Below are 220,008 nucleotides of genomic sequence, written 5' to 3' on the forward strand. Positions count from 1 at the left end.
CCGGCCTGCACATCGCCACGAGCGTGTCCCGCCTCACCAGTCTGCTCGTGACGAACGACCCGGACTCCGGCACCTCCAAGACCGTCAAGGCGCGCTCGTTCGGCACGCCCGTCATCGACGAGGCGGCCTTCGGGCAGCTCCTCCAGGACGTGACGCCCGCCACGGAGCCGTAACCGCACAGGCGTTCCTCGACCGGGGACGCCCCCGGCGTCAGACGGGTGATTGCCGCGCGACTCGCCCGCCGACCGCTCGCCCCGCACCGCCGCCGCGCCGCACCCTGTGGCGCATGGCACGTTGCGAGGTCTGCGGAAACGACTACGGCATGTCCTTTGAAGTCCATGCCCAGGGGGCAGTGCACGTCTTCGACTGCTTCTCCTGCGCCATCCACCGCATGGCGCCCATCTGCGAGCACTGCCGGTGCCGCATCATCGGCCAGGGCGTCGAGGTGGAGGGCCACTGGTACTGCGGCGCCCACTGCTCGCGCGCGGAGGGGCGGGTGGGCATCGTCGACAGCGTCTGACCCGGCCCTCCCACCCCGGCCCCGCTCATCCCGACCCCACCCCCCGCCACCCCACGGCCCTAGAGGTACGGTCGTGGGGTGTACCGCTTCCTCCTGACCCGGCAGTGGGTGATCCTCACCCTCATCGCCCTCGTCCTCATCCCCGTGATGGTCGAGCTGGGTTTCTGGCAGCTGCACCGCCACGAGCACCGCGTCGCGCAGAACCACCGGATCTCCGCCGCGCTGGCCGCCGACCCGGTCCCGGCCGAGAAGCTCACCTCGCCCGGCCACGAGGTCCCCGACAAGGACCTCTACCGCCGGGTGAGCGCCAAGGGCACGTACGACACGGAGCACGAGGTCGTCGTGCGGCGCCGCACCAACGCCGACGACGAGGTCGGCTTCCACGTGCTGACGCCGTTCGTCCTCGACGACGGCAAGGTCCTGCTCGTCAACCGCGGCTGGATCCCCGCCGACGGCCCGCAGACCGCCTTCCCGAAGATCCCCGCCGCCCCCCGGGGCGAGGTCACCGTCACCGGCCGGCTGAAGGCCGACGAGACCTCCGCGGCCAGCGGCATCAAGAACGTCCGCGGCCTTCCGGACCGTCAGATCATGCTGATCAGCAGCGGTCAGCAGGCCGACAGCCTCGGCAAGCAGGTCCTCGGCGGTTACATCGAGCAGACCTCGCCCGAGCCGCGGAACAACTCCCCCCAGCTGATCGGCGAGCCCGACCACAGCGGCATCGGCCCGCACATGGCGTACGCCGTGCAGTGGTGGCTGTTCGCCGCGGGCGTCCCGATCGGCTGGGTGATCCTCGTCCGCAGGGAGCGCCGCGACCGCGCGGCGGCCGCGCAGAGCTCCGCCGAGGAGACCGTGCCGGCCAACGCCTGAGCGTCCCGCGACCGGCCGGTCCGGCCGCCCGGATGCCGGAGATGTCCGGTTCGCCCGATCCCCTTGGGGCGCGCCAAGCCCTGGTCACTGTCCCCCGATTGGCCGGGCCCCTTCGCGGGAAACCGTTCCCCGTGCATCACCCCATCGAGGATTACGCGCTCATCGGCGACCACCAGACCGCCGCCCTGATCGGCAGGGACGGCTCCCTGGACTGGCTCTGCCTGCCCCGATTCGACTCCGCCGCCTGCTTCGCCGCGCTGCTCGGCGACGAGGAGAACGGCCACTGGCGCATCGCCCCGAAGGGTGCGGGCCCCTGCACCCGGCGCGCCTACCGCCCCGACTCCCTCGTCCTCGACTCCGAGTGGGAGACGGCCGACGGCTCCGTGCGCGTCACGGACTTCATGCCACAGCGCGACCGCGCCCCCGACGTCGTACGCATCGTCGAGGGGCTCAAGGGCAGCGTCACCATGCGCAGCACCCTGCGGCTCCGCTTCGACTACGGCTCGGTCGTGCCGTGGATGCGCAAGAGGGACGGCCACCGCATCGCGGTCGCGGGCCCCGACTCCGTCTGGCTGCGCAGCGAACCGGCCGTGCACACCTGGGGCCATGACTTCGGCACCCACTCCGAGTTCACCGTCGAGGAGGGCGAGCGGGTGGCCTTCGTCCTCACCTGGCACCCCTCGCACGAACCGCGCCCCGCGCTCGTCGACCCCTACGACGCCCTGCGCGACAGCCTGGAGGACTGGCGGGCCTGGGCGGCGCAGTGCCGGTACGACGGCCCGCACCGCGACGCCGTCGTCCGCTCCCTCATCACCCTCAAGACCCTCACCTACGCCCCCACGGGCGGCATCGTGGCCGCCCCCACCACCTCGCTCCCCGAGGAGCCCGGCGGCGTGCGCAACTGGGACTACCGGTTCTGCTGGCTGCGCGACTCCACGCTCACCCTCGGCGCGCTGCTCGCCGCCGGCTACTCCGAGGAGGCCGGGGCGTGGCGCGACTGGCTGCTGCGCGCGGTCGCCGGTGACCCCGCGGACCTGCAGATCGTGTACGGCCTCGCCGGCGAGCGGCGCCTTTCGGAGTACGAGATCTCCTGGCTGCCCGGCTACGCGGGCTCCGCCCCGGTGCGCGTCGGCAACGAGGCCGTCAAACAGCTCCAGCTCGACGTGTACGGCGAGGTCGTCGACTCCCTCGCCCTCGCCGACCGTTCGGGCCTCGACACGCCTCCCCACGCCTGGCACCTCCAGCTGTCCCTGCTCGAATTCCTGCATGAGAAGTGGCGCGAACCTGACCAGGGTCTGTGGGAGGTGCGCGGCCCCCGCCGCCACTTCGTGTACTCGAAGGTGATGGTGTGGGTCGCCGCCGACCGCACGGTGCGCTCCCTGGAGCAGAACCCCAGGCTGCGCGGCGACGTCGAGCGCTGGCGGCGGCTGCGGGACGAGGTGCACCGCGAGGTCTGCGAACGCGGTTACGACGCGGAACGCAACACCTTCACGCAGTCCTACGGCTCCGCCGAACTCGACGCCTCACTGCTGCTCATCCCCCGCGTCGGCTTCCTGCCGCCCGACGACCCCCGCGTCATCGGCACCATCGACGCCGTCCGCGCCGAGCTCGGCAACAACGGGTTCCTGCGCCGCTACACCGCGGACCAGACGGCCATCGACGGACTGCCCGGCGAGGAGGGCGTCTTCCTGGTCTGCTCGTTCTGGCTGGCGGACGCCCTGCACATGACGGGCCGCACGAAGGAGGCGCGCGAACTGTTCGACCGGCTCCTCGCGCTCCGCAACGACGTGGGGCTGCTCTCCGAGGAGTACGACCCGGCCTCCGGCCGCCAGCTCGGCAACTTCCCGCAGGCGTTCAGCCACATCGGTCTGGTGAACACCGCCCTCGCGCTCTTCGGGGAGGACGCGGGAGGATAGGAGCCATGGATCTTGGACTGAAAGACCGTGTGTACGTGGTCACCGGCGCCACCCGCGGGCTCGGCAACGCCACCGCCCGTGAGCTGGTCGCCGACGGCGCGAAGGTCGTGATCACCGGCCGCGACGAGAAGACCGTCACCGAAGCGGCCGCCGAGCTCGGCGAGGGCGCCGTCGGCGTCGCCGCCGACAACGCCGACCCGGCGGCCGCCCGGACGCTGATCGCCGCGGCGCGCGAGCACTTCGGGCGCTTCGACGGCGTGCTGATCAGCGTCGGCGGACCCGCGCCGGGCTTCGTCGCGGACAACACCGACGAGCAGTGGCAGGCGGCCTTCGAGTCGGTCTTCCTCGGGGCCGTGCGGCTCGCCCGCGCCGCGGCCGCCGAGCTCGGCGAGGGCGGCGTCATCGCCTTCGTGCTCTCGGGCTCGGTGTACGAGCCGATCGCGGGCCTGACGATCTCCAACGGGCTGCGCCCGGGGCTCGCCGGTTTCGCCAAGTCCCTCGCGGACGAGCTCGGCCCGCGCGGCATCCGTGTCCTCGGCGTACTACCCGGCCGGATCGCCACCGATCGCATGCGTCAGCTCGACGGCCTCTCCCCGGACCCCGAGGCCACCCGCGCGGCCAACGAGGCGGGCATTCCGCTGCGCCGCTACGGCACACCGGAGGAGTTCGGCCGCACGGCGGCGTTCCTGCTCTCGCCCGCGGCCTCGTACCTGACGGGCATCATGGTCCCGGTGGACGGCGGATCGCGCAGCGGCTTCTGACCGCACCGGGCCGCACACCGGGCACGCGGCCGACGGCTCCGCCGGCCCGGCGGGTCAACTCACGCGCTCGGCGCGGTGCTTGAGGCCGCGCAGCCGCACCGTGGCCGGCAGGCTCGCCAGGCCCGCCGAGTCACGGGCGTGCTCCAGGGTCTCGGCGGAGAAGCGGTGCAGCGCCTCGGCGGGCGTGGCGTGGGGTTCGAGCACGAGCTCCGCGCGCGCCCGTGGCGTGCCGCGCCGCCCGGTCAGGGCGACCTGGGCGCGCCGCACGCCGTCCAGCGCCTCGGCCTCACCGGCCAGTACGTTCTCCATCGCCCGGCCGCGCAGCAGGGCGCCCTCGCCGTCGCCGGTCTCCACCAGGACCTCGGCGAGGCGGTGGCGGCGCAGCTGTGCGGAGAGCCACCACAGGGCGAGCAGCACGAGCACCGCGAGGGCGGCGATGACCGTGGGCCAGAACCAGCCCTCGTCCCGCCAGCGCGCCCGGTCGGCGCCGCTGACCAGTACGTCGTGCCGGCCGTCGTGGATCCACCACGAGGGCGGTGCGGCGCCGAGCCCGACGGCGAGCACGGAGCCGCCCAGGACGAGGAGCACCAGACCGGCGAGGGCGAGCAGGACGCGGTTGACCGTGCGCAGCATCGCGCTCACCCCTTCCTGCCGGGCCGGGCCACCCGGACCGAGAGGCCGGGAGCGCGCGCGAGGCCCAGGTCGCGGATGCCGTCGGCCAGGGTGGCGTCCAGATCACCGCGTACGTCGTCGAGTTCACGGAAGTGCGATACGGCGCGCACGTCCACCTTGGAGCGCGACATGCGGACCCGTACGGACTGCACGCCCGGCACGTCCATGGCCCGGTCGCGCAGCACCATCGCCGCCGCGCCGCGGTGCAGGCCCGCCCGCACGTCGGAGTGGGTGCGCCGCATCGGAAGGAGGGCGCGCTGCCCGGGCGTCGCCGCGAGCACGATGAGCCAGAGCCCGGCGAGGGCGGCCACCGCGGCGCCGGCGAGCACGGCGGTGTCGTCCAGGGGCCGCTCGGCGAGCTGGTGGGCCAGTTCGCGCCGCCAGCGCATCGCCGGGTGGTCGGCCCTGACGGCGACCACGTCGTACAGGAACAGCCCGGCCGCGCCGAGGAGCAGCAGGGAGAGGACGGCCGCGGGCACCCGGCGGGCCGACCAGAACCGGCGGGCCCTGCCGTCCTCGCCGGCGAGGGTGGGCAGCGGCTGGTAGGCGGAGGCGGAGGCCGACTGGTCGAGCTCGCTCCCGGCCTCGATGACCGGCAGCGGCCGGGTGCCGCCACCCCCCTGGGGTTCGCTCATCGTGTCCTCCCCTGTGCCGCGGCGCGGACGCGCGCCGAGTGCAGCCGCTCCACCTGGACGGCCACCTCGGGCACGTCCATCCCCGCCAACGCCTTTACCCGCTGGGCGACATGGCGACGCACCGCGCCGCACTGGCCGCCGATGTCGCACGGATAGTCCAGTTCGAGGCTGACGCGGATGCGGGCCTCGTCATGGCGGACGGAGACCGTGGCGCGCGGCGGCGGGCCGTCGGGCGGGACCGCGTCCACCGCCTCGCGGGCCGCCTGCGCGGCGATCTTGGCGACGACCCGGTCGGCGATGCGGGTCGCGCCGCGCTCCTTCGGCGTGACCTGTGCCGCCACCGCTCACCGCCGCCGGTCGCCGCGGCCGCGGAAGAAGTCGCCGGGTTCCAGGTCCCCCTCGAGGAACCTGCCGGCCACGAAACCGATGGCGCCCAAGGCGGCCACCAGCAGGAACGCCCCGAATCCGCCGAAGTATCCGGCGAAGCCGAGAGCCATTCCGGCCACCATGCCGATCACGGCCATACTCATCGTGCGCTCCTTAGCGGTACGTCCTACTGGAGGCGTCCCTGGGGCTCGTCGTCGTCCTCGTCGGGCAGTTTCACGTCGCTCACGGCGATGTTGACCTCGACGACCTCGAGCCCGGTCATGCGCTCGACGGCCGTGATCACGTTCTCCCGTACGTCCTGTGCGACGTCCGCGATGGAGACGCCGTACTCGACGACGATCTCCAGGTCGAGCGCGGTCTGTACCTCGCCGACCTCGGCCTTCACCCCGCGCGACACCGACTTCGAGCCGCCGGGGACCCGGTCGCGCACGGCCCCGAAGGTCCGCGCGAGGCCGCCGCCCATGGCGTGCACGCCCTCGACGTCGCGGGCGGCGAGTCCGGCGATCTTCTCGACGACGCCGTCCGCGATGGTGGTGCGGCCCCGGCTGCCGGGGTCACCGCCGCCCCGTCCCGGCGCGGTCCGTGCCACGCTCTCGTCCCGGGAGTCCTTCTCCAGCGTCTGAGACGCCTTCCGCTGTCCGGTCTCGGTCATCGCCGTCCCGTTCCTTTCGACAGGGGATCTGCTCCGTCGAATGAAGCTGCTTCTGAGGCTGCTTCGATGAGGCTGCTTCTGTGCCCACATTAAGCGCGGCCCCGCGCCCGCGCGCCCGGGATGCGGCAGGGTGGAGCCATGACGGGCGAGGGTTGGACCCAGGCGGTACGCCGACAGCTAGGGCTCGGCCGGGTGCTGCCGCTGGGCGGCGCCGGAGACGGCACATGGGTGACGGAATCCGCGGTGGACGGCGCGTTGCGCCAGATGGCTGAGAAGGTCGACGGCGTGCGCCTCGGCACGCTGCGCGTCGCGTCGGCCGATCCGGGCCGTACGTACGAGGCGGCGGTACCGGCGCCCCCGAGCGCCCTGCCGCCGGGGCCGCTGCGGATCTCCGCGGAGTTCGCGGCCGTGGCCACCGAACCGCTGCCCGAGGCGGCGGACCGGCTGCGCGCGGCGCTTACCGCCGGGGCGCACCGGCTCGGTCTCGCGGCCGAGGGGGTGGACCTGAAGGTGACGGGTCTGCTCGACGAGGGCGTGGGCGAGGGCGTGGGTGAGGGCCGGGGCGGCGCCGGTCCGGCGGGTGACGGGGAGCCGGCCGCGCCCGCGGAGCGGCCGGCGGGCGTCGCGGACGGCGACGACGACGCGGCGCGCGTGGAGCGGGCCGCCCTTTCGGTGCCGGGCGTGGCCCGGCTGACCGGGGTGCTCGGCCGGGCCGTACATCTGGAGGAGCGCCCTGCCCAGGACCGGCTTTCGCGCCGCCACGCGCGCGTGGAGCTCGCGACGGACCGCGGGCACCGTCCGCTGGACGTGGCGCTCGCGGTCCGCGCGGCGGTCGGCGCCGCCCTGCCCGACCGCCCTTCGGTGGCCGTGCTCATCACGGAACTGGGCTAGGGCGTCTCCGCGAAGTCCCGTCCGGCCCGCGACGCCTGGCACGCGCGCTCGCCGCGTTGTCGGGCCCGCCCGAGTACGCCCACGCGCGCACGACGCGACTTCGCGGACACGCCCCAGGGCCTGCCGTCCGGAACGCCCGCCGCCGGGGCGGGCTGGCACGGGCGTCCGGTCGTGGGCGTCTAGTCGCCGAGGCCCGCGAGGTCGCGCAGTCGGCGGCCCTGTGCCGCGCGCTCGGCGACCCGCTGCTCCTCGTAGGAACGGCCCGCGGCACCCTGCAGCAGCGCCTTGGTCTCGATGACGGCGTCCCGGGGCGCGGCGATGAGCGCGGCGGCCAGGTCCTTGGCGGCGGCGTCGAGCTGGTCCGCGGGTACGACGAGGTTGGCGAGGCCAACCCGCTCGGCCTCGTCCGCGTGGACGAAGCGGCCGGTGGCGCAGATCTCCAGCGCGCGGGCATAGCCGACGAGGCCCACCAGCGGGTGGGTGCCGGTGAGGTCGGGGACGAGGCCCAGGCTGGTCTCGCGCATGGCGAACTGCACGTCGTCCGCCGCGATCCGCAGGTCGCAGGCGAGCGCGAGCTGGAAGCCGGCGCCGATGGCATGGCCCTGGACGGCGGCGATGGACACGATGTCGCTCCGGCGCCACCAGGTGAACGCCGCCTGGTACTCGGCGATGGTGGCGTCCAGGACACCGTCCTCACCGCGCGCGAGATCGATGAAGGACGGCTCGCCGTCGAAGCCCTCGGGCGTGAACGCCTGCCGGTCAAGGCCGGCGGAGAAGGACTTGCCCTCGCCGCGCAGCACCACGACACGGACGCTGCCGGGCAACAGCTGACCTGCCTCCGTCAACGCCCTCCACAGCGCGGGAGATTGGGCGTTGCGCTTGGCCGGATTGGTCAGTGTCACCGTGGCGACGGCCTCGTCGATGGTGAGGCGTACGCCGTCCTTGTCGAGAACCGGTGCGAGCTCGCTGTCGGACGAAGCCATGAGGTGCCTCCGATGGGTGCGGTCGGGCCGGACGCAGGGGAGCGCCCGTAAGTGACTGCACAGTAACCACCCGGTCGATAGGGGGTACCCCCAGGTCCCGTTAAGGGCTCCGGGGAAGAACCGACCGGGCGGTCACCATCGGACCACCGAACAGCGTGCCGCAGCCGTCAGCCGGCGGCGGCCTTCTTGCCTCGCGTCGCCCCGCCGCGTCCCCGCAGCGTGACGCCGGATTCGCTGAGCATCCGGTGCACGAATCCGTAGCTGCGGCCGGTCTCCTCGGCCAGTGCCCGGATGCTCGCTCCACCGTCGTACTTTTTCTTCAGGTCTGCCGCGAGCTTGTCGCGCGCGGCGCCGGTCACCCGGCTGCCCTTCTTCAGAGTCTCGGCCACCCGTGCCTCCTCATGGGAAGTGCGCTCTGGACTTCTCATGATCACCCCTCCCGGGCTTCCTGGCCACCCATTCGACAAGGTCCATCCGGCCGGGTTCGGCTCCTGACGGGCATCGGACACGACCGGAATTAACGATTCCGCTCGCTGGATTTCGCCTCGCCGGCCAGAGGCCGCGACGAACGGGCAGGTCAGGGACGTGCGACGAGGAGAGCCGCGCCTCTTCGCAGGTCGGCGCCGGAATCCGTGTATGACACACCTCGGTACGAGGACAGCTCACACAGATGAGGGATCACGGATCGGCCGAATGATCCATACGCAGTGGATCAGTCATTCGATCAAGCGCGGTGGACGCCCGGCCGAGGGCCGGCGGGTCAGGCGAGCGCGACCAGGTCCGCGTAGTCCTGGCCCCACAGGTCCTCGACACCGTCCGGCAGCAGGATGATCCGCTCCGGCTGGAGGGCCTCCACCGCGCCCTCGTCGTGCGTGACGAGGACGACCGCGCCCTTGTAGGTGCGCAGCGCGCCGAGGATCTCCTCGCGGCTGGCCGGGTCGAGGTTGTTGGTGGGCTCGTCGAGCAGGAGGACGTTGGCGGAGGAGACGACGAGGGTCGCGAGGGCGAGCCGGGTCTTCTCGCCGCCGGAGAGCACGCCCGCGGGCTTGTCGACGTCGTCCCCGGAGAAGAGGAACGAGCCGAGCGTCTTGCGCACCTCGACGAGGTCGAGGTCGGGGGCGGCCGAGCGCATGTTCTCCAGGACCGTCCGCTCGGGGTCCAGGGTCTCGTGCTCCTGCGCGTAGTACCCGAGCTTGAGGCCGTGGCCCTCGATGACCTGCCCGGTGTCGGGCTTCTCGGCGCCGCCGAGAAGACGCAGCAGGGTGGTCTTGCCCGCGCCGTTGAGGCCGAGGATGACCACGCGCGAGCCCTTGTCGATGGCCAGGTCGACGTCGGTGAAGATCTCCAGCGAGCCGTACGACTTCGACAGGCCCTCGGCCATGAGCGGCGTCCTGCCGCACGGCGCGGGCTCGGGGAAGCGCAGCTTGGCGACCTTGTCGCTCTGGCGCACCTCCTCGAGGCCCGACAGGAGCTTGTCGGCGCGGCGCGCCATGTTCTGCGCGGCGACGGTCTTGGTGGCCTTGGCGCGCATCTTGTCGGCCTGCGAGTGCAGGGCCGCGGCCTTCTTCTCGGCGTTCTGCCGCTCGCGCTTGCGGCGCTTCTCGTCGGACTCGCGCTGCTGCTGGTAGAGCTTCCAGCCCATGTTGTAGACGTCGATCGCGGAGCGGTTGGCGTCCAGGTAGAAGACCTTGTTGACGACCGTCTCGACGAGGTCGACGTCGTGGGAGATCACGATGAAGCCGCCGCGGTAGGTCTTCAGGTAGTCGCGCAGCCAGACGATGGAGTCCGCGTCGAGGTGGTTCGTCGGCTCGTCGAGCAGGAGCGTGTCGGCGTCCGAGAAGAGGATGCGGGCCAGCTCGATGCGGCGGCGCTGACCGCCGGAGAGCGTGTGCAGGGGCTGGCCGAGCACGCGGTCGGGGAGGTTGAGCGCGGCGGCGATGGTGGCGGCCTCGGCCTCGGCGGCGTACCCGCCCTTGGTGAGGAACTCCGTCTCCTGGCGCTCGTACTGCTTCAGGGCCTTCTCGCGGGTGGCGCCCGAGCCGTTCGCGATGCGCTGTTCGTTCTCGCGCATCTTGCGGATCAGGGTGTCGAGCCCGCGCGCGGAGAGGATGCGGTCGCGGGCGAGCACGTCGAGGTCGCCGGTGCGGGGGTCCTGCGGGAGGTAACCGACCTCTCCGGAGCGGGAGATCGTGCCGCCGGCGGGGATGCCCTCACCGGCCAGGCACTTGGTGAGCGTGGTCTTGCCCGCTCCATTGCGGCCGACCAGGCCGATGCGGTCGCCCTTCGCGATGCGGAAGGAGGCGTTCTCGATGAGGATGCGGGCGCCGGCGCGCAGCTCGATGCCGGAAGCGGTGATCACGGGGGGTACTCCTGAACAGGGTGGACGGCGAGAAGGACGACTGGTTGCTCGGGGCCGGTGTCTACGCCGTCCAACTGAGAAGAGGAGCTGCCATGGCAGCCAGTCTAACGGGCCGTCGCAACTAATTTTCTGGTCGGCCGCCGCCGTCGGCGCCCGGCCCCGCGTCCCCGTTGCCCAGCGGGGTGCGCCCCGGAACGATTCTTCCGTAGTCGTCGACCGCGATGACCTGCGCGGTCCATGACGCTCCTGCGCCGGTGCACGGCTGGGCGACGAGGAGGGCCCCGGCGCGGCGCACGGACCGGGCCGGCTCGAAGGCGCAGCCCCGGTGGGCGGGCAGCACCCAGCGCAGGTCGCCGTCGGCAGTGCGGTAGGCGGTGATGCGGTGCGGGGTGACGACGGCCAGCATCCGGGCGTCCGGGGTGAGCGGCTGCAGGACGCCGGCGCCGCCGCGCGCGGCCGGGGTGCGCAGCCAGGCGGCGCTCTCGGGGACGGCCCGGTGCCAGCGCACGGAGCTGCCGTCGGCCCGGGCGGTGTCGGTGACCATGCCGTCGCTCCAGAGCGCGAGGGCGTGCCCGGGGGCGGAGAGGAGCGTGACAGGGCGGCGGCCCTCACGCGTGTACGACCACCGCAGCCCGCCGCTCGTGGTGTCGTACGCCGCGACGGCCCGGCCCGCCGCGCGCACCCGCGGCTCGGCGGTGGCCGCGGATCCCGCCACACGCGTGTGGACGACGAGGTGGTCTCCGTAGGGGGCGGGCCGTGAGTGGTGGGCCGCGGTGATGAGGGGCAGGGCGAGCAGGGCGAGGGCCACCGGCAGCGCGAGGCGGGTGCCGCGGCGGGTGAGCGCGGGCGCCCAGGGGCGCGGACCGGGCGCCCCGCACTGCGGGCCGGCCGGGTCGAGCGGCAGAACGGACATGACGCCCCCCTCTGGTACCCACTGCCCACGGATCAGGCGCAGAGCGTAGCGGCGGGGGTCGGGGACGGTCGCCGTGCGGCGGGGCGACACGGCGGCGGGCGTGCCGCGTCCCCCGTTCGGACCTCCGTCCGGCGCCCGGCGGCGCGGGTCGTACCAGGATGAGGGTGGCCGGTAGCCCGGCGCGGGACGGTGTGCGCCGTCCCGGACCCGCGGCAGAGGGGTGCGCCCAATGCAGTTCGACGACGACGCCGATCTGGACACCTCACAGGTGCAGGACGTGCGCGGCAGCCGGATCCCCGGCGGCCGGGCCACCGTGGGCGGCGGCATCGCCGGTCTGATCGCGCTGGTCCTCGGGCTCCTCTTCGGGGTCGGCCCCGACCAGCTGGGGCTCTCCTCCGGCAACGACGAGCCCGCGGTCACCTCCTCGTCCCTCGCCCAGGTGCAGCAGAGCTGCCGTACCGGACAGGACGCGAACACCAAGGAGGACTGCCGCGTCGTGGCGGTGGTCAACAGCGTCCAGGACTTCTGGCGCCCGGAGTTCCAGCGCCGCCGTGGCACCTACTCCCCCGCGCGGACCGTGCTGTTCACCGGCCGGGTGGGCACCGCGTGCGGCACCGCCACGTCGGCGGTCGGCCCCTTCTACTGCCCCGGCGACAAGAAGGTCTATCTGGACCTGGGCTTCTTCGACGAGCTGCGGAGCAAGTTCGGCTCCACGGGCGGCCCCTTCGCGCAGGCGTACGTCGTGGCCCACGAGTACGGGCACCACGTGCAGGACCTGGTGGGGACCCTGCAACGCTCCCAGGACGGGCGCACGGGCCGCGACAGCAACTCCGTGAAGGTCGAGCTGCAGGCCGACTGCTACGCCGGGGTCTGGGCGCGGCACGCGACCCGCAGCCCGGACGCGCGCACGGGCAGGCCGCTGATCAGCAGCCTCGACGAGAACGACATCCGGGACGGTCTGGACGCGGCGGCTGCGGTGGGCGACGACCGGATCCAGGAGAAGTTCCAGGGCCGGGTCACCCCCGAGTCCTGGACGCACGGTTCGGCCGAGCAGCGCCGGCACTGGTTCTACCAGGGCTATCGCACCGGTGACATGGGGCAGTGCGACACCTTCCGCTGACCGCGCGCCGGGCCGCGCGCACCGGGGCGGACGGGGCGTTGTCGGTGCCCGGTGCGAAACTGGGGGCAGTGTGGTCCGCATCACACTCCACGGCACGGATCTGAACGGAGTGATCGGCATGGCAGGCGACGGCGGCGGACGGCCGAGCATCTTCCCCACCCTGCTGTACGCGGACGCCAAGGCGGCGATCCGGCAGCTGACGGAGGCGTTCGGCTTCACCGAGGTGAGTGTGTACGAGGCCGAGGACGGCACCGTCGTACACGCCGAACTGGCCCAGGGCAACGGCGCGGTGATGCTCGGCTCCAAGAGCGCGGGCGGCGCCTACGCCCGTGCGATGAAGGACGCGGGCCCGTGCGGGGTGTACATCGTGGTGGACGACGTCGACGCCCACCACCAGCGGGCCGAGGAGCACGGCGCGGAGATCCTGATGCCCCCGACCGACCAGGAGTACGGCTCGCGGGACTACATGGCGCGGGACGCCGAGGGCAACGTGTGGAGTTTCGGCACGTACGCCCCCGGCATCCGCACCTGAGGGGCCCGGGGCTCACTCCCCGCCGGTGTGCACCTGGAAGGCGGCGCGGCGCACGGCCTTGGCGAGCGCCGGGTCGGGGTGGGCGGCGGCGAGCGCGACCAGGACCTGGACGGTGCGGGGGTGCCCGGCGCGGCGCACCTCGTCGAGGAGGGCGGGCACGGTGGGCTGGACCGCCGACTCCAGGTGGCGGACGAGGAGTTGGGCCTCGCCGTGGTCCGCGACGGCCGCCGCGGTGTCGATCCACAGCCAGGTGGACTCCTCGCGGGTCAGCACGAGGTGGACGTCCTCGGGGTCGGCGCCCTCCTGCTCGGCGAGCCAGAGCAGCGCGTAGGGCCGCAGTGAGGCCTCGTCGACGACGGCCCTGACCTCGGCCTCGGCCGGCGCGCCGACCACGCGCAGGGCCTCGAAGGCCAGGCCGCGCAGGAGGGCGTCCTCGCCGCGGGCGACGGTGAGGAGTTCGGTGACGGCTCCGGAGACGGTGCGGGCGGCGAGCCAGGCGCGGTATTCGGCGCGGGCCGCGTTGGGGCGCAGGCGGGCGCAGCCGCGCAGCATCTCCTCCGCGGACTGCTCGATGTGTCCCGCGGGGCTCTGCGCGGCGACGCAGATCTGCTCCAGCTTGACCCAGACCGCCCAGCTGCCGAGCGGGGTGAGCGTGGCCTGGCCGTCGGCGCAGGTCAGGGCGCCGACCGCGGCGAGGCCGTGCAGGGCCCAGTCGAGGAGGGCGGGGAGCGGGGCGTCCTGCGGGGCGGGGGCGGCCGGCTCCGGCTGAGGGCCGTAGGGGATCTCGCAGCGCTCGGTGCGCAGTTCGGTGACGCGCTGGTCCAGGAGGTCGAGCAGTTGCGGCACGGGCACGGGGCCCGCCGAGAGCTGCAGGAGGGAGAGGACCTGCGGCATGGCCTCGACGACCTCGGCGACGGCCGCGGGGGCGAGCTCGTCCGGCGCCGGGTGAGCCAGCGACCAGGCGTCGAATAGGGCGACCCAGCCGCGCAGTACGGCGGTGTCGTCACGGTCCCAGGCGCGCAGCCGCCAGCCGGGGCGCGCGACGTCGCCGTGCACCTCGATGAGGCCCGCGAGGCGCGCGGTGTCCCAGTCGGCGCGGACCTGAGCGGGGGTCAGGCCCAGCTCGGCGGCGGCCCGTTCGGCGGTGGCGTCGGAGAGCGTGCCCTTGCCGTCGGGGGTCCCTGCGGTGCGGCCGGGGCCCGGGCGCAGGGCGTCGTCGGCCCAGCGGGCGACCCGGGCGGCGGCGGCCAGACCGGCGCGGGCGGCCGCGGCCAGTTCCGCGGGGGCGGGGGTGCCCTCGGGCGGCCGGGGCGCGGGACGGCGCGTACGGCGGTCGCTCATCGCGCCGGGGGCGGCGGAGAGCGGTCGTGCTGGGTCGCGCCGGGCCTCTCCTCGCTCTTGGGCCCTCTGATGGGGCGCGCGGACAAGTCGGAGCCTGGAGTCGCGCGGGGTACGGGACGTCACGGGAGCAGTCTTCCTGTTGACGGTCCGAAAACCCAAACGGAATGGGGACGGAAGCCCTCCGTCCGCCGCGCGCCGGGGATGCGCGGGGCGTACGGGCCGGGGTGCGGACGGTCAGAGCAGGGGGGTGAGGAAGCGGCGCAGCACCTCTTCGTAGCCCTTCGGGTCGGCGTTCCACATGGCGCCGTGCGGCGCGTCAGGGACGGGGTGCAGGGTGACCAGGTCGGGGCGGCGGGCGACCAGTTGGCGGGAGAGGCGCCAGGGGGCGACGGCGTCGTCGGGGCCGTGCACGATCAGGGTGGGGACCCGCAGTGCGTCGGGGCCCGCGGCCGCCATGGTCCTGTCGCCGCGCAGCCCGGTGCGCCCCTGGGCGGCACGGACCGCAAGCGGAAGGAGCGGCCCGGGGGTGCGGCGGGCGCCGGCGAGGGCGCGCAGGGTGGTCTCCCAGTCGAGGACCGGGGAGTCGAGGACGAGGCCGCTGATGCGCTCGCGCAGCGCGGAGTGCGCGGCGGCGTGCAGGCACATGGCCGCGCCGGTGGACCAGCCGTGCAGGACGACGCGTTCGGCGCCGTTGCGCACGGCGTGGCGCAGGGCGGCGTCCAGGTCGCGCCACTCCGTCTCGCCGAGGTGGCCGAGGCCGTCCGGGGAGCGGGGGGCGTCCGGGTCGCCGCGGTAGGCGAGGTCGAGGACCGGGACGCGCAGGCGGCGCAGGAAGTCCATGACGACCATGGGGTGTTCGCGGGTCGTGCCCAGGCCGTGCACCGTGATGACCCAGGTGTCACGGGCGCCGGGCACGAACCAGCCGGGCAGGGTGCCGAGTTCGCCGGGGATGTCGACGTCCGCGTACTCGATGCCGAGCGCGGTGCGCGGGTCGCCGACGTGGACCTGGGGGGTGAGCCAGACGCGGGCGCCGGGGTCCAGGGAGCCGCGGGTGACGGCTTCGAGGCGGCGTACGACCGTGTCGGCCTCGTGCGGGGCGGAGTCGAGGACGGGGCCCACGATCGCGTGGCTGCCGTTGCCGCTCAGGCCGTAGGTGCCCGGCCGGCGGCTGGCGAGGGAACGGGTCAGGCTCACCTGCCCCGCCGCCGTGGCGTGCACGGTCAGGCGGGGTTCGGTGGGCAGGGGTCTGCCCGCGGGCGCCCTGAGGGCGGCGTCGCTGGCGAACCGGCCGGCCGCGATGGCGGCCGCGGCGGTCCCTAGGGCGGCTGTGACTGCGGTGACGGCCGCTGCCGTCGCTTTGGCTGGGCGCACCGTCCCAGTGTCCGGGGATGAGGCTCCCGAGGCCAGTGGGCCATACCCGTGAAGTGCGCGGCGAACTCGGGTGGCGGAGCGGCCGGGCCTCAGCCGGCCGGCTGGCCGTACCCCCCGAGCTTGTCCTCCGCTTCGCGCAGCTGTGCCGGGGAGAGCAGGTTCGGGGCGTGGCCGGGCACCGCGGCGGCGGTGAGCCAGAGGCGGGACATCCATTCCAGTTGGGCGGTGCGGTCGTAGGCCTGGGCGAGGTTATGGCCGTAGGTGACCGTTCCGTGGTTCTGCAGGAGGCAGCCCGTGCGGTCGCGCAGGGCGCCGAGCATGTTCCGCGCGAGTTCCTCGGTGCCGTACAGCGCGTACGGGGCGACCCGGACGGGGCCGCCGAGTATGCCGGTCATGTAGTGCACCGCGGGGAGCTCGCGGACCAGCAGGGAGACGGCGGTGGCGTGCACGGCGTGGGTGTGGACCACGGCGGTCGCGCCGGTCTCGCGGTAGATCGCGAGGTGCATCGGGAGTTCGCTGGTGGGTGAGAGCTCGCCGATGGTCCGGCGGCCTTCGAGGTCGACGCCGACCACGTCCTCGGGGCGCAGCCGGTCGTACGGGACGCCGCTCGGGGTGACCAGGACGGTGTCGCCGACCCGGACCGAGACGTTGCCCGAGGTGCCGACGACCAGGCCGTCCGCGACGGTCCTGCGCGCCGTATCGACCAGTTCGTCCCAGGCGCGCGCGATCGCGTCCCGCGCCGTGCCGCCGTCCGTGTGCTGCCGCTGCTGAGTCATGCGGGGATCCTGCCGGGTGATCAGTATCTCTTCAACGGGCCGGCGGGGCGGTTCCGAGGGGCGGGCGCGGGCGGGGGCCGCCGGATGGCGGAACCCGACACTCCGCCCAGTTTGCGGGCCTCCGGGCCCCGCTCCTTACGATCGTCTTCGGCTGCCCGGGCCATACGGAGTGATCGCGCTCCACTTCGGGTCACCGCACCGCCCGGCCCAGTTCACTTTCCGTTCACCCGGATTGCCTACGTTCCACATGCCACTGACGTCCAACAGAAGCCTGGGTAAATGGAACACATCACGCTTCTCCTCGGGATCGTGATCGTCACCGCTCTCGTGTTCGATTTCACGAACGGTTTCCACGACACTGCCAACGCGATGGCGACGACCATCTCGACCGGCGCTCTCAAGCCCAAGACGGCGGTGGCCATGTCCGCCGTGCTCAACCTCGTCGGAGCCTTCCTCTCCGTCGAAGTCGCCAAGACGATCTCCGGCGGCATTGTCAACGAGGACGGCCTCAAGACCGAGGTCATCTTCGCCGCGCTCGTCGGCGCGATCCTCTGGAACCTCCTCACCTGGCTGGTGGGCCTCCCCTCCAGCTCCTCCCACGCCCTCTTCGGCGGGCTCATCGGCGCCGCGGTCATGTCACAGGGCTGGTCGTCGATCAACGGCGGCACCGTCGTCACCAAGGTGCTGCTCCCGGCCGTCGCCGCCCCGCTCGTCGCGGGTGTCGCCGCCACGCTGGCGACGCGCCTGACGTACCGCATCGGCCGCAAGACCGACCAGAAGGCCACCGCGAAGGGGTACCGGGCGGGCCAGATCGCCTCCGCGGGACTCGTCTCGCTGGCCCACGGCACGAACGACGCGCAGAAGACCATGGGCATCATCACGCTCGCCCTGATCACGGGCGGCGTCCTGAACCCCGGCGCCAACCCCCCGATGTGGGTCATCGTCTCCGCCGGTGTCGCCATCGCGCTCGGCACCTACCTCGGCGGCTGGCGCATCATCCGCACCATGGGCAAGGGCCTGACCGACCTCGCGCCGCAGCAGGGCTTCGCCGCCCAGACCAGCGCCGCGACGGCGATCCTCGCCTCCTCGCACATCGGCTTCTCGCTCTCCACCACCCAGGTCTGCTCGGGCGCCGTGATGGGCGCGGGCCTCGGCCGCAAGGGCGGCGTGGTCCGCTGGTCGACCGCGACCCGGATGTTCGTCGCGTGGGGCCTGACCCTGCCGGCGGCCGGTCTGGTCGGCGCGGGCGCCGAGTTCCTCACCAAGCAGGGCCCCTGGGGCATCACGGCCACCGCGGCGCTCCTCATCGCCGGCTCGGGCGTGATCTGGTTCCTCTCCCGCCGCAACGCCGTCGACCACACCAACGTCACGGACGACGAGACCCGCCACGACGGCATCCCGGCCGCCGAGCCCGCGGGCGTCGTGACCACCGCGATCGCCGCCGTCACCCCGCCTCCCGCGGGCGCGCCGGCCGCCTCCTCTCTCCGGGAGGAGCCCGTCAAGGCCACCCTGTCGGCCCCGACCACCACCACGACCGGCGCCATGGCGGACCCCGCCCGGCCCGCGACCGTGTAAGGACAGACCAGCATGAGCATCGACTGGGCAGCCCTCGGCTCCGTCTTCGGAGTCAGCCTCGCGGTGACCGTGGCCCTGGTGGGCCTGTTCACCCTCGGCATCGTCGGCCTCTCCAAGCAGGAGTCGGCGGCCGCCTCCACCGGTGGCTCCGCGGCCCTGGCCCGCACCGGCGCCTACGCCTGCTTCGCGCTGTGCGCCGCGGCGGTGGCGTACGGCATCTATCTGATCGTCGCCTGACGGCACGGCCGTCATCCGACGGCGGCGTTCCCGGGTGGGGCGCGGAGCGGTCACACGCTCCGCGCCCCACTCGTGCGTGTGGGCCCCAACACACTCTCCCGCCGCAGGTCAACGGCGAGTTGACGGGCCTTCGCGAGGCGTGGTGGACTGCCGGGGCCAACCACGGCGGCAGAAGAGGAAGCCGGTGCGAATCCGGCGCGGTCCCGCCACTGTCACCGGGGAGCCACTCCCCGCGAGCCAGGAACTCTCGCCGCCGATCACGTCGAACCAGGGCGCGGACACCCTGAGTGAGGACATATCGCCATGCCCGGCCGCCCGGTGCCGCCCTCCCCCCTGAGTACGAGTCCTCTCCTCAGCGCAGCGGCGGGCTGAGCCCATGAGTGCCGATCGCGACTTCGCGTACGGCGCCGCCGCCGGCCTCCTCGGTGACCTGCTGCTCGGCGATCCCCGCCGGGGCCATCCGGTCGCCGCGTTCGGCCGTGCCGCGGGCGCCGTCGAGCGGCTGCTGTGGCGCGACCACCGCGGGTGGGGTGCGCTGCACGCCGTGGTCTGCGCCGGTGGCGCGGCCGGCGCCGCCGCCCTAGCCGCCACCGCCGTACGCCGCTCACGCACCGGATCCGTCGCGCTGACCGCCGCCGCCACCTGGGCCGTCGTCGGCGGCACCTCGCTCACCCGGGAGGCCCGGGCCATCGGCGGGGCGCTCGCGGCCGGGGACATCGAGGTGGCGCGGGAGCGGCTGCCGCACCTGTGCGGGCGGGACCCGCAGGCGCTGGACGCCGACGGGATCGCGCGGGCGGTCGTGGAGTCCGTCGCCGAGAACACCTCCGACGCCGTGGTCGGGGCGCTCGTCTGGGGTGCGCTGGGCGGGGTCCCCGGGCTCGTCGCCTTCCGTGCCGTCAACACGCTGGACGCGATGGTGGGGCACAAGTCGCCCAGGTATCTGCGGTACGGGTGGGCCTCCGCCCGGCTCGACGACGTCTTCGGGTGGCCCGGCGCACGGCTGACCGCGGGACTCGCCGCGCTCGCCGGGGATTCGCCGCGCGGCGCCCTGCGGGCCTGGCGCGCGGACGCCGGCCACCACCCGAGCCCGAACGCGGGCCCCGTCGAGGCCGCCTTCGCCGGCGCGTTGGGCGTACGGCTCGGGGGGACGCTCTCGTATGCGGGCCGGGTCGAGCACCGTCCCGTGCTGAACACCCGGGGGCGCCAGGTCCGGGTGGCGGACATCGAACGGGCCGCCACGCTGTCCCGTCGCGTCGGCGTGCTCGCCCTCGGTGCCGTGGTGACCACCCGCTGGGCGCTGCGGTCGGCAAGGCCACCGCGGTCGGCAACGTCAGGGAGAAACTCATGAGCGGTGGACTGCTCGTCGCGGGAACCACCTCGGACGCGGGCAAGAGCGTCGTCACCGCCGGCATCTGCCGGTGGCTGAGCCGCAAGGGGGTGTCCGTCGCGCCGTTCAAGGCGCAGAACATGTCCCTCAACTCCTTCGTCACCCGCGAGGGCGCGGAGATCGGGCGGGCCCAGGCCATGCAGGCGCAGGCCGCCCGCGTCGAGCCGAGCGCCCTGATGAACCCGGTGCTGCTCAAGCCCGGCGGCGACCGCTCGAGCCAGGTCGTCCTGATGGGCAAGCCGGTGGGCGAGATGAGCGCCCGCGGCTACCACGGGGGCCGCCAGGCGCAGTTGCTCGACACCGTCGTGGGATGCCTGGAGGAACTCCGGGGCACGTATGACGCCGTGATCTGTGAGGGGGCGGGCAGTCCCGCCGAGATCAACCTGCGGCGCACCGACATCGTGAACATGGGCATCGCGCGCGCCGCCCGCTTCCCCGTCCTGGTGGTCGGGGACATCGACCGGGGCGGGGTGTTCGCGTCGTTCTTCGGCACGACGGCGCTGCTGAGCGCGGCCGACCAGGAGCTGGTCGCCGGCTATCTGGTGAACAAGTTCCGGGGTGACGTCTCGCTCCTCGAACCCGGCCTCGACATGCTGCTCGGCCTCACCGGACGGCGCACGTACGGCGTACTGCCGTTCCAGCACGGGCTCGGCATCGACGAAGAGGACGGCCTGCGGGTCTCCCTGCGGGGCGCCGTGCGGGAGTCCGTGGTGGCCCCGCCGGTCGGCGAGGACGTGCTGCGGGTCGCCGTGTGCGCGGTGCCGCTGATGTCCAACTTCACGGACGTGGACGCGCTGGCCGCCGAGCCGGGCGTCGTCGTGCGGTTCGTGGACCGGGCCGAGGAACTCGTCGACGCCGACCTCGTGGTCGTACCGGGTACGCGGGGAACGGTGAAGGCACTGCGGTGGCTGCGCGAGCGCGGCCTCGCGGACGCCCTCGCGCGCCGCGCCGCCGAGGGCCGGCCGGTGCTCGGGATCTGCGGCGGCTTCCAGGTTCTCGGCGAGCACATCGAGGACGACGTCGAGTCGCGCGCCGGGTCCGTGGACGGGCTCGGGCTGCTGCCGGTGCGGGTGCGGTTCGCCCGCGAGAAGACCCTCGCCCGGCCGGTCGGCGAGGCTCTCGGCGCGTACGTCGAGGGGTACGAGATCCACCACGGCGTCGCCGACGTCCGGGGCGGGGAGCCCTTCCTGGACGGTTGCCGGGTCGGCGAGGTGTGGGGCACGCACTGGCACGGGTCGCTGGAGAGCGACGCGTTCCGCCGCCGGTTCCTCACCGAGGTCGCCCGCGCGGCCGGGCGCCGCTTCGTGCCCGCGCCCGACACCAGCTTCGCGGCGCTGCGCGAGGAACAGCTCGACCTGCTCGGCGACCTGATCGAAGAACACGCGGACACCGACGGCCTGTTGAGCCTGATCGAGAACGGCGCGCCGGGGGGCCTGCCGTTCATCGCGCCGGGAGCGCCGTCGTGAGCGCCGCCACGCACCACCGCATCAAGGAGGCTCTGTGAGTACCCCGTACCCGTTCACCGCCCTCGTCGGCCAGGACGACCTGCGGCTCGCGCTCTTGCTGAACGCCGTCTCGCCCGCCGTGGGCGGTGTGCTCGTGCGGGGAGAGAAGGGCACGGCCAAGTCGACCGCCGTGCGCGCCCTCTCGACGCTGCTGCCGGAGGTGCCGGTCGTCGCGGGCTGCCGCTTCTCGTGCGACCCGGCGGCCGCCGACCCGAACTGCCCGGACGGCCCGCACGAGGCGGGTGGGGCCACCGCGCGGCCCGCTCGGATGGTCGAGCTGCCGGTCGGCGCATCCGAGGACCGCCTCGTGGGTGCGCTGGACATCGAGCGGGCCCTCGCGGAGGGCGTCAAGGCCTTCGAGCCCGGCCTGCTCGCCGACGCGCACCGCGGCATCCTCTACGTCGACGAGGTCAACCTTCTCCACGACCACCTGGTCGACCTCCTCCTGGACGCCGCCGCCATGGGCGCCTCGTACGTGGAGCGCGAAGGCGTGTCCGTGCGGCACGCCGCGCGCTTCCTGCTCGTCGGCACGATGAACCCCGAAGAGGGCGAGCTGCGGCCGCAGTTGCTGGACCGGTTCGGGCTCACCGTCGAGGTGGCCGCCTCGCGCGAGACCGACCAGCGCGTGGAGGTCGTACGGCGGCGGCTCGCCTACGACGACGACCCCGAGGCCTTCGCGAAGCGCTTCGCCGAGGACGAGGCCGCCCTGCGCGACCGCGTCGTGGCGGCCCGCGCGCTGCTGCCCCAGGTGACCCTGGGCGACGCGGCGCTGCGGCAGATCGCGGCGACCTGCGCCGCGTTCGAGGTCGACGGCATGCGCGCGGACATCGTGATGGCGCGCACGGCGACGGCTCTCGCCGCCTGGGCGGGCCGCACCGACGTGCAGAGCGAGGACGTGCGCCAGGCGGCGCTGCTCGCGCTGCCGCACCGCAGGCGCCGCAACCCCTTCGACGCGCCGGGCCTGGACGAGGACAAGCTCGACGAGACGCTGGAGGAGGCACGCCAGGACGAGGCCGCGGAGGAGCCGGAGCCCCCGGAGGGCGGCGACGACCCCGACGGTGACGGCCCTGACGGTGGCCCCGACGGTGGAGGCGGCGGACAGCCCCCGGCCGACGGCCCCGACTCACCCGCTCCCGACTCCCCCGCGCCCGACCTGCCCGCGCAGAACCAGGGCCCGGACCCCGACGAGACGGCCGCCCCGCAGGAGCCCGCCCCCGCGCCGGGCGGCGCCGCCGGCGAGCAGCAGGCGGTACGGGCCGCCGAGCCGTTCCGCACGAAGATGCTGAGCGTGCCCGGGATCGGCGAGGGCGCGGCGGGGCGGCGCTCGCGGGCGCGGACCGAGCACGGCCGTACGACGGGGTCGCGGCGCCCCCGCGGGGCCCTCACCAAGCTGCACCTCGCGGCGACGGTGCAGGCGGCGGCCCCGCACCAGAAGGCGCGCGGACGTTCCGGCGCGGGACTCGTCGTACGCCGTGACGATCTGCGGCAGGCCACCCGGGAGGGGCGCGAGGGCAATCTCGTGCTGTTCGTCGTGGACGCCTCCGGGTCGATGGCGGCGCGGCAGCGGATGAGCGCCGTCAAGGGCGCCGTGCTCTCGCTCCTGCTCGACGCCTACCAGCGGCGCGACAAGGTGGGGCTCGTGACGTTCCGCGGCACCACGGCCGAGGTGGCGCTGCCGCCGACGTCGTCGGTGGACGCGGCGGCGGCCCGGCTCGAGTCGCTGCCGACCGGTGGCCGCACGCCGCTGGCCGCGGGGCTGCTGAAGGCCCATGACGTCCTGCGGGTCGAGCGGCTGCGGGATGCCGCGCGCCGGCCGCTGGTGGTCGTGGTGACGGATGGGCGTGCCACCGGCGGGGTGGAGCCGGTGGCCCAGGCGGGCCGCGCCGCGCGGCTGTTCGCGGCGGAGGGGACCGCGTCGGTCGTCGTCGACTGCGAGTCGGGGTTCGTGCGCCTCGGTCTCGCGGGCCGGCTCGCGGGCGAGCTCGGCGGGACGGCCGTGACCCTCGACGAGCTGCGGGCGGATTCCATCGCCGGCCTCGTCAAGGACGTACAGACAATGAACTCGCCTTCGAGGAGGGCCGCTTAATGCCGCAGGGACAGCCGAGCGTCGTGCCGGACGACGGGCTCACGACGCGTCAGCGCCGCAACCGTCCGCTCGTCTTCGTGCACACGGGCATCGGCAAGGGCAAGTCGACGGCCGCGTTCGGGCTCGCGCTGCGGGCCTGGAACCAGGGCTGGCCGATCGGGGTGTTCCAGTTCGTGAAGTCGGCGAAGTGGAAGGTCGGCGAGGAGAACGCGCTGAAGGTCCTCGGCGCCTCCGGGGAGGGCGGCACGGTCGCCTGGCACAAGATGGGCGAGGGCTGGTCGTGGATCCAGCGCGCCCCCGCCGAGGGCGAGTTGACCAACGAGGACAAGGCGCGTGAGGGCTGGGAGCAGGTCAAGCGCGACCTCGCCGAGGAGACGTACAAGCTGTACGTCCTCGACGAGTTCGCCTACCCGATGCACTGGGGGTGGATCGACACGGACGAGGTCGTGGAGGTCCTCCGGAACCGTCCCGGCACCCAGCACGTGGTCATCACCGGCCGCAACGCGCCGCAGAAGCTGATCGACTTCGCGGACCTCGTCACGGACATGTCGAAGGTCAAGCACCCGATGGACGCGGGCCAGAAGGGCCAGAGGGGCATCGAGTGGTAGCTCGCCTCGTCATCGCGGCGCCGTCCTCGGGCAGCGGCAAGACGACCGTCGCGACGGGCCTGATGGCGGCGTTCGCGGCGGCCGGGCTCGCCGTCTCCCCGCACAAGGTGGGGCCGGACTACATCGACCCCGGCTATCACGCGCTGGCGACCGGCCGTCCCGGCCGCAACCTCGACGCGTACCTGTGCGGGCCCGATCTGATCGCGCCGCTCTTCGCGCACGGCTCCGCCGGGTGTGATCTCGCCGTGGTCGAGGGCGTGATGGGGATGTACGACGGCGCCGCGGGACAGGGCGAACTCGCCTCCACGGCACACGTGGCGAAGCTGCTGCGGGCACCGGTCGTGCTGGTCGTCGACGCGTCGTCGCAGTCGCGTTCGGTGGCGGCGCTGGTGCACGGCTTCGCGTCGTGGGACCCCGAGGTGCGGATCGCCGGGGTGATCCTCAACAAGGTCGGCTCGGACCGGCACGAGGCGCTGCTGCGGGAGGCGCTCGACGAGTCGGGGGTGCCGGTGCTCGGCGTACTGCGCCGCGCGCCCCAGGTGAGCGCCCCCTCACGGCACTTGGGCCTGGTGCCGGTCGCCGAGCGGCAGCCGGACGCGGTGGCGTCGGTCGCGGCGCTGGCCGCGCAGGTGCGGGAGGGGTGCGACCTGGACGCCCTGCTCGCCCTGGCACGCTCGGCGCCCGCCCTGCCGGGAGAGGCGTGGACGCTCGAGGCGGGACTCGGCACCGCACCGGCTTCGCCGAGTCCGTCGTCGGAGGCCGGACGGGCCGTCATCGCCGTCGCCGGCGGGGCCGCGTTCACCTTCTCCTACGCCGAGCACGCGGAGCTGCTGACCGCCGCCGGGGCGGAGGTCGTGCCGTTCGACCCGCTGCGCGACGAGCAACTCCCGGACGGGACGGCCGGGTTGGTCATCGGCGGCGGCTTCCCCGAGGTGTACGCGCCCGAACTCTCCGCCAACGAACGGCTCAGGAAGGCCGTGGTCGAACTCGCCCTCTCCGGCGCGCCGGTGGCCGCCGAGTGCGCGGGCCTGCTGTACCTCGCGCGCGAGCTGGACGGGCAGCCGATGTGCGGGGTGCTCGACGCGAAGGCGCGGATGGCGGAGCGGCTCACCCTCGGCTACCGGGAGGCGGTGGCCGTCTCCGACAGCGTCCTCGCGGCCGCGGGCACGCGGATGCGGGGGCACGAGTTCCACCGCACCGTCATCGAGCCCGGCGCGGGGCCCGCCCCCGCCTGGGGCCTGCACGCGCCCGAGCGGCGCGTCGAGGGCTTCGTCCAGGGGAAGGTCCACGCCAGTTACCTGCACACGCACTGGGCGGCACAGCCGGGGATCGCGCGCCGCTTCGTCGAGGGCTGCGCGCGGTGACCGCGTGCGGCGGCTCAGCCCGCGATGCCCACCACGAGCCAGATGAACGCCGCGCCCGCCACCGTGCACAGCAGGGTCGAGCGGGCCGGGTGGTCGTGGTGCGCCTCGGGCAGGATCTCGGCCGCCGCGAGGTACAGCAGCGCGCCGCCGAAGAAGCCCAGATAGCTGCCGAGCAGTTGCTCCGGAATGGTGAAGAGCAGCGTCGACGCGGCGCCCACCACCGGCGCGGCCGCGTCCGCGAACAGCATCGCGAGGGCCTTGCGGCGGGCGTTCCCGTACAGGCTGGTGATCGTGTATGTGTTGAAGCCGTCCGCGAAGTCGTGGGCGACGACGGCCAGCGCCACGGCCACGCCCATGCCGCCGCCGACCTGGAAGGCGGCGCCGATCGCGACGCCGTCCATGACGCTGTGCCCCACCATCGCGGCGGCCGCCGTGAGCCCGACCTCGGGGACCCGTCCGGTCCCGTGCTCGTCGGCGCCGTGCGCGGCCTGGCGGCCCGCGAGGAGGCGTTCGACCAGATGGGCGACGAGGAAGCCGGCGACGAACAGGAGGAGGGCCGCCGGTACGCCGAAGACCGGGTCGCCCGCCGCGTCCAGCGCCTCCGGCAGCAGGTCGAGGCCGACGACACCGAGCATCAGGCCGCCCGCGAGCCCGAGGACGAGATGGCGCCGGTCGGTGACCCGCTGGGCCGTCCACCCGCCCACCAGGGTCATGAGGAAGGCGCCGAGCGCCACGAACACCGCCATGGGCCCTTGCTATCCGATTGACCCCCCGCCCCGCACATCCACCAGCCCCCGCCTCATACGGAAGGACCCCCCATGACCGGTGCCGGACGGACCGTCCCGGCCGAGGAGCTCGTCGTCGGCGTCGGCGCCTGTGAGGACGCCCCGGTGGAGGAGGTGCTCGGGCTCGTCCGCGCGACGGTGCGCGACGCCGGATTCCCCGAGGAGGCCGTGGCGGAGCTGGCGACCGTCGACGTGAAGGGCGAGGAGCCGGGGATCGTCGGGGCGGCGGCGCGGCTCGGGGTGCCGCTGGTGACGTACTCGGCGCGGGAACTCGCCCGGGTCACGGTGCCGAACCCGTCCGCGAGGTCCCGGGCGGCAGTGGGCACGCCCTCGGTGGCGGAGGCGGCGGCGCTGCGCGGCGCGGACCGGCTCCTGGTCCCCAAGCGGAAGTCGGCGCCCGTGGGCCGGCCGCCCATGGCGACGTGCGCGGTGGCGGCCCGCCCGCGCACGGCCGCCCCCACTCCACCCCCCGACCTGCGCCACCACGGGGACGCGGAGGTACGGGACGACGGCGCGGACCTCACCGACCTGGCCGTGAACGTGCGCGCCGACACTCCCCCGGCCTGGCTGAAGGAGATCATCGCCGCCTCCCTCGACGGCCTCGCGGCCTACCCCGACGGGCGCGCGGCACGCGCCGCGGTCGCCGGGCACCACGGCCTGACACCCGACCGGGTGCTGCTCACCTCCGGCGCGGCGGAGGCCTTCGTCCTGCTCGCCCGCGCCCTGAAGATCCGTCACCCCTACGTCGTGCACCCGCAGTTCACGGAGCCGGAGGCGGCGCTGCGGGACGCCGGGCACGAGGTCGGGCGCGTCCTGCTGCGCGAGGAGGACGGCTTCCGGCTGGATCCGGCCGCGGTGCCGGAGGAGGCCGACCTGGTGGTCGTCGGCAACCCCACGAACCCCACCTCCGTCCTGCACCCCGCCGCGTCCCTCGCCGAACTGGCGCGCCCCGGGCGGATCCTGGTGGTGGACGAGGCGTTCATGGACGCGGTACCGGGCGAGCGCGAGGCCCTGGCGGGCCGCACGGACGTCCCCGGCCTCGTGGTGCTGCGCAGCCTCACCAAGACGTGGGGCCTGGCGGGGCTGCGGATCGGTTACGTCCTCGCCGCGCCCGACACGATCGCCGCCCTCGCGCAGGCCCAGCCGCTCTGGCCGGTCTCCTCACCGGCGCTGGAGGCGGCGCGGGCGTGCGTGGGCCCGCGCGCGCTCGCGGAGGCCGGCCACGCGGCACACCGCGTCGCCGCGGACCGGGCCCACCTGCTCGCGGGCCTCGCGGAACTCTCCCCCTTCGGGGTGCGCGCGGTGGAGCCGGCGGAGGGCCCTTTCGTACTCGTACGGGTGGCCGGGGCGGCCGGGGTGCGGGAGCGGTTGCGGGGGCGGGGGTTCGCGGTGCGGCGCGGCGACACATTTCCTGGCCTGGGGCCTGACTGGATCCGCCTCGCCGTCAGAGACCGCGCCACGTCGGACCGCTTCCTCACGGCCTTCGCGGAGTCCCTGCGGGGCTAGAGCGGGGGGCCGGGGGGGGGTGGCTTCCCCCTCTCCCCGTGCGGCCACGAACAGACCCGCCGCTCCGCGGCGGATGCCTCCCACCCACCCACCCGTTTACCCCGCGCCGCAGGGTTGGGGTAGGGGCGGGCGGCGGTGCGCTTGCCCTGCGGCGTGGGGCTGGAGGCGGGGCGGGTGGGGTGCGTCTACCCCGGGGTGTAGGGCCGGGCTCGGGGGGGCTGGGGCGCACCCGTCTCGTCGGGCCGAAGTAGCGGCCCGGAGGCCACCCCCACCGGGCCGCAGGCGCGTGCGAGACGGGAGGGGACGTGGGGGTATGTGCGCACGGAGCACCGAGCACACTGTGCCGCCTTTGTCCGCACGGCGTGACGCAGGGATAGCGAGTACGCACATACCCCCGCGGCCCCGCACCCACCACCGAACCCAAGGCGCAGACCCCAGCCCAAGCGAAGCCGCACACGCCCCGCGGCCCCGCACCCACAGACCCGCCTAGGCGACACCAGCCACCACGCAACCGCACACGCCCCACGTCCCGACCCACAGACCAACCCCGACGCGGCCTGACCTGTCAGGTCCGGTTTCGGCGGCGGCGGGTCAAAGCCAAGGTCGCCGTTCCTGCTGTCAGCAGGGCCAGCGCTCCGCCCGCCACGTACGGCGTCGCGGAGCTGCCTCCCGTTTCCGCGAGGTCCGCCTCCCCCGGCTTCGGCTGCGGCTTCGTGTCCGCCGGGCGTTCCGGCTCGCCCTGCGGCTGCTTGCCGCCGTCCTTCGGCGGCGCCACCGGCGCCTCACACCCGGCCCCGGCCAGCTTCACCGTGCCCGTGACCTCGGCGACGTTCAGCTTCAGCGGGTTCACGGACACCGTGAGCTCCAGCGCGGACGCCGCCGCCGTACGGGACGTCGTGCGGGTCTTCGACAGGTCGAGCCGCACCTCGCCGACGCCCGGCACCTTCACCTCGGTCGTTCCCTTGGCGGTCAGCGTGACCTTCTTGCCGAGGACCGTCACCCCGCCCAGCAGATTCGATTCGGCAACGGGCCGTTTCCCGGCCTCGCACACGGCCTCGGACGTCACCTGACCGACCTCGATGAGGGAGAGCAGCGGCAGGCCCGGCACATGCACCCTGGCCCGCACGAGGTTGCTGTAGCCCTTCGCCGTGCCGCCGCGCACGGTCGCCTTCGCCGAGGCCACGTCGGCGCGCAGGACGCTGAAGGGGCGGCCCCCGTCGACCCCGTTGAGGTGGGCGGTGAGCGCGGTCCTGCTCGCGCTGGCAGGGGCCTGCACCTCGTTGAGGGCGACGTTGAGCGGGACGTTCACGGTCTTGTTGAGCAGGGAGACGTTCAGGCCGGTGCGCAGGACGACGGCGTCGGCCCGACCGCCCCGGTGGCCGTCGCCGCCCGTGGCGTGCGCGGAGCCCGCGCCGGCGAACACCGCGGGCCCTAAGGCGAGCGCGGTGGCGACGGCGACCACGGAGACGCGGCGTGCGGGCAGGCGGAAGGTGTTGCTGTTCAAGGTGGTGGAACCCCCACGAGAGAAACGGGCCACCGGCGGCGCACGCGGACAAGGGGCCGGAAAGGACAACCCGGCAACCGGGCAACCGGGCACAACCGGACGACCGGACGAACACGAGGACCGCCGCGAGGGACAGTCGTCGGGAACGGCTCCGGCGGCCCCGAGGGGACAACGCGTGCGCGCCGCTGGCGTCGTCCGACATCGACGAAGGACGACGCGGGAATCTTTACGCACTCAGGGTGAACGGTCAGCAACCTGGCGTGAGTTCACTCCAAAGGGAGTTTTCCGCCCCTGCTTTCGAATCCTGAGGCACACGCGTCTCCCGCACCACCCGCGCATCTCCCTCCCCGCGCACGGCGGTTGACGCGAGCTCCCCCGGCCGGCCGACGGGCCCGTTCCAACGACCCGCCGCACCCCAGCGTCACGCCCGCGTCAAACACCGGCCTCAAACACCCGCCTCACACCACGGCGACCGCGGCGACCGCGACCTCACCCCACCACGTGCCCGTTCAGGATCACCCGCCGCGGCGCCCCGAGCACCCGTACGTCCTGCCGGGGATCCGCCTCGTACACCACGAGGTCCGCCGGCGCGCCTTCGGACAGACCGGGGCGCCCGAGCCACTCGCGCGCGCCCCACGTGGTCGCCGAGAGCGCGTCCACCGCGGGGATCCCGGCGAGGGTCAGCTCGGCGACCTCCGCGGCCACCAGACCGTGGGCGAGGGAGCCGCCCGCGTCGGTGCCGGTGTAGATCGGGACGCCCGCGTCGTACGCGGCGCGCACGGTGTCGTAGCGGCGCGCGTGGAGTCTGCGCATGTGGTCCGACCAGCGGGGGAACTTCTGCTCGCCGCCCGCGGCCAGCTGCGGGAACGTGGCGATGTTGACCAGCGTCGGGACGATCGCGACGCCGCGCTCCGCGAAGAGCGGGATGGTCTCCTCGGTGAGGCCCGTGGCGTGCTCGATGCAGTCGATGCCCGCCTCGACGAGGTCCCGCAGGGAGTCCTCGGCGAAGCAGTGGGCCGTGACGCGGGCGCCGAGCCGGTGCGCCTCGGCGATCGCCGCCTCCACGGCGTCGCGGGGCCAGCAGGCCGTCAGGTCGCCGGCCTCGCGGTCGATCCAGTCGCCGACGAGCTTGACCCAGCCGTCGCCGCGCCGCGCCTCCCGAGCGACGTACGCCACGAGGTCCTCGGGCTCGATCTCGTGGGCGTAGTTGCGGATGTAGCGGCGGGTGCGGGCGATGTGGCGGCCCGCCCTGATGATCTTGGGGAGGTCCTCGCGGTCGTCGATCCAGCGGGTGTCGGAGGGTGAGCCCGCGTCGCGGAGGAGGAGGGCGCCGATCTCGCGGTCGGTGAGGGCCTGCTTCTCGGTGGTGGCCGCGTCGACGGGCCCGTGCGCGTCCAGGCCGACGTGGCAGTGCGCGTCGACCAGGCCGGGCAGCGCCCAGCCCTGGACCGTACGGACGTCGTCCGCCGCCGGGCCGACGGGGCGGTCGTACGTCACTTTCCCGCCCACCACCCACAGCTCGTCCCGTACGTCGTCGGGCCCGACGAGCACCCGCCCCTTCACGTGCAGCACCGCGCGATCACTCATGGACAGCAGCTTATGAGGCACTCCGAACGCCCGGCACGGGGCCGGTCGGTACGCTCTTCGCGGCAGCCCGAACGACCTCGTGAGCGAAGTGAGCAGCGACGTGACCAGCGACGTGAGCAGTACTGTGACGCACCCCTTTCTGGACCTGGCGCCGCTGAGCGCCCGGCATTTCGCCGCCATCGAGGCGCGGGTCGCCCGGCTGCTCGGCACCGAGCAGGACGTCGTGATCATGCAGGGCGAGGCGCTGCTGCCCCTGGAGGGGTGCATCCGGGGTGCCGCGCGGCCGGGCACGACCGCGCTGAACGTCATCACCGGGCCGTACGGACAGACCTTCGGCAACTGGCTGCGGGACTGCGGCGCGACCGTGATCGACCTCGCCGTGCCCTTCCACACCGCGGTCACCGCCGATCAGGTGCGTGAGGCGTTCGCCGGGCACCCGGAGATCGACTTCGTCTCGCTGGTGCACGCCGAGGCCGCGACGGGCAACACCAACCCGGTCGCGGAGATCGGCGAGGTCGTCCGCGAGCACGGCGCGCTCTTCATGCTGGACGCGGTCGCCTCGGTGGCCGCCGAACCGCTGCTGCCGGACGCGTGGGGCGTGGACCTGTGCGTGATCGGCGCGCAGAAGGCGATGGGCGGCCCTGCGGGCGTCTCCGCGGTGTCGGTGAGCGAGCGGGCCTGGCAGCGCATCGCCGCCAACCCGCAGGCGCCGCGCCGCTCCTACCTCTCGCTCCTCGACTGGAAGGAGCGCTGGATCGACGGCGGCCGCAAGGCCCTGCTGCACGCGCCCGCCCAGCTGGAGATGCTGGCGCTCGAGGCGTGCGTGGAGCGCATCGAGTCGGAGGGCCTGGACGCCGTGATGGCGCGGCACGCCACCGCCGCGGCCGCCACCCGGGCGGGCGCGCTCGCGCTGGGCGGGGGCCTTGCGCCGTACGTGCACGAGGCGGCGGACGCGGCGCCGGTCGCCACCACCCTGCGGGCGCCGTCGGGCACGGACGCCTCGGAGCTGGTGGCCCGGGCGCTCGCCGCGGACCCGGTGCTCCCGCTGGTCGCCGGGGGCGGCGCGCTGGCCAAGGAGATGATCCGGGTCAACCACTACGGCCCCGACGCGACCCGTGGCGTGGTCCACGCGTGCGTCGCCGCGCTGGGCGCCGCGATGAGCGAGGCCGGCCTCACCGTGGACCTGGAGGCGGCCCGCCGCGCGGTCACGGAGGCGTGGCGCTGACCGGACGGCGCACCTGACGCCACGACAACCCCTTCCACCGCCGAACACCCCGTCCGGGGTGGAACCCGTGCGGCGGCCCGTCCCGTCATGGCACCGCACCTGCCATGACCACGCTTGTGGACGGCCGCCGCATCGCGCCCCTGGACCGGACTCCGATCGAGGGGGACGCGCGGCACGACGGCCCCGCGGATCTCTTGCGGGAACGCATCGACGGCATGACGGGAACGTGAATAGGGCGCGCCTTTAATGCGCCCGCCGGGCGTCGTCAGCCAATTCATCCGCGCATTCTCACGAATTCTTTATCAGCACAGCTTCCCGTATTCTTCTGCCCGCTTTCCCGGAAGCTAAACACTAAGATTTCGACAGCGCGAATCACCCCAATTCGGACGTCGTCCGGAATGGTCTCTACCATGTGACGTACTCCACACCGCGACCTTTTTGCGCTGAATTTCCAGGTCAAACTCGGACATAACGCAAGAGCTTCATGCGGGCGCGCACCTACGCGCGATAACACATGAGAGGCCTCGGCGTAACCCCTCCCCCCGATGCAATTCAAGAAATTGCTCGGTAAATTCAATCCGCATGACCGCTGCACAAGCCGATCTACCGACCGACCTGCAAGCGAAATTCCTGGAAATGCCGGAGGGGCTGCGACTCGACAGCCCCGCTGTCGCTGACGGCGCCGCCATCTGGCGTATCGCCCGCGACTCCAAGGTGCTGGACCTGAACTCTTCGTACAGCTACCTGCTGTGGTGCCGCGACTTCGCGGCGACCTCCGTGGTGGCCCGTGGCGCCGACGGCGAGCCGGCCGGTTTCATCACCGGCTACATCCGTCCCGAGCGCCCGGACACCCTGCTGGTCTGGCAGGTGGCCGTCGATCACGCACAGCGCGGCCGCGGCCTGGCCGGCGCACTGCTCGACGGGCTGACCGCGAAGGTCGCCGCCGGGCGCGCGCTGACCACGGTCGAGACGACCATCACGCCGGGAAACACCGCTTCCGAGCGCCTGTTCCTCTCCTACGCGCGGCGCCACGGCGCGTCGGTCGAGCGGAAGGTCCTCTTCGACGCGGGTCTTTTCCCTGATGACGGGCATGAGCCAGAGGTGCTCTACCGCATCGGTCCGATCGGGCCCTGAGCCGATCGCCCCCTGAACTTCGCTCCCCCCGCACGTCCGCAACCCCCCACTCCCACGCCTTTCCATCTCCCAGGAGATTCGCTGTGACCATCACCCAGCCCGACCTGAGCGTCTTCGAGACCCTGGAGTCGGAGGTGCGCAGCTACTGCCGCGGTTGGCCTACGGTCTTCGACCGCGCGCAGGGCAGCCGCATGTACGACGAGGACGGCCACGAGTACCTCGACTTCTTCGCCGGTGCCGGTTCACTCAACTACGGCCACAACAACCCGGTCCTGAAACGCGCGCTCATCGACTACCTGGAGCGCGACGGCGTCGTGCACGGCCTGGACATGTCGACGTCCGCCAAGCGCGCCTTCCTGGAGTCGTTCCAGAACATCATCCTGCGCCCGCGTGACCTCCCGTACAAGGTCATGTTCCCGGGCCCGACGGGCACCAACGCCGTCGAGGCCGCGCTGAAGCTGGCGCGCAAGGTCAAGGGCCGCGAGTCGATCGTGTCCTTCACCAACGCCTTCCACGGCATGTCGCTCGGCTCGCTCGCGGTGACCGGCAACGCGTTCAAGCGCGCCGGCGCCGGCATCCCGCTGGTGCACGGCACCCCGATGCCGTTCGACAACTACCTGGACGGGCAGACCCCCGACTTCATCTGGTTCGAGCGCCTCCTCGAGGACCAGGGCTCCGGCCTCAACCAGCCCGCCGCCGTGATCGTCGAGACGGTGCAGGGCGAGGGCGGCATCAACGTCGCCCGCGCCGAGTGGCTGCGCAAGCTCGCCGACGTCTGCGAGCGCTGGGACATGCTCCTGATCGTCGACGACATCCAGATGGGCTGCGGCCGCACCGGCGCCTTCTTCTCCTTCGAGGAGGCGGGCATCACGCCGGACATCGTCACGGTGTCGAAGTCCATCAGCGGCTACGGCATGCCGATGTCCCTGTGCATGTTCAAGCCGGAGCTCGACGTCTGGGAGCCGGGCGAGCACAACGGCACCTTCCGCGGCAACAACCCCGCCTTCGTGACGGCCGCCGCCGCCCTGGAGACCTACTGGACCGACGGCTCCGCGATGGAGAAGCAGACCCGCGCCCGCGGCGAGCAGGTCGAGCAGGCGCTGGCCGCGATCGTCGAGGAGAACCGCTCCGAGATCAAGGAGTTCCGCGGCCGCGGCCTGGTCTGGGGCATCGAGTTCCTCGACAAGGACCGGGCGGGCGCCGTCGCCAAGCGGGCCTTCGAACTGGGCCTGCTCATCGAGACCTCCGGCCCCGAGGGTGAGGTCGTCAAGCTCCTTCCGGCGCTGACCATCACCCCCGAGGAGCTGGACGAGGGGCTGCGCACGCTGGCCCGCGCGGTACGCGAGACCGCCTGAGAGCGTCGACCGAGCCCCCCGGCACCGTAAGAGAAAAGGAACCAACTCACCGTGATCGTCCGTTCGTTCAAGGACATTGAAGGCACCGACCGGCATGTGAAGGCCGCTTCGGGTACCTGGGAGAGCAAGCGCATCGTCCTCGCCAAGGAGCGCGTCGGCTTCTCGCTGCACGAGACCATCCTGTACGCGGGTACGGAGACGTCGATGTGGTACGCGAACCACATCGAGGCCGTCGTCTGCACCAAGGGTGAGGCCGAGCTGACCGACGACACGACCGGCGAGAAGTACACGATCACGCCGGGCACGATGTACCTGCTCGACGGGCACGAGAAGCACACCATGCGGATCAAGGAGGACTTCCACTGCCTGTGTGTCTTCAACCCGCCCGTCACGGGACGTGAGGACCACGACGAGAACGGCGTGTACCCGCTGCTCACGGAGCCGGACGCGGACTGACGCCCACCTACATCCCGAACAGGGCCGTACGAGAGGAGAGGCAGGCAACACCATGACCACCGCACCCGAACGCACCAGTGACCTGTACCCGACGCGAGGCGCCGAAGAGGTGCTGATCGAGCGCAAGGACCCCGTCGTGTGGTCCGAGCCGGGGGCAGAGGGGCCGATCACGGCCGGGGATCTGGCCGGGTTCGAGCGGGACGGTTTCCTGGCGATCGACCAGTTGATCACCCCGGACGAAGTGAGCGTCTACCACGGCGAGTTGGAGCGGCTCATCAACGATCCGACGATGCGTGCGGACGACCGCTCCATCGTCGAGCCGCGCTCCCAGGAGATCCGGTCGATCTTCGAGGTGCACAAGATCAGTGAGCTCTTCGCCAAGCTGGCCGCGGACCCGCGCGTCGTCGGCAGGGCGCGGCAGATCCTGGGCTCGGACGTGTACGTCCACCAGTCCCGGATCAACGTGAAGCCGGGCTTCGGCGCCTCCGGTTTCTACTGGCACTCGGACTTCGAGACGTGGCACGCGGAGGACGGCCTGCCCAACATGCGGACCGTCTCCGTCTCCATCGCGCTGACGAAGAACTACGAGACCAACGGCGGCCTCATGATCATGCCGGGGTCGCACAAGACGTTCCTCGGCTGCGCGGGCGCCACGCCGAAGGACAACTACAAGCGTTCGCTGCAGATGCAGGACGCGGGCATCCCGTCGAACGAGACGCTCACGCACCTCGCGTCGGACTACGGCATCCGCCTGTTCACGGGCGAGGCCGGGTCGGCCACGTGGTTCGACTGCAACGCCATGCACGGCTCGGGGGACAACATCACCCCGTACCCGCGCAGCAACGTCTTCATCGTGTTCAACAGCGTGGAGAACACGGCGGTGGAGCCGTTCGCCGCGCCGGTGCGCCGGCCCGAGTACATCGGGGCGCGGGACTTCACCCCCATCCGGTGAGGTAGCGCGCCGAGCGAGCCGGCCCGGCACCCCCCGTGGGTGCCGGGCCGGCTCGTCGTGCGTGCGGGCGCGTTCCGGTTACAGCGGCAGGTAGTCCGTGTAGCCCTTCTCGGTGCCGCCGTAGAACGTCGCCCGGTCCGGCTCGTTGTACGGGCCTTCGGTGCGCAGCCGGGTGGGCAGGTCGGGGTTGGCGAGGAACAGCGCGCCGAAGGTGATGATGTCGGCGGTGCCGTCCTCGACCAGGGCGAGCGCCGCGTGATCGGTGGGGCCCTCGGTGTACGGGTTGAGGACGAACGTGCCGCCGAACTCCTTGCGGATCCGTTCGACCAGGTCGCGCACCCCGTCCACCTCCATCACGTGCAGGTACGCGAGGCCGAGGGCGCCGAGTTCCTTGGCGAGCGCGGTGTAGGCGGGCTCCGGGTCGGGCTCGGAGATGCCGTTGGCCGGGTTGCCGGGAGAGAGGCGGATGGCGGTGCGGTGGGCGCCTATCTCCTCGGCGACGGCCGAGGCCACCTCGACGGCGAAGCGGTTGCGGTTCTCCACGGAGCCGCCCCATTCGTCGGTGCGGTGGTTGGAGCCGGGCGCGAGGAACTGGTGGATCAGATAGCCGTTGGCGCCGTGCAGTTCGACGCCGTCGAAGCCCGCGTCGATGGCGTTGCGGGCGGCCGTGACGTGGTCGCCGATGGTGGCGCGGACCTCGGCGCCGGTCAGCTCGCGCGGCGTGATGAAGTCCTTGAGGCCCTCGGCGGTGTAGACCTGCCCCTCGGCCGCGACGGGCGAGGGGGCGACGTTGACCAGGCCGTCGGGGAGCAGGCTCGGGTGACCGACGCGGCCGGCGTGCATGAGCTGGGCGAAGATCGTGCCGCCCGCCGCGTGCACGGCATCGGTGACCTTGCGCCAGGCGGCGACCTGCTCGGTGGTGTGCAGGCCCGGCGTATCCGGATAACCCTGGCCGACCACAGAAGGCTGGATCGCCTCGGTCACGATCAGTCCGGCGGAGGAGCGCTGGGTGTAGTACTCGACGGTCAGATCAGTGGGGACACCGCCTTCACCCGCGCGGCTGCGGGTCATCGGGGACATGGCGATGCGGCTGCGGAGCTGCTTGCCGGACAGGTCGATCGGATCGAACGCGGTGGTCATCGTTGACTCCCGGACGGGTTTATGTGGTCGGCCAATCAATCGGACGAGCGACACTGTAACCCATTTCTTGGCCGACCAAGGTAAAGTTTCACCAGACGTCTTGCGAAGGACGTCTTCCACCACAGGTCCGGTGAGCGACAGGAGCTCGAGATGCAGGCCGACACCGCGCAGGAGGCCACGGCCGACCCCGTCTGTATGCCCGGGGCGTCCGGTGTCGCCGCGGCGGGACCCGTCAGTCTCACCGTCAGCCGGGTGGCCCGGCTGCACCGCATCGCCGCCGGCAAGGCCCTCAAGGGGCTCGGGCTCTACCCCGGCCAGGAGTTCGTGATGATGCACCTGTGGGAGGCGGGCCCGGTGCGGCAGGCGGAGCTGATCAAGGCGGTCGACCTCGACCCCTCGACCGTCACGAAGATGCTGCAGCGCCTCGAACAGTCGGGCCACGTGCGGCGCCGCCCCGACCCGGCCGACCGGCGCGCGGTCCTCGTCGAGGCCAGCGCGGCCAGCTGCGGCCTGCTGGCCGCGGTGGAGCGCGCCTGGGGCGAGCTGGAGGGCCATACGCTGGCCGGCCTGGACGAGACGGAGCGCGCCGACCTGGCCCGGCTGCTCGCCAAGGTCGAGACGAACCTCTGCAAGGAGACCGAGGACTGCCCGGAGCGCAAGGGACGCGACTGACCCGCCGTTCGCCCCCCCTCCTTCCCCCGTCCCTCCGTCGCTCCCCGGCTCCCCCGCGGTCCGGGACGTCTTCGTGGTGTACGCGGCTTCGCGCCCTGTGGTCCTCCCGCCTACGGGCGCGTCAGCGTCGCCGCCCTGACCAGTACCCGGCGGGCCGCGGACTCGTCGCCCGCCGTGCCCTGCGGCACCCGGTCCGGCGCGCGGCGGCCGCCCACCAGCAGGCAGAAGTCGACCGGGGCGAGGACGAGTTCGGCCCGCACCGGATCGTCCGCGCTGCCCAGCACCCACTCGCTCTCGCCGCCCTCCCCGGCGACGGTGAGCGCGACGGGCGGCGCCTGCGGGCCGAGGGCCGTGCCGAGGAGCCGGATCGCCAGCCGCACGAGCTGCCACAGGTGCGGGGCCGGCGGCGGGGGTACGGCGCGGTCGAGGGCGTCGCCGATGGCGTCGGCGTGCATCCACGTGTCGAAGGCCCGGGTCAGGAAGTGGTCGGCGACGGGCAGGCGCAGGCCCGCGAGCACCGTGGCGCGGGCAGCGTGCTCCGTGTCGTGGGCGGCCCGCGAGGAGAGCAGCCCGGCGGCCTGGGCGCGCCACGCGGAGACGGTCCGCGCGGGGGTGCGGGCCCGCTCGCGGCGGATCACCTCGCAGGTGCGCGTCTCCCCCGCCGTACGCGATGACGTGCCGTCCGGGGCGCGGGGGCCGTCCGGGGCGCGGGTGCCGGACGCGTGTGCGGGTGGGCCGAGGCCCAGGTGGCGGGCGAGCGGTTCGTCGGCGGCGATGAGGCGGGCGACGGTGTCGTGCACGTTTCTGCCGTGCCCGACGGGTGTCCGCCAGGCGCTTTCGTCGGTCAACTCCCCCAGCAGTGCCTGGAGTCCGGCGACCGTCGCGGCGTAGGGCGCGGCGTGCGGGGCGGTGCGCAGGGCGGGGGCGCGGCTGCGCAGGGCGAGCAGGAGGCCGTGTGCCGCCGGGTTCCCGCCGTCCGGTGCCGTCCCGGGCAGGGCGGGGCCGTCCAGGTGCCGGACCGTGGCCCGCAGCCGCGCGGCCTCGGCGGCGCAGGCCGCGCACCCTTCGTCGAGGTGCCGCCCGACCTCGGCGCCGTCCCCCGGCGTCAGGGCGTCCAGGGCCCAGGCGCCGAGCAGTTCGCGTACCGCCTCGTGGCGGGCGGCCGTCATCGCCGGTCCCCCCGGAGAGGCGGGTCCGCGAGGGTCTCGGCGAGGGCGCGCAGGGCCGCCCTCAGGCAGCTCTTCGCGACCTCGTCGGGGATGCCCAGCTCGACGGCGGCCTGGCGGTACGTGCGTCCGGCGAAGTAGGCGAGGTGCACCGCCTCCTGCTGGGGGAGCGGCAGCCGGGCAAGGGCGGAGTGCAGCAGCAGGGAGCGCTCCTGCTCCACGCTGGTCTCGTCCGGGCCGGGGGAGCCGGGGGCCTGCCGCGGGGCGCTCTCGTCGGGGTGGGCGCTCTTGGGGTGGCGCTCCTCGCCGCGCACCCACTCCACGGCGCGCCGGTGGGCGAGCATCGAGAGCCGGGCGCGCAGGCTGCCGCGGCGCGTGTCGAAGGCGTAGGGCCTGGTCCACAGGTGGGCGAAGACCTGCTGCGTGACGTCGGCGGCGGCCGCGCGGTCGCGGGTGACCCGCACGGCGACGCGGTGGACGAGGGTGCCGTACGCGGCGTAGGCCTCGGCGAGGGCGGCCTCCTCGCCGTAGATGAGCCGCCGGCGCAGTTCGGCGTCGGCGGGCCCCCCGGCGGGCGGCTCCTCGAAGGACGGCTCCACCGGCACCACCACCTCGCGCGGCCTTCTGGTCCTGCCAAGACTGGCGCCCCGTGGCCCGCCGCGCCAGACCTCAGCCGGAGAGGACGTCCAGGAGCCGGTCCACGTCCGCCTCGGTGTTGTACAGGTGGAACGTGGCCCTCAGGTGTCCCGCCCGTGCCGACGTGAGGATGCCGGCCCGGGCCAGCTCGGGTGCCCGGTCGGCGAGTTCCGGCACCGAGACGATGGGGGACGTGCCCGGCACCGGGGCGTGGCCCAGTTCGGCGAGGCCCGCGCGGTAGCGGGCGGCGAGCGCGGTGTCGTGGACGTGGATGGCGTCGATCCCGGTCTCCTCGACGAGGCCGAGCGCGGCGGCGGCGCCGTGGTAGGCGAGGAAGGCGGTGGGTTCGTCGAACCGGTGAGCGTCCGGGGCGAGTTCGCGGAGCGGGCCGTACGTGGAGTGCCAGGTGTCCGCCGCCGCGAGCCAGCCGCCGTGCAGCGGCACCAGGGACTCCTGTGCCTCTTCCCGTACCGTCAGGAACGAGGTGCCGCGCGGGCAGAGCAGCCACTTGAAGGCGCCGGTCACCGTGTAGTCGTAGGCGCCCGCGTCGACCGGCAGCCAGCCCACGGCCTGGGTGGCGTCCAGCAGCGTGCGCGCGCCGTGGGCGGCGGCCGCGGCACGGATCCCGGCGAGGTCGGTGGTCCTGCCGTCGGCCGACTGGACGGCGGAGAACGGCACGAGCGCCGTCGCCGGCGTGATCGCCTCGGCGAGTCCGTCCAGCGGCGCGTACCGCACCTTGAGGTCGCCGCGGAGCACGAAGGGGTTGACGATCGACGCGAACTCCCCCTCGGGGAGGAGGACTTCGGCGCCGGACGGCAGCGAGGCGGCGATCAGCCCGGCGTGCACCGCGACCGACGTGCCGACGGCGACCCGGCCGGGCGCCACGCCGACGAGCCGGGCGAAGGCGGCCCTGGCCTCGTCCACGACGGCGAAGTCGCCCGCGCCGCCCTGCCGTCCCTCGCCGTTCTCGGTCACGAGTGACCGCACCGCCTCGATGGCGCGGCGGGGCAGCAGGCCGCAGACGGCGGTGTTCAGGTAGGTCGACGTGGGAGCGAATTCGGTGCCGTTGATGATCCCCATGGTCTCCATGGGGATCAACCTATGCGGCCGCTCAGCCCTGCGGAACGGCGCAGCCGTCGGGGCCGCAGGCCTCGCCGCCGTCGGCGTCGGCCGCGAGGGTGGTCAGCGGGGCGCGCTCGCCCCACGCCTGCTCCAGGGCCTGCGCGAAGACCTCGGCGGGCTGGGCACCGGAGATGCCGTACTTGCGGTCGAGGACGAAGAAGGGCACGCCGTTCGCGCCCAGCTCGGCGGCCTCGCGCTCGTCGGCACGGACGTCGTCGGCGTACCGGGCGGGGTCGGCGAGGACGGTGCGCGCCTCGTCCGCGTCCAGGCCCGCCTCGACGGCGAGCTCGACGAGACGGGTGTCGTCCGCGAAGACGGACCGCTCCTCGGCGAAGTTCGCGCGGTAGAGGAGACCGATCAGCTCGTCCTGCCTGCCGCGCTCCTTGGCGAGGTGCAGGAGGCGGTGCATGTCGAAGGTGTTGCCGTGGTCGCGACCCTCGGTGCGGTAGTCGAGGCCTTCGGCGGCGGCGTTCTCGCCGAGCCGCCGCTCGCCCTCGCGGGCCTGCTCCTCGGTCATGCCGTACTTCCGCATGAGCATGGGCAGGACCTGCCCGGTGTCGCCCTTGGCGCGGGAGGGGTCGAGCTCGAAGGAACGGTGCACGACCTCGACGCCGTCGCGGTGCGGGAAGGCGGCGAGGGCCTTCTCGAAGCGGGCCTTGCCCACGTAGCACCAAGGGCAGGCGATGTCGCTCCAGATCTCGACGCGCATGTGTGGCTCTCTTGTCTTCAGGTCGTACGTCAGGTCGGTGCGGAGGCTGCCTCCGCTCCCGGGAGAACACCCGGACGGACCGGTGCATTCCCGTACCCCCGCCGACCTGGGCGGGAAGCGGGCCGCGCCTGGACGGCGCGGCCCGGCACGCCGCGTCAGTCCTGGCGGCTGGTGACCTCGACGAGGTGCATCCCGAACTGGGTCTTCACCGGACCCTGGACCTCGCCGACCGGGGCCGAGAAGACGACCTGGTCGAACTCGGGCACCATCTGCCCCGGGCCGAACGAGCCGAGGTTCCCGCCGTCCTTCGACGAGGGGCACGAGGAGTGCTTCTTCGCCAGCTCGGCGAAGTCCGCTCCGCCCTCGATCTGCTCCTTCAGCTGAAGCGCTTCCGTCTCGGTCTTGACCAAGATGTGTCGCGCAGAGGCCCTAGCCATGTGTCACGCCCTTTCGAGTGCATATGAACGCCGCCAAGGGTAGACGCCTCATTCCCCTGCCCGGGACTCCGCGGCCGCGAAGCTGCCCGTGTTCGCCCTGACCCAGGTGCGCAGGTGAGCGAGGGGTTCCAGGGCGCCGCGGCCCAGCTCGGTCAGTTCGTACTCGACGCGGGGCGGGACCTCGGCGTGGACCGTGCGTGTCACGAGGCCGTTCTCCTCCAGGCGGCGCAGGGTCTGGGTGAGCACCTTGGGGCTGACCCCCTCCAGCTTGCGGCGCAGCTCCCCGAAGCGGCGCGGGCCGTCCGCCAGGGCGGTGATGGCGAGACCCGTCCACTTGTGGACGAGCAGCTCGAAAACCTTGCGGCCGGGGCAGAGCAGGCCGTAGATGTCGTGCCGGGTCCGGGTGTCCTCACGGTGGTGACCACTCATGGTTTCCAGTCTGACCAGTCATGGTTTCCAAAAGATAGTTGGGGCCCTTGCGGGTGATCAGGGCTGCCCGCCTAGCGTCCCGCTCATGAACTCCACCATCGCACCCGTCCGCGTCGGTCTCGTCGGTCTCTCCGCCCGCGGCGGCTGGGCACCCCACTCCCACGTCCCCGCCCTGGCCCGTCTCGACGGCTACGAACTGCGCGCCCTGGCCGCTTCCGGTGAGGCCTCGGCGCGGGCCGCGGGTGAGAAGTACGGGGTGCCGCTGGCGTTCGGCTCGGCCGCCGATCTCGTCGGCAGCGACGAAGTCGATCTCGTCGTGGTGAGCGTGCGGGTGCCGCTGCACCGCGAGGTGATCCTCGACGCGCTCGGCGCGGGCAAGGCGGTGCTGTCGGAGTGGCCGCTCGGCAATGGTCTCGCCGAGGCCGAGGAGCTGGCGGCGGCCGCGGAGCAGGCGGGGGTGCGGACGTTCGCGGGGCTGCAGGCCCGCTCGGCGCCCGCCGTGCGGTTCCTCCGCGATCTCGTCGCCGACGGGTATGTCGGTGAGGTCCTGTCGACCAGCCTGGTCGCGTCGGGGCGGCGCTGGGGTCCCGTCTTCGAGCCGTCCGGGGAGTATCTCCTGGACAGGCGGAACGGGGGGACCATGCTGACCATCCCCTTCGGGCACACCGTCGACGCCGTCTCCATGGTGATCGGTGAGTTCACCGAGGTCTCGGCGACCCTGGCGACCCGGCGCCCCGTCGTCCGCGAGGAGGGCACGGGCCGCCCGGCCGCCATGACCGTCGACGACCAGATCGCGGTGAGCGGGCGGCTCGACTCGGGCGCCGTCGCCTCGGCGCACTTCCGCGGCGGCCTCTCCCGTGGCACGAACTTCCACTGGGAGATCAACGGCACGGACGGCGACCTGGTGATCACCGGGGACTCCGGCCATCTGCAGCAGGCCGCGCTCACCGTGCGGGGCGCCCGCGGCGCGGACCCGGCCGTCCGCGAACTCCCTGTGCCGGGCCGGTACTTCGACGTCCCCGCACTGGACGACCTGCGCGGACTTCCCGCGTACAACGTAGGGGCGCAGTACGCCCGGATGCTCGCCGGCCCGGCCGAAGGCGACTCGCCCGCACCGGACTTCGCGCACGCGCTGCGGCGCCAGCGACTGCTCGACGCCATCGAACGCGCGGCGGCCACCGGCACCCGCGTCGCCCTCCGGCAGAGCTAGGAGCCGTCCCGCAGTCCCTTCGGCCAGTTGGGGCGGAACTCTATGTGGTCGAACGTCACCACGCAGCCCTCGCCGACCGGCGACTGCGCCATGAAGCCGACCAGCGCGGCGGCCGCCGACTCCTCGTCGCCGAGCGAGAAGATCCGCACGAACGTCCACCGCTCGCCGTCCGTCGACGCGTGGAAGGCGAACGCCGGGCCCGTACGGCTGATGCGCAGCCATGCGCAACTGCCGTCCACCACGAAGGCATTGGCGTCGTCGGAGTGGCCGCGGGTGACGACCGTGCAGACCGTGGGCTCGTCCGGGGAGCGCTCCAGGCAGAGCTTGGCCCACTCCCGCTCGCCCACGTGGAGGTAGAGCACGCCCGCGTCGAAGGCGGCGGCGAAGCCGACCGTGACACGGGCGATCAGCTGGAAGTCACCCTCGGGGGCCCCGAGGAGCCGGGGCGCGTCGGAGGCCGGCTCCGTGACCCGGGCCGTCGGCGGCACGAAGCGGTCCTGGCGCGGGCCCGCCCAGCCGGTGAGCACGCCGTCCTCGTGGGACCAGTGCCCGTCGGGGCCGTACGTGCGCAGCGGGAAGGGCAGTTCGGGAAGGGTGACGTCCATGGCCTCAGTGTTCCAGGCGCCCGTCGTACCGGCGCGGCAGGCCCAGTGGGTTGTCGTCGCGCAGCTCCGGCGGGAGCAGGGCCTCGGGGGTGTTCTGGTACGCGACGGGCCGCAGCCAGCGTTCGACGGCCGTGCCGCCCACGGAGGTCGAGGTCGACGTGGTCGCGGGGTAGGGGCCGCCGTGGTGCTGGGCGGGGGCGACGGCGACGCCGGTGGGCCAGCCGTCGACGAGGACGCGCCCGGCGAGCGGGGTGAGTTCGGCGAGCAGCTCGGCGCCCCGGCCGCTCTCCCCCGCCGCCTCCCGCGAGGAGAGCTGGAGGGTGGCGGTGAGGTTGCCGGGCAGCCGGGAGAGTACGGCGGTGATCTCGGCGTCGTCGGCGTACCGCGCGACGACGGTGACCGGGCCGAAGCACTCCTCCAGGAGCAGGTCGTGCTCCCCCGCCGCGGCGAGGCGGGCGGCCGGGACGGTCAGGAAGCCCGCGCTGACGGTGTGCTCGCCGCCCGCGCCGGGGGTCACCGGCGCTTCCACGCCCGGGAGTTGGGCGCGCTCGCGCACCCCGGCGACGAAGTTGTCCCGCATCCGGTGGTCGAGGAGGACCCCCGACCCGGTGTTGCTGACCGCCTCGGTGAGGGACTTCACCAGCCGGTCGCCGCCGGCGCCCTCGGGCGCGAGGACCAGGCCCGGCTTGACGCAGAACTGGCCGACGCCGAGCGTCATCGACCCGGCGAGGCCGGTGCCGATCTCCTCGCCGCGCTCGGCGGCCGCGGCCTCGGTGACGACGACGGGGTTGAGGGAGCCGAGCTCACCGTGGAAGGGGATCGGCACGGGCCGGGCGGCGGCCGCGTCGAAGAGCGCCCGCCCGCCGCGGATGGAGCCGGTGAAGCCGGCGCCGGCGACCAGCGGGTGCTTGACGAGCTCGACGCCCGCCTCGAAGCCGTGCACCAGGCCGACGACGCCCTCGGGGATGCCGTGCCGGACGGCGGCCCTGCGCAGCACGGAGGCGACCAGTTCGGAGGAGCCCGGGTGGTCGGGGTGGGCCTTGACGACGACGGGGCAGCCCGCGGCCAGCGCGCTCGCGGTGTCGCCGCCGGGCACGGAGAAGGCGAAGGGGAAGTTGGAGGCGGAGTAGACCGCGACGACGCCGAGGGGGATCTTGTAGCGGCGCAGGTCGGGGATGGGCGGGGTCGCCGTGGCGTCGGGGTGGTCGATGACGACGCCGAGGAAGGCGCCCTCGTCGACGATGCCGGCGAAGGCACGCAACTGGTAGCAGGTGCGGGCGAGTTCGCCGGTGAGGCGGACGGGGCCGAGCGCGGTCTCCGCGTCGGCCGCCTCCACCAGGTGGTCCCCGGCCTCTTCGAGCAGGTCGGCGGCGGTGCGCAGGAAGGCGGCGCGGACCGCGCGGTCGGCGAGCGCGGGCGCCGCGTCCCTGGCGGCACGGACCGCCAGGTCGACCTCCTCGGCTGTGGCTTCCACCGCAACCTGCTCGCGCTGCTTCCCGGTTCGGGGGTCGACACTCCAGACTGGTGCTGCTGCCACCGCGGATTCCCTTTCCAGAGGTACTGCCAGGGGTCTTATGAGGGGTCTTGCCGGGTTCTAGCCGGGTCTTGCCGGAGGTATCCATCCACCAGGGCTGTTCGATATGCTGAACGCTGTCTCCGTCGGTGAATGGACGGGGACTCGGAGACTATTTCTCGGCGTTCTAAGGGGTCAAGGGCGATGTCGGCTGGCGAGACCGGAGGCGGTGCGCAGGTCAAGTCCGCGGTGCGGACGGTTGAATTGCTCGAGTACTTCGCGGGCCGTCCCGGAATGCACTCGCTGGCCGCGGTCCAGGAGGCCGTCGGATACCCCAAGTCGAGCCTCTACATGCTGCTGCGCACCCTGGTCGAGCTGGGCTGGGTGGAGACGGACGCGACCGGCACGCGGTACGGCATCGGCGTGCGCGCCCTGCTCGTCGGCACGTCGTACATCGACGGCGACGAGGTGGTGGCCGCCGCCCGGCCCACGCTCGACCGGCTCTCGGACGACACCACGGAGACCATCCACCTCGCGCGGCTCGACGGCACGAACGTCGTCTACCTCGCCACCCGCCAGTCGCAGCACTATCTGCGGCCCTTCACCCGGGTCGGCCGCCGGCTGCCGGCGCACTCCACCTCGCTCGGCAAGGCGCTGCTCGCCACCCACACCGACGAGCAGGTCCGCAAGATGCTCCCCGAGACGCTGCCCGCGCTCACCGAGCACACCATCACCGACCGCGAGAAGCTCATCGAGGAGCTGCACGCGGTGCGCGAGCAGGGCTTCGCGGTGGACCGCGAGGAGAACACGCTGGGGCTGCGCTGCTTCGGCGTCGCCATCCCCTACCGCACGCCCGCGCGCGACGCGATCAGCTGCTCGGTGCCGGTGGCGCGGCTGACGCCCGCGCACGAACAGATGGTCAAGGACGCCCTGTTCGACGCCCGGGACCGGCTGACCCTGGCAACTCGTAGGATCTGAGCCATGGATGTCAGCCTGCGCCCGGTGCACGACAGCGATCTCCCGGTGTTCTTCCGGCAGATGAGCGATCCCGAGTCCAGGCACATGGCGGCCTTCACGCCCGAGGACCCCACCGACCACGACCGCTTCACCGCGCACTGGACGACGATGCGCGCCTCCCGGGACGTCGACGTCCGCACGGTCCTCGCCGACGGGGACGTCGTGGGCAACGTCGCGGTGTACGGGGAGCCCGGCGAGCGCGAGGTGACGTACTGGATCGACCGCGCGTACTGGGGGCGGGGCCTGGCCACCGCCGCCCTGCGCGACCTGCTCGCGCTGGTGCGGGAGCGTCCGCTGTACGCCCGCGCGGCGGCGGACAACGCGGGCTCGATCCGGGTCCTGGAGAAGTGCGGGTTCCGCGTCTCGGCCCACGATCGCGGCTATGCCGCGGCGCGCGGGGCGGAGATCGACGAGGTGGTCCTCGTCCTGGACGGCGGCTGAGCCTCCGCCGCGCGGCGGAGCCGGATCGGCCCCGCGCGGGACGTGCGCGGACCCGCCCCGGCGGGAGGATCGAGACATGACGCCGGAGACCTCCTCACCACACCTGCCCTACGCTGTCCGGATGATCATCGGGACGACGGCGTGAGGAGAGGTGCCGCCGTCCTGTTCGGGCGCAGGGCGCGCCGCCGGTGGGTCCACCTCATCCTCGGCGGCGCCCTCGCCATGCCGTACGTCTTCGTCGGCTCGGTGATCGTGGGGCCGCTCTTCGGCGACAGCGGCATCTTCGGCTCGTTCGGCGCGCAACTCACCGCGTTCGCCGTCGGGTTGCCGCTCGCCGCCGTCACCGCGCTCTTCCCGCTGACCCGGCCGATGTCGGTGGCGGCCGTGCGGGCGCTCTGCGCGGTGCCCGACGACTCGCTGGCCGACGGGCCCGCCCGGTCCCGGGCCGCCCGCGGCCGCACCGTCGCGTGGTTCACGCTGCACCTCGGCCTCGGCGGGGTCATCAGCGGCATGTCGCTCGCGCTGCCGCCGTTCGCGGGCGTCCTCATCGCGCTGCCGTTCTTCGTCGCCCTTGGAGGCGGTCGCGCCGGGCTGCCCGAGGCGTTCGGCGATCCCTGGGCGCTGGCGCTCTCGCCGGTCGCCGGGCTCGTCTCGCTGGCGGCGCTCGCGGCGTGCGCGGCGGCCGCCGGTCACCTGCTGGCGCGCTGGGCGCCCGACCTGCTGGGGCCGATGCCCGCCGACCGGCTCGCCGCCGCGGAGCAGCGCGCCGCCGACCTCGCCGTGCGCAACCGCCTCGCCCGCGAGCTGCACGACTCCGTGGGCCACGCGCTGAGCGCCGTCACGCTCCAGGCGGGCGCGGCCCGCCGGGTCCTCGACCACGACGTGGAGTTCGTACGGGAGGCCCTGGCCGCCATCGAGGAGACCACCCGGCGCACGGTGAGCGAACTCGACGCCGTCCTCGGCGTGCTGCGGGAGGCCGACGGCGCCCGTCCGACGACGCCCGCGCCCACCCTCGCCGACGACCTGGCCGGCCTGCTGCGGCGGACCGGGGCCGGTGGCCTCAAGGTGAGCGCCACCCTGGACCTGGACGCCGGGGCCGTGCCCCCGCTGGTCTCCCGCGAGGCCTACCGCATCGTGCAGGAGGCCCTGAGCAACGCGCTGCGGCACGGCGGCGAGGGCACCGCCGTCGACCTGCGCATCGCGCTGGACGGCCCCGACCTGACCGTCACCGCCGAGAACCCGCTGCCGTCCCGCCCCGCCCCCTCCCGCCCCGGCGGCGGCCACGGCCTGCGCGGCATCGCCGACCGGGCCAGGCTGCTCGGCGGCACGGCGCGGGCCGGACCACAGCGGGGCGCGTGGCGACTGGACGTACGACTTCCGCTGAAAGGACAGCCATGACGGCGAACGACGACATAAGGGTGGTCCTCGCGGACGACGAGCGCATGGTGCGCACCGCGCTGCGCGCCATCCTCTCCGCCGAGCCGGGCATCGAGGTGGCCGGGGAGGCGGCGACGGGCGCCGAGGCGGTCTCCGTCGTACGGGAGGTGCGGCCCGACGTGGTCCTGATGGACGTCCGCATGCCGGAGACCGACGGCATCCGCGCCACCGAGCAGATCCTGCGGACCATGTCAGGGCCGCCGCGCATCGTCGTCGTGACGACCTTCGAGAACGACGCCTACGTGTACGAGGCGCTGCGCGCCGGGGCGGCCGGCTTCCTCCTCAAGCGGGCCCGCGCCGACGAACTCGTCCAGGCGGTCCGGCTCGTCGCGCGCAGCGACTCGCTGCTCTTCCCCGCCGCGGTCCGCGCCCTGGCCGCCGAGCACAGCCGCGCGAAGGCCGCGCCGCCCGATTGGGTGGCGCGGCTCACCGGCAAGGAGAGCGAGGTGCTGCGGCTGATGGCGGTGGGCCTGACCAACGCGGAGATCGCCGGCCGGATGGGCGTGGGCGCGGCGACGGTGAAGACGCACGTGGCGTCCGTCCTCGCCAAGACGGGGGCGCGGGACCGGACCCAGGCGGTGATCGCGGCGTACGAGGCCGACTTCCCGCGTTCCGCGTGAGAACTCTCTGAGAAAACGGCCGTAAGCACCTCAGAAGGGAACGAATCGCTGCCCGCCGCTCGTCCTCCCGTGGGATGAACAAGACGATCAGGCGCGTCTCGGTCTTCACGCTGCTGCTCGTGCTCGCTCTGCTGATACGGACGACATGGGTGCAGTTCCACGACTCGAAGGCGCTCGCGGACGACAAGCACAACCGGCGCAACGCGATCGAGCAGTACGCGAACCCGCTGGGCGACATCATCGTGGGCGGTGAGGCGATCACCGGCTCCGAGCGGACGAAAGGCGGAGACCTCGCGTACAAACGCACCTACAAGGACGGCGCCCTGTACGCGCCCGTCACGGGCTACAGCTCCCAGGTCTACGGCGCCACGCAGCTCGAAGGCATCTACAAGGACCTCCTGGACGGCACCGACAACCGCCTGAAGACCCCTCTCGACACGCTCACCAACAAGCGTGCCGACCCCGGCGACGTCGTGACGACCATCGATCCCGCGGTGCAGAAGGCCGGGTTCAAGGCGCTGGGCGACACCAAGGGCGCGGCGGTCGCCATGGACCCCGAGACCGGCGAGATCCTCGGCATGGTCTCCACCCCGTCGTACGACCCGTCGAAGATCAGCGGCTCGACGGACTCCGCGGCGTGGAAGAAGCTGACCACCGACAAGGAGAAGCCGATGGTCAACCGCGCGATGCGCCAGCCGCTCCCGCCCGGTTCGACCTTCAAGCTGGTCGTCGCGGCGGCGGCCCTGGAGGACGGCCTCTACGACTCGGTGGACACGAAGACATCCAGCCCGAACCCGTACACGCTGCCCGGCACGCGGACGGTCCTGAGGAACGAGAACCGCTCGGCCCCCTGCGAGAACGCCGACATCCGCACGGCACTCCAGTACTCCTGCAACAACGTCTTCGCGAAGATGGCCGTCGACCTCGGCAAGGACAAGGTCGCGGCGATGGCGGAGAAGCTGGGCTTCAACGCGGACAAACTGGACGTCCCGGTGCGCGCGGCCAAGAGCGTCTACCCGTCCGACATGGACAAGGCGCAGACCGCCCTGTCGGGCATCGGCCAGTTCGACGTGACGGCGACGCCGCTGCAGATGTCGATGGTCTCGGCGGCGATCGCCAACGGCGGCGAGCTCGTCAAGCCGCACATGGTCTCCCGGATCAGCGACTCCGGCGGTGACGTCCTGGAGAAGTACGACGACCCCGCCTCCCAGCGCGTCATGAGCGAGTCCACCGCCGAGGGGCTCCAGTCGGCGATGCAGACGGTCGTCGACAAGGGCACCGGTTCGAATGCGAAGATCGGCGGCGCGACGGTCGGCGGCAAGACGGGCACGGCCCAGCACGGCGAGAACAACAGCAAGACGCCGTACGCCTGGTTCACGTCGTACGCCAAGGGCGGTGACGGCAAGCAGGTGGCGGTCGCGGTGATGATCGAGTCGTCGAGCGCGGCCCGCGACGAGGTCAGCGGCAACGGCCTGGCGGCACCGATCGCCAAGGCGATGATGGCGGCGGCCCTGAAGGGGTGAGGCCGGGAAGGTAGCGGGCCGGGGCGGGAGCCGAGGGTCACCCCGACCCTCGTCCCGCGCCGCCACCCCCGCCCCGCCCCCGCCGGTCAGAGAGGGCCGCTCCCCCGCCCCTGCTTCCGTCGCCTCCGAAGGGATCCCAGCGCCGCCGTGGCCCCCGCGAGAGCCACGACCGCCCCCGCTCCGGCGAGCAGGCCGGTCACGAAGCCGAGGCCCGAGCTCGCCTCGCCGTCGTCCAGCGCCGTCGCGATACCCGTCGCCGCCACCGCAAGGGCGAGCGCGGCCAGCAGGGCGTAGAACTTGCGGCTGAAGAAGCTGGACCGTGCCGGCACCGGCGGCGGTGACTCCACCCGGGCCGCGGGGCCGACGCTCGCCGCGCGGGGCCGCTTGAACCAGGCGTAGATGATCCAGTTCCCGCACGGCTCCCAGCCGTCGGGGGCGAGCCGCTCGTCCAGGTTCTCGCGGCCGCGCGTGACGAGCTCGCGCCGGTACTCCCAGCGCTGGGGCTGCGCCACGTCCCGGTGGCTGACGAACCGGCCCAGGGCGTCGACGCGCTCCACCTCCCAGCCCTCGTCGCCGAAGCGGTTCAGGAGCTCTTCGTCGACGTAGGTGTCGGCGGTCCAGCGCCAGGTCTCCACCTGATCGCCCGGCGCCAGCGGTGCCCGCTCCCCCGCGGCGGGCACCAGCTGCGCGGCGAACTCCCCGGCGGGCCCGAACTCGGCCTCGGCGTCGTCGGCGCCGGACTCCTCCAGGTGTGCGGCGAGGTCGGTGACGGTCGCCTCCACGCGGTCGGCGGGCAGGCCGTGCGCCCGCAGCCGTTCGGCGAGGTCGAGAAGGTACGCGTCCTGCGCGAACCGCGCGTTCGTGGTGTTCATCGTGGGTCCACTCCTGCCTTCGCGAGGACTTCGCGTACGGATGCATCGAAGGCGAGCCACAGGCCGCCCTGTTCGCCGAGGGTCGCGCGCCCGGCGTCGGTGAGCCGGTAGTAGCGGCGGCCGGGCCCCTTCTCGGTGGCGCGGAACTCCGCGGAGACGAGGCCGGCTTCCTCCAGTCGGTTGAGGACCGGGTAGAGCGTGCCGCCCTTGATCTGGCCGAAGCCGGCGAGTCCGAGCACCTTGGCGATCTCGTAGCCGTAGCTCTCGCCGTCGGTGAGGCTGGCCAGTACGAGGAGGTCGAGTACGCCCTTGAACCAGCTGGCGCGGCGGTCGGCTGTCATTTCGTCACTCTGCCTTTCAGGCGGCGTGCGCGGCGTGCGCGGGGCGCACCCGATCCGGCGCCGGCAGCGTCAGATCGCGTACGGACAGGATGACGTGGACGGCGGCGGGGGCCAGCAGGCTGCCCGTCGTGAGGTAGAGGCCGGCGAAGACCGCGCCGAAGCAGCCGAAGGCGAGGATGCCCTGGCGGCCCTGGTAGAACCCGGCGAGCGCGTAGACGAGGACCGACAGGCCGGCCGCCGCGTAGAGGTCGAGTCCGAGTGCTCCGACGCCGAAGGCGATGAGGAGTCCGCGGTAGACCAGTTCGGCGGCGAGGCCGTCGGTCACGGCGACGGCGATCGCGAGCCGGCGCTCGGCGGGGGTGCGCGGCAGCATCGCCTCGATGGCGGCGAGCCCCGGCACGTTCCGGTCCCGCCGGGCGAGGTCGCGGAAGTTCCGCGCGGAGGCGACGGCGGCCGCCGCGGTGAGGAGGATCGCGGTGACGGCATAGCCGGGCCGCTCCGGCGCGGCGAGCCCGAAGTCGGCGGCGTCGGTGCCGGGCGAGAGCAGCAGCGCCGCCACGGCGAGGGCGGCCATGCTCCACCAGCAGGCGAGGACGAGGCCGAAGTAGCGGACGAGGGCGCGGGGTTCGGCGTCCCTGCGGCGGGCCAGCGAGCCGTACATGCGGCGGCCGGCCCAGGGTTCGCCGAGGAGCAGATAGGCGGCGAGAACGGCCGCGACGGCGGTCGATGCCACCGAGAAGTCCGGCGAGATGGTCATGGGTCCCCCTTCCCGAGGGGGCCGCGCACATGAGCACGCGACCCCCGAGCGTCTGAGCTACCTAGACCGTAAAGCGACCTAGTCAGGAATGCAACCTATCTAGCGCCGTCGACTCCCGACAGCCGAGGCAGGCCGGTCAGCCCACGTAGTACGTCGGGTTGGGGAGCTTGTACGTCTTGTCGGCGTATCCGCCCGCGAGGTCGGAGGCCTGGTCGCCGAAGCTGCCGACGATGTCGTAGCCGGTCGACTCGATGTACTTGCGGGTGCCCTCCTTGAACTGGACGGTGGTGCAGTTCCAGGCCGCGGGCGTCGCGCAGTCCTTCAGGTAGGCGGGCGGGTTCGCCTTGTCCTTGGTGAAGACGTGGCCGCGGTCGAGTGCGGTGTCGTAGCCCGCCCGCGCGAGGTTGGTCACGGCACCCTCTCGCAGCGGCTCGGCGAGCCCGGTGAGGAAGAAGACCTCGACACCCTTGCGCTTGGCGTACGCGACCAGCTCCGGCATGCCGAAGACGGCGGGGCGCTTGGCCTCCTTGACGTAGGCGTTCCAACTGTCGTTGTTGTACGTGTAGTTGGTCGACTTCTCGTAGTCGAAGCTGAGCAGCGCGGTGTCGTCGACGTCGAGGACGATCGCCGGCTTCTTGCCGTGCCGGGTGTGGTGCGCGGCCTTCCTGATGTCCTTCTTCGCCTTGGCCTGGATGCGGGCCAGGTCCTTGGCGTACGGGCTGTCGGGCGAGGACTTCCACACGCCGTCGGCATCCTTGGAGGCGCCGTAGTAGGCGTCGATCTCGCCGACGAGGAGGCCTATGTTGTGGGGCTCCTTGGTGGGGCGCGCCTCGGCCTGGTCCGCGCCGGCGGCACCGGCGGTGTAGAGGGCGGCACCGGCGACGGTGCAGGCGGTGGCCAGGCCGGCCACGCGTAGGGACTTGCGCATGTGTTGCGTCTCCGCATCAGGGTTCGGGCAGGTCAAGGACTGTCTACGCGCATCGACCCACCCCTGGGGAGACCACAGCAGGACCCTTTACCTGATCCATACCTGGTCCAGCCCCAAGAGCCCCAAGATCCCACCGGCCGAGACCCGCCCACGAGACGGGAGGGGACGTGGGGGTATGTGCGAACGGAGCACCGAGGAAACACTGGCGTCTTTGTCCGCACGGCGTGGCGCAGGGATGGCGAGTACGCACATACCCCCGCGGCCCCGCACCCAAGGCGCGACGGCCGAAACAGCCAAGGGCCTCAGGGCCCCGCCCTCACCCCTCGGCCGGCCACCCCGGGTCACGCCCGCTGAGCCCGATGACCAGGTCCAGCAACGGCGCCCCCTCCGGCACCCGCACCACAGGCCCGAACAACCCTTCAGGCCCGTCGGCACCATCCCCTGCCACCGTGTCCCCGCCCGGCGCGAGAAGTGCCCGCGCCGCCGCGAGGTTCGCCTCGTCCGGCGTGTACTCCTGCCCGGTGGCCCGCGCCAAGTCCCAGCCGTGGACCACCAGTTCGTCCGCGGCGACGAGCCCCGCCACCGCGCCGGGCAGGTCGATGCCGCCCGCGCGGGTCATCCCCTGCCAGGCCGCCGGATCGCGCCACGCCGAGGCCATGGCGTCGAGCGCCTCGGGGAGTTCGGTGCGCCAGTCGGGGCCGAGGTCGGGCAGGACGTCGCCGGGGGCCTGGTCGAGGCCGGGCCCGAACTCCTTGCGGGCGGCCTGCCGGAAGGCCCCGGCGAGACCGAGCACATGGCCTAGGAGATGGCGCACGGCGTAGTCGGGACAGGGGGTGGGCGCGGCGAGCTGCTCGTCCGTGATCCGCCCGGCGATCCGCGCCACGACGCGGGCCTGCGGGCCGAGGTCGAGGAGGTCGTCGGCGCTGTCCGTGCGGGCGTCGGCGTCATGGTCGGTCATGGGCGTGGCTCCCGGGTCGTAAGGCGGCTGTCTCGGTATCTCTCCCCTGTAGACCCGCCGGGCGCCGCGAACTCATCGCCGCCCGCCTAGGGAAAGCGACCGATACCGCCGCCGGGGCCTTAGACGCCAGCATCGCCAGGCATGACATCGACGATCGGGCGCGTCCTGCGGGACCGCAACGCGGGGCTGTATCTGGGAGCGGTGGTGGTGTCCGGCTTCGGGAGCTCCGCGCTCTGGCTGGCCTCGGGCGTCTGGGTGAAGGAGCTGACGGGGTCCGACGGACTCGCCGCGCTCTGCCAGTTCGCCCTCTGGCTGCCCAGCCTCGTCGGCCCCCTGCTCGGCACCCTCGCCGACCGCACACGGCGCAGACCGCTCCTCGTGGCCGTCAATCTCGCGCTGGGCGCGCTGCTGCTCTCCCTCTTCGCAGTCGACAGCGAAGGACGGCTGTGGATCCTCTTCGCCGTCCTGGTGGTGTACGGGGCGTGCGGCGTCGTCGCGGACGCGGCGGAGGCAGCCCTGGTCGCGACCGCCGTCGACAAGGAGCTGCTCGGTGACTTCAACGGGCTGCGGATGTCCGCGAACGAGGGCATGAAGCTGGTGGCGCCGCTGGCGGGGGCGGGCCTGTTCGCCGCGTACGGCGGGGCCCGGGTGGCTCTCCTCGACGCGGTGACGTTCGTGCTCGCGGCGGGGATGTTCGCGCTGCTGCGGGTGTCGGAGAGCCGGCCGGTGCCCGACCGTGCGTCGCTGCGGGAGAGGACCGCGCAAGGGGCCCGGTATCTGTGGGGGCACGAGCGGCTGCGGCCCTTGGTGGTGGCGGGCGGCCTGACGATGCTGAGTTCGGGGGTGAGCGGCGCGACGGTCTTCGCGATCGTCGAGGGGCTCGGCCGCGCCCCGTCATACACCGGCGTCCTGTATGTGGCGCAGGGCGCCGGTTCCGTGGTGGTGGGCGTGGCTTCGGGGGCGTTGATGCGGCGGTTGGGGCCGCGCCGGTTCGCCGGGGCGGGGATCGCGCTGACCTGCGTGGCGCTGGTCCTGAACGTGGTGCCGAGCGACGCGGCGGTCCTGACGGCCTCCTTCACCAACGGCGTCGGGCTGCCGTGCGTGCTCATCGCGGGCCTCACGGCCGTGCAGCGCGAGACTCCGGACGCGCTCGTGGGACGGGTGGCGGCGACCGCGAGCACCTTGATGTTCGCGCCGACGGCGGTGGGCATCGCGGCGGGCGCGGTCCTCGTGGAGAGCGTCGATTTCCGGGCCCTGCTGGTGGTGCTGGCGGGGGCGCGGCTCCTGACGGCCGCACCGCTGCTGAGGCCCCGCACGCGGGAGCGGGTCACGGTGCCTCCGCCCGGCGCTTGAGAGCGGTCACAGCCTCGGACGTCGGCCTGCCGACTGTGGGCGCCGACCGGACCGTATCGTTGCTCACTCCGCGCCCGGAAGGGGCGACGGCGCGGACGCGTCAGACAGGTCGGACGGGCCGGAGGGGAGCGCTGAAGAGGCGACGAGATCCGGCAGCGCGGCCAGGCCCTCCTTGACGAGGGCGAGGTCGCGGTCCGACGCCAACCCGGCGTGGTAGAGCCGGAGTTCGGTGGCACCGAGGCGCGCCGCCCGTGCCGCGTCGGCGGCGAGCGTGGCGGGGCTGCCGCCCATGCCGCTCACCACGGTGAGGTTGGCGGCCAGGACCGTCCCTCCACCGCCCCGCCCGGCGAAGGGCGTCAGCAGGTGCGGGCCGCCCGTGCAGGGGACGACAACGCCGTCGGCGACGCCGAGGATGTGCGCGGGGTCGACGCCCGCGTTCGCGCCGCAGTGGTGGCTCACCGGGTCGGCGTGGAGCAGCACTTGGAAGTCGCGGCCGGTGGCACGCGCGGCCGCGCGGACCGCGGCGACGCAGGCCTCCTGGAGGGTACGGGCAGCCCCTTCTCGCCACGCGCGCGTGGCGGCCGCCCTGCCCTCCCCGATGAGCCTCTCGACGACCCTCCAGCCACCGTCCCCCTCGCCCGCGCCCCGCCACACGGACTCCATGGCGCGGCGCACGGTGACCGCGAGCTCCTCGGGATCGAGGCCCTGTCCGGCGTACCCCTCCTGGCAGGAGGAGCAGAAGCACAGCGACATGAGGTACTGCCCGGCCTCGCCGAGGGTGACCCCAGCGATCTTGTCGTGGGCGTGCAGGTGGGCCAGGCCGTACCAGCCGCAGGACTCCAGTTCGGTGCCGTGCGTGCCGGGGCGTACGGCGGCTTCGGCGGCGAGGTCGACCAGGTACGCGCGCGTGGCGGGCCGGGCGATGCAGGGCGCCCAGGGGTAGCGGTCTCCGTGGGCGTTCACCACGGAGGTCGCCGGATGGTCCTCGCCCATCCGGGAGTTGTGGGCGAGGACGACCCAGCTGTGCACCTCGATCCCGGCGTCGCCGAGGGCGCGTGCCGCCTCTCCGTAGGCGTCGCCAGGCGCCCAGTCGCCGGCGGGGTACGGCCGCGGCTCGCGCCCCTCCCAGTGGCCGCCCGGCGGGTAGAGGACGGCGGCGTGGGCGGCGGTGACGATGCGGTGGCGCGGGTGGCGAGGGGTCAGCGCGCGCGTGGAGTGGTAGGCGGCGGCCAGGGTGACCTGGCGGATGCCGAGGGCGGCGAGGCGGTCGGGCGCGCCGGGGTCGCCGACGACGTCCCAGGGGTAGAGGAAGGCGGCGGCCCTCACGCCTCCTCCCCCGAGCCACCGGGGGCCTCGGGGGCGTCGTCCCGCAGCAGTTCCCGCCCCCGTTCGACGAGTTCCGCGAGCCGCTTGACGTGTTCGGCGGCGGGTTCGTGCAGCGGTGGCCGCACCGGGCCGACGTCCAGGCCGCCGAGCCGCACGCCCGCCTTGACGAGGGAGACGGCGTAGCCGCGGCCGAGGGTGCGCAGGTCGACGAAGGGCCGGTAGAAGCCGTCGACGAGGCGGTTCACGGTGGCGTCGCCCTGCGGCGTACCGGCGTTGAACGCGCGGTGGAAGGCGAGCGCGATGTCGGGGGCGAAGCAGAAGACCGCCGAGGAGTAGAGGGTCACGCCGATGCCGCGGTAGGCGAGGCCGGTCAGCTCGGCGGTCGGCAGGCCGTTGAAGTACAGGAAATCGCCCGGGAATTCGCCGCGCACCGCGCTGACGGTGCGCTGCATCAGGTCCATGTCGCCGAGGCCGTCCTTGAAGCCGATGATGCCGTCCGTGCGCGCCAGCTCGACGACCGTCTCGGGGGTGAGGACGGCGTTGTCGCGCTGGTAGACGATGACGTCCAGGGAGGTGGCCGCGGCGAGTTCGGTGTAGTGCCTGATCAGTCCCTCCTGTTCGGCGACGACGAGGTAGGGCGGCATGGCGAGCAGCCCGTCGGCGCCGGCCTCCTCGGCGAGGCGCGCGTACCGCACGGCGAGCGCGGTGCCGTACCCGGCGCCCGCGATCACGGGGACCCGCCCCGCCGTCTCGTCGACGGCGGCGGCGACGCACTCCCGGAACTCCTCGGGGTCCAGGGCGTGGAACTCGCCCGTGCCGCAGCAGGCGAAGACCGCCGCGGCGCCCGCCTCGACGCCTTCCCGCACGTGGGCCCGGAAGACGTCCGGGTCGGGGGTGCCGTCGGGCCCGTACGCGGTGACCGGGAAGAACAGCGGCCCGCTGGGGACGCGGAGTCGGGATGCGAGGGGGGCTGACGTCACGGGCTCTCCCTAAGCGTGCATGTTTCTGATTCATGTCCATATCCCTGAACACGACCACGCTAAGGCGCCCCGTCGGGCCCGGTCAAGCGGGTGAACTCCCCACCCAGCGGCGGATTTACCGTCTCCGCCACCCCCTTGACGCGGCGCACCGAAGATCCCTAGCGTGTCTACGGATGTGAATCCTGTACGTCAGTCTGTACATGCGTGTGTCCGCGACACGACACGGCCGCCCGAGGAGACCCCGCCATGCCCGCTCCCCGCACCGTCCTGCTCACCGGCGCCGCAGGCGGCGTCGGCACCCTGATGCGCGGACTCCTCCCCCCTTACGGCTACGACCTGCGCCTGCTCGACGTGCGGGCCCTCGCCGACGAGCCCGGGGCCGTGCGCGCCGACCTCTCCGACCGGGCGGCGCTGCGCGAGGCCGTGCGCGGCGTCGACGCGGTCCTGCATCTGGCGGGCATCTCCCTGGAGTCCACCTTCGACAAGATCCTCCGGGCCAACATCGAGGGGACGTACAACCTCTACGAGGCGGCCCGCGAGGAGGGCGTGCGGCGGATCGTCTTCGCCTCCTCCAACCACGTGGTGGGCTTCACCCCGCGCCCCCGGGGCGACGACCCGCTGATCCCGGTCGACACCCCGCGCCGCCCCGACACCTTCTACGGCCTGTCGAAGTCCTTCGGCGAGGACCTCGCCCAGTTCTACTGGGACAAGCACGGCATCGAGACCGTCTCGGTCCGCATCGGCTCGTGCTTCCCCGAGCCGACCAGCGTGCGGATGCTGTCGGTCTGGATGAGCCCCGACGACGGCGCCCGCCTCTTCCACGCCGCGCTCACCGCCGAGGACGTCGGGCACACCGTGGTCTACGGCTCGTCCGCCAACACCCGCCTGTGGTGGGACCTCTCGTCCGCCCGGGCACTCGGCTACGACCCGCGCGACGACTCCGAGCCGTACGCGGCGAAGCTCATCGCCGAACAGGGCGAGCTGGACCCGGCCGACCCCGACCACGCGCACCTGGGCGGCCACTTCTGCACCAACCCGCCGGTGTGGCCGTACTGACCGGACCGCGCCGGGGCGGGCGGCGCGGCACCGGCCCGGCGCTCCGCGACCGTTCGGGCCGGACCACTCGGGCAGCGAACGGGCACATCCGGCCCCCCAAACGGGCACGCCGGAGACCCCCCGCACAGGCAGCCGCCCCGCCAAGCGGGCACAAACGGGCAGCATCGTGTCGACTGCGAGCCTGGTCACCCGCGTTGCCCGCGCTGTAGAACTTCCCCACGGGGCCCGAACGGGCACCGCACCCAGGGGAAGGAAGGTGCCACCGATGACCGCGGAGGAGCGTCAGCGGCGGATCGTCAACGCGGCCCGCCACTCCGGCTCCGTCGACGTGACGGCGCTCGCCGGGGAACTCGGCGTGGCCAAGGAGACCGTCCGCCGCGATCTGCGGGCCCTGGAGGACCACGGCCTGGTCCGCCGCACCCACGGCGGCGCCTACCCCGTGGAGAGCGCGGGGTTCGAGACCACCCTCGCCTTCCGCACCACCATGCACGTACCGGAGAAGCGGCGCATCGCGGCCGCCGCCGCGGACCTCCTCGGCGACGCCGAGACGGTCTTCGTCGACGAGGGCTTCACCCCGCAGCTGACCGCCGAGGCCCTGCCCGAGGCCGCGGCGGGCCGCTCGCTGACCGTGGTCACCGCCTCCCTTGCTACCGCCGGCATCCTCGCCGACGCCGACAACGTCTCCGTCCTGCTGCTCGGCGGGCGGGTGCGCCCCGGCACCCTCGCCACCGTCGACCACTGGACCACCCGCATGCTCGCCGGGTTCGTCATCGACCTGGCGTACATCGGCGCCAACGGCATCTCCCGCGAACACGGCCTGACGACGCCCGACCCCGCCGTGAGCGAGGTGAAGGCGCAGGCCATCAGGGCGTCGCGGCGCACGGTCTTCCTGGGCGTGCACACGAAGTTCGGGGCGACGAGCTTCTGCCGGTTCGCGGGGATCGGCGACCTGGACACGATCGTCACCAGCAGCCGGCTGCCCGCGTCCGAGGCGCACCGCTACTCCCTCCTGGGCCCGCAGGTCGTCCGCGCCTGACGCCCCGCCACCCTCCCGCCTCCCCCGTCCCCCTCCCCCCTTTCGCACGTCCAGACGCGCCCCTTTCCTCCCTTATTGCCCCTCAATGTTCAGGAGCGATTCATGCGAACCCCGAGCCGGCGGCGGCCCCGCGCGCTCGCCGCGGCCTCCGCAGGGGCGCTGCTCGCCCCGCTGCTCGCCGGCTGCTGGACCGGTGCCGGCGGGTCCGGTTCCGGCGGCGACTCCCTCAACGTCCTCATGGTGAACAACCCGCAGATGGTCGAGTTGCAGAAGCTCACCGCCGCCCACTTCACCAAGGAGACGGGCATCAAGGTGAACTTCACCGTCCTGCCGGAGAACGACGTCCGCGACAAGATCAGCCAGGACTTCGCCAACCAGGCCAGGCAGTACGACGTCGCGACGCTCAGCAACTACGAGATACCGATCTACGCGAGGAACGGCTGGCTGCACGAGGTCGGTTCATACGCCCGCAAGGACACCACGTACGACGAGAAGGACATCCTGGCGCCCATGCGCCAGTCCCTCACGGGCAACGACGGCAAGCTCTACGGGCAGCCCTTCTACGGGGAGTCGTCCTTCCTGATGTACCGCAAGGACGTCTTCGAAAAGGCCGGCCTGACCATGCCCGACCACCCCACCTGGCAGCAGGTCGCGAAGCTCGCCGCGCGGGTGGACGGCAAGGAGCCCGGGATGAAGGGCATCTGCCTGCGCGGGCTGCCCGGCTGGGGCGAGGTGATGGCGCCGCTGACGACCGTGGTGAACACCTTCGGCGGCACCTGGTTCGACAAGGACTGGAAGGCGCGGCTCGACTCCCCCGAGTTCGAAAAGGCAACCCGCTTCTACGTAGACCTCGTTCGCGACCACGGCGAGTCCGGCGCCGCGCAGTCCGGCTACGCCGAGTGCCTCAACAACCTCACCCAGGGCAAGACGGCCATGTGGTACGACGCGACGGCCGCGGCCGGTTCGCTGGAGTCCGCCGGTTCCCCGGTGAAGGGGAAGATCGGTTACGTCGCCGCCCCGGTGGCGCGGACCGAGAGCTCCGGATGGCTCTACACCTGGGCCTGGGGCATGCAGAAGGCCTCCCCCAACCCGGACAAGGCCTGGAAGTTCATCTCCTGGGCGTCGGGCAAGGAGTACGAGAAGCTCGTCGGGGAGAAGACCGGCTGGTCGAACGTGCCCGCGGGCAAGCGGGCGTCGACCTACGCGAACCCCGCCTACCGCAAGGAAGCCGCCGCCTTCCAGGACGTCACCCGCGCCGCCATCGAAGGGGCCAAGCCCCGCGACCCCGGCCTGCAGCCCCGCCCGGCGCCCGGCATCCAGTTCGTCGGCATCCCCGAATTCACCGACCTCGGCACCAAGGTCTCCCAGGAGATCAGCGCGGCCATCGCCGGACGCAAGTCCGTCGAGTCGGCCCTGGCCACGTCACAGGAGCTCGCCGAGAAGATCTCCGAGGAGTACGAGGGACGATGACCGCCACCGCGAGCACCACCACCGTCGGGCACACGCGCGTGCCCGACGCGAAGACACCGGGACCACCGGGACGGCTCCGCGCCTGGGCCACCAGGGCGCCGCTGCTGCCCGCGCTCATCTTCATGATCGCCGTGACCCAACTGCCGTTCGTGGCCACCCTGGTGATCTCCTTCTTCGACTGGAACGCCCTCTACCCGGACGCCCGCAGCTTCACCGGTCTCGACAACTACACCGAGGTCCTCACCGACCCCGACCTGCGCAAGTCCGTGCTGACCACCATCCTCCTCACGGCCACCGTCGTCCTGGTGAGCCTGCTCGCCGGACTCGGCCTCGCCCTGCTGCTGAACCGGCGCTTCCGCGGCCGCGGCCTGGTGCGCACCCTGCTCATCGCGCCGTTCCTCCTGGTACCCGTGGCCGCCGCGCTGCTGTGGAAACACGTGCTCTACAACCCCGAGTACGGGCTCTTCAACGGCGTCCTGCACTGGATCGGCGGGGACTCCGCGGCCCAGCCCGACTGGATCTCCCGCACCCCGCTCCTCGCCGTCGAGGCCTCCCTGGTGTGGCAGTGGACGCCCTTCATGATGCTGATCCTGCTCGCCGGGCTGCAGAGCCGCGACCCCGAACTGATCGAGGCGGCCCGCATGGACGGCGCCGGCAGCTGGCAGGTCTTCCGCCACCTGACCCTGCCGCACCTGCGCCGCTACCTCGAACTGGGCGCGCTGCTCGGCTCGATCTACATCGTGCAGAACTTCGACGCCGTCTTCACCATCACCTCAGGCGGCCTCGGCACCGCCAACCTGCCCTACACCGTCTACCAGAGCTTCTACCAGGCCCACGAGAACGGCCTGGCCTCCGCGGCCGGCGTCCTCGTCGTCATCGGCTCGCTCGTCATCGCGACCTTCGCGCTGCGGGTCGTCTCGTCCCTCTTCCGCGAGGAGGTCTCCCGCTGATGGCCGCCGCCGTGAAGTCCCGTACCCGCGCCCGCGGTTCCGCGCTCGGTCTGATCGCCTGGTTCGCCGGGATCCTGTTCTTCCTGCCCGTCGCCTGGATGGCGCTGACCTCCTTCCACGCGGAGGAGGACGCCGCGACCAACCCGCCCTTGCTCGCCGCCTCGCTCACCCTCGACGGCTACCGCGAGTTCTTCGGCGCGGGCGGCGGCGCGAGCCCCTGGCCGTCGCTCATCAACTCGGGCGTCGCGTCCGTCGTCTCCACCCTGTGCGTGCTCGTCCTCGCGCTCCCGGCCGCGTACGCACTGTCGATCAGGCCCGTGAAGAAGTGGACGGACGTGCTCTTCTTCTTTCTCTCCACCAAGATGCTGCCGGTCGTGGCGGGACTCCTGCCGATCTACCTCTTCGCCAAGAACACCGGCCTGCTCGACAACATCTGGCTGCTCGTCCTGCTCTACACCTCGATGAACCTGCCGATCGCGGTGTGGATGATGCAGTCGTTCCTCGCCGAGGTCCCGAAGCCGGTCATCGAGGCCGCGCAGATCGACGGGGCCCGGCTGCCGACGATCCTCACGCGCGTGGTGGCCCCCATCGCGCTGCCCGGGATCGCCGCGACCTCCCTGATCTGTTTCATCTTCAGCTGGAACGAACTCCTCTTCGCCCGGGTGCTCACGGGCGTCGTCGCCCAGACCGCGCCCGTCTTCCTGACCGGCTTCATCACCAGCCAGGGACTGTTCCTCGCGAAGGTGTGCGCCGCGTCGCTCGTCATCTCCCTGCCGGTGCTCGCCGCGGGGTTCGCCGCCCAGGACAAGCTGGTCCAGGGCCTGTCGTTGGGAGCCGTCAAGTGAAGGCCGCCATCATCGAGTCCGTCGGCAAGGCCGTCGTCGGGGAGCTGCCCGACCCCACACCGGGCCCCCGCGAGGTCGTCGTCGAGGTCGCCGCGTGCGGCCTGTGCGGGACCGACCTGCACATCCTCCAGGGCGAGTTCGCGCCCACCCTGCCGGTCGTGCCGGGGCACGAGTTCGCCGGCGAGGTCGTCGCGCTCGGCAGCGACGTCCGTACGCTCTCGCTCGGCGACCGGGTGGCCGTGGACCCCTCCCTGCACTGCCACGAGTGCCGCTACTGCCGGGACGGGCGGGGCAACCTCTGCGAGCGGTGGGCCGCGATCGGCGTGACCACGGCGGGCGGCGCCGCCCAGTACGCGGTGGCACCCGCCGCGAACTGCGTGCGCCTCCCCGACCACGTGCGCACCCAGGACGCCGCCCTCATCGAACCGCTCTCCTGTGCCGTGCGCGGCTACGACGTGCTGCGCACCCGGCTCGGCGCCCACGTGCTGATCTACGGCTCGGGGACGATGGGCCTGATGATGCTGGAGCTCGCCAAGCGCACCGGCGCGGCCAGCGTGGACGTCGTCGACCTGAACGCGGACCGGCTCACCACCGCGCGCCAGCTGGGCGTCTCCGGGTCGGCGGCCGACCCGGACGAGCTGGACCGTCCGCAGGGCTGGGACGTCGTCATCGACGCGACCGGCAACGCGGCCGCGATCCAGGACGGCCTCGGGCGGGTCGCGAAAGCGGGCACGTTCCTCCAGTTCGGGGTCGCCGACTACGCCACGCGCGTGAGCATCGACCCGTACCGCATCTACAACCAGGAGATCACCATCACCGGTTCGATGGCGGTGCTGCACAGCTACGAGCGGGCCGCCGAGCTGTTCGCGGGCGGCGTCCTCGACCCGGACGTGTTCATCAGCGACCGGCTGCCGCTGACGGAGTACCCGCGGGCGCTCGACCGGTTCGCCGCCGGGGCCGGCCGCAAGATCGTGGTGGTGCCGTGACCGTGGTGGCGTAATTCGATACCGGCGCGGCATGGCCGGGACGTACGCTCCGGCCATGCCGAGACCTCAGGGATTCACCTACGAACAGCGTGCCGACGGCACCGTCGTCATCACCCACGGCGGACGGGCCGCGGGAACCGTCCGCGGGGCCCGCGCCGAACAGTTCCTCGGCGAGGTCGCCGGCGGCGATCCGCAGCTGGTGATGGCCCGCTGGACGGGCAATTACAAGCACGGCAACGAACGCGCCGCCCGCGCCCATCCCCGCAACCGCGGCTGAGACCCGCCGCAAAAGGACCGGAAAAAACCTCCGCCGGGTAAGGGAACGGTAAAGCGGGGTCGTTCGTTACCCCTGGCATGACAGCTATGACCCCCGGCTCGAACATCCCGCTGACCGCCGCCCGCGTGGCGGTGGACGTCGCCGCTCCGGTGCGGCTCGACGTATCGGGCCTGCTGCTCACCGCCGACGGCAAGGTGCGCTCCGACGACGACTTCATCTTCTTCAACCAGCCCTCCGGGCCCGGTGTGACCTACCAGTCGGGCGGCGGTACGACACCCGACAAGGTCACCGTCGACACGGCCGCCGTGCCGCCCGGCATCGAGAAGATCGTCGTCACCGCGAGCCCGGACGCGGCGGGCCAGACTTTCCAGGGCATCGAGCCCACCGCCACCATCCGCAACGCCGACGACGGATCGGTCCTCGCGACGTTCACCCCGCCGCAGCTCGGCACCGAGACGGCCCTGGTGATCGTCGAGATCTACCTGCGCAACGGCGCGTGGAAGGCCCGCGCGGTCGGGCAGGGGTACGCGAACGGCCTCGCGGGCATCGCGACGGACTTCGGCGTCTCGGTGGAGGAGCCCGCTCCCGCCCCGGCGCCGCCCGCCGCCGCCCCCATGGCGCCGCCGTCCGGGCCGCCCGTCCAGGGCCCGCCCCCGCCGGCCGCCGACCCGCGGCTCGCGGCCCCCGCCCCGGCCGCTCCCGCGGCACCCGCCGCGCCCGCCCCCGGCGCCGGGAAGATCAACCTGGACAAGGGCCGCGTCAGCCTCCAGAAGAACCAGACGGTCTCCCTGGTCAAGGGCGGCCGCCCGCTGCTCTCACAGGTCAAGATGGGCCTCGGCTGGGAGCCCGCGTTCCGCGGCAAGGACATCGACCTGGACGCCTCCGTCATCGCGTACGGCCCGCAGCGCAACCACGTCGACAGCTGCTACTTCGGCAAGCTCTCGATCGTGAACGGCGCGATCAAGCACTCCGGCGACAACCTCACGGGCGAGGGCGGCGGTGACGACGAGGTGATCGTCGTCGACCTCGGCCGGCTCCCTCAGGACGTCACGGGCCTGGTCTTCACGGTGAACTCGTTCTCCGGCCAGAAGTTCACGGAGGTCGCCAAGGCCTACTGCCGCCTCATCGACGCGGCGTCGGGCGAGGAGCTGGTCCGCTTCGACCTGACCAACGCCGAGGCGCAGACGGGCGTCATGATGGCGAAGCTGATCAGGCAGTTCAGCGGCGAGTGGGACATGACCGCGATGGGACAGTTCGTGAAGTCCCGTACGGTGCGCGGCATGGTGAAGCCGGCGGCGCAGGCCCTGTAGGGACGCGGCGGAAACGGGTGAGGGGCGGCGGGCCGCATGCGCGGTCCGCCGCCCCTCGAGCCCGCCGGATCGTCGGGATCAGAGCTTGGCCAGCTTCGGATAGGGGCTCAGGAACCGTCCCTGGCGGCCCGCGAAGTCGATGACCACCGCGTCCTCTCCCTCGACGCCCACGATCCTCCCGAGGCCGTACTGGTCGTGGGAGACCCGGTCGCCCACCTCGAAGTGCTCCACGGGTGGGGCGGGCGGGGCGGGCACGTTGAAGGGACTGTTCGGCAGGTGGCGGCGTGAGCCGGGGGGCCTGGTCATGTTCGCAGTATGCGCCCCCGGGAGCCCGCGGGGCCATGCTCCGTACTCACACTGCCCTCACATCGGTATGGAACAGACACACAAGTCACGGTCCGCGGTCGCCGTGTCACGCCCTGGATGTGAACCCGAACGGGCGACACGGGTGACGGCCCGCGCCCGGCGGTCTCAGGCCGCCGCCCAGGGCCAGTCGGCGTCCCGTCCGGCCTCCAGCAGCGGCACCATGCGGAACGCCGCGTCCGAGAGGCCGCCGAAGACGTGTCGGTTGCCCTTGCCGGAGGCTCCGTGGCCCACGCGGTACCCCGCGAGGTTCCAGGTGTAGACGGGGACGTCCGCAGGCACCTGCTCGGTCGGGTCGCCGTGGTGGTGGTACGCCGCCTGCTCGTCGGTGACGATGAGGACCCGGTCGTGCTTCTTGTAGAAGCGCCGCACCGCCCCGGTGGTGTCGGTGCCGCCGAGGCTGCCGAAGCGGTCGAGGATCTTCAGGACGGACTCGCCCGCGCGGTACTTCACCCGGGCGCTGCCGGTGCCGAACTGGACCAGGTCCGCGTCGGCCGCCCGCAGGGCGAGCGCGGTGCCGAAGACGGCGGCCGCGTCGGCGCGGTTGAGCTGCGAGCGGTCCGACAGCGGCGACCACATCGAGCCGGAGCGGTCGACGAGGATCAGCGTCCGGCCCGGCAGCGACGGCACGTTCGCGAGCGAGTGGCCGAGCGCCCGCTCCAGCGGGTACGACCAGCGGAGCGAGGGCGCGTGCCGGTACGCGGCGAGGTAGCGGAAGGGGAACTGCCGCGACTTCGCGACCGTCTCGGCGTCGGCGAGCTTCGCCGCGACACCCGCGGCGACCTCGTCCGAGACGCCCGCCTCGTCGAAGTTGCGCAGGTTGCGCACGAGCGCCATGACGCCCATCGACGGGATCACGGCCTCCCAGGCCGCCTTGTCCATGGGCCCCTGCAGCCAGCCCGCCAGCGCCTCCCAGGTCATGCCTGCGGCGGCGAGCCGCTCGGCGCCGCCCTCGCCGGTGACCACCGCGCGCCGCCGCTCCACGGGCAGGGCCATCAGCTCGCGGTGCGCGGCCAGGACGCGGGCGCCCTCGGGCGGTACGGCCGTCTCCGGGTGGTGACGGCGGTCGAGCGCGTACCGGAACAGGTCGCCCTGCCAGGGCTTGGCGGGGTCGGGCGCCGCGTGCACGAGGTTGAGGATGTCGCCGAAGCGGTACCCCTTGGTCGCGGTGTCGTACTTCAGGAGCGCCTTCTCGCTGTAGAGGCGCCGTACGGCGTCGGCGATGCCGCGCTTGATGGGCTTGGGGACGGCGCGGCCGTACGTCGACGTCCAGTAGCCGAGGAGCTCACCGGGCTCGTCGGGCCGGCGCAGCACGGAGTCGACGACGCGGCGGCCGGTGGGGCCGTCGGTGGCGTGCGCGTCCAGGCGCGCCCGGACGTACTCGGCGGCGCCGACGATCGAGGCCGTGCGCATGTTGCCCTCGCCGCGCAGCCAGCCGAGGAGGCCCGCGGTCCACTCGGGGTCCTCGACGGCGAGGCGGCGCACGAGCGCGGCGAACCGGTCGTCGCGGGCCGCGCCCGTCTCGTAGAAGGTCTGCTGCGTGACGAAGTTCGCGACGGCGAGCAGGAAGAGCTCGGAGCGGGCGTCGCGCGGATGTCCGCGGCCGCCCTCGTGCGTGCGGGTGGTGCGGCCGGTCGACTTCACCGGCGATGTGACGAGCGCCTTGATGGAGCTGGTGTTGAAACGAGCCATGAGAATTCCCCCGAATTCGAGTCGTGCGGTGTATAGGGGGGGAGACATGCGGCAGGAGTGTGCCCGAGTTCATCGGCGGCGACGGACTTATTTCGGATGCTCTACCGGATTGAGCTACACCGACCCGAAGTCGGTGACGGGATTTGAACCCGCAACCCTCTGATCCCTGAAGTAACCGTTGCCTTCGCACCGGGCACACACCTGCCGCCGCCTCCCGAGATCAAGGGGGCGGCGGCGCTTTTTCGTGAAAGGAAGGAGCCGCTTCCTGCGCACCGGGAGGTGCCGAATGCCTCACTTTAGGAGAGTGAACTGGTGGGGCGCCAAAGGTTTTTGTGGGGCTCGCGCCACCCGCGGGGCGAAGAATCACCGCGGAACACCTTGACCCGCGCTGTCCACGGCAATAGACAGCACGTACGTGCACACGCACCACCGCGCGGGGAGGCGGGCCGAGTGGACGCACATCAGGCACGCAGCCTCCATGAGGGCCGGCTGATGCGGCTGGCCAATGTCACCGGAGTCGGCACCGGCAGGGACGAGCACTCGGGTCAGGACGTGATCGTCGTCTTCGTGACCCATCGGGTGCCCCGCGACCGCCTCCGTGACGAAGACGTGGTTCCGGACACGCTCGACGGCGTCCCCGTACGCGTGCTCGCCATCGGCGAAGTCGACGCGCAGGACGGCGGGTCGTAGCGAGAGCGACGCCCGCGCACGGTCCGGAACGCCCACCCTCCACAGGGGAAGAGGTGGTCTGGCGTGGTGAGCCAGCCCGAACTGATGCGAGGACCCACCGGCGGCCAGCTGACCGACAGCTCCCGCAGGCAGGCGATGTCCGACTTCCTGCGGCCCCAGCAGCCGCTCGCCAACGTCGTCGGCTTCGGCCACGGCGTGAAGTGGAGCGACGGAGAGCCCACCGGCGAACCCGCGGTCATCGTGTTCGTCACCCAGAAGGTCCCGGAGTCCATGCTTCCGGAGCGGGACGTCGTCCCGCGCCAGATGGACGACGGCACCCCGACCGACATCGTGGCGGTGGGCCACATCGCGGCCCAGCGCAGCAGGCAGAGCAGGCCGGGCGGCCGCCGGGCCGAGGACCGCGCCCCCGGCGCGTACGACCCCGACGGCAGCATCAGCGAGCAGCTGTCGGGGCTCGGCCAGCCGCAGCTCGAGGAGCTGGCCGGGCGCGGCGCGTTCGAGCCGCAGCTCCTCAAGCGCCGGATGCGTCCGTGCCCCTCCGGTTTCTCGGTCGGCAACGTCCGGGTGACGGCGGGCACGCTCGGCAGCGTGGTCTACGACTTCCTGCCCGGGGCCTCCGTCGACCCGCCGGGCTCCGGCCTCGGCGTCCCGGCGAAGTTCTACATCCTCTCCAACAACCACGTGCTCGCCGACTCCAACCGGGCACAGCTCGGCAGCGCCATCGTGCAGCCGGGCGTCTTCGACGGCGGGCAGGATCCGGGGGACCGCATCGCGACGCTGGAGCGGTTCATCACCATCCAGTTCGCCCCGCAGATCCCGCTGGAGCGGCACAACAACGTGGTGGACGCGGCGCTCGGCGCGGTCGACTTCCAGGACGCGACGCGTGAGCAGTACTTCGGCCGCGCCCCGCGCGCCTGGCGGCGCAAGGCCAATGTGGCCGTCGGCGACCTGGTCAAGAAGACCGGCAGGACGACGAACATCAGCTTCGGCCGGATCATCGCGGTCGACGCGACCGTCGACGTGAACTACGGCACGGCGGGCACGGCCCGGTTCAAGGACCAGATCGTCACCACGAACATCTCGGCGGGCGGCGACTCCGGTTCGCTGGTCACCTCGCAGGACGACGTCGCGCTGGGGCTGCTCTTCGCCGGTTCCTCGGTCGCGACCATCGTCAACCACATCGAGAACGTCCGCGCGCTGCTGCGCGTGGAGATCGCCGAGCTGCTGGCCTGACGGTCAGGACGGGAGGAGGGTCTTCCATGACCACTCAGGCACGCAAGCAGAGGGGCCAGGCGGGTACGGAGCACCGCTTCCACAATCCGCAGGGCGCCGAGGTCAAGACGCGCGACGAGGCGTTCGCCGCGCCGGCCGCCGACGTGTCGGCCGAGGCCCTGACGACGACGTGCAAGCTCACGCTGCACAGCGGCGCCGTCACGTTCGCCCTTGAGGTGACGTACAACCCGAACACGTATCCGCACGTGGTGACCGGGGGCCGGATCACGTCCGGGATCTGCGGCGCTCCGTGGGACATCACCGGCGGCACGATCGGCGAGACGATACGGCTCGACGCCAAGCGGGCCGGGCAGGGCTCGTGCGCGAACACGATCACGATCGTGGGCGAGTACCAGAACCCGCCGGCCTACCGGGGCACGTACGGCTTCAACGGCGCCTCGTCGTCGTTCAAGCACACCACCCGCTACACCGGCTGAGGCAGGGCGCCGGACGGGCCGGGGCATCGGCCCGTCCGGCGTACTCGCGGGTTCTGCCGCGGATCTCCCTTACAGGCCCTGCTGGGACCGCGCCTTGAAAGCGGCCTTGCGGGCCTCCTTCGCGACCTTCTTGTCGGGGTGCAGACGCCCCATCGCCTCCAGGACGTCGGCGGTGGCCGGGTGCTCGACGCGCCACGCCGTGGCGAAGAAGCCGCTGTGCTGCTGCGCGAGCCCCTCGACCAGGCCCTGCAGCTCGTCGGAGTTCCCCTCGGCGGCCAGCTGCGCGGCGAGCGTGTCGATGGTCAGCCAGAAGATGAGCGCCTCCGACGGCGCGGGCACGTCCGCGGCACCGTGCTCGGCGAGCCACACCCGGGCGAGACCGCCGAGCTCCGGGTCGTCGAGGACGGCGCGCAGCGCGGGCTCCGCCTCGCCGCCGACCAGGGAGAGCGCCTGCTGGCAGCGGAGCCTGCGCAGCGGCGCGCCCTCGTCGCCGCCGCGCGCCGCGGCCAGCAACTCCCTTGCCGCGTCGAGCGGTTCCTGGCGGGCGAGCCACTGCTCGATCTCCGCCTGGGCGGCGGCCTGCGGGAAGCCCGAGGTGCCGGCCAGGAGCGCGTCGGCGCCCTTGTCGGCGAGGTCGCCGACGGCGGGCGCGTCGACGCCGGCCTCCAGCATGCGGGCGCGCACGCCGTACAGGCCGAGCGGGGTGAGGCGGACCATGCCGTAGCGGCTGACGTCCTCGTCGTCGACCGGGGCGGGCTCCTCGGCGCCGTCGTCGTCGATGTCGGCCATGAGCGCCTCGTCGACCGGCTGGTACTCGACGAGCCCGAGCGGTTCGAAGAGCCGGAACTGGTCGTCGAGCTTCATCATCGCGTCCGACACCTGCTCCAGGATGTCGTCCGTGGGCTCGCCCATGTCGTCGGGGACGATCATCGAGGCGGCGAGCGCGGGCAGCGGCACCGGGCCCTCGCCGGCCGCCCCGTCGCCCACGGTGAGCAGGTAGAGGTTGCCGAGCACGCCGTCCAGGAAGTCGGCCTCGGCCTGCGGGTCCCAGCCGAGCTCGTCGAAGTCGACCTGGCCGTTCTCCTCCAGGACGTCAAGGAGGTTCTCCATGTCGGGCACGGTCGCGTCCGCGTACACGGTGTCGAGGGCGCCGAGCCAGATGCCGAGGACGTCCTGCGGGCTGCCGCCGGAGAGCGCCGCGAGGTCCTCGCCCTGGGTGACGGTGCCCTCCGCGCCCTCCTCCTCGGCGTCCGTGACCTCGACGAGGCCGGTGTCCACCGCGATCCGCCAGGCCTCGCTCGCGTACGCGGCGGCGTCCGACTCGTCGATGCCCTCGCCGGTGAGGCCGAGCTCGGCGGCGGCCGCCGGGAGCTGGGCGTCGACGAGCTCGCCGCCCGCGCCGACGCGGGTCTCGGGCCCCGCCCAGCGGGCGAGCCGCACGGCACGGGAGAGCAGCGGCGTGGCGAGCGCGGCCCGCGCGAGCTCCGCTTCGGAGTGCAGCAGCACCGGCGGCAGGGTGGCGGGACTTACGGACATCGGCTGGTTCTCCTCCGAAGGTGCGGGACGCCGAGGGTTCGGATCGGCAAGGCGCAAGCCTAGACGGATTTGGCACCATGCCGCCCGGTTCATGTCCCTGTCAGAAGACGTACAGGTAACGCCCACCCGCGGAACCTTGACAACTCCCCTGGTCACGCAAGAGATTGACGCGCGTAGAGCCCCCGCCACGGGCCTGCGGTCCCACTCCGACCTCTCACCCTCATCCGGAGATCCCGATGCCTCGCATATCGTCGTCCCGCGCCCCGAGATCCGCCGCCGTCGCCGCCGTCGTCACCGCCGCCCTCGCGGCGGGCCTGCTCGCGGCCACCTCGCCCGCCGCCCTCGCCGACGAGGTCGGCATCCACGACCTCCAGGGCACCACCCGCCTCTCGCCGCTGGCGGGACAGCAGGTCACGGACGTCGCGGGCATCGTGACCGGCGTCCGGGGCTACGGCTCCAAGGGGTTCTGGATCCAGTCGGCCGACACCGCCGCCGACCAGGACCCGGCCACCAGCGAGGCCGTCTTCGTCTTCACCGGCTCGGCGGCGCCCACCGTGCGGCCGGGCGACGCGGTCCGGGTCTCCGGGACCGTCGGGGAGTACGTCCCCGGGGGCAGCAACTCCGGCAACCAGTCCGTCACCCAGATCACCAGGCCGACGGTGACCGTGGAGTCGTCCGGCAACCCGCTGCCCGCGCCCGTCACCGTCGACGCGAGGTCGGTGCCCGCCGCGTACGCGCCCGCCGGTGACCCCGCCCAGGGCAACAGCATCAACGCGCTGCCGCTGAAGCCGCGTTCGTACGCCCTCGACTTCTACGAGTCGCTGGAGGGCATGAACGTGCGCGTCGGCACCTCGCGCGTGGTCGGCGCCACCGACCCGTACAACGAGCTGTGGGTGACGGTGAAGAAGCACGAGAACGCCGACCGGCGCGGCGGCACCGTCTACGGCTCGTACGGCGCGCAGAACGGCGGACGGCTGCAGATCCAGCAGCTCGCCCCGGTCGCCCAGCACCCCTTCCCCAAGGCGGACGTCGGTGACGTGCTGCGCGGCGGCGCCGAAGGGCCCCTGGACTTCAACCAGTTCGGCGGCTACACCCTGGTGGCCCGCGAGCTCGGCGCCGTCGACGGCAAGGGTCTCAAGCGCGAGAAGACCCGCCGCCAGGCCAAGGGCGAGCTCGCCGTGGCCACGTACAACGTGGAGAACCTCGACCCGACCGACCCGCAGGCGAAGTTCGACGCGCTCGCCGGCGCCGTCGTCTCCAACCTCGCATCCCCCGACATCGTCGCCCTGGAGGAGATCCAGGACGACAACGGCGCGAAGAACGACGGGACGGTCTCCGCGGAGGCGACCCTGAAGAAGTTCACCGACGCGGTCGTCGCCGCGGGCGGGCCGCGCTACGCGTGGCGGTCCGTCGACCCGGAGAACAACAAGGACGGCGGCGAGCCGGGCGGCAACATCCGCCAGGTCTTCCTCTACAACCCCGAGCGGGTCTCCTTCACCGAGCGCGCGCCCGGCGACGCGACGACACCCACCGAGGTCGTGCGCGAGGGCAAGCGGGCCGCGCTGAGCCACTCCCCCGGGCGCGTGGATCCGCGGAACACGGCGTGGGAGGACAGCCGCAAGCCGCTGGCCGGCGAGTTCGTCTTCCGCGGCCGCACGGTCTTCGTGATCGCCAACCACTTCGGCTCCAAGGGGGGCGACGAGGGCCTGACCTCGCACCACCAGCCGCCGGTGCGCTCCTCCGAGGCCAAGCGGCTGCGGCAGGCGCAGGCGGTGAACGGCTTCGTGAAGGACCTCCGCAAGGTGCAGCGGAACGCCGACGTCGTCGTCCTCGGCGACATCAACGACTACGAGTTCTCGGCGACCACCAAGGCCCTGGAGGACGGCGGCGCGCTGCGTTCGGCGGTCAGGTCGCTGCCAAGGAGCGAGCGTTACTCCTACGTCTACCAGGGCAACTCGCAGGTCCTCGACCAGATCCTGACCAGCCCGGGGGTGGGGGACGCGGACGACTTCAGCTACGACAGCGTGCACATCAACGCGGAGTTCGCGGAGCAGAACAGCGACCACGACCCGCAGGTGCTGCGCTTCAGGCCGTGACGGAGTGACGGCCTGACGGGGCGATGGCGTGACGGGGTCGTGCGGCGGGCGCCGCCCCGTCAGCCGAAGAGGTGCTCCAGCCAGTCCTGCCAGGCCAGTTCGGTGCCCTTGGCGTCCGCCTGCGCGCCGAAGTCGTGGACGCAGAGGCCGACCGGGGCGCCGAAGTGGTTGCGGCCGAAGAAGCGGTGCAGGGTCTCGTCCGTGCGCAGCCCGATGAAGTACCGGCTGCGGAAGTCGATCACCGCGTCCAGTGCCCCGCCGGGGGCCTGGGCGCGGACGCGGGCGCCTTCCGTCGCGTCGTCGGGGAGGCCGAGCGCGCGGGCGAGCCGGACGAAGGCGTCCGGGGAGAGGGAGGCGAGCGGGCCGTTGACGGCGGAGAAGGCGACGGGGCGGCCCGCGAAGTACGTCATGTACTGGCCCAGCGTGTGCAGGTGGAAGTCGGTGTGCTTGACGGCGCCGTCGTACCCGGCGTCGGCGTCGCCGGTGAAGACGCCGCCGCGGACGTAGCGCAGGCAGGAGCGGCGCCCGCCGTCGCGGGGCTCGATGGTGTGGTCGAGCCGGCCGAGCGTCTGGCCCGGCACGCCGTCCGGGTCCTCGAAGCGGGCGGCGAGGCGGTGGGGCGGGTCCCAGCAGGTGACGGTGCCACCGAAGGGGGCGGCACCGCCCTCGCGGGGCTCGTACTCCATGGGCCCGAGCCAGCCGCAGGTGCCGGTGGTGAGGGCGGCCCAGAGCTGGGCCGGGGAGCCCTCGACCTCCAGCTCCCTGACGATCTCGAACGCCTGGCCGCGCGTGCCGGACTCACCGGCCCCGCCGTTCTCTCCGGGGCCGTTCTCTCCGGTGGCCCCCCGGCTCGCCCGGCCGCCGCCCGCGGCCTCCGCGGTCCCGTCCTGCCCGCCGCCGTCCTGCCCGCCGCCGGGCCTGCGCCGGCTCGCCCGCCCCGGCCACGCGGGCCTCCCCGCCCGGCCCCTGCCGCTCCTGCCGTCGCCGCTCATCACGGCCTCCCGGGCGCGGGGAGGCGGGACGGGTCCGCACCGTCGGGCGCGTGGGGGCCGGGCAGCCGGCGGCCGTGGTGGTCCTCGGTCACGGTGGCGTCCAGCATGGGTCCACCGTCCCGCCGACGACGATCGCTGTCCAGGCGGGTGGTGCCCGCGGCGGGAGGGCTCCGGGAAATTACGCCTTGCTCGGTACGAACCCGTACGCGAACCGGTACCGGTCGACCGCGTCGTCGCGCACGACGCCCGGGAACTCCCGGACGTGCCGCCACTGGGGCGTGGGCGAGCCGACCCCGTCGCCGGCCGCGGCGAGCGCGTCGGCGTGGGCCTGTGCGCTCTCCCACTCGGCGTAGTTGATGACCCGCCTGCCGTCCGTGCTGAGGTGGAAGTGCGCGGCGAGCAGCCCGGGGTGCCCGGCCGGGTCGGTGTCCAGGGCCTCGATCACCCCGTCGGCCCAGGCGCGCTGCCGGTCGCCGTCGGGCCCCTCGAAGTCGACCTGCACGATCACGATCGCGCCGGGCTCGCGTCCATCACGCCGACGGTGCCCGTCCGGCCGGCTCCGGTACCGGCGCGTCTTGTTCAGGCCGAGCCGTTCGATGCCCGGCACGGCCGCGTCGATCTCCGCGTTCCGCGCGTCCCTGCCGTTCCCGGAGTGGGCGAAGAAGTCCTGGTAGGCGTCTTCGTCGCGCCACTGCGAGTAGTGCAGGACCGTCGAACCGTCGGCCCCTGCGTACACCGTGTACGAGAGCAGTCCGTCGTGCGGCCAGGGCCGGGTCTCCCAGGCCTTGGCGATGGCGTCCAGGGTGGCCCGCTGCCGCTCGGGCGTGCCCGTGCTCCACGTACTGATGAAGGTGAGGGCGCCGTCGTGGCCGGCCGGGTCGGGGTGGACGCCGGTGCTGAGGGTGGTGCGGGCGCCGGGCTCGCTGCCGGTGGTGTCGGCGCCGCGGGGGGAGGTGGCGGTCATGGCGGTCCGTCCGTCTCGGTCGATGTCGGCGCCGGACCGGGAGGGTCCGTCCGGCGATGCCGAGGACAACCCTCCGACCTCAACCTTGGTTCAGGTCAAGCCCGTTCGGGGGCGGGTGCCGTCACCGCCTCCAGCGCGGGCCGCTTCGCCTCCCGTCCGTCGCCCGTCGAGCGCCCCCGTATCCGCCGCCACGCCCAGGGCCCGAGGAACCCGGCCAGCCAGCACACCTCCGCCGTCGCCGCCCCGAGCACGGAGACCGGCGGCGCCGGCGGCAGCGGGCTGCGCCAGCTCTCGTGTCCGGCGAAACCGAGGGCGTCGGCCATGCCGGCCGCGATCCTGGCGTGGCCGAGCGGGCTCGCGTGCATCCGGTCTTTGCTCCACAGCCGCGGGTCGGCGGTGACGTGGTGCGGGAAGGTGTCGAACACCGTCACGCCGTGGCGGTCGGCGGCCGCGCGGATCCGGGCGTTCAGGTCCAGTACGCGGGGCAGCGCGCGCCGGGCGAGCGGGACGACGCGCCCGATGTCGGGGAAGGTCACGGTCGCCACGTGGGCGCCGGCCGCGGTGAGCTCGGTGAACATCTCCTCCAGGTCGGCGGCGACGCGCGCGGCGTCGAAGCCTGGCCTCACCAGGTCGTTCATGCCGGCCATGACGGTCACCAGATCCGGTTTCAGGGCGATGGCCGGGCCCAGCTGCTCCGCTTTGATCCCCGCCGTCGTACGGCCGCGCACGGCGAGGTTGGCGTAGGTGAAGTCCGGGTGCCCGGCGGCGAGGATCTCGGCGAGCCGGTCGGCCCAGCCCCGGTAGCCGTGCGTCTCGTCGCCGTCCCCGAGCCCCTCCGTCTGGCTGTCGCCCAGGGCGACGTAGCGCGCGTACGAGTGCTGCCGCGTGATGCTCATGGCCCGAGCTTGCTCCGGGGCCCCGGGCGCGTCAACGCGGGGCCGGGCCCCGCGCGGGTGCGCGGGGCCCGGCCTGCGGGAGAGCGGGGCTCACAGCAGGTGGCCGCCGCCGTCCACGAGGAGCACCTCGCCGGTGATGTACGAGGAGTTGGTCAGGTCGACCACCGCCTCCGCGATGTCCTCCGGGCGTCCCACCCGGCCCAGCGGGAGGCGGCCCGCGACCGCTTCCATGGACGCCTCGATGCCCTCGACGCCGTCGAACCACGGGGTGTCGATCATGCCGGGGGCCACCGCGTTGACCCGCACGGCGGGGCCGAGCGTCTTGGCGAGCAGCTTCGTCATGTGGTTCACGGCGGCCTTGCTGACCGCGTACGGGATGGAGCTGCCGCCCGGCCGCACGCCCGCCTGGGAGGAGATGTTGACGATGCTCCCGGCGCCGCTCGCCCGCAGGTGCGGCACGGCCGCGGTGATGGTCTGCCACACGCCGATGACGTTGACGTCATACAGCTCCCGCCACACCTCGGGGGTGGCGGCCGCGAGGTCGTCGTGGTCGATGAACCGGGTGGTTCCGGCACAGTTGACCAGGATGTCCAGGCGGCCGTACGCGTCGACGGCGCTCCGCACGAGGCGGGCGGCGTCGGCCTCGTCGGCGACGCTCGCCCGCACGTACAGGGCGTCCGGCAGTTCGGCGGCCAGCTTCTCGCCCGCCTCCACCGACCGCGCGGAGTTGACCACCACGCGCACGCCGGCGGCGGCGAGGCGGCGGGCGACGGCGGCGCCGATCCCGGAGGAGGAACCGGTCACCAGGGCGACGCGCCGCTCCGTGGTGCCGCCGTCGCCGGTGCTGTCATTGGTGCTGTTGCTGTTGTCGTTCATCGAGCCTCGAGCCTCTGTGTCCGTCCGGCCTGTCGGCGCCCGCGCCGATCATGCCAGACGGCCCCCGGCGTCAGCCGGGCCAGCGGCCCGTCAGGCGCCGCACGCCGACCGCGCCGCCGCGGTCCACGGCGGCCCTGACCACGGCGAAGATCGCGCCCTGCAGGGCGGCGGCGGCGAGGATCTCGCCCCAGCCGCGCTCCTCGTCGTGCGCATCCGGAGCGTCGTCCTCGCCCGCCACCATCTTCCAGGTGCGGTTGAACACCGCGCTCGCCGCCAGGCCGCCCAGCATGCCGAAGGCCATGCCGAGCGGCTTGTAGAGGATCCGCGTCCCGCTCATGACCGGCCCGACCGCTTGCGGCGCAGCATCGCGAGGACGACCAGGACACCAGCTCCCGCCGCGACGAACTTCCCCGGGTGGCGGCTGCCGGTCCGTACGACATTGCTCGCGACGGCCCGCACCGGTTCGGGCGTGCCGTCCTGCACGCGGCGCGCGGCCTCGGCCACCTTCTCCTCGGCCTGGACCACGGCGGGGTGCTGTTCCGCGCGCGCCTTGCCCTCCAGGACGGCGCCCTTGGCCCGTCCGGCGCTCTCGGCCGCCTTGCCCTTCGCCAGGGCCGCGCCCTCGGCCGCCTTGCCCTTCACTCGGGCCGCGCTCTCCACGGCCTTGCCCTTGGCGCGGGCCGCGCCTTCGGCCGTCGCGCTCTTGGCCTGTCCGGCCTCGTCCGCGGCCTTGCCCTTCGCGCGCGCCGCCTGTTCCGTCACCTTGTCCTTCACCTGTGCCGCCGTCCCTTGTACCTGGTTCTTGACCGCCGCCGCCCGGTGCCGGGCGCGGGCCTTCACATCTGCCTTCGCCGCCAGTTCCTCGACGGTTTCGCCGAGGCGGCCGCGGGTGTCCTCGATCTGCCGGCGCAGTTCGTCCGGCCCCTTCACCCCTGTGTTCTCAGCGTCCTTGGGACTCTTGGTCATCGGTGCGCCCTTCCCTTGATCTCCTCGACGTCCGCCTTGATGCTCTCCATCGCCTTTTCGGGCACGGGCGGTACGGCGCGGGCCAGTTGGCTCCGGCCCGTCGCGGCGAGCACCCCCGCCACGACGAAGAGCACGCCGGTGACGATCAGGGCGGCGGCCCATACGGGCATCGCCAGGGAGAGGGCCGCGGCCGCCGTGGCCGACAGCGCCATGAGCCCGACGTACGAGACCGCGCCGGCCGCTCCGAGGAGCCCTCCGCCGCGTCCCGCCCGTTTGCCCTTCTCCGCCATCTCCTGGGCGGCCAGCCGCATTTCCTGACGTACGAGGTCCGAAAGCTGCGCGGTGGCCTGCTCGACGAGTTCTCCCACCGAGTGCCGCGCGGGATCGCGCGTCGGCTGCTCGCCCATGGTCCCGGTCATGATGTCGCCTCCCTCCTTCTGGGAGGGCCGGGTACCCGGACCGGGCCGTGCTATCCCCGCTGATCGCCGGTGAACCGTGCCAACTCGGCCTGGAACCAGTCCAGCCTGGCCTGCAGGAGCGCCGCCTCGGCCCGCAGTTCGGGCACGCCGAGGCCGGTGCGAGCGCCGCCCGGTGCGCGCGGGCCGTCCGCGACGACCCGCAGCCCCTCCCCGGCGAGCCGGGCGAACTCCGCGAAGGTCAGGGCCTGCCGGCCGCCCACGCAGGCCGCGCACACCGCTTCGATCACCCGCCATCCGGGTCTGCCCCACCCGGCGTCGGCGAGCAGTTCGGCGCGGGCGCCGCAGCCGCAGGGCGGCAGGGTGGCGCGGCGCACCCGCTGCCGGGCGTACCGGAAGCCGCGTTCGAAGCGGATGTAGGCGCCGAGGACCGTCACGTCGAGGAGCGCCGCGCCGCGGTGTTCGGCGGTGCAGAGCAGGGCCTCGGCGGTGGCGCGGTCGTGCACGCAGTGGAAGCCGCAGTCGCAGCGGCGGTGCGGGGCGCGGTGCCGTCTGCCGTAGACGCAGGCCGCGTCGTCGAGCACCCCGTACGGCAGGCCCGCGCCGAGGGAGACGCCGGTGAAGCCCGCCCGGGTGCCGTCGTGGGACAGCACCGGGCGGGCGATCTTGTGACCGGTGGGCGGCTCCGTCGGGCGTTCCTCGGGGAGCCGCAGCCTCATCGGGCTGCCGTGGCCTCGGCCGGCTGGTCCCGCACGGCCGGCTCGCGCCGGGACGCCTCGGGTTCGGGTACGGACGTGACGTGCCGCGGCGCGGGCACCTCGTGGTGCGCGGGCCGCTCTTCGGCGATTCCGGTGGAGAGTGCCTTGCCCAGCTTCATGACGCCTCCTGAGGACCGACTCTCCCGCCATAGTGACCCACAGGAGGGCGAGTTGGCACCAGTGCCGCAGTCGCCCGTCCGCCCCGGGGGTGTCTCAGCGCCGGGCGAAGACGGGGGTCCACCGCTCGGCGGAGCCGGGCTTCGGTGCACGGAAGCCACTGAGCGGCACGGTCTTCTCGCTCCCGATGGTGACGAGGACGAGCCGCTGCCGGGACTCGCCCGCGCCGGGGTCACCGTCCCAGGCGATGAGCCGCCTGTCGTCGGCCCAGGCGAGGAGCTGCCGGCCCGGGACCTCGGCGACCCGTTCGCCGGTGGCGGGGTCGACGACCCGGGAGGCGGTGGTCCTGCCGCCGCGCTCGTCGTCGGCCGCGAGTTCGCCGTTCGGGGAGAGACCGGCGTCGACGGACGAGCGCAGGTACTTCTCCTTCACGGGAGCGTCCTTCTCGCGGCCCGCGAGGTCGTAGTACCGCTGGTGCGGTGCGAAGAGGAGCCCCGTGTAGATCATCGAACCGTCCCGGCTGAAGACGAAGTCCTGGCGGCTGTTGATCGTCGCCGTGCCGGACTCGTCGTGCTCCGTCCGCACCCCGCTCCATTCGCCGTGGCCCGACGCCACGTCCAGGACGTAGAAGCCGGTCCTGCTCGGCTCGGCGGGGCCCGGCTCCTTGCCGCTGCCGTTGTGCAGGGGCCGGTCCATGTCGAGCCGGTCCGGGTCACTCTCGTACGTCGTCGCGACGAGCTTCCTGCCGTCGGGCGAGAACTCGACGCCGCCCACCCCGTGCGTGACCGGGATCCAGCGCTCGACCTCGCCCGTGACCAGGTTCAGCAGGCCGATGCGCTGGGCGGGCAGGCCGCGCTCCAGGACGGCCGCGGTCCTCATGCCCGGGGCGACGGCCAGCCACGACCAGCGGGGGGCCTCGCGGTAGGTGCCGGTCCTCTGGTCGAGCAGCCGGTAGGTGCGGGTGATGACGGCGTCACCGTCCGGCTGCTCGACGCGTCTGCTCGTACTGAACGCGGCGACCGCCGTGTCACCGGCGGCGATCAGCTCGCGCGGCGGGCTCTGGTCCGGGTGGGCGATGACGTCGCCGGTCCGCGGCTCGCTCGCCGGACGCGCCTCGCGGCCCCCGGGGTCCGGGCCGAGGAGTGGCACGGCCACCGCCACCGCGACGGCGGCCGCCACCGCGGCGAGCGACGTCCCCGCGACCGTCCGGGTCCTGCGCCGCCGGGCGGCCAGCACGCGGTCGGCGAGGTCCGCCGGTGCGGGTGCCCCCCGGTCGGCCTGCTCGTGCAGCGACGCGTGCACCAGATCTGCCACGTTCACGGTCGTACCTCCATGGGCGAGAAGTCGGGGGTCGCGGCCGCGGCCGCGGTCGTGCCGTCCGCGTCCGGTCCGTCGAGGCGCGCCAGTTCCGGCGCGAGGCTGCGCAGGCGGGCCAGGGAGCGGTGCGTCGTGCTGCGCACGGTGCCGACGGAGCAGCCGAGGACGGCGGCCACCTCCGCCTCCGGCAGGTCCTCGAAGTAGCGCAGTACGAGTACGGTCCGCTGCCGCGCGGTGAGCTTGGCGAGTGCTCCGCGCATCACGATCCGCAGCTCCGCCGCGGCGGTGCCGTCGTCGGCGGCGGTGCGCTCGGGCGGCTCGGCGACGGCCAGTTCGCGGCGCGGCCACTTCAGCCGCCATCGGCTGACCTGCTGGCGGTAGAGGATCCGCCGGACGTACGCCTCCGGCTCGTCGATCCGCTGCCACCGCCCCGCCGCCCTGACGAGCGCGCTCTGCAGCAGGTCCTCGCCCGCGTGCCGGTCGCCCCCGCTGAGCAGCACGGCCGTCTTCAGCAGAGCCGACGATCTGGTCGCCACGAACTCCCGGAAACGGTCCTGCTCCTGGACATCCATCGTCACCTTCGCTCCCTGGTGGGCCTGTTGCCCTCCCGCATGGATGAGGACGGGTCCGGAGGCCTCCCGCTATGCCCGTGTGACGGGAGAAAAGAAAGAGCGGCCACCCCGAGGGGGTGACCGCTTCTCTCCCTGCAAGCAGGCTGTCCCGCGTGCCGGGCTCAGGCCGCTGCCGGGAAGCCCGATGTCTTGGTCCAGCGCAGTGTGTCGGCGCCGCGGCTGAAGGTGACCTTCTTGCCGCCGGGGGCGATGACGATCTTCTCCCAGCCGTCGAAGTTCTTCGTGAGGTGCTTCTGCCACTTCGTCAGCGGTCCCACGGTCACCGCGGCGACCGACTCGGTCGGCGGCTCGCCGTCCGCGCAGTACGTGCCGAAGTCGCCGAAGGCCGCGACGGTGCCGTCCTTGGCCTTGAGGGTGATCCCCTGACAGGCGTCCGTCGCCGTCCGGTACACCGCGGCCGGCTTGGACCAGCCCTTGGCGCGGGGGCTGTAGTCCTGCGCGTAGAGCCCCTTGCCGCGCAGGTAGTACATGGCCACGCGGCGGCCGTCGGCGAGCTTGACCCGCGCGTCGAACGGGCTCGGGCTGCCGCTCCAGGGGATGTCGCTCTTGCCCAGCGGATGGCTGTGGTCCCCGGTCGCCACCCGGCTGACCTGCCGCGCGGCGGCCGGCGCGGCCCCCTGCGACGCCCCCTCGCCCTGACCGCACCCGGCCACCAGGCCGAGCACCGCGACCCCACCAAGGGCCAGAGCCCGTACACCCGTTCTGTTCACGTGGTTCCCCCTGTAGACGCGATGGACCTCGATGGACGTCAGTTGTGGCTGTGCAGGACCTCGTTCAGGCCGCCCCAGACCGCGTTGTTCGGGCGGGCCTCGACGGCGCCGGTGACCGAGTTGCGGCGGAAGAGGATGTTCGAGGCGCCGGAGAGTTCGCGGGCCTTGACGATCTGGCCGTCGGGCATGGTCACGCGGGTGCCGGCGGTGACGTACAGGCCGGCCTCGACGACGCACTCGTCGCCCAGCGCGATGCCCACGCCCGCCTCGGCGCCGATCAGGCAGCGCTCGCCGATGACGATGCGGACGTTGCCGCCGCCGGAGAGCGTGCCCATCGTGGAGGCGCCGCCGCCGATGTCCGAGCCGTCGCCGACGACGACGCCCGCGGAGATGCGGCCCTCGACCATGGATGTGCCGAGGGTGCCCGCGTTGAAGTTCACGAAGCCCTCGTGCATGACCGTGGTGCCCTCGGCGAGGTGGGCGCCGAGGCGGACCCGGTCGGCGTCGGCGATGCGGACGCCCTTGGGCGTGACGTAGTCCGTCATGCGCGGGAACTTGTCGATGGAGGTCACGGCGAGGTGCAGGCCCTGGGCGCGGGCGTTGAGCCGCACCTTCTCGACGTCGTCGACGGCGACCGGGCCGAGCGAGGTCCAGGCGACGTTGGCGAGGAACGCGAACTGGCCGTCGAGGTTGACGCCGTGCGGGCGCACCAGGCGGTGGCTGAGCAGGTGCAGGCGCAGGTAGACGTCGTGGGCGTCCAGCGGCTTGTCGTCGAGGGAGCTGATGACCGTACGTACGGCGATGATCTCCACGCCACGGCGGGCGTCCTGGCCGATGGCCTCGGCGGCGCCGGCCCCGAGCAGTTCGACGGCGCGCTCGGCGGTCAGCCGCTCGCTGCCGGCCGGGCCGGCCTCGGCGACGAGCTCGGGCGCGGGGAACCAGGTGTCGAGAACGGTGCCGTCGGCGGTGACGGTGGCAAGGCCTGCGGCGACGGCGCCGGTGGTGCGAGAAGCATTCGTGTCGGTCATGGGTGAAACCTAACCGGAGGTGCGGCGCGCGGGCGAACCGGTCTCAGGGTCCGGGCTGCCGGCGCCGCCGCCCGCGGCCACGGCGGCGGACGGCGCGCGGTCCCGGCCCCGTCCCGCCGCGACGACGAGGCACCCCGCGGCCCCGGCGAGCAGCGCGCAGAGGGGCCACAGCAGCTGCGGGGCCACGGTGTACAGCGCCCCGCCGAGCGGCGCCGACAGGACGACGCCGCTGACCGAGACGCCCGAGTACAGGCTCTGGAAGCGGCCCTGCGCGTGGGCGGGCGCGTGGTCGGCGACGTAGGCGGTGGCCGGGGTCTTGTAGAGGATCTCGCCCGCGGTGAGCAGCAGCATCATGGTCACGGCGGTGGCGGCCCCGGTGCCGAGGGCGAGCACGGCGTACCCCGCGCCGACGAGCAGCAGTCCGGCGCCGATGATCCGCAGCGGCGCGCGGCCGCGCAGGGCGAGGGTGACGGGGAGTTCGAGGAGCAGGATGACGCCGCCGTTGAGCGCGAGGAGCCAGCCGTAGACGCCGGTGTCGAGGCCGTGCCGGGCGAGGTCGACGGGGAGTGTGGAGTACTGCTGGCGGTAGACGAGGTCGGTGACGAGGATCGCGCCGAGGAGGACGAGGACGGTGGGGCGCCGGCGCAGCTCGGCGAGGACCCCGGGCCCGGGGCCGGCCGTCCTGGCGCGCACTGCGCCCTGCGCGGGCAGCACCCGCCAGGCGTACGCGGCGAAGACGAGCGTGCCGAGCCCGTCGACGGCGAAGAGCCAGCCGTACGAGACGTGGGCGATGAGCAGCGCGCCCAGTGGGGGCCCGACGGTGAAGCCCGCGTTGGCAGCGAACCGGGTCACCGCGAAGCCCTGGCGGCGGGTGCCCTCGGGGACGGTGACGGCGACGAGGGCGCCGTTGGCGGCGCGCACGCACCCCCCGGCGTACTGGCTCAGGGCCGGCACCACGTACAGCAGCGCGTCCGGCAGGACGGGCAGCGCGAGGACGCCCGCGCCGCTGAGCACCGATCCGGTGAGCAGGACGCGCCGGTGGCCGTAGCGGTCGCCGAACCAGCCGCCGGTGAAGTTGCCCGCGACCATGCCGGCGCCGCCGATGCCGCTTATCAGTCCGGCGCGGGCGACGGAGAGGCCCCGCTCGTCCGTCAGGTAGACGAAGAAGTAGACGAAGGTGAAGGCGACGACCATGTTGAAGAACTGGCCGGCGGCGAGCAGCCACACCGTCCTCGGCACGTCCCGCAGCCCCTGCCCCGGCCCCCGCTCGCGTTCACGTTCACGTTCGCGTTCGCCGCCGCGCTTCCCCCGCACCGTGCCCCCCGTCATGCCGGCCGCGGGCGTCTGATGCCCGCGCCGCACCCGCGCGTTCCCGCCGGTCAGTTCCTTTTGGGAACGGACTATGTCAGCATGAGGACCATGGCGCAACGGACCCGGCTGAACGACGACCACTGCGCCATCGCGCAGGCCCTGGACGTCGTCGGCGACTGGTGGACCCTGCTGATCGTGCGCGACATGGCGCGCGGCGTGCACCGCTTCGACGAGCTCCAGCGCGAACTGGGCGTCTCCCGCAAGGTGTTGACCGAGCGATTGCGGCTCCTGGTGGAGGCGGACGTCGTCGCGCGCGTCCCCTACCAGGACCGCCCGGTGCGCCATGAGTACCGCCTGACGCCGCGCGGCCGCGCGCTGCTGCCCGTCCTGGTCGCCCTCCAGGACTGGGGCGACACCTGGATCCTCGGAGAGGGAGAGACGATGGCGACCGCGACACAGACCTCCGTTGAGGCCCGGCGGGTCCACGAACTGCTCGGCACGCGCGTGCCGGAGCTGGCGCTGACCGGCCACGACGGGCAGCCCCGCGATCCGGTGGCCGCGGACACCCCGTACACGGTCCTGTACTGCTTCCCCGGCGCGTACGCCCGCAAGGACGCCTATCCCCCCGGCTGGTCGAGCATTCCCGGCGCGCGCGGCTGCACGCTGGAGTCGTGCTCCTACCGGGACCAGCTCGCCGAGTTCACGGCGGCCGGCGCGACGGTGCACGGCGTGTCGACCCAACGGCCCGACGAGCAGCGGGCGTTCGCCGAGAAGGAGGGGCTGCGGTTCCCGCTCCTCTCGGACGCGGACGCGGCCCTCACGGCGGCGCTGCGCCTGCCGACGTTCCGCACGGCGGGCATGAGCCGGATCAAGCGGCTGACACTGGTGGTGGACCGCGACCGGGTGGTGCGGGACGTGCAGTACCCGATCACGGACGTCACCGCGAGCGTCGAGGCGGCGCTGGCGACGGTCGGGCGGCTGGCACCAGCAGCCGGCTGAGCATCTCCCGGGTGTACGTCTCGTCGTACTCCCCGCCGGTGAGCAGCACCTGCAGGCTGATCCCGTCCATCAGGGCGACGAGGGCGCGTGCGGTGACCGGGCCGGTGCGCGGTTCGAGCACCTCGGTGAGGCCCTGGCACCACTCGGCGGCCACCGGCCGCAGCGCGGGCCTGCGCAGGGCGGCGAGATACAGCTCGTACTCCAGCTCGACCCCGGACCGCTCCCCCGCGAACCACTCCCCGAGGAGCCGGGCGAGCCCCTCCGCGAGGTCGGCCCGCGGGTCCTCGAACGCGCTGCTCGCGGCCATCACCTTCGCGAAGCCCTCGTTGCTCTGCCGCAACGCGGCGACCAGCAGTTCGTCCAGTGTCTTGAAGTGGTACGTCGTGGAGCCGAGCGGCACATCCGCCTCGGCGGCGACGGAGCGGTGGCTGAGCCCGGCGATCCCGCGGGCGCCGACCACCCGGATCGCGGCATCGATGATCCGCTGGCGGCGCTCGGGGTCGTAGCGGCGGGGCATCAGTGGGCCCCGCCGAGATTGAGCACGACGACGCCGACGATGACCAGGGCGATGCCGAGCACCTTGACCGGGCTGGCCGACTCGCCCAGGAACAGCATGCCGATCCCGGCGACCGCGGCGGTGCCGATCCCCGCCCAGATGGCATAGGCGGTGCCCACGGAGAGCGTCTTGAGGGTCTGCGCGAGGAGGGTGAAGGCGAGCAGATAGCCCGTGACGGTGATCAGTGAGGGCCACAGCCTGCTGAACCCCTCGCTGTACTTCATGGCGGTGGTCCCTGCCACCTCCGCCGCGATGGCCGCGGCCAGCAGTGCGTATCCCATGCGTACGAGTGTACATATCGATGCGTACGGGTGTACGTAAAAGCCGGGTGCCCACCGGATAAGGTGACGCGATCGCTGTGGGGGGCCACAGGGACGCACGACGCACACCATGGAGCGCAAGAGCGATGTCGGACACATCGGGGCGGGGACCGCAGGGTCAGCAGCCGGACCCACCGCACCACGACCCGCAGGGGGCACCGCAGCACGGCGCTCCGCAACACGGGGCACCCCACTACGGGGCGGCGCCTCAGTACGGATCCGCCCCCTACGGCTCACCGCAGCCCGGGGCGTACCCCTACCCCTACCCCGCCCCGCCCCACGGCTGGGGGCACGGCCCGTGGGGCCCGCCTCCCCCGCCCCCGCCGAAACCCGGCGTCATCCCGCTCGCCCCGCTCGGCGTGAACCACGTGTTCGGCGGCGCCTTCGCCACCATGCGGCGCCACGCCAAGCCGCTGTTCGGCACGGCCGCGGTGGCGTACGGCATCCTCGCCGCGGTCATGACGGGCGCGCTCCTGCTCGCCTACGCCGCCACCCGCGACGACTTCCGTGCCCTGTACGAGCCCGGCGCCACCTTCTCCTGGGAGCACGCGCGCCCTCTCCTGCTCGCCTTCGGCGCGGTCTGGACGACGGCCCTGATCGCCAGCCTGGTGATCAACTCCTTCATCCAGGCCGCCTGCGCCGCCACCCTGCACGAGGCGGTCATCGGCCGCCCCGTGACGTTCCGCGCCGTCTGGCGCAGGGCGTGGTCGCGCACGCCGGCCGTGACGGCGGTGACCTTCCTGCTCGCCCTGATCCTGCTGCTGCCCGTGGTGGCGTTCTGCCTGCTCGTCGTCGCCTTCTTCGTCTCCGTCCTCACCCGCTCCGACGCCCCGCTCGGCCTGGTCTTCCTGCTCTGCCTCGTCCTGGTCCCGCTGGCGGCCTGGCTCTACGTCCTGTTCGCCTTCGCCCCGGCCGCGGCCGTCCTGGAGGGGGCAGGCCCGCTGACGGCACTGCGCCGTTCCGTGCGGCTCGTACGGAGCGCCTGGTGGCGCACGTTCGGCATCTCGCTGCTCGCCGGGCTCATCGTGGGCGGCGTGTCGCTGGCGTTCCGCATCCCCATGCAGCTCGCCGCGCCCCAGCCGCCGGTGGTGGACCCGGACACCAGCGCCTCGGAGGTCCTCTTCGACCAACTGCGCTCCCAGTTCGGCCTGTACGCCCTGCTCGGCCTGGCCGGCACCCTGCTCACCCAGCTGATCGCCGCGGTCTTCCTGCCCCTGGTGACGGCCCTGCTCTACATCGACCGCCGCATCCGCACAGAGGGCCTGGCAGACACCCTGGCCGAGGCGTCGGAGCCGTCCTCGGCCGCCCCCGCGGCCCGGCACTGACACCGGCTCCGGCCCCGCCGTCCGGACGCACGTCGGCCCCCCGCGCCCTGAGGCACGGGGGGCCGAGATGTCAGACGTGGCTCAGACGTTGAACCCGAGCGCCCGCAGCTGCTCGCGGCCGTCGTCCGTGATCTTGTCCGGGCCCCACGGCGGCATCCAGACCCAGTTGATCCGCAGTTCGTTGACGATGCCGTCCGTCGCGGACTTCGCCTGGTCCTCGATGACGTCGGTCAGCGGGCAGGCCGCCGAGGTGAGCGTCATGTCGATCGTGGCGATGTTGGCGTCGTCGACGTGGATGCCGTAGATCAGGCCGAGGTTGACGACGTCGATGCCCAGCTCGGGGTCGACGACGTCGTACAGCGCCTCGCGGACCTCTTCCTCCGAAGCGGGCTTCGTCAGGGTCTCGTTCTCGCTCATGCCGTCTTCCTTTCAGCGGCCCCGTCGGTCTCGCCCAGTGCCTGGGCGGTCGCGTCCTTCCAGGCCATCCAGCTCAGCAGGGCGCACTTCACCCGGGCCGGGTACTTGGAGACACCGGCGAACGCGACCGCGTCCTCCAGGATCTCCTCCATCGCGTCGTCCGGCTCCAGCTTGCCCTTGGACTGCATCAGCTCCAGGAAGACCTCCTGGACCTTCTGCGCCTCGGCGAGCTCCTTGCCGACCAGCAGGTCGTTCAGGACGGACGCGCTGGCCTGGCTGATGGAGCAGCCCTGGCCCTCGTACGACACATCGGTGATCGTCGACCCGTCGTACTTCACGCGCAGCGTGATCTCGTCGCCGCACGTCGGGTTGACGTGGTGCACCTCGGCGTCGCCATCGCGCAGACCACGCCCGTGCGGGTGCTTGTAGTGGTCCAGGATGACTTCCTGGTACATCGAATCCAGCTTCACGTTGCCCAGCCAGCCCCTCAGCCGAAGAAGTTCCGTACGTGCTCCAGGCCGTCGACGAGGGCGTCGATCTCGCCGGGCGTGGAGTACAGATAGAACGACGCTCGCGTGGTCGCGGGAATTCCGTACCGGAGGCAGACGGGCCGCGCGCAGTGGTGGCCGACGCGGACCGCGATGCCCTGCTCGTCGAGGACCTGGCCCACGTCGTGCGGGTGGATGTCGCCGAGCGTGAAGGAGATCGCGGCGCCGCGCTCCTCGGCCGTCGTCGGACCGATGATGCGCAGGTCCGGTACTTCCAGGAGGCGCTTGACCGCGTACTCGGTGATCGCGTGCTCGTGCGCGGCGATCTTGTCCATGCCGATGGCCGAGAGGTAGTCGACGGCCGCGCCCAGGCCAACGGCCTGGGAGACCGGCGGCGTGCCCGCCTCGAACTTGTGCGGCGCGGGAGCGTACGTCGACGAGTTCATCGACACGGTCTCGATCATCTCGCCGCCGCCGAGGAAGGGCGGCAGGTCCTCCAGGAGCTCCTGGCGGCCCCAGAGCACGCCGATGCCCGTCGGGCCGAGCATCTTGTGGCCGGTGAAGGCCACGAAGTCGGCCTGGAGCGCCTGCACGTCCAGCGGCATGTGCGGGGCGGCCTGCGAGGCGTCGATCAGGACGAGCGCGCCGACCTCCTGGGCGCGGCGCACGATGGCCTCGACCGGGTTGTGCGTGCCCAGGATGTTGGAGACGAGCACGAAGGAGACGATCTTCGTCTTCTCCGTGATGACCTCCTCCATGTTGGAGAGGTCGAGGCGGCCGTCGTCGGTCAGGCCGAACCACTTCAGCTTCGCGCCGGTGCGCTGCGAGAGCAGCTGCCACGGAACGATGTTGGAGTGGTGCTCCATCTCCGTGATGACGATCTCGGTCTCGTGGTCGACGCGGTAGGGCTCATCGGCCCAACCGAGCATATTGGCCACGAGGTTGAGCGACTCGGAGGCGTTCTTGGTGAAGATCACCTCGTCGCGGCTGGGCGCGTTGATGAACTCCGCGACCTTGTCACGGGCGCCTTCATAGAGCGCCGTGGCCTCCTCGGCGAGGACGTGCACGCCGCGGTGAACGTTGGCGTTGTGCTGCTCGTAGTACTCGTTCAGTACGTCGAGGACCTGGCGCGGCGTCTGCGAGGTCGCCGCGTTGTCCAGATACACGAGCTTCTTGCCGTCGTGGATCGTGCGATCCAGGATCGGGAAGTCCTTGCGGATCGCCTCGGTGTCGAGGAGGCCGGAAAGCCCCTGGTGGGCCACTGTCACGCGGATGCGCCACCCTTCGTGTAGGCCTCGTAGCCCTCGGCCTCGAGCTTGTCGGCCAGCTCGGCGCCGCCGGACTCGGCGATGCGGCCGTTGGCGAAGACGTGCACGAAGTCGGGCTTGATGTAGCGCAGGATGCGCGTGTAGTGGGTGATCAGCAGCGTGCCGACCTCACCCGTCTCACGGACGCGGTTGACGCCGTCGGAGACCTGGCGGAGCGCGTCGACGTCCAGGCCCGAGTCGGTCTCGTCGAGGATCGCGATCTTCGGCTTGAGGAGCTCCATCTGGAGGATCTCGTGGCGCTTCTTCTCACCGCCGGAGAAACCCTCGTTGACGTTGCGCTCGGCGAAGGCCGGGTCCATCTGGAGCTGCTCCATCGCGGACTTGACCTCCTTCACCCAGGTGCGCAGCTTGGGGGCCTCGCCGCGGATCGCCGTCGCCGACGTACGCAGGAAGTTGGAGACCGAGACGCCGGGGACCTCGACGGGGTACTGCATGGCGAGGAACATGCCGGCGCGGGCACGCTCGTCGACGGACATCTCCAGGACGTCCTCGCCGTCGAGGGTCACGGTGCCCTGCGTGATCGTGTACTTGGGGTGACCCGCGATGGAGTAGGCGAGCGTCGACTTGCCGGAGCCGTTGGGGCCCATGATGGCGTGGGTCTCGCCCTGCTTCACGGTCAGGTCGACGCCCTTGAGGATCTCCTTGGTGGAGTTGTCGGCCTCGACGGTGACGTGCAGGTCCTTGATTTCAAGCGTTGCCATGGGTGCCTCAGGACTCCTGGGAAGGGGAGGCGAGTACGTCAACGAGTACATCGCCCCCTTCGATCTTTACGGGGTATACGGGGACGGGGCGCGTCGCGGGCAGGCCGGACGGCTTGCCGGTGCGGAGGTCGAAGCTGGAGCCGTGCAGCCAGCACTCGATCTGGCAGTCCTCCACCTCGCCCTCGGAGAGGGAGACGTTCGCGTGCGAGCAGATGTCGTTGATCGCGAACACCTCGCCCTCGGTGCGGACGACCGAGACCGGCGTGCCGTCGAGTTCCACCCGCTTGGGGGTGTCCTCCTCCAGCTCGCTCAGCCCACAGGCGCGTACGAACGTCATGCGACCGTCGCCTCCAGCTCCTCTTCGATCTTCGCGATGAGGCGCTCCTCGACGTCCGGCAGACCGATCTGCTGGACCAGCTCGGCGAAGAAGCCGCGGACGACCAGGCGGCGCGCCTCGTCCTCCGGGATGCCGCGCGACTGGAGGTAGAAGAGCTGCTCGTCGTCGAAGCGGCCGGTCGCCGAGGCGTGGCCGGCGCCGACGATCTCGCCGGTCTCGATCTCGAGGTTCGGCACCGAGTCGACGCGGGCGCCGTCGGTCAGCACGAGGTTGCGGTTCATCTCGTACGTGTCGGTGCCCTCGGCGGCGGCCTCGATGAGGACGTCGCCGATCCACACGGCGTGGGCGTCGTCGCCCTGGAGCGCGCCCTTGTAGACGACGTTCGACTTGCAGTGCGGGGTGTTGTGGTCGACCAGGAGGCGGTGCTCCTGGTGCTGGCCCGCGTCCGTGACGTAGAGGCCGAAGAGCTCGGCCTCGCCGCCGGTGCCCGCGTAGGTGACGCGCGGGTGAAGGCGGACCAGGTCGCCGCCGAAGGTGACGACGACGGACTTGAAGGTGGCGTCGCGGCCGACCAGCGCGTTGTGCTGGGCGACGTGCACCGCCTTGTCGTCCCAGTCCTGGACGGAGACGACGGTGAGCTTGGCGCCGTCGCCGACGACGAAGTCGACGTTGGCGGCGAGCACGGCGTCACCGGTGTGGTCGATGACGACCAGGGCCTCGGCGAAGGCGCCCACCTCGATCACCTGGTGCGCGAAGGCGGTGCCGCCCTCGCCGTGCACGGCGATCCGGATCGGCTCGGTGAGGACCGTCTCCTTGGGGACGGTGACGACCGAGGCCTTCTCGAAGGACGAGTACGCCTGGGCGGCGACGCGGTCGACGGGCTTGCCCGCCCTGCCGACGCGCGCGTCGTCCCGGCCGACGGTCTCCTGGGTGACGCCCTCGGGGGCGCTCACCTCGACACGGATGCCGCCGTCGGCGACCGCGGTGCCGTCGTGCAGGCCCCGTAGGCGCTCGAGCGGCGTGAACCGCCACTCCTCCTCGCGGCCGTGCGGCACCGGGAAGCTGTCCACGTCGTAGGACGGGGGAGCGCTCATGCGGGTGGCGACGGTGGACTCGGCGGCCACCGCGATGGATCCGGCGGTGGTGGAGCCCACCGGGATGTTCTGAGCCTCAGCCATGGCTGTCGTCGTGCTCTCTCTCTGCGTAAGAAGTCAGTCGCTGCGAAGGATGGTCGCCGGGATTAACCGACCGAACCCTCCATCTGCAGCTCGATCAGCCGGTTGAGCTCCAGGGCGTACTCCATGGGCAGCTCCTTGGCGATCGGCTCGACGAAGCCGCGCACGATCATCGCCATGGCCTCGAACTCCGTCATGCCGCGGCTCATCAGGTAGAAGAGCTGGTCGTCGGAGACCTTGGAGACGGTCGCCTCGTGGCCCATCGACACGTCGTCCTCGCGGACGTCGACGTAGGGGTAGGTGTCCGAGCGGGAGATCGTGTCGACGAGCAGCGCGTCGCAGAGCACGTTCGACTTCGATCCCGCGGCGCCCTCACCGATCTCGACGAGGCCGCGGTACGACGTACGACCGCCGCCGCGCGCCACCGACTTGGAGACGATGTTCGAGGAGGTGTTCGGCGCCATGTGGACCATCTTGGAGCCGGCGTCCTGGTGCTGGCCCTCGCCCGCGAAGGCGATGGAGAGGGTCTCGCCCTTGGCGTGCTCGCCCATGAGGTAGACGGCGGGGTACTTCATCGTCACCTTGGAGCCGATGTTGCCGTCGATCCACTCCATGGTCGCGCCCTCGTACGCCACGGCGCGCTTGGTGACCAGGTTGTAGACGTTGTTCGACCAGTTCTGGATCGTCGTGTAGCGGCAGCGGCCGCCCTTCTTCACGATGATCTCGACGACGGCGGAGTGCAGCGAGTCCGACTTGTAGATCGGCGCGGTGCAGCCCTCGACGTAGTGGACGTAGGCGTCCTCGTCGACGATGATCAGCGTCCGCTCGAACTGGCCCATGTTCTCCGTGTTGATGCGGAAGTAGGCCTGGAGCGGGATCTCGACGTGCACGCCCTTGGGGACGTAGATGAACGAGCCACCGGACCAGACGGCGCTGTTCAGCGAGGCGAACTTGTTGTCACCGACGGGGATGACGGTCCCGAAGTACTCCTTGAAGAGCTCCGGGTGCTCCTTCAGCGCCGTGTCGGTGTCGAGGAAGATGACGCCCTGCTCCTCCAGGTCCTCGCGGATCTGGTGGTAGACGACCTCGGACTCGTACTGGGCCGCGACACCGGCGACGAGGCGCTGCTTCTCCGCCTCGGGGATGCCGAGCTTGTCGTACGTGTTCTTGATGTCCTCGGGCAGGTCCTCCCAGGACTCCGCCTGCTTCTCCGTGGAGCGCACGAAGTACTTGATGTTGTCGAAGTCGATGCCGGAGAGGTCCGAGCCCCAGTTCGGCATGGGCTTCTTGTCGAAGAGGCGCAGGCCCTTGAGGCGGAGCTTGGTCATCCACTCCGGCTCGTTCTTCTTCGCGGAGATGTCGCGGACGACGTCCTCGTTGATGCCGCGCTTGGCAGAGGCACCGGCGACGTCGGAGTCGGCCCAGCCGTATTCGTAGTTGCCCAGACCCTCGAGTTCGGGGTGGGCAGTCTCCGTGGGGAGCGTCATGCGGGGTTCCTCCCGGCCGTGCTTGCTGATGCTGATGTGGTGGTCCGTGTGGTGCTCTCGCCGCTGGTGCCACTGCGGGGGATGAACGTCGTGCAGACGCCGTCTCCGTGGGCGATCGTGGCGAGCCGCTGCACATGCGTGCCGAGCAGAGCGGAGAAGAATTCCGTCTCCGCCTCGCACAGCTGCGGGAACTGCTCGGCGACGTGGGCGACCGGGCAGTGGTGCTGGCAGAGCTGCTCGCCGACCGGTGCGCTGCGCGCGGTGGCAGCGTACCCGTCGGCGGTCAGGGCCTTCGCCAGAGCCTCGGTGCGCTGTTCGGGCGGCGCGGCGTCGACCGCGCTCTTGTACGTCTCGGCCTGGGCGGCGATCCGCGCCCGGGCGAAGGCGACGACGGCGTCCTCGCCGTGGTGCTCGGTGATCCACCGGAGCGCGTCCGCGGCCAGCTTGTCGTACGACTGGTCGAAGGCGTCACGCCCGCAGTCGGTCAGGGCGAAGACCTTGGCGGGCCTGCCCCGGGTCCTTGCCCCGTAGACGCGCTGTTCACGGGGTTCGACGACGTTCTCGTGGACCAGGGCGTCGAGGTGGCGGCGGACGGCCGCCTGGGTGAGGCCGAGGCGCTTGGCGAGATCGGCGACGGTGGACGGGCCGTGGTCCAGGATGGAGCGCGCGACGCGGTTGCGCGTGGAGCGCTCCCCGGTCGCGAGTTCCTCCTGCGGAGCCTCGCCGACGTTTTTCACAACGCCATTGTTGCGTAATTCCTCAGAGCCTGACAACCCGCGTCCCGATCAGCGGGCGGTGCCCTGCATCACTTAGGCATACCTAAGCTGACCTGCGGAAACGATCACTGATCGATCAAATCGGTGGCGCGTGCCCGGCCTGTCGACAAGACTCCTGAACCATGTCCACACCCCCTCCGACCGGCCCTTTGTGTACGCGCGAGTCGCTCGCGGACGAACTCGTGAAACTCGGCGTGCGGCCCGGCGAGACACTTCTCGTCCACTCCTCGCTCAGCTCCCTCGGCTGGGTCGCCGGCGGGGCCGTCGCCGTCGTCCAGGCACTGCTCGACGCGCTGGGCCCGGACGGCACGCTGGTGGTCCCCGCCCACACCGGGGAGAACTCCGACCCCGCGCAGTGGGGCAGGCCGCCCGTGCCCGAGGAGTGGTGGCCGGTGATCCGCGCGTCGCTTCCCGCGTACGACCCGCTGACCAGCACCACCCGGGGCGTCGGCGTCGTCCCCGAGGCCGTGCGGACCTGGCCGGGGGCGCTGCGCAGCGCTCACCCGCAGACCTCGTTCGCGGCGCTCGGCCCGGCCGCCGCGACGATCACCGCCGGGCACGCCCGCGACTGCCGGCTCGGCGAGCGCAGCCCCCTGGCGCGCCTGGAGAAGGCGGGCGCCCGCGTCCTGCTGCTCGGCGCGGGGTACGGCTCGTGCACCGCCTTCCACCTGGCCGAGTACCGGATCCCCGGCCCCGACGAGGAGAACTCCTTCGCCGTGATGACGTCCGAGGGGCGCCGCTGGAAGACGGTGCGGGAGCGTTCGATCAGCGACGACCGCTTCCCGGAGCTCGGCGAGGCGTTCGAACGGGACACTCCCGTCGTCCGCGGCTCCGTCGGCGCCGCCGCATCGCGGCTCTTCCCCCTGGCGGACGCCGTCGCCTACGCCGAACGGTGGCTCCCGGAGCACCGGCCGCGCCACCCCTGGCCCCCCGGACCCGCCCGACGGGCACCCCGCCCCCGTCCCTAGACTGGCTCACCATGCGAAACGAGCCCGTCGTCCAGATCCGGAATCTGGTCAAGCGGTACGGAACCAAGACCGCGGTGAACGGTCTCGACCTGACGGCCGGGGCCGGCGTCACCGCCGTCCTCGGCCCCAACGGCGCGGGCAAGACCACCACGATCGAGACCTGCGAGGGCTACCGGAAGCCGGACTCCGGCACCGTCCGCGTCCTCGGCCTCGACCCGGTCCGCGAGGCGGACGCGCTGCGGCCCCGCATCGGCGTGATGCTCCAGTCCGGCGGCGTCTACTCCGGCGCCCGCGCCGACGAGATGCTCCGCCACGTGGCCAGGCTGCACGCGCGCCCGCTCGACGTCGACGCGCTCATCGAGCGGCTCGGCCTGGAGAGCTGCGGCCGCACCACCTACCGCAGGCTCTCCGGCGGCCAGCAGCAGCGCCTCGCGCTCGCCATGGCCGTGGTCGGCAGGCCCGAGCTGGTCTTCCTCGACGAGCCGACCGCGGGCCTCGACCCGCAGGCGCGCCGGGCCACCTGGGACCTCGTACGCGATCTGCGCCGCGACGGCGTCGGCGTCATCCTCACCACCCACCACATGGACGAGGCCGAGGAGCTCTCCGACGACGTCGCGATCATCGACGCCGGCCGGGTCATCGCCCAGGGCAGCCCCGACCAGCTGTGCCGGGGCGGCGCCGAGAACACCCTGCGCTTCACCGGCCGCCCCGGACTCGACGTCGCCTCGCTCCTCAAGGCCCTGCCCCCGGACTCGGCCGCCGCCGAGCTGACCCCGGGCTCCTACCGCGTCAGCGGCACGGTCGACCCGCAGCTGCTCGCCACCGTCACCTCCTGGTGCGCCCAGCACGGAGTGATGCCGGACAAGATCTCGGTCGAACGCCACACCCTGGAAGACGTCTTCCTGGAGCTCACGGGTAAGGAGCTGCGCGGATGAGCGCCGCCGGTACGTACAGGCCGGAGCCGGGCGCGGCCCCGCTCCCCCGCATGATCGCCGCGCAGGCGGCGCTGGAGACGAAGATGCTGCTGCGCAACGGCGAGCAGCTCCTGCTCACGGTGGTGATCCCCACCCTCCTGCTCGTCCTCTTCAGCGCGGTCGACATCGTGGACACCGGTGAGGGGGAAGCGGTCGACTTCCTCGCCCCCGGCATCCTCGCGCTCGCCGTGATGTCCACGGCCTTCACCGGCCAGGCCATCGCGACGGGCTTCGAGCGCCGCTACGGCGTGCTCAAGCGGCTCGGCGCCTCTCCGCTCCCCCGCTGGGGCCTGATGACGGCGAAGACCCTCTCGGTCCTGGTCACCGAGGTCCTGCAGATCGTGCTCCTGACGGTCATCGCCTTCGCCCTCGGCTGGTCGCCGCACGGCAACCCCCTCTCCGTACTCCTCCTCCTGGTCCTCGGCACGGCGGCCTTCTCCGGGCTCGGCCTGCTGATGGCGGGCACCCTCAAGGCCGAGGCGACGCTCGCCGCCGCGAACCTCGTCTTCCTGCTCCTGCTGATGGGCGGCGGCGTGATCGTCCCCCTCGACAAGTTCCCGGACGCGGCCCGCACGGTGCTGGACCTGCTGCCCATCTCGGCGCTCTCGGACGGCCTGCGCGACGTCCTGCGGCACGGCGCGGGCATCCCCTGGGGCGACCTCGGGATCCTCGCGGTGTGGGCGGTGCTCGGGCTCGGCGCGGCGGCGAAGTTCTTCCGCTGGGAGTGAGCCGGGCGGCCGGCCGCGCGCCCCGGAAGGCCGCCGCACGAATGACGTGAGCGCGGAACGGGCACTCCCGTTCCGTGGCCGACTCCCCCGACTTACCCGGACCGCGCCGGACCCGCGCCCTGCAGCCGCTCCTGCACGACGTGGTGATCTGCGTCGCGGCACCCGCCTTCACCGCCTCGCCCCGCGACGGCCAGCTCACGGGCGTCAGGGCCGACGGCTTCTACGACCACGACCGGCGGCTCCTGCACACCCTGCGGCTGCTGCTCGACGGCCGGGTACCCGAGCCCGTCGGCGTCCAGCCGCTCGGCCCCGACCGGGTCCGCTTCACCTCCGTGCACCGCTGTCCCGGCGACGGCACGGACGACCCCACGCTGATCGTCGAGCGGGTACGGACCGCCGGGCAGGGCGAGACGGTGCTGCTGCGCAACGTCGGTACCCTCACCCGCGTCCTGAGCGTCGAACTGACGGCCGCCACCGACCTCGCCGACATCGCCGACGTCAAGCGCGGCACCACCGGCCGGGCCGTGCGCCCGCACGCCGACCGCGCCAGGGCCGCCCTCTCCTGGAGCTCCGCCACGGGCCACGCCCGGCTCCGCGCCGCCGACTCCCCCGCGCCGCCCCGGACCTCGGCGGGCCCGGCGGCCGGCACCTTCGGCTGGCCCCGCGTCGAGCTGCCGCCGGGCGGCTCCTGGCTGGTCCGGCTCACCGTCACCGGCCGCGCCGTGCCCGCCCCGCCGGGCCACCCGGTCGCTGCCTCCCCCCACGTGCCGTGGTCGGAGCCGGTGGTCCGCGGTGACCGGCGGCTGGTGGGCCTGGTCCGCCAGGGGCTCGCGGACCTGCGGGCGCTGCGGCTCGCGGACGGCTCGGGGCGGCGGGGGGCCTCCCGCGACGACCAGTTCATCGCGGCAGGCTGCCCCTGGTACCTGACGCTCTTCGGCCGGGACTCGATCTGGTCGGCCCGCATGCTGCTGCCGCTCGGCACCGAACTGGCCCGCGGCACCCTGTGGACCCTCGCCCGGCGGCAGGGCACGGTCCACGACGACTTCCGCGAGGAGGCGCCCGGCCGGATCCTGCACGAACTGCGGCGCGCGGAGTCCCGGCACGGCCACGGGCTTTGCCTCCCCGCCCACTATTACGGCTCCGTCGACGCCACCCCGCTCTTCGTCTCGCTCCTGGTCGACGCCTGGCGCTGGGGCCTGCCCGCGGCCGACGTCGACGGCCTCCTGCCGTACGCGGAGCGCGCGATGGCGTGGATCGTCGACACCTGCGGCAAGGACGGGGACGGCCTGCTGCGCTACTACCCGCGCCCCGGCGGCCTGCTCCACCAGTCCTGGAAGGACTCCACCGACGCGGTGCGGGACGCGGCGGGCCGCCGCATCGAGCCGCCGCTGGCCCTCTGCGAGGTGCAGGGGTACGCGTACGAGGCGGCGGCCGGGCTCGCCGACCTGCTGGCCGCGCGCGGCGCACCGGAGCGGGCCCGCGAGCTGCGCCACTGGGCCGCCGCGCTCCGCGCCCGCTTCGCCGACGCCTTCTGGATCGACGCCAAGGAGGGGCCCGCGGCCCGCTACGTCGCCATCGCGGTCGGCCGCGACCTCGACCCGGTCAGCGGCCCCGCCTCCAACATGGGCCAGCTGCTCGCCACCGGCATCCTGGACCCGGCCGGCTGCGCGGATGTCGCCGCCTGGCTGGCCGCGCCGGAGCTCGACTCCGGCTGGGGGCTGCGCAGCCGCTCCGCCGCCGTGCCCGGCTTCAACCCGATGAGCTACCACGGCGGTTCGGTGTGGACCCACGACACGGCGATCGCCGTGCGGGGCCTGTGCGCGGCGGGCCGGCACACCGAGGCCGCCGCGCTCGCCGACGGACTGCTCGACGCGGCGGTGCACTTCTCGTACCGGATGCCGGAGCTGTACGGCGGGGACGCCCGCACCGAGACCTCCCCCGCCCCGCTCGCCTATCCGGCCGCCTGCCGCCCGCAGGGCTGGTCCGCGGCGTCCGGTGTCGCCGTGCTCGCGGCCCTGCTCGGCCTGCGCCCGGACGCCCCGCGGCGGCGGCTCGAGCTGCGCCCGCTCCCCCCTGACCTGCTCGGCCCGCTCGCCGTGTCGGGGCTGCGCCTCGCGGACGCGGATCTCTCCGTACGGGTCGACCGGGACGGGCGGGTGACGGTCACGGGACCGCCCGCCGGCTGGCGGATCGGCACCGGCGCGGACGACGGGCCGGACGACGGCTCGGGCGCCGGTTCAGCCACCGGCGCGGGCGCCGGTCCCGATGCCGCCGGCTGACGCCCCGTCCGCTCGGGTCAGGAGCCTGCGGTACTCGCGCTGCATCTGCCGCAGATAGATCTCGCGCAGGTCGAAGTGGTCGAGGACATGGGCCCGGCCGCGCAGTCCCATCAGGCGGCCGGTCTCCCGGTGGTCCAGCAGATGGGCCAGGCGCAGGGCGAGCTGTTCCGCGTCCCGTCCCGGCACCAGGTGGCCGATGACCCCGTCGTCGTCGACGCCCTCGCCGAGGCCGCCCATCCGGGTCACGACGACGGGCCGCGCCGCGCACATCGCCTCCAGCGGGGCGAGGCCCATCGGCTCCTCGAAATCCGAGGGGTAGACGACGACGGTCGACTCGGCGTACAGCGCGGGCATTTGATCCACACCGGCTTCCACGAAATCCACGTACGGGGTGAGCCCGCGCTCCTCGATCTCCTTTTCGAGGCTTTCCCGGAAACCGATCTTCTCGCCGTGGAAATCGACCGTCTGACGGGTGTCCGTGAGGACGAGCCGGGGAACGTCCGCGCACATGCGGCGGTGCACGATCAGGTCGAGAGCGGCCACCGCGAGCATCGCCCCCTTGTCCGGGATGAGCCGCGCGGGCAGCAGGATCATGCCCCGCCGCGGTGTGACGTCGAGCGGGGCGAGCGCGGCGTAGGGAGCGGTGTCGATGCCCAGGTACGTGTGGTCCGCCCGGACGCCGAGCACCTCCTCGCAGGCGGTCCGCATGAACTGCGAGACGGCGTAGTGCCCGTCCCACAGCCCGGCGGTGAGCGTGGAACCCCGGCTGCCCGGCCCGCCCCAGATGCTGTGGTACGTGTGGCAGAGCACGAGCCGCAGCGGCTCACGCAGCACCTCCAGGGCCCTGGCCGGGGCCTCGCTGAAGTGGTGGAGGTTGTGGCCGTGCACGACGCGCACGCCGCGTTCGGCGAGGACCTCGCCGAACCACGCGGTGAGCCGGTGCCGGTCCTCCTCGGGGTCGCGCTCGAACCGGCCGAGGTCGAGCGCCGGGTGGGTGAGGACCTCCACCCCCGGTTGACCCGGCGCCTGCGCGCCGGGCGTGCCGGTGAGCACCGTGACGCGGTTCCCCTCCAGCGCCAGCAGCCGTGAATAGTCCCAGAGATGGGATTCGACCCCGCCGACGCAGGGCGGAAACGACCAATGGACCAACGCGATATGCGCCCCCACTTCCGGGGACTGATCCTTTGCGTCGAGATCCATGCCGCCTCCGTAACGTCGAATCCGCGAAGCGGAGATGCTCCCATATTCCGGCCCGGCGTGGTTTCCCCGAGAATAGGAGGCGCTGCGGGGAGCACGGGTGGGGAAGACAGGGGGAACTCATGTCCGTATCAATTTCGGGCTTATTCGTCGGCGCCCGCAAGCAGTACGCCACGACACGCAGACGCGTCACCCTCACCGTGAGACGGCTCGCCGCGGGCACCACCGCGCTGTCGGGCGTGGCCGTCGCGCTGGTGGCCCTTCTGAAGGACCGGGCGACCGGTCCTGTGATGTGGGTCCTGGTCGGTCTGATCGTGCTGGGCATGGTCTCGCTCGTCGTCTCCGCCACCCCCGCGCACGGACGTACCGCCGGGGAGGACGCGGCGACCACCTTCCCCGCCAACAACCTGCCCTTCCGGTCCCGCTACTTCGTGGGCCGCAAGGCGGAGCTGGCCCGGATCGAGCGGACCCTGCGAGCGGGCAGGGGCCCCAAGGGCCGGCGCGTCAGCGTGCTGTACGGCACCGGCGGCATCGGGAAGTCCCAGCTGGCCACCGCGTACGCCCACGAGAAGCTGGCGGAGCACAGCCTCACCCGCTGGCTCAACGCCACCAGTTCCGACCGGCTCCTGTGCGACCTGCTCGAACTCGCCGCGCTGATCGGCATCGCGTACCACGAGTCGAAGACGGTCGTCCTGTCCCGGCTGTGGAGCTGGCTGCGCGACCACCCGGACTGGCTCCTCGTCTACGACAACGTCCAGCTGGAGGAGGCGGAGGGGCACGGCGACGGGCCGGTCGACCGACACCGGCAGCTCCAGCCCCTGCTGCCGCCCGAGGGGATGGGCGAGGTCCTCATCACCACCCAGCTCCGCGAGGGCTGGACCGGCCTGTGCCCCGACCCCATCGAGCTCACCGTGTACGACGAGGCGGACGGCATGGCCTTCCTGCGGCTCAGGACCGGGTCAGGGGCCGATGAGCGGCTGGCCAGGCTCGGGCGGCTCCTCGGCTGGCAGCCGCTCGCCCTGGAGCAGGCCGGCGCGTACATCGAGCAGGCCGAGATCAACGTGGAGAGCGAGGACTTCGAGGAGTACCTGCACCGGCTCTCGGAGCAGACCGCCGACAGCGACGCCAAGACGTTCGAGATGGCCATCGAGCGGATCGGCGTGCAGCAGCCCGCGGCCGAGGACCTGATGCGGCTCTGCTCCTTCCTCGCCTCCGAGGACGTGCCCCGGACCATGCTGTTCCGCTACCGCTCGGTCCTGCCCGACCGGCTGCGTCTGGTGATGGAGGACCAGCTGGCCTTCACCCGGCTCGTCCTCAAACTCGTCCACCACTCCCTCATGACCCGCCAGGGCGACGGCCGCACGGAACCGGTGACGTACGGCATCCACCCCCGGGTGCAGATCTTCATCCGCTCCCGGCTGACCGGCCACGAACGGCTTGAGTGGTCGCAGGCCGCGGTCCGGCTGATCGAGTCCGCCTTCCCGCTCGTCCCCGAACAGCTCGACTCGCGGGGCGTCTGCGAGCGGCTGATGCCGCACGTCGACGCGGTGACCGCCGAGCCCTCCTGGGCCGACGAGAGCGACGGCGACCTGGGCGCGGCACGGGACCCGGAGTGCCTGGTGCGGCTGCTGCACCGGGCCGGCAGCTATCAGAGCCACCGCTGCGACTGGAAGAGCGCCCTGGCCTTCTTCTCCCGCGAGGTGGAGCTGCGCGGGCTCGGCACCGGCTCCGAGCACAGCCTGGCGACGGCCCACCTCGCCATCGCCCGCCAGCACTACTACCTCGCCCACCTGGACGCCGCCGAGGCCGCCTGCGGCCGGGCGCTCGCGCTCTGCGACGCCCACAAGGACGACGACGCCTTCCAGCAGGTGCGGGCGCAGTGCTGCCGCCAGTTCGGCGGCATCCTGCGGGAGCGCAACCGGTTCCGTGAGGCGAGCCGCTACCTGGAGGCCGCGCTGCGGATCTACGAGCACCAGGGGTCGGGGTGGGAGGTCATCGACTGGGCGGTCACCGAGCAGGAGGCCGGCATGATCCACCGCAACGCGGGCCGCCTCACCGAGGCGCTCGACTGCTACCGGCGGGCGGACGAACTGGTCCGCAGCGGCGGCTCCACCTCCCTGGAGGAGCACGTGGTCTTCCACGCCATGCTCCACCGCGACATCGGCATCGTCGCGCAGGACCGCGGCGACCTGGACACCGCGGAACACGAGCTGCGGGCGGCGCACACCGTCTTCCGGAGCAAGCGCGGCGAGGAGGACTTCGAGACCGCGCAGGTCGCCAAGTTCCTCGCGGACGTGCTGCGCCGCACGGGGCAGCGGTGCAGGGCCGAGTCCCGGCACACCCGCAACCCGCTGCAGAGGCGCCGGCTGCGCGCCCGGGCCCAGGCCCTCCTCGTCGAGGCGCACGACCTGCTCGGCCCCGTGGTGACGCTGCTCGGCGAGCGCCGGGCGACCGAGGCCCACACCTACGCCGCCTGTCTCAACAAGCTCGGCTCGCTGCAGTGGGCGCAGGGCCACCTCACCAGGGCGATCGACACCCTGCGGGAAGCGGAGGAGATCTACGTCACCGCGTACGGCCCCGACCACCACTATCGGGCGAAGACGCTGTGCCGGCTCGGACCGGTGCTGCGGGCCGCCGGCCACCGGGACCGCGCCGAGCGGGAGCTGCGCACGGCCGAGCGCATCTTCGTGGTGAGTCTGGGCGAGGAACACCCCTCGCTCGTGGCGGTGTACACGTTCCTCGCCGACTGCGCCGCGGACCCGGCCGAGGCGGCCCGGCTGCGGGCCCGCGCCGCGCGCATCCACCGGTCGCTCTGGGACAACTCGTCCCCCTCGTGAAGACATGCACAAGCGGCCCCCTACGATGGGGCGCGTGGCAAACATGACCCGAGCCGACATCGCCTCCGCCGTGCGGAACCCGCTCGCCTTCATCGCCGAGCGCTGGACCCCCACTCAGCGGACCGTCCAGCAGGCGGCCATGATCTCCCTCGTCATGACGGTGGTCATCGTGGTGACGGGCGGCGCCGTCCGGCTGACCGGTTCGGGCCTCGGCTGCCCGACCTGGCCCAAGTGCACGGAGCAGTCCCTGACCGCGACGAGCGAGATGGGCTTCCACGGGGCCATCGAGTTCGGCAACCGCATGCTGACGTACGTGCTGTGCGCGGCGGTGGGCTGGGCGATCATCGCGGCCCGTTCGCAGAAGCCGATGCGGCGCAGCCTCACCCGGCTCGGCTGGACCCAGTTCTGGCTGGTGATGGGCAATGCCGTGCTCGGCGGTTTCGTGGTCCTCGTCGGCCTCAACCCATGGACGGTCGCGGCGCACTTCCTGCTCTCCAGCGCCCTGATCGCGGTCGCCATCGTCATGTGGCAGCGGGCCCAGGAGGGCGACGCCGAGCCGCGCCCGCTGGTCGGCAAGGCCGTCGTCCAGCTCGTCTGGTCGCTCGTCGCGGCCGCCGCGCTGCTGATCGCCGCGGGCACCGTCGTGACGGGCTCCGGTCCGCACGCGGGCGACTCCAGCGACGTGCCGCGGATGGGCTTCGACTGGGAGGCCGTCAGCAAGCTGCACGCCGTGCTCGCCTGGATCGTGGTGACGCTGACGTTCGCCCTGTGGTTCGTCCTCAAGGCGGTCGACGCGCCGGCCGGGCCGCTGGCCCGCACCCGCGAGCTGTTCCTCGTCCTCCTCGCGCAGGGCGCGATCGGTTACGTCCAGTACTTCACGGACCTGCCCGAGCTCCTGGTCGGGGCGCACATGTTCGGCTCGTGTCTGGTGTGGATCGCCGTGGTGCGGGTGCTGCTCTCGCTGCGGGAGCGGCCGCTCGCCACCGTCGACGTGCCCGCCCAGGCCGACGACTCACGCCTCTCGGCCGTCTGACACCGGCGCCCGCGCCCCGCCCGCTCACTTTCCGGTGGCGGCCGGGAGCCCGTAGACCCGGCGCGCGTTGCCCGCGGCGATCAGTCCCGCCACGCGCTGCGCGTCGCTGAGCGACCAGGCGCCCTCGGCGACCCAGGTGCCGAGCACCCGCCCGAGCGCCTCCCGGAACAGGTGGGCCCCGACGACGTGCAGTTCGGGCAGCCCGTGGGCACCGCTGGAGAACAGCAGTTTGCCGAACGGGGCGAGTTCCAGGATCTCCGCGAGGACGGCCGCGGCCCGCGCCCCGGTGCGCACCAGCGCGGGGCCGAGATCGGCGTACACGTGCGGGAAGACCGCCGCGAGGTGCGCGGCGCTGCGGTGGTACGGATAGCCGTGCAGCAGCACCAGATCGGTGCCGAGCCCGGCGGTGGCCCGCGCGAACTCCCCCACCTGCGTCTGCGGGTCGCCGGCCCCCGCGTGCAGCTGGAGCGGCCGCCCCGAGGCCACGGCGATCCACAGCAGGTGCCGCAGCAGCACGGGGTCGGTGAGCGCCCCGCCCACCTGCCGACCGGCCAGCCAGCGCCCCACCGCGCCCCGCACCTCGCCGGGGCCCGGCGGCTCCGGGGCGAGGGCGAGCGGATGGCGCTCGCCCGCGACCGAGGTGAAGGCGACGGCGCCGACGGCGGCGGCGTGCACGGACTCGGCGAGATTGGCGAGGAATGTGTCCGCGGTGCCCGAGGTGTCCGCGACCTGTTCGGCGAGTAATTCGAGGCGGACGATCTCGCGGGCGTCCGCGTCACCGGTGCAGGCCATCTCGGCGGGCCCGGTCAGGTCCCCCGGCAGCCCCGTGTCGACGAGGTACGTGGTGATGCCGCTGCCCCGCAGCAGGCGCCGGCCCGACTCCAGTACGCCCAGTTCGCGGCGGCGCGCCAGATAGCGGGCCGGCGGGCAGTGCGGCTCCATGCCGAGCAGCGGCGGGCACCAGCGGCGCACCGCGAAGCCGGTCTGGGTGTCGAAGAACGTGGTGCCGGGGGCGGGCGGGCCCTCGCCGCGGCCGAGGTGGGCCTCGAAGGTGCCGAGGCCCAGCTCCGTACGGAGGACGCCATGGCAGTACTGGTCCACCAGGGACGGTGTTTCGATCATCCGGACTCCCGATGAGTGGACCTTGTTCCTAAGGTCCTAACGGGTGACCCGGGTGTCAGGTGTTGCTTTCGGCCGCTCTCCGCGGAACGTCCGGCGCGTCGGTCGGTCAGCCCTTGGTGGCGCCGCCGAGCTGCATTCCCGCCATGCGCTTCCACTCGTAGGGGCCCGTCTTCACCTTGGCGGCGAGTTCCCCGGCGAATTCCTCGTGGACGGTGATGCCGGCCTTCTCGACGGCGGCCTGCGCGATGGCGTAGGTGGGTGCCACCAGGTCGCCCCAGCCGCCGTCCTCGCCGACGAGGACGATCCTGGTGCCCTCGTGGCCGATGTAGGCGACCTGCCCCTCGGCGCCGCCGTGCGCCCGTGCGAAGGCGCCGATCTCCTTGGCGAGCCGGGCGGCACGGCGCTCGGCCCGCGCGGCCCGCCTGCTGTCGTCCTTGCTCTCGTCCACCTGCTGTGTGTCTGCCATGGGCAGGATGCTACCGACGGGTAGATCAACTGGCGACGGGCGGGGCGCGTGGTGTTCGACACCACGCGCCCCGCCCGTCGGCGGATCCGGTGCGCTCAGCGCAGGAAGGGGTCCACGGCCACCGCGACGAAGAGCAGCGAGACGTAGGTGATGGACCAGTGGAAGAGCCGCATCTCCTTGAGCTTGCCGCCCGTGACCTCGGCCTTGGCGCGGTTCTGGAGCCCGTGCGCCTCCCACAGCCACCAGCCGCCGGTGACCAGCGCGACCGCTGTGTAGAACCAGCCGGTGTAGCCGAGCGGCTGGAGCAGCAGGGAGACGGCGACCATGACCCAGCTGTAGAGGACGATCTGGCGGGCGACCACCTTGTTCGAGGCGATGACCGGCAGCATCGGCACGCCCACGCGCGCGTAGTCCTCCTTGACCTTCATGGAGAGCGGCCAGTAGTGCGGCGGCGTCCAGAAGAACATCACCAGGAAGAGGACGACCGGCGCCCACGACATGGAGTTGGTGACCGAGGACCAGCCGATGAGGACCGGCAGGCAGCCCGCGATGCCGCCCCAGACGATGTTCTGGGAGGTCCGCCGCTTCAGGATCATCGTGTAGACGACCACGTAGAAGAGGAGCGCGCCGAGCGAGAGCCAGGCGGAGAGCCAGTTGACGGCGTACCCGAACAGCAGCGTGGAGACGACCGCGAGGGTGATGCCGAACACGAGACATTCACGCGGGCTGACCATCCCGGTCACCAGCGGACGCTGCGACGTGCGGTCCATGAGGGCGTCGATGTCGCGGTCGATGTACATGTTGAGCGCGTTGGCGCCCCCGGCGGAGAGGTAGCCGCCCAGGCAGGTCACGAAGACCAGCCAGAGGTCGGGCACCCCCTGTTCGGCGAGGAACATCACCGGAACGGTGGTGATGAGCAGCAGCTCGATGATCCGCGGCTTGGTCAGCGCCACGAACGCCTTGACACGAGCCCCGAACGGCCGATGGCTCGGGCTAAGGTCCGTCCCGGAAACCCCCGCTGGACGGGATTCAACGGCCGTCACGCACACCCCTGACAGAGACATCCCAGCGGGCCGACCAGCACCTTCTGGCATGAAGATCCGGTAAAGCCCGCGCGTACCACGCCACTGTAGACGTTGCCCATACCTCGCTCTTCGCGGGGGTGGGGTCGTGTTGGGCGGCCGGTCGTGCGGTGCCGGTGGCGAGTTGGGCCGCCAGATGAGCGGAACCCCGCGTTCATTGAGCGGACAAATGGGCGATACCGGTGGCCTTATGAGCGGACATATGAGCGACCCCTTATTCACTTGCGGAATACCCCCGCTTTCCTTTCGGGAGGCGGAGCCTCGCATGTCACTGCACTCTGGAATGACTCGAAAAAATGAGCGTTCCAGCAGCGGTAGGCTCGACATCGGCCGGTGGGATCTACACCGCCGGCATTCGACATGTGGAGAGGAGCCCTGACTCAGGGTGAGCACCAAGCCGACCACCACAGACCTCGAGTGGACCGAACTGGACCAGCGAGCCGTTGATACCGCTCGCGTCCTGGCCATGGATTCCGTACAGAAGGTCGGCAACGGCCATCCCGGTACGGCCATGAGCCTCGCGCCCGCCGCGTACACCCTCTTCCAGAAGGTGATGCGCCACGACCCCGCGGACGCCGACTGGACCGGCCGCGACCGGTTCGTCCTCTCTGCGGGCCACTCGTCCCTGACCCTCTACACCCAGCTCTACCTGGCCGGCTTCGGCCTGGAGCTGGACGACCTGAAGGCCTTCCGCACCTGGGGCTCGAAGACCCCGGGCCACCCGGAGTACGGCCACACGGTCGGTGTGGAGACGACCACGGGCCCCCTGGGCCAGGGTGTCGCCAACGCCGTGGGCATGGCGATGGCCGCCCGCTACGAGCGCGGCCTGTTCGACCCGGAGGCGGCCGCCGGCTCGTCCCCGTTCGACCACTTCATCTACGCCATCGCCGGTGACGGCTGCCTCCAGGAGGGCATCTCCGGCGAGGCCTCGTCGCTGGCCGGGCACCAGAAGCTCGGCAACCTGATCCTGCTGTGGGACGACAACCACATCTCGATCGAGGGCGACACGGAGACCGCGGTCTCCGAGGACACCATCAAGCGGTACGAGGCGTACGGCTGGCACGTCCAGCGCGTGGCCCCCAAGGAGAACGGCGACCTCGACCCGGCCGCCCTGTACGCCGCGATCAAGGCCGCCCAGGCCGAGACCGAGCGCCCCTCCTTCATCGCGATGCGCTCGATCATCGCCTGGCCCGCCCCGAACGCGCAGAACACCGAGGCCGCGCACGGCTCGGCGCTCGGCGACGAAGAGGTGGCCGCCACCAAGCGCGTCCTCGGCTTCGACCCGGAGCAGACCTTCGAGGTCTCCGACGAGGTCCTGGCCCACACCCGCAAGGCCCTCGACCGCGGCCGCGACGCCAAGGCCGAGTGGGAGAAGGGCTTCGCCGCCTGGCGCTCCGCCAACGGCGAGCGCGCCGCCGAGTTCGACCGCATCCGCGCGGGCGAGCTGCCCAAGGGCTGGGAGGAGAAGCTCCCGGAGTTCGAGACCGGCAAGGGTGTCGCCACCCGTGCCGCGTCCGGCAAGATCCTGCAGGCGCTCGGCCCGGTCATCCCCGAGCTGTGGGGCGGCTCCGCCGACCTGGCGGGCTCGAACAACACGACGATCGACAAGACCTCGTCGTTCCTGCCCGAGGGCAACCCGCTGCCGGGCGCCGACCCGTACGGCCGTACGGTCCACTTCGGCATCCGCGAGCACTCCATGGCCGCGGAGATGAACGGCATCGCGCTGCACGGCAACACGCGCATTTTCGGCGGCACCTTCCTGGTCTTCTCCGACTACATGCGCAACGCCGTCCGTCTGTCCGCGCTGATGCACCTGCCGGTGACGTACGTGTGGACGCACGACTCCATCGGCCTCGGCGAGGACGGCCCGACCCACCAGCCGGTCGAGCACCTGGCCTCGCTGCGCGCCATCCCGGGCCTGAACGTGGTCCGCCCGGCCGACGCGAACGAGACCGTCATCGCCTGGCGCGAGATCCTGCGCCGGTACACCAAGGAGTTCGGCAAGGGCGCCCCGCACGGCCTCGCGCTGACCCGCCAGGGCGTGCCGACGTACGAGCGCAACGAGGACGCCGCCAAGGGCGGCTACGTCCTGTTCGAGGCCGAGGGCGGCTCCCCCGAGGTCGTGCTCATCGGCACCGGCTCCGAGGTCCAGCTCGCCGTCGAGGCGCGCGAGCAGCTGCAGGCGGCGGGCGTTCCGACGCGTGTCGTCTCGATGCCGTCGGTCGAGTGGTTCGAGGAGCAGGACCAGGGGTACCGGGACTCGGTGCTGCCGCCGTCCGTCAAGGCGCGCGTGGCGGTCGAGGCCGGCATCGGTCTGACCTGGCACCGCTTCGTGGGCGACGCCGGACGCATCGTCTCGCTGGAGCACTTCGGTGCCTCGGCGGACGGCAAGGTGCTCTTCCGCGAGTTCGGGTTCACCGCGGACGCGGTGGCCCAGGCGGCGCGGGAATCGATCGCCGCCGCTCAGCGCTGACGCCCATATACGACCAAGTAGGAGATGTAATTCCATGACAGACGCACTCAAGCGCCTTTCCGAAGAAGGCGTCGCGATCTGGCTGGACGACCTGTCGCGCAAGCGGATCACGTCCGGCAACCTCGCCGAACTGATCGACCAGCAGCACGTCGTGGGCGTCACGACCAACCCGTCGATCTTCCAGAAGGCCATCTCGCAGGGCGACGGTTACGACCAGCAGCTCTCCGACCTGGCGGCCCGCGAGGTCACCGTCGAAGAGGCCATCCGCATGATCACGACGGCGGACGTCCGTGACGCCGCCGACATCCTGCGCCCGGTCTTCGACGCGACGGGCGGCCAGGACGGCCGGGTGTCCATCGAGGTCGACCCGCGCCTGGCGCACAACACCAAGGCGACGACCGCCGAGGCCAAGCAGCTCGCGTGGCTGGTCGACCGGCCGAACGCGCTCATCAAGATCCCGGCCACCGAGGCGGGCATCCCGGCGATCACCGAGGTCATCGGCCTCGGCATCAGCGTCAACGTCACGCTGATCTTCTCGCTCGAGCGCTACCGCATGGTCATGGACGCGTACCTCGCGGGCCTGGAGAAGGCCAAGGAGCGCGGCCTGGACCTCTCGAAGATCCACTCCGTGGCGTCCTTCTTCGTCTCCCGGGTGGACACCGAGATCGACAAGCGGCTCGACGGCATCGGCACGGACGAGGCCAAGTCCCTCAAGGGCAAGGCCGCGCTCGCCAACGCCCGCCTCGCGTACGAGGCGTACGAGGAGGTCTTCTCCTCCGACCGCTGGGCCGCCCTCGACAAGGCGCAGGCCAACAAGCAGCGTCCGCTGTGGGCCTCGACCGGCGTCAAGGACCCGGCGTACAAGGACACCCTGTACGTCGACGAGCTCGTCGCGCCCAACACGGTGAACACCATGCCGGAGGCGACCCTGGAGGCCACCGCCGACCACGGTTCGATCACCGGCAACACCATCGCGGGCACGTACGACCAGGCTCGTGCCGAGATCGCCGCCGTGGAGAAGCTCGGCATCTCGTACGACGAGGTCGTGCAGCTCCTGGAGGACGAGGGCGTCGAGAAGTTCGAGGCGTCCTGGAACGACCTGCTCAAGTCGACCGAGGCCGAGCTCAAGCGCCTCGCTCCTGCGAAGGGCTGACCACTTTGTCAAGCAGCAATCCGCTGCGTGACGCCGCAGACCGACGGCTCCCGCGTATCGCGGGGCCGTCGGGTCTGGTCATTTTCGGCGTCACGGGCGATTTGTCCCGTAAAAAGTTGATGCCCGCCGTCTACGACCTCGCCAACCGGGGTCTCCTGCCGCCGGGCTTCTCGCTCATCGGCTTCGCGCGCCGCGACTGGGAGGACGAGGACTTCGCCCAGGTCGTCCACGACGCGGTCAAGCAGCACTCGCGGACCCCGTTCCGCGAGGAGGTCTGGCAGCAGCTCATCCAGGGCATGCGCTTCGTCCAGGGCAACTTCGACGACGACGACGCCTTCGAGCAGCTCAAGGCCACCATCCAGGAGCTGGACAAGGCGCAGGGCACCGGCGGCAATTTCGCGTTCTACCTCTCCGTGCCGCCGAAGTTCTTCCCGCAGGTGGTGCAGCAGCTCAAGAAGCACGAGCTGGCCGACGCCCCGAAGGGCGCCTGGCGCCGCGCGGTCATCGAGAAGCCGTTCGGCCACGACCTCGCCTCGGCCCGCGAGCTGAACGCGATCGTGCACGAGGTGTTCGCCCCGGACCAGGTCTTCCGGATCGACCACTACCTCGGCAAGGAGACCGTCCAGAACATTCTGGCGCTCCGCTTCGCCAACCAGATGTTCGAGCCGATCTGGAACCGGTCCTACGTCGACCACGTCCAGATCACCATGGCCGAGGACATCGGCATCGGCGGCCGCGCCGGCTACTACGACGGCATCGGCGCCGCCCGCGACGTCATCCAGAACCACCTGCTCCAGCTGATGGCGCTGACCGCGATGGAGGAGCCCGCCTCCTTCGACGCCAACGCGCTCGTCGCCGAGAAGGCGAAGGTTCTCGGCGCCGTCCGGCTGCCCAAGGACCTCGGCAGGAACACGGTCCGCGGGCAGTACTCCGCCGGCTGGCAGGGCGGCGAGAAGGCCGTCGGCTACCTCCAGGAAGAGGGCATCGACGCCAAGTCGAAGACCGACACCTACGCGGCCGTCAAGCTGGAGGTGGACAACCGCCGCTGGGCGGGCGTCCCCTTCTACCTGCGCACCGGCAAGCGCCTCGGCCGCCGCGTCACCGAGATCGCGGTGGTCTTCCAGCGCGCGCCCCACTCCCCGTTCGACCACACGGCGACCGAGGAGCTCGGGCAGAACGCGATCGTCATCCGCGTCCAGCCCGACGAGGGCATCACGGTCCGGTTCGGCTCCAAGGTGCCCGGCACCTCCATGGAGATCCGGGACGTGTCGATGGACTTCGCGTACGGCGAGTCCTTCACCGAGTCCAGCCCGGAGGCGTACGAGCGGCTCATCCTGGACGTCCTGCTCGGCGACGCCAACCTCTTCCCGCGCACGGAGGAGGTCGAGCTCTCCTGGAAGATCCTCGACCCGATCGAGGAGTACTGGGACAAGCACGGCAAGCCCGCGCAGTACCCGGCAGGCACCTGGGGCCCGACCGAGGCGGACGAAATGCTCGCACGAGACGGACGGAGCTGGCGTCGGCCATGAAGATCGACCTTACGGACACCACGTCCAGCAAGATCAACAAGGCGCTCGTGCAGGGCCGCAGGGCCATCGGCACCCCGGCCGTCGGCATGGTGCTCACCCTCGTCATCGTCACCGACGAGGAGAACGCCTACGACGCCCTGAAGGCCGCCAACGACGCGTCCCGCGAGCACCCCTCGCGCACCCTCGTGGTCATCAAGCGGGCCGCGCGCTCGCCCCGTGACCGCACCACCTCGCGGCTCGACGCCGAGGTGCGGGTCGGCGTCGAGGCCGGCACCGGTGAGACGGTGGTCCTGCGGCTGTACGGCGAGGTCATCGACCACGCCCAGTCGGTCGTGCTGCCGCTGCTGCTGCCCGACGCCCCCGTGGTCGTCTGGTGGCCGGTGAACGCCCCGCTGGACCCGGCCAACGACCCGCTGGGCACCCTGGCCCAGCGCCGCGTCACGGACACCTACGCGGCCGAGGACCCGATCCACGAGCTGACCGCGCGCGCCGAGGCCTACCACCCCGGTGACACGGACCTCTCCTGGACCCGCATCACCCCGTGGCGCTCCATGCTCGCCGCGGCCCTGGACCAGGTCACGTGCAAGGTCACCTCGGTGCAGGTGGACGGCGAGGAGTTCAACCCGAGCTGCGAGCTGCTGGCCATGTGGCTCGCGGACCGGCTCGACGTCCCCGTCAAGCGCGCCCTGTCGGCCGGCCCGGGTCTGACCGGCGTCCGCATGGAGACCGACTGCGGTCCCATCGTGCTGGACCGCGCCGACGGCTCGCTCGCCACGCTCTCCATCGAGGGCCAGCCCGACCGCGCGGTGGCGCTCAAGCGCCGCGAGACGGCCGAGCTGATCGCCGAGGAGCTGCGCCGCCTTGACCCGGACGACACCTACGCCTCCGCGCTGAAGTACGGCGTGGAGCGGCTGGGCCAGCCGTCCGAGCCGGTGACGGAGACGGCGTCGCAGGGCAGGGAGGCCGCCACGGATCCCGAGCCGAAGAAGGCGCCGGCGAAGAAGGCGCCCGCCAAGAAGGCGGCGGCGAAGTGAGCGCGGCCCCGCAGCTCGTCGTCCACCGCGACAAGGACCTGATGGCGCAGGCCGCGGCGGCCCGCCTCATCACGAAGATCGTCGACGCGCAGGCCGCCCGCGGCTCCGCGTCGGTGGTCCTCACCGGCGGCCGCAACGGCAACGGCGTGCTGAAGGCGCTCGGCGCCTCCCCCGCCCGGGACGCGGTCGACTGGTCGCGCCTGGACCTGTGGTGGGGCGACGAGCGCTTCCTGCCCGACGGCGATCCGGAGCGCAACTACACCCAGGCCAAGGAGGCGCTGCTCGACTCGGTGCCCCTCAACCCGGCCCGGGTGCACCCGATGCCCGCGTCGGACGGCGCCTACGAGGTGGACGCGGCGGCGGAGATCTACGCCGCCGAGCTCACCGCGGCCGCGGGCCCGGAGGACCACGGCCCCGTGCCGACCTTCGACGTCCTGATGCTCGGCGTCGGCCCCGACACGCACATCGCGTCGCTCTTCCCGGAGCTGCCCGCGGTGCGCGAGACGGTGCGCCCGGTGGTCGGCGTGCACGGCGCGCCGAAGCCGCCGCCCACCCGCATCTCGCTCACCCTCCCGGCGATCCGGGCGGCCCGCGAGGTGTGGCTGCTCGCGGCCGGCGAGGACAAGGCGCGGGCCGCGGCCATCGCCCTGTCCGGCGCCGGCGAGGTGCAGGCCCCCGCGGCCGGCGCCTACGGCCGGTCGCGCACGCTGTGGCTGCTGGACGCCGCGGCGGCCTCGCAGCTCCCTCCGGAGCTGTATCCGCCGGCCGTGGCGTAGCCGTCGCACGTCGTCATGGCCGAGGGCCCTCGCACCAGGTCGGTGCGGGGGCCCTCAGGCGTCGACGAGGACGCGCCGGTAGCTGCTGCCGTCCTGCTCGCGGACGAGGAGGCCGTCCGAGACGCAGTACCGCCGCAGCGCGGCCGTGTCGTCGTGGACGGTGCCGAACGCGTCGTTGACCTCGCGCTCGCTGTAGACGCGGCCGGTGTCGAAGAGGGTGTCCGTGAGGTGGACGAGGAGTTCGTGGCGCACGACGGGCCGTACCGGGATGGCGGTGAGGCGGCCGTGCGCGAAGAAGCCGGTGAGCCGGCGCGGCACCGTGGGGTGGGCGTGGGCGTCTACGGGGTCGGGGGCCCGCCGGAAGACGGCCGGGTCGGCCCGCAGCGAGCCGTCGGGCAGCCGCTCCACGAGTCCGGTGGCGAGCAGGCGCCCCAGGTGTTTGCGGGCGGCGGCGCCGTCGGCCTCGTGCGCCGGCAGGTCGGCAAGGACTATGCGTGCGTACAGCCTCAGTCTCTCGGGGTCGGCGAGCGCGGCGAGCAGCTGGTCCATGACGGGGTCCCTCCCGGCGGATGACAGAGCCGAAGCAGTGTCACCCGCCGGGCGGGGCGCCCGCATCCGATTAACGCCCGGCGGGACTCAACGCCCGCGCAGGTCCCGGTACTTGGCGACCAGCGCCGTGGTGGAGCCGTCCAGGTCGGGCACCTCGGCGCCCTCGGTCAGCGCGGGCTCGACGCGCTTGGCGAGGACCTTGCCGAGCTCGACGCCCCACTGGTCGAAGGAGTCGATGTTCCACACGGCGCCCTGGACGAAGACCTTGTGCTCGTAGAGCGCGACGAGCTGACCGAGGACGGAGGGGGTCAGCTCCTTGGCGAGGATCGTCGTCGTCGGGTGGTTGCCCTTGAACGTCTTGTGCGGGACGAGCTCCTCGGGGACGCCCTCGGCGCGGACCTCGTCGGGCGTCTTGCCGAACGCCAGCGCCTGCGTCTGCGCGAAGAAGTTGGCCATCAGCAGGTCGTGCTGGGCGATCAGGCCGGGCAGCAGGTCGGCGACGGGACGGGCGAAGCCGATGAAGTCCGCCGGGATCAACTTCGTGCCCTGGTGGATGAGTTGGTAGTAGGCGTGCTGGCCGTTGGTGCCCGGCGTGCCCCAGACGACCGGGCCCGTCTGCCAGTCGACCTCCTCGCCGTTCCGGTCGACGTACTTGCCGTTGGACTCCATGTCCAGCTGCTGGAGGTACGCGGTGAACTTGGAGAGGTAGTGCGAGTACGGCAGGACGGCGTGCGACTGCGCGTCGTGGAAGTTGCCGTACCAGATGCCGAGGAGCCCCATCAGGAGCGGGACGTTGGACTCGGCGGGCGCGGTGCGGAAGTGCTCGTCGACGAGGTGGAAGCCGTCGAGCATCTCGCGGAAGCGGTCCGGCCCGATGGCGATCATCAGGGAGAGGCCGATCGCCGAGTCGTAGGAGTAGCGGCCGCCGACCCAGTCCCAGAACTCGAACATGTTGGCCGTGTCGATGCCGAACTCCGAGACCTTCTCGGCGTTGGTCGACAGGGCCACGAAGTGCTTGGCGACGGCGTCCTGACCGGCCTTCAGCTCGGTGAGCAGCCAGTCGCGCGCCGACGTGGCGTTCGTGATGGTCTCGATGGTGGTGAAGGTCTTCGAGGCGATGATGAACAGCGTCTCGGCGGCGTCCAGGTCCCGCACGGCCTCGTGCAGGTCCGCGCCGTCCACGTTCGACACGAAGCGGACGGTGAGCTCGCGGTCGGTGAAGGAGCGGAGCACCTCGTACGCCATCGCCGGACCGAGGTCGGAGCCGCCGATGCCGATGTTGACGACGTTCCTGATGCGCTTGCCGGTGTGACCGGTCCACTCGCCGGAGCGCACCTTCTCGGAGAAGGCGCCCATCTTGTCGAGGACGGCGTGCACGGCCGGCACCACGTTCTCGCCGTCGACCTCGATGACGGCGTCGCGCGGGGCGCGCAGCGCCGTGTGCAGGACCGCGCGGTCCTCCGTCGTGTTGATCTTCTCGCCGCGGAACATCGCGTCCCGCAGGCCGAAGACGTCACTGGCGGCGGCGAGCTCGCGCAGCAGCCGCAGCGTCTCCTCGGTGACGAGGTGCTTGGAGTAGTCGATGTGCAGGTCACCGACCTGAAGGGTGTACGCCGTACCGCGCGCCGGATCCGCGGCGAACAGATCGCGCAGCTGCACCTCCCCGAGCTGTTCGCGGTGCTTGGTGAGTGCCGTCCACTCGGGCGTCTGATTGAGCCTGGCGCGGCTTTCTGCATTCATCTCGGACTTCAGCCTTCTCTCGTACCGGCGTACGTGTATTGCCCCGCTGCACTCTCCAACCTAATCGATCAGAGAGCGGTATGAGATGTCTGAAACTGTCTGTCCGCACACGTGCCGGGAGAAAGAAACCGGCCGGACACCTCTCGGTGTCCGGCCGGCTCTCAAGTACTAGATCTCGCCCCGCAGTTTGGCGAGCGCTTCCGCGAGGATGGCCTCGCCGTCGGCGTCGCTGCGCCGCTCGCGCACATACGCAAGGTGCGTCTTGTACGGCTCGGTGCGCGGCGGGTCCGGCGGGTTGTCCCGGTCCTGACCTGCCGGAAAGCCGCAGCGGGGACAGTCCCACGTATCGGGGACCTGCGCGTCGCTGGCGAAGCTCGGCTGCGTCTCGTGCCCGTTGGAGCACCAGAAGGAGATGCGCAGTCGCGGCGCGGACTCACCGCGCTCGGCCTCGCCCATCGGCCCCGCCCCGACCCGACTTCCTCGGATCGCGTTGCCACTTGCCACGGTCGTAACTCCCTGCGTGATGGTGCTGCTGCGGGCGCCTCAGTTTACGTAAGGCCCAACGCGCGTCCAGTGTTGGGAGTTACACCCCACCCCCGGACGCAAGCCCCATGATAAGCCGCGCACGCGGGCGCGCACCGGACAAGCGACCAGTGCCTTGCGCTAGTTGTTCGCCTTCATCAGCAGACCCAGCGCGACAATGCACGCGAACCACAGCAGACCGACCACGACCGTGATGCGGTCGAGATTTCGCTCCGCGACGGAGGAGCCGCCGACGGACGACTGCATGCCGCCGCCGAACATGTCGGAGAGACCGCCGCCCTTGCCCTTGTGCATCAGCACCAGCAGCATCATCAGCAGGCTGAAGACGATCAGGGCGATCGAGAACCCCATAACCACGGCTGGACCAACTTCCTCGGATCTGAAATCGACGGCGGGGGCCGGGGGCTTTTCACGGGCGAGCTTTCAAGCCAGCCTTTTCGACAGCCTCCGACCCCCGCAAGGGTACGACGTATCGCCGCTACCGCATACTCACTGGTCGCGGAACCGGACGATCTTGACGAACTCGTCCGAGTCCAGCGCGGCGCCACCGACCAGGGCGCCGTCGACGTCGGGCTGCGCCATGATGTCGGCGACGTTCTTCGCCTTGACGGAGCCGCCGTACTGGATGCGCACCTTCTCGGCGAGCTCGGGCGAGTACAGCTCGGCGAGGCGGCGGCGGATCGCGCCGCAGACCTCCTGCGCGTCCTCGGGCGTGGCGACCTCGCCGGTGCCGATGGCCCAGACCGGCTCGTAGGCGATGACGATCGTCTCGGCCTGCTCGGCCGGGACGTCCTTCAGGCCGCCGTCGAGCTGGTTCAGGGTGTACTGGACCTGCTGGCCGGCCTTGCGGATGTCCAGGCCCTCGCCGACGCAGAGGATCGGGGTCAGGCCGTGCTTGAACGCGGCCTTCACCTTGGCGTTGCAGATCTGGTCGGTCTCGGCGTGGTACTGGCGGCGCTCGGAGTGGCCGACGGCCACGTACGTGCACTTCAGCTTGGCCAGCATCGGGCCGGAGATCTCGCCGGTGTAGGCGCCGGAGTCGTGCGCCGAGATGTCCTGGGCGCCGTACTTGATCTTGAGCTTGTCGCCGTCGACCAGGGTCTGCACCGAGCGCAGGTCGGTGAAGGGCGGCAGGACGGCGACCTCGCAGGCGTCGTAGTCCTTGTCGGCCAGGGCGAAGGCGAGCTTCTGGACGTGGGCGATGGCCTCGAGGTGGTTGAGGTTCATCTTCCAGTTGCCCGCCATCAGCGGGGTGCGCGTAGTCATCAGGTCTCAGTTCTCCAGTGCCGCGAGGCCGGGGAGCGTCTTGCCCTCGAGGTATTCGAGGGAGGCGCCGCCGCCGGTCGAGATGTGGCCGAATGCGTTCTCGTCGAAGCCCAGCTGGCGCACGGCCGCGGCGGAGTCGCCGCCGCCGACGACCGTGAAGGCCGGGGAGTCGAGGAGGGCCTGGGCGACCGCCTTGGTGCCCTCGGCGTAGTCCGGGTGCTCGAAGACGCCCATCGGGCCGTTCCAGAAGATGGTGGCCGCGTCGGCGAGCTTCGAGGCGTAGAGCTTACGGGTCTCGGGCCCGATGTCGAGACCCTCCTGGTCGGCCGGGATGGCGTCCGCGGCGACCGTGGTGGGGTTGGCAGGGGCCTTGGTCTTCAGGTCCGGGAAGTCCGGGGAGACCAGGACGTCGACGGGCAGGACGAACTCGACGCCCTTGGCCTCGGCGCGCCGCATGTACTCCTGCACCGCCGGGATCTGGTCCTCCTGGAGGAGGGAGATGCCGACCTCGTGGCCCTGGGCCTTGAGGAAGGTGTAGGCCATGCCGCCGCCGATGAGGATGCGGTCGGCCTTCTCCAGGAGGTGGTCGATCACACCGAGCTTGTCGGAGACCTTGGCGCCGCCGAGGACCACGGCGTAGGGCCGCTTGACGTCGTCGGTGAGCTTCTTCAGGACGCCGACCTCGGTGGCGATGAGGTAGCCGGCGTAGTGCGGCAGCTTGGCCGGGAGGTCGAAGACGGAGGCGTGCTTGCGGTGCACCGCGCCGAAGCCGTCGCCCACGTAGACGTCGGCGAGGGCGGCGAGCTGGTCGGCGAACCCGGCGCGCTCGGCGTCGTCCTTGGAGGTCTCGCCCGCGTTGAAGCGGAGGTTCTCGATGACGGCGACCTGACCGGGCTGCAGGCCGTCGACGGCGTCGTGCGCGGCGGCACCCACGGTGTCCTGCGCGAACGCGACGGACGCGCCGAGGAGTTCACCGAGCCGCTCAGCGGCGGGCAGCAGCGAGAAGGCCGGGTCCGGGGTGCCCTTGGGGCGGCCCAGGTGCGAGGCCACGATCACCTTGGCGCCCGCGTCGGCGAGCGCCTTGACGGTGGGCAGGACGGCGCGGATGCGGCCGTCGTCGGTGATGGTGCCCTCGGCGAGCGGCACGTTGAGGTCGGCGCGGACGAAGACCCGCTTGCCGTCGACTCCTTCGGCGAGAAGTTCGTCGATCGTCTTCATGAACTGGACTCCTTGGGTGGGCTGACGCACAACAGGGCCCGGAGCGCGCGACGTTGCGCGGTCCGGACCCTGTGCTCACATCTAGGTGCCTGCTCTGGTGGTTAGAGCTGACCGCCGACGAAGACGGTGAGGTCGACGAGACGGTTGGAGTAGCCCCACTCGTTGTCGTACCAGCCGAGGATCTTCACCGACTTGCCGTCCTGGACCATCGTCATGGACGAGTCGAAGGTGCAGGAGGCCGGGTCGCTGACGATGTCGGACGACACGATCGGGTCCTCGGTGTAGAAGAGGTAGCCCTTCAGGTCGCCGTCGTCGGCAGCCTTCTTGAACGCGGCGTTGACCTCGTCCTTGGTGACCTCGCGGGAGACCTCGACGACCAGGTCGGTGGCCGAACCGGTCGGGACCGGGACGCGCATCGCGATGCCGTCGAGCTTGCCCTTGAGCTGCGGCAGGACCAGCGCGGTGGCCTTGGCGGCGCCCGTGGTGGTCGGGATGATGTTCTCGGCGGCGGCGCGGGCGCGGCGCAGGTCCTTGTGCGGGAAGTCCAGGATGCGCTGGTCGTTGGTGTACGCGTGGACCGTGGTCATCAGGCCCTTGACGATGCCGAAGTTCTCGTCGAGAACCTTGGCCATCGGCGCCACGCAGTTGGTGGTGCAGGAGGCGTTCGAGATGACGTGGTGGTTGGCCGCGTCATACTTGTCCTGGTTGACGCCCATCACGATGGTGATGTCCTCGTCCTTGGCCGGAGCCGAGATGAGGACCTTCTTCGCGCCACCGGTGATGTGCTTCTCGGCGTCGGCCTTCTTGGTGAAGATGCCCGTCGACTCGATCACGATGTCGACACCCAGGTCGCCCCACGGGATGTCGGCGGGGTTGCGCTCGGACAGGACCTTGATGGTCTTGCCGTCGACGGTGATGGTGTCCTCGGTGTGCGACACCTCGGCCTTGAGGCGGCCCAGGATGGTGTCGTACTTCAGCAGGTGGGCCGTGGTCGCGGTGTCACCCAGGTCGTTGACAGCCACGATCTCGATGTCCGCACCCTGCTCGAGCAGCGCGCGGAAGTAGTTGCGACCGATGCGGCCAAAGCCGTTGATGCCTACGCGGATCGTCACGAAACCGATCTCCTCGTTGGTACGCCGGTTTTAGACGCCGGCGAGTTGTATGGGATGTCCCCGACCGCCTCCGACCCTACCTCTCTGAAGCCTCTGAGGTGACATCGAGCGGGGCTGCGGGCGGCACAAAGGCCCGTACCCCGCAGTAGGGGTACGGGCCACCGGGACCTTGGTCCCGATTACGCACTGTCAGCTGCGCAGATGTGCCAGGGAGGCGCCCATAAGAGCGGCCCTCTCGGCCTTTCCGGGGACATGTTCGAACCCGAAGCCGAGCAGCACGCTGTCACGCGCTGTGACCGCCGCGTAGGACCGGAAGAGCTCCCCGGTGCGCGCCCAGTCGCCTGTGATATTGGGGCTGCCGGGCGGGGCCGGCGCGACGCTCCAGGAGCCGAGCGAGCTCTCGAATCCCTCGCTCTCCCTGACGGTGCCGGCGACGACCAGCTGCGCGTTGTCCGCGAAGAGGCCGCGGCCGCCGCTGGAGGGGTCGGTGACCGAGCTGAGGGAGACCTCGATCTTCTTGCCCGCGTAGGCGCTGAGGTCGAACGCGACGGGCTTCCAGCCGCCGGAGGACCCGGTGAAGCTGTTCCACGCCCCGCTGGTGCCGGAGGCCGTGCAGGCGTCCGTGCCGAGGGTGAGGTAGTGGCGCAGGAAGGGGTGGCCGTGCACGAAGAAGCCGGCCGCGCACTCGGCGGGGACGGCGGTGGACGAGTTGCCGTTCTTGTCCGGCAGGGTGGTCCAGTCGTCGGCGCCGGTGGTGTGCGCCTCCAGGAGGCCGTGGTCGTAACCGGTCTCCAGGTTCCAGTTGAGGGCCAGGCGCAGCTCCGGGGCGTCGGCGGCCGTGACGCCGGTCAGGTCGATGGTGTGGGTGAGGCGCTTGTAGTCCTGGTCGGCGTGGGTGGCCGAGGCCATGCCCTGGCCCGCGAAGGGTGCGTACGGGTTGGCGAGGCCCGGGTAGGAGCCCGCCGCCGCGCTCCTGAACTGCGGGAACTGCCGGGGCGGCAGAGTGTCGGAGGTGAGGGTGAAGCGGCCGGCCTTGTCGAGCGGGTTGGGGTCGGCGGCGGCGAGCGGCGTGCTGACGCCGTCGAGCGCGCCGCTGCCCGCGAAGCGGTTGGCGCCGGGCGCGGAGATGCGTTCGTAGGCGCCCAGGTAGTACTGGGCGAAGTCGTCGGTGAGCGCCTCGCCGAGGTCGACGTTGCCGCCGGTGCGCTCGCCGGACTCGATGAGCTTGCCGCCCTCGTTGAGGTAGTCGCGCAGGGCGAGTTGGGTGGGCGCTCCGGGGACCGGGTCGCCGGTGTAGTGGACGACGGCGGAGAAGTGCGACAGGACGCCGAGGGGATGCGGGACGCCCTGTTCGGCCACGTCCCAGACGGCGGCCGGGCGGCCGTTGGCCTTCAGGGCCTCGACGTACTTCTGGGTCTGCGTGGCCTTCGTGCCCTCTTCGGCCACGACGAGCGTGCCGGCCTTGGGGCGCTCGGCGACGGTGTACGTGAAGTGCTTGCTCTGGGTGCGGCCCTTCGCCGTGCGGCCGGTGAACCACACCTCGACCTTGTCACCCACACGGGCGTTGCCGACCTCGGCGCGGTACTCGTCGAAGTAGAGGTTGTCGTCGCCGCCGTAGGTCTCGCCGCCCTTCCATGCCTTCAGGTTCTCGTGGTGCGTGCGGCCGCCGTTGACGCGGTAGTTGAGCTCCTTGTCGCGGACCGACCTGCGGGCGGTGACGGCGACCTTCTGGTCGCCTCCGCGCGCGTAGGAGGTGGTAAAGGCGTCGGGGGTGAAGTCCGGCGCGTCGATGCCGGTGACGGAGACCGGCTTGTCGGGGTGGAGTGCGGTCTCGGCGACGGCGAGCGCGAATGGGACGTTCTTGGCGAACTCCTGCTGGATCAGCTTCTCGTCGTCGGGGAAGGTGAAGATGGAGGCGCAGTCCTCGGGCTTCCAGGCGTCGTCGGGGTCGATGTTCGACGCGGTCTGGCAGGTGGACATCTCCGGGGTGAACATCGCCATGCCGTTGACGTTGGCCGCGTGGCCGTCGGCTTCGCCGTTGGTGGTGTAGAGCTCGGAAGAGACCTGCGGGTGGTAGCCGGGGATCGCGGACTTCTCGGGGGTGCCGGCCAGCGCCTTGTAGAGGACGTCGTCGGGGGTCGGCGTGGCGACCTGCCAGCCCACTCCGTAGAGGAGCAGTTCGGCCGCGGAGTGGTAGTTGATGCCGTAGGTGAACCCGATGCGCTTCTCGAAGCGGTCGAGGGCCACGGTCTCCGGCTCGGACAGGGGGCCGGTGCCGCGGTACGTCTCGTTGGAGGGGTCGGGGGACGAGCCCTCGTTGTCGTAGCCCCACTTGTAGGTGAAGTTGCGGTTGAGGTCGACGCCGTCGCCGGGGGCTATGCGGCCGTCGCCGTCGATGTCGCGGAGGTTCTTGCGCCACTGGCGGTTGCCGTCGGCGGCGTGCGTGTAGTCGTAGCCGTCGGGGTTGGCGGAGAGCACGAACCACAGCTCGGTGGAGTTCACCAGCTTGGTGATGCGCTTGTCCTTGCCGTAGTTGTCCAGGTAGTGGTGCATCAGGCGGCGGGTCATCTCGGGGGTGATCCACTCGCGGGCGTGCTGGTTGGACAGGTAGAGCGTGGCCGGTTTGGCGCCGTCCTTGGTCTTCCGTGCGCCCTTGGACAGCTTCAGGGCGAGGATGTCCTGGCCCTTGAGGGTCTTGCCGATGGAGACGACCTTGGTGAGGTCGGGGTGGGCCTGGCCGGTCCTGACGATCTCCTCCTTGAGACCGCCCTTGCCGCTGTACGGCCGGTAGACGCCGTCCCCCGCGGCCTTCAACCGCTTCTGCGCGGCCGCGGAGACCTTGTGCTCGCTGAGCTCGATGCCCTGGCGTTCGATCGCCTTGGCCTGGCCCGCGGTCAGGTACAGCTCGACGGGGCCCTTGCCGTGCTCGGGCGTCTGCCCGGCGAGTTCGTGGGCGTCCTGACCGGCCTCGACCAGGATCGGTATCTGTTTCTTGGTGACCTCCGCCCGGTACACCTGGATGGTCGCCGGGTCGTCGGCCGTCCGGGTCCCGCCCGGCCCGCCGGCCTGGGCGTGCGGTGCGGCGGCGAGACCGCCGACGAGCAGTGCCCCGGCCGCGAGAACCGATCTCGCGCTCGCTCTTCGTCTCATGAGCCCCCCTTGCAGTGGTCCGGCACGGATGTGCGGGATGCCAGGCTCGTGACGGTGCATGATCATGTCAATACAGCGGGTGAAGACGGGCGGAGCGGGCATGCGAAAGCCGCCGGTGTCCGGTGGGACACCAGCGGCTTGCGGGGCGTACGGGAGCGGCGGGGTCAGACCGCCATGTTGTCCGCGAGCTCCTCGGTCAGATTGGACTCCGTACCCGGAATGCCCAGGTCCTGGGCCCGCTTGTCGGCCATGGCGAGGAGCCGGCGGATACGGCCCGCGACGGCGTCCTTGGTCAGCGGCGGGTCGGCGAGCGCGCCGAGCTCCTCCAGGGAGGCCTGCTTGTGCTCCATGCGCAGCCGTCCGGCGGCCGCGAGGTGCTCGGGCACCTCGTCGCCGAGGATCTCCAGGGCGCGCTGCACGCGGGCGCCCGCGGCGACGGCGGCACGGGCCGAGCGGCGCAGGTTCGCGTCGTCGAAGTTGGCCAGGCGGTTGGCGGTGGCGCGGACCTCGCGGCGCATCCGCCGCTCCTCCCAGGCCAGCACCGACTCATGGGCGCCGAGGCGGGTGAGCAGGGCGCCGATCGCGTCGCCGTCGCGCACGACGACCCGGTCCACGCCGCGCACCTCGCGCGCCTTGCTCGCGATCTGCAGCCTGCGCGCGGCGCCGACCAGCGCGAGCGCGGCCTCCGGGCCCGGGCAGGTCACCTCCAGGGAGGAGGAGCGGCCGGGCTCGGTGAGCGAGCCGTGGGCGAGGAAGGCCCCGCGCCAGGCCGCCTCCGCGTCGCAGGTGGCCCCCGAGACCACCTGCGGCGGCAGGCCCCGGATGGGGCGGCCGCGGCCGTCCACGAGACCCGTCTGGCGGGCCAGCTGGTCGCCGCCCGCGACCACCCGTACGACGTAACGCGAACCGCGCCGCAGGCCGCCGGGGGCCATCACGATCAGCTCCGAGCTGTGCCCGAAGATCTCCAGGATGTCCCGCTTCAGGCGGCGTGCCGCCATCGCGGTGTCCAGCTCCGCCTCGATCACGATGCGGCCGCTCACCAGGTGAAGGCCGCCCGCGAACCGCAGGATCGCCGAGACCTCTGCTTTTCTGCAGCAGGTCCGGGTGACGGGGAGCCGGGAGATCTCGTCCTTCACCGCTGCCGTCATCGCCATGGGCCGATCCTTCCATGCATCCGAAAAATACGGTCGTACGCGGCTGCCAGGAGCTCCGGATCGTGCCTCGGAGTCCCGTCGGGCCGGGCCACCGGCGCCAGCTCGACCGTGGCGCCGAGCCGCTTGGCGGCATCGGTGAGTGACTCACGGTCGGGCACGGCGGCCTCGTCGGCCAGCACCACGTCCAGGGCGAGTTTAGGGGCGTGTCGGGCCAAAACCTCCAAATGACGCTGCGGAGAGAAGCCTTCGGTTTCTCCCGGTTGCGGCGCGAGGTTGAGCGAGAGGACCTTGCGGGCCTTCGTCTCGGTGAGCGCGTCGAGCAGTTCCGGGACGAGGAGGTGCGGGATCACCGAGGAGAACCACGAGCCGGGACCGAGCACCACCCAGTCCGCGTCCAGGACCGCGGCGACCGCCTCGGGGACGGCCGGCGGGTCGTGCGGGACGACGTGCACGGACTGGACCTCGCCCGGAGTGAGGGCCACCGTGGCCTGACCGCGGACCGTGTCCACGTCGTCCGGGCGTTCCGGGTCGTGCCCCTTGACCAGAGCCTGCAGCTCCAGGGGCACCGCCGACATGGGCAGCACCCGGCCCTGCGCGCCGAGCAGCCGGCCGACCAGGTCCAGGGCCTGGACGTGGTCGCCGAGCTGCTCCCAGAGGGCGACGATGAGCAGATTGCCGACGGCGTGCTCGTGCAGGTCGCCCTTGGACTGGAAGCGGTGCTGGATGACCCGGGACCAGGTCTGGCCCCAGTCGTCGTCGCCGCAGAGCGCCGCGAGGGCCTTGCGCAGGTCGCCGGGGGGCAGCACGCCCAGCTCGTCGCGGAGCCGGCCGCTGGAGCCGCCGTCGTCGGCGACCGTGACGACGGCGGTGAGGTCCCCGGCCCCGGTGATGCGGCGCAGCGCGGCGAGCGAGGCGGACAGGCCCATGCCCCCGCCGAGCGCGACCACCTTCGGCTGGGTGCCCCGCTTGCGGCCCAGTCGGCTCAGGCGGACGGTCCGGCGGCTGGATTTCACTCGCGCCCCATGTCCCGGTGGACGATGACGGTCTCCACGCCCTCGGACGCCAGGCGCGCCGCGAGCTTCTCCGACATGGCCACCGAGCGGTGCTTGCCGCCCGTGCAGCCGACCGCGATCGTCACGTACCGCTTGCCCTCGCGGCGGTAGCCCGCGGCGATGAGCTGGAGCAGCTCGGCGTACCGGTCGAGGAACTCCTTGGCGCCGGGCTGGTTGAAGACGTACGCCGCGACCTCCTCGTTCTGGCCGGTGTACTGGCGCAGCTCGGGGACCCAGTGCGGGTTGGGCAGGAAGCGCATGTCCACGACGAGGTCGGCGTCGACCGGCAGGCCGTACTTGAAGCCGAAGGACATGACGGTGGCCCGCAGCTCGGGCTCCTCCTCGCCGGCGAACGAGGCGTCCATCTTGGCGCGCAGCTCGTGCACGTTCAGGCTGGAGGTGTCGATGACCAGGTCGGCGTCGCCGCGCAGCTCGCGCAGGAGGTCGCGCTCGGCCGCGATGCCGTCGACGATGCGGCCGTCGCCCTGCAGCGGGTGCGGACGGCGGACCGACTCGAAGCGGCGGACCAGGGCCTCGTCGGAGGACTCCAGGAAGACGATGCGGCGCGTGACGTTCTTCGACTCCAGCTCGGCGAGGGACTCGCGGAGGTTGTCGAAGAAGCGCCGGCCGCGGACGTCGACGACGACCGCGATGCGGGCGACGTTGCCCTGCGAGCGGGCGCCGAGCTCCACCATGGTGGGGATCAGCGCGGGCGGCAGGTTGTCGACGACGAACCAGCCGAGGTCCTCCAGACACTTGGCCGCGGTGCTGCGTCCCGCGCCGGACATCCCGGAGATGATCACCAGCTCGGGGATCGCGGCGTCCGGGACTCCTGGCGTCTCGATGGGCGTGCCCGCGCTCACTTGCTCTCCACCTTCGTCGTGCTCGCTCATGTCTCTGTCCCCCGTCGTTCCTCCGAGGTGCCCGCGGTCACGGGCTCCTCTTCCTCCATGATCTCTCCGGTCGCCGTGTTCACGGCGGGTGCGGCGGGTGCCGCCCTGGCGAAGGCCACGGCGATGGCCTCGGCCGTCTTGCGGCCGACGCCCGGCACCTCGCAGATCTGGTCGATTGTCGCGGATCGCAGCTTCTTCACCGAACCGAAGTGCTTGATCAGCGTCTGCTTGCGCGCCTCCCCGAGGCCCGGCACGTCGTCCAGCGGGCCCGCCCGGAACCGCTTGGAGCGCTTGTTGCGCTGGTAGGCGATGGCGAAGCGGTGGGCTTCGTCACGTACCCGCTGAAGGAGGTACAGCCCCTCGCTGGTGCGCGGCAGGATCACCGGGTCGTCCTCGTCGGGGACCCAGACCTCCTCCAGCCGCTTGGCCAGGCCGCAGACCGCGATGTCGTCGATGCCGAGCTCGTCGAGGGCCCGCTTGGCCGCCGCGACCTGCGGCCGGCCGCCGTCCACCACGACGAGCTGCGGCGGGTACGCGAACCGCTTGGGGCGGCCGTCCTCCTCGGTCGGGCCGAGGTCGGCGACCTCGCCGGTCTCCTCGTCGACCCACTCCCCCGTCCGCTCCTTCTCGGCGAGGTAGCGCTTGAAGCGCCGGGTGATCACCTCGTGCATGGAGCGGACGTCGTCCTGGCCCTCGAAGCCCTTGATCTGGAAGCGGCGGTACTCGCTCTTGCGGGCGAGGCCGTCCTCGAAGACGACCATCGACGCCACGACGTCGTCGCCCTGGAGGTGGGAGATGTCGTAGCACTCGACGCGCAGGGGGGCGCTGTCCAGTTCCAGGGCGGCGGCGATCTCCTCCAGGGCGCGGGAGCGGGTGGTGAGGTCGGAGGCGCGCTTGGTCTTGTGCAGGACGAGGGACTGCTGGGCGTTGCGCGCGACGGTCTCCATGAGGGCCTTCTTGTCGCCGCGCTGCGGGATGCGCAGCGAGACGTTGGCGCCGCGGCGCTCGGTCAGCCACTCCTGGACCGGTTCTATCGGGTCGGGCAGGGCGGGGACGAGCACCTCCTTGGGCACGGCGTCGCCGCTCTCCTCGCCGTACAGCTGCTGGAGGGCGTGCTCGACGAGGTCGCCGCTGGTGACCGCCTCGACCTTGTCGGTGACCCAGCCGCGCTGTCCGCGCACGCGGCCGCCGCGGACGTGGAAGATCTGCACGGCGGCCTCCAGCTCGTCCTCGGCGAGGGCGATGAGGTCGGCGTCGGTGGCGTCGGCGAGGACGACGGCGCTCTTGGCCATCGCCTTCTTGAGCGCCTCGATGTCGTCCCGCAGGCGGGCCGCGCGCTCGTACTCCATCTCCTCGGCGGCCTCGGCCATCTGCCGCTCCAGGCGGCGGATGTAGGTGCCGGTGCGGCCGGCCATGAAGTCGCAGAAGTCCTCGGCCAGTTCACGGTGGACCTCGGGGGTGACGCGCTCCACGCAGGGCGCCGAGCACTTGCCGATGTACCCGAGGAGGCAGGGGCGGCCGGTGCGGGCGGCGTTCTTGAACACGCCCGCGGAGCAGGTGCGCACGGGGAAGGCGCGCAGCAGGAGGTCGACCGTGTCGCGGATGGCCCAGGCGTGGCCGTACGGGCCGAAGTAGCGCACGCCCTTCTTCTTCTGGCCGCGCATCACCTGCACGCGCGGGAACTGCTCGTTCATCGTCACCGCGAGGTACGGATAGCTCTTGTCGTCGCGGTACTTGACGTTGAACCGGGGGTCGAACTCCTTGATCCAGGAGTACTCCAGCTGCAGCGCCTCGACCTCGTTGTTGACCACGGTCCACTCGACGGAGGCGGCCGTGGTGACCATGGAGCGGGTGCGCGGGTGGAGCCCGGCCAGGTCCTGGAAGTAACTGGCCAGGCGCTGGCGCAGGCTCTTGGCCTTCCCGACGTAGATCACCCGGCGGTGCTCGTCGCGGAATTTGTAGACCCCCGGGGCGTCGGGGATCTGTCCCGGCTTGGGGCGGTAGCTGGAAGGGTCGGCCATGTCGGACAGCCTACTGGCGGGTGCTGACAGCGCGGGTCAGCGTCCGGTTCCCCCGCCGCGGACGGTGATCACGTCGCCCGGTTCCAGCCGGTCGTGGAGCGTGCGGGCGTCGGCGGTGCGCAGCCCGATCCAGCCGTGGGTGACGTCCAGGTGCCCGGGCGCCTTCTGGTTGTAGGTGAGGGCGACGACGTAGTTGGTGCCGCCGTCCGGGGTGCGCAGCTCGATGACCCACGGCAGCGTCATGTCGTAGTTGTCCAGGCCCACGGTCTGGGCGGTCATGCGCAGCTTGCGGTGGGTGGCGACGACGGTCATCCGGCCGGTCGGCGTGGGGTGTTGCGCGGTGCCCGCGGAGACGGGCAGTTCCCTGCCGCCGAGCGTCATCAGGTGCCGGGACAGGTCGACCGTGGCGGCGGGCTCGCGGGTGGCGCGGGTGGCGGCAGGTGCCGGTGTCCGGTGCGGGTGGTCGCCGTCGGAGCCGGTGAGGAGCCCGGCAACGACGGTCACGGCGACCGCAGCGGTGGCGAGGGCCCCGCCCACCACGGCGGTACGGCGCCGGCGGCCGCGCGCGACGGCGCGGCGGCGGATCTCGGCGCCCGGTACGGGAGGGGGCGTGCGGTGGTCGGCCGCGAGGTCGTGCAGCGCGGACGTCAGGTCATCGGACACGGCCACTCCCCTTCGCGCTCGGCTCGTCGCCGCCGGCGTCCCGGCCCGCGCCCTCGCCGGCCCGCTCGGCGGACAGCTGCGCGGCGAGCGCCGCACGGCCGCGCGACAGGCGGGCCTTGACGGTGCCGACGGGCGAGCCGGTCTCGGAGGCTACCTGCTCGACACTCAGGTCGCACAGGTGGTGCAGGACGACGGCGGTGCGCTGCGCCTCCGGGAGGGTGCGCAGCGCCTGTACCAGGGCGGTGTGCTCGGGGCCCGGGCCGGGGACGCGGTCGGCGGGCGGGTTCCGGCGCACCAGGTCGAGCCAGCGCCGGGCGCGCCGCCAGCGGCTCACGGCCAGGCGCATGGCGACGGTGCGGATCCATGCCTCGGGGGCCTCGTCGGCGAGGAAGCTGCGGCGGCGGTCCCAGGCGCGTACGAAGGCCTCCTGGACGACGTCCTGCGCCTCCCCGTGGTCACCGGTCAGCGCGTACAACTGGCCGACCAGACGCGGGAAGGCGGCGGCGTAGAACGCGTCGAACTCGTCCTCCGTCATGCCCCCGCGCCCCCGCCCGGCCCCGCCGGTTCACCCGATCCGAAATTTACGCACCTCGCGTGCAACCCGGCGCCCCGCCCGTGCGTACAGGTCCCGTACATCGAAACACAGCCCAGGGGGGACCCATGACCACAGGAATCACGATGAGGCGTGCCACGCGCGCGTGGGGCGTAGCGGCGCTCTGTTCGCTCGCCCTCGCGGGCTGCTCGGCGCAGGGCGGGGACGACGGGCGGGGGTCGGGGCCGAAGCCGGCGCCGACCTCGGCGGACCGTGCGTCGTCCGCGCGGCAGAAGCCCACAGAGCGGGCCGCCCCGGAGCCCGCGGCCCTCAAGGGGGCGCGGATCAACGTCTCCGATGGCCGGACGGTCGGTGTCGGCATGCCGGTGTCGCTGACCTTTGACCGCCCGGTCCCGGTGACGGAAAGGGCCGCCGTGGAGCGGCGTCTGAAGGTCGAGGCCGACCCCGGTGTGACGGGTTCGTGGAGCTGGGTCAAGGACCGCAATCTGCTCGACGGGCAGCGCGTGGACTACCGGCCCCGCGAGCCGTGGAAGCCCGGCACGAAGGTGACCGTCCGGGCTGGCGCCGGGATCACCCGGACGTTCGAGGTGGGCCGTTCGCTCGTCGCCACGGTGGACGTGCGGACCCACACCATGACGGTGGTGAAGGACGGCAGGACGCGCGAGGTGAAGGTCACCGCGGGCGCCCCGGGCATGGACACCTGGAACGGCACCATGGTCGTCCTGGACAAGCAGTCCCGGGTGCTCATGGACTCGCGGACGGTGGGCTACGGGAAGGCGTACAAGGACTACTACAACTTCGCGGTGCACCTGACGACTTCGGGCACGTACCTGCACGAGAACCCGAACGCGAACGCCACAGCGGGCGAGAGCAACGTCACGCACGGCTGCATAGGCCTGGCCACCGACGGGACCGCGCGGCGCTTCTACGAAGAGGTGATCCCCGGCGACATCGTGCGGGTCGTCGGCTCCAAGGAGACCGTGGCCACGGGCAACGGCTACGGCGACTGGAACGTCGGCTGGAAGGAGTGGCGCGGGGGCAGCGCACTGCACTGACGGGCGCGCTTCGGAGGGGCGGCCTGCGTTCCGGCCGCCCCTCCCTGGGGTCAGCCCGCCTGCCGGCGGCCGCGCCGCCGCAGGAGAGACGTCCCGAAGAGGCCGAGGGCGGCCAGGGCGCCCGCGCCGGCCAGCGACGAGGCGACCGTGACCGGGCCGTCGCCGGAGGACCGCTCCGCCTCCGTCTCGGTGTAGCCACCGGCCTTGCCCGACTTCGCGTACGCGGAGCCAGGCAGCTTGTCCCCGTACGCCTTCTGCACGCGCTTGCGGTAGGCGGCGAGCGAGGTCCCTTCCGCCCCGACCGCTCGCACCGCGTCCTTGTCGAGCGGCAGCACGCGCGCGTGCTCCTCGTCCTGGACGTACCAGGCGTTGATCTGCGGCTCGTGGAAGACGGTGCCCCGGGAGACCTTGCGCGCGCCCACGCGCGCGTAGTGGGTCTCGTCGTCCCCGGTGGCGATGTTCACGACCTGCCAGGACCCGCCCCGCCGAACGGTCCAGAGGGAGGCCTCCTGGCCGTCGGAGGAGACCGCCTTGCTGGCGAGGAACTCCAGGCGGGCGACGGGCGCGCCCTTCTTGCCCGCGACGAAGTCCGGGGACAGGTAGTAGACGGGCACGGTCCCGCCCTCGATGCGCGGGTCGGCCGCGTCCCTGGTGATCGCCTTGTCCCGCGCGAAGAAGCGGGAGAGCGTGTCGAGGCTGCCGGGTGCCTCGGCGGCCCGGTGCGCCGCGGCGCGGGCGGCCGGAGAGGGTGCCGCGGGTCCTGAGTCGGCGGAGGCCGCCGGGGCCACGGCCCCGAGGAACAGGGTGGCCGCCGCACCCGCGAGCACGGCACCGGCCAGGTGACGGTGGCGTGGAAGGTGACGGGTCATCGCTCTCACGCCCCGATCCGGTAGAGCGAGTGGGTCCAGGAGAAGGTGTCGTTGTCGACGTACCAGGCGTGCGAGGCCCAGTTGTAGCGGTCGTTGGAGGGCCACGGGTCGCCCCAGTAGACCCAGCTGTTCGCGTCGTCGTAGCCGTACAGGACGTGCATGTGGCCGCCGCCGTTGGACCACTGGATGCGGGTCTCGACCGGGCGGCCCGCGTCGATCTCGGTCTTCACGGTCGGGTAGCGCAGCCAGCCGGTGACGTACGAGCCGGGGTTGATGCCCGCCCAGCGCAGGCCGCTCTGCACATTGCCGAGCGTGGCCTGGTTGTTGGGGCACTCGGTGTTCTGGCTGCGGCCGAAGGCCGCGTTGCAGAACTGGTTCTGGCTGTAGTTGCGGCCCAGGAAGGTCGCGATGGTGTTGCCGCCCGCGGCCCAGCACCAGTTGGTCTTCTGCTGGGACTGCATGGTGATGTTGAGCCGCTTGGCGGCGAGGACGGACGGGTCGGCGGCGGTGGTGCCGTGTGCCGTGCGGGCCTCGGGCGCGGCCGACACGGCGGGGGCGGGGCTGAGCGGAGCTGCCGTGGCCGTGGCCACGGGTGCGGCGAAGAGGGCCGCGGCGACGACGGCGAGAGCGGAGAGGCATCTCCGTCTGCCGGTGCCGCTGCTCCTGATGTGGGGTTCGCGCATGGCGATCCTCCCGTGCGGGGTGGGGTGTGGAGGAGCGCGTCCGGACGCTGCGATTGAGCATCGAGTGTTGTCGGGTGCAGGTCAACACGCTTCAATGCGGAATTACTTGGGCCGTGAACGGCGGCGTACGGATGTGAACATCGCCCGTGCGCCCACCTGGCAGCCCGCCCCCACCGGCGCGAACGCCGGAACGGCAGAAGTGAACGTTCACAGAAGGAGTCCGCCTTGCGGCACGTCACACGGCTCGCGGACGAGCACAACGACCGGCTCCCCGAGCACGCAGCGATCCGGGAACACCAGGCGCACCCGCCCCCCGAGGCGGCCGGGGAGCACGAGTCGCCGGCGGACCTGGAGGCCGCCCTGCGCACCGGCCCGTTCCACCTCGCGCTGCGCACCGCGATCGCCGCGCGCCGCCTCCCCCTGCACCGCATACGTCACCATCTGGTCCGGCACGGCGTCAACGTCGGCGTGACGAGCCTCAGTTACTGGCAGCAGGGCGCCCGGCGCCCCCAGCGCGCCGAGTCCCTGCGCGCCGTACGCGCCCTGGAGGAGATCCTTCAGCTCCCGGAGGAGTCGCTGATCCGGCTGCTCGTCACGCCGGCCGAGCGCGCCGACCGGGCGCGGCCCGCCGCCCGCTCGTACCGCTCCCTGGTGGAGGCCTCCGACGTGCTGCGCTCGCTCCTCGCCGAACTCGGCTCACCGGTCGACGGCGGGCTGCACACCATCGGCCACCACGAGCGGGTGCGGATCGGCGCGCACCGCGAGATGGCGGGCCGCGAGTCGCAGCACGTCGTGCGCGCCCACCGCGACGGCGTGGACCGCTACGTGGCCATCCACCACGGCGACCCCGGCTGCGCCCCCGACCGCGTCCGCGTCCGCGCGCTGGAGAACTGCCGCACGGGCCGCGTGCGGTGGCACCAGGGGACGGGGGTGCTCGTCGCCGAGCTGCTCTTCGACGCGCGCCTGCGCGCGGGCGACACCCACCTCTTCGGCTACGGCTTCGAGGACGGCACGGCCGGGACGGCCACCGAGTACATGCGCGGTTTCACCTACGCGGGCGGCCAGTACGCGCTGCAGATCCGCTTCGACGAGGCGGCCCTGCCCGTACGCTGCCACCGCTTCGCCCAGCACTCGGCGGCCGCCCCGCGCGGTGGCCGGCAGGAGCTGACGCTGAGCGGCAGCCACCGCTCCGTGCACCTGGTCGAGCCGCAGGTGCGGGCGGGCATCCTGGGGATCGCCTGGGACTGGGAGTGAGCGGGAACCCCGGCTTCCCGGCCTGCTAGGCCTTCTTCTCCGGGCCCGCGACGATCTTGCCGTTCGCCACCTTCACCGGGAGTTCGGCGAGCGGCTCGACGGCCGGCTCGTGCAGCACCTTGCCGTTGGTGGCGTCGAACTGACTGCCGTGGCACTGGCAGACCAGTTTGTGCCCCTCCAGATGGTTGATGGGGCAGCGCGCGTGGGTGCAGATCGTGCTGAACGCCTTGTACTCGTCGTCGGAGATCCGGCTCACGACGACGTTCTGGTCCTTGTACAGCTTCGAGGCGCCCACCTTCACCTCGTCGGACGCGCCGAGCTCCACCGGTGCGGTCGGCGCCGACCGGTTCGACCCGTCGCCGTCCGACGAACACGCGGTGAGCCCGAGCCCGACGGCCGGGGCGAGAGCGGCGGCCCGCAGCACGGTGCGGCGGGCGTGAGGCGTACCGGACATGGCGTCTCCACAGGTGCGGGGCAGGGGCGTCGGTGACGGATCAGACCCTACCGGTGCGCGGCCCTCGGACCGGGTCGGGCACGAGCGCGCCCGAGTACTGCCCGATTCCGTCCGCCGCCCTGCCCACGGCCTAGCCTGGGCGGGGCGCCGCGCCCGCGTGCCGCGGTGCCCCGAGCCGGACCAGGAACCGCCCGAGAGGAACCGCCCGTGATAGTCGTCGCAGGAGAGGCCCTGATCGACCTCGTGCCGCAGGGCCCGGACGGCGCCGCCGGGCTGCCCCCGCTCGCGCCGCGCCTCGGCGGCGGCCCGTACAACACGGCGGTCGCGCTCGGCCGGCTCGGCTCCCCCGTCGCCTTCTGCTCGCGCGTCTCCCGGGACGCGTTCGGTGAGGCGCTGCTGGACGGGTTGCGAGCGGCCGGTGTCGACGTGTCGCCGGTGCAGCGGGGCCCCGAGCCGACGACGCTCGCGGTCGCCTCGATCGGCGCGGACGGCTCGGCCGGGTACTCCTTCTACGTCGAGGGCACGGCCGACCGCCTCTTCGCCGTCCCCGACCGGCTTCCCGAGGGCGTGCGCGCGATGTCGTTCGGCACCTGCTCGCTCGTCCTGGAGCCGGGCGCGAGCGCGTACGAGGAGCTGCTGCGCGGCGCGGCGGCGCGCGGCGTCTTCACCACGCTCGACCCGAACGTACGGGCCGGACTCATCCCGGACGCGGACGCCTACCGGGACCGGTTCACGAGCTGGCTGCCGTCGGTCTCGCTGCTCAAGCTGTCGCGGGAGGACGCCGACTGGCTGGGCGGCACCCCGCGGGAGTGGCTCGCCGCGGGGCCGGAGGCCGTGGTGGTCACCGACGGCGGGGCCGGCCTGAGGCTGTACACGCGCGGCGGCACGGAGCTGAGGGTGGCGGGCGAGCGGGTCGACGTGGTGGACACCATCGGCGCGGGCGACACGGTCAACGCGGCACTCCTGCACGGCCTTGGCGCACGGGACGCGCTGTCACCACGGGCGCTGGCCGCGCTGGACACCGATACCTGGACACAGGTCCTGCGATTCGCAACACGCGCGGCGGCCCTGACCTGCTCGCGCGCGGGCGCGGAGCCGCCGTATGCGGCTGAACTGGCCTAGACGGGCCGGGGCCGGGCGCCCGTGGCAGTGGGGTGGACGGGCGGCCCGCGTGTCGCTTCAGCGGTCCTTGAATGCGCCGTGGCGGCCCGCTCCGGCGACGAAGCGGGACGCGCCCTCGGCTGCTTCGGCCAGGGATCGCATTCCGTGGCGCAACTCGACCACCATCGCCTCCCGTTCGGGCAAGCCGCCCTGTTCGAGCAGGGCGAGGCGGTCGTGGCGCAGGCAGGTCTGCGGGAACGCGGCGATCTCGGCGGCGAGCCGTTCGGCGGCGGCGCGGGAGGTGCCGGTCGGCACTGTGCGGTTGACGAGGCCCATGCCGAGCGCCTCCGCCGCGCCCACCGGGCGGCCGGTCAGGATCAGGTCCAGGGCGCGGCCCTCACCGATCAGCCGGGGCAGCCGCACCGTCCCGCCGTCGATCAGCGGGACGCCCCAGCGGCGGCAGAAGACGCCGAGGACCGCGTCCTCCTCGGCGACGCGCAGGTCGCACCAGAGGGCGAGTTCGAGGCCGCCCGCGACGGCGTGGCCGGAGATCGCCGCGATCACCGGCTTGGAGAGCCGCATCCGGGTGGGGCCCATGGGACCGTCCCCGTCCTCGGTCACCGCGTTGCCGTCGGGGGTGCCGATGGCCTTGAGGTCCGCTCCCGCGCAGAAGGTGCCGCCCGCGCCCCACAGGACGGCGACGGCGGCGTCGGGGTCGGCGTCGAAGGCGCGGAAGGCGTCGGCGAGAGCGCGGGCGGTGGGCCCGTCGACGGCGTTCCGCGCGGCGGGGCGGGACAGCACGATGGTGGTGACGGGGCCTGCGCGTTCGCTGCGTACGGGCATGGGAGAAGCCGACCACGCCGACGGGGCGGCGGGCAAGGGGCGTTCGGGTCGCCGCCGCGGCCCCCGGAGCCGCCCCTCGCGTACGGCGAAGCGCCCCGCCCCCGGTGAGGGACGGGGCGCTTCCGGGCAGCGCGCCGGGCTCCGAGCCGGGCTCCGGACCGGGTGTCGGCGACGGTGGCCGTCAGGCCTTGCGGGTCCGCGCCGTCTTCTTGGCGGCGGCCTTCTTGGTGGTCGTGGCCTTAGTAGCCGCGGTCTTCTTGGTGGCCGCGGCCTTGGTGGCCGCGGTCTTCGCCGACGCCGTCTTCTTCGTGGCCGCGGCCTTCTTGGCCGGGGCGTCCGTCCTGGCCGTCGCCGTCCGCCGCGTGGCGGTGGCGCTCGCCGCCACCGTCTTCTCGGCGGTCTTCCGCGCGGCGGTCTTCCTGGCCGGGGCCTTCTTGGCGGGCCGCCCCCGCGAGGTGCCCGCGTCGCTGATCCGGTCCGCCGAGATGATCTCCCGGAGGAACTTGCCGGTGTGGCTCGCCGGCACCCCGGCGACCTCCTCCGGCGTGCCCTCGGCGATGACCAGACCGCCGCCGTTGCCCCCCTCGGGGCCCATGTCGACGACCCAGTCCGCGGTCTTGATCACGTCGAGGTTGTGCTCGATGACGATGACCGTGTTGCCCTTGTCGACCAGGCCGGAGAGGACCGTGATCAGCTTGCTGATGTCCTCGAAGTGCAGACCGGTGGTCGGCTCGTCCAGGACGTACACGGTCCGGCCCGTGGAGCGCTTCTGCAGCTCGGAGGCGAGCTTCACGCGCTGGGCCTCGCCTCCGGAGAGCGTGGGCGCCGACTGGCCGAGGCGCACGTACCCTAGGCCGACGTCGTTGAGCGTCCGCAGGTGGCGGGCGATGGCGGGCACCGCCTCGAAGAAGTCGAGCGCCTCCTCGATCGGCATGTCCAGGACCTCGGCGATGGACTTGCCCTTGTAGTGGACGTCCAGCGTCTCGCGGTTGTACCGCGCGCCGTGGCAGACCTCGCACGGGACGTACACGTCCGGGAGGAAGTTCATCTCGATCTTGATGGTGCCGTCACCGGAGCAGTTCTCGCAGCGGCCGCCCTTGACGTTGAAGGAGAAGCGGCCGGGGAGGTAACCCCGGACCTTCGCCTCCGTCGTCTCCGCGAAGAGTCGGCGGACGTGGTCGAAGACTCCGGTGTACGTCGCGGGGTTCGAGCGGGGGGTGCGGCCGATGGGCGACTGGTCGACGTGCACGACCTTGTCGACCTGGTCGTCGCCGTCCACGCGCGTGTGCCGGCCGGGGACGGACCTGGCGCCGTTCAGCTCGCGGGCCAGGTGGGTGTAGAGGATGTCGTTGACCAGGGTCGACTTGCCCGATCCCGAGACGCCCGTGACCGCCGTGAGGACGCCGAGCGGGAAGGAGACGTCGATGTCCTGGAGGTTGTTCTCGCGGGCGCCGTGCACGGTGAGCCGGCGGGACGGGTCGGTGGGGCGGCGCACGTCGGGGACGGGGATGGACCGCTTGCCCGAGAGGTACTGGCCGGTGATCGACTTGTCGTTGGCGAGCAGCTCCTTCATGGAGCCGCTGTGCACGACCTTGCCGCCGTGCTCGCCCGCGCCGGGGCCGATGTCGACGACCCAGTCGGCGACCTTGATGGTGTCCTCGTCGTGCTCGACGACGATGAGCGTGTTGCCCATGTCGCGCAGGCGGACGAGGGTCTCGATCAGGCGGTGGTTGTCGCGCTGGTGGAGGCCGATGGAGGGCTCGTCCAGGACGTAGAGCACGCCGACCAGGCCGGAGCCGATCTGAGTGGCGAGGCGGATGCGCTGGGCCTCGCCTCCGGAGAGGGTGCCCGCGGCGCGGTTCAGCGAGAGGTAGTCCAGGCCGACGTCGACCAGGAACCGCAGCCTTTCGTTGACCTCCTTGAGGACGCGCTCGGCGATCTTCTTGTCGCGGGCGCCCAGCTTCAGCTGGGCGAGGAAGTCCGCGCAGTCGCTGATGGACATCGCGGAGACCTCGGCGATGGACTTCCCCATGACGGAGACGGCCAGCACGATCGGCTTCAGGCGGGTGCCCTCACAGGTGGGGCAGGGCACCTCGCGCATGTAGCCCTCGAAGCGCTCGCGGCTGGCGTCGCTCTCGGCCTCGCTGTGGCGCCGCTTGACGAAGGGGACGGCGCCCTCGAAGGCGGTGGTGTAGACCCGCTCGCGGCCGTAGCGGTTGCGGTAGCGGACCTCGATCTGGGTCTTGTGGCCGTTGAGCAGGGCCTTCTTGGCGCGCTGCGGCAGTCCGGCCCAGGGCATGTCGGTGGCGAAGCCGAGGGCGTCGGCGAGGGCTCCCACGAGCCGGCCGAAGTACTCCTTGGTGTGGCCGTGCGACCAGGGGTGGATGGCGCCCTCGTCGAGCGACTTGTCCTCGTCCGGGACGATCAGCTCGGGGTCGACCTCCATGCGCGTGCCGATGCCGGTGCAGTCCGGGCAGGCGCCGAAGGGCGAGTTGAAGGAGAAGGAGCGGGGCTCCAGCTCCTCGAAGGAGAGGTCGTCGTACGGGCAGTAGAGGTGCTCCGAGTACATGCGCTCGCGCTCGGGGTCGTCCTCGGCGAGGTCGACGAAGTCGAGCACGACCATGCCGCCGGAGAGGCCGAGGGCGGTCTCCACCGAGTCGGTCAGGCGGCGCTTGGCGGAGTCCTTCACCGTGAGGCGGTCGACGACCACCTCGATGGTGTGCTTCTCCTGCTTCTTGAGCGTGGGCGGCTCGGAGAGCTGGATGGTCTGGCCGTCGACCCGCGCGCGGGAGTACCCCTTGGTCTGGAGGTCGGCGAAGAGGTCGACGAACTCGCCCTTGCGCTCGCGCACCAGCGGCGACAGGACCTGGAAGCGGCTGCCCTCGGGCAGCTCAAGGACCTTGTCGACGATGGCCTGCGGCGACTGGCGGGAGATGGGGCGGCCGCACTCGGGGCAGTGCGGCTTGCCGATGCGCGCGAAGAGCAGGCGCAGGTAGTCGTAGACCTCGGTGATGGTGCCGACCGTGGAGCGCGGGTTGCGCGAGGTCGACTTCTGGTCGATGGAGACGGCGGGCGAGAGGCCCTCGATGAAGTCGACGTCGGGCTTGTCCATCTGGCCGAGGAACTGCCGGGCGTACGAGGAGAGGGACTCCACGTACCGCCGCTGGCCCTCGGCGAAGATCGTGTCGAACGCGAGCGAGGACTTGCCCGACCCGGAGAGTCCGGTGAAGACGATGAGGGAGTCACGCGGGAGGTCGAGCGAGACGTTCTTGAGATTGTGCTCGCGCGCGCCACGGACGATGAGACGGTCGGCCACGCCGGTCCGCACCTTTCTTGAGAGAAGAGACAGGGGGCGAAACCCCCGTCATTCACAGACTAGGGCGAGCCACTGACAACGCCGGGCCGCTTCCCTGGTTCCACCTGCACAACAAACCCGGACCTTCAAGAATGCCCGATGCCGTCCTCGACCGTATAGGACGTACATTCGATTTGCGGGCTGTTCACGCACCTTCACTCGAACGTGTGACCCAGCTATCGTCGACCTCATGATTGATCATGTGCGCGACCTGGCGTCTGTACGTGACGCGACCGACCGGCTGCTCACCGCAGCCGCGAAACTGAACGACGCTTCGACCGCCGAGCCGTCGCTGCTGCCGGGCTGGACCCGCGGCCATGTCCTCGCCCACCTCGCGCGGAACGCCGACGCGCTGGTGAACGTGCTCGCCGGACGGCCGATGTACCCCAGCGCCGAGGCCCGCGACGCGGACATCGAGCGGGACGCCGCGCGGCCGCTCGCCGTGCACGTGGACGACCTGCGGGAGACCGCGGAGGCATTCCAGGCGGAGGGCGCGAAGCCCGCCGACTGGTCCCGCACCGTCGAGCTGCGCAACGGCGTCACGGACTCGGCGGCGCGGGTGCCCTTCCGGCGCTGGATCGAGGTCGAGCTGCACCACGTGGACCTGGGGATCGGGTACGAGCTGGAGGACCTCCCCGCGGAGTTCGTGCGGCGGGAGATCGAGTTCCTGGCCGACCGTTTCTCGGGCGGCTCCGACGTGCCGCCCACGCGGATCTCGGACGGCACGCACGCGTGGAGCACGGGTCGCGAGGGTGAGCCGGAGGTCACCGTCTCCGGGACCGCGCCGGAGCTGCTCGGCTGGCTCTCCGGCCGTCGCGACGGCTCCGCGCTCACCTCCGAAGGCGGCCCGCTGCCCGCCCTTCCCCCGCTATAGGCTGGCGGCCATGACGTACAGCGGAGCGGTGCGGGTCGGCGGGCCCGCGGACGTGCACGAGCTGCCGGACCTGATGATCTCGAAGGTCGCGGTCGGGCCGATGGACAACAACGCCTACCTGTTGCGCTGCCGGGCCACCGGCGAGCAGCTGCTGATCGACGCGGCCAACGACGCGGAGACGCTGCTGACGCTGATCGGCGGCGACGGCATCGCCTCGGTCGTCACCACGCATCAGCACGGCGACCACTGGCAGGCGCTGGCCGACGTCGTGGCGGCCACCGGCGCGCGGACGTACGCGGGCCGCGAGGACGCCGGCGGCATTCCCGTGCCGACGGACGTCCCGGTCGACGACGGCGACACGGTCACGGTCGGCCGCGTCACGCTGACCGCCCGCCACCTGGTGGGTCACACCCCCGGCTCGATCGCGCTCGTCTACGACGACCCGCACGGCCACCCGCACGTGTTCACCGGCGACTGCCTCTTCCCGGGCGGCGTCGGCAACACCTGGAAGGACCCGAAGGCCTTCGCGAGCCTCATCGACGACGTCGAGACGAAGATCTTCGGGACCCTGCCGGACGAGACGTGGGTCTACCCCGGCCACGGCGGCGACACAACACTCGGCGCCGAGCGGCCGCACCTCGCCGAGTGGCGGGCGCGCGGCTGGTGAGCGCGCGGGTCAGGTGAACGAAGGGGTACGCGTCACGCGCCGGCGGCGACCAGCGCCGCCACCCGCTCCACGGCGAACGCGTACCCCTGCACACCGCATCCCGCGATGACGCCGTCGGCGCGCTGCGACACGTAACTGTGGTGCCGGAACGCCTCGCGCCGGTGGACGTTGGAGATGTGCACCTCCAACACCGGCATGCCGTCACAGGTGTTGAGCGCGTCCAGGATCGCGACCGAGGTGTGGGAGTAGGCCGCGGGGTTGATGACGATGCCCACGTGGTGCTCGCGCGCCTCGTGGATCCAGTCGACCAACTCGCCCTCGTGGTTGCTCTGTCGGAAGTCCACGGTCCCGCCGTGCGCGGCCGCCGCCTCGGCACACAGGGCCTCGACGTCGGCGAGGGTGTCGGTGCCGTAGATCTCCGGCTGGCGCTTGCCGAGGAGATTCAGGTTCGGGCCGTTCAGGACCATGATCGGGGCGGTGGCGAGGCTGTGCGTCATAAGGGAGGTCTATCACGCCTCCCGCGCGCGGGAGGGCGCCGAAAGCCGGGTGCGCTCCCCGGAGTGCCCGCCTAATCTCCACCCATGTCCATCGAACCCGTGTACCCCCCGAAGCCCTCGCCGGGCGACCGCGTCGCCGTCCTCTCCCCCGGCGCCGGCCTGCCCGAGCTCTTCCCGCTCCCCTACGAGCTCGGACTGGAACGCCTCCGCGCCGACTTCGGCCTGGAACCCGTCGAGTACCCGACGACCAGGAAGCTGGGCTCGACACCGCGGCAGCGGGCCGACGACCTCCACGCGGCGTTCGCCGACCCGACGGTCAAGGCCGTCATCGCGAGCATCGGCGGCGACGACCAGATCACCGTACTGCCGTATCTGGACCGGGAGTTGATCCGCGCCAACCCGAAGCCGTTCTTCGGCTACAGCGACAACACCAACCTGCTCGCCTTCCTCGCACGGTCCGGCATCGTCGGCTACCACGGCATGTCCGTCATGTGCGAGCTGGGCCGTCCCGGCGCCATGGCGCCCGAGACCGCCGCTTCGCTGCGCGCCGCGCTCTTCACCTCCGGGCCCTACGAACTGCGCCCCGCCGAGCGCTACCGCGACGTCGACCTGCCGTGGGAGGACCCCGGTTCCCTCGCGCAGGAGCCGCCCACCGAGCCGGCCGGCGGCTGGCGCTGGCACGGCCCCGAGCGGGTCGTGGAGGGCCGCTCCTGGGGCGGGAACCTGGAGATCCTCTCCTGGCTCCTGATGGCGGACCGCGAGATCGAGCGGGACCTGTCCGCGTACGACGGAGGGGTCCTGTTCCTGGAGACCTCGGAGGAACTGCCCGGCGCCGAGGAGGTGTTCCGCATCCTGCGCAACATGGGCGAGCGCGGTCTCCTGCACCGCTTCCCCGCCCTCCTGATGGGCCGCGCCAAGGCATGGTCCCTCCAGCGCCGGTCGAGCGCCGACGAGAAGGCGACGTACATCCGTGAGCAGCGGGAAGCCGTCCTCAAGGCCCTCGCCGCCTACGCGCCCGAGACCATGGCCGTCTTCGACGTGGACCTCGGGCACACCGATCCCCAGGTGGTGATCCCCTACGGGGGGCTCGTGCGGGTCGACGGTCCGGCGCGGCGCATCACGGTGACCTACTGAGGAGCCGTGCGGCCCGCTAGGGGTTGATCGCCAGTTCCAGGTACGCCGCGAAGAGCACCAGGTGGACGCCGCCCTGGAGGGGTGTGGCGCGGCCCGGCAGGACCGTGAGGGTGCCGACGAAGACGGTGAGGACGAGCAGCACCATGTGGGTCGCGCCGAGGCCCAGCACGAGCGGCCCGGAGAGCCACACCGAGGCGACGGCGACGGCTGGGATGGTCAGCCCGATGCTGGCCATCGCCGAGCCGAGGGCGAGGTTCAGGCTGGTCTGCACGCGGTCGCGGCGGGTGGCGCGCACGGCGGCGATGGTCTCGGGGAGCAGCACGAGCAGCGCGATGATCACGCCGACGACGGCGTGCGGCATGCCGGCGCTCTCCACGCCCGACTCGATCGTCGGGGAGACCCCCTTGGCGAGGCCGACCACGCCGATCAGCGCGAGGGCGAGCAGTCCGAGGCTGGTCAGCGCCGTCCGCGCGGAGGGACCCTCGGCGTGGCCGTCGGCGTCGATGACCTCTCCCTCGCCGGTGACGGGCAGGAAGTAGTCGCGGTGGCGCACGGTCTGGGTCGTCACGAAGAGCCCGTACAGGATGATCGAGGCGACGGCGGCGAAGGTGAGCTGGGCCGTGGAGAACTCCGGGCCCGGCTTGCTGGTGGTGAACGTCGGCAGGACCAGACAGAGCGTGGCCAGGGTGGCGACGGTCGCGAGGGCGGCGCCGGTGCCCTCGGAGTTGAAGACGGCGACGCGGTGGCGCAGGGCGCCCACCAGGAGGCAGAGCCCGACGATGCCGTTGCAGGTGATCATCACGGCGGCGAAGACGGTGTCCCTGGCCAGGGTGGAGCTCTTGTCGCCGCCGTCGGCCATGAGGGTGACGATCAGCGCCACTTCGATGATCGTCACCGCGACCGCGAGGACGAGTGAGCCGAAGGGTTCGCCGACGCGGTGCGCGATCACCTCGGCGTGGTGGACGGCGGCGAGCACCGCTCCGGCGAGGACCAGCGTCACCACGGCGACGACCGCTCCCGGCAGGTCCCGCCCCCAGGTGAGCGCGAGGAGGACGATCGCGAGGACCGGCACCACGGTCGTCCACCGCATGCCGAGCGCCCGGAGCCGAGTGACCATGACTCGATGCTGCCCCGGGCGCTCGGGTGCCGCTACTCGGTGCCGTCCGTCCGCGCGGGCGGACGGCACCCGGCGTCAGGCCTCGACGCTGTCCTTGCGGGCCTCGTCCGCGGCCTCGGCCGCCGCCTGCCGCTCCTGCTTCCCGGAGGCGATGAGGCTGGTGATCGTGGTGATCACCAGGACGCCGCAGATGACGCCGAGGGAGACGGGGATGGAGATCTCGGGGACGTGCACCCCGTTCTCATGGAGGGCGTGCAGCACGAGCTTCACGCCGATGAAGCCGAGGATCACCGACAGGCCGTAGCTGAGGTGGACCAGCTTCCTGAGCAGTCCGCCGATGAGGAAGTACAGCTGCCGCAGGCCCATGAGGGCGAAGGCGTTGGCGGTGAAGACGATGTACGGGTCCTGGGTGAGGCCAAAGATCGCCGGGATGGAGTCCATCGCGAAGAGGACGTCGGTGGTGCCGATGGCGAGCATGACGACCATCAGCGGCGTCATGATCTTCTTGCCGTTCCTGCGGATGAACAGCTTCGTGCCCTCGTACCGGTCCGAGACGCCGAACTTCTTCTCGATGGACTTCAGGAGGCGGTTCTCCTCGAACTCCTCGTCCTCCTCGTCGGAGCGCGCCTCCTGGATGAGCTTCCAGGCGGTGTAGATCAGGAACGCGCCGAAGATGTAGAAGACCCACGAGAAGTTGGCGATGACCGCGGCGCCGGCGGCGATGAAGATCGCGCGCAGCACCAGGGCGATCAGGACGCCGAACAGCAGCACGCGCTGCTGCAGGTGGGAGGGGACCGAGAACTTCGCCATGATCAGGATGAAGACGAAGAGGTTGTCGACGGAGAGCGACTTCTCGGTGATGAAGCCGGCGAAGAACTCGCCGGACGCCTGGCTCTCACCGGCGACCAGCAGGCCGACGCCGAAGAGCGCCGCGAGGACGATCCAGACGACCGTCCATATTCCGGCTTCCTTGATCGACACGTCATGGGGCTTGCGCCCGATGAAGAAGTCGACCGCGATCAGGGCACACAGACCGAGAACGGTCGTCACCCACAGGGTCATTGAAACGTCCACTGCGCCTCCGGCGTCGTACGGCTACTGATCAGCGTCGTCGCTGCCGGAGGTCTCTTCCACCCGAGGCGATGCCGCCGTGTCGGGCCGACGCCCCGGGACCGATGGCGGTCCGTATTGACGGGTACGTCGCAGCCGGGAGTACTCCCCTCCGCAGGTAGAAGCGTACGCGAAACACCAAGCATTAGTAAAGACCATGGCAAACAAGAGCCAAAAGGCCAGGTCAGGGCGGACCTAAAGTCGCTTTACCGGCTTTACCCGCTTACCGGCGAACGACCGGACAGGGCGGGCGGGTCAGCGGCCGCCGTTGCGCCGGGCCGTGGCCACCTGGTCGAGGATCTGCCGCAGGACGTGGCTGCCCGGCGGCACGGCGGGCGGGTCGTACGTCCACGCGTGACCGACCCACGGGTCGGCGAGGTGGTCGTCGGGCACCGGCGTCAGCCGAAGCAGCCCGCGCCACAGGGGGTCGAGGAGCGGCCCGTACTCCGCGGCGTCCTCGCGGTCGGCGACCATCATGAGGTGGACGCCGACGGCAGGACCCTCGTCCGCGAGGTAGCGCAGCTGGGTCACGGCGCGGTCGTCGAAGCCGTGCGGGAAGTCGTTGACGATCAGGAGCTGCTCGGCGGTGTCAAGGTCCGGGGGCAGGGCGTCGGCCGCGCCGCCGCGGACGGCCATCTGGACCAGGTCCACGCGCTGCGTCAGCCTGCCGAGGAGTTCGGCGACACCGGCCGCCCCCGCCGCCGGGGGCCCGGCCAGCACACCGGCCGTCACCAGCGGGGCGAGCGCGCCCGCCGCGGCGCCCGCCGGGTCGATCACGTGCACCTGGAACTCGCCGGCCGGATAGGCGGCGAGCAGCCGCGCCGCGTGCGCGACCGCGGAGTCCACGGCGAGCCGGCGCAGCTCGGTGACGTCGGTGGCGTGGTTGGTGAGCGCCTTGCCGCTGTCGATCCACAGCCCCCGCTCTAGGGGGAGCCGGACGAGCATCGGGATCCGCAGGTCGACGCGCTCGGGGAGGTGGAGGTCGCCGACGCGCAGCGCCATCGGGATCTCCATGGGTGCGCGGTAGGCGTGCCAGACCGGGCTGCTCCACGCCGCGTACGCGGGAGGCAGGGCGGGCTCGACGACGTCGGCCTCGGCGGCGAGCTGGGCGAGGTCGCGGTCGAAGGCGGCCCTGGCCCGGTCGACGAGGTCGGCGTGGCGGGCGCGGGCGGTCTCGCGCGCCGCGTCGCCGGTGCCGCCGATGCGGCTGCGCGGGTCGGAGAGGACCTTGTCGAGCTCCTGCTCCATGCGGGAGTCCGCGAAGTCGACGGCGCTGCGGTACGCCGCCGTGGTGCGGGCCAGGTCCTCGAACATGCCCCACACCTGGTTGTAGAGCCGCTCCTCCATGGACCAGCCGGTGGCGTCACCGGCGACGGGCCGGGCGGCCTCTCCTGGGCGGGCCGGGGGCGCGGCGGGCGGGGCCGGCGGGGGCGCGGTCGTCCGGCGTCCCGGGTGGGTGTAGTCGACGGGGCCGCCGGGCGGGGCCGCGGACGCGTCGGGTGCGGCGGCGTCCGGCTGCTCAGGGGGCCGGCCGGGCCGGGTCGCGGGTCCGCCCTCGGGTGCGGCGGGGGTCCGCGCCGGGGTGGCGGGGCCGTGTGCGGTGGTGCGCACCCGGGTCTCGTCGGCGGTACGGGGCGGGGGTGCGGCCACCGAGCGGGCCATGCCGCGGGCCACCGCTTCGTCGATGGCGTCTGCCAGCTCGCGGGCCTCGGGCAGGCCCTGGTCGGTGAGCATGGCGGCGAGGCCGCCCGCGTACCCCTGGCCGACGGCGCGGACCTTCCAGGCGCCCTGCCTGCGGTAGAGCTCCAGGGCGATGACCGCGGACTCGGTGTCCAGGTCGGTGATGGTGTACCCGGCGACCTCGGTGCCGTCGAGCGTGGTGACCGAGACGAAGGGGGCGGCGAGGGCACGGAAGCCGGCCGGGCGCCCGGCGCCCGCGGGCAGGGCGAGCAGGACGCTGACGCGGTGGACGCTCTCCGCCAGGGCGCCGAGGTCCACGGCGAGGCGGTGGTCGGCCGCCGCCTGCTTGGACACCTCGAGCCCCGGCAGGGTGGGCGAGCCCGGGTGGGCCACCCACTCCACGCCGTGGACCCTGCCCTGTTCGTCGCCGAGCGTGGCGCCCGCCACGACCGGCTCGCCCGCCGAGACGCGGATCTCCAGGCGGGTCCCGGGAAGGGGGTGGTTCTGCCCCCGCACCAGCTCGGCCGTCATCGCGTTCGTTCCCCCTCGGAGGGCTCCCGTCGAGCCCTCGTCCCTCGTACGTACACCGGCGTGCTGTCAGGAGCGGCCGGCGGCGGTGCTCACAGGTGCGGCAGGATCGACGGCATCAGGTCCTGGAAGGTGCGGCCGTTGGCGGGGTTGCCGATGGCCGTCATCTGCCAGCCCGCTCCCGCGCGGTGGACCTTCGCCATGATCTGCGCGGTGTACTTGCCGCCGCCGTCCAGGGTGTAGCGGGCGAGCTCCTGGCCGTTGGTCTCGTCGACCAGGCGGCAGAAGGCGTTCTGCACTTCCTGGAAGGTCTGGCCGGTGAAGGAGTTCACCGTGAAGACGATCTGGTCGATGTGGACGGGGACCCGCTGGAGGTCGACGAGGATCGCCTCGTCGTCCCCGCCCTGGCCGACGCCGCCGACGAGGTTGTCCCCGGTGTGCCGCACCGAGCCGTCGTCGCTGACGAGGTGACGGAAGAACACGACGTCCACCGGCTGCTTGTCCGCGAACAGCACCGCCGAGGCGTCCAGGTCGACCTCGCGGGTGCGCGAGCCGAACAGACCGCGGCGCGGGGCCGCCTGCCACCCCAGTCCCATGCGCACCGCGGTCAGGGTGCCCCCGTCGTCCTTCTGCAGGCTGATGGCCTGACCCTTGGTCATGTTGACCGTCACGCGCTGTCCCCTCTCGAACTGCCTGGGCAACCGCCTCTTGCGGTTGCCCAGCACCCTATGCAGGGCGACCTGCGGCGTCGTACCGCAGGTCGCACTTTGTGGCGGTCTTGCAACAGACCGGGCGGTAGGCCCTCCACCCCTCCCCCAGGGGTGTCGTCAGGCCTGGCCGGCCTCCCTCATCTGACGGAGTTCCTTCTTCATCTCCGACACCTCGTCGCGCAGCCGGGCGGCGATCTCGAACTGCAGGTCGGCGGCGGCCGCCCGCATGCGCTCGGTCATCTCCTCGATCTGCTCGGCCAGTTCGGCCGCGGGGCGGTCGGTCGGGACGGTGCCGGCGCCCTTCTTGCCCTTGGCCCCGGACGCGGCGGGCGCCTTGCCTGCCTTGGCCGCCTCGCCGCCGAGGGCCGGGACGGGGGCCTTGGCGCCCTTGCCTGCCTTCGGCTTGCGGTAGTCGGAGCCGAGGAGCTGTTCGGTGTCGACCTCCTCGCGCGCGATGGCCGACACGATGTCGTTGATCTTCTTGCGCAGCGGCTGCGGGTCGATGCCCCGCTCCGTGTTGTACGCGATCTGCTTCTCGCGGCGGCGGTTGGTCTCGTCGATGGCCTTCTCCATCGCCGGGGTGACCTTGTCCGCGTACATGTGGACCTGGCCGGAGACGTTGCGCGCGGCGCGGCCGATCGTCTGGATCAGGGAGGTCCCGGAGCGCAGGAAGCCCTCCTTGTCGGCGTCGAGGATCGCCACCAGGGAGACCTCGGGCAGGTCGAGGCCCTCACGGAGGAGGTTGATGCCGACCAGTACGTCGTACTCACCGGCGCGCAGCTCGCGCAGGAGCTCCACGCGGCGCAGGGTGTCGACGTCGCTGTGGAGGTAGCGGACCTGGATGCCCAGTTCGAGGAAGTAGTCGGTGAGGTCCTCGGCCATCTTCTTGGTGAGCGTGGTGACCAGGACGCGCTCGTCCTTCTCGGTGCGCAGCCGGATCTCGTGCACCAGGTCGTCGATCTGGCCCTCGGTGGGCTTGACGACGACCTCGGGGTCGACGAGGCCGGTGGGGCGGATGATCTGCTCGACGAAGCCGTCGCCGCGCGAGAGCTCGTACTTTCCGGGGGTCGCCGAGAGGTAGACCGTCTGCCCGACGCGGCCGAGGAATTCCTCCCACTTCAGCGGGCGGTTGTCCAGCGCGGAGGGGAGCCGGAAGCCGTGGTCGACGAGGGTGCGCTTGCGGGAGGCGTCGCCCTCGTACATCGCGCCGATCTGGGGGACCGTGACGTGCGACTCGTCCAGGACCAGGAGGAAGTCCTCGGGGAAGTAGTCCAGGAGGGTGTGGGGCGCGGTGCCGGGGGCGCGGTCGTCGAAGTGCATCGAATAGTTCTCGACGCCGGAGCAGGAGCCGATCTGGCGGAGCATCTCCAGGTCGTACGTGGTGCGCATGCGCAGGCGCTGGGCCTCCAGCATCTTGCCCTGCTTCTCCAGCTCGGCGAGGCGCTCGGCGAGCTCCTTCTCGATGCCGTTGATCGCCTTCTCCATGCGCTCGGGACCCGCCACGTAGTGCGAGGCCGGGAAGACGTAGAGGTGGTCGTCGTCGCTGATGACCTCGCCGGTGAGCGGGTGGAGGGTGGAGAGGGCCTCGATCTCGTCGCCGAACATCTCGATGCGGACGGCGAGCTCCTCGTAGACCGGGAAGATCTCGATGGTGTCACCGCGGACGCGGAAGGTGCCGCGGGTGAACGCCAGGTCGTTGCGCGTGTACTGGATGTCGACGAAGCGGCGCAGGAGCTGGTCGCGGTCGATCTCGTCGCCGACCTTGAGGGGGACCATGCGGTCCACGTACTCCTGGGGGGTGCCCAGGCCGTAGATGCAGGAGACCGAGGCGACCACGACCACGTCGCGGCGGGTCAGCAGGGAGTTCGTCGCGGAGTGGCGCAGGCGCTCGACCTCCTCGTTGATCGAGGAGTCCTTTTCGATGTAGGTGTCCGACTGCGGGACGTACGCCTCGGGCTGGTAGTAGTCGTAGTAGGAGACGAAGTACTCCACCGCGTTGTTCGGCAGGAGCTCGCGGAATTCGTTCGCCAGCTGGGCGGCCAGTGTCTTGTTCGGCGCCATGACGAGGGTGGGGCGCTGGAGCTTCTCGATCATCCACGCGGTGGTGGCCGACTTGCCGGTGCCGGTCGCGCCGAGGAGGACGACGTCCTTCTCGCCTGCGCGGATGCGTCGCTCCAGCTCGGCGATGGCCGCCGGCTGGTCACCGCTGGGCTGGTACGGGCTGACGACCTCGAAGGGTGCCACCGTGCGTTCGATCTTGGATACGGGCCGCATGGAATCCACCGTACGACCCCCCACTGACAACCGGGCGGGATCGGCCGCTCAGCAGCCCGCCGCGCCGGGTCCGGGACGGCTCACCAGTTCTGCGGGGTGCGGGAGCCGGGGCGGGTGCGGGGGCGGGTCCGGGACCGGCGGCGGGTGGGCGGCACGTGGCGGTCGCCGGAGCGCGGCACGGAGTAGGTCGGGCGGGCGCCGCCGGGCCGCGCGGGGTTCCTGGCGTCGGCCTTGCCGCCCATCACCATGAGCGGATCGAACATCACGATCACGCCGGCCAGGAGCAGGAAGGCGAGCGGCCCGATCATCATCGGCGCCAGGATCTCGGCGGGCGAGTCGCCGGGCGGCGCGGCGTCCGAACCGTGCAGATGGACGCTGAGCCCCGCCATGCCCATGTAGTGCATGCCGCTCACCGCGAGCCCCATGACGAGGCTCGCGCCCAGGCTCCACAGGAATCCCCTGACCTGTCCCGCCGCCCAGAGTGCGGCGGTCGCGGCGACCATGGCGATCACCACGGAGGCGGCGACGGTCAGGGTGTTGTACTCCAGCGTCCCGCGAAGACGCATACCGGCCATTCCCAGGTAGTGCATCGAGGCGACGCCGAGGCCCGTGATCGTCCCGCCGGTGAAGAGGGCGGTGCCCGTCGCGCCGCGGTAGCCGACGATGAAGATCCCGACGCCGACCATGAGGATGGCGACGGCGAGGCTCGCGAAGGTCAGCGCCTTGTCGTAGTGGATCGGGGCTTCCTCGACGGTGAAGCCCATCATGGCCACGAAGTGCATGGTCCAGATGCCGGAGCCGATCGCTGCCGAGCCGAGCGCCAGCCAGCCCGGCCGCCAGGAGTGCGCGACGAGCAGCGATCTGGTGGTGCAGCGCAGCCCCAGCGCTCCCCCGAGGCACGCCATGAGGTAGGCCACCACCGGTGTGACGACTCCGTAGCTGAACCCGTCGACCGTGCCCTGCATGAGCGGTAGCCCTTCCGCCTGTCGTGCCCAAATGCCATGAAAACGTGCCATGCACCCCCTGCCGGCGGCCCATCTGAAAGACCGTCTGCTGAGGCAGAGAGTAAAGCTCACCCCGGAACCCACGAACGATTTTCCGGCAAAGAATCGCGTTCCCCACGCGCGGGGTCCTCGTCTTTGACGACTTCGTTCAACCTGTGGCCATCCTGCACCTGTCTCCCGTTGTCCGTGGGCTGTCACTCTCGACCGGTCCGCGATCTCACGACGCGAGGAGTACCCGTGTACGCACGCGCTGCAGCCACCACCGTCGCCCTCCTCGGTGCCGGTGCGCTCGTCCTGCCCACCGCCACCGCCACCGCGCAGACCCACACGGCACCGAGCGCCAAACACCGCACCCCACTCGTCGTCGCCCACCGCGGGGCCTCCGCCTACGCGCCCGAGAACACGCTCGCGGCGATAGACAAGGCCCGTGACATGGGCTTCCGCTGGGTGGAGAACGACGTCCAGCGCACCAAGGACGGCGAGCTGGTGATCGTCCACGACGACACCCTGAAGCGGACGACGAACGTCGAGGAGGTCTACCCCGACCGGGCGCCCTGGAAGGTCGCCGACTTCACCGCCGCGGAGATCGCGAAGCTCGACGCGGGCAGCTGGTTCAGCCCGAAGTACGCCGGGCAGCGCGTCCCGACCCTGGAGCAGTACATGCGCCGGGTCTCGCGCAACCACCAGAAGCTGGTCTTTGAATTCAAGAAGCCCGAGCTCTACCCCGGCATCGAGAAGCAGGGCCTGCGGGTCCTGCGCGAGACGGGCTGGCTCGACAAGCACCACGTCAAGAGCAAGCTGGTCATCCAGAGCTTCAACGCGGAGAGCGTGAAGACGGTGCACGCCCTGCGGCCCGACGTGAAGACCGGATTCCTCGGCACGCCCGCGGTGGCGGACCTGCCCCAGTACGCCCGCTTCGCCGACCAGATCAACTCCTCGCACACGACGATCTCGGCCGACTACGTCTCCGCGCTGCACGCCGTGAAGGGCCCGCACGACAAGCCGCTGGAGATCTTCACCTGGACCGTCAACGACGCCGCGAGCGCGCGGCGGGTGGCCGGCTTCGGCGTGGACGGGATCATCACGAACACGCCCGACGTCGTACGTGAGGCGCTGAACGACGACTGACGGACGGCGGTGGCCCGGCGCCGCGGGGGAAGCGGCGGTCCCGTTCCGGCCGCGTTGTCAGTGGCCGGTCGTACGGTGGTCGGCATGAACGCCAATGCGCAGGACGAGGCCGCCGGGCGGGACCGGGCCGCCGCGCCGGAGGATGCCGGCGCGGCGGGCCGGCGTGCGCTCGTGTGGGCCGTCGTCGGCAGCGACATCGGTCCGCTGCTGCTCGCGGCGACCGGCGAGGGCCTGGTCACCGTGGTTTTCCACGCCACCGACGCGGTCCGCGACAAGACCCTCGACCGGCTCGGCTCCCGCCTGGGCACCGAGCCGGTCCACGCGCCGGACTCCCCCCTGCTCGCCGAGCCGATACGCCAGTTCGAGGAGTACTTCGCGGGCCGGCGGCACGACTTCGAGCTGCCCCTCGACTGGTCCCTGATCTCCGGCTTCAACCGCCAGGTGCTGCGCGAGCTCGCCTCGGGCGTGCCGTTCGGCGCGGTGGTGGGCTACGGCGACCTGGCCCGCCGCGTCGGCCAGCCGGGCGCCGCGCAGGCCGTGGGCCTCGCGATGGGCGCCAATCCGCTGCCGGTCGTGGTGCCCTGCCACCGGGTGGTGGAGCGCGACGGAGGCATCGGCGGCTTCGGGGGCGGCCTGGAGACCAAGCGGCAGCTGCTCGCCCTGGAGGGGGTGCTGCCGCAGCCGCTGTTCTGAGCCGCCCCGCTGTTCTGGGCCGCGCCGCTGTTCTGAGCGTCGCTGTTCTGAGCGTCGCTGTTCTGAGCGTCGCTGTTCCGAACCGAGGCGGCCGGCCGTCGTGGCGGGCCCCGGACCGGCCCCGACAACCGTGTTCCCTGCGTACACCTGCCCTGGCACACTGCGTCAGTGACTTCGACCGTCGACGCCCCTGACATACCCGCGCCGGAGGCGCTGGCCGCCCTGCGCCGCCGGACCAACGCGGTGCTGATCGCGAGCCAGATACTGGGCGGGCTCGGGGTGCCGATCGGCATCACCCTCGCTCCGGTGCTGGCGACCGACGTGAGTGGGACAGAGGCCTTTTCGGGGCTGGCGTCGACCGCGTCCGTGGCCGGGACGGCCCTGCTCTCGCTGCCGCTCGCCGCGCTGATGAACGCGCGCGGGCGGCGGGCCGGACTCGTCCTCGCGTACGTGATCGGCGCGGTGGGCGCGGGGCTCGTGGTGCTCGCCTCGGTCGTCGGGAGCTTCGCGCTGCTGCTGCTCGGCATGGCCGCCTTCGGGGCGGGTTCGCTCGCCACCCTCCAGGCGCGGTTCGCGGCGGCCGACCTCGTGGAGCCCGGCCGGCGTGGCCGGGCCATCTCGCACGTCATCTGGGCCACCACGATCGGCTCGGTCCTCGGTCCGAACATCTCCGCGCCCGCGAGCCGCGTCTTCACCGGCACCTCGATCCCCGAGGAGGCGGGGCCCTTCCTCTTCGCCGCCGGGATCTTCGCCGTCGCCGCCACGATGGTGGCCCTCCTGCTGCGGCCCGACCCGCTGCTCACCGCCCGCGCGCTGGCGCCGCAGGAGAGCGGGTCCGCGCGGAGCCGTTCGCTGAAGGCCGGCGTCGCCGCGGTCGCCGCCTCGCCGATGGCCCGCCTCGCCCTGGTGACGGTGGCCGCCTCGCACACCGTGATGGTCTCGATCATGGTGATGACCCCGGTCGACCTGGGCCACCACGGGGCGAGCCTCCAACTGATCGGCCTGGTCATCAGCGGCCACATCGCGGGCATGTACGCGTTCTCGCCCGTGATGGGGTGGCTGGCCGACCGGTTCGGCCGGCTCTCCGTGATCGGCCTCGCCGTGGGGCTGCTGTCCTGCGCGGCGCTGCTCGCCGGGACGGCGGGGCCCAGCCACGGCCAGACCGCCGCCGGTCTCTTCGTGCTGGGCCTCGGCTGGTCCGCTGGGCTGGTCTCCGGCTCGGCGCTGCTCACCGACTCGGTGCCGGCCCCCGCCCGGGCCGCCGTGCAGGGCCTGTCGGACCTGACGATGAACGCGGCGGCGGGCATCGGCGGCGCCGCCGCGGGCCTGGTCGTGGCACGGGCCGGCTACGGCTGGCTCAACCTCGTCGGGGTCTGCGTACTGCTGCCGATGGCCGCGCTCGCGATCCGGCGGGCCGTCAAGGGCGCCTGAGGAGCGGCGGGCCCGGCCGGGCGGGGGCGTGTACCGCGGTCAGGGCAGCGTGATGTGGTACGCCTTGCGGAGCGTCTCGTGCACGGTCCAGGTGGTGCGGTCGCCCTCGCGCAGCACGGCGGCGTCGCCGGGCCCGACCTCCAGGGTGTCGCCGCCCTCGACCTCCACGGTGGCGCGGCCGCTGACGACGACGAAGAGCTCGTTGGCCTCGGTGTCGGTGACCACGCCCGGCGTGATCTGCCAGATGCCGCGCAGCTGCTTGCCGTCGGCGGACTCCCACAGCACCTTGCCGGTCACCACCGGGTCCCCTGAGACGATCTGCGCCGGGTCGAGCGGCTCGACCTCCAGCTCGACGTCCGGAATGTGCACGGCAAAAGACGCAACAGTCTGATCATTCGTGGTCATGGCCGGTCACCCTAGCCGGGGTTCGGGGCCGGACGGCGCGCCGGGCACCGTACTCGACGCGCGGTTCGGCGACACGCGGTTCGGTGACGCGCGGTTCGGCGGGGCGCGAGGGTTTGCCGGAGGCCGCGTCCCGCCAGGGATGAGAGGAGACCCGACGGGGCCGGAGGCGACCGACAGGACGTCCGGCAGGCCCGACAGGCAGGAGGCAGGCTCGTGCTGGTGGTGTCCGACGAGGTACAGACGGCTGTCGCGGAGCAACGTCCCGTGGTGGCCCTGGAGTCCACGATCATCGCGCACGGCTTGCCGCGCCCGCGCAATCTGCGGGTGGCCCGGGAGCTCGAAGCGGTCGTACGCGGTGAGGGCGCCGTACCCGCGACGATCGCCGTGCTGGACGGCACCCCCCGCGTCGGCCTGGACAAGGCGCAGCTGGAGCGGGTCGCGAACGAGGACGGCATCCGGAAACTGGGCCACCGCGACCTGCCGTTGGCCGCCGCGACGGGTGCCAGCGGAGCGACGACGGTGTCGGCGACGGCGCTGCTCGCCGCGCGCGCGGGCCTACGGGTGTTCGCCACGGGTGGGCTCGGCGGGGTGCACCGGCAGTGGACGCAGACGCAGGACGAGTCGGCCGACCTGGGGCTGCTCGCCCGGACCAGGATCACGGTGGTGTGCGCGGGCGTGAAGTCGATCCTGGACGTCGGGGCGACGCTGGAGCGCCTGGAGACGCTGGGGGTGGCGGTGGCGGGATACGGGACCGACCGCTTCCCGGGCTTCTACCTCGCCGACTCCGGCCACCCGGTGGACTGGACGCTCTCCGCGCCCGGGGAGGTCGCGCAGGTGATGCGGGCTCAGGACGCGCTCGGGGGACCGGAGTCGGCGCTGATCGTGGCGAACCCGGTCCCCCGGGACCAGCAGCTCGACCCGGCCCTCCACGCGCGCGTGCTGGCCGAGGCGCTGGAGGAGTGCGAGGAGCGGGGCATCACCGGGCAGGCCATCACCCCGTTCCTGCTGGAGCAGTTGGTACGGCGCACCGCGGGCGCGTCCCTGGAGGCCAACCTCGCCGCGGTCCGCGGCAACACACGACTCGCCGCCCGCATCGCGGGGGCCTGGGCGGGGCGGTGACGGTGCGGGCCGGCGAGGGCGTGTCCCCGCGTCCTCGCCGACCGGACGGGGGCGGGCGTCCCGGTGGGCTGCTGGTCGTCGGGGACGTCGTCACGGACGTCGTGGCGCGGCACCGCACCGCGCTGGTCCCCGGAACGGACACGGCGGCGGTCATCCGTACCGTCCCGGGCGGCGCGGGAGCCAACGTGGCCTGCTGGGCCGCGCATTGGGGCCACGGGGACGTACGGTTCCTCGGGCGGGTCGGTGCCGACGCCGCGGCGTGGCACGAGGCCGCCCTCACGCGCGCGGGGGTACGGCCGCGACTCGTCGTCGACGCCGGAGCGGCGACGGGGACGGTGGTCTGCCTGGTGGACGGGGGCGGCGGGGCCGAGCGCACGTTCCTGACGGACAGCGGCGCCTCGTTGCGGCTCTCCCCCGCCGACTGGGCGCCCGGACTCCTCGACGGCGTGGCCCGGCTGCACCTGTCCGGTTACCTCTTCTTCGCCGAGCCGAGCCGGGCGACGGCCCGTGCCGCGCTGGCGGCGGCACGCGCGCGTGGAGTGCCGGTGAGCGTGGACCCCGCGTCGGCGGGGTTCCTCGCGGAGACCGGTGTGGAGCGGTTCCTCGCCGCGGTGGAGGGGGTGACCTCGCTGCTGCCGAGCCGGGACGAGGCGGAGCTGCTCACCGGGCTGCCCGACCCGGCGGACGCGGCGGCGAAACTGAGCCACGGTTTTCCGCACGTCGTGGTCAAGCTGGGTGCCGAGGGGGCGTTGGTCGCGCAGGACGGCCGGATACGGGGCCGGGTGCCCGCGGTGCCGGCGCGCGTCCGCGATTCGACGGGTGCGGGCGATGCGTTCACCGGGGCGTTCCTCGCCGCGAGACTGGCGGGGGCGGGGCTCCGTGAGGCGGCGGTGGAGGGGTGCGGGGCGGGGGCGCGGGCCGTGGAACGGGCCGGCGGCAGACCACCGGACCCGGCCACGGCGTCCTGACGCCCGCCCCTCGGGAGCCGCACCGGCACGCCGGGCCGCACCATCCCCGTCGACTGACCCCGCCCCACCCCTACGCCTTCCTCCCCCACGTGGAGATCAGCGGCGGAGCCGCCAGGTCCACGGTGGAGGCCGCGACGTTCGCCAGGTGGCGGTCGATGTCCTCCGGCGTGGCGAGGCCGGCTGCGGTGAGTTCCGGGCGGAGCCGCTGGAGCGTCGCCGCCTCCAGGGCCTCGCACGCCGGCGACGTGAGCGGGAAGTACACGTCGGACTCCACCCGGCGCAGACCCGCCTCGCGCAGCAGCCGGGGCAGCCTGCGCCCGTACGCGAGGTCGGCGCCGCGCTGCGCGAGCACGGTGCGCACCCCGTGGCGCAGCCCGTTCGCCAACTCCTCGGCGGGGCCGTGCTCGTCGGGGCAGGCCAGCGGCTGGAGCGCCGGGTCGGGCTCCTCGATCAGCAGCCGGCCGCCGGGCCGCAGCGCCCTGAGCATCGAGGCCAGCGCCCGGTCCCGGTCGGACACCTCCGCCAGGACGAGCCGGGCGTGGACGAGGTCGAAGCCGCCGCCGGGCGGCTGGTCGGCGCAGACGTCGTGGACGCGCACCTCCAGCGGGGAGCGCGCGGCCCGCGTCTGCCACGACGTGTCGATGTCGGTCGCCAGGACCCGGCCGGTGGGGCCGACCCGCCTGGCGAGCCAGGAGATCACCGAGGTGCCGCCCGCGCCGACCTCCCAGCAGCGCCAGCCGGGGCCGATGCCGAGACGTTCGATGTGCCCGAAGGTCGTGGGATCGAAGAGGGCGGCGAAGGCGTCGGCGTGGGCGCGTGCCGCGGAGTGCCGGGAGTCGGAGAGCTGACGGTGGGCGGAGAGCTGCCGGGGACCGTCGTACTGCCGGGGGTCGAGAAGATGACCGTCGATTTGCGTCATGCCCTGATCATCCCAGTTGTCCCGCTTGCTCCCGGGAGGCAGAACCGGGCAATCCGGAACGGAGTTCTCCGTTCCCACAGGCCTTGGCACGGTGTCGGAACGGGCTGGCAGACTGGCACGTCAAGTCGTCATTGCAAGGAGCCCACATGTCGATGGCAGGCAATCTGCGCAAGGTCGGGAGCCTGCGCAAGGTCGGCGGCCTGCGCAGGGTCGGCGGCCTCCGGAAGGTGGCGCGCCTGGCCCGGCGCGGGACCCGCGTCGATCTGAGCCACCCGGCCCGCTCACCGCTCGGCTCGTCGGTGGTGAACTGCGTGACATACCGGGAAGGGGTGCGCCGGTCGCCGGGGCGCGATCTGGTCGAGTCGGTGGAGGAGGTCCGCAAGAGCGGCGACGGCTTCGTCTGGCTCGGGCTGCACGAGCCGACGGAGGACGAGTTCTCGGACGTCGCCGACCTCTTCGGCCTCCACCCCCTCGCCGTGGAGGACGCGGTCCACGCCCACCAGCGCCCGAAGGTGGAGCGGTACGACCAGACGCTGTTCGCCGTCTTCAAGACCGTCTGCTACGTGGAACACACCGAACTGACCGCGACCAGCGAGGTGGTGGACACCGGCGAGATCATGGTCTTCGTCGGCCGGGAGTTCGTCATCACGGTCCGGCACGGGCGGCACGGCTCGCTCGGCCCGCTCCGCGAGGAGCTCGAGGCGTCGCCGGAGCAGCTCGCCCAGGGGCCGGCCGCGGTGCTGCACGCCATCGCGGACCAGGTCGTCGACGACTATCTCGCGGCGACGGACGCGGTGCAGGCGGACATCGACCAGGTGGAGTCGGAGGTGTTCGCACCGGACGGCCAGCGGACCGACCCGGGCCGCATCTACCAGCTCAAGCGTGAACTCCTCGAGCTGAAGCGGGCGGTCGTCCCGCTCGGCCGCCCGCTCCACATCCTCGCCACCCAGCCGATGCGCCCCATCGCCCCGGAGATACAGGCGTATTTCCGGGACGTCGACGACCACCTGAAGCGTGCCACCGAACAGATCGCCGCCTTCGACGAGTTGCTGAACTCGATCCTCCAGGCCCATCTCGCCCAGGTGACCGTCGCGCAGAACGAGGACATGCGGAAGATCACCGCATGGGCGGCGGTCGTCGCGGTGCCGACGATGGTCTGCGGGATGTACGGCATGAACTTCGACCACATGCCCGAACTGCACTGGCAGTACGGCTATCCGATCGTCATGTCCGTGATCGCGGCCGCCTGTCTCGCGTTGTACCGGGGCTTCAGGCGCAGCGGCTGGCTGTGAGCCGGGGGCCTCGCCCCGGCCCTGGCCTCAGCCCTTGGCGTACACGCTCTCGACCCAGCTCGCGAGCTGGTCGTCGGTGAGGTGCGTGGCGAGGTCGGCCTCGCTGATCATGCCGACCAGCCGCTTGTTCTCGATCACCGGCAGCCGGCGGATCTGATGGCCCTGCATCTCGCGCAGGACCTCCTCGACGTCGGCGTCCGCCTCGATCCACCGCGGGGTGCCCTTGGCCAGGTCGCCCGCGGTGATGTGGGCCGGGTCGTGGCCCATCGCCACACAGCCGACGACGATGTCGCGATCGGTCAGGATGCCGCAGAGCCGTTCGTTCTCGTCGCTGATGGGCAGCGCGCCCACGTCGAGCTCGCGCATCATCTGGGCGGCGCGGTCCAGGGTCTCGTGCTTGGGGATCCACTGAGCACCCCGGTGCATGATGTCTCCGGCGGTGGTCATCACTACCTCCCGTGGCCGGGCAGAGTCCGGAGCGGCGCGGAAAGCGCCGCTGGTCCCGGCGCCCTTCATTCTCGCGGCGCACCCCACACCACGCATCCGGAGCAGCCCCGCAGACGCCGACCGCCCAGAGACGTCCACCGAAGACGTCAGCCGCTCCACGCCGGATGCCGCGGGTCGTCCGCGCGCACCACCACATCGGCCACGGCGCCGGGATCCACCTCGTCCTCGTACCGTTCGAAGGCCGGCAGCGTCCACCGCTCGCCCTCCGGCGTGCGCCGACGCAGGGCGCCCGGCGAGAGCCGCACGTGCACGGTCAGGTCGAACGGGAACCAGTGCCCGAGGAGCATCGGGCCGTGCAGCAGCAGTACTCCGCCCGGCGGGAGCGTGACGTAAGGACTGCGGGTCGCGCGGTCGGCCACCGGGTCCCACAGGTCGGGCAGGACCCGGCCGGTGCCGCCGGGGTCGAGCGGTCCGAGGACCTCGCGCCACAGCGCCCCCGTGTCGAACCACCCGCTGTAGTACGCCTCGACGTCCCGGTGCCCGTATTCGAACCGCAGCGAGGCGGGCCGCAGGAACCCCTCCGTACCGACCACGAGCGCGTCGCGCCCCCGCGGGCGCAGCGCGTCGCCGACCCGGCGCGCCAGCTCCCCGGTGGCGGCGGCCGGCGCCCCGTCGACGGCCACCCGCGGCCAGGCGCCCCCGTCGGCCGGCTTCAGGTCGAGCAGGCGGTCGGCGAGGGTGTCGGCCAGCCGTTCCCAGGTGATCGGTTCGAGTCGCACGCGCCCATGATGCCGGGTGGCGGCCGGGTCCGAGACGGCGGCGTATGGGGGCGCGAGCGTCGCGTATGGCTCTGCCGGGCCCGTGCCAATTGACTTGTGGTGACACGGAACCGCCCTGCATGATCGCACGCGGTCCGCCATCCGCCGTAACCACCCAAGCCCACCCGGGAGTTGCCATGATCGACGGTCCGTACTTCGTGCTCACCCTCGCCGGGGCGCTCGCCTGCGGCCTCGCCGCCGGTGTGTTCGCCGCGTTCTCGACGTTCGTGATGAAGGGACTCGCGGCGCTGCCCCCGGCCCAGGGAATCGCCGCGATGAACCGGATCAACGTCGCCGCGGTGACGCCGGCGTTCATGGCCGTCTTCATGGGGGCGACGGCGCTCTGCGCGGTGCTCGCCGTGGTGACGTTCGTGCTCTGGCCGGATGACGGCACCGTCGAGCTGCTGCTCGGCTCCGCGCTGTACCTGTTCGGCTCGTTCGGGGTGACCCTCGTGGCCAACATCCCGCGCAACGACGCCCTCGCCGAGGTCGACCCGGAGAGCGCGGAGGGCGCCGCGTACTGGCGTACGTACGTCAGGGAGTGGACCGCCTGGAACCACGTCCGCGGCGTCGCCTCGCTCGCCGCGACGGCCTCCTTCATCATCGGCCTGACCTGACCTGCCACCGAGGCAGCCACAGCCCGGCCCCCGCCCCCGGCGCCCCCGCGTGCCGCCCGCCCCGACCCGACGTATGGTGACAAAAACCCTGCGCACGGTCGCAAGGGAGACGGCCATGGCCGACCCCAAGGGCTTCCTCACCACCCCGCGCCAGGAGTGGCCGCGCCGCCCCGTCGAGGAGCGGGTGAAGGACTGGGACGAGGTGTACGTCCCCGGCGCGCTGCTGCCCCTCGTCGAGCGGCAGGCGGACCGCTGCATGGACTGCGGCGTCCCCTTCTGCCACGCGGCGTGCCCGCTCGGCAATCTGATCCCGGAGTGGAACGAGCTGGTCTCGCGCGCCGACTGGCACGCGGCCGCGGAGCGGCTGCACGCCACGAACAACTTCCCCGAGTTCACCGGGCGGCTGTGTCCCGCGCCGTGCGAGGCGGGGTGCGTCCTCGCCATCGACCGGCCCGCGGTGACGATCAAAAACGTCGAGGCGGCCGTCGCCGACCGCATCTGGACCGACGGCCTCGCCCCGCCGCGACCGCCCGAGCGCCTCTCCGGCAAGACCGTCGCCGTCGTCGGCTCGGGGCCCGCGGGCCTCGCCGCCGCACAGCAGTTGACCCGCGCCGGGCATACCGTCACGGTGTACGAGCGCGACGACCGGCCCGGCGGCCTGCTGCGGTACGGGATTCCCGCGTTCAAGCTGGAGAAGCACCATCTGGAGCGCAGGCTCGGCCAGTTGACCGGCGAAGGCGTGCGGTTCCGGACGTCGACGGAGGTCGGCAGGGACGTGGACGCCGCGGAGCTGCTGGGCCGCCACGACGCCGTGGTGCTGGCCGTCGGAGCGACCGCGTGGCGCGAACTCGACGTGCCGGGCAGGCAGTTGCGCGGCATCGAACAGGCGATGACCTATCTGCCCCTCGCCAACCGGGCCTGCCAGAAAGAGCCGTCCCTCTCACCACTGAGCGCGGCCGGCAGACACGTGGTCATCGTGGGAGGCGGCGACACCGGCGCCGACTGTCTGGGGACGGCGGTGCGCGAGGGCGCGGCCTCCGTCACGCAATTGGACATCTACGCGCGCCCCGGCGCGACCCGCGACGAGGCGACCGAGCCCTGGCCCACGTATCCGCGGATCCACCGGGTCTCCCCGGCGCACGAGGAGGCCGGGCGGCTGCGGACCGCGTCCGCTGCGGAGGCCGACGCCGACGCCCGGCTGTTCGCGGCCGCCACCCTCCGGTTCACCGGTGACGCGGCGGGGCACGTGCGGGCCGTGCACGTGACGGAGGTCGACGCGGACCGGCGGCCCCTGCCGGGCACGGAGCGGACGCTCCCGGCCGATCTGGTCCTGCTCGCGCTCGGCTTCTCCGGACCCGAGCACACCCCGGACGGGCTCCTCGACCAGCTGGGCGTGGAGTTCGACGGCCGGGGCGCGCTCGCCCGCGACGAGCACTTCGCGACGAACGTTCCCGGCGTCTTCGCGGCCGGCGACGCCGCCCGCGGCCAGTCGCTCGTGGTCTGGGCGATCGCGGAGGGGCGTGCCGCCGCCGCGGCGGTGGACCGCCGGCTGATGGGCACCACGCGGCTCCCCGCCCCGATCACGCCGTACGACCGCCCGATGACGGCGTGACCCGCCGGCCCGCCGGAAAGCCGCACGGCCACCCTGCGTCCGTGCCCTCCGCGCCGGTGTCAGAGCTTGCGCGCCACGCCCCCGTACGCCGGGGTGGGGCCCTCCTCCGACTCCGGGATCCACTCGCCCAGTTCGGGCTTCCACCGGTCGAGGATCTCCACGCCGGGGACCACCAGCTCGTACCCCTCGAAGAACCGTTCCACCTCGGTGCGCGAGCGCAGCGCAAGCGTCACGCCGCGCGCCTTGTACAGCTCCGTGGCCTGTCGCGCCGTCGCCGGGGTGAAGTCGCCCGTGCCGTGCGACAGCAGCAGGTGACTGCCGGAGGGCAGGGCCCGCATCAGCCGGTCCACCAGGCCGTAGGCGCCGTCCTCGTCCGCGACGAAGTGCAGCAGCGCCACGAGGCAGAGGGCGATGGGCCGGTCCATGTCCAGGACCCGCGCGGCCTCTTCGAGGATCTTCTCCGGCTCGCGGAAGTCCGCCTGCACGTACTCGGTGACGCCCTGGGGTGTCGACCGGAGGAGCGCCTCGGCGTGGGCGAGGACGATGGGGTCGTTGTCGCAGTAGACGACGCGGGTGTCCGGCGCGATGCCCTGCGCGATCTGATGAAGGTTCGGCTCGGTCGGTATGCCGCTGCCGATGTCCAGGAACTGCCGAACGTCCTGCGAGGCGAGCCAGCGCGTGGCGCGCTGCATGAACGCGCGGTTGGCCCGCGCCGTGGTCAGGACCCGCCCGTCCATGGCGACGAGCTGCCGGCCCATCTCCTCGTCCACCGGGTAGTTGTCCTTGCCGCCGAGGAACCAGTCGTACATCCGGGCGGGGTGCGGCTTGCTGGTGTCGATGTACGACGAGTCGGTCATGCGGACTCCGGGCGTCGGCGGCGGACGGGGGGACGGGGTGCGGGCAGTCCTGGGGCGGTCACGAGAGCAGGAAATCCGCCTCGCCGGCCTTGGCCCCCTGGATGAACGCGGTGATCTCTCCACGCGTGTAGATCAGCGCCGGGCCGTCGGGGTCGGTCGACTGGCGCACCGCGACGCGGCCGTCGGCCAGCTTCATGGCCTCCAGGCAGTTGCCGCCGTTCCCGCCGCTCCACGGCTTGAGCCAGCCCTCGGTCCCCAGGTCGCGGGCGGGCATGCCGTTGTATATCCGGGACTCCGTGCGGGCCTCGCTGCGCGAGTCGTCGCGGCCCCCGGGCGAACGCGGACCGGCAGGGCGCGTTCCGGCTCGATGTCGGTCCATGTCTGTCACAGCTCCTTGCGGAAATCCCGCAGGATCTCCTTCGTGCGTTGTGCGGTGGCGGCCTGCGCCGCCATGCGGTCCATGACCTCCAGATGGGTGGCCACCTCTTTGCGCGCGTCCAGGTAGACGGCGCCGGTCAGGTACTCGCTGTAGACCATGTCGGGCAGCTCCGGCATGGCGAAGCGGAAGAGCACGAACGGCCCGTACGTCCCGGGGTGCGGGCCCGCCGCGAACGTCGCGATCTGCAGGGTGACATGGGGCAGTTCGGCGGCTTCGAGCAGCCGGTCGACCTGCGCCCGCATCACCTCGGCGTCGCCCACGGGTCTGCGCAGCGCTGTCTCGTCCATCACCACCCAGAGCCGGGGCGCATCCTCGCGGGTGAGCAGCGACTGGCGTTCCATGCGCAGCGCCACGTATCGCTCGATGTCGGCGGGACGGGTCTGGCCGATGGCGCCGGAGCGCATCACCCCGCGGGCGTACTCCTCGGTCTGCAGGAGCCCCGGCACGAAGTGCGGTTCGTAGGACCTGATGAGGCTTGCGGCGCCCTCCAGGCTGACGTACATGCTGAACCAGCCGGGCAGGATGTCGTGGAACCGCTGCCACCAGCCGGGCCTGTTGGCCTCCTCGGCGAGGGTGACGAAGGCCTCCGCCTCGTCGTCCGTGACGCCGTAGGACTTCAGCAGCAGCTGGAGGTACGGGATCTTCAGCGCGACCTCGGCCGTCTCCATGCGGCGGACGGTGGCGGGGGCGACGCGCAGGATCTTCGCGGCCTCCTCGCGTTTCAGGCCCGCGCTCTCGCGCAGATCCTGCAGGCGCCGACCGAGAACGACCTGGCCGACGGTCGGCGCGGACCGCGGTTCGCTCACGTCTGCTACCTCCACCTGACGGGTGTGTTGCCTCAACTCACACCGCACCGCGAGCTGTAGCGAGCAGTGTGCCATGCACCGTCACGGAGTAACACGCCACTGTGCACTTTTCAGAGTGGCCCTTGCCAAGGTGTTCTGGGCGGGGCGATAGTGGAGAGCGTGACTCCGCCCGCGCCGTTACGAACCGAAGCCACCGAAGGCCGTCCTGGCGATCTCGCCGAGGCGTTGCCCGAGGGCGCCGAGGTCTGCGTCAGTTTCGCCCTCGCACCACGTCCGGGTTCCGTCGCACAGGCCAGACGCCTGATGCGCACGCAGCTCGACGGGTGGGCGGTGCGCGACGACGACGCCTGCGACGCGGCGGCACTCGTTCTCTCCGAACTGGTCACCAACGCCGTGGTGCACACCGCGAGCAGGCGGATCATCTGCGAGATCTGCGCGGATCCGGAGAAGCTGCGCATAGCCGTACGTGATGAAGGGTGCGGTTCAGGGGTGCCGCGCCCGGTCCACAGGGGGGCCGACGAGGAGCACGGGAGGGGACTGCTTCTCGTCGATGCGGTGAGCAGCGCGTGGGGCGTCCACGACGCGGGGCCCGAGATCGGGCTCACGGTGTGGGCGGAGTTGCCGCGGACGACGCCGGTACCGGCGCCGGCGTGGGGATAGACACGGATCGATCGAACGTGGCAGTGACGCGGACGGGGGGCATGTGAGCGCGGGTACGGTGCGGCCGTTGGATCTGAACACCTTGGTCCGTCTGTCGCGGCAGCGGCAGCGCGCCGGGAGACCGTCGGCGGTGTCGCCGCCACCACGGCTGGACCTGCCCGAGGGGATGACCGAGCCGCTCGGCCGCGACGCCGTGGCGGTCCCCGCGAGGTTCGGCCCCCGGCTGATGTCCCGACTCCCGCGCGTGGGCTGCGTGTACGAGGACGGGGCGCGCTGGTGGTGGATCGTGCCCGCCGACTCCGACGTGGCCATGGAGTGGCCGGCGCCGGTCGCCTACTCGGCGGGAGCGGTGGTGCGGGACGCGCACCGCAGGCCGGTCCTCATCAACCGTCCCGCGGACGACGTCCCCTACACCCCGCCGATCCCGCTCTACTTGGCGCTGTGCCGGGTGACGGGCACGACGCCGGGGTGGTCCCGGGCGCTCAGCGCATGACGGCGTCCCCGTGGCCCCGCGTCCGCGTTCCGTCGCGGGCGGCGGGCCGCGCGCCTCACGCGGCGGCCAGCTCCTGTGCCTGCTCGCCGTCGCGCACGATGACCAGGAAGGCGTCGGAGGCGAGGTCCATCACGACCTGTGCGTCCTGCCCCTCCTGACGGCGGGCCCGCGCGAACTCCTCCGCGGGCCACGACCCGCGCGGTCCGCCCGCGGGGAAACGCTCCAGCACTGTTCGTCCGTTCACGTCCACGTCCACGTCCATCATCTCTGTCCCCCGTGTCGTTCCGTTGGTTCTGTTCCCGGTGCGGTCCGAAGACCTGTACCGAGGAGAACGCCGGGGAGAGCGGCAAGGACGCGCGGTGTGACCGAACTGAGACGGAGTCGGGGTATTTCCCAGGGATTTCCCGGGGGCCGGAGGGTGACGTAGCTCGCCGGGGTCAGTCCTCGTACTCGTCGTGGTAGCGCACCCGCGCGCTGCCGGCGGGCGCCCCGAGCAGTGAGGACCGCCCCGCCGGCTCCTCCCACTCCTCCTGCCGGCCGAGCGCGGTGAGGTCGAGGAGGCTGGTGGTGGAGCCGAGGCCGTCCAGGCCGCGGGCGAACGTCGCGTACGTGTGGAAGACGCGGTCGCCGTGGCGGAGGAAGCAGTTGATGGCGGGCCGGTCGCGGGGCTCCTCGGTGAAGGAGGCGTGGAAGTCGTAGTTGAAGTCGCCGCCGTTCGTCGAGTACCAGGGCACCGTCCACCCCATGCGGGCCTTGAAGGACAGCAGCCGGGTGAACGGGGCGCGTGAGACGGCGACGAAGTTCGTGGAGCGGGCCCGCAGGTGCGAGAGGTGGCCGATCTGGTCGAGGAACCCGGAGCAGCTGCGGCAGCCCGCGTCCCACTCCGGGGCGAACATGAAGTGGTAGACGATGAGTTGGTCCCTGCCGTCGAAGAGGTCGAGCAGGGTCGCCTTGCCGTCGGATCCGTCGAAGTAGTACTCCTTGTCGACCTCGACCATCGGCAGCCTGCGCCGCTCGGCGTTGAGCGCGTCACGGGCGCGGGTGGCGGCCTTCTCCTTGACCAGCAGCTCCTCACGCGCGGCGAGCCACTCCTCGCGCGTGACGATGTCCGGAAGTCCCATGGCGTGTCTCCTCCACCCTTCGGGCACGTACGTCTGCGAAGGGTGGACCTGCCGGGTCCGCGGAACTCATCGCTCCCGGGCCAAGAAGTTTCAGAGGATCACCGGGAGTTCGAGGAGTCCCCTGGCCCGGATGGTGGGACGCCACCGGAGTTCGTCCCTCGGCACGCCGAGCGCGAGGCGCGGGAAGCGCTCGATGAGGGCGCCGAGCGCGATCTCGACCTCCAGGCGGGCCAGGGGCGCGCCGAGGCAGTGGTGGATGCCGTGGCCGAGGGCGAGATGGCCGGTGGCGTCGCGGCCGATGTCGAGGCGGTCGGGGTCGGGGAAGCGGTGGGGGTCCCGGTTGGCGGAGTTCAGGGCGAGCAGCACGGTCTCGCCGGCGGGCACGGTGACGCCCGCGATCGTGACGTCCTCCAGGGGGAAGCGGCGGATGGAGAGCGGTGCGGGACCGTCGTAGCGCTGGAACTCCTCGACGGCGGCGGGCAGTTGCACCGGGTCGGCCCTCAGCGCGGCGAGCTGCTCCGGGTGGTCGAGGAGGGCGAGCACGGCGTTGCCGATGAGTTGGACGGTGTTCTCGTATCCGGCGAAGAGGATGAGGAAGGCGAGCGACATCAGCTCGTCCTCGCTCAGCCGGTCCGCCGCCTCGTCGCGCACCGCGACCAGGTCGGAGAGGAGGTCGTCGGCGGGGTGCCGCCGCTTCTCCGCGAGGAGCGCGGTGAAGAAGCCGAGCAGGGCGCCCACGGCCTCCTTGGCCTTCTCGGGGCGGGCCGGATCGGGGGCCACCAGGGCGTCGGTCCATCCCCGCAGGTCGAGCCGGCCCGCGCCGTCCGGCACGCCGAGCAGGTCGCAGATGACGGTGATCGGCAACGGCACGGCGTACGCGGTGATCAGGTCGGCCCGGCCGTGCGGTTCCATGGCGTCGAGGAGGGCGTCCGCGGCGGCGCGGACGGGAGCGCGCAGACCCTCCACGCGGCGCCGGGTGAAGGCCTTGCCGACCAGGCGCCGGATGCGGGTGTGGTCCGGCGGGTCCATGTTGAGGAGGTTCGCGTCGAGGGCGGGCGGCAGCGCGAATCCGCGGTAACTCCCGGGCAGCGCATGGCGTTTGTCGAGCGAGAGCAGGGGGTTGGCGAGGGCTTCGCGCACGTCGTCGTAGCGGGTGACGAGCCACGCCGGGTTCCCGTCGGTGCCCGTGACGCGGTGCACGGGCGCGGTGTCGCGCAGGCGCGCGTACACGGTGTACGGGTCGTCGAGCAGGCCCTCGGCGGGGTCCTTGTGGTCCGGGGCCGGGTCCATGGGGGTGCTGGTCGCCATGGACCCAACCCTAGGCAGCCCGCCCGGCCCGCCGGACCGCCGCCCCCGCCCTCACCGTCGTCACCCGCCGTCACCCGTCGTACTGCTGGATCCGCTTCCCGTGGCCGCGGTCGACGAGCCCGGGCAGGAGCCCGGTCAACTCCGCCACGACGCCCGGCACATCGACCGTCAGCAGCTCGCGGTCGCGCATCAGGATCCGGCCCGCCACGATCGTGGTGCGCACGTCGGCGGAGCGCGCGCTGTGCACGAGCGTGGCGGCGAGGTCGTGCACGGGCTGGGTGTGCGGCCCGGTGATGTCGACGAGGACGATGTCGGCACGCCGGCCCGCGGCGAGGCTGCCGATCTCCTCCCCGAGCCCGACGGCCCGCGCGCTCTGCAGGGTGGCGTGGTCCAGGGCCTGGCGTGCGGTGAGCCAGGTGGGGTCGCGCTCCACGTACTTCTGGACGAGCGCGGTGAGCGTCATGGACTCCCACACGTCGAGCGTGTTGTTGGACGCGGCGCCGTCGGTGGCCAGGCCGACCGGGACGCCCGCCTCGCGCAGCGCCCGCACGGGCGTGGTGTCCCAGCCGAACTTCAGATAGCCGCGGGGCGCGGAGGCGACGGCGGCGCGGCCGGCCGCCCGGCGCAGGACGGGCAGGTCGCGGGCGATGTCCAGGCCGGTGGTGTGGGCGAGGAGCACGTCGACGTCGAAGAGTCCGGCGCGCTCCAGGATCTCGATGGGCGTACGGCCGTGCCGGGCCAGGCTGTTGTCGGTCTGCTCGCGGTTCTCGGCGGCGTGGAGGTGGACGGGCAGGCCGTGCTCGCGTGCCAGTGCGGCGGTGGCCGCGAGGTCGGCCTCGTCGACGGTGTACGGGGCGTGCGGGGCGAGGCAGGTGGTGATGCGGCCGTCGGCTGCGCCCCGCAGGCGCAGCGCGAAGTCGAGGGAGGCGGCGCGCCCTTCGGGGCCCTGGGAGCTGAAGTAGGCCTGGCCGAGGAGGGCGCGCAGGCCGCTCTCGCGGGTGGCGGCGGCCACCTCGTCCATGGCGAAGTAGTGGTCGGCGAAGGTGGTGACGCCGCCGCGGATCATTTCGGCGCAGGCGAGCCGCGCGCCGAGCCCCACGACGCGCCCGGTCAGGTTCGACTCGACGGGCCAGATCCAGTCGTTGAACCACGCGTGCGCCGGCAGGTCCTCGGCGAGTCCGCGCAGGGCCACCATCGGGGTGTGCGTGTGGCAGTTGATGAGCCCGGGCAGGGCGACGGTGCCGCGGCCGTCGACGTGCTCGGCGACGGATGGGGTGTTCGTGTCGGGGGCTTTCGAGGTGGGGGCGGGGGCGGGGGCTTTCGAGGCGGGCTCGCCCGGCGTGGCCTCGCCCGGCGTGGCGTCGCCCGCCGTGACCGAGGCGATGACGCCGTCCCGTACGACGATCGTGGCGTCGTCGACGAAGACGATCGCCCCTCGCGCGTCGTGGGTGAGTGCGGTGCAGCCGGTGACGACCAGGTCGGCGGGGCCGTGCGTGATGAGTCCGGCAGGTCCGGGCGCGGAGGGCGGCGTCATCTCTTCAAGGTAGTGCGAGTGCGCATCCGGCGGGCCTGTCGCGGCCCCGGTTTCGCGGGCACCCTGACCTCACCCCGCCGATCGCGCCGACCTCATCCGCGACCGCCCGGGGGACGGACTCGTGGGACGGACGAGGGAGTCGCCATGATCATCGGCACGTGGAACCTGGAGAACCTCTACCGGCCCGGCGGGACGTACGGCCCGAGGGACAAGGCGGCGTACGAGGCGAAGCTGGCCTCGCTCGCCACGACGGTCAACGCGCTGCGGCCCAGCGTCCTCGGCGTGCAGGAGGTCGGTGACCCGGCCGCCCTGGCGGATCTGGCGGCGCTGCTCGACGGCACCTGGCACGTCACGCTCTCCCGGTACGCGGACGACCGGGGCATCCGCGTCGGCTTCCTCACCTGTTTCCCCGTCTCCGTCGTCACCGACGAGGACGCCTTTCCGGAACCGGTGCGCCCGGTGCAGGTCGACGACTCCGGCCGCACGACGGACCGGGCCGGACGCGGGTTCCTCGCGGTGACGGTGTCGACGAGGGCCTTCCTCTTTGACGTCGTCGTCTGCCACCTCAAGTCGAAGCTCATCTCCTACCCGGGCGGCCGCTTCCAGCCGCACGACGAGGGCGAACGGGCCCGTTACGGCGCCTACGCCCTGAACCGCAGGGCGGCGGAGGCCACCGCGGTGCGGGCGCTCGCCGACCGGTTGCTGCGGGGAGACGGCCGCGAACACGGGGTCGCGGTGCTCGGTGACCTCAACGACGAGGTCGGGGCCGCCACGACACAGCTCCTGCTGGGCCCGCCGGGCTCCGAGATCGGCACACCCGGCCACGACCGCCCGGACAAGGGCGACGCGGCGCGGCTATGGGACGTGGCCCCGCTCATCCCGCCCGACGACCGCTTCTCCCGCATCCACGCCGGCCGCCGCGAACTCATCGACCACGTCCTGGTCAGCCGGAGCCTCCTCGACCAGGTCAGGTCGGCGGGCACGGGCGCGCCGGGCGCCGCGGCCGCCGCCCTGCCGTCGGTGGCGGACGGGGATCCGGCGGTACGGAGGGACGCGCCGGGGTCGGACCACGCGCCGGTGTGGGTGCGGATACAGCCCTGAGGGGGCGGTGGTTCGGGCGGGCGGCGACGCGGAGGTTCGGGAGGTGGCGACGCGGTGAAGAGGGCGGTGGGCGCCGGGCCGTTCAGCCGCGGGGCAGCACCGTGGAGAGGACGGCGGGCAACGGGTACCAGTCGGCGGAGACGATGCTGGCCTGCTTGCCCGCGAGCAGGGCGACCCGCTCCCTGGCCTGCGCCTCGGTCGGCCGCGTCCCGTCGATGGCGGGGGCGACGGCGTGCGCGTCGGTCATGACGAGGAGATAGCGCCGGTCGGCATACCACCGGGTGTCGATGGTGCCGCCCGCGTACGCGGAGGCGTCCCCGTCGAACAGCACGAACCATGGCCGGATCGACGCGTCCGCGTACCGCCCGCGCGGATCGCCCGCCTCCGCGCCGAGTACGGCGGGGAAGGCGGCGGCCTCGCCGAGGCGGCCCGCGGCGGCCAGGTCGCGCAGGTGGGTGGCGTACTCGCGGTCCGTCCAGAGGGTGTCGGCGGGGTTGCCCTGCTCGACGGTGCCGGGGATCAGTTCGACCACGAATTTCCCCGCGAGCGCTGCCCGCTCGGGCCACCCCTCGGCGCGTACGGCTTCGTCGAGGCTCGCGTGGCCCGCGGTGAGCCGGGCCGGGCGGTAGACGGCGTCGCCGAGCACGCCGGTGAGGAGCGCGTCGAGGTCGGCGGGACCGCGCCCGCGTCTGCCCTGGAACCCGTCCTTCAACTCGACCTTCACGAGGACAGGACGGTGCCCGGGGTGGGCGTCGTGCCAGCTGCGCATGTCCCTCAGGCACCCCGCGAGGCTCTGGTTGCGCGCCTTGGTGCGCAGCTCGGCCGGGCTCTGGGCGTTCTCGCAGTTGTTGTCGTTGCCGACGGGGTTGCTGTGGGAGACCCGCCATCCGCTGCCGAACACGTTGGTCCACACGTCGAGTTCGAGCATGGCGGCACCGGAGTCGAGGGCGTCGGCGAAGTACGGGTACTTCGCCTTCTCGTAGGCGTTGTGGACGCCGACGCCGGTCGTGGCGGAGTAGGCGGAGCCGGGGGTGGGGTCGGGGGCGGCTCCCGGCCCGAGGCCCGCGCCGACGCCGGCTCCGCCGAGCACGCTCCAGCCCAGCAGGGTTCCCACCAACAGGCCCCTCATGCCCTTGCGCCCCATCACACCCACCACCCGCGTCCGTGTCCGTGTCCGTGTCCCGTCAACTTCCGGGAAACGTAGAGGCATTGAGTGACGCGGGGGAAGACGGCGTCTTACGGCGGCGGTGACGCGCCCTAAGCTGCCTTCCGGCACCGGCACCGGCGCCGCCCCACCCCGACCCGAGGAGCCCGCACCGTGTTCGACTCCGCCCCGGACCAGCCGTACCCGTACCGCGACAGCCGCGCCCCGGAGGGCGAGCGGCCCGCGCCGCACGCGCTGCTCACGCCCGTGCTCGGTCTGCTGGGCAGCTGGCACGGCCGGGGCCGCGGCCAGTACCCGACGCTGCCCGCGGAGTTCACGTACGCGCAGGACGTCACCTTCAGCCACGACGGCCGCCCCTTCCTCCACTACGAGGCACGGGCCTGGCTGCTCGACGCCGACGGCGCGCCGCTGCGTCCCGCGGCCCGGGAGAGCGGCTGGTGGCGGCTGCAGCCGGACGGGCGGGTGGAGACGCTGGTCACCCAGCCCACCGGCATCGCGGAGATCGCGGTCGGCCACGCGGCCGACGGCACGGTCGACCTCGCCACCCACGAGGTGGCGCTCGCCCCCACCGCGAAGGATGTCACCGCCACCCGCCGCCGTTACGTCCTGACCGACGACGGCACGCTCACCTTCACCCACGACATGGCGGCGGTGGGCCGGCCCCTGACGCACCACCTCTCGGCCCGGCTGCGACGACGTACGGCGTAGGCCCGCCCCACCACCTTGTCGCTGCCTGGTCGCTGCCCGGTCTCCACCTGGGCGCAGGCCGTCGATCGACCCGTGGCACGATGGCGCGCTGTGAGCACCGAGGTACGAGAACCGTCCGGCACGGCGGAGAGGCGCGAGGCGGACGCGGCGGATGCGGCGGACGGGTGGCCCGACGTCCCGGGCGACACGGCCCTGACCATCCGCGTCCCCGAGGCGAACCCCTTGGTGCGCACCGGTTTCCCGGCCCATGTGACGGTGCTCTACCCGTTCCTCCACCTGTCCCGCTTCACCGCCGCGACCCACTCCGACCTCGTGGACCTCTTCGCGGCGCAGGCCCCCTTCACCCTCACCTTCAGCGAATTCCGCCGTTACCCGGGCGTCCTCTACCTGCCCCCGTCACCCGAGGCCCCGATACGCGCCCTCACCGATTCCCTGACGGCCCGCTGGCCCGAGGCGGTCCCCTATCGCGGCATCTTCACGCCACCTCTGGCCCCGCACCTCACGCTCGCGAACGACGAGGGCCCGGAGACGTACGAGGCCGCGTACGACGCCCTGGAATCCCGATGGGCGCCGCGGCTCCCTCTCGTGAGTCACGTGCAGTCCGTGCAGCTGATCGTGAAGGACGGAGCGGACGGCGGCTGGCGGGATCTCCTTTCCTATCGGCTGGGTTCCTCTCAACGCACTTATCCGGCCCCCTGAGCGGGAAGGCAGCCGCGGGCCGGTGCGTGTCCGCTACGGTGTGCCGCCGTTAGGGATCTGCGGCTCCCGTGACCGGCACGGGAGTTGACGCCCGTAGCCCTCCCGGAAAGGGAACGCCCCATGGCCCTCACCTTCCCCCGCCTCTCCGGTACCCGTCTCGCCGCGGCCGTCGCCGCCACCGCCGTACTGGCCGTCGGTGCGCCCGCCGCGTACGCCTCCCTGGAGGACGACGGTCCGGCGGCCGGCCACAGCACCGCGTCGACGGCCGCCCGCGGCAAGCCCTACGTCGAGACCCGCCTCTTCTTCGGCACGCAGCGGCCCGACGGCGGCCCCGCGGTGACCGACAAGCAGTTCATGGCCTTCATCGACAAGCAGGTCACACCGGACTTCCCCGACGGGCTGACCGTCCAGAACGGGCGCGGCCAGTGGCGCGACTCCCACGGCAAGATCGAGCGCGAGCGTTCGTACGAACTGATCCTCCTGTACCCGACGCCCGAGGCACGCAAGCGGGACACCCAGATCGAGGAGATCCGCAGCGACTACGAGAAGGCATTCGCTCAGGACTCGGTGGCACGACTGGACGAACGGACCCGAGTGGACTTCTGACGCGCCCCGGTCACCCGCCCCCGGGGGGATTCCCGGAGCCCGGCCCCGGCCCCCGGTCGCGCTGAGCCCGCCGGCCCCTGAGAAGATTCCGCGTGACCCATCACCTGCGATTCTTCTTCGAGGCCGGCGTCGACACTCCGTTGTGGCCCGAGGACATGGCCAGTCCGTACGGTTACCCCTGTGAGCTGGGGCGGCTGCCGATCAGTCCGGCGATGCGGGCCGAACTCGCCCGGCTGTCCCGGTGGTATCAGTCGTCGATCGACTGGAGCTACCCGCCCAATCCGTCGCCGTGGTCCGATGACGAACGTCAGCTCTTCGAACAGCAGGCGCGCGCGGCGTTGGCGGATCTGCGGCGCGAGTTGGGGGCGGGCTGGACGGTTCGCGACGAGAGCCTTCTCTGAGAGCCGGCGCGGAGCTCGTATCCGGTGCCCGTCACGCACCCATCACCCCCGTAAGGGCCCCGACCGGATCGACGTCGGCCTCGCCCTCGGGCCACCAGTCGTCCGCTCCCGGTTCGCTCTCGTACGGATACCAGCGGCCGTCTCTTCCGTAGCGGAGCTGGAGCGTGCCGTCGGCGTTCGTGAGGTGGTTGCGGTGGATGGTCATGCGCGGGAGGTCCGCCGCCGCCAGGGCCCCGCGGGCCCGGTCGAAGGGGCCCGCCGGTGGGTCCCACGGGGATTCCAGGACGGCCAGGCCCTCCTCGCCGCCCTGCCGCCAGGCCGCCGCCGCCCGGGCGAGGTCCGCCGGGGTACTCCCCACCGACCTGGCCAGTTCGGCGAATTGGCGGCTGAAGGTGCGGCGGCCCGTGAGTCCGGGGTGCGAGGCCGCGAGACGGATCGCGTCGTGCCGGGGCGACGTGGCCGTGAACGGGTCCGTGCCCGCGGTGAGGAAGGCGTGGGCGCGCGCCGCCGCGTCCGTAACCAGGAACTCCAGCGCCGTCGGGTCCGGCGCGCCGGGGAGGGACGGCAGCACCGGGGGCTCGCCCTGGTGGGGCGGCGGAGGGAGGGGGGCCGGAAGTGGCGAGCGGTACTCCGTGGCCAGGACTTCTCGCGCCGGAACACCCGGGAGGGCGGGGGCGGCCGAGGGGGTGGGGGCGCTGCCCGTCGGGACGGTGGCCGGGTCCGGAGGCGGGTCTTCCTGCGCGAGCGGGGTTACGTGCGTGAGTGGAGTTACGTGGGTGAGCGGGGCGCCCCACATGCGCGGGGCCTCGTCCTCGCTCGTGGGGGCGGCGGCGAGCGGGGGTGAGGTCTGCGGCGCGTGGGCCGCCGCGCGCTGTGCCGCCGCCGTTTCCGCCGCGGACTTCTGCGCGTTCCTCCGCGACAGTTCGTCCAGCAGGTCCTGTTCCTCGCCGCCGCGCAGCAGCAGGAGCACGAAGGGGTCGGCGTCGAGGAGCCGGGCCGTCTGGTAGGCCAGGGCGGCCGCGTGCTTGCAGGGGTGGCCGCGGTCCGGGCAGGTGCAGGAGGGGGTCAGTTCGCGGGCGCCGGGGAGGAGGGGCACGTCCGCCCGGGTCGCCGCGTCGGCCAGGGCGTGCGGCATCTCCTTGTCGAGCAGGGCCGCGATGCGCGCCGGGTCGGTGGCCACGGCGTCCAGGAAACGGTCCCAGTGCTCGGGCAGCATCGTCCGCAGGCGGATCTCCGCCCGGTACGGACGGGGGCGGCTGCCGTGGACGTACGCGACGATGCGGCCCGGCGCGACGGTGATGGTGTCGACGGCGCCCTCGCGCGCATACGTACGGCCGCGGGCCAGGCGCGCCTGGTCCAGGGCACTCTCCTCCAGCGCGGCGATCCAGGCGTTGCCCCACCAGGACGTGGCGAAGGGGGCCTTGGGGTCGGGGTGGGCCGGCAACGCGGGGAAGACGCGGCCGCTGCCCATCCGGCTCGTCTCGCTCATTCCACTGGCCCAGCCAAGCCCGCCACCCCGCCCGGCCCCCACCCGACCCGAACCCCCGGCCCGAGCCGAACCGCCCGCGCGAGTCATACCGTCTGAGCGAGCCGAACCCGCCGAGCCGGCCGATCCCCGCGCCCGAGCCGGTCCACCCGCGCCGCCCACGTGAGGCGTTCCACCCGCGCGAGCCACGCCGTCCGAGCGAGCCGACCCGCCCACCCCCATCACGCCGCCCTCCGCAGGGCCACCAGGTCGGACAGTTCCGCGTCGGAGAGTTCCGTGAGGGCCGACTCGCCGCCCTCGCCGAGCACCGCGTCCGCCAAGGCCTGCTTCGCCGCGAGGAGTTCGGCGATGCGGTCCTCCACCGTGCCCTCGGTGACGAGCCGGTGGACCTGCACCGGCTGTGTCTGTCCGATGCGGTACGCGCGGTCGGTGGCCTGCTCCTCGACCGCCGGGTTCCACCAGCGGTCGTAGTGGATGACGTGGCCCGCGCGGGTGAGGTTCAGGCCCGTGCCCGCCGCCTTGAGCGAGAGGAGGAAGACGGGGACCTCGCCAGACTGGAAGCGGTCCACCATCTCCTCGCGCCGCGCGACGGGCGTCCCGCCGTGCAGGAGCTGGGTCCGCACTCCCCTGGACGCCAGATGCGTCTCCAGGAGGCGGGCCATCTCCACGTACTGGGTGAAGATGAGGACCGCGCCCGCGCTGTCGGACTCCGTGAGGATCGTGTCGAGGAGTTCGTCGAGGAGCTCCAGCTTGCCCGAGCGGGGGCGGCCGGTCCGGGTCGTCAGGGTGCCGTCCTTCAGATACTGCGCCGGGTGGTTGCAGATCTGCTTCAGCGCCATCAGCAGCTTCATGACCAGGCCGCGGCGCGCGATGCCGTCCGATGCCTCGATGCGGGCCATCGTCTCGCGCACCACCGCCTCGTAGAGGGAGGTCTGCTCGCGGGTGAGGGTGACGGGGTGGTCCGTCTCCGTCTTCGGCGGCAGCTCCGGCGCGATGCCCGGGTCCGACTTCTTGCGGCGCAGGAGGAAGGGCCGGACCAGCCGGGCCAGGCGGTCGAGCGCCTCGTCGTTCTCGGCGGTCTCGCCGCCCTCCACCAGGCGGGCATGGCGGGCACGGAACGCCTTCAGGGGCCCGAGAAGCCCCGGCGTCGTCCAGTCGAGCAGCGCCCACAGCTCGGAGAGGTTGTTCTCGACGGGGGTGCCGGTGAGCGCCACGCGGGCCGGGGACGGGATGGTGCGCAGCGCCTTCGCCGTGGCCGCGTGCGGGTTCTTGACGTGCTGTGCCTCGTCCGCGACCACCAGCCCCCAGTCCTGCGCGGCCAGTTCGGCGGCGCTGGTGCGCATCGTCGCGTACGTGGTGAGGACGAAACCGCCGGTCAGACCTGCCAGGGTGCGGCCCGCGCCGTGGAAGCGGCGCACCGGCACGCCGGGCGCGAACCGCTCGATCTCGCGCTGCCAGTTGCCGAGCAGCGACGCGGGGCAGACCACGAGCGTCGGCGCCGGGTGCGCCCGGTGGAGGTGCAGGGCGATCAGCGTGATCGTCTTGCCGAGACCCATGTCGTCGGCGAGACAGCCGCCGAGGCCGAGCGAGGTCATGCGGTCGAGCCAGGCGAGGCCCCGCAGTTGGTAGTCGCGCAGGGTGGCGTGCAGTCCGGGCGGCTGGGCGATCGTCCCGAGGTCGTCCGTCACGCGCTCGCGCAGCCGGGCCAGGGCGCCGATCGGGACGGCGGGCACCCGCTCGCCGTCCACCTCCGCCGTGCCGGTGAGCGCGACCGACAGGGCGTCCACGGGGTCGAGCAGGCCGAGGTCCCGCTTGCGGGCCTTGCGGACCAGCTCGGGGTCGACGAGGACCCACTGGTCGCGGAGGCGGACGACCGGCCGGTGCGCCTCGGCCAGTACGTCGAGCTCGGCCTCGGTCAGCGGTTCGTCCTGGTCGCCGAAGGCCACCTGCCAGCGGAATTCGAGCAGTTCCCGCGCCTTGAAGAAGTCGAAGTTGTCGGCGGCGGTGCCGGGGGCCGGGCGGACGACCGCGGTGGCGGTGAGTCCGCGGGTGAGGTCCCGGGGCCAGTGGACGGCCACCCCGGCCGCGGCGAGCCGTCCGGCCGCCGCGCCGAGGAGGTCGTACAGCTCCTCCTCGCTGAGCGGGAGCACGTCGGGACGCGGCCGCTCCAGGAGCCGGCCGAGCGGCGGCCAGACGCGGGCGGCGCGGCGCAGCGCGAGCAGCGTGTCGACGCGGGCGCGCGGCCCGAAGTGGTCGGTGCCCGCCCACAGGCCCGGCACGTCCGTCACGAGCGCCGGGTCCGCGAGGCTGTGCACCTGGACGACGGCGGCGGCCGGGCTGGACACCGCCGTACGCGGGACCATCGCGCCGGAGCCGCCCGCCCCGCCCTGGCTCCCCGCCCCGTCCCGGTCTCCCGGTGTGCCGTCCCCGTCGTCGGACGCGACGCCGTCGGGGTCCTCGCCGCCATCGAACACCTCGTGCGCCCGCAGGTCGAGGCGGAGCGAGACCCGCACCCCGGCGTCCATCCCGGCGGCGACCTCCGCCGCCCACTCCCTGGCGCCCGGCAGCCGCTGCGGCTCGCGCGCGGCGAAGGGGGCACCGACCGCGTGCACGGCCGCCGGGGTGCGCGGCAATGCGTCGACGACCGCGTCCACGAAGGCTCTGACCAGGGCGAACGGCTGAGGCAGCCGCAAGGGTCCGGGCCCCGGCAGCGGCACGGCGTGCGCCTCGGCGGGCAGTGCCGCCGCGATGGCCCGCAGGTGGGCGACATCGGTCTCGTCCAGCGGTCCCGCCCGCCACGCGTCCAGGTCGCCCGCGGTCAGGCCGGGCAGCAGCCTGCCCCGCGCCGCCAGATGCAGCGCGTGCCGGGCGGCCGCGCTCCAGCAGGCCGCGGCCGGGTGCGGGCGCTCGGCGCGCAGCAGCAGCGGAACGGCGTCGGCGAGCGGCAGCGTCAGCGCGGGCACCGCACGGCCGCGCGCGCCCTTGCCGTGCTTGCGGGCGACGACGAGGTCGACGCGCAGGGGGGCCTCGAGAGTCTCGGGGCCCTCGTCACCTCGTACGACCGAGTCCTCGCGCACGTCGTCGGGGCCGGGCCGCCGGCTCTCCGGTCCTCCGAGGTCCGGCAGGTCCCCGCCGTCCGGCCGCCAGAAGGCGATCCGGCCCTCGCGGGGAAGCTCCGCCGGCAGGAAGACGGCGGCGCAGGAGCGCACGAGAACGGTGGCGTCGGCGTCGGTCCCCGCGCCGTACACCGCCCGCGCCCCCGCACCCGTACCCGTGCCCGCGTCCGTCCCCACCGTCTTCACCTCCACCGCCGTCTCGCTCAGCCCCTGCTCACGCCACCTGTCCCACGCCCGCCACCCTAGGCGAGACCACTGACAACGCCGGGCCGACGGCGACGGCCCCACCCCGAAGGCACCACGGGCACCACCCGCACCAGATGAACACTGGAAGGAAAGTTTCCTAACAATAATTCATCCCAAGTCATTGACGCGCACATGTCGCCTCGCCAGGATTCCCCCCGAGACGGAACGGCACCCCCACGCCAACCGAGGAGACAGACATGTCGCCCACCCCCCGCGCCATGAACTCCCGTACCACCAAAGCCCGTTGGGGCATCCCGATCGCCGCCGGCGCCTCGCTCGCGCTCGTCGGCGGCGTGCTGCTCTGGTCCCCCGCCGACAAGGCCGACGCCTCCCCGGCGGCCAAGCCCCTGGCGGGCTTCACCGCCGTCGCGGCCGGAGACATCGCCGAGCAGTGCACCGCGAGCAGCAGCAGCTGCAAGCACCCGAAGACGGCCGCCCTGGTCAAGGAGATCGACCCGTCCTTCGTGATGACCATGGGCGACAACCAGTACGACGACGCCCGCCTGAAGGACTTCCAGAAGTACTACGACAAGACGTGGGGCGCCTTCAAGAGCAAGACGCACCCGGTCCCGGGCAATCACGAGACGTACGACCCGGCGGGCGCGTTCAAGGGCTACAAGTCCTACTTCGGGTCGGTCGCCTACCCCGACGGCGAGAGCTACTACAGCTTCGACCAGGGCAACTGGCACTTCATCGCCCTCGACTCCAACAACTTCGACGACGACGAGCAGATCGACTGGCTCAAGGACGACCTCGCCGCCAACTCCAAGAAGTGCGTCGCCGCGTACTGGCACCACCCCCTCTTCTCCTCCGGTGAACACGGCAACGACCCCGTCAGCCGGCCGGTCTGGAAGCTCCTCTACGCCAACAAGGCCGAGCTGGTCATGAACGGCCACGACCATCACTACGAGCGCTTCGCCCCGCAGAACCCCGACGGCAAGGCCGACAGCAACGGCATCGTGGAACTCCTCGGCGGCATGGGCGGCGCCAACCCGTACCAGATCGAAGAGGTGCAGCCCAACAGCGAGAAGCGGCTCACCAAGACCTTCGGTGTCGTCAAGCTGAACTTCACCGACACCGGGTTCTCCTGGAACCTCGTCGCCACGGACGGTTCCACGAAGGACTCCAGCCCGTCCTACTCCTGCCGCTGAGACGACGAGCGCCATGTATCTGGCCACGACCGACGCGGTCGCCAAAGCCTCGGAGAAATCCGCGGCCCGGCGCGGCCGCGTCGCCGGTCCCGTCCTCGCCCTCGGCGCGGTCAGCCTGGTCACGGACATCTCGTCGGAGATGGTCACCGCCGTCCTGCCGCTCTACTTCGTCCTCCAACTCGGTCTCTCCCCACTCCAGTTCGGATTCCTCGACGGGCTCTACAACGGAGTCACCGCCCTGGTGCGCCTGGCGGGCGGATACGCCGCCGACCGCGGCGGACGGCACAAACTGGTGGCCGGCGGCGGCTACGCGCTCTCCGCGCTCTCCCGGCTCGGGCTGCTCCTCGCGGGCGGCGCCACCGCCGGGATCGGGGTGGCGCTCGCCGCCGACCGCGTCGGCAAGGGCGTGCGCACCGCGCCCCGCGACGCGCTCATCTCCCTGAGCAGCCCGCCCGACGCGCTGGGCCGCGCCTTCGGCGTGCACCGGGCGATGGACACGACGGGTGCGCTGCTCGGTCCGCTCGCCGCGTTCGCGCTGCTGTGGGCGACCGCGGACGCGTACGACGCCGTGTTCGTGGTCAGCTTCTGCTTCGGGCTCCTCGGGGTGCTGATGCTGGTCGCCTTCGTACCGGCGCACGGGAGCACCCCCGCCCCGCAGAAACCGCGCCCCGCCCCCTCGTCCCCCACCGCCTCGCCCTCCGTGCCCGCCACCACGGGCAAGGTGCTCGGCCTGCTCCGCATCCCCGCCTTCCGGCGCGTCCTCTGCGCGGCCGCGCTGCTCGGCGCGGCCACCATCGGCGACGCGTTCCTCTACCTCCTCCTCCAGCGGCGGCTCGACTTCGCCGTCTCCTGGTTCCCGCTCCTGCCGCTCGGCTCCGCCGCCGTCTACCTGCTGCTCGCGGTCCCGGTCGGCCGGCTCGCCGACCGCACGGGGCGGCGCGTGCCGTTCCTCGCGGGGCACGTGGCGCTGCTCGGCGGCTACCTCCTGCTGCTCTCACCCACCGGCGGCCGGCCCCTGCTCGTCGGCGTCCTGCTGCTGCTCGGCCTCTTCTACGCGGCGACCGACGGCGTCCTGATGGCCCTCGTCGCCCCGGTGGTCGCCCAGGAACGGCGGGCGAGCGGCATGGCCGTCCTGCAGACCGGCCAGGCGCTCGCCCGGCTCCTCGCCGCCGCCGGATTCGGGGCAGCCTGGACCCTCTGGGGCGTCGGGACGGCGCTGACCTGTGCGGTGGCCGCGCTGAGCGTCGCGCTCGGCGGGGCGGCCGTCCTGCTCCGACCCACCGAAAGGCGGTCATGAACCCCCTGCCAGCCGCCCACTCCCTCCGCTCCCGCATCATCACCGTGGCCGTGGCCGCCGCCGTCCTCGCGGGCGTCGCCGTCACGTACACCCTGCGTGCGGCCCACAGTGCCCAATCGGTCGACACCTCCTCACAGTTCGGGCTCGACCGGGGGCACCTCTACTTCCGCAGCACGGAGGCCGGCGCCGGCCGGGTCGCCCGCCTTCCCGCGCCCGGCAAGCCCTCCGGCGGAGCCGCCCGTACCACCGGCGGCCCGTCCTGCGACCGCTTCTACGCCGCCGGGGGCACCGCCCTGTGCCTGCAGCGCCGCTCCGGGATCCCGCCGAGGTCGTACGCCGTCGTCCTGGACGGGAGGCTCCGGGAGAAGCGGCGCGTCGCGCTCACCGGCATCCCCAACCGGGCCCGCGTCTCGGCGTCTGGCCGGATGCTGTCCTGGACGATGTTCGCCACCGGCGACTCCTACGCGGGCTCCTCGTTCTCCACCCGCACCTCGATCCTGGACACCCGTACCGGCTACCTGATCAAGAACATGGAGGAGATCCCCCTCACCCTCGACGGCCGCCGCTACCACTCCCCCGACGTCAACTACTGGGGCGTGACCTTCGCCGACGACGACAACCGCTTCTACGCGACGGTCTCGACCAAGGGCAGGACGTACCTCGTGCGCGGCGACATGAAGAAGTGGGCGGCGACCGCCCTGCGCACGAACGTCGAATGCCCCTCGCTCTCCCCGGACAACACCCGCCTCGCCTTCAAGAAGCGGGTGCGGAAGGGGACTTCGGACCCCTGGCGGCTGTACGTCCTCGATCTCCGGACGATGCGCGAGCACCCCCTCGCCGAGCGCCGCAGCGTGGACGACCAGGCGGCGTGGCTCGACGACGGCACGCTCGCGTACGCCCTGCCGGGCGAGGACGGCCGCAAGCAGGACATCTGGTCGGTCCCCGCCGACGGCTCGGGCAGGCCCGTTCTGCGGGTACGGGGCGGGAGTTCACCCGCGTCCGTGCACTGACCCGGGAGCCGGCGGGACGTGCGCCCCGCGGGCCAGGCCCAGGGCGTACTCGGGCCACCACTGGCCCGCCCGCGGGCCGCCCCGGCAGGTTCCGTCGGACTCGCCGGGGCGCTTGACCCACAGGTAGGCGTCGAGCGCGGGGTCCCCGGTCCGGGCGGTGGGCGGTGTGCCGAGGGCGCGGCCCGGCGGATTGCACCAGGATTCGGCGCCCTGGTAGGGGCCGTTCCCGTTGCGGCTGCTGTCGACGACGAAGTGCTTGCCGCCGCCGAGCGCCGCGGCGAGCCGGTGCCCGTAGTCGGAACTGGCCTCGTCCGTGTGGAAGTTGGAGACGTTGAGCGCGAAGCCGTCGGCCGCGGCGATGCCGGCCCGGTCGAGCGGGGCGACGAGCCGCCGCTCGTCGGGGATCCAGCCGGGGTTCCCCGCGTCCAGATACACCTTGGTGCGCGGCTGGCGGCCGAGGCGCTGGACGGCCTGGGTCAGCAGCGTGGACCGTTCGTCCGCCGAGACGCCCCGGCAGCCCGCCACCAGGTGGGCGACGGCGTCGGGTTCCACGATCACGTACGCGTCCCGGTCGCCGAGGGCCGTGGCGACCTCTTCGATCCACCGGCGGTAGTCGGCGGCGTCGCGGGCCCCGCCCGAGGAGTACGCGCCGCAGTCCCGGTGCGGGATGAAGTAGGCGACGAAGACCGGGGTGCGGCCCGCCTTCGCCGCCGCGTCGGTGTGCGCACGCACGGAGGCGGCGGCCCCGTCCCCGAACAGCCAGACGGCCTGCGGCTGCCCCGCGATGCGCTCGATGAGGCGGGCGTCGGCGGTCCGGCCCTCCCGCTGCCACTCGGCGGCCTGGCGGGCGGCGGCGCTGTCCGGGTCGACCCAGAAGGTGGGGACGGCCGGGTCCGCGGGTGCCACGTCGTCGGCCGCCGCCCCGCTCACCGGACCCAGCGCGCCCATGAGGAAGGCGGCGGCGAGAACGGCTCGCGTGAGCGGGAACGCGGTACGGGAGCGGGGGCGGACACCGCTACGGAATCGGGTACGGCGCCCGGAAGCCGGGTGGGGGCGCGGCCGGAGACGGCGGAGGGGCTGTGGAGACACCGGGCGGCTCCAGTTGTTCGTGGTGACGGCGCCGGTGGTGCCCGGCGCTTCCCCGGAGTGTGCGGTCACCGTGCCCCTGCGGGGGCCTCTCCCCGGGCGGCGCGCGGCAGTTCGCCCGTAAGATCACTCCGACGGCGGCCTCTTCCGGCGCACCGCGCCCCAAGTGCGCTCCCTCGAAGGGGGTTTGGCGCCCCCGCCACCGACGCTCCCGGCACGAGGGAACCTTGCGCGGTACACGAGGGAACTCCTGACGGTGCGCGAGGCGTTGGAGGTGCACGACGGCCTGGAGCCGTCACCCCCTGAACCGATCCGTGGCCGCCGTCAGCTCCTCCGCGATCCCGCGCGCGCCCGCGTTGTGCCCCGCGTCGTCGACGAGGATCAGCTCGCTCTCCGGCCACGCCCGGTGGAGCCGCCACGGGATGCCCAGGAGGTTGCCGAAGTCGAGGAGGCCCTGGACCAGCACCCCCGGGATTCCCCGGAGGGAATCCGCGTCCCGCAGGACGACCTCGTCGCCGCCCAGCCAGTGGTCGTTGGCGAAGTAGTGCGTGACGGTGCGGGCGAAGCCGGCCCGGAACGCCGCGTCCTCGTACCGCGGCACCGACCTCGGGGGCGCCGGTACGCACGCCGTCTCCCAGTCCGTCCAGGCCCGGGCGGCCCGCGCGCGGACCTGGGCGTCCGGTGACTCCAGGAGCCGGTTGTAGGCGGCGGCGAGACCGCCGCCCGGCTCCCCCGCGGGCAGCTTGTCCCGCTCCGCCTCCGGCACGCCGTCGCGGAAGGCCCGCCACGCCTCGGGGAAGATCCGGCCGAGCCCCCGGGTCAGCAGGTCCACCTCGGCGCGGCTGCCGGTGGCGATGCCCGTGAGGACCAGTTCCGAGACCCGGTCCGGGTGGGTCTGCGCGTACCGCAGGCCCAGCACGGAGCCGAACGAGACGCCCCACACCAGCCACCGCTCGATGCGCAGGTGGCGGCGGAGCAGCTCCAGGTCGGCCATCAGGTGCTTGATCGTGTTGACGCCCATGTCGGTCGCCGGGTCGCTCGCGGGCGGCGTGGACCGTCCCGCGCCGCGCTGGTCGAGCAGGACGATCCGGTACGCGTCCGGGTCGAAGTACCGGCGGAAGAAGGGGGTGCAGCCGGAGCCCGGGCCGCCGTGCAGCACGACGGCGGGCTTGCCGAGCGGATTGCCGCAGACCTCCCAGTACACGTGGTTGCCGTCGCCGACGTCGAGCATGCCGTGGTCGTGGGGTTCGATGTCCGGGTAGAGGCCCATCGCGGCACCCTAACCCCGCCGCCGCTCACTCCGCCTTCGCGTTTCGCATCCGGCCGTACGCGTAGACGCAGCCCGCAAGCGCCAGGTCGGAGAGGAGCATGAAGCCGATCGAGTACGAGTTCTTCGCGCTGTAGATCGCACCCATGACAAGGGGCGGGACGAAGCCGCCGAGACCGCCCACCGCGCCCACGATGCCGGTGACGGAGCCGACCTGCGGCTGCGGGGTGACCTGGGAGACGAGCGCGAAGACGCTGCCGCTCGCGGTGCCGAGGCCGGCCGCCATGGCGAGGAAGCAGATGGTGCCCGTCGGGTTCAGCGTCGGGTCGAAGGCCTGGATGACGGCGAAGAGCGCGACCACCGCGAGGGCGACCGTGGTGACGGTGGCGGGGTGGAGCCGGTCGGAGAGCCAGCCGCCGACGGGCCGGAAGATCACGGTGACGAGCGCGAAACCGGCCGCCTTGGTCCCCGCGTCCGTCGGCGAGAGGTCGTACCAGGTCTTCAGGTAGGTGGGCAGGTACACCCCGAAGGCGACGATCCCGCCGAAGCCGATCGCGTACAGGGCGGACAGCTCCCAGGTGACCCGAAGCCGGCCCGCCCGGCCGAGCCGGTCGGCGAGGGAGCTGGTGGGCACGGGCCGGTCGGGGCGGTCGGTGATGAGGAACAGCGCGAGCACCGCGAAGGCGGCGAGCGCGGTCGCCACGACGATGAACGGCAGGTTCGCGCCGTGCTTGGCGATGCGCGGGGTGAAGTAGCCGGAGAGCGCCACACCGCCCATGCCCATGCCGAAGACGCCGAGCGCGAACCCTCTGCGGGCGGGCGGGAACCAGGAGTTGACCAGCGGGATGCCGATGGCGAACGTCGTCCCGCCGAGGCCGAGCAGGAAGCCGACGCCGAGCATGGCGATGAAACTGTTCTTCGCCGGGATGATCAGCAGCACCGGCACGATCGTGAGCGCCGAGACCAGCGGGAACATCAGCCGGGCGCCGTAGCGGTCGGTGAGTGCGCCGACCGGGACCCGGCCCAGCGAGCCCACGATGACGGGCACCGCGACCAGCAGCGACTGCTCGAAGGAGCTGAGCCCCAGCCGGTCCTTGAAGTCGCTGCCGAGCGGCGCGACCAGGTCCCAGGCCCAGAAGGTCAGGGTGAAGCCGACCGTCGCCACGACCAGATTGCGGTAGGCGGCGGCGGAGGGCTTGGCTGCGAGAGTCTCGTCCACGTCCTCACGCTAGGAATCGCCGCCCGTCCCGGCTCACTCTGCTGGGCCATCCGGGTGCAGCCCCGCCTCCAGGGCCGCCGTGCGCAGGACGTCGCGCAGCATGCCGGGCGTGAGCCGGCCGGTGAACGTGTTGCGCTGGCTGACGTGGAAGCAGCCGAAGAGGTCGAGGCCCTCCCCGCGCGGGCCGCCCGGCAGGACCACGTGCGCTCCGTGGCCGAACGCCGGCCGGGGCCTCGGCACCTGCCAGCCCGCCGCCGTGAAGGCGGGCATCGCCGCCTGCCAGCCGAAGCCGCCGAGCACGATCACCGCCTTGAGCGTCGGGGCGAGCAGTTCGAGCTCGCTCACCAGCCAGGGGCGGCAGGTGTCGCGCTCCTCCGTGGTGGGCTTGTTGGCGGGCGGGGCGCAGTGCACGGGCGAGGTGATGCGGGTGCCGTAGAGGGTCAGGCCGTCGTCGGCGCTCTCGGCGGTCGGGCGGGACGCCAGGCCGACGTCGTACAGGGCCGGGTAGAGGAACTCCCCCGAGCGGTCGCCGGTGAACATCCGTCCCGTGCGGTTGGCGCCGTGGGCGGCGGGCGCGAGGCCGATGATCAGGAGCGAGGCGTCGTGGGGGCCGAAGCCGGGCACCGGGCGGCCCCAGTACTCCCAGTCGGCGAAGGCCGCGCGCTTGGTGCGCGCCACCTCCTCGCGCCAGTCGACGAGTCGGGGGCAGGCGCGGCAGCCGGTGATCCGCTCGTCCAGTTCGCTCAGGCCGTCCATCCCCCCACCGTACGTACGCCCGAACCGGAACCGGCCCCCCTCCCCCCCGGAATCCGGGATCCGACATCCGGCGTCCTACATCGTCCGGGATCCGACAATCCGGCATTCGGCAGCTCGCCGACCGCGCCCGTTCAGGTCACGGCCGCGCCCACCGCAACGAACCCGCAGATCAGCAGGGCAAGGATGGCGAGCAGCGGCCAGACGAACCGCAGGTACTTGTCGTAGCCGACCTTGGCGAGCGCCACCCCGCCGATGGTCACGGCGGTGGTCGGCACCCACAGGTTCATCCAGCCGCTGGCCGCCTGCCAGGCCGTGACGACCACCGCGCGCGGGACGCCCGCGAAGTCGGCGAGCGGGGCGAGGATCGGCATGGCGAGCGTGGCGTGGCCCGAGGTGGAGGGGATCAGGAAGGCGAGCGGCAGGTTCACGAGGAAGACGATGACCGCGAAGAGCCCGGACGACGTGCCCTTCACGACACCCTCGATGGAGTGCAGCACGGTGTCGGTGATCTTCGAGTTGTTCATGATCGTCGTGACGCCGCGGGCGAGCAGGATGACCAGGGCGGGCGAGACGAAGTCGGCCGCGCCCTGGACGATCGTCGAGCTGAGCCGCTGCTCCCCCATCCGCGCCACGAGCCCGACGAGGACGGCCGCGCAGAGGAAGAGCGCCGCGAGCTGCGGGAACGACCAGCCCAGTTCGAAACCGTACGGCTGCGCGTCCGCCCTGCCCGTGAGCGCGCTCGACCACGGCACCACCGAGAAGATCATGAACGCGAAGACCAGCGCCGTGGCGACGAGGACCGCCTTGTGCAGCCGGGTCAGCTCGGGCACGTCCGCGGCGCCCTCGGCGGCCCGCTCCCGGTCCCGGTCACCGGGCAGGAAGCCGGAGAGGGAGCGGCCGGGATCGGTGCGCACGCGCCGGGCGTACCGGATGACGTACGCGACCGTCACGCCGGTCAGGACGAACCACATGGCGAAGCGGAGCACGATGCCGTCGCCGAGGGAGATGTCCGCCGCGGAGGAGGCGACGCCCGTCGCGAACGGGTTCACCGTCGAGCAGAGCACGCCGACCCCGGCGCCGAGGATGATCACGCCGACCGCGGTCATCCGGTCGTACCCCAGGGCGAGCATCAGCGGCACGATCAGCCCGTAGAAACCCAGCGTCTCCTCGGCGAACCCCTCGACCGTGCCGAGGACGGAGAAGACCACCATGACCCCGGCGATGAGCAGCGCGCCGCGCTCGCGCAGCCGGTGCGCGAGGCGTCCGATGCCGCGGTCGAGCGCCCCGGTCGCGAAGACGACGGTGATGAAGGCGCCGATGGCGAGGACGAACAGGAAGACGCCCGCGGAGCCGTACAGCGAACCGACGTTGTCGGGCGCGACGAGCGCGGTCTTCTCGTCCTGGATGCCGTAGAGCCCGTTGACGGGCGCGAGGAAGAGGTCGTTGAGGCGGTCGACCAAGGACTGCCCGGAGTCGACGCGGTGGTAGGAGCCCTGCACGGGCGCGCCGGACGCGTTGCGGTCGTACTGTCCCGACGGGACGAGGAAGGCGAGCAGCCAGACGGCGACGGTGACGACGGCGAGGACGGTCAGGGCGCTCGGAAAGGTGAACCCGCGCTTCTCCGGGGGGCTTTCGTTCGGATCACCGCCCACGGGCGTCGTCTCCGTCGACGTCACGCGCCTTCACCGCCCGACCGCGCCGGGCCGGAGGCGGACTTGGAGTCCGGACTACCGGAGTCCGCAGGCCCGGAGTCAGCACGTGCGGAATCCCCACGTCCGGGGCGCGCCTTCTCGAAGCCGGCCGCGTACTCCCGTACGAAGGCGCACAGGGCGACGACGGTGTTGCGCAGTTCCGAGAAGAGGACGCGCTCGTTCGGGGCGTGCAGATTGCACATGCCGTCCTGCGCCCCGAAGAGCAGCACCTCGGCTTCCGGCGCCGCCGCCGCGAGCCCGTTGACCAGCGGAATGGAACCGCCGGTCGCCACGTACGAGGGGTCCTGCCCCCACCCTTCCCGCAGCGCGTCGAGCGCGGCACGGTAGGCGGGCCCGCCCGTGGCGGCCTCGTACCCGGGCCCGGTGTCGCCGGGGGTGACGGTGAGCGGGACGCCGAAGGGCCGGAGCGAACGCAGATGCTCGACGAGCCTGCCCTGCGCCTCGCGCGGGTCCTGCCGCGGATGGAAGCGGAGGTTCAGTTTGGCCCTGGCGTACGGCACCACGGCGGACGCGGCATGCGCCACGCTCGGCGCGTCCAGACCGATGACGGTGATCGCGGGCCCGCTCCACAGCCGCTCCCCCAGACTCCCGCTGCCGACGAGCGGCATCCCGTCGCGCACGCCCGCGAGCGAGCGGAACTCCTCCTCGGTGTACGAGACACCGGCCCACTCCTCGCGCCGCAACCCCTCCACGGCGACGTCACCGTGGACGTCGTGGAGGGTGGCCAGCGCCTTCAGGAGGACGAGCAGCGCGTCGGGCGCCGCCCCGCCGAACTCCCCGCTGTGGCGCGGCTCGTCGAGGGTGCGGACCTCGACCGTGACCTCGGCGGCACCGCGCAGGCCGGTGGTGAGAGTGGGGGTGCCGGGACGGAGGTTGCCGAGGTCGGCGATGACCATCGCGTCGCAGGCGAACCGTCCGGGGTCGGTGGGCGGGTAGCCGTCGAAGGCGCTGCCGTACTCCTCCTGGCCCTCGATGACGATCTTGACGCCGACCGGCGGGCGTCCCTGGAAGGCCCGCACCATTCCGAGGTGCGCGATGACGTTGGACTTGTCGTCCGCGATGCCCCGGGCACGCAGGCCGCCCTCGACGGGGGTCGGCTCGAAGGGCGGCGACTCCCAGAGCGACTCGTCGCCGGGCGGCTGCACGTCGTAGTGGCCGTAGAACAGGACGGTCGGCGCATCCGGCGAGGGGGGCGGGATCTCTCCGTACACGGCCGGGGCGGTGTCCGGCAGGTCGATCCGCTCGACGCGCGGGACACCGGCGTCGCGCAGCAGCCCGGCCACCAGGTCGTGCGCCTCCTCCACGGGCCCCGCTGGGAACCCGGGGAAGGAGATCGAGGGAATCGCGGCGAGCCGTTCCAGATCGGCGCGGAGCCCGTCCATCAGACCGTCGACGGTGGCTTCGAAAGACGTATCGGACGTCTTGGACGTCATGGGCAGCACTCCTGGGAGTCGCGTGTCATGCCTCGTACTTTGCACTTTGTGAGGGATGTAGCTGAATGCTCGACATCAGACGCTATGTTCCGTTGATCTCGAATTATCGACGTCCGAGGTCAGCGGTTTCCGGACGGCTCGCCGGTGGGCGGGAACGCGGCACCGAAGCCGGACTAAGGTCGACACATGGCTTCGGAGACTTCAGAGGATGCCGGCGGGAGCACGGGGACGGCCGGTGGCGGGACGGCCAGTGGTGGGGTGGCCGGTGGCGGCGCAGGTAGCGGGGCCGGCGGCGGGGGCACGGTGCGCGTGGACAGCTGGATCTGGTCCGTACGCCTCACCAAGACCCGTTCGGCCGGCGCCGCCGCGTGCAAGGGCGGCCACGTCCGGGTCAACGGGGAGCGCGTCAAGCCCGCGTACGGCGTGCACGTGGGCGACGAGGTGCGTCTGCGTCAGCCCGGGGGCCGGGAGCGGGTCGTCGTGGTGAAGCGCCTCATCCGAAAGCGCGTCGGAGCGCCGGTCGCCGTCGAGTGTTACGTGGACAACTCGCCTCCCCCGCCGCCCCGCGAGGCCGTCGCCCCCGCGGGCATCCGCGACCGGGGCACGGGCCGCCCCACGAAGCGGGACCGCCGCGAGATGGACCGCCTCCGCGGCGCGGAGGGCTGAACCCCGACTTCCGCGCGGCGCAGCGGCGCCGAGGTTGTGTCCGTTGCGGAAAAGTCTCAGCAACACGCCCCGATTCGAGGCGTGTTGCTGAGACTTTTCTGCACCCAGGCACCGCACTCACCGGCGCAGGCGGGCGATCAGCTTCGTCGTCTCGCCACGCCGCGCCCACGCGATCCACGCGAGCGGCAGGATGAGGATGAGCGGCGTGGCCGCGTTCTCGCCGCCGAGTGCGGTGACGTTGACGATGAACGCGCCGGTCATCAGCCCGATGAACGCCGTCGCGGCGACCGAGGAGAGCAGCGGGAGCAGCAGCGCGATGCCGCCGAGCAGCTCCAGCGTCCCGATGGTGTACATCCCCGGCGCGCCCCACCCGAGCCTGTCGAAGACCTCGACGGCGGTCGGGTGCGCGACCAGCTTGGGCGCTCCGCTCGCGACGGCGAAGAACACGCCGATCAGCACCTGCATGCCGCGCAGGGAGAGCCGGGCGATCCGGGCATCAGAGCGGCGACGGCGCGCGGGGGCAGCGGCGGGGGCAGGGGTGGCGGCGGTGACGGGAGCGGCGGGCGTGGTGGTGGCGGACATCGTGGTCTCCTCGGTGGGTGGGGCCCGTCGGGCTCCCGGGCCGTTGTACTGTCACCGATATAGACCGGCCGTCCGCACGGAACTCATCGCTCTGAGCGGCGACTTCACAAACCGGGGCTTCACTCCACCGCGACCGCCCTCACCCACATACCGTCGTCCGTCAGGTATTTGTCGACCTTGAGGGAGGCCTCCGCCAGGGCGGCCTCGAACTGGTCGGGGGTGAGGGGGCGGGCGCGGAACGTCTGGGTCCAGGCGGCGTCCGGGAAGACGTACTCCGCGCGCACCTCGTTCACGCCGTCGCCGACCGGTGTCGCGGAGAGGATGCGGACGGTGTAGCCGCCCGGGTCGACGCGCTCTCTCGGGACATTGGTGTGGTAGTCCGCGCCCTCGCGCTGGATGAGCACGCAGCCGTCGTCCGTGAGGTGTCTGCGGCAGGCGCGCAGCATGCCGCGGCGCACCGCCGCGTCGCCGGTGTGCACGAGGAACGACGCGAGGGTCACCACGGTGAACTTCTCGTCGAGGTCGAGCTTCTCGATCGGGCTGAGGACCGTCCGCACCCCGCCGTCGAGCGCGGCGACCTTCTCCAGCATCTCGGGGGACTCGTCCACGGCGGTCACCCGGAAGCCCCGCTCCAGGAGCGGCCGCGTCACCCGCCCCGCGCCGCAGCCCAGTTCGAGGATGTGCGCCCCGGCGGGCACGGAGCCCTCGATGATGTCGGGCTCGTCCCCGACGGACAGGCGTGTGTACAGCTCGACCGCGCAGCCGTCCGGCGTGATCGCGCCGGGCCCCGTCCCCTCGTACCCCTCACGCATCTGCAGACTCATGCCCGGCCAACGAAGCGTGCCGGGCCCCCGTTCCCGGCGCGCGTCCGGGTGCCGGGTCTACAGCGGAAACCAGCCATGCCCGCCGTACCAGTGGCCGCCGGCCCTCAGGTGGTCGCCCACGGCCCTCTCGACCGTGGTGCGCCTGGGCAGTTCGGCCACGGGCAGGTCCCGGTCGCCGAAGACGAAGGCGACGGGATCGCCGTCCTCCGGCTGCCGGTCGTAGCCGTCCGCCAGGTGGAATCGTCGCTGGAAGCGGACGATGTTCGACTCCGCGGGCAGGTGGTCCCTCAGCTGCGGGTCGAGCAGCCAGGAGTGGCAGACGGCTGTCTCATACCGTTCCTCGGGAAAGTGCCGGGCGAAGAACGCGCGCGCCAGGGCCATCGACCGGTCGCAGGCCGCCGGTGTCAGAGGCCCCCGGAAATCGGTGATGTGGATGTTCAGGCAGGGGTCGCCCGGGCCCGCCGAGTGCCCGGCAGCGGCCGTCGCGCCGCCCATGCGCCTGCCCAGCACGGCACGCTGGAACTGGAGCCGCCCCAGCTGGTAGAGCTCACCCCGGAAGTGCAGGGCGTGCCAGCCCGGTACGACCAGACCCCGGCCGCCGCGCGCCCTGCGGTGCACCGCCAGGTGGCGGCCCAGGTCGGCGAGGGTACGGCGCGAGACGTCGTCGGGGATGCCGCGCTCGCGGTGGTACGCGCGCACGTGCTCCAGCGCCGCCACGTACACGTAGACGTGGAAGCAGCGCCCGAGCTCGCCCCACTCCTCGGGCAGCTCGGGCGCCCGGCCGCCCCCGCCGACGGCTCCCATGTCGCGCACGAGGACGGCCACGCAGCGGTCGAGCAGCCACCGGGCCTCCGGCTCGGCCCACAGCCGGTCGCGGAGGGCCACGAGGGCGTTGATGTCCTCGTGGGGCACGGCGAGGTCGAGGAGCACCTCGGGCAGTTCGTCGGCGTCCGGGAGCAGGACCCGGGCCGGCGGCTCCCCCACGTCCCGCAGTTCCGCGAGCCACGCGGTGAGCCGCTCGTCGGCGGCGAAGGCTTCCAGCACGTTTCCACCCTCTTTATCCTGAAAGGAGGAGATGACCTCTCATGACGCGTACAGGCAGTGAACCCCTGACGGCGCGCAGCCCGCTGCGCATGCGCTTCTGGTTCAGCGTATGGGGGCTGGTCTGGGCCGCCTTCGGCACCGCCGTCTTCTCGCTCACCGGGCGGACGGGGTGGGCGGCGGCGTGCGGGGTGCTGATGCTGGTGATCGCCGCCGATCTCGCGTGGGTCGTGCACCGCATCCACCAAGGGCCCCATTACCAGCCGGGCAAAGACATCCCGCCTTACGAGCCGCCGGACGGCGGCCGATAGGTCCGCGGTCGGGGGCCGGGGGACGCGCCCGACGAGGGGGACGCTAGTCCTCGGCCTCCGCCGGGCCGCCCCCGCCCGCCGGGCCGCCCTCTCCCGTCGGGCCGTTCTCGCCGTCGAAGCGGGCCGCCGCCAGGTACTCGGGCTGTGGGTCCAGGGCCGCCGCGAGGCGGAAGTGGCGGCGGGCCCGCTCGGGGCGGGCGGTGCGCTCGTAGGTGCGGGCGAGTGCGAAGTGCGCGAAGGCGTTGTCCGGCTCGCGCTCCAGGACGAGGCTGAACTCCAGCTCGGCGGCGCGCAGTTGGGCGGCGGCGAAGAAGGCGCGCGCCCGCAGCAGGCGGGCCGCGGTGTTCTCGGGGTGGGCGTCGATGACGGTGTCGAGCAGCTTCACCGCGCCACGCGGGTCCCGCGCGGCGAGCAGCTGCTCCGCCGCGCGGAAATCGATGACATGAGTCTCCGGGCTGATCTCGGGCACGCCGGACTCCTTCCCTCGCTCCCCTGCCTCAACGCCCGCCCCGCCCCCACCTATTCCGGCACCTGTTCCGGATCACCTGCCGGGCCCCCCGCCACGCGCCCTCGGCCCCTAAGTGCGCGCCCTACGCACGTGCCCGGCCCGTGAGATCCGTCCAGACCTCGGCGACCCGCTCGGCCAGCCCGTCCAGCGGGCCGTCGTTGTCGATCACGATGTCCGCGATCTCCAGGCGCTTCTCGCGGGTGGCCTGCGCGGCCATCCGCGCGCGGGCGTCCGCCTCGCTCATGCCGCGCAGCCGCACCAGGCGGTCCAGCTGGGTCTCGGGGCTCGCGTCGACGACGACCACCACGTCGTAGAGGGGCGCGAGGCCGTTCTCGGCGAGCAGGGGCACGTCGTGGACGACGACCGCGTCGGCGGGCGCGGACTGTTCGAGCTCGGCGGAGCGTGCGCCCACCAAGGGGTGCACGATCGAGTTCAGTACGGCCAGCTTCTCCGCGTCGGCGAAGACGACCGCGCCGAGCTTCGGCCGGTCCAGCGTGCCGTCGGGGGCCAGGATCTCCGGCCCGAAGGCCTCGACGACGGCCGCCAGGCCGGGAGTTCCCGGCTCCACCACCTCACGCGCGATCTTGTCGGCGTCGACGAGAACGGCACCGGACGCGACCAACAGCCGCGAGACTTCACTCTTGCCGGCGCCGATTCCGCCGGTCAGGCCCACCTTCAGCATGACCGGCAGCTTAGGGCCTGCCGTTACGCGTCGCCCTCCCGCTCCGCGAGGAAGCGTTCGAATTCACGGCCGATCTCGTCGGCGGACGGGATGTCCAGCGGCTCGGCGAGCATGTTGCCCCTGTCCTGGGCGCCCGCCGCCGCGTCGTACTGGTGCTCCAGGCCCTGGACGAGCGCGACGAGCTCCTCGTCGCCCTCCTGGATCTGCCGGTCGATCTCCGTCTGGGTGCGGTGGGCCTCGGTGCGCAGGCCGTGGGCGACGGTGGGCAGCACCAGGCCGGTCGCGGCGGTGATCGCCTCCAGGACCGTGAGGGCCGCGTCCGGGTACGCAGAGCGGGCGATGTAGTGGGGGACGTGCGCGGCGACTCCGAGGACGTCGTGGCCGGCCTCCACGAGGCGGTACTCCACCAGGGAGGCCGCGCTGCCCGGCACCTGTGCCTCGTCGAAGGGGCTGCGGTGTCCGGGGACCAGGTCGGTGCGGTTGCCGTGCGGGGTGAGGCCCACGGGGCGGGTGTGCGGGACGCCCATGGGGATGCCGTGGAAGTTGACGGAGAGCCGCACGCCGAGCCGCTCCACGATCTGCTGGACGGCCGCGGCGAAGCGCTCCCACTCGATGTCGGGCTCGGGGCCGGAGAGCAGCAGGAAGGGTGCGCCGGTGGCGTCCTGGACGAGGCGGACGTCGAGCGTCGGCACCTCGTAGTCGCTCCAGCGTTCGCGCCGGAAGGTGAGCAGCGGGCGGCGGGCGCGGTAGTCGACGAGCCGGTCGTGGTCGAATCTGGCCACCACCTGCCCGGGAAGGCTGTCCGTGAGCCGCTCGACGATCTGTTCGCCGGTTTCGCCCGCGTCGATGTATCCGTCGAAGTGGTAGAGCATGACCAGTCCGGCCGATTCCTGGGCGAGCGCCATGTCGACGACGGCGAGGCCCTTCGGCTCCCATGCGTACAAACCCTGCGGATCAAGCACTGTGACCGCTCCTCCTCGTGTTCGTAACGGAGAACGCACGACGCGACACGGGCATTCCCGGCCACCCGGACCCGGTGGGCCGCCATGCCCCTCCGTACCGGTGCCCGGCGTCGAGGTGACGGACGCCGGTGTTCTCATGCGTGAACTCCCTTAGGGCGGAGGCGAGTTCATGTGCCCCGGATACGCCTCACCACCTCCCATTCCTTCCCTTGACGCGCACATGCCCCGCCTCTACGTTCAAATGAACACCCATCGTTCATGTACGAGAACACAGAGACCGGGAAGGCCACCCCCCATGCGCACCCGACGAACCCTGCTGACCACCCTGGCCGCGGCGACGGCCCTCACCGGAGCCCTTGCCGCCGCCACGACCGCGACCGCCTCACCCACACCCACGGCCGCGCCCGCGCGGACCATCGAGGTCTCCACCGCCGCCGAGTTGAAGGCCGCACTCACCGGCGCCTCCCCCGGCGACACGATCCACCTCGCCGACGGCACGTACTCCGGCAACTTCAAGACCTCTCGGGCGGCGAGCGCCGACTCCCGCATCACACTGACCGGTTCTCCCAGGGCAGTGCTCAAGGCAGGTGGCGGATACGGGCTCCACCTCGACGGCGCCTCGTACTGGACGGTGAAGGGACTCACCGTCACCGGCGGCCAGAAGGGCATCATGATCGACTCGGCGAGGGGCGTCACCGTGGACACCGTCACCGTCCACGGCCTCGACATGGAGGGCGTCCACTTCCGCACGTCCAGCAGGGACGGCGTGATCAAAAATTCCCGGATCTACGACACCGGGAACGACGGCCGCGGCATGGGCGAGGGCGTCTACGTGGGCACCGCCAACACGCTCTCCGACAAGAGCGACAACGTGCGGATACTCGGCAACACCATCGGCCCGGACGTCGGCGGCGAGGCGGTCGACCTCAAGGAGGGCACCACGGGCGGCGAGGTCTCCGGCAACACCTTCGACGGCAGAGGCATGACCGGCAACCACTTCGACGACTCATGGGTCGACGTGAAGGGCAACAACTACGTCATCGAGGGCAACACCGGCAAGAACACCACGAACAACGGCTACGAGACCCACACCCAGCAGTCCGGCTGGGGCTGCGGCACGGTCTTCCGCGGCAACAGGTCGACGTTGACGGGCGCGACAGGTGACAAGCAGCTGGCCATCAACGTCACGAACCAGAGCGGCGGCTGCCGGACGACGGTGTACGCGAGCAACACGGTGACGGGCGGCAGAGGCCTGACGAACATCCCGGTCACACCCTGACACCCACGCACTGCGGGCCCGCACCCCCGAAGGGATGCGGGCCCGCAGTGTTCAGCTACAGCCGCCTGGAGGCGAGGCTCAGCTCTGGCCGCCGGCCAGCTTCTCGCGAAGCGCGGCGAGCGCCTCGTCCGAAGCCAGGGCGCCGGAGTTGTCGTCCGACTCCGAGGAGTACGAACCGCCGCCGCCACCGGTGGACGCGGCCGGAGCGGCGCCGGCCGGAGCCGCCGCACCCTCGGCCTCGGCCTGGGCGTCGGCCTCGCGGGACTTGATGACCTGGGCCTGGTGCTGCTCGAAGCGCGACTGCGCCTCGGCGTACTGGGTCTCCCAGGCCTCGCGCTGGGTCTCGTAGCCCTCGAGCCAGTCGTTGGTCTCGGGGTCGAAGCCCTCGGGGTAGATGTAGTTGCCCTGGTCGTCGTAGGACGCGGCCATGCCGTACAGGGTCGGGTCGAACTCGACGGCCGACGGGTCGGCGCCGAAGGACTCGTTGGCCTGCTTCAGCGACAGCGAGATCCGGCGACGCTCGAGGTCGATGTCGATGACCTTGACGAAGATCTCGTCGTTGACCTGGACGACCTGCTCCGGGATCTCCACGTGGCGCTCGGCCAGCTCGGAGATGTGGACCAGGCCCTCGATGCCCTCGTCGACGCGCACGAACGCACCGAACGGAACGAGCTTGGTGACCTTACCGGGAACGACCTGCCCGATCTGGTGCGTGCGGGCGAACTGCTGCCACGGGTCTTCCTGCGTCGCCTTGAGCGACAGGGACACGCGCTCGCGGTCCATGTCCACGTCGAGGACCTCGACGGTGACTTCCTGGCCGACCTCGACAACCTCGGAGGGGTGGTCGATGTGCTTCCAGGAAAGCTCGGAGACGTGCACGAGACCGTCGACGCCGCCGAGGTCCACGAACGCACCGAAGTTGACGATCGAGGAAACGACGCCGGAGCGGACCTGGCCCTTCTGCAGGGTCGTGAGGAAGGTCTGGCGGACCTCGCTCTGGGTCTGCTCGAGCCAGGCACGGCGGGACAGGACCACGTTGTTGCGGTTCTTGTCCAGCTCGATGATCTTGGCCTCGAGCTCCTTGCCCACGTAGGGCTGGAGGTCGCGGACGCGGCGCATCTCGACGAGGGAGGCCGGCAGGAAGCCACGGAGGCCGATGTCGAGGATGAGACCACCCTTGACGACCTCGATGACGGTACCGGTGACGATGCCGTCTTCTTCCTTGATCTTCTCGATCGTGCCCCAGGCACGCTCGTACTGAGCGCGCTTCTTGGACAGGATCAGACGGCCTTCCTTGTCCTCCTTCTGGAGAACCAGGGCCTCGATCTCGTCACCGACGGCGACGACCTCGTTCGGGTCGACGTCGTGCTTGATGGAGAGCTCGCGGCTCGGGATGACGCCTTCGGTCTTGTAACCGATGTCGAGCAGGACCTCGTCCCGGTCGACCTTCACGATGACGCCGTCGACGATGTCGCCGTCGTTGAAATACTTGATCGTCTCGTCGATCGCGGCGAGGAAGGCTTCCTCGTTACCGATGTCGTTGACCGCTACCTGCGGGGTGGTGGCGGTGGTCTCGGTGCTGCTCGTCATGTGGGTTAGGGCTCCGGTACGGACATTGAAGTCGTAGGTACTGCAACGCCGGGAGCCGATTTCGCTCTGCAGAAGCCGGACAGCCAAGGAAGCGCGACTCCCGTGAAACGGAAGGCGCCTCGACAACCGAGGGGACATACAACAGACGCGAGCGCAGCCTGCTATGTCTGAGGAGCGCAGGCTCGCAGCGCAACTTGTAGCATACGGGGGCAGCCGGACAGGGTCAATGCGCGAAGGCGCACACCCGGGGCGGATCGCCGCATACCCGGCACAAAACCTGTCGCATGAGGCCACACGGGCCGCACCGCGCCCCCTTCGCGCCGAGATTTCGACGGTACACACGGAAGACACGGAAGATTACGACGATGGAGCCGATCATCCAAGAGTCCGAGCCGTCCGAGCCCGAGGCCACCCGGCGTGACGCCGATGTGACGGAGAGCAGCCGCGCCAACCGCGGCTGGTGGGACCGGAACGCCGACGAGTACCAGATCGAGCACGGCACGTTCCTCGGGGACGACCGCTTCGTGTGGGGCCCCGAGGGGCTCGACGAGGTGGAGGCGGAGCTGCTCGGCCCGCCCGAGGAGCTGAAGGGCAAGGACGTCCTGGAGATCGGGGCCGGTGCCGCGCAGTGCTCGCGCTGGCTGCTCGCCCAGGGCGCGCGTCCCGTGGCGCTCGACCTCTCGCACCGCCAGCTCCAGCACGCGCTGCGGATCGGCGGGAACGTGCCGCTGGTGCAGGCCGACGCCGGAGTGCTGCCCTTCAGGGACGGTGCCTTCGACCTCGTCTGCTCCGCCTACGGCGTGATGCCCTTCGTGGCCGATCCCGTACTGGTGCTCAGGGAGGTACGGCGTGTGCTGCGGCCCGGCGGGCGGTTCGTCTTCTCGGCGACGCACCCCATCCGCTGGGCGTTCCCGGACGAGCCGGGTCCGGAGGGCCTCTCCGTGGCGGCCTCCTATTTCGACCGCACTCCTTATGTGGAGCAGGACGACGACGGCAACGCCGTGTACGTGGAGCACCACAGGACCATCGGCGACCGGGTGCGCGACATCGTGGCCGGCGGCTTCCGGCTGGTCGACATCGTGGAGCCGGAGTGGCCCGCCTGGAATACCCAGGAGTGGGGCGGCTGGTCCCCGCTGCGCGGAAACCTGATCCCGGGGACGGCCATCTACGTGTGCGTACGAGACTGAGCGGGTGACCCGTCTCGACAGCGACGCCCTGAACCTGCCCGTACGCCACGCGCTGCCCGCCCTCCGTTCCGCTCTGGAGGGGCCGGGCAGCGCGGTGCTGTGTGCCCCGCCGGGGACGGGCAAGACGACGCTGGTGCCGCTGGCGCTCGCCGGTTTCCTCGGGGGCCTGCTCGACGGCACCGACGACGCCGTACGCCGGGTCGTGGTGGCGGAGCCGCGGCGGATCGCCGCCAGGGCCGCCGCGCGGCGGATGGCGTGGCTGCTCGGCGAGAAGGTGGGCGACAGCGTCGGCTACACCGTGCGCGGCGAGCGTGTGGTGGGTCCACGCACGCGCGTGGAGGTCGTCACGACGGGTGTGCTGCTGCAGCGGCTCCAGCGGGACCAGGAGCTGGCCGGCGTCGACGTCGTCGTCCTCGACGAGTGCCACGAGCGGCATCTGGACGCCGACACCGTGGCGGCGTTCCTGGTGGACGTGCGGGCGGCGCTCCGGCCCGAGCTGCGGCTGGTGGCGGCGTCCGCGACCACCGACGCGGAGGGCTGGGCGCGGGTCCTCGGGGGTGCGCCGGTGGTGGAGGCGCACGGCGTCTCGCATCCCGTGGAGGTGGTCTGGGCGCCTCCCGCGCGCGCGGTGCGGCCGCCGCACGGGATGCGGGTGGATCCGGCGCTGCTGACGCATGTGGCGTCGGTGGTGCGGCGGGCGCTTGCGGAGCGGGACGGGGACGTCCTGTGTTTCCTGCCCGGGGTCGGCGAGATCGCGTGGGTGGCCGGGCAGTTGACGGGGCTCGGTGACGTGGAGGTGCTGCAGGTGCACGGGCGGGCGCCGGCCGCCGTGCAGGACGCGGTGCTCGCTGGTTCGCCGGGGCGCCGGGTGGTGCTCGCGACGTCGGTGGCCGAGTCGTCCCTGACGGTGCCCGGGGTGCGGGTCGTCGTCGACTCGGGTCTGGCGCGCGAGCCGCGGGTTGACCACGCGCGCGGGCTGAGCGCGCTGGCGACCGTGCGGGCCTCGCAGGCGGCCGGGCGGCAGCGGGCGGGCCGGGCCGGGCGTGAGGCGCCGGGCGCCGTGTACCGGTGCTGGGCGGAGGCCGAGGACGGGCGTCTGGCGCGCTTTCCCGCGCCGGAGATCCGGGTCGCCGACCTTGCCGCGTTCGCCCTCCAGACGGCGTGCTGGGGCGATCCCGGCGCCACTGGGCTCGCCCTCCTCGATCCCCCGCCGGCCGGTGCCATGGCGGCGGCTCGGGAGGTCCTGGTGGCGGTCGGGGCGGTCGACGCCGGCACCGGCCGGGCGACGGAGCGGGGCACGCGGATGGCCCGGGTCGGCCTGCACCCCCGCCTGGCGCGGGCTCTGCTGGACGCCGCGCCGCGGGTCGGCACCCGGCGGGCGGCGGAGGCGGTGGCCCTGCTGAGCGAGGAGCCGCCCCGCGAGTACGGGGACGACATCGCCGGTGCCTGGCGGGCGGCGCGGCGGGGCGCGGACGCGTATGCGGCACGGTGGCGGACGGAGGCCAAGCGCCTCGCCTCATCGGTACCCGCCCCCGGATCCCGGGCCGTGGACGGGGCCGCCGCGGAGGGGAGTGACGAGTACGTGGCGGGGCTCGTGGCGGCGCTGGCGTTCCCTGAGCGGGTGGCGCGGAGCGTGGGCGGCGGCACGTACCTCATGGCGGGCGGGACGCGGGCCGAGGTGCGGCAGGGGTCGGCGCTCGCCGGTGCGCGGTGGCTCGCCGTCGCGGTGGCCGACCGGCCGGTGGGCGCGGGCCACGCGCGCGTGCAGCTGGCCGGGCACATCGACGAGGAGGCGGCCCGGGACGCCGCCGCGCCGCTGCGCTCCGAGGGCGACGAGGTGGCCTGGGCCGGCGGTGAGCTGGTGGCGCGGCACGTGGAGCGGCTGGGCGCCGTGGAGTTGAAGGTGCGCCCCTTGAAGGACCCCGACCCCGCCCTCGTACGGCAGGCGCTGCTGACCGGGTTGCGGGAGGAGGGGACGGGGCTGCTGAAGTGGTCGAGGGGTGCGCGGGAGCTGCGGGAGCGGCTGGCGTTCCTGCACCGGCATCTCGGGGCGCCCTGGCCCGACGTGTCGGAGGAGGCCCTGTACGCGCGCGTGGACGAGTGGTTGGAGCCCGAGCTGTCGCGGGCCAGGAGCCGGGAGGGGCTGACGCGGATCGATGCCGGGCAGGCTCTGTCGCGGCTGCTGCCGTGGGCGACGGGTGAGGCGGGCCGTCTCGACGAGCTGGCCCCGGAGCGTCTTGAGGTGCCGAGCGGGTCCAGGATCCGGATCGACTACGCGGATCCCGAACAGCCGGTGCTCGCCGTCAAGGTGCAGGAGATGTTCGGGCTGGCCGAGACCCCGGCGGTGGCGGGCGGCGCCGTGCCGGTCGTCGTCCATCTGCTGTCACCGGCCGGGCGGCCCGCGGCCGTCACCGCCGATCTCGCCTCCTTCTGGCGGACCGGCTACCAGGCGGTCCGCGCCGACCTGCGCGGCCGCTACCCGAAACACCCGTGGCCGCAGGATCCCGCGACGGCCGAGCCGACGCGTCACACGAAGGCCCGCCAGGCCGGCCGGACCGCCGGGGGGTAGGGCCTCCGGCGGGGATAGGGCCTTCGGCGGGCCTGGCCTAGGCGTTGGCCGGTTCCGGCGCCGGGTCGCGGTCCGCCGTGCCGGTGGGTTCGCCCGGGCGGCGTCCGCGGGCCTCCAGCCAGAGGGAGAGGGCCAGCAGCAGCGTGCCGAGGACGAGGAAGCCCCAGGGCAGGTACGAGGTGAGCAGGAGGACCAGGACGCGCTGGGACTTGACGAGGTCGACGGTGTCCTCGATGTAGTCCTCGCGCATCTTGACGTGCCCGGCGAAGACGGTGACCTTGTCGCGGTCGCCGAGGAGGGTGCCGCCGCGCAGTTCGTTGTTCTGGATCTCCTCTCCGTAGACGGGCGCCCCGGTGGTCGGCTCGACCCAGAACTTGCGGACGGTGGTGTACCAGCGGGTGGTGCCGGTCTTGGCGAGGGACTTCGGGGTGATGCCCTTGACGGGCATCGTCTTGGGGAAGGGGACCTTGGTCCAGGGGATGGTCTGCTCGAAGTAGTAGACCTTCAGGCCGCGGAAGTTGCGGGTGCCCTTGTAGTGGATGGGGCGGGTGACGCGGGCCTGCGCGTCGAAGTACTCGTAGTCCCGCTTCTCGGTGAGGAAGGGCCACTTGAACTCGATGCCCTCGCGTTTGACCGGGTCGCCGTCGACCGCCTCGCCGGTGGCGTGCACCGGCTCCTGGCTGTGCGCGTCGAAGATGTACCGCTCGGGGATCTTGGAGACCATCTTCCCCTTGTCGTCCTGGACGTAGGAGAGGGCGTCCCAGACCACGACGTCGCGGTCGGCGCTCTTCTCGATCTTCTCGGAGGCCTCCACGTTGCCCTTGAGGGTCTGCACGATGGTGACCTTGCCGATCTTCTCGGCCTTCATGGAGCCGTAGTCGATGAGGGTCGGGTGGTCCGCCTCCAGGACGGCTTCCTGGTACTGGCTCGGCGGGACCTTCGCGAGCCGCGGGAAGGCGTACCAGCGCATGAGCGGGGACATGGCCGTGCAGAACACGGCGAAGGCGAGCAGGACGAGGCTGGCCTTGCGGCGCATCGCGGCGGCCCTCCCTACGGCTGTGGGTGCTCGGGGACTGTGGCTGCTCGGGGGGTCACGGGTGGTCGGGGACGGTGGTGAGCAGCGGTTCGGGCGAGGTCTCGCCCGGTGGTGCGCCGATCGCCGTGATGGTCAGCACCAAGGCGAGCGCGACGGCGAGGCCGGTGGCGGCGGCGATGAGGGCGCGCATGCGGGGCCTCCCGATTCGGCGAACGGCCGGAACTGATAGGGCGTCAGGGCGGGCACCGTAGCAATGGAGAGGCGAGATGAGAACACGTCGCACAACAACGCTGACCGCCCCCGCGCCGGGGTCGGCGCGGGGGCGGTCCGCAGGTGTCGCGGCAGAGTCGCGGCGGCCGGGCGGCCGCGGGACTAGGCGCTCGGGGAGGTGCTCGCGGAGGCGCTCGGCGTGCCGCTCGGGGTGGCGCTCGCCGAGGTGGAGGGCGACGGCGTCGCGTCGGGCTCCGGCGCGGTCACCTTCAGCTCGACGGTGAGGGTGGCTCCGCCGTCCGTGACGATGCGCAGGAGATACGTGCCCGCCGCGTCGTCCGCGTACATCTTCGGGAGCTTCAGCACGCCGTTCGCGTCGGTCTTCAGGCCCTGGAGGGTGCGGAGCGGCTTGCCGTCCGCGCCCTTGAAGTAGGGGCCCTTGTCGTTGGCGGACGCGTCCGACGCCGACTTGATCATCGTGGCCGTGGCCGCGACGCCGTCGGCCGCCTTGCCCCGGTAGGTCGCCTTGACCTCGACCTGGTCGGCGAACTCCTTGCCCGGCTCGCAGACCAGCGGCTTGTCGACGGTCCTGGCGAGCGCGTCGGCCCGGCGGGCGGTGACCTCGGCGTCGAAGTCGATGCCGGGCAGCGTGCGGCGGCCCACGACGGTGGCGCGCACGGTGAACTTCCCCGCCTTCTGGCCGGCTCGGAGCTCGGGGGCGGTGGCCTTGCCGGTGGCTCCCGTGGTGACGGTGACGCTCCGCGCGCCGCCCGCGAAGCGGGTGTCCGTGTCACCGACGACGCGGAACTTCACCTGGACCTTCGCCACGGAGTCACCCGACTTGGACTCCGCGCGCACCGCGACCCGCCCGGTGAAGGCGTCGCCCGTCTCCGCGACGAGGTCGCCGGTCCCGGCGTTCGCCAGGGCGTCGACCTGCTCGGTGGGCGAGGGGCCGGGGTTCTCGTGGCCGTCGCCGCCGCCCGGCTTCGGGGGGTTGGTGGTGCCGCCGTGGTGGCCGGTCTCCTGCCGGTCCCGGGGGTTCGGCCGCGGCTTCGGGGAGGGCGAGTGCGTCGGGTTCGGGACGATCTGCGGGAAGCGGGTGTCGCTGCGGTCGTCGGGCAGGACGCCCGTGCCGTCGGGGACCTCGTGCGTGCCCTTGCGGTAGAACTCCAGCCACGTCAGGACCGTGTTGAGGTACTCCGTCGAGCGGTTGTAGCTCAGGATCGCCTGGTGCAGGTCGTCCTTGACGGAGAGGTCGCGGTCGTTCGCGCAGAGGTAGTGACCGGCGGCGAGCGCCGCGTCGTAGATGTTGTTGGGGTCCTTCTTGCCGTCGTCGTTGCCGTCCCGGCCCGCGGTGGCCCACGTCGAGGGGATGAACTGCATCGGGCCGACGGCACGGTCGTGCGTCGTGTCCCCGTCGTACACGCCCTTGTCGGTGTCGGTGATCTTGGCGAAGCCGTCGCCGTTCAGGGCCGGGCCCAGGATCGGCGCGAGCGTCGTGCCGTCCGCGTCGACACGGCCGCCGCGGGCCTGACCCGACTCGACCTTGCCGATGGCGGCGAGCAGCTGCCAGGGCAGGTTGCAGCCCGGCTTGTCGGTCCTGAGAGCGGCCTCGGCCTTCTTGTACGCGTCCAGGACGGTGGCCGGCAGGCCGGCCTCCTTGCCGCCGGGCTTCAGCGGGACGGGGCTGTGCAGCGACGGAAGGTCCGTGTAGTACGGGGAATCACCCGTCGCCGAGTCGCCGGACGCCGGCGGGGTGTCCGAAGCACCCGCCGCGGGTTCGTCACGCGGTACGTCCGTCACGCCCGGGGCCTGCGACGCGGCGAGGGCCGCCACCGCCGCCGCGGCCACCGCGGCGGTCACCGTTCCTCTGCGCAGCCGCCTGCCGAATACCGGCGCCATGACCGAGCCACCCCTCCCCTTTTTGACGATTGTTGCGCGCCGACCTCACCTTCGCGCACGCTTTCCCCCGCGTGTACGCCTGCTGTCGGACGCACGCGCTCTCAGTTGGTCGGCTCAGGCGACACTACGACAACTTGCCGCACCCAGACACCCGTTCGCGTCCGGTTTTTACCAGTTGGCCAAGACGCCGCGACAGCTCTGTTACGCAGGGGACTCCTCGCCGTCCCCTTTCGCCCCCTCGGCGGGCGCCGAACCGTCCGGGACCTCGCTGATCCCGCTCTCCGGAGTGAAGCCCTGACCGGTGGCGCGCCCCTTGTTGAGCCCGCGGTGCACAGCCTGTGCGATGCGCTCGATGGTACGCACTCCGTACGCCATCGTGGGGTTGTCGTGCGAGAGGACCACGATGCGGTACGTGCGTCCGCCGCCGGTGAACGCGCCGATGCTGTGCACCCGCCAGCCGTGCGTGGCCCGCGGCAGCCAGCCGTTCTTGAGGTGCGCGCGCAGGCCGCGCGGCATGCCCACCGGCACGCCCCAGCGCTGGTCCGGCCGCACATCGGCCATCTGCCGCAGCCCGTACGCGCGCGAGCTCTCCGTGAGGATGCCGCTGTCCCCCGTGAGCACGTCGAGCAGCCTGAGCTGGTCGGCGGCGGTCGTGCCGGTCAGTCCCCAACGGCCGTACGTGCCGGGGGTGGTGGCCCTGGCGCCGACGCGCCGCAGGAAGCGGGAGAGGTAGGGGCCGCCGAGATCCCTCCACAGGCGGGTGGCCGCGTCGTTGTCCGAGGCGGTGATCATGGGGCGGATCCGGCGGCGCTCCCAGCGGGTGAGGCCGCGCCCCCACTCCTGCGCGCGGCGCAGCGTGGCCTCCATCATCAGGACCTTGGCGACGCTGGCCGAGTCGTAGCGGAGGTCACCGGCGAGGGTGCAGACGAGGCCGGTGCGGGTGTCGTGCACGGCGACGGAGACGGTGCCGCGCCTGGACGACAGCGCCGCCCGGATGTCCTGGGACATCCGGGCGGCGAGGGTACGGTCCCGGCCTGCCGTGCAGAGGGCTTCACCGCCCTGCCGGTGGCCGGCGTCGGCGGCGGTCACCGGTATGGGCGTCAGCAGGGCGGTGGTGAGCGCCGCGGCGAGGGCCGTGCGGCACTTGCGCAGGTGGAAGGCCATGGGCACATCCTGCGCATCGGTGGTGGGGGGTGGCGCTCTGCTGGGGGCCACGCGAGTGAGGGTCCGCTGCGCTGGCTCGACCGGTGCGCTCCGGCCCCGCTGCGCGGGGGCGGGTTTCTGGGCTAGGTGCGGCTGGGTGGGGGCCGTTCGCGCAGTTCCCCGCGCCCCCGGGGGGGGCTGGCGAGTCCTTCTGGGTGCGGGTCGTGGGGGTTGCCCGCGCAGTTCCCCGCGCCCCTGCGGGGCGCGGTCGTGCCCGCCGCCCCGTACCCCCAGGGGCGCGGGGAACTGCGCGGCCAGCCAGCGACAACGGGCAGCCGAACAACCACCGGCACCACCCCTTTAAGGGGCGCGGGGAACTGCGCGACCGGCCACACGCAACCAGGTAGCCGGACAACCACCAGCACCACCCCAGTCAGGGGTGCGGGGAACTGCGCGAGCAGCCACACGCAACAGGTAGTCGGACAACCAGCCGCACCACCCCAGACAGGGGCGCGGGGAACTGCGCGAACGGCCACGTGCGACGGGTAGCCGAACCACGACCCGCACCGGCCCCCCGCCCGCAAGGGCTAGTGCGCGGCGGATTCCCAGTCGCCGCCCACCCCCACCGACACATCCAGCGGCGCCCGCAGGCTCACCGCGCCCGCCATTTCCCTGCGGACCAGTTCCTCCACCCGCTCGCGTTCGCCGGGCGCGATCTCCAGGACGATTTCGTCGTGGACCTGCAGCAGCATGCGGGAGTCGAGCTTCGCCGCGGTGAGCGCGCCGTGCACGTTCAGCATGGCGATCTTGACGATGTCCGCGGCCGTGCCCTGGATCGGCGCGTTCAGCGCCATGCGCTCGGCCATCTCGCGGCGCTGGCGGTTGTCGCTGTTGAGGTCGGGGAGGTAGCGGCGGCGACCGAGCATCGTCTCCGTGTAGCCCGTGGCGCGGGCCTCGTCCACCGCGCGGCGCAGGTAGTCGCGGACGCCGCCGAACCGCTCGAAGTACGTGTCCATCAGTGCGCGGGCCTCGCCCGCCTCGATGTTCAGCTGCTGGGAGAGACCGAACGCGGACAGCCCGTACGCAAGGCCGTACGACATCGCCTTGATCTTGCGGCGCATCTCCGCGTCGACCGCGGAACCGTCGACGTTGAACACCTGGGAGGCGACCGTCGTGTGCAGGTCCTCGCCGGAGGTGAACGCCTCGAGGAGGCCCTCGTCCTCGGAGAGGTGGGCCATCACGCGCAGTTCGATCTGGCTGTAGTCCGCGGTCATGAGGGACTCGAAGCCCTCGCCGACCACGAAGCCGCGGCGGATCGCCCGGCCCTCGTCGGTGCGGACCGGGATGTTCTGCAGGTTCGGGTCGGTGGAGGAGAGGCGGCCCGTCGCCGCCACCGTCTGGTTGAACGTGGTGTGGATGCGGCCGTCCGCGGCGATCGACTTGATCAGACCCTCGACGGTGACGCGCAGCTTCGCCTGCTCGCGGTGGCGGAGCATGATGACCGGCAGTTCGTTCTCCGTCTGGGCCGCGAGCCAGGCCAACGCGTCCGCGTCCGTGGTGTAACCGGTCTTCGTCTTCTTCGTCTTGGGGAGGTTCAGCTCGCCGAAGAGGACTTCCTGGAGCTGCTTGGGCGAGCCCAGGTTGAACTCGTGGCCCGCCGCGGCGTGCGCCTCCTTCACCGCCTGCTGCACCGCGCCCGCGAACTGCTGCTCCATCGCCTCCAGATGGGCGCGGTCCGCCGCGATGCCGTGCCGCTCCAGGCGGGCCAGGAGCGTGGACGTCGGCAGCTCGATGTCGGCGAGCAGATCGCTCGCGCCGACCTCCGTCAGCTTCTCGCCGAAGGCCGTACCCAGATCGAGGATGGTACGGGCCTGCGACATCAGGGAGTCGGCCTCGGCCCGGTCGTCCTCCTCCGTACCGAAGGCGAGCTGGCCGTCGGGGGCGGCGGCGGGCGCGAGCTCACGGCCCAGGTACTCCAGGGAGAGCGCGTCCAGCGCGAAGGAACGCCGGCCGGGCTTGACCAGATACGCGGCGAGGGCGGTGTCCATGGTGACGCCCCGCACCGTCCAGCCGTGCTCCGGGAAGACCCGCATCGCGCCCTTGGCGTTGTGCATGACCTTCGGCTTGGTGGGGTCGCCGATCCAGGCCGCGAAGGCGTTCTCGTCGGCCTCGTCCAGGGTCGTGGGGTCGAACCAGGCCGCCGCCCCGCCCGCCGCGGCCAGCGCGATCTCGGTGACCGTGCCCGTACCGAGCGCCCAGGTGTCGACGGTCGCCACGCCGAGGATCGCCTTGCCGTGCTCGGCCAGCCACGGCGCCAGCTCACCGGCGCCCAGGACCACGCCGTCCAGCTCCACGCCCGGCTCGGCCGGGGTCTGCTCGGCCTCCTGCGCGCCCGGGTCGACGGCGAGCAGCCGCTCCCTGAGCGAGGGGTTGCGGATCTCCAGCGTGTCCAGGACCATCGCGAGCGCCGTACGGTCGTACGCCATGCGCTCCAAGTCGGCCACCGTCTTGGGCAGTTCGACGTCGCGCACCATCTCGGTGAGGCGGCGGTTGAGCTTGACGGCTTCCAGGTGGTCGCGGAAGTTCTGCCCGGCCTTGCCCTTGACCTCATCGGCGCGCTCGACGAGGTCGGCGAACGAACCGAACTGGTTGATCCACTTCGCGGCCGTCTTCTCGCCGACACCCGGGATGCCCGGCAGGTTGTCGGACGGGTCGCCGCGCAGCGCCGCGAAGTCGGGGTACTGGCTGGGGGTGAGGCCGTACTTCTCGACGACCTTCTCCGGGGTGAAGCGCGTCAGCTCCGAGACGCCCTTCGTGGGGTACAGCACCGTCACGTGGTCGGTGATCAGCTGGAAGGAGTCCCGGTCGCCGGTGACGATCAGCACCTCGAAGCCGGCCGCCTCCGCCTGGGTGGCCAGGGTGGCGATCACGTCGTCGGCCTCGAAGCCGTCGACGGCGAAGCGCACCGCGTTCATCGCGTCGAGCATCTCGCCGATCAGCTCGACCTGGCCCTTGAACTCGTCCGGGGTCTTGGAGCGGTTCGCCTTGTACTCGGAGAACTCCTCCGAGCGCCACGTCTTGCGGGAGACGTCGAACGCCACCGCGAAGTGCGTGGGCGCCTCGTCGCGCAGCGTGTTCGCCAGCATCGACGCGAAGCCGTAGATCGCGTTCGTCGGCTGGCCCGTCGCGGTCGTGAAATTCTCCGCGGGCAGCGCGAAGAACGCCCGGTACGCCAGGGAGTGCCCGTCCATGAGCATCAGGCGCGGGCGCTGCTCACCGCCCGCCTTCTGGGCCTTCGTCGCCGCGGTCTCGGACTTCTTCTTCGATGCTGTTTCTGCCACGTCCCCGATCCTGCCACGCCCCACCGACACTCCGGCCCCGTGCCGCCCCGGCCCCCGGCGTTGTCACCGGCGCGTGGGAGGATCGGAGACATACCTCACGCAGGTGGACGACGTAGGCCGCGCAGGTGCTCGAAGGGGAGCCGACCATGGCAAGCAAGCCGCCCAAGGGCGATCCGGTCCAGGACGCCCCGCAGGTCGCGGGGGCACAGCACGCGGCCGCGGGCCTGCCCGCCATCGGCCACACGCTGCGGGTGGCGCAGCAGCAGATGGGCGTGCGCCGCACCGCGCTGACCCTGCTCCGCGTCAATCAGAAGGACGGCTTCGACTGCCCCGGCTGTGCCTGGCCCGAGCCGGACCACCGGCACAAGGCGGAGTTCTGCGAGAACGGCGCGAAGGCCGTCGCCGAAGAGGCCACCCTGCGCCGTGTCACCCCCGAGTTCTTCGCCGCGCACCCGGTCGCCGATCTCGCCGGCCGCAGCGGTTACTGGCTGGGACAGCAGGGTCGTCTCACCCACCCGATGTACCTGCCGGAGGGCGGCGAGCGGTATGAGCCCGTCTCCTGGGAGCGGGCCTTCGACATCATCGCCGAGGAGATCGAGGCCCTCGACTCCCCCGACGAGGCCATCTTCTACACCTCGGGCCGCACCAGCAACGAGGCCGCGTTCCTGTACCAGCTGTTCGCCCGCGAGCTCGGCACGAACAACCTCCCCGACTGTTCGAACATGTGCCACGAGTCGTCCGGCTCCGCGCTCACCGAGACGATCGGCATCGGCAAGGGCAGCGTCCTCCTCGAGGACCTCTACAAGTCGGATCTGATCATCGTCGCCGGGCAGAACCCGGGCACGAACCACCCGCGCATGCTCTCGGCCCTGGAGAAGGCCAAGAAGAACGGCGCGAAGATCATCACGGTCAATCCGCTGCCCGAGGCCGGCCTGGAGCGCTTCAAGAACCCGCAGACCGCCCAGGGCATGCTCAAGGGCACCGCCCTCACCGATCTGTTCCTGCAGATCCGCCTCGGCGGCGACCAGGCACTCTTCCGCCTCCTCAACAAGCTGATCGTGGAGACCGAGGGCGCCGTCGACGAGGAATTCGTCCGCGAGCACACCCACGGTTACGAGGAGTTCGTCGCCGCCGCCCGGGCCGCCGACTGGGACGACACCCTCACCGCCACCGGCCTGGAGCGCGAGCGCATCGAGGAAGCGCTGCGCATGGTCCTCGCCTCCAAGCGGACCGTCGTGTGCTGGGCGATGGGCCTCACCCAGCACAAGCACGCCGTGCCCACCATCCGCGAGATCGTCAACTTCCTCCTGCTGCGCGGCAACATCGGCCGCCCCGGCGCCGGCGTCTGCCCGGTCCGCGGACATTCGAACGTGCAGGGCGACCGCACCATGGGCATCTTCGAGCGCCCCGCCCCCGCCTTCCTCGACGCCCTGGAGAAGGAGTTCGGCTTCGCGCCGCCCCGCCACCACGGCCTGGACGTCGTCCGCGCCATCAGGGCCCTGCGCGACGGCGAGGCGAGGGTCTTCTTCGCGATGGGCGGCAATTTCGTCGCCGCCTCCCCCGACACCGACGTCACGGAAGCGGCGATGCGCCGGGCCCGCCTGACGGTGCACGTCTCCACGAAGCTCAACCGCTCACATGCCGTCACCGGCGCGCGCGCCCTGATCCTGCCCACGCTCGGCCGCACCGAGCGGGACCTCCAGGGCGGCGGCGAGCAGTTCGTGACCGTCGAGGACTCCATGGGCATGGTGCACGCCTCACGCGGGCGCCTGGAGCCCGCCGGCAAGCTGCTGCTCTCCGAGCCCGCCATCGTGTGCCGCCTCGCGCGCCGCGTCCTGGGCAGCGCTTCACGCACGCCCTGGGAGGAGTTCGAGAAGGACTACGCGACGGTGCGCGACCGCATCGCGCGCGTGATCCCCGGTTTCGAGGACTTCAACACGAAGGTGGCGCGCCCCGGCGGTTTCGCCCTGCCGCACGCGCCCCGCGACGAGCGCCGCTTCCCCACCGCCACCGGCAAGGCCAACTTCACCGCCTCGCCCGTGGAGCATCCCGAGCTCCCTGCGGGGCGGCTGCTGCTCCAGACCCTGCGCTCCCACGATCAGTACAACACCACGATCTACGGCCTCGACGACCGTTACCGCGGCATCAAGAACGGCCGCCGCGTCGTCCTGGTCAACCCCGACGACGCCGCGGAGCTCGGCCTCGCCGACGGGTCGTACGCCGATCTGGTCAGCGAGTGGCGGGACGGTGTGGAGCGCCGGGCACCGGGCTTCAGGATCGTGCACTACCCGACGGCCCGGGGGTGCGCCGCCGCGTACTACCCGGAGACCAATGTGCTGGTGCCGCTGGACGCCACCGCGGACACCAGCAACACCCCTGCCAGCAAGTCCGTCGTCATCCGCCTGGAACAATCGACGATCGACTGAGCGTTCGCTCAGCGACAGGTGGACGACGACGAACGAACGGAGCCGGGCCCCATGGGCGAGCAGCACCACGTGAAGTTCCCGCAGGAGGTCATCGACGAGTACGCCTCGCTCGGTGTCGACCTGCCCTCCCTGTTCTCGGCGGGACACCTCGGCACCCGCATGGGCGTGCAGGTCCTCGAGGCCTCGGCGGAGCGCGTCGTCGGCACGATGCCCGTCGAGGGCAACACCCAGCCGTACGGGCTGCTGCACGGCGGCGCGTCCGCGGTGCTCGCGGAGACCCTCGGCTCGGTCGGCGCGATGCTGCACGGCGGGGCCGGCAAGCTCGCCGTGGGTGTCGACCTGAACTGCACGCACCACCGCGGGGCCCGCTCCGGCCTGGTCACCGGTGTGGCGACGCCCGTGCACCGGGGCCGCTCGACGGCGACGTACGAGATCGTGATCAGCGACGAGCAGGGCAAGCGGGTGTGCAGCGCCCGCCTGACGTGCATGCTGCGGGACGCCACCCCGGAGACCGGCTCGGTCGCCTCGGCGGGCTGACCCGGAGCCTCACCACCCGGGGGCGTGGCGCCGGGGGCGTGGCGGAAGGCGGCCATCAGCCCCCTCCCCCCCCCCCCCCCGCGAGGAAGAATGCTGCAGGCTCATTGGCGGAGGGGGAGGCTCCGGACTAGCGTCTGCGCATGAGGCACCGCTCATCGCTCAGCGCGCTCGCCCTCACCACCGTCGTCACGGCCGTCCTCGCCGCCGGATGCGGGGACTCCGGCTCCGGCGACCGCGAAGCGACCCCCCACTCCTCCCCCGCCACCACCTCGCCCGCCGACCTGTGCACCACGATCATCACCAAGTGGGCACGGCAGATCTACGACTCGGGCGACACCGGCTACGGCGACTACCAGTCGATGGGCCTGTCGAACGGGCAGTACATGATCCTGCGCGACATCCTGGACGCCGCGCGCACCGAGCGCAGGCGTGAATCGGCCGCCGCGGGACGGAAGTTGATCGCCCGTCAGGCGCGCGAGCGGTGTGCCGACCGGTACCGCGACGGCGGGCCGAGCGGCGGGCCGTGGGTGTGAACGCCATCGGGCCGGTGGAGCCGGGCGAGGACACCTACGATCACCGGGCGGAACTCCCGCGTCCGGCCGGGCCCGCCCCACGGCGGCGCGTCCGTCGCCGCACCGCGTACGCCACTGCCGCGGTGATCGCCGCGGCCGCCGGCCTCGCCCTCTTCCTGACCCGACCGGAACCGCCTCCGGCGCCGCCCGAGCCGGGCCCGCCGTGGCCGTCGCAGAGCGTCTCGGTGACGTACGCCGGCGAGATGTCGCACCCCCGGGCGGGGGACCGCAGCTTCACCTTCACTGTCGCGTTCGCCCAGGAGGCGGGGCCGCCGGCGACGGTCCGGCGGGTGGGCCAGCCCTCGGCGGCCCTTTCGGTCAGCACGTCGGCTCCCACCCCTTTCACGGTTAAATCGGGATCACCCCGGAAGTTGATCATCACGATGCACATTCGCGAATGCGGAGAAGTGCCCCGGAATGCGAGCCTCCCTTTCCTGGAAGTAACTCTGCGTAATGCGCGCGCAATCGAGAAGCAGAGTTACATCCTGGGTCCGGAATACGCGAATGATCTTTCCGGCGCTCTCTCGGCCGCATGCCCACGAACACGCGTGTCATGAGTCAAACAGCTTTACAGTCCTGCCGGTTGCGCTGGAAGTTCTCAGCATGTGGATACGTCGAGATCCACCGAACAAGGCCATATTCAGCCCCAACCGCCCCCCGTGTTCCAGCCCGGAATACTCCGTGGCATAACAAGAGCGTCACAGCCTTGGTCCGACCACTCCACCAAGAACAAAACGGCCCTTAGAGTCACGGCCAGTCACCGCGCCCACCGGATTCCTGTCAGTTCGGTTCCGCGCTCGACTCGGCATCCCAACAAGGGACAGCCGTGCCAGGGGAAAGGACTGATCGTGCGTCAACGTTCGCTCATAGCCATCACCGCTGCACTCACCGCGGGGGCTCTCACCCTCACCGCCTGTGGCTCGCGCGACGACAAGGACGACGGGGACGAGGCCGGTGGAGGCGGCACCACCGTGGTCATCGGCGTCGACGCGCCCCTGACCGGTGAGCTCTCCGCCCTGGGCCTCGGCATCCGCAACTCCGTCGACCTCGCCACCAAACAGGCCAACGAGAAGAAGTACGTCGACGGCGTCACGTTCAAGATCCAGGCCCTCGACGACCAGGGCCAGCCCTCGTCCGGCCAGACCAACGCCACCAAGTTCGTCGCCGACAAACAGGTCCTCGGAGCCGTCGGCCCCCTGAACTCCTCGGTCGCCGAATCCATGCAGAAGGTCTTCGACGACGCCAAGCTCGTCCAGGTCTCCCCCGCCAACACCAACCCCGCCCTCACCCAGGGCCCGGACTGGAACGGCGGCAAGAAGACCCGGCCCTACAAGTCCTACTTCCGTACGGCCACCACCGACGCGATCCAGGGCCCCTTCGCCGCCCAGTACCTGTACAACAAGGCCAAGAAGAAGAAGGTCTTCGTCGTCGACGACAAGAAGACCTACGGCGCCGGACTCGCCGCCACCTTCAAGGACGAGTTCACCAAGCTCGGCGGCAAGGTCGTCGGCACCGAGCACATCAACCCCGACACCAAGGACTTCGGCGCGGTCGCCACCAAGATCCGCAACTCCGACGCCGACCTCGTCTACTACGGCGGCGAATACCCGCAGGCCGGACCGCTCAGCAAGCAGATGAAGCAGGCCGGCTCCAAGGCCCCCCTCGTCGGCGGCGACGGCATCTACAGCGCCGACTTCATCAAGCTCTCCGGCAAGCAGGGCGTCGGCGACTACGCCACCTCCGTCGGCCAGCCCGTCGAGGAACTGCCCTCCGCCAAGGAATTCATCGCCAACTACAAGAAGGCCGGCTTCAAGGAGGCCTACGAGGCCTACGGCGGCTACTCCTACGACAGCGCCTGGGCCATCATCGAGGCCGTCAAGAAGATCGTCGACGACAACGACGGCAAGCTCCCCGACGACGCCCGCACCAAGGTCATCGACGCCATGAAGGACGTCACCTTCGACGGCGTCACCGGCAAGGTCTCCTTCGACGAATACGGCGACGCCACCAACAAGCAGCTCACCGTCTACCAGGTGAAGTCGACCGACCCCAAGACCGGCTGGAAGCCCGTCGAATCGGGCACCTACTCCGGGTCCAACTGACGCCCGACCCGCAGCCCACGACAGACCGCGCGGGGCGCTGAGCACCAAGCGCCCCGCGCGGCGTCGCATCCGTCGCACTCGTCACCAGGCGCGTGCGGCCCCGCGCAGGCCCACGAGCCACCGCGAAACGGCCGCACGACATCGAAAGACTCGGAGGACCTGCGGTGCACGAACTGCCGCAACAGCTGGTCAACGGCCTGCTATTGGGATCCATGTACGGCCTCATCGCCATCGGCTACACAATGGTCTACGGCATCGTCCAGCTCATCAACTTCGCCCACGGCGAGATCTTCATGACCGGCGGATTCGGCGCCCTCACCGTCTGGCTCTGGCTCCCCGAGGGCACCAGCATGTGGGCCGCCGTCCCCCTCATGCTGATCGGCGCCATCTTCGTCTCCACCACCATCGCCATCGGCGCCGAACGCTTCGCCTACCGGCCCCTGCGCGACGCACCCCGCCTCGCCCCGCTCATCACCGCCATCGGCCTCTCCCTCGCCCTCCAGCAAGCCGTCTGGGCCTGGTACCCCGAAGCGAAGTCGGCGCGGTCCTTCCCCGAACTGCCCGGCGGCTCCATCCACATCGGCTCCGTCACCATGCAACCCGGCGACATCTTCCTCCTCATCGCCGCACCCATCTGCATGGTCGCCCTCGGCTACTTCGTCATGAAGACCCGCATCGGCCGCGGCATGCAGGCCACCGCCCAGGACCCCGACACCGCCAAACTCATGGGCATCAACACCGACCGCGTCATCGTCGTCGCCTTCGCCATCGGCGCCGCCTTCGCCGGCATCGCCGCCGTCGCCCGCGGCCTCAAGTACGGCCAGATCGACTTCCGCATGGGCTTCATCCTCGGCCTCAAGGCCTTCACCGCCGCCGTACTCGGCGGCATCGGCAACATCTACGGTGCCATGATCGGCGGCGTCGTCCTCGGCCTCGCCGAATCCATGGCCACCGCCTACATCAACGACGTCCCCGGCATGGACAAGCTCGGCGGCCAGTCCTGGGCCGACGTCTGGGCCTTCGTACTCCTCATCGTCGTCCTCCTCGTCAGGCCCCAAGGCCTACTCGGCGAGCGCGTCGCGGACAGGGCGTGACCACCATGACCACACAGACCACGGCGGCCGACAGCCCCCGCCCGCAGCAGCCCCACAAGGACGAGCCCACCACCGGACTCATCCCCATCCCCGCCGGACCCGCCCGCGCACTCGCCACCGGCGGCGGCATCCTCACCGTCATCTCCGCCTTCCTCGCCTGGACCTGGACCGCCCGATTCCCCGGCGACCTCACCGTCTACGGCTACCCCGGCGGCCTCCAATGGCTCGTCCTCATCGCCGGCGCCCTCACCACGGTCTACGGACTCGCCTCCTACGGCACCAAGGGCCTCCGCGCCCTCGCCCCTGCCGGAGCCGACGCCGCCCTCAAATACGCCTCGCTCGCCGCCTTCGCCACCGCCTGGTACACGATCATCGCGATCAGCGACAAACTCGGCGGCCTCGCCAACCTCGAACCCGGCGGCTGGATCGTCGCCATCGCCACCCTCGCCGCCCTCACCGGCGCCCTCGCCCTGCCCTTCGAACGCCCCCACACCTACCCCGTGGACACCGAAGACAGCAGCTGGGAACAGTACAAACACCGCGCGCGCAACGCCCGCACCATCATCAAGGGCGCCTTCGCCGCGGAGACCCCCGCACCACCCCGCAAACTCAACTCGTACGTCGAGATCCTCATCATCGTCGCGGCCCTCGCCACCGGACTGCTCGTCTTCACCTACGGCATCGGCACCGAGTACGACGAACTCTTCATCGGCTTCCTCATCACCGTCGGCTTCGGCTTCGCCGCCCTCGCCAAAGCGGGCCTCGTCGCCCAGGTCTCCGTCTACACCGCACGCCACCGCAACATCACACTCATCGGCGCCTTCCTCGCAGCCGCCGCCTTCCCCTTCACCCAGAGCGACGACCAGTACGCCACCATCGGCGTCTACATCCTCATCTTCGCCACCGTCGCCCTCGGCCTGAACATCGTCGTCGGACTCGCCGGCCTCCTCGACCTCGGATACGTCGCCTTCCTCGGCGTCGGCGCCTACGCCGCATCCATGGTCTCCGGAACGCCCTCCTCCCCCTTCGACATCCACCTCCCCTTCTGGGGCGCCATCCTCGTCGGCGCCGGCGCCTCCCTCGTCTTCGGCGTCCTCATCGGCGCACCCACCCTCCGCCTGCGCGGCGACTACCTCGCCATCGTCACCCTCGGCTTCGGCGAAATCTTCCGCCTCGCCGCCAACAACAGCGACGGCTCATCCGGACCCGACATCACCAACGGATCCAACGGCATCTCCTCCATCCCCAACCTCAAGATCTTCGGCTTCGACTTCGGCCTGGAACACAGCATCGGCGGCTTCACCATCGGCCGCTTCGCCAACTACTTCTTCCTGATGCTGCTCATCACCCTCGTCGTCGTCCTCGTCTTCCGACGCAGCGGCGACAGCCGCATCGGCCGCGCCTGGGTCGCCATCCGCGAAGACGAGACCGCCGCACTCGCCATGGGCATCAACGGCTTCCGCGTCAAACTCATCGCCTTCGCCCTCGGCGCCTCCCTCGCCGGACTCGCCGGAACCGTACAAGCCCACGTGACCTACACCGTCACACCCGAGCAATACCAGTTCGCCAACTCCGTACCACCCAACTCCGCCTTCCTCCTCGCCGCCGTCGTCCTCGGCGGCATGGGCACCATCAGCGGACCCCTCGTCGGTGCCTCACTGCTCTACCTCATCCCCAACAAACTCCAATTCCTCGGCGACTACCAGCTCTTCGCCTTCGGACTCGCCCTCGCACTGCTCATGCGCTTCCGCCCCGAAGGCCTCATCCCCAACCGCCGCCGCCAACTCGAATTCCACGAGGCCGACCTCAGCCCCGGCGAGACGCCGCCACCCGCAGTCCTCAGCAAGACGGGGGTCTGACCCAATGACCACGGACATCACCAAAGAGGACAACACCCCGGCCGCCCGCACCGGCCGGACCGTCCTCGACGCCCGCGGCGTCACCATGCGCTTCGGCGGCCTCACCGCCGTACGCTCCGTCGACCTCACCGTCAACAGCGGCGAGATCGTCGGCCTCATCGGCCCCAACGGCGCCGGCAAAACCACCTTCTTCAACTGCCTCACCGGCCTCTACACACCCACCGAAGGCGAAGTCCGCTACAAGGACCAGATCCTCCCGGCCAAATCATTCAAGGTCACCGCAGCAGGCATCGCCCGCACCTTCCAGAACATCCGCCTCTTCGCCAACATGACGGTCCTCGAAAACGTCCTCGTCGGCCGCCACACCCGCACCAAAGAAGGCCTCTGGTCCGCCCTCCTCCGCGGCCCCGGATTCCACAAGGCCGAAGCCGCCTCCAAGGCCCGCGCCATGGAACTCCTCGAATTCGTCGGCCTCGCCGCCAAAGCCGAACACCTCTCGCGCAACCTCCCCTACGGAGAACAGCGCAAACTGGAGATCGCACGGGCCCTCGCCAGCGAACCCGGCCTCCTGCTCCTCGACGAACCCACCGCCGGCATGAACCCCCAGGAGACCCGCGCCACCG

The 220,008-nt window shown here is 72.3% G+C and carries 211 protein-coding genes, 1 pseudogene and 1 riboswitch (2 of these 213 only partly in view); of the genes and pseudogenes, 91 read left to right on the top strand and 121 right to left on the bottom strand.

Annotated features, from left to right (window positions below):
- From ACZ7DY_RS30790 to ACZ7DY_RS30810, 5 genes are all read left to right on the top strand, one after another.
- Nucleotides 1–173: the end of a DEDDh family exonuclease gene (locus tag ACZ7DY_RS30790; RefSeq protein ID WP_471141054.1), read on the top strand. It extends 823 nt beyond the left edge of the window; only the last 173 of its 996 coding nucleotides appear in the window; the start codon falls outside the window, past its left edge; the stop codon is at nucleotides 171–173.
- A gap of 113 nt (nucleotides 174–286) precedes the next feature.
- Nucleotides 287–520, top strand: coding sequence for a hypothetical protein (locus ACZ7DY_RS30795; RefSeq protein ID WP_384257666.1), 234 nt, complete (start codon nucleotides 287–289; stop codon nucleotides 518–520).
- A 78-nt stretch (nucleotides 521–598) separates the two neighbouring features.
- Nucleotides 599–1,387, top strand: coding sequence for an SURF1 family cytochrome oxidase biogenesis protein (locus ACZ7DY_RS30800; RefSeq protein ID WP_471141057.1), 789 nt, complete (start codon nucleotides 599–601; stop codon nucleotides 1,385–1,387).
- 131 nt (nucleotides 1,388–1,518) lie between these two features.
- On the top strand, nucleotides 1,519–3,303 hold the full coding sequence (locus ACZ7DY_RS30805; RefSeq protein WP_471141060.1) for a glycoside hydrolase family 15 protein: 1,785 nt from the start codon (nucleotides 1,519–1,521) through the stop codon (nucleotides 3,301–3,303).
- 5 nt (nucleotides 3,304–3,308) lie between these two features.
- Nucleotides 3,309–4,064, top strand: a complete 756-nt coding sequence (locus tag ACZ7DY_RS30810) for an SDR family oxidoreductase (protein ID WP_471141062.1) — start codon at nucleotides 3,309–3,311, stop codon at nucleotides 4,062–4,064.
- A 54-nt stretch (nucleotides 4,065–4,118) separates the two neighbouring features.
- On the opposite strand, the gene amaP is transcribed toward ACZ7DY_RS30810, so the two are convergent.
- The 5 genes from amaP to ACZ7DY_RS30835 are packed head-to-tail and all read right to left on the bottom strand — an operon-like array spanning nucleotide 4,119 to nucleotide 6,410.
- A complete protein-coding gene (gene amaP / locus ACZ7DY_RS30815) occupies nucleotides 4,119–4,697 on the bottom strand; it encodes an alkaline shock response membrane anchor protein AmaP (protein WP_471141064.1) in 579 nt (192 codons plus the stop codon).
- A 5-nt stretch (nucleotides 4,698–4,702) separates the two neighbouring features.
- Complete coding sequence (locus ACZ7DY_RS30820) at nucleotides 4,703–5,371, bottom strand: DUF6286 domain-containing protein (protein WP_471141067.1); 669 nt, start codon at nucleotides 5,369–5,371, stop codon at nucleotides 4,703–4,705.
- Nucleotides 5,368–5,712 (bottom strand): Asp23/Gls24 family envelope stress response protein, encoded by a 345-nt coding sequence (locus ACZ7DY_RS30825; protein WP_471141070.1) that lies wholly within the window; start codon nucleotides 5,710–5,712, stop codon nucleotides 5,368–5,370. The genes ACZ7DY_RS30820 and ACZ7DY_RS30825 overlap by 4 nt, the downstream gene beginning before the upstream one ends.
- 3 nt (nucleotides 5,713–5,715) lie before the next feature.
- Nucleotides 5,716–5,901, bottom strand: a complete 186-nt coding sequence (locus tag ACZ7DY_RS30830; protein ID WP_355818703.1) for a hypothetical protein — start codon at nucleotides 5,899–5,901, stop codon at nucleotides 5,716–5,718.
- Nucleotides 5,902–5,924: 23 nt separating this feature from the next.
- Nucleotides 5,925–6,410: an Asp23/Gls24 family envelope stress response protein gene (locus ACZ7DY_RS30835; protein WP_471141072.1), complete on the bottom strand. Its 486-nt coding sequence runs from the start codon at nucleotides 6,408–6,410 to the stop codon at nucleotides 5,925–5,927.
- 138 nt (nucleotides 6,411–6,548) lie between these two features.
- Here ACZ7DY_RS30835 and ACZ7DY_RS30840 point away from each other — a divergent pair, with 138 nt between their 5' ends.
- Nucleotides 6,549–7,301: a nucleopolyhedrovirus P10 family protein gene (locus tag ACZ7DY_RS30840; RefSeq protein ID WP_471141075.1), complete on the top strand. Its 753-nt coding sequence runs from the start codon at nucleotides 6,549–6,551 to the stop codon at nucleotides 7,299–7,301.
- Nucleotides 7,302–7,480: 179 nt separating this feature from the next.
- Here the strand turns inward: ACZ7DY_RS30840 and ACZ7DY_RS30845 are convergent, their stop codons facing one another.
- The 4 genes from ACZ7DY_RS30845 to ACZ7DY_RS30860 form a co-directional block, all read right to left on the bottom strand.
- The gene (locus tag ACZ7DY_RS30845) at nucleotides 7,481–8,284 is read right to left on the bottom strand and encodes an enoyl-CoA hydratase/isomerase family protein (protein ID WP_471141077.1); all 804 of its coding nucleotides are present in this window, start codon (nucleotides 8,282–8,284) and stop codon (nucleotides 7,481–7,483) included.
- A 167-nt stretch (nucleotides 8,285–8,451) separates the two neighbouring features.
- On the bottom strand, nucleotides 8,452–8,673 hold the full coding sequence (locus tag ACZ7DY_RS30850) for a helix-turn-helix domain-containing protein (protein WP_055550175.1): 222 nt from the start codon (nucleotides 8,671–8,673) through the stop codon (nucleotides 8,452–8,454).
- 371 nt (nucleotides 8,674–9,044) lie between these two features.
- Complete coding sequence (locus ACZ7DY_RS30855) at nucleotides 9,045–10,643, bottom strand: ABC-F family ATP-binding cassette domain-containing protein (RefSeq protein WP_471141080.1); 1,599 nt, start codon at nucleotides 10,641–10,643, stop codon at nucleotides 9,045–9,047.
- Nucleotides 10,644–10,764: 121 nt separating this feature from the next.
- Nucleotides 10,765–11,556: a PQQ-binding-like beta-propeller repeat protein gene (locus tag ACZ7DY_RS30860; RefSeq protein WP_471141083.1), complete on the bottom strand. Its 792-nt coding sequence runs from the start codon at nucleotides 11,554–11,556 to the stop codon at nucleotides 10,765–10,767.
- A gap of 229 nt (nucleotides 11,557–11,785) precedes the next feature.
- Between ACZ7DY_RS30860 and ypfJ the strand changes: the two genes are divergently transcribed.
- Nucleotides 11,786–12,676 carry a KPN_02809 family neutral zinc metallopeptidase gene (gene ypfJ, locus ACZ7DY_RS30865; RefSeq protein ID WP_471141085.1) on the top strand — a complete coding sequence of 297 codons (891 nt, stop codon included), beginning with the start codon at nucleotides 11,786–11,788 and terminating at the stop codon, nucleotides 12,674–12,676.
- 118 nt (nucleotides 12,677–12,794) lie between these two features.
- A complete protein-coding gene (locus tag ACZ7DY_RS30870) occupies nucleotides 12,795–13,208 on the top strand; it encodes a VOC family protein (RefSeq protein ID WP_471141088.1) in 414 nt (137 codons plus the stop codon).
- 12 nt (nucleotides 13,209–13,220) lie between these two features.
- On the opposite strand, the gene ACZ7DY_RS30875 is transcribed toward ACZ7DY_RS30870, so the two are convergent.
- The 3 genes from ACZ7DY_RS30875 to ACZ7DY_RS30885 all read right to left on the bottom strand — a co-directional run bounded on the left by ACZ7DY_RS30875 (nucleotide 13,221) and on the right by ACZ7DY_RS30885 (nucleotide 16,696).
- Nucleotides 13,221–14,672, bottom strand: coding sequence for a hypothetical protein (locus tag ACZ7DY_RS30875; protein WP_471141090.1), 1,452 nt, complete (start codon nucleotides 14,670–14,672; stop codon nucleotides 13,221–13,223).
- A 111-nt stretch (nucleotides 14,673–14,783) separates the two neighbouring features.
- Nucleotides 14,784–15,920, bottom strand: a complete 1,137-nt coding sequence (locus ACZ7DY_RS30880) for an alpha/beta hydrolase family protein (protein WP_471141093.1) — start codon at nucleotides 15,918–15,920, stop codon at nucleotides 14,784–14,786.
- A gap of 89 nt (nucleotides 15,921–16,009) precedes the next feature.
- Nucleotides 16,010–16,696 (bottom strand): class II aldolase/adducin family protein, encoded by a 687-nt coding sequence (locus ACZ7DY_RS30885; RefSeq protein ID WP_471141096.1) that lies wholly within the window; start codon nucleotides 16,694–16,696, stop codon nucleotides 16,010–16,012.
- Between the two features lie 279 nt (nucleotides 16,697–16,975).
- Here ACZ7DY_RS30885 and ACZ7DY_RS30890 point away from each other — a divergent pair, with 279 nt between their 5' ends.
- The 7 genes from ACZ7DY_RS30890 to ACZ7DY_RS30920 all read left to right on the top strand — a co-directional run bounded on the left by ACZ7DY_RS30890 (nucleotide 16,976) and on the right by ACZ7DY_RS30920 (nucleotide 25,458).
- Complete coding sequence (locus ACZ7DY_RS30890; protein WP_471141099.1) at nucleotides 16,976–18,271, top strand: inorganic phosphate transporter; 1,296 nt, start codon at nucleotides 16,976–16,978, stop codon at nucleotides 18,269–18,271.
- Between the two features lie 12 nt (nucleotides 18,272–18,283).
- Nucleotides 18,284–18,508, top strand: coding sequence for a hypothetical protein (locus ACZ7DY_RS30895; RefSeq protein ID WP_471141102.1), 225 nt, complete (start codon nucleotides 18,284–18,286; stop codon nucleotides 18,506–18,508).
- A gap of 125 nt (nucleotides 18,509–18,633) precedes the next feature.
- A riboswitch (cobalamin riboswitch) is annotated at nucleotides 18,634–18,775 on the top strand.
- A gap of 109 nt (nucleotides 18,776–18,884) precedes the next feature.
- Nucleotides 18,885–19,856, top strand: coding sequence for a cobalamin biosynthesis protein (locus ACZ7DY_RS30900; RefSeq protein ID WP_471141105.1), 972 nt, complete (start codon nucleotides 18,885–18,887; stop codon nucleotides 19,854–19,856).
- Nucleotides 19,853–21,361, top strand: a complete 1,509-nt coding sequence (locus tag ACZ7DY_RS30905; RefSeq protein WP_471141107.1) for a cobyric acid synthase — start codon at nucleotides 19,853–19,855, stop codon at nucleotides 21,359–21,361. The genes ACZ7DY_RS30900 and ACZ7DY_RS30905 overlap by 4 nt, the downstream gene beginning before the upstream one ends.
- Nucleotides 21,362–21,395: 34 nt before the next feature.
- A complete protein-coding gene (locus tag ACZ7DY_RS30910) occupies nucleotides 21,396–23,486 on the top strand; it encodes a putative cobaltochelatase (RefSeq protein WP_471141110.1) in 2,091 nt (696 codons plus the stop codon).
- Nucleotides 23,486–24,094 (top strand): cob(I)yrinic acid a,c-diamide adenosyltransferase, encoded by a 609-nt coding sequence (cobO, locus tag ACZ7DY_RS30915; protein WP_362335638.1) that lies wholly within the window; start codon nucleotides 23,486–23,488, stop codon nucleotides 24,092–24,094. The genes ACZ7DY_RS30910 and cobO overlap by 1 nt, the downstream gene beginning before the upstream one ends.
- Entirely contained in the window at nucleotides 24,088–25,458 is a 1,371-nt protein-coding gene (locus ACZ7DY_RS30920; RefSeq protein ID WP_471141113.1) for a cobyrinate a,c-diamide synthase, read from the top strand. The genes cobO and ACZ7DY_RS30920 overlap by 7 nt, the downstream gene beginning before the upstream one ends.
- A 14-nt stretch (nucleotides 25,459–25,472) precedes the next feature.
- On the opposite strand, the gene ACZ7DY_RS30925 is transcribed toward ACZ7DY_RS30920, so the two are convergent.
- Complete coding sequence (locus ACZ7DY_RS30925; RefSeq protein ID WP_471141116.1) at nucleotides 25,473–26,204, bottom strand: ZIP family metal transporter; 732 nt, start codon at nucleotides 26,202–26,204, stop codon at nucleotides 25,473–25,475.
- A gap of 72 nt (nucleotides 26,205–26,276) precedes the next feature.
- Here ACZ7DY_RS30925 and cobC point away from each other — a divergent pair, with 72 nt between their 5' ends.
- A complete protein-coding gene (gene cobC / locus ACZ7DY_RS30930) occupies nucleotides 26,277–27,749 on the top strand; it encodes an Rv2231c family pyridoxal phosphate-dependent protein CobC (RefSeq protein ID WP_471141118.1) in 1,473 nt (490 codons plus the stop codon).
- A gap of 565 nt (nucleotides 27,750–28,314) precedes the next feature.
- Here the strand turns inward: cobC and ACZ7DY_RS30935 are convergent.
- Together ACZ7DY_RS30935 and ACZ7DY_RS30940 are read right to left on the bottom strand one after the other, a co-directional pair.
- On the bottom strand, nucleotides 28,315–29,253 hold the full coding sequence (locus tag ACZ7DY_RS30935) for an SCO1860 family LAETG-anchored protein (RefSeq protein WP_471141121.1): 939 nt from the start codon (nucleotides 29,251–29,253) through the stop codon (nucleotides 28,315–28,317).
- Between the two features lie 489 nt (nucleotides 29,254–29,742).
- Nucleotides 29,743–30,840 (bottom strand): amidohydrolase family protein, encoded by a 1,098-nt coding sequence (locus ACZ7DY_RS30940; protein WP_471141124.1) that lies wholly within the window; start codon nucleotides 30,838–30,840, stop codon nucleotides 29,743–29,745.
- 124 nt (nucleotides 30,841–30,964) lie between these two features.
- On the opposite strand from ACZ7DY_RS30940, the gene ACZ7DY_RS30945 reads away from it, so the two are divergent.
- The 6 genes from ACZ7DY_RS30945 (at nucleotide 30,965) to thpD (ending at nucleotide 35,962) form a co-directional block, all read left to right on the top strand.
- Complete coding sequence (locus ACZ7DY_RS30945; protein WP_471141909.1) at nucleotides 30,965–32,065, top strand: pyridoxal-phosphate-dependent aminotransferase family protein; 1,101 nt, start codon at nucleotides 30,965–30,967, stop codon at nucleotides 32,063–32,065.
- Between the two features lie 104 nt (nucleotides 32,066–32,169).
- Nucleotides 32,170–32,295, top strand: coding sequence for a hypothetical protein (locus ACZ7DY_RS30950; protein ID WP_471141127.1), 126 nt, complete (start codon nucleotides 32,170–32,172; stop codon nucleotides 32,293–32,295).
- Between the two features lie 352 nt (nucleotides 32,296–32,647).
- Complete coding sequence (gene ectA / locus ACZ7DY_RS30955) at nucleotides 32,648–33,199, top strand: diaminobutyrate acetyltransferase (protein ID WP_471141129.1); 552 nt, start codon at nucleotides 32,648–32,650, stop codon at nucleotides 33,197–33,199.
- 83 nt (nucleotides 33,200–33,282) lie between these two features.
- Nucleotides 33,283–34,554: a diaminobutyrate--2-oxoglutarate transaminase gene (gene ectB, locus ACZ7DY_RS30960; protein WP_471141132.1), complete on the top strand. Its 1,272-nt coding sequence runs from the start codon at nucleotides 33,283–33,285 to the stop codon at nucleotides 34,552–34,554.
- A gap of 51 nt (nucleotides 34,555–34,605) precedes the next feature.
- Entirely contained in the window at nucleotides 34,606–35,010 is a 405-nt protein-coding gene (locus ACZ7DY_RS30965) for an ectoine synthase (RefSeq protein ID WP_362335612.1), read from the top strand.
- A gap of 52 nt (nucleotides 35,011–35,062) precedes the next feature.
- On the top strand, nucleotides 35,063–35,962 hold the full coding sequence (gene thpD, locus ACZ7DY_RS30970; RefSeq protein ID WP_471141134.1) for an ectoine hydroxylase: 900 nt from the start codon (nucleotides 35,063–35,065) through the stop codon (nucleotides 35,960–35,962).
- Nucleotides 35,963–36,040: 78 nt separating this feature from the next.
- On the opposite strand, the gene ACZ7DY_RS30975 is transcribed toward thpD, so the two are convergent.
- On the bottom strand, nucleotides 36,041–37,102 hold the full coding sequence (locus ACZ7DY_RS30975) for an alkene reductase (RefSeq protein WP_471141136.1): 1,062 nt from the start codon (nucleotides 37,100–37,102) through the stop codon (nucleotides 36,041–36,043).
- Nucleotides 37,103–37,297: 195 nt separating this feature from the next.
- Between ACZ7DY_RS30975 and ACZ7DY_RS30980 the strand changes: the two genes are divergently transcribed.
- Entirely contained in the window at nucleotides 37,298–37,774 is a 477-nt protein-coding gene (locus ACZ7DY_RS30980) for a MarR family winged helix-turn-helix transcriptional regulator (protein ID WP_471141911.1), read from the top strand.
- 110 nt (nucleotides 37,775–37,884) lie between these two features.
- Here ACZ7DY_RS30980 and ACZ7DY_RS30985 read toward each other — a convergent pair whose 3' ends face one another.
- The 6 genes from ACZ7DY_RS30985 to ACZ7DY_RS31010 all read right to left on the bottom strand — a co-directional run bounded on the left by ACZ7DY_RS30985 (nucleotide 37,885) and on the right by ACZ7DY_RS31010 (nucleotide 42,273).
- Nucleotides 37,885–38,943 (bottom strand): maleylpyruvate isomerase family mycothiol-dependent enzyme, encoded by a 1,059-nt coding sequence (locus ACZ7DY_RS30985; RefSeq protein ID WP_471141139.1) that lies wholly within the window; start codon nucleotides 38,941–38,943, stop codon nucleotides 37,885–37,887.
- On the bottom strand, nucleotides 38,940–39,551 hold the full coding sequence (locus ACZ7DY_RS30990; RefSeq protein WP_471141141.1) for an RNA polymerase sigma factor: 612 nt from the start codon (nucleotides 39,549–39,551) through the stop codon (nucleotides 38,940–38,942). The genes ACZ7DY_RS30985 and ACZ7DY_RS30990 overlap by 4 nt, the downstream gene beginning before the upstream one ends.
- A gap of 58 nt (nucleotides 39,552–39,609) precedes the next feature.
- Nucleotides 39,610–40,665, bottom strand: coding sequence for an aminotransferase class V-fold PLP-dependent enzyme (locus tag ACZ7DY_RS30995; RefSeq protein WP_471141143.1), 1,056 nt, complete (start codon nucleotides 40,663–40,665; stop codon nucleotides 39,610–39,612).
- Between the two features lie 22 nt (nucleotides 40,666–40,687).
- Nucleotides 40,688–41,407: a DsbA family oxidoreductase gene (locus tag ACZ7DY_RS31000; protein ID WP_471141146.1), complete on the bottom strand. Its 720-nt coding sequence runs from the start codon at nucleotides 41,405–41,407 to the stop codon at nucleotides 40,688–40,690.
- A gap of 155 nt (nucleotides 41,408–41,562) precedes the next feature.
- Nucleotides 41,563–41,844, bottom strand: a complete 282-nt coding sequence (locus ACZ7DY_RS31005) for a peptidylprolyl isomerase (RefSeq protein WP_471141149.1) — start codon at nucleotides 41,842–41,844, stop codon at nucleotides 41,563–41,565.
- Between the two features lie 48 nt (nucleotides 41,845–41,892).
- Entirely contained in the window at nucleotides 41,893–42,273 is a 381-nt protein-coding gene (locus ACZ7DY_RS31010; RefSeq protein WP_471141151.1) for a winged helix-turn-helix transcriptional regulator, read from the bottom strand.
- A gap of 85 nt (nucleotides 42,274–42,358) precedes the next feature.
- Between ACZ7DY_RS31010 and ACZ7DY_RS31015 the strand changes: the two genes are divergently transcribed.
- On the top strand, nucleotides 42,359–43,483 hold the full coding sequence (locus tag ACZ7DY_RS31015) for a Gfo/Idh/MocA family protein (protein WP_471141154.1): 1,125 nt from the start codon (nucleotides 42,359–42,361) through the stop codon (nucleotides 43,481–43,483).
- Here the strand turns inward: ACZ7DY_RS31015 and ACZ7DY_RS31020 are convergent.
- Complete coding sequence (locus tag ACZ7DY_RS31020; RefSeq protein ID WP_471141157.1) at nucleotides 43,480–44,088, bottom strand: DUF1349 domain-containing protein; 609 nt, start codon at nucleotides 44,086–44,088, stop codon at nucleotides 43,480–43,482. The genes ACZ7DY_RS31015 and ACZ7DY_RS31020 overlap by 4 nt on opposite strands.
- A 4-nt stretch (nucleotides 44,089–44,092) precedes the next feature.
- The gene (locus ACZ7DY_RS31025; protein WP_471141160.1) at nucleotides 44,093–45,625 is read right to left on the bottom strand and encodes an aldehyde dehydrogenase (NADP(+)); all 1,533 of its coding nucleotides are present in this window, start codon (nucleotides 45,623–45,625) and stop codon (nucleotides 44,093–44,095) included.
- Between the two features lie 180 nt (nucleotides 45,626–45,805).
- Here ACZ7DY_RS31025 and ACZ7DY_RS31030 point away from each other — a divergent pair, with 180 nt between their 5' ends.
- The 5 genes from ACZ7DY_RS31030 (at nucleotide 45,806) to ACZ7DY_RS31050 (ending at nucleotide 50,639) form a co-directional block, all read left to right on the top strand.
- Nucleotides 45,806–46,579 (top strand): IclR family transcriptional regulator, encoded by a 774-nt coding sequence (locus tag ACZ7DY_RS31030; protein ID WP_471141163.1) that lies wholly within the window; start codon nucleotides 45,806–45,808, stop codon nucleotides 46,577–46,579.
- Nucleotides 46,580–46,582: 3 nt separating this feature from the next.
- Nucleotides 46,583–47,059, top strand: coding sequence for a GNAT family N-acetyltransferase (locus tag ACZ7DY_RS31035; protein ID WP_471141165.1), 477 nt, complete (start codon nucleotides 46,583–46,585; stop codon nucleotides 47,057–47,059).
- Between the two features lie 141 nt (nucleotides 47,060–47,200).
- A complete protein-coding gene (locus tag ACZ7DY_RS31040) occupies nucleotides 47,201–48,457 on the top strand; it encodes a sensor histidine kinase (RefSeq protein WP_471141168.1) in 1,257 nt (418 codons plus the stop codon).
- On the top strand, nucleotides 48,454–49,116 hold the full coding sequence (locus ACZ7DY_RS31045) for a response regulator transcription factor (protein WP_471141171.1): 663 nt from the start codon (nucleotides 48,454–48,456) through the stop codon (nucleotides 49,114–49,116). Before ACZ7DY_RS31040 ends, ACZ7DY_RS31045 begins: the two co-directional genes overlap by 4 nt.
- Nucleotides 49,117–49,190: 74 nt before the next feature.
- Entirely contained in the window at nucleotides 49,191–50,639 is a 1,449-nt protein-coding gene (locus tag ACZ7DY_RS31050) for a peptidoglycan D,D-transpeptidase FtsI family protein (RefSeq protein WP_471141174.1), read from the top strand.
- A gap of 86 nt (nucleotides 50,640–50,725) precedes the next feature.
- Here ACZ7DY_RS31050 and ACZ7DY_RS31055 read toward each other — a convergent pair whose 3' ends face one another.
- From ACZ7DY_RS31055 to ACZ7DY_RS31075, 5 genes are all read right to left on the bottom strand, one after another.
- On the bottom strand, nucleotides 50,726–51,511 hold the full coding sequence (locus tag ACZ7DY_RS31055; protein ID WP_471141177.1) for a hypothetical protein: 786 nt from the start codon (nucleotides 51,509–51,511) through the stop codon (nucleotides 50,726–50,728).
- The gene (locus tag ACZ7DY_RS31060) at nucleotides 51,508–51,852 is read right to left on the bottom strand and encodes a PadR family transcriptional regulator (protein WP_471141180.1); all 345 of its coding nucleotides are present in this window, start codon (nucleotides 51,850–51,852) and stop codon (nucleotides 51,508–51,510) included. Before ACZ7DY_RS31060 ends, ACZ7DY_RS31055 begins: the two co-directional genes overlap by 4 nt.
- Before the next feature lie 16 nt (nucleotides 51,853–51,868).
- Nucleotides 51,869–52,609 (bottom strand): CPBP family intramembrane glutamic endopeptidase, encoded by a 741-nt coding sequence (locus ACZ7DY_RS31065; protein ID WP_471141183.1) that lies wholly within the window; start codon nucleotides 52,607–52,609, stop codon nucleotides 51,869–51,871.
- A gap of 136 nt (nucleotides 52,610–52,745) precedes the next feature.
- Nucleotides 52,746–53,537: an HAD family acid phosphatase gene (locus tag ACZ7DY_RS31070; protein ID WP_471141186.1), complete on the bottom strand. Its 792-nt coding sequence runs from the start codon at nucleotides 53,535–53,537 to the stop codon at nucleotides 52,746–52,748.
- A gap of 316 nt (nucleotides 53,538–53,853) precedes the next feature.
- A complete protein-coding gene (locus tag ACZ7DY_RS31075; protein ID WP_471141189.1) occupies nucleotides 53,854–54,495 on the bottom strand; it encodes a TIGR03086 family metal-binding protein in 642 nt (213 codons plus the stop codon).
- Between the two features lie 141 nt (nucleotides 54,496–54,636).
- Here ACZ7DY_RS31075 and ACZ7DY_RS31080 point away from each other — a divergent pair, with 141 nt between their 5' ends.
- Complete coding sequence (locus ACZ7DY_RS31080) at nucleotides 54,637–55,848, top strand: MFS transporter (protein ID WP_471141192.1); 1,212 nt, start codon at nucleotides 54,637–54,639, stop codon at nucleotides 55,846–55,848.
- Nucleotides 55,849–55,911: 63 nt separating this feature from the next.
- Here the strand turns inward: ACZ7DY_RS31080 and ACZ7DY_RS31085 are convergent, their stop codons facing one another.
- Both ACZ7DY_RS31085 and ACZ7DY_RS31090 read right to left on the bottom strand, forming a co-directional pair.
- On the bottom strand, nucleotides 55,912–57,174 hold the full coding sequence (locus ACZ7DY_RS31085; RefSeq protein WP_471141195.1) for a hypothetical protein: 1,263 nt from the start codon (nucleotides 57,172–57,174) through the stop codon (nucleotides 55,912–55,914).
- Nucleotides 57,171–58,154 carry a 5-dehydro-4-deoxyglucarate dehydratase gene (locus tag ACZ7DY_RS31090; RefSeq protein WP_471141198.1) on the bottom strand — a complete coding sequence of 328 codons (984 nt, stop codon included), beginning with the start codon at nucleotides 58,152–58,154 and terminating at the stop codon, nucleotides 57,171–57,173. The genes ACZ7DY_RS31085 and ACZ7DY_RS31090 overlap by 4 nt, the downstream gene beginning before the upstream one ends.
- A 246-nt stretch (nucleotides 58,155–58,400) precedes the next feature.
- On the opposite strand from ACZ7DY_RS31090, the gene ACZ7DY_RS31095 reads away from it, so the two are divergent.
- The 8 genes from ACZ7DY_RS31095 (at nucleotide 58,401) to ACZ7DY_RS31130 (ending at nucleotide 66,084) form a co-directional block, all read left to right on the top strand.
- Nucleotides 58,401–59,210 (top strand): NAD-dependent epimerase/dehydratase family protein, encoded by an 810-nt coding sequence (locus tag ACZ7DY_RS31095; protein ID WP_471141201.1) that lies wholly within the window; start codon nucleotides 58,401–58,403, stop codon nucleotides 59,208–59,210.
- A 265-nt stretch (nucleotides 59,211–59,475) separates the two neighbouring features.
- Entirely contained in the window at nucleotides 59,476–60,246 is a 771-nt protein-coding gene (locus ACZ7DY_RS31100) for a DeoR/GlpR family DNA-binding transcription regulator (RefSeq protein ID WP_471141204.1), read from the top strand.
- A 102-nt stretch (nucleotides 60,247–60,348) separates the two neighbouring features.
- Nucleotides 60,349–61,716: an ABC transporter substrate-binding protein gene (locus ACZ7DY_RS31105; protein WP_471141207.1), complete on the top strand. Its 1,368-nt coding sequence runs from the start codon at nucleotides 60,349–60,351 to the stop codon at nucleotides 61,714–61,716.
- Nucleotides 61,713–62,666 (top strand): carbohydrate ABC transporter permease, encoded by a 954-nt coding sequence (locus tag ACZ7DY_RS31110; RefSeq protein WP_471141210.1) that lies wholly within the window; start codon nucleotides 61,713–61,715, stop codon nucleotides 62,664–62,666. The genes ACZ7DY_RS31105 and ACZ7DY_RS31110 overlap by 4 nt, the downstream gene beginning before the upstream one ends.
- The gene (locus ACZ7DY_RS31115) at nucleotides 62,666–63,511 is read left to right on the top strand and encodes a carbohydrate ABC transporter permease (protein WP_471141212.1); all 846 of its coding nucleotides are present in this window, start codon (nucleotides 62,666–62,668) and stop codon (nucleotides 63,509–63,511) included. The genes ACZ7DY_RS31110 and ACZ7DY_RS31115 overlap by 1 nt, the downstream gene beginning before the upstream one ends.
- The gene (locus ACZ7DY_RS31120) at nucleotides 63,508–64,497 is read left to right on the top strand and encodes a zinc-dependent alcohol dehydrogenase family protein (RefSeq protein ID WP_471141215.1); all 990 of its coding nucleotides are present in this window, start codon (nucleotides 63,508–63,510) and stop codon (nucleotides 64,495–64,497) included. Before ACZ7DY_RS31115 ends, ACZ7DY_RS31120 begins: the two co-directional genes overlap by 4 nt.
- A 55-nt stretch (nucleotides 64,498–64,552) precedes the next feature.
- A complete protein-coding gene (locus tag ACZ7DY_RS31125) occupies nucleotides 64,553–64,774 on the top strand; it encodes a hypothetical protein (protein WP_471141218.1) in 222 nt (73 codons plus the stop codon).
- Between the two features lie 86 nt (nucleotides 64,775–64,860).
- The gene (locus ACZ7DY_RS31130; RefSeq protein ID WP_471141913.1) at nucleotides 64,861–66,084 is read left to right on the top strand and encodes a TerD family protein; all 1,224 of its coding nucleotides are present in this window, start codon (nucleotides 64,861–64,863) and stop codon (nucleotides 66,082–66,084) included.
- 78 nt (nucleotides 66,085–66,162) lie between these two features.
- On the opposite strand, the gene ACZ7DY_RS31135 is transcribed toward ACZ7DY_RS31130, so the two are convergent.
- A complete protein-coding gene (locus ACZ7DY_RS31135; protein ID WP_055564387.1) occupies nucleotides 66,163–66,390 on the bottom strand; it encodes a CarD family transcriptional regulator in 228 nt (75 codons plus the stop codon).
- Between the two features lie 165 nt (nucleotides 66,391–66,555).
- A complete protein-coding gene (locus ACZ7DY_RS31140) occupies nucleotides 66,556–68,139 on the bottom strand; it encodes a TROVE domain-containing protein (RefSeq protein ID WP_471141221.1) in 1,584 nt (527 codons plus the stop codon).
- 450 nt (nucleotides 68,140–68,589) lie between these two features.
- Between ACZ7DY_RS31140 and ACZ7DY_RS31145 the strand changes: the two genes are divergently transcribed.
- From ACZ7DY_RS31145 to ACZ7DY_RS31155, 3 genes are all read left to right on the top strand, one after another.
- Nucleotides 68,590–68,829, top strand: coding sequence for a hypothetical protein (locus ACZ7DY_RS31145; RefSeq protein ID WP_361727140.1), 240 nt, complete (start codon nucleotides 68,590–68,592; stop codon nucleotides 68,827–68,829).
- Nucleotides 68,830–68,895: 66 nt separating this feature from the next.
- Nucleotides 68,896–70,062 (top strand): chymotrypsin family serine protease, encoded by a 1,167-nt coding sequence (locus ACZ7DY_RS31150; RefSeq protein WP_471141224.1) that lies wholly within the window; start codon nucleotides 68,896–68,898, stop codon nucleotides 70,060–70,062.
- A 26-nt stretch (nucleotides 70,063–70,088) separates the two neighbouring features.
- Nucleotides 70,089–70,538, top strand: a complete 450-nt coding sequence (locus ACZ7DY_RS31155) for a hypothetical protein (RefSeq protein WP_471141227.1) — start codon at nucleotides 70,089–70,091, stop codon at nucleotides 70,536–70,538.
- A 69-nt stretch (nucleotides 70,539–70,607) separates the two neighbouring features.
- Here the strand turns inward: ACZ7DY_RS31155 and ACZ7DY_RS31160 are convergent, their stop codons facing one another.
- Nucleotides 70,608–72,074, bottom strand: a complete 1,467-nt coding sequence (locus ACZ7DY_RS31160) for a hypothetical protein (RefSeq protein WP_471141229.1) — start codon at nucleotides 72,072–72,074, stop codon at nucleotides 70,608–70,610.
- A 236-nt stretch (nucleotides 72,075–72,310) separates the two neighbouring features.
- Here ACZ7DY_RS31160 and ACZ7DY_RS31165 point away from each other — a divergent pair, with 236 nt between their 5' ends.
- Nucleotides 72,311–74,170 (top strand): endonuclease/exonuclease/phosphatase family protein, encoded by a 1,860-nt coding sequence (locus tag ACZ7DY_RS31165; RefSeq protein WP_471141232.1) that lies wholly within the window; start codon nucleotides 72,311–72,313, stop codon nucleotides 74,168–74,170.
- Between the two features lie 59 nt (nucleotides 74,171–74,229).
- Here the strand turns inward: ACZ7DY_RS31165 and ACZ7DY_RS31170 are convergent, their stop codons facing one another.
- From ACZ7DY_RS31170 to ACZ7DY_RS31235, 14 genes are all read right to left on the bottom strand, one after another.
- Entirely contained in the window at nucleotides 74,230–75,162 is a 933-nt protein-coding gene (locus ACZ7DY_RS31170) for an SRPBCC family protein (protein WP_471141234.1), read from the bottom strand.
- 178 nt (nucleotides 75,163–75,340) lie between these two features.
- Complete coding sequence (locus tag ACZ7DY_RS31175; protein ID WP_471141237.1) at nucleotides 75,341–76,126, bottom strand: antibiotic biosynthesis monooxygenase; 786 nt, start codon at nucleotides 76,124–76,126, stop codon at nucleotides 75,341–75,343.
- 95 nt (nucleotides 76,127–76,221) lie between these two features.
- Nucleotides 76,222–77,022, bottom strand: a complete 801-nt coding sequence (locus ACZ7DY_RS31180; protein ID WP_471141240.1) for an SGNH/GDSL hydrolase family protein — start codon at nucleotides 77,020–77,022, stop codon at nucleotides 76,222–76,224.
- A gap of 90 nt (nucleotides 77,023–77,112) precedes the next feature.
- The gene (locus ACZ7DY_RS31185; protein WP_471141243.1) at nucleotides 77,113–77,898 is read right to left on the bottom strand and encodes an SDR family NAD(P)-dependent oxidoreductase; all 786 of its coding nucleotides are present in this window, start codon (nucleotides 77,896–77,898) and stop codon (nucleotides 77,113–77,115) included.
- Between the two features lie 70 nt (nucleotides 77,899–77,968).
- Entirely contained in the window at nucleotides 77,969–78,235 is a 267-nt protein-coding gene (locus tag ACZ7DY_RS31190; protein ID WP_471141246.1) for a DUF4235 domain-containing protein, read from the bottom strand.
- Entirely contained in the window at nucleotides 78,232–78,864 is a 633-nt protein-coding gene (locus tag ACZ7DY_RS31195) for a DUF3618 domain-containing protein (protein ID WP_471141249.1), read from the bottom strand. Before ACZ7DY_RS31195 ends, ACZ7DY_RS31190 begins: the two co-directional genes overlap by 4 nt.
- Entirely contained in the window at nucleotides 78,861–79,283 is a 423-nt protein-coding gene (locus tag ACZ7DY_RS31200) for a phage holin family protein (RefSeq protein WP_471141252.1), read from the bottom strand. Before ACZ7DY_RS31200 ends, ACZ7DY_RS31195 begins: the two co-directional genes overlap by 4 nt.
- Nucleotides 79,284–79,333: 50 nt before the next feature.
- Nucleotides 79,334–79,999, bottom strand: coding sequence for a hypothetical protein (locus tag ACZ7DY_RS31205; RefSeq protein WP_471141255.1), 666 nt, complete (start codon nucleotides 79,997–79,999; stop codon nucleotides 79,334–79,336).
- Complete coding sequence (locus ACZ7DY_RS31210; RefSeq protein WP_471141258.1) at nucleotides 79,996–80,157, bottom strand: hypothetical protein; 162 nt, start codon at nucleotides 80,155–80,157, stop codon at nucleotides 79,996–79,998. Before ACZ7DY_RS31210 ends, ACZ7DY_RS31205 begins: the two co-directional genes overlap by 4 nt.
- A 94-nt stretch (nucleotides 80,158–80,251) precedes the next feature.
- Entirely contained in the window at nucleotides 80,252–81,475 is a 1,224-nt protein-coding gene (locus ACZ7DY_RS31215; RefSeq protein ID WP_471141260.1) for a WD40 repeat domain-containing protein, read from the bottom strand.
- Nucleotides 81,472–82,044 (bottom strand): SigE family RNA polymerase sigma factor, encoded by a 573-nt coding sequence (locus ACZ7DY_RS31220; RefSeq protein ID WP_471141914.1) that lies wholly within the window; start codon nucleotides 82,042–82,044, stop codon nucleotides 81,472–81,474. Before ACZ7DY_RS31220 ends, ACZ7DY_RS31215 begins: the two co-directional genes overlap by 4 nt.
- A gap of 161 nt (nucleotides 82,045–82,205) precedes the next feature.
- Complete coding sequence (locus ACZ7DY_RS31225; RefSeq protein ID WP_471141262.1) at nucleotides 82,206–82,814, bottom strand: hypothetical protein; 609 nt, start codon at nucleotides 82,812–82,814, stop codon at nucleotides 82,206–82,208.
- 38 nt (nucleotides 82,815–82,852) lie between these two features.
- Nucleotides 82,853–83,842, bottom strand: coding sequence for a 2,3,4,5-tetrahydropyridine-2,6-dicarboxylate N-succinyltransferase (gene dapD / locus ACZ7DY_RS31230; protein ID WP_471141265.1), 990 nt, complete (start codon nucleotides 83,840–83,842; stop codon nucleotides 82,853–82,855).
- A gap of 9 nt (nucleotides 83,843–83,851) precedes the next feature.
- A complete protein-coding gene (locus ACZ7DY_RS31235; RefSeq protein WP_471141268.1) occupies nucleotides 83,852–85,171 on the bottom strand; it encodes an MFS transporter in 1,320 nt (439 codons plus the stop codon).
- Between the two features lie 90 nt (nucleotides 85,172–85,261).
- On the opposite strand from ACZ7DY_RS31235, the gene ACZ7DY_RS31240 reads away from it, so the two are divergent.
- Nucleotides 85,262–86,152, top strand: coding sequence for a winged helix-turn-helix transcriptional regulator (locus tag ACZ7DY_RS31240; protein WP_471141270.1), 891 nt, complete (start codon nucleotides 85,262–85,264; stop codon nucleotides 86,150–86,152).
- On the opposite strand, the gene ACZ7DY_RS31245 is transcribed toward ACZ7DY_RS31240, so the two are convergent.
- Complete coding sequence (locus ACZ7DY_RS31245) at nucleotides 86,091–86,669, bottom strand: TetR/AcrR family transcriptional regulator (protein WP_471141273.1); 579 nt, start codon at nucleotides 86,667–86,669, stop codon at nucleotides 86,091–86,093. The two genes, ACZ7DY_RS31240 and ACZ7DY_RS31245, sit on opposite strands and share 62 nt — an antisense overlap.
- Nucleotides 86,669–86,989, bottom strand: coding sequence for a DMT family transporter (locus ACZ7DY_RS31250; protein WP_471141276.1), 321 nt, complete (start codon nucleotides 86,987–86,989; stop codon nucleotides 86,669–86,671). Before ACZ7DY_RS31250 ends, ACZ7DY_RS31245 begins: the two co-directional genes overlap by 1 nt.
- Nucleotides 86,990–87,114: 125 nt before the next feature.
- Between ACZ7DY_RS31250 and ACZ7DY_RS31255 the strand changes: the two genes are divergently transcribed.
- A complete protein-coding gene (locus ACZ7DY_RS31255; protein WP_471141279.1) occupies nucleotides 87,115–88,353 on the top strand; it encodes a DUF7847 domain-containing protein in 1,239 nt (412 codons plus the stop codon).
- 81 nt (nucleotides 88,354–88,434) lie between these two features.
- Here ACZ7DY_RS31255 and ACZ7DY_RS31260 read toward each other — a convergent pair whose 3' ends face one another.
- From ACZ7DY_RS31260 to ACZ7DY_RS31295, 8 genes are all read right to left on the bottom strand, one after another.
- Nucleotides 88,435–88,770, bottom strand: coding sequence for a metal-sulfur cluster assembly factor (locus tag ACZ7DY_RS31260; protein WP_160504340.1), 336 nt, complete (start codon nucleotides 88,768–88,770; stop codon nucleotides 88,435–88,437).
- A complete protein-coding gene (gene sufU / locus ACZ7DY_RS31265) occupies nucleotides 88,767–89,240 on the bottom strand; it encodes a Fe-S cluster assembly sulfur transfer protein SufU (RefSeq protein WP_471141282.1) in 474 nt (157 codons plus the stop codon). Before sufU ends, ACZ7DY_RS31260 begins: the two co-directional genes overlap by 4 nt.
- Nucleotides 89,241–89,257: 17 nt before the next feature.
- Nucleotides 89,258–90,526, bottom strand: a complete 1,269-nt coding sequence (locus tag ACZ7DY_RS31270) for a cysteine desulfurase (RefSeq protein ID WP_471141285.1) — start codon at nucleotides 90,524–90,526, stop codon at nucleotides 89,258–89,260.
- On the bottom strand, nucleotides 90,523–91,287 hold the full coding sequence (gene sufC / locus ACZ7DY_RS31275) for a Fe-S cluster assembly ATPase SufC (protein ID WP_030784213.1): 765 nt from the start codon (nucleotides 91,285–91,287) through the stop codon (nucleotides 90,523–90,525). The genes ACZ7DY_RS31270 and sufC overlap by 4 nt, the downstream gene beginning before the upstream one ends.
- Before the next feature lie 7 nt (nucleotides 91,288–91,294).
- Nucleotides 91,295–91,624 (bottom strand): bifunctional 3-phenylpropionate/cinnamic acid dioxygenase ferredoxin subunit, encoded by a 330-nt coding sequence (locus tag ACZ7DY_RS31280; RefSeq protein WP_471141288.1) that lies wholly within the window; start codon nucleotides 91,622–91,624, stop codon nucleotides 91,295–91,297.
- On the bottom strand, nucleotides 91,621–92,802 hold the full coding sequence (gene sufD / locus ACZ7DY_RS31285) for a Fe-S cluster assembly protein SufD (protein WP_471141290.1): 1,182 nt from the start codon (nucleotides 92,800–92,802) through the stop codon (nucleotides 91,621–91,623). Before sufD ends, ACZ7DY_RS31280 begins: the two co-directional genes overlap by 4 nt.
- Nucleotides 92,803–92,864: 62 nt before the next feature.
- Nucleotides 92,865–94,286 (bottom strand): Fe-S cluster assembly protein SufB, encoded by a 1,422-nt coding sequence (gene sufB / locus ACZ7DY_RS31290; protein ID WP_062776871.1) that lies wholly within the window; start codon nucleotides 94,284–94,286, stop codon nucleotides 92,865–92,867.
- Nucleotides 94,283–95,023 carry a helix-turn-helix transcriptional regulator gene (locus ACZ7DY_RS31295; protein WP_471141292.1) on the bottom strand — a complete coding sequence of 247 codons (741 nt, stop codon included), beginning with the start codon at nucleotides 95,021–95,023 and terminating at the stop codon, nucleotides 94,283–94,285. Before ACZ7DY_RS31295 ends, sufB begins: the two co-directional genes overlap by 4 nt.
- Nucleotides 95,024–95,184: 161 nt before the next feature.
- Between ACZ7DY_RS31295 and ACZ7DY_RS31300 the strand changes: the two genes are divergently transcribed.
- The 4 genes from ACZ7DY_RS31300 (at nucleotide 95,185) to ACZ7DY_RS31315 (ending at nucleotide 100,011) form a co-directional block, all read left to right on the top strand.
- Entirely contained in the window at nucleotides 95,185–96,030 is an 846-nt protein-coding gene (locus ACZ7DY_RS31300; RefSeq protein ID WP_471141294.1) for an AAC(3) family N-acetyltransferase, read from the top strand.
- Between the two features lie 11 nt (nucleotides 96,031–96,041).
- The gene (locus ACZ7DY_RS31305) at nucleotides 96,042–96,965 is read left to right on the top strand and encodes an ABC transporter ATP-binding protein (protein WP_471141297.1); all 924 of its coding nucleotides are present in this window, start codon (nucleotides 96,042–96,044) and stop codon (nucleotides 96,963–96,965) included.
- A complete protein-coding gene (locus ACZ7DY_RS31310; protein WP_471141299.1) occupies nucleotides 96,962–97,732 on the top strand; it encodes an ABC transporter permease in 771 nt (256 codons plus the stop codon). The genes ACZ7DY_RS31305 and ACZ7DY_RS31310 overlap by 4 nt, the downstream gene beginning before the upstream one ends.
- A gap of 74 nt (nucleotides 97,733–97,806) precedes the next feature.
- Nucleotides 97,807–100,011 carry a glycogen debranching N-terminal domain-containing protein gene (locus ACZ7DY_RS31315; RefSeq protein WP_471141301.1) on the top strand — a complete coding sequence of 735 codons (2,205 nt, stop codon included), beginning with the start codon at nucleotides 97,807–97,809 and terminating at the stop codon, nucleotides 100,009–100,011.
- Here ACZ7DY_RS31315 and ACZ7DY_RS31320 read toward each other — a convergent pair.
- Nucleotides 99,970–101,211 (bottom strand): glycosyltransferase family 4 protein, encoded by a 1,242-nt coding sequence (locus ACZ7DY_RS31320; RefSeq protein ID WP_471141303.1) that lies wholly within the window; start codon nucleotides 101,209–101,211, stop codon nucleotides 99,970–99,972. The genes ACZ7DY_RS31315 and ACZ7DY_RS31320 overlap by 42 nt on opposite strands.
- A 119-nt stretch (nucleotides 101,212–101,330) precedes the next feature.
- Between ACZ7DY_RS31320 and ACZ7DY_RS31325 the strand changes: the two genes are divergently transcribed.
- Nucleotides 101,331–104,045, top strand: a complete 2,715-nt coding sequence (locus tag ACZ7DY_RS31325) for a tetratricopeptide repeat protein (protein ID WP_471141306.1) — start codon at nucleotides 101,331–101,333, stop codon at nucleotides 104,043–104,045.
- Between the two features lie 43 nt (nucleotides 104,046–104,088).
- Entirely contained in the window at nucleotides 104,089–105,078 is a 990-nt protein-coding gene (locus ACZ7DY_RS31330; RefSeq protein WP_471141916.1) for a COX15/CtaA family protein, read from the top strand.
- Between the two features lie 24 nt (nucleotides 105,079–105,102).
- Here the strand turns inward: ACZ7DY_RS31330 and ACZ7DY_RS31335 are convergent, their stop codons facing one another.
- The 3 genes from ACZ7DY_RS31335 to ACZ7DY_RS31345 form a co-directional block, all read right to left on the bottom strand.
- Nucleotides 105,103–106,200: an amidohydrolase family protein gene (locus ACZ7DY_RS31335; RefSeq protein ID WP_471141308.1), complete on the bottom strand. Its 1,098-nt coding sequence runs from the start codon at nucleotides 106,198–106,200 to the stop codon at nucleotides 105,103–105,105.
- A gap of 106 nt (nucleotides 106,201–106,306) precedes the next feature.
- Nucleotides 106,307–106,666 (bottom strand): hypothetical protein, encoded by a 360-nt coding sequence (locus tag ACZ7DY_RS31340; RefSeq protein WP_471141311.1) that lies wholly within the window; start codon nucleotides 106,664–106,666, stop codon nucleotides 106,307–106,309.
- 95 nt (nucleotides 106,667–106,761) lie between these two features.
- A complete protein-coding gene (locus ACZ7DY_RS31345; protein WP_471141918.1) occupies nucleotides 106,762–107,715 on the bottom strand; it encodes a heme o synthase in 954 nt (317 codons plus the stop codon).
- 418 nt (nucleotides 107,716–108,133) lie between these two features.
- Here ACZ7DY_RS31345 and tkt point away from each other — a divergent pair, with 418 nt between their 5' ends.
- The 5 genes from tkt to pgl are packed head-to-tail and all read left to right on the top strand — an operon-like array spanning nucleotide 108,134 to nucleotide 114,713.
- Nucleotides 108,134–110,221 carry a transketolase gene (gene tkt, locus ACZ7DY_RS31350; protein WP_471141314.1) on the top strand — a complete coding sequence of 696 codons (2,088 nt, stop codon included), beginning with the start codon at nucleotides 108,134–108,136 and terminating at the stop codon, nucleotides 110,219–110,221.
- A 34-nt stretch (nucleotides 110,222–110,255) separates the two neighbouring features.
- Entirely contained in the window at nucleotides 110,256–111,374 is a 1,119-nt protein-coding gene (gene tal, locus ACZ7DY_RS31355; protein WP_471141316.1) for a transaldolase, read from the top strand.
- Nucleotides 111,371–112,903, top strand: a complete 1,533-nt coding sequence (gene zwf / locus ACZ7DY_RS31360) for a glucose-6-phosphate dehydrogenase (RefSeq protein WP_471141920.1) — start codon at nucleotides 111,371–111,373, stop codon at nucleotides 112,901–112,903. Before tal ends, zwf begins: the two co-directional genes overlap by 4 nt.
- The gene (opcA, locus tag ACZ7DY_RS31365) at nucleotides 112,900–113,937 is read left to right on the top strand and encodes a glucose-6-phosphate dehydrogenase assembly protein OpcA (RefSeq protein WP_471141319.1); all 1,038 of its coding nucleotides are present in this window, start codon (nucleotides 112,900–112,902) and stop codon (nucleotides 113,935–113,937) included. The genes zwf and opcA overlap by 4 nt, the downstream gene beginning before the upstream one ends.
- Nucleotides 113,934–114,713: a 6-phosphogluconolactonase gene (gene pgl, locus ACZ7DY_RS31370; protein WP_471141322.1), complete on the top strand. Its 780-nt coding sequence runs from the start codon at nucleotides 113,934–113,936 to the stop codon at nucleotides 114,711–114,713. The genes opcA and pgl overlap by 4 nt, the downstream gene beginning before the upstream one ends.
- A gap of 54 nt (nucleotides 114,714–114,767) precedes the next feature.
- Here pgl and ACZ7DY_RS31375 read toward each other — a convergent pair whose 3' ends face one another.
- The 14 genes from ACZ7DY_RS31375 to ACZ7DY_RS31440 all read right to left on the bottom strand — a co-directional run bounded on the left by ACZ7DY_RS31375 (nucleotide 114,768) and on the right by ACZ7DY_RS31440 (nucleotide 130,609).
- Nucleotides 114,768–115,262 (bottom strand): DUF2087 domain-containing protein, encoded by a 495-nt coding sequence (locus tag ACZ7DY_RS31375; protein ID WP_471141324.1) that lies wholly within the window; start codon nucleotides 115,260–115,262, stop codon nucleotides 114,768–114,770.
- Nucleotides 115,263–115,349: 87 nt separating this feature from the next.
- Entirely contained in the window at nucleotides 115,350–117,002 is a 1,653-nt protein-coding gene (gene pgi / locus ACZ7DY_RS31380; protein WP_471141326.1) for a glucose-6-phosphate isomerase, read from the bottom strand.
- A gap of 168 nt (nucleotides 117,003–117,170) precedes the next feature.
- On the bottom strand, nucleotides 117,171–117,506 hold the full coding sequence (locus ACZ7DY_RS31385) for an RNA polymerase-binding protein RbpA (RefSeq protein ID WP_003957010.1): 336 nt from the start codon (nucleotides 117,504–117,506) through the stop codon (nucleotides 117,171–117,173).
- 159 nt (nucleotides 117,507–117,665) lie between these two features.
- A complete protein-coding gene (gene secG, locus ACZ7DY_RS31390; RefSeq protein WP_055702100.1) occupies nucleotides 117,666–117,896 on the bottom strand; it encodes a preprotein translocase subunit SecG in 231 nt (76 codons plus the stop codon).
- A 138-nt stretch (nucleotides 117,897–118,034) separates the two neighbouring features.
- On the bottom strand, nucleotides 118,035–118,811 hold the full coding sequence (gene tpiA / locus ACZ7DY_RS31395) for a triose-phosphate isomerase (protein WP_471141328.1): 777 nt from the start codon (nucleotides 118,809–118,811) through the stop codon (nucleotides 118,035–118,037).
- A 6-nt stretch (nucleotides 118,812–118,817) separates the two neighbouring features.
- Nucleotides 118,818–120,029 (bottom strand): phosphoglycerate kinase, encoded by a 1,212-nt coding sequence (locus tag ACZ7DY_RS31400; RefSeq protein WP_471141331.1) that lies wholly within the window; start codon nucleotides 120,027–120,029, stop codon nucleotides 118,818–118,820.
- A gap of 101 nt (nucleotides 120,030–120,130) precedes the next feature.
- Nucleotides 120,131–121,141: a type I glyceraldehyde-3-phosphate dehydrogenase gene (gap, locus tag ACZ7DY_RS31405; protein ID WP_471141333.1), complete on the bottom strand. Its 1,011-nt coding sequence runs from the start codon at nucleotides 121,139–121,141 to the stop codon at nucleotides 120,131–120,133.
- A gap of 189 nt (nucleotides 121,142–121,330) precedes the next feature.
- Nucleotides 121,331–124,291 (bottom strand): M14 family metallopeptidase, encoded by a 2,961-nt coding sequence (locus ACZ7DY_RS31410; protein ID WP_471141336.1) that lies wholly within the window; start codon nucleotides 124,289–124,291, stop codon nucleotides 121,331–121,333.
- Nucleotides 124,292–124,455: 164 nt separating this feature from the next.
- Nucleotides 124,456–125,445, bottom strand: coding sequence for a DNA-binding protein WhiA (gene whiA, locus ACZ7DY_RS31415; protein ID WP_125512081.1), 990 nt, complete (start codon nucleotides 125,443–125,445; stop codon nucleotides 124,456–124,458).
- Nucleotides 125,436–126,458 (bottom strand): gluconeogenesis factor YvcK family protein, encoded by a 1,023-nt coding sequence (locus tag ACZ7DY_RS31420; protein ID WP_471141338.1) that lies wholly within the window; start codon nucleotides 126,456–126,458, stop codon nucleotides 125,436–125,438. Before ACZ7DY_RS31420 ends, whiA begins: the two co-directional genes overlap by 10 nt.
- Nucleotides 126,455–127,390, bottom strand: a complete 936-nt coding sequence (gene rapZ, locus ACZ7DY_RS31425; RefSeq protein ID WP_471141340.1) for an RNase adapter RapZ — start codon at nucleotides 127,388–127,390, stop codon at nucleotides 126,455–126,457. The genes ACZ7DY_RS31420 and rapZ overlap by 4 nt, the downstream gene beginning before the upstream one ends.
- A complete protein-coding gene (uvrC, locus tag ACZ7DY_RS31430; RefSeq protein WP_471141343.1) occupies nucleotides 127,387–129,411 on the bottom strand; it encodes an excinuclease ABC subunit UvrC in 2,025 nt (674 codons plus the stop codon). The genes rapZ and uvrC overlap by 4 nt, the downstream gene beginning before the upstream one ends.
- Before the next feature lie 36 nt (nucleotides 129,412–129,447).
- Nucleotides 129,448–130,074: a L,D-transpeptidase gene (locus ACZ7DY_RS31435; RefSeq protein WP_471141346.1), complete on the bottom strand. Its 627-nt coding sequence runs from the start codon at nucleotides 130,072–130,074 to the stop codon at nucleotides 129,448–129,450.
- Nucleotides 130,064–130,609: a SigE family RNA polymerase sigma factor gene (locus ACZ7DY_RS31440; protein ID WP_471141348.1), complete on the bottom strand. Its 546-nt coding sequence runs from the start codon at nucleotides 130,607–130,609 to the stop codon at nucleotides 130,064–130,066. Before ACZ7DY_RS31440 ends, ACZ7DY_RS31435 begins: the two co-directional genes overlap by 11 nt.
- Before the next feature lie 125 nt (nucleotides 130,610–130,734).
- On the opposite strand from ACZ7DY_RS31440, the gene ACZ7DY_RS31445 reads away from it, so the two are divergent.
- Nucleotides 130,735–131,682: a L,D-transpeptidase gene (locus ACZ7DY_RS31445; RefSeq protein WP_471141350.1), complete on the top strand. Its 948-nt coding sequence runs from the start codon at nucleotides 130,735–130,737 to the stop codon at nucleotides 131,680–131,682.
- Nucleotides 131,683–131,732: 50 nt separating this feature from the next.
- Here ACZ7DY_RS31445 and ACZ7DY_RS31450 read toward each other — a convergent pair whose 3' ends face one another.
- Both ACZ7DY_RS31450 and ACZ7DY_RS31455 read right to left on the bottom strand, forming a co-directional pair.
- On the bottom strand, nucleotides 131,733–132,551 hold the full coding sequence (locus ACZ7DY_RS31450; protein WP_471141353.1) for a hypothetical protein: 819 nt from the start codon (nucleotides 132,549–132,551) through the stop codon (nucleotides 131,733–131,735).
- A gap of 5 nt (nucleotides 132,552–132,556) precedes the next feature.
- Nucleotides 132,557–133,234 (bottom strand): papain-like cysteine protease family protein, encoded by a 678-nt coding sequence (locus tag ACZ7DY_RS31455; protein WP_471141355.1) that lies wholly within the window; start codon nucleotides 133,232–133,234, stop codon nucleotides 132,557–132,559.
- Between the two features lie 348 nt (nucleotides 133,235–133,582).
- Between ACZ7DY_RS31455 and ACZ7DY_RS31460 the strand changes: the two genes are divergently transcribed.
- Complete coding sequence (locus ACZ7DY_RS31460) at nucleotides 133,583–134,488, top strand: hypothetical protein (protein WP_471141921.1); 906 nt, start codon at nucleotides 133,583–133,585, stop codon at nucleotides 134,486–134,488.
- 25 nt (nucleotides 134,489–134,513) lie between these two features.
- On the opposite strand, the gene ACZ7DY_RS31465 is transcribed toward ACZ7DY_RS31460, so the two are convergent.
- A complete protein-coding gene (locus ACZ7DY_RS31465) occupies nucleotides 134,514–134,942 on the bottom strand; it encodes a QcrA and Rieske domain-containing protein (RefSeq protein ID WP_471141356.1) in 429 nt (142 codons plus the stop codon).
- A gap of 207 nt (nucleotides 134,943–135,149) precedes the next feature.
- Here ACZ7DY_RS31465 and ACZ7DY_RS31470 point away from each other — a divergent pair, with 207 nt between their 5' ends.
- Nucleotides 135,150–136,064, top strand: a complete 915-nt coding sequence (locus ACZ7DY_RS31470) for a carbohydrate kinase family protein (RefSeq protein ID WP_471141359.1) — start codon at nucleotides 135,150–135,152, stop codon at nucleotides 136,062–136,064.
- Nucleotides 136,065–136,121: 57 nt separating this feature from the next.
- Here ACZ7DY_RS31470 and ACZ7DY_RS31475 read toward each other — a convergent pair whose 3' ends face one another.
- Together ACZ7DY_RS31475 and uvrA are read right to left on the bottom strand one after the other, a co-directional pair.
- The gene (locus ACZ7DY_RS31475; protein WP_471141360.1) at nucleotides 136,122–136,886 is read right to left on the bottom strand and encodes a crotonase/enoyl-CoA hydratase family protein; all 765 of its coding nucleotides are present in this window, start codon (nucleotides 136,884–136,886) and stop codon (nucleotides 136,122–136,124) included.
- A gap of 181 nt (nucleotides 136,887–137,067) precedes the next feature.
- Entirely contained in the window at nucleotides 137,068–140,202 is a 3,135-nt protein-coding gene (gene uvrA, locus ACZ7DY_RS31480; RefSeq protein ID WP_471141362.1) for an excinuclease ABC subunit UvrA, read from the bottom strand.
- A 229-nt stretch (nucleotides 140,203–140,431) separates the two neighbouring features.
- Between uvrA and ACZ7DY_RS31485 the strand changes: the two genes are divergently transcribed.
- Together ACZ7DY_RS31485 and ACZ7DY_RS31490 are read left to right on the top strand one after the other, a co-directional pair.
- Complete coding sequence (locus tag ACZ7DY_RS31485) at nucleotides 140,432–141,115, top strand: maleylpyruvate isomerase family mycothiol-dependent enzyme (RefSeq protein WP_471141365.1); 684 nt, start codon at nucleotides 140,432–140,434, stop codon at nucleotides 141,113–141,115.
- A gap of 10 nt (nucleotides 141,116–141,125) precedes the next feature.
- Nucleotides 141,126–141,782, top strand: a complete 657-nt coding sequence (locus tag ACZ7DY_RS31490) for an MBL fold metallo-hydrolase (protein WP_471141368.1) — start codon at nucleotides 141,126–141,128, stop codon at nucleotides 141,780–141,782.
- Between the two features lie 32 nt (nucleotides 141,783–141,814).
- On the opposite strand, the gene aroQ is transcribed toward ACZ7DY_RS31490, so the two are convergent.
- Nucleotides 141,815–142,279: a type II 3-dehydroquinate dehydratase gene (aroQ, locus tag ACZ7DY_RS31495; protein ID WP_471141371.1), complete on the bottom strand. Its 465-nt coding sequence runs from the start codon at nucleotides 142,277–142,279 to the stop codon at nucleotides 141,815–141,817.
- Between the two features lie 84 nt (nucleotides 142,280–142,363).
- Here aroQ and ACZ7DY_RS31500 point away from each other — a divergent pair, with 84 nt between their 5' ends.
- A complete protein-coding gene (locus ACZ7DY_RS31500; protein WP_471141373.1) occupies nucleotides 142,364–143,413 on the top strand; it encodes a S66 family peptidase in 1,050 nt (349 codons plus the stop codon).
- A 16-nt stretch (nucleotides 143,414–143,429) separates the two neighbouring features.
- Here the strand turns inward: ACZ7DY_RS31500 and ACZ7DY_RS31505 are convergent, their stop codons facing one another.
- The 6 genes from ACZ7DY_RS31505 to ACZ7DY_RS31530 all read right to left on the bottom strand — a co-directional run bounded on the left by ACZ7DY_RS31505 (nucleotide 143,430) and on the right by ACZ7DY_RS31530 (nucleotide 151,797).
- The gene (locus ACZ7DY_RS31505) at nucleotides 143,430–144,530 is read right to left on the bottom strand and encodes a calcium:cation antiporter (protein WP_471141376.1); all 1,101 of its coding nucleotides are present in this window, start codon (nucleotides 144,528–144,530) and stop codon (nucleotides 143,430–143,432) included.
- 75 nt (nucleotides 144,531–144,605) lie between these two features.
- Nucleotides 144,606–145,604, bottom strand: a complete 999-nt coding sequence (locus tag ACZ7DY_RS31510; RefSeq protein WP_471141379.1) for a TerC family protein — start codon at nucleotides 145,602–145,604, stop codon at nucleotides 144,606–144,608.
- 291 nt (nucleotides 145,605–145,895) lie between these two features.
- Complete coding sequence (locus ACZ7DY_RS31515; RefSeq protein ID WP_471141382.1) at nucleotides 145,896–147,851, bottom strand: TerD family protein; 1,956 nt, start codon at nucleotides 147,849–147,851, stop codon at nucleotides 145,896–145,898.
- 89 nt (nucleotides 147,852–147,940) lie between these two features.
- Nucleotides 147,941–148,519 carry a TerD family protein gene (locus ACZ7DY_RS31520; RefSeq protein WP_471141384.1) on the bottom strand — a complete coding sequence of 193 codons (579 nt, stop codon included), beginning with the start codon at nucleotides 148,517–148,519 and terminating at the stop codon, nucleotides 147,941–147,943.
- Nucleotides 148,520–148,675: 156 nt separating this feature from the next.
- Nucleotides 148,676–150,832, bottom strand: a complete 2,157-nt coding sequence (gene uvrB / locus ACZ7DY_RS31525) for an excinuclease ABC subunit UvrB (protein WP_471141386.1) — start codon at nucleotides 150,830–150,832, stop codon at nucleotides 148,676–148,678.
- A gap of 80 nt (nucleotides 150,833–150,912) precedes the next feature.
- Entirely contained in the window at nucleotides 150,913–151,797 is an 885-nt protein-coding gene (locus tag ACZ7DY_RS31530; RefSeq protein ID WP_471141389.1) for an MHYT domain-containing protein, read from the bottom strand.
- A 276-nt stretch (nucleotides 151,798–152,073) separates the two neighbouring features.
- On the opposite strand from ACZ7DY_RS31530, the gene ACZ7DY_RS31535 reads away from it, so the two are divergent.
- The 3 genes from ACZ7DY_RS31535 to ACZ7DY_RS31545 all read left to right on the top strand — a co-directional run bounded on the left by ACZ7DY_RS31535 (nucleotide 152,074) and on the right by ACZ7DY_RS31545 (nucleotide 155,088).
- Nucleotides 152,074–152,964 carry a glycerophosphodiester phosphodiesterase gene (locus tag ACZ7DY_RS31535; RefSeq protein WP_471141392.1) on the top strand — a complete coding sequence of 297 codons (891 nt, stop codon included), beginning with the start codon at nucleotides 152,074–152,076 and terminating at the stop codon, nucleotides 152,962–152,964.
- Nucleotides 152,965–153,048: 84 nt separating this feature from the next.
- Nucleotides 153,049–153,657, top strand: a complete 609-nt coding sequence (locus ACZ7DY_RS31540; RefSeq protein ID WP_471141394.1) for a methylated-DNA--[protein]-cysteine S-methyltransferase — start codon at nucleotides 153,049–153,051, stop codon at nucleotides 153,655–153,657.
- 168 nt (nucleotides 153,658–153,825) lie between these two features.
- Nucleotides 153,826–155,088, top strand: coding sequence for an MFS transporter (locus ACZ7DY_RS31545; RefSeq protein ID WP_471141396.1), 1,263 nt, complete (start codon nucleotides 153,826–153,828; stop codon nucleotides 155,086–155,088).
- A 39-nt stretch (nucleotides 155,089–155,127) separates the two neighbouring features.
- On the opposite strand, the gene ACZ7DY_RS31550 is transcribed toward ACZ7DY_RS31545, so the two are convergent.
- Nucleotides 155,128–155,493: a cupin domain-containing protein gene (locus ACZ7DY_RS31550; RefSeq protein ID WP_471141398.1), complete on the bottom strand. Its 366-nt coding sequence runs from the start codon at nucleotides 155,491–155,493 to the stop codon at nucleotides 155,128–155,130.
- A 213-nt stretch (nucleotides 155,494–155,706) separates the two neighbouring features.
- On the opposite strand from ACZ7DY_RS31550, the gene ACZ7DY_RS31555 reads away from it, so the two are divergent.
- Together ACZ7DY_RS31555 and ACZ7DY_RS31560 are read left to right on the top strand one after the other, a co-directional pair.
- Nucleotides 155,707–156,612, top strand: a complete 906-nt coding sequence (locus ACZ7DY_RS31555; RefSeq protein WP_471141401.1) for a pseudouridine-5'-phosphate glycosidase — start codon at nucleotides 155,707–155,709, stop codon at nucleotides 156,610–156,612.
- A 20-nt stretch (nucleotides 156,613–156,632) separates the two neighbouring features.
- Nucleotides 156,633–157,580, top strand: coding sequence for a carbohydrate kinase family protein (locus tag ACZ7DY_RS31560; protein WP_471141403.1), 948 nt, complete (start codon nucleotides 156,633–156,635; stop codon nucleotides 157,578–157,580).
- 70 nt (nucleotides 157,581–157,650) lie between these two features.
- Here the strand turns inward: ACZ7DY_RS31560 and ACZ7DY_RS31565 are convergent, their stop codons facing one another.
- Nucleotides 157,651–158,499, bottom strand: coding sequence for a methyltransferase domain-containing protein (locus tag ACZ7DY_RS31565; protein WP_471141405.1), 849 nt, complete (start codon nucleotides 158,497–158,499; stop codon nucleotides 157,651–157,653).
- A gap of 146 nt (nucleotides 158,500–158,645) precedes the next feature.
- Between ACZ7DY_RS31565 and corA the strand changes: the two genes are divergently transcribed.
- The gene (gene corA / locus ACZ7DY_RS31570; RefSeq protein ID WP_471141407.1) at nucleotides 158,646–159,791 is read left to right on the top strand and encodes a magnesium/cobalt transporter CorA; all 1,146 of its coding nucleotides are present in this window, start codon (nucleotides 158,646–158,648) and stop codon (nucleotides 159,789–159,791) included.
- Nucleotides 159,792–159,818: 27 nt separating this feature from the next.
- Here the strand turns inward: corA and ACZ7DY_RS31575 are convergent, their stop codons facing one another.
- Together ACZ7DY_RS31575 and ACZ7DY_RS31580 are read right to left on the bottom strand one after the other, a co-directional pair.
- Nucleotides 159,819–160,238 carry a CBS domain-containing protein gene (locus ACZ7DY_RS31575; protein ID WP_471141408.1) on the bottom strand — a complete coding sequence of 140 codons (420 nt, stop codon included), beginning with the start codon at nucleotides 160,236–160,238 and terminating at the stop codon, nucleotides 159,819–159,821.
- 146 nt (nucleotides 160,239–160,384) lie between these two features.
- A complete protein-coding gene (locus ACZ7DY_RS31580) occupies nucleotides 160,385–161,017 on the bottom strand; it encodes a nucleoside/nucleotide kinase family protein (RefSeq protein ID WP_471141410.1) in 633 nt (210 codons plus the stop codon).
- A 176-nt stretch (nucleotides 161,018–161,193) separates the two neighbouring features.
- Between ACZ7DY_RS31580 and ACZ7DY_RS31585 the strand changes: the two genes are divergently transcribed.
- Together ACZ7DY_RS31585 and ACZ7DY_RS31590 are read left to right on the top strand one after the other, a co-directional pair.
- Nucleotides 161,194–161,673, top strand: coding sequence for an anthrone oxygenase family protein (locus tag ACZ7DY_RS31585; RefSeq protein WP_471141412.1), 480 nt, complete (start codon nucleotides 161,194–161,196; stop codon nucleotides 161,671–161,673).
- Between the two features lie 115 nt (nucleotides 161,674–161,788).
- Nucleotides 161,789–163,285, top strand: coding sequence for a glutamate synthase subunit beta (locus ACZ7DY_RS31590; RefSeq protein WP_471141414.1), 1,497 nt, complete (start codon nucleotides 161,789–161,791; stop codon nucleotides 163,283–163,285).
- A gap of 59 nt (nucleotides 163,286–163,344) precedes the next feature.
- On the opposite strand, the gene ACZ7DY_RS31595 is transcribed toward ACZ7DY_RS31590, so the two are convergent.
- Genes ACZ7DY_RS31595 through ACZ7DY_RS31605 form a run of 3 tightly spaced genes read right to left on the bottom strand, consistent with a single transcriptional unit; the run spans nucleotide 163,345 to nucleotide 165,387 of the window.
- Nucleotides 163,345–164,142, bottom strand: coding sequence for an SAM-dependent methyltransferase (locus ACZ7DY_RS31595; RefSeq protein WP_471141417.1), 798 nt, complete (start codon nucleotides 164,140–164,142; stop codon nucleotides 163,345–163,347).
- Nucleotides 164,143–164,200: 58 nt separating this feature from the next.
- Entirely contained in the window at nucleotides 164,201–164,521 is a 321-nt protein-coding gene (locus ACZ7DY_RS31600) for a DUF397 domain-containing protein (RefSeq protein ID WP_471141420.1), read from the bottom strand.
- A gap of 5 nt (nucleotides 164,522–164,526) precedes the next feature.
- Nucleotides 164,527–165,387, bottom strand: a complete 861-nt coding sequence (locus tag ACZ7DY_RS31605; protein ID WP_471141422.1) for a helix-turn-helix domain-containing protein — start codon at nucleotides 165,385–165,387, stop codon at nucleotides 164,527–164,529.
- Between the two features lie 159 nt (nucleotides 165,388–165,546).
- On the opposite strand from ACZ7DY_RS31605, the gene ACZ7DY_RS31610 reads away from it, so the two are divergent.
- Together ACZ7DY_RS31610 and ACZ7DY_RS31615 are read left to right on the top strand one after the other, a co-directional pair.
- Nucleotides 165,547–166,047 (top strand): ATP-binding protein, encoded by a 501-nt coding sequence (locus ACZ7DY_RS31610; RefSeq protein WP_471141424.1) that lies wholly within the window; start codon nucleotides 165,547–165,549, stop codon nucleotides 166,045–166,047.
- Nucleotides 166,048–166,114: 67 nt separating this feature from the next.
- On the top strand, nucleotides 166,115–166,540 hold the full coding sequence (locus ACZ7DY_RS31615) for a hypothetical protein (protein WP_471141425.1): 426 nt from the start codon (nucleotides 166,115–166,117) through the stop codon (nucleotides 166,538–166,540).
- A gap of 55 nt (nucleotides 166,541–166,595) precedes the next feature.
- On the opposite strand, the gene ACZ7DY_RS31620 is transcribed toward ACZ7DY_RS31615, so the two are convergent.
- From ACZ7DY_RS31620 to ACZ7DY_RS31635, 4 genes are all read right to left on the bottom strand, one after another.
- On the bottom strand, nucleotides 166,596–166,784 hold the full coding sequence (locus tag ACZ7DY_RS31620) for a hypothetical protein (protein ID WP_471141426.1): 189 nt from the start codon (nucleotides 166,782–166,784) through the stop codon (nucleotides 166,596–166,598).
- Between the two features lie 193 nt (nucleotides 166,785–166,977).
- The gene (locus tag ACZ7DY_RS31625) at nucleotides 166,978–167,661 is read right to left on the bottom strand and encodes a DUF899 domain-containing protein (RefSeq protein WP_471141428.1); all 684 of its coding nucleotides are present in this window, start codon (nucleotides 167,659–167,661) and stop codon (nucleotides 166,978–166,980) included.
- Between the two features lie 90 nt (nucleotides 167,662–167,751).
- Nucleotides 167,752–168,969: a cytochrome P450 family protein gene (locus tag ACZ7DY_RS31630; protein WP_471141430.1), complete on the bottom strand. Its 1,218-nt coding sequence runs from the start codon at nucleotides 168,967–168,969 to the stop codon at nucleotides 167,752–167,754.
- 70 nt (nucleotides 168,970–169,039) lie between these two features.
- Nucleotides 169,040–170,503, bottom strand: a complete 1,464-nt coding sequence (locus ACZ7DY_RS31635; RefSeq protein WP_471141432.1) for an amidohydrolase — start codon at nucleotides 170,501–170,503, stop codon at nucleotides 169,040–169,042.
- Between the two features lie 144 nt (nucleotides 170,504–170,647).
- Here ACZ7DY_RS31635 and ACZ7DY_RS31640 point away from each other — a divergent pair, with 144 nt between their 5' ends.
- The gene (locus tag ACZ7DY_RS31640) at nucleotides 170,648–171,604 is read left to right on the top strand and encodes an endonuclease/exonuclease/phosphatase family protein (protein WP_471141433.1); all 957 of its coding nucleotides are present in this window, start codon (nucleotides 170,648–170,650) and stop codon (nucleotides 171,602–171,604) included.
- 82 nt (nucleotides 171,605–171,686) lie between these two features.
- Here ACZ7DY_RS31640 and ACZ7DY_RS31645 read toward each other — a convergent pair whose 3' ends face one another.
- A complete protein-coding gene (locus tag ACZ7DY_RS31645) occupies nucleotides 171,687–172,733 on the bottom strand; it encodes a phosphatidylinositol-specific phospholipase C domain-containing protein (protein WP_471141435.1) in 1,047 nt (348 codons plus the stop codon).
- Nucleotides 172,734–172,922: 189 nt separating this feature from the next.
- On the opposite strand from ACZ7DY_RS31645, the gene ACZ7DY_RS31650 reads away from it, so the two are divergent.
- The 4 genes from ACZ7DY_RS31650 to ACZ7DY_RS31665 all read left to right on the top strand — a co-directional run bounded on the left by ACZ7DY_RS31650 (nucleotide 172,923) and on the right by ACZ7DY_RS31665 (nucleotide 175,183).
- Nucleotides 172,923–173,477, top strand: coding sequence for a nitrobindin family protein (locus tag ACZ7DY_RS31650; RefSeq protein WP_471141436.1), 555 nt, complete (start codon nucleotides 172,923–172,925; stop codon nucleotides 173,475–173,477).
- Nucleotides 173,478–173,567: 90 nt separating this feature from the next.
- Complete coding sequence (locus tag ACZ7DY_RS31655) at nucleotides 173,568–174,176, top strand: 2'-5' RNA ligase family protein (protein ID WP_471141439.1); 609 nt, start codon at nucleotides 173,568–173,570, stop codon at nucleotides 174,174–174,176.
- A gap of 120 nt (nucleotides 174,177–174,296) precedes the next feature.
- The gene (locus ACZ7DY_RS31660) at nucleotides 174,297–174,782 is read left to right on the top strand and encodes a DUF3574 domain-containing protein (protein WP_471141442.1); all 486 of its coding nucleotides are present in this window, start codon (nucleotides 174,297–174,299) and stop codon (nucleotides 174,780–174,782) included.
- A 92-nt stretch (nucleotides 174,783–174,874) separates the two neighbouring features.
- Nucleotides 174,875–175,183 (top strand): hypothetical protein, encoded by a 309-nt coding sequence (locus ACZ7DY_RS31665; RefSeq protein WP_471141444.1) that lies wholly within the window; start codon nucleotides 174,875–174,877, stop codon nucleotides 175,181–175,183.
- Nucleotides 175,184–175,214: 31 nt separating this feature from the next.
- On the opposite strand, the gene ACZ7DY_RS31670 is transcribed toward ACZ7DY_RS31665, so the two are convergent.
- A complete protein-coding gene (locus tag ACZ7DY_RS31670; protein WP_471141445.1) occupies nucleotides 175,215–176,672 on the bottom strand; it encodes an SWIM zinc finger family protein in 1,458 nt (485 codons plus the stop codon).
- Between the two features lie 218 nt (nucleotides 176,673–176,890).
- A complete protein-coding gene (locus ACZ7DY_RS31675) occupies nucleotides 176,891–179,917 on the bottom strand; it encodes a DEAD/DEAH box helicase (RefSeq protein WP_471141923.1) in 3,027 nt (1,008 codons plus the stop codon).
- Nucleotides 179,918–180,228: 311 nt separating this feature from the next.
- Between ACZ7DY_RS31675 and ACZ7DY_RS31680 the strand changes: the two genes are divergently transcribed.
- Genes ACZ7DY_RS31680 through ACZ7DY_RS31690 form a run of 3 tightly spaced genes read left to right on the top strand, consistent with a single transcriptional unit; the run spans nucleotide 180,229 to nucleotide 183,489 of the window.
- The gene (locus ACZ7DY_RS31680) at nucleotides 180,229–181,182 is read left to right on the top strand and encodes a metallophosphoesterase family protein (protein ID WP_471141448.1); all 954 of its coding nucleotides are present in this window, start codon (nucleotides 180,229–180,231) and stop codon (nucleotides 181,180–181,182) included.
- Between the two features lie 13 nt (nucleotides 181,183–181,195).
- Nucleotides 181,196–182,479 carry an MFS transporter gene (locus ACZ7DY_RS31685; RefSeq protein ID WP_471141450.1) on the top strand — a complete coding sequence of 428 codons (1,284 nt, stop codon included), beginning with the start codon at nucleotides 181,196–181,198 and terminating at the stop codon, nucleotides 182,477–182,479.
- Nucleotides 182,476–183,489, top strand: a complete 1,014-nt coding sequence (locus tag ACZ7DY_RS31690; RefSeq protein ID WP_471141453.1) for a TolB-like translocation protein — start codon at nucleotides 182,476–182,478, stop codon at nucleotides 183,487–183,489. The genes ACZ7DY_RS31685 and ACZ7DY_RS31690 overlap by 4 nt, the downstream gene beginning before the upstream one ends.
- Here the strand turns inward: ACZ7DY_RS31690 and ACZ7DY_RS31695 are convergent.
- The 6 genes from ACZ7DY_RS31695 to ACZ7DY_RS31720 all read right to left on the bottom strand — a co-directional run bounded on the left by ACZ7DY_RS31695 (nucleotide 183,469) and on the right by ACZ7DY_RS31720 (nucleotide 190,962).
- Nucleotides 183,469–184,437: a glycoside hydrolase family 6 protein gene (locus tag ACZ7DY_RS31695; protein WP_471141456.1), complete on the bottom strand. Its 969-nt coding sequence runs from the start codon at nucleotides 184,435–184,437 to the stop codon at nucleotides 183,469–183,471. The genes ACZ7DY_RS31690 and ACZ7DY_RS31695 overlap by 21 nt on opposite strands.
- 433 nt (nucleotides 184,438–184,870) lie before the next feature.
- A complete protein-coding gene (gene pip / locus ACZ7DY_RS31700) occupies nucleotides 184,871–185,845 on the bottom strand; it encodes a prolyl aminopeptidase (RefSeq protein ID WP_471141458.1) in 975 nt (324 codons plus the stop codon).
- A 25-nt stretch (nucleotides 185,846–185,870) separates the two neighbouring features.
- On the bottom strand, nucleotides 185,871–187,061 hold the full coding sequence (locus ACZ7DY_RS31705; RefSeq protein WP_471141460.1) for an MFS transporter: 1,191 nt from the start codon (nucleotides 187,059–187,061) through the stop codon (nucleotides 185,871–185,873).
- Nucleotides 187,062–187,094: 33 nt separating this feature from the next.
- A complete protein-coding gene (locus tag ACZ7DY_RS31710; RefSeq protein ID WP_471141461.1) occupies nucleotides 187,095–187,817 on the bottom strand; it encodes a uracil-DNA glycosylase in 723 nt (240 codons plus the stop codon).
- A gap of 131 nt (nucleotides 187,818–187,948) precedes the next feature.
- The gene (locus ACZ7DY_RS31715; RefSeq protein WP_471141464.1) at nucleotides 187,949–189,493 is read right to left on the bottom strand and encodes a YfcC family protein; all 1,545 of its coding nucleotides are present in this window, start codon (nucleotides 189,491–189,493) and stop codon (nucleotides 187,949–187,951) included.
- The gene (locus ACZ7DY_RS31720; protein WP_471141466.1) at nucleotides 189,490–190,962 is read right to left on the bottom strand and encodes a M20/M25/M40 family metallo-hydrolase; all 1,473 of its coding nucleotides are present in this window, start codon (nucleotides 190,960–190,962) and stop codon (nucleotides 189,490–189,492) included. Before ACZ7DY_RS31720 ends, ACZ7DY_RS31715 begins: the two co-directional genes overlap by 4 nt.
- A gap of 186 nt (nucleotides 190,963–191,148) precedes the next feature.
- On the opposite strand from ACZ7DY_RS31720, the gene ACZ7DY_RS31725 reads away from it, so the two are divergent.
- A complete protein-coding gene (locus tag ACZ7DY_RS31725; RefSeq protein ID WP_471141469.1) occupies nucleotides 191,149–191,628 on the top strand; it encodes an RNA-binding S4 domain-containing protein in 480 nt (159 codons plus the stop codon).
- A gap of 117 nt (nucleotides 191,629–191,745) precedes the next feature.
- On the opposite strand, the gene ACZ7DY_RS31730 is transcribed toward ACZ7DY_RS31725, so the two are convergent.
- The 3 genes from ACZ7DY_RS31730 to ACZ7DY_RS31740 all read right to left on the bottom strand — a co-directional run bounded on the left by ACZ7DY_RS31730 (nucleotide 191,746) and on the right by ACZ7DY_RS31740 (nucleotide 193,994).
- Nucleotides 191,746–192,210, bottom strand: a complete 465-nt coding sequence (locus ACZ7DY_RS31730) for a DoxX family protein (protein ID WP_471141471.1) — start codon at nucleotides 192,208–192,210, stop codon at nucleotides 191,746–191,748.
- A 119-nt stretch (nucleotides 192,211–192,329) separates the two neighbouring features.
- The gene (locus ACZ7DY_RS31735) at nucleotides 192,330–193,034 is read right to left on the bottom strand and encodes a class I SAM-dependent methyltransferase (protein WP_471141473.1); all 705 of its coding nucleotides are present in this window, start codon (nucleotides 193,032–193,034) and stop codon (nucleotides 192,330–192,332) included.
- Between the two features lie 57 nt (nucleotides 193,035–193,091).
- A complete protein-coding gene (locus tag ACZ7DY_RS31740) occupies nucleotides 193,092–193,994 on the bottom strand; it encodes an acyltransferase domain-containing protein (protein WP_471141926.1) in 903 nt (300 codons plus the stop codon).
- 125 nt (nucleotides 193,995–194,119) lie between these two features.
- Here ACZ7DY_RS31740 and ACZ7DY_RS31745 point away from each other — a divergent pair, with 125 nt between their 5' ends.
- Entirely contained in the window at nucleotides 194,120–194,386 is a 267-nt protein-coding gene (locus tag ACZ7DY_RS31745; protein ID WP_471141476.1) for a DUF6343 family protein, read from the top strand.
- Between the two features lie 43 nt (nucleotides 194,387–194,429).
- Here ACZ7DY_RS31745 and ACZ7DY_RS31750 read toward each other — a convergent pair whose 3' ends face one another.
- The 3 genes from ACZ7DY_RS31750 to ACZ7DY_RS31760 all read right to left on the bottom strand — a co-directional run bounded on the left by ACZ7DY_RS31750 (nucleotide 194,430) and on the right by ACZ7DY_RS31760 (nucleotide 196,538).
- Complete coding sequence (locus ACZ7DY_RS31750; RefSeq protein WP_471141478.1) at nucleotides 194,430–194,855, bottom strand: tetratricopeptide repeat protein; 426 nt, start codon at nucleotides 194,853–194,855, stop codon at nucleotides 194,430–194,432.
- Nucleotides 194,856–194,976: 121 nt separating this feature from the next.
- A complete protein-coding gene (coaE, locus tag ACZ7DY_RS31755; protein WP_471141480.1) occupies nucleotides 194,977–195,576 on the bottom strand; it encodes a dephospho-CoA kinase in 600 nt (199 codons plus the stop codon).
- Between the two features lie 23 nt (nucleotides 195,577–195,599).
- Nucleotides 195,600–196,538, bottom strand: coding sequence for a PAC2 family protein (locus tag ACZ7DY_RS31760; protein WP_471141483.1), 939 nt, complete (start codon nucleotides 196,536–196,538; stop codon nucleotides 195,600–195,602).
- Nucleotides 196,539–196,833: 295 nt separating this feature from the next.
- Between ACZ7DY_RS31760 and ACZ7DY_RS31765 the strand changes: the two genes are divergently transcribed.
- Entirely contained in the window at nucleotides 196,834–197,817 is a 984-nt protein-coding gene (locus tag ACZ7DY_RS31765; RefSeq protein WP_471141484.1) for a right-handed parallel beta-helix repeat-containing protein, read from the top strand.
- Nucleotides 197,818–197,895: 78 nt separating this feature from the next.
- Here the strand turns inward: ACZ7DY_RS31765 and rpsA are convergent, their stop codons facing one another.
- Complete coding sequence (gene rpsA, locus ACZ7DY_RS31770; protein ID WP_471141487.1) at nucleotides 197,896–199,407, bottom strand: 30S ribosomal protein S1; 1,512 nt, start codon at nucleotides 199,405–199,407, stop codon at nucleotides 197,896–197,898.
- 365 nt (nucleotides 199,408–199,772) lie between these two features.
- Here rpsA and ACZ7DY_RS31775 point away from each other — a divergent pair, with 365 nt between their 5' ends.
- On the top strand, nucleotides 199,773–200,594 hold the full coding sequence (locus ACZ7DY_RS31775; protein ID WP_471141489.1) for a class I SAM-dependent methyltransferase: 822 nt from the start codon (nucleotides 199,773–199,775) through the stop codon (nucleotides 200,592–200,594).
- Nucleotides 200,595–200,598: 4 nt separating this feature from the next.
- Nucleotides 200,599–203,163, top strand: a complete 2,565-nt coding sequence (gene hrpB / locus ACZ7DY_RS31780; protein WP_471141491.1) for an ATP-dependent helicase HrpB — start codon at nucleotides 200,599–200,601, stop codon at nucleotides 203,161–203,163.
- A 37-nt stretch (nucleotides 203,164–203,200) separates the two neighbouring features.
- Here the strand turns inward: hrpB and pgfA are convergent, their stop codons facing one another.
- The 5 genes from pgfA to polA form a co-directional block, all read right to left on the bottom strand.
- Entirely contained in the window at nucleotides 203,201–204,199 is a 999-nt protein-coding gene (pgfA, locus tag ACZ7DY_RS31785; protein ID WP_471141494.1) for a cell envelope lipid trafficking protein PgfA, read from the bottom strand.
- Nucleotides 204,200–204,254: 55 nt separating this feature from the next.
- Nucleotides 204,255–204,389 (bottom strand): SPW_0924 family protein, encoded by a 135-nt coding sequence (locus tag ACZ7DY_RS31790; protein ID WP_471141497.1) that lies wholly within the window; start codon nucleotides 204,387–204,389, stop codon nucleotides 204,255–204,257.
- A gap of 182 nt (nucleotides 204,390–204,571) precedes the next feature.
- Nucleotides 204,572–206,311 (bottom strand): lytic transglycosylase domain-containing protein, encoded by a 1,740-nt coding sequence (locus ACZ7DY_RS31795; protein ID WP_471141500.1) that lies wholly within the window; start codon nucleotides 206,309–206,311, stop codon nucleotides 204,572–204,574.
- Between the two features lie 201 nt (nucleotides 206,312–206,512).
- On the bottom strand, nucleotides 206,513–207,475 hold the full coding sequence (locus ACZ7DY_RS31800) for a serine hydrolase (RefSeq protein WP_471141503.1): 963 nt from the start codon (nucleotides 207,473–207,475) through the stop codon (nucleotides 206,513–206,515).
- Between the two features lie 566 nt (nucleotides 207,476–208,041).
- Nucleotides 208,042–210,711 (bottom strand): DNA polymerase I, encoded by a 2,670-nt coding sequence (gene polA, locus ACZ7DY_RS31805; RefSeq protein WP_471141928.1) that lies wholly within the window; start codon nucleotides 210,709–210,711, stop codon nucleotides 208,042–208,044.
- A 230-nt stretch (nucleotides 210,712–210,941) separates the two neighbouring features.
- Here polA and ACZ7DY_RS31810 point away from each other — a divergent pair, with 230 nt between their 5' ends.
- The 3 genes from ACZ7DY_RS31810 (at nucleotide 210,942) to ACZ7DY_RS31820 (ending at nucleotide 214,291) form a co-directional block, all read left to right on the top strand.
- A complete protein-coding gene (locus ACZ7DY_RS31810) occupies nucleotides 210,942–213,221 on the top strand; it encodes an FdhF/YdeP family oxidoreductase (RefSeq protein WP_471141505.1) in 2,280 nt (759 codons plus the stop codon).
- Nucleotides 213,222–213,272: 51 nt separating this feature from the next.
- Complete coding sequence (locus ACZ7DY_RS31815; RefSeq protein ID WP_471141507.1) at nucleotides 213,273–213,758, top strand: PaaI family thioesterase; 486 nt, start codon at nucleotides 213,273–213,275, stop codon at nucleotides 213,756–213,758.
- Nucleotides 213,759–213,898: 140 nt separating this feature from the next.
- On the top strand, nucleotides 213,899–214,291 hold the full coding sequence (locus tag ACZ7DY_RS31820) for a hypothetical protein (protein WP_471141510.1): 393 nt from the start codon (nucleotides 213,899–213,901) through the stop codon (nucleotides 214,289–214,291).
- A 40-nt stretch (nucleotides 214,292–214,331) separates the two neighbouring features.
- Here ACZ7DY_RS31820 and ACZ7DY_RS31825 read toward each other — a convergent pair whose 3' ends face one another.
- Nucleotides 214,332–214,655 (bottom strand): hypothetical protein, encoded by a 324-nt coding sequence (locus tag ACZ7DY_RS31825; protein ID WP_471141511.1) that lies wholly within the window; start codon nucleotides 214,653–214,655, stop codon nucleotides 214,332–214,334.
- Between the two features lie 523 nt (nucleotides 214,656–215,178).
- Between ACZ7DY_RS31825 and ACZ7DY_RS31830 the strand changes: the two genes are divergently transcribed.
- The 4 genes and pseudogenes from ACZ7DY_RS31830 to ACZ7DY_RS31845 all read left to right on the top strand — a co-directional run.
- A complete protein-coding gene (locus ACZ7DY_RS31830; RefSeq protein WP_471141514.1) occupies nucleotides 215,179–216,432 on the top strand; it encodes a branched-chain amino acid ABC transporter substrate-binding protein in 1,254 nt (417 codons plus the stop codon).
- A 164-nt stretch (nucleotides 216,433–216,596) separates the two neighbouring features.
- The gene (locus tag ACZ7DY_RS31835; RefSeq protein WP_471141517.1) at nucleotides 216,597–217,526 is read left to right on the top strand and encodes a branched-chain amino acid ABC transporter permease; all 930 of its coding nucleotides are present in this window, start codon (nucleotides 216,597–216,599) and stop codon (nucleotides 217,524–217,526) included.
- Between the two features lie 5 nt (nucleotides 217,527–217,531).
- Nucleotides 217,532–219,385: a branched-chain amino acid ABC transporter permease gene (locus tag ACZ7DY_RS31840; protein WP_471141518.1), complete on the top strand. Its 1,854-nt coding sequence runs from the start codon at nucleotides 217,532–217,534 to the stop codon at nucleotides 219,383–219,385.
- 4 nt (nucleotides 219,386–219,389) lie between these two features.
- Nucleotides 219,390–220,008, top strand: a pseudogene (locus ACZ7DY_RS31845) (ABC transporter ATP-binding protein) (its annotated part continues 194 nt past the right edge of the window); the annotation flags it as partial.

The sequence above is a fragment of the Streptomyces sp. NPDC037013 genome, from assembly GCF_055607265.1.

What these genes read in the sequence shown, in the direction of transcription:
- ACZ7DY_RS31115 (WP_471141212.1), top strand. Translation starts at nt 62,666, where the DNA reads ATGGCCGCCGCCGTGAAGTCCCGTACCCGCGCCCGCGGTTCCGCGCTC.
- ACZ7DY_RS30795 (WP_384257666.1), top strand. Translation starts at nt 287, where the DNA reads ATGGCACGTTGCGAGGTCTGCGGAAACGACTACGGCATGTCCTTTGAA.
- ACZ7DY_RS31340 (WP_471141311.1), bottom strand. Translation starts at nt 106,666, where the DNA reads ATGGCAGACACACAGCAGGTGGACGAGAGCAAGGACGACAGCAGGCGG.
- ACZ7DY_RS31080 (WP_471141192.1), top strand. Translation starts at nt 54,637, where the DNA reads ATGACATCGACGATCGGGCGCGTCCTGCGGGACCGCAACGCGGGGCTG.
- ACZ7DY_RS30900 (WP_471141105.1), top strand. Translation starts at nt 18,885, where the DNA reads ATGAGTGCCGATCGCGACTTCGCGTACGGCGCCGCCGCCGGCCTCCTC.
- ACZ7DY_RS31575 (WP_471141408.1), bottom strand. Translation starts at nt 160,238, where the DNA reads ATGACCACCGCCGGAGACATCATGCACCGGGGTGCTCAGTGGATCCCC.
- cobO (WP_362335638.1), top strand. Translation starts at nt 23,486, where the DNA reads ATGCCGCAGGGACAGCCGAGCGTCGTGCCGGACGACGGGCTCACGACG.
- ACZ7DY_RS31790 (WP_471141497.1), bottom strand. Translation starts at nt 204,389, where the DNA reads ATGCGCGCCCTCATCGCCGCCGCCACCGGCCTCGCCGTCGCGCTCGCC.
- ACZ7DY_RS30890 (WP_471141099.1), top strand. Translation starts at nt 16,976, where the DNA reads ATGGAACACATCACGCTTCTCCTCGGGATCGTGATCGTCACCGCTCTC.
- ACZ7DY_RS31765 (WP_471141484.1), top strand. Translation starts at nt 196,834, where the DNA reads ATGCGCACCCGACGAACCCTGCTGACCACCCTGGCCGCGGCGACGGCC.
- ACZ7DY_RS31685 (WP_471141450.1), top strand. Translation starts at nt 181,196, where the DNA reads ATGTATCTGGCCACGACCGACGCGGTCGCCAAAGCCTCGGAGAAATCC.
- ACZ7DY_RS31595 (WP_471141417.1), bottom strand. Translation starts at nt 164,142, where the DNA reads ATGACCGACTCGTCGTACATCGACACCAGCAAGCCGCACCCCGCCCGG.
- ACZ7DY_RS31695 (WP_471141456.1), bottom strand. Translation starts at nt 184,437, where the DNA reads ATGGGCGCGCTGGGTCCGGTGAGCGGGGCGGCGGCCGACGACGTGGCA.
- ACZ7DY_RS31250 (WP_471141276.1), bottom strand. Translation starts at nt 86,989, where the DNA reads ATGGGATACGCACTGCTGGCCGCGGCCATCGCGGCGGAGGTGGCAGGG.
- ACZ7DY_RS31280 (WP_471141288.1), bottom strand. Translation starts at nt 91,624, where the DNA reads ATGACGTTCGTACGCGCCTGTGGGCTGAGCGAGCTGGAGGAGGACACC.
- ACZ7DY_RS31310 (WP_471141299.1), top strand. Translation starts at nt 96,962, where the DNA reads ATGAGCGCCGCCGGTACGTACAGGCCGGAGCCGGGCGCGGCCCCGCTC.
- rapZ (WP_471141340.1), bottom strand. Translation starts at nt 127,390, where the DNA reads ATGAGCGAGCACGACGAAGGTGGAGAGCAAGTGAGCGCGGGCACGCCC.
- ACZ7DY_RS31455 (WP_471141355.1), bottom strand. Translation starts at nt 133,234, where the DNA reads ATGCGCGAACCCCACATCAGGAGCAGCGGCACCGGCAGACGGAGATGC.
- ACZ7DY_RS31745 (WP_471141476.1), top strand. Translation starts at nt 194,120, where the DNA reads ATGACGCGTACAGGCAGTGAACCCCTGACGGCGCGCAGCCCGCTGCGC.
- ACZ7DY_RS31585 (WP_471141412.1), top strand. Translation starts at nt 161,194, where the DNA reads ATGATCGACGGTCCGTACTTCGTGCTCACCCTCGCCGGGGCGCTCGCC.
- ACZ7DY_RS31490 (WP_471141368.1), top strand. Translation starts at nt 141,126, where the DNA reads ATGACGTACAGCGGAGCGGTGCGGGTCGGCGGGCCCGCGGACGTGCAC.
- ACZ7DY_RS31020 (WP_471141157.1), bottom strand. Translation starts at nt 44,088, where the DNA reads ATGGACGTCACCCTTCCCGAACTGCCCTTCCCGCTGCGCACGTACGGC.
- ACZ7DY_RS31690 (WP_471141453.1), top strand. Translation starts at nt 182,476, where the DNA reads ATGAACCCCCTGCCAGCCGCCCACTCCCTCCGCTCCCGCATCATCACC.
- ACZ7DY_RS30845 (WP_471141077.1), bottom strand. Translation starts at nt 8,284, where the DNA reads ATGGCTTCGTCCGACAGCGAGCTCGCACCGGTTCTCGACAAGGACGGC.
- ACZ7DY_RS31305 (WP_471141297.1), top strand. Translation starts at nt 96,042, where the DNA reads ATGCGAAACGAGCCCGTCGTCCAGATCCGGAATCTGGTCAAGCGGTAC.
- ACZ7DY_RS31160 (WP_471141229.1), bottom strand. Translation starts at nt 72,074, where the DNA reads ATGTCCGTAAGTCCCGCCACCCTGCCGCCGGTGCTGCTGCACTCCGAA.
- uvrC (WP_471141343.1), bottom strand. Translation starts at nt 129,411, where the DNA reads ATGGCCGACCCTTCCAGCTACCGCCCCAAGCCGGGACAGATCCCCGAC.
- ACZ7DY_RS31515 (WP_471141382.1), bottom strand. Translation starts at nt 147,851, where the DNA reads ATGACGGCCGAGCTGGTGCGGGGGCAGAACCACCCCCTTCCCGGGACC.
- ACZ7DY_RS31300 (WP_471141294.1), top strand. Translation starts at nt 95,185, where the DNA reads ATGTCCACACCCCCTCCGACCGGCCCTTTGTGTACGCGCGAGTCGCTC.
- ACZ7DY_RS31045 (WP_471141171.1), top strand. Translation starts at nt 48,454, where the DNA reads ATGACGGCGAACGACGACATAAGGGTGGTCCTCGCGGACGACGAGCGC.
- ACZ7DY_RS30820 (WP_471141067.1), bottom strand. Translation starts at nt 5,371, where the DNA reads ATGAGCGAACCCCAGGGGGGTGGCGGCACCCGGCCGCTGCCGGTCATC.
- ACZ7DY_RS31565 (WP_471141405.1), bottom strand. Translation starts at nt 158,499, where the DNA reads ATGACGCAAATCGACGGTCATCTTCTCGACCCCCGGCAGTACGACGGT.
- ACZ7DY_RS31660 (WP_471141442.1), top strand. Translation starts at nt 174,297, where the DNA reads ATGGCCCTCACCTTCCCCCGCCTCTCCGGTACCCGTCTCGCCGCGGCC.
- ACZ7DY_RS31820 (WP_471141510.1), top strand. Translation starts at nt 213,899, where the DNA reads ATGAGGCACCGCTCATCGCTCAGCGCGCTCGCCCTCACCACCGTCGTC.
- ACZ7DY_RS31205 (WP_471141255.1), bottom strand. Translation starts at nt 79,999, where the DNA reads ATGAGGCTGCGGCTCCCCGAGGAACGCCCGACGGAGCCGCCCACCGGT.
- ACZ7DY_RS31440 (WP_471141348.1), bottom strand. Translation starts at nt 130,609, where the DNA reads ATGACGGAGGACGAGTTCGACGCGTTCTACGCCGCCGCCTTCCCGCGT.
- ACZ7DY_RS30840 (WP_471141075.1), top strand. Translation starts at nt 6,549, where the DNA reads ATGACGGGCGAGGGTTGGACCCAGGCGGTACGCCGACAGCTAGGGCTC.
- coaE (WP_471141480.1), bottom strand. Translation starts at nt 195,576, where the DNA reads ATGCTGAAGGTGGGCCTGACCGGCGGAATCGGCGCCGGCAAGAGTGAA.
- ACZ7DY_RS31060 (WP_471141180.1), bottom strand. Translation starts at nt 51,852, where the DNA reads ATGACAGCCGACCGCCGCGCCAGCTGGTTCAAGGGCGTACTCGACCTC.
- ACZ7DY_RS31055 (WP_471141177.1), bottom strand. Translation starts at nt 51,511, where the DNA reads ATGAACACCACGAACGCGCGGTTCGCGCAGGACGCGTACCTTCTCGAC.
- ACZ7DY_RS31095 (WP_471141201.1), top strand. Translation starts at nt 58,401, where the DNA reads ATGCCCGCTCCCCGCACCGTCCTGCTCACCGGCGCCGCAGGCGGCGTC.
- ACZ7DY_RS31015 (WP_471141154.1), top strand. Translation starts at nt 42,359, where the DNA reads ATGAACTCCACCATCGCACCCGTCCGCGTCGGTCTCGTCGGTCTCTCC.
- ACZ7DY_RS31450 (WP_471141353.1), bottom strand. Translation starts at nt 132,551, where the DNA reads ATGACCCGTCACCTTCCACGCCACCGTCACCTGGCCGGTGCCGTGCTC.
- ACZ7DY_RS31410 (WP_471141336.1), bottom strand. Translation starts at nt 124,291, where the DNA reads ATGAGACGAAGAGCGAGCGCGAGATCGGTTCTCGCGGCCGGGGCACTG.
- ACZ7DY_RS31130 (WP_471141913.1), top strand. Translation starts at nt 64,861, where the DNA reads ATGACCCCCGGCTCGAACATCCCGCTGACCGCCGCCCGCGTGGCGGTG.
- ACZ7DY_RS31540 (WP_471141394.1), top strand. Translation starts at nt 153,049, where the DNA reads ATGAACGCCAATGCGCAGGACGAGGCCGCCGGGCGGGACCGGGCCGCC.
- ACZ7DY_RS30810 (WP_471141062.1), top strand. Translation starts at nt 3,309, where the DNA reads ATGGATCTTGGACTGAAAGACCGTGTGTACGTGGTCACCGGCGCCACC.
- ACZ7DY_RS31475 (WP_471141360.1), bottom strand. Translation starts at nt 136,886, where the DNA reads ATGCCCGTACGCAGCGAACGCGCAGGCCCCGTCACCACCATCGTGCTG.
- ACZ7DY_RS31720 (WP_471141466.1), bottom strand. Translation starts at nt 190,962, where the DNA reads ATGACGTCCAAGACGTCCGATACGTCTTTCGAAGCCACCGTCGACGGT.
- ACZ7DY_RS31810 (WP_471141505.1), top strand. Translation starts at nt 210,942, where the DNA reads ATGGCAAGCAAGCCGCCCAAGGGCGATCCGGTCCAGGACGCCCCGCAG.
- ACZ7DY_RS31260 (WP_160504340.1), bottom strand. Translation starts at nt 88,770, where the DNA reads ATGAGCGAGAACGAGACCCTGACGAAGCCCGCTTCGGAGGAAGAGGTC.
- amaP (WP_471141064.1), bottom strand. Translation starts at nt 4,697, where the DNA reads ATGCTGCGCACGGTCAACCGCGTCCTGCTCGCCCTCGCCGGTCTGGTG.
- ACZ7DY_RS31235 (WP_471141268.1), bottom strand. Translation starts at nt 85,171, where the DNA reads ATGACGGGGGGCACGGTGCGGGGGAAGCGCGGCGGCGAACGCGAACGT.
- polA (WP_471141928.1), bottom strand. Translation starts at nt 210,711, where the DNA reads ATGCTCATGGACGGGCACTCCCTGGCGTACCGGGCGTTCTTCGCGCTG.
- ACZ7DY_RS31075 (WP_471141189.1), bottom strand. Translation starts at nt 54,495, where the DNA reads ATGACCGACCATGACGCCGACGCCCGCACGGACAGCGCCGACGACCTC.
- ACZ7DY_RS31210 (WP_471141258.1), bottom strand. Translation starts at nt 80,157, where the DNA reads ATGAAGCTGGGCAAGGCACTCTCCACCGGAATCGCCGAAGAGCGGCCC.
- sufB (WP_062776871.1), bottom strand. Translation starts at nt 94,286, where the DNA reads ATGACGCTCCCCACGGAGACTGCCCACCCCGAACTCGAGGGTCTGGGC.
- ACZ7DY_RS31375 (WP_471141324.1), bottom strand. Translation starts at nt 115,262, where the DNA reads ATGGACCAGCTGCTCGCCGCGCTCGCCGACCCCGAGAGACTGAGGCTG.
- ACZ7DY_RS31640 (WP_471141433.1), top strand. Translation starts at nt 170,648, where the DNA reads ATGATCATCGGCACGTGGAACCTGGAGAACCTCTACCGGCCCGGCGGG.
- ACZ7DY_RS30985 (WP_471141139.1), bottom strand. Translation starts at nt 38,943, where the DNA reads ATGACGGCCGCCCGCCACGAGGCGGTACGCGAACTGCTCGGCGCCTGG.
- ACZ7DY_RS31155 (WP_471141227.1), top strand. Translation starts at nt 70,089, where the DNA reads ATGACCACTCAGGCACGCAAGCAGAGGGGCCAGGCGGGTACGGAGCAC.
- ACZ7DY_RS31590 (WP_471141414.1), top strand. Translation starts at nt 161,789, where the DNA reads ATGGCCGACCCCAAGGGCTTCCTCACCACCCCGCGCCAGGAGTGGCCG.
- ACZ7DY_RS30980 (WP_471141911.1), top strand. Translation starts at nt 37,298, where the DNA reads ATGCCCGGGGCGTCCGGTGTCGCCGCGGCGGGACCCGTCAGTCTCACC.
- ACZ7DY_RS31195 (WP_471141249.1), bottom strand. Translation starts at nt 78,864, where the DNA reads ATGACCAAGAGTCCCAAGGACGCTGAGAACACAGGGGTGAAGGGGCCG.
- ACZ7DY_RS31735 (WP_471141473.1), bottom strand. Translation starts at nt 193,034, where the DNA reads ATGAGTCTGCAGATGCGTGAGGGGTACGAGGGGACGGGGCCCGGCGCG.
- ACZ7DY_RS31035 (WP_471141165.1), top strand. Translation starts at nt 46,583, where the DNA reads ATGGATGTCAGCCTGCGCCCGGTGCACGACAGCGATCTCCCGGTGTTC.
- ACZ7DY_RS30895 (WP_471141102.1), top strand. Translation starts at nt 18,284, where the DNA reads ATGAGCATCGACTGGGCAGCCCTCGGCTCCGTCTTCGGAGTCAGCCTC.
- ACZ7DY_RS31815 (WP_471141507.1), top strand. Translation starts at nt 213,273, where the DNA reads ATGGGCGAGCAGCACCACGTGAAGTTCCCGCAGGAGGTCATCGACGAG.
- ACZ7DY_RS31105 (WP_471141207.1), top strand. Translation starts at nt 60,349, where the DNA reads ATGCGAACCCCGAGCCGGCGGCGGCCCCGCGCGCTCGCCGCGGCCTCC.
- ACZ7DY_RS31730 (WP_471141471.1), bottom strand. Translation starts at nt 192,210, where the DNA reads ATGTCCGCCACCACCACGCCCGCCGCTCCCGTCACCGCCGCCACCCCT.
- thpD (WP_471141134.1), top strand. Translation starts at nt 35,063, where the DNA reads ATGACCACCGCACCCGAACGCACCAGTGACCTGTACCCGACGCGAGGC.
- ACZ7DY_RS30860 (WP_471141083.1), bottom strand. Translation starts at nt 11,556, where the DNA reads ATGTCCGTTCTGCCGCTCGACCCGGCCGGCCCGCAGTGCGGGGCGCCC.
- ACZ7DY_RS31100 (WP_471141204.1), top strand. Translation starts at nt 59,476, where the DNA reads ATGACCGCGGAGGAGCGTCAGCGGCGGATCGTCAACGCGGCCCGCCAC.
- ACZ7DY_RS31445 (WP_471141350.1), top strand. Translation starts at nt 130,735, where the DNA reads ATGACCACAGGAATCACGATGAGGCGTGCCACGCGCGCGTGGGGCGTA.
- ACZ7DY_RS31190 (WP_471141246.1), bottom strand. Translation starts at nt 78,235, where the DNA reads ATGAGCGGGACGCGGATCCTCTACAAGCCGCTCGGCATGGCCTTCGGC.
- ACZ7DY_RS31680 (WP_471141448.1), top strand. Translation starts at nt 180,229, where the DNA reads ATGTCGCCCACCCCCCGCGCCATGAACTCCCGTACCACCAAAGCCCGT.
- ACZ7DY_RS31625 (WP_471141428.1), bottom strand. Translation starts at nt 167,661, where the DNA reads ATGGGACTTCCGGACATCGTCACGCGCGAGGAGTGGCTCGCCGCGCGT.
- corA (WP_471141407.1), top strand. Translation starts at nt 158,646, where the DNA reads ATGTCGATGGCAGGCAATCTGCGCAAGGTCGGGAGCCTGCGCAAGGTC.
- pgi (WP_471141326.1), bottom strand. Translation starts at nt 117,002, where the DNA reads ATGAATGCAGAAAGCCGCGCCAGGCTCAATCAGACGCCCGAGTGGACG.
- sufD (WP_471141290.1), bottom strand. Translation starts at nt 92,802, where the DNA reads ATGGCTGAGGCTCAGAACATCCCGGTGGGCTCCACCACCGCCGGATCC.
- ACZ7DY_RS31840 (WP_471141518.1), top strand. Translation starts at nt 217,532, where the DNA reads ATGACCACACAGACCACGGCGGCCGACAGCCCCCGCCCGCAGCAGCCC.
- ACZ7DY_RS31135 (WP_055564387.1), bottom strand. Translation starts at nt 66,390, where the DNA reads ATGACCAGGCCCCCCGGCTCACGCCGCCACCTGCCGAACAGTCCCTTC.
- ACZ7DY_RS31165 (WP_471141232.1), top strand. Translation starts at nt 72,311, where the DNA reads ATGCCTCGCATATCGTCGTCCCGCGCCCCGAGATCCGCCGCCGTCGCC.
- ACZ7DY_RS30835 (WP_471141072.1), bottom strand. Translation starts at nt 6,410, where the DNA reads ATGACCGAGACCGGACAGCGGAAGGCGTCTCAGACGCTGGAGAAGGAC.
- ACZ7DY_RS31775 (WP_471141489.1), top strand. Translation starts at nt 199,773, where the DNA reads ATGGAGCCGATCATCCAAGAGTCCGAGCCGTCCGAGCCCGAGGCCACC.
- ACZ7DY_RS31500 (WP_471141373.1), top strand. Translation starts at nt 142,364, where the DNA reads ATGTCCATCGAACCCGTGTACCCCCCGAAGCCCTCGCCGGGCGACCGC.
- ACZ7DY_RS30905 (WP_471141107.1), top strand. Translation starts at nt 19,853, where the DNA reads ATGAGCGGTGGACTGCTCGTCGCGGGAACCACCTCGGACGCGGGCAAG.
- ACZ7DY_RS30975 (WP_471141136.1), bottom strand. Translation starts at nt 37,102, where the DNA reads ATGACCACCGCGTTCGATCCGATCGACCTGTCCGGCAAGCAGCTCCGC.
- ACZ7DY_RS31175 (WP_471141237.1), bottom strand. Translation starts at nt 76,126, where the DNA reads ATGACCGCCACCTCCCCCCGCGGCGCCGACACCACCGGCAGCGAGCCC.
- ACZ7DY_RS31125 (WP_471141218.1), top strand. Translation starts at nt 64,553, where the DNA reads ATGCCGAGACCTCAGGGATTCACCTACGAACAGCGTGCCGACGGCACC.
- ACZ7DY_RS31200 (WP_471141252.1), bottom strand. Translation starts at nt 79,283, where the DNA reads ATGACCGGGACCATGGGCGAGCAGCCGACGCGCGATCCCGCGCGGCAC.
- whiA (WP_125512081.1), bottom strand. Translation starts at nt 125,445, where the DNA reads ATGGCGATGACGGCAGCGGTGAAGGACGAGATCTCCCGGCTCCCCGTC.
- ACZ7DY_RS31485 (WP_471141365.1), top strand. Translation starts at nt 140,432, where the DNA reads ATGATTGATCATGTGCGCGACCTGGCGTCTGTACGTGACGCGACCGAC.
- pgfA (WP_471141494.1), bottom strand. Translation starts at nt 204,199, where the DNA reads ATGCGCCGCAAGGCCAGCCTCGTCCTGCTCGCCTTCGCCGTGTTCTGC.
- ACZ7DY_RS31330 (WP_471141916.1), top strand. Translation starts at nt 104,089, where the DNA reads ATGACCCGAGCCGACATCGCCTCCGCCGTGCGGAACCCGCTCGCCTTC.
- ACZ7DY_RS31320 (WP_471141303.1), bottom strand. Translation starts at nt 101,211, where the DNA reads ATGGATCTCGACGCAAAGGATCAGTCCCCGGAAGTGGGGGCGCATATC.
- ACZ7DY_RS31530 (WP_471141389.1), bottom strand. Translation starts at nt 151,797, where the DNA reads ATGCAGGGCACGGTCGACGGGTTCAGCTACGGAGTCGTCACACCGGTG.
- ACZ7DY_RS31630 (WP_471141430.1), bottom strand. Translation starts at nt 168,969, where the DNA reads ATGGCGACCAGCACCCCCATGGACCCGGCCCCGGACCACAAGGACCCC.
- ACZ7DY_RS31645 (WP_471141435.1), bottom strand. Translation starts at nt 172,733, where the DNA reads ATGAGGGGCCTGTTGGTGGGAACCCTGCTGGGCTGGAGCGTGCTCGGC.
- ACZ7DY_RS31465 (WP_471141356.1), bottom strand. Translation starts at nt 134,942, where the DNA reads ATGTCCGGTACGCCTCACGCCCGCCGCACCGTGCTGCGGGCCGCCGCT.
- ACZ7DY_RS31725 (WP_471141469.1), top strand. Translation starts at nt 191,149, where the DNA reads ATGGCTTCGGAGACTTCAGAGGATGCCGGCGGGAGCACGGGGACGGCC.
- ACZ7DY_RS31255 (WP_471141279.1), top strand. Translation starts at nt 87,115, where the DNA reads ATGTCGGACACATCGGGGCGGGGACCGCAGGGTCAGCAGCCGGACCCA.
- ACZ7DY_RS31050 (WP_471141174.1), top strand. Translation starts at nt 49,191, where the DNA reads ATGAACAAGACGATCAGGCGCGTCTCGGTCTTCACGCTGCTGCTCGTG.
- ACZ7DY_RS30940 (WP_471141124.1), bottom strand. Translation starts at nt 30,840, where the DNA reads ATGAGTGATCGCGCGGTGCTGCACGTGAAGGGGCGGGTGCTCGTCGGG.
- dapD (WP_471141265.1), bottom strand. Translation starts at nt 83,842, where the DNA reads ATGACCGACACGAATGCTTCTCGCACCACCGGCGCCGTCGCCGCAGGC.
- ACZ7DY_RS30995 (WP_471141143.1), bottom strand. Translation starts at nt 40,665, where the DNA reads ATGGAGACCATGGGGATCATCAACGGCACCGAATTCGCTCCCACGTCG.
- ACZ7DY_RS31030 (WP_471141163.1), top strand. Translation starts at nt 45,806, where the DNA reads ATGTCGGCTGGCGAGACCGGAGGCGGTGCGCAGGTCAAGTCCGCGGTG.
- secG (WP_055702100.1), bottom strand. Translation starts at nt 117,896, where the DNA reads ATGGGGTTCTCGATCGCCCTGATCGTCTTCAGCCTGCTGATGATGCTG.
- ACZ7DY_RS31065 (WP_471141183.1), bottom strand. Translation starts at nt 52,609, where the DNA reads ATGACCATCTCGCCGGACTTCTCGGTGGCATCGACCGCCGTCGCGGCC.
- ACZ7DY_RS31110 (WP_471141210.1), top strand. Translation starts at nt 61,713, where the DNA reads ATGACCGCCACCGCGAGCACCACCACCGTCGGGCACACGCGCGTGCCC.
- ACZ7DY_RS31635 (WP_471141432.1), bottom strand. Translation starts at nt 170,503, where the DNA reads ATGACGCCGCCCTCCGCGCCCGGACCTGCCGGACTCATCACGCACGGC.
- ACZ7DY_RS31600 (WP_471141420.1), bottom strand. Translation starts at nt 164,521, where the DNA reads ATGGACCGACATCGAGCCGGAACGCGCCCTGCCGGTCCGCGTTCGCCC.
- ACZ7DY_RS31710 (WP_471141461.1), bottom strand. Translation starts at nt 187,817, where the DNA reads ATGGACGGCCTGAGCGAACTGGACGAGCGGATCACCGGCTGCCGCGCC.
- tpiA (WP_471141328.1), bottom strand. Translation starts at nt 118,811, where the DNA reads ATGACTACGCGCACCCCGCTGATGGCGGGCAACTGGAAGATGAACCTC.
- ACZ7DY_RS31140 (WP_471141221.1), bottom strand. Translation starts at nt 68,139, where the DNA reads ATGGCTCGTTTCAACACCAGCTCCATCAAGGCGCTCGTCACATCGCCG.
- ectA (WP_471141129.1), top strand. Translation starts at nt 32,648, where the DNA reads ATGACCGCTGCACAAGCCGATCTACCGACCGACCTGCAAGCGAAATTC.
- ACZ7DY_RS31400 (WP_471141331.1), bottom strand. Translation starts at nt 120,029, where the DNA reads ATGAAGACGATCGACGAACTTCTCGCCGAAGGAGTCGACGGCAAGCGG.
- ACZ7DY_RS31795 (WP_471141500.1), bottom strand. Translation starts at nt 206,311, where the DNA reads ATGGCGCCGGTATTCGGCAGGCGGCTGCGCAGAGGAACGGTGACCGCC.
- ACZ7DY_RS31000 (WP_471141146.1), bottom strand. Translation starts at nt 41,407, where the DNA reads ATGCGCGTCGAGATCTGGAGCGACATCGCCTGCCCTTGGTGCTACGTG.
- tal (WP_471141316.1), top strand. Translation starts at nt 110,256, where the DNA reads ATGACAGACGCACTCAAGCGCCTTTCCGAAGAAGGCGTCGCGATCTGG.
- ACZ7DY_RS31800 (WP_471141503.1), bottom strand. Translation starts at nt 207,475, where the DNA reads ATGGCCTTCCACCTGCGCAAGTGCCGCACGGCCCTCGCCGCGGCGCTC.
- opcA (WP_471141319.1), top strand. Translation starts at nt 112,900, where the DNA reads ATGAAGATCGACCTTACGGACACCACGTCCAGCAAGATCAACAAGGCG.
- rpsA (WP_471141487.1), bottom strand. Translation starts at nt 199,407, where the DNA reads ATGACGAGCAGCACCGAGACCACCGCCACCACCCCGCAGGTAGCGGTC.
- ACZ7DY_RS30950 (WP_471141127.1), top strand. Translation starts at nt 32,170, where the DNA reads ATGACCACGCTTGTGGACGGCCGCCGCATCGCGCCCCTGGACCGGACT.
- ACZ7DY_RS31180 (WP_471141240.1), bottom strand. Translation starts at nt 77,022, where the DNA reads ATGAGCATCACGCGGCAGCACTCGTACGCGCGCTACGTCGCCCTGGGC.
- ACZ7DY_RS31185 (WP_471141243.1), bottom strand. Translation starts at nt 77,898, where the DNA reads ATGAACGACAACAGCAACAGCACCAATGACAGCACCGGCGACGGCGGC.
- ACZ7DY_RS31245 (WP_471141273.1), bottom strand. Translation starts at nt 86,669, where the DNA reads ATGCCCCGCCGCTACGACCCCGAGCGCCGCCAGCGGATCATCGATGCC.
- ACZ7DY_RS31550 (WP_471141398.1), bottom strand. Translation starts at nt 155,493, where the DNA reads ATGACCACGAATGATCAGACTGTTGCGTCTTTTGCCGTGCACATTCCG.
- ACZ7DY_RS30925 (WP_471141116.1), bottom strand. Translation starts at nt 26,204, where the DNA reads ATGGCGGTGTTCGTGGCGCTCGGCGCCTTCCTCATGACCCTGGTGGGC.
- ACZ7DY_RS31670 (WP_471141445.1), bottom strand. Translation starts at nt 176,672, where the DNA reads ATGAGCGAGACGAGCCGGATGGGCAGCGGCCGCGTCTTCCCCGCGTTG.
- uvrB (WP_471141386.1), bottom strand. Translation starts at nt 150,832, where the DNA reads ATGCGGCCCGTATCCAAGATCGAACGCACGGTGGCACCCTTCGAGGTC.
- ypfJ (WP_471141085.1), top strand. Translation starts at nt 11,786, where the DNA reads ATGCAGTTCGACGACGACGCCGATCTGGACACCTCACAGGTGCAGGAC.
- ACZ7DY_RS31240 (WP_471141270.1), top strand. Translation starts at nt 85,262, where the DNA reads ATGGCGCAACGGACCCGGCTGAACGACGACCACTGCGCCATCGCGCAG.
- cobC (WP_471141118.1), top strand. Translation starts at nt 26,277, where the DNA reads ATGACCGGTGCCGGACGGACCGTCCCGGCCGAGGAGCTCGTCGTCGGC.
- aroQ (WP_471141371.1), bottom strand. Translation starts at nt 142,279, where the DNA reads ATGACGCACAGCCTCGCCACCGCCCCGATCATGGTCCTGAACGGCCCG.
- ACZ7DY_RS31325 (WP_471141306.1), top strand. Translation starts at nt 101,331, where the DNA reads ATGTCCGTATCAATTTCGGGCTTATTCGTCGGCGCCCGCAAGCAGTAC.
- ACZ7DY_RS31005 (WP_471141149.1), bottom strand. Translation starts at nt 41,844, where the DNA reads ATGGCTAGGGCCTCTGCGCGACACATCTTGGTCAAGACCGAGACGGAA.
- ACZ7DY_RS31505 (WP_471141376.1), bottom strand. Translation starts at nt 144,530, where the DNA reads ATGGTCACTCGGCTCCGGGCGCTCGGCATGCGGTGGACGACCGTGGTG.
- ACZ7DY_RS31010 (WP_471141151.1), bottom strand. Translation starts at nt 42,273, where the DNA reads ATGAGTGGTCACCACCGTGAGGACACCCGGACCCGGCACGACATCTAC.
- ACZ7DY_RS31220 (WP_471141914.1), bottom strand. Translation starts at nt 82,044, where the DNA reads ATGGATGTCCAGGAGCAGGACCGTTTCCGGGAGTTCGTGGCGACCAGA.
- ACZ7DY_RS31070 (WP_471141186.1), bottom strand. Translation starts at nt 53,537, where the DNA reads ATGCGCAAGTCCCTACGCGTGGCCGGCCTGGCCACCGCCTGCACCGTC.
- ACZ7DY_RS31170 (WP_471141234.1), bottom strand. Translation starts at nt 75,162, where the DNA reads ATGAGCGGCGACGGCAGGAGCGGCAGGGGCCGGGCGGGGAGGCCCGCG.
- ACZ7DY_RS30885 (WP_471141096.1), bottom strand. Translation starts at nt 16,696, where the DNA reads ATGACTCAGCAGCGGCAGCACACGGACGGCGGCACGGCGCGGGACGCG.
- ACZ7DY_RS30830 (WP_355818703.1), bottom strand. Translation starts at nt 5,901, where the DNA reads ATGAGTATGGCCGTGATCGGCATGGTGGCCGGAATGGCTCTCGGCTTC.
- ACZ7DY_RS31335 (WP_471141308.1), bottom strand. Translation starts at nt 106,200, where the DNA reads ATGATCGAAACACCGTCCCTGGTGGACCAGTACTGCCATGGCGTCCTC.
- sufC (WP_030784213.1), bottom strand. Translation starts at nt 91,287, where the DNA reads ATGGCAACGCTTGAAATCAAGGACCTGCACGTCACCGTCGAGGCCGAC.
- ACZ7DY_RS30870 (WP_471141088.1), top strand. Translation starts at nt 12,795, where the DNA reads ATGGCAGGCGACGGCGGCGGACGGCCGAGCATCTTCCCCACCCTGCTG.
- pip (WP_471141458.1), bottom strand. Translation starts at nt 185,845, where the DNA reads ATGGGCCTCTACCCGGACATCGAACCCCACGACCACGGCATGCTCGAC.